The following is a 230,686-nucleotide window of genomic DNA, read 5'->3' as shown; positions in this document are numbered from 1 at the left end:
CAAGCTAATTTATTTCCAGTTTTAGATCATAAACACACCTCTTTGTTTAAAAAGGAAGCGAACGAGGTTTTTTCCGGGATTTATTTAAAAAAACTGTTGACGGATCTCACTCAACTTCGCATAATGCGCGCCGTTCCCGACAACAAGGCAACAAGGTGTTGAGAGCGAAAAACATGGTTTTGGCTACGTAGCTCAGCTGGTTAGAGCACATCACTCATAATGATGGGGTCACAGGTTCGAATCCCGTCGTAGCCACCATTCCTAAACACTCTGTTGAAGAGTAGTTAGGAATAGATGCGGAAGTGGCGAAATTGGTAGACGCACCAGATTTAGGTTCTGGCGCCGCAAGGTGTGAGAGTTCGAGTCTCTCCTTCCGCACCATGTTTTAAGTGGTTTTATAACTACTGCCTGCAGGTCTATCGCCAAGCGGTAAGGCAGCGGCTTTTGATGCCGCCATTCCCTGGTTCGAATCCAGGTAGACCTGCCATTATTCAAAGTGGAGATTCCTTTATAAAGGGGTTGTCACTTAGAGCGCGAAGGTTTATATTGTCTCGCTCCAAAAGATGGCTACGTAGCTCAGCTGGTTAGAGCACATCACTCATAATGATGGGGTCACAGGTTCGAATCCCGTCGTAGCCACCATTCTTTCTTTATGAAAGAACTATCTTTGTGATAAAGAAAAATAACTTTCAGTTTTTACCAATTAACTGATGGTTTATAGAGTTCAAGACGCGGAAGTGGCGAAATTGGTAGACGCACCAGATTTAGGTTCTGGCGCCGCAAGGTGTGAGAGTTCGAGTCTCTCCTTCCGCACCATCTTGATTTAACTCTATTAAAGAAAACATGCGGAAATGGCGGAATTGGTAGACGCACCAGATTTAGGTTCTGGCGCCGCAAGGTGTGAGAGTTCAAGTCTCTCTTTCCGCACCATGTTTTAAGTAGTTTTATAACTACTGCCTGCAGGTCTATCGCCAAGCGGTAAGGCAGCGGCTTTTGATGCCGCCATTCCCTGGTTCGAATCCAGGTAGACCTGCCATTATTTCAATTATTGAGTGTACTCAGTAATTATGCGGAAGTGGCGAAATTGGTAGACGCACCAGATTTAGGTTCTGGCGCCGCAAGGTGTGAGAGTTCGAGTCTCTCCTTCCGCACCATGTTTTAAGTGGTTTTATAACTACTGCCTGCAGGTCTATCGCCAAGCGGTAAGGCAGCGGCTTTTGATGCCGCCATTCCCTGGTTCGAATCCAGGTAGACCTGCCATTATTCTCCTTGAAATATAGGAACGATGTTGAGGTTATACCAATTACCTTTTCATCGACAAAATAAGTTGCGGAAGTGGCGAAATTGGTAGACGCACCAGATTTAGGTTCTGGCGCCGCAAGGTGTGAGAGTTCGAGTCTCTCCTTCCGCACCATTCTTTCTTTATAAGAAAGACATAGTCTCCTGACTATACCTGTAGGGCTATCGCCAAGCGGTAAGGCAGCGGCTTTTGATGCCGCCATTCCCTGGTTCGAATCCAGGTAGCCCTGCCATATTTCTTTGAAATAAAAGTTCCTTGAAATAGAGGAATGATATTGAGATTAAACCAATAATCTTGATATCTATAGATCAAGTTGCGGAAGTGGCGAAATTGGTAGACGCACCAGATTTAGGTTCTGGCGCCGCGAGGTGTGAGAGTTCGAGTCTCTCCTTCCGCACCATTCTTGATTTAGACAAATTTGAGTTGGCTACGTAGCTCAGCTGGTTAGAGCACATCACTCATAATGATGGGGTCACAGGTTCGAATCCCGTCGTAGCCACCATTAATAACGTTATTTAGGTTTTACCAATAATCTGAATAACTACAAAATAAGTTGCGGAAGTGGCGAAATTGGTAGACGCACCAGATTTAGGTTCTGGCGCCGCAAGGTGTGAGAGTTCGAGTCTCTCCTTCCGCACCATGTTTTAAGTAGTTTATAACTACTGCCTGCAGGTCTATCGCCAAGCGGTAAGGCAGCGGCTTTTGATGCCGCCATTCCCTGGTTCGAATCCAGGTAGACCTGCCATATTTCTTTGAAATAAAAGTTCCTTGAAATATAGGAAAATGATATTGAGATTAAGCCAATAATCTTGATATCTATAGATCAAGTTGCGGAAGTGGCGAAATTGGTAGACGCACCAGATTTAGGTTCTGGCGCCGCGAGGTGTGAGAGTTCGAGTCTCTCCTTCCGCACCATTCTTGATTTAGACAAATTTGAGTTGGCTACGTAGCTCAGCTGGTTAGAGCACATCACTCATAATGATGGGGTCACAGGTTCGAATCCCGTCGTAGCCACCATTGATTAGATTGCCAGTTCAGGCTGACAGTCAAGTAGATTTAAGTTGCGGAAGTGGCGAAATTGGTAGACGCACCAGATTTAGGTTCTGGCGCCGCGAGGTGTGAGAGTTCGAGTCTCTCCTTCCGCACCATCTTAAATTAATCTACAATATCAAAACTTGCGGAAATGGCGGAATTGGTAGACGCACCAGATTTAGGTTCTGGCGCCGTAAGGTGTGAGAGTTCAAGTCTCTCTTTCCGCACCATTCTTTCTTGAGAAAGAAAGACATAGTCTCTAATGACTATACCTGTAGGGCTATCGCCAAGCGGTAAGGCAGCGGCTTTTGATGCCGCCATTCCCTGGTTCGAATCCAGGTAGCCCTGCCATTACAAAATGGTATTGAGATTTTACCAATAATCTTGATATCTATAGATAAAGTTGCGGAAGTGGCGAAATTGGTAGACGCACCAGATTTAGGTTCTGGCGCCGCAAGGTGTGAGAGTTCGAGTCTCTCCTTCCGCACCATCATTGAAAAACCCAGCATTAAGTTCGCTGGGTTTTTTCTTTTTCTGGACTCGGTAGATCATTAGATTTATCGGATTAAAAAAGCGAGCTTGATGCTCGCTTTTTTTCTATCTGTTATTTGCGTCAAATTACATCCCCAACGCGTACTTCAACACTTGAGCTTTAATTGGCCCTGAATGTTCTGCCAACTTTAAAGCGGCATTTCGCGCAAACTTCAATGGGCCAAGATCATTACTAAAGCCTTTATAGAAGAAGTCCATACCCGTCTGCATTAACAGATTATCAGGACGGCGAGCACGCTCATATTTCGCCAATAGCGCATCAGTGAGTTCATCTTGCCCCTGCGTTACTGCCAGCAATACATCAACGTCTTTAAAACCTAAGTTCACGCCCTGGCCAGCTAATGGATTGATTGTATGGGCAGAATCTCCAACAAGTACACAGCCTTTATTCGAATACGACTGCGCATGACGACGAGTCAAAGGAAAAGATCCAAACTGAAGCACTTCTATGTCACCTAACTCATTCGGAAAATGACGTAGTATCTCTTCTCTCAATTGAGGCTTAGTCATTGCACACAGCTGTTTAATACGTTTTGGTGAGTCATACCAAACTAGTGAACCTTGCCCGACTTCCTGACCTTCTTCATATAACGAACACAGTGGTAAGAAAGAGCGAGGACCACTTGGGGTAAACTGCTGCCAAGTAATATCTTGTTGCGGTAATTCGGTCTTAACATTGATCAACATACAGTGCTGGCGATAATCCCAAGCCGTGATCCCTATCCCGGCAAGTTCGCGTACTTTTGAATTTGCACCGTCAGCGCCGATGACCCATTGCGCTTCAAACTGCTTACCGCTTTCTAACGTCACGCGGTTAACGTCGCCAAATTCGATGGTTTCCAAACGGTCCGGACATTCCAGAGCAAGGTTGTCGTATTCTTCAAAGGCTTGCCATAAACCCAATTGAATTAAACGGTTTTCGACAATATAGCCGAGTTGTTCAAGCGACAACTCATCTGAGTGGAATCGAGTGCGACATTCTGGATGTTCCCACGTTTCCAAACGGCGGTAAGGACAGACACGCATCGCTTGAATCGATGCCCAGGCACCAAGTGACTCAAGTAATTGAACCGATTGATGCGAGATGGCGGATACGCGAATATCCATTGCTTGTGATGCATCAAATGCCTTGGGCTCAGCACCCTCAACAACAACGACACTTCTGCCCTGTTGTGCAAAACCTATCGCGATTGCAGCACCAACCATACCTCCGCCAACCACGGCGATATCATATCTGTTCATTTTTATTCTTCATTACTTCGATTAAATGGCAATTCGAATTGTACGTTCAGCCATTCCATTTACAAAACAGTTTATCCCTTCGCTTCCCAAAGATGCGTAGCCTGCACAATTTACCCCTTTTAAAACTGCGTTTTGTGCCTAGTTATCGAACATTAAAACCTTGTTCAATATAAGGCAAAAGCCTAGATTTCATCAGGCTTTGCAGAGAATTGGCCAGATCACTAGTCAGGTGCTTTTTAAAGCAGTACAATACGCCGCTTACCGCCGAGATGGCGGCTATAATTTGAGCAATAGCTCTCCGATTTAAGTACAACTGAACGAGCGAAAGTGAGATGAGTAAGAAACTGCTAATTAAAACCTGGGGCTGCCAGATGAACGAATACGATTCATCAAAAATGGCCGACCTGCTTAATGCTGCAAACGGCTATGAGCTGACGGAAGAGCCAGAGGAAGCAGACGTACTTCTACTTAACACCTGTTCGATCCGTGAAAAAGCGCAAGAAAAAGTTTTCCACCAGCTAGGCCGTTGGAAAACACTAAAAGATAAAAAACCTGGCGTAGTTATCGGCGTAGGTGGTTGTGTAGCAACGCAAGAAGGCGACCATATTCGTGAGCGTGCACCATACGTAGACGTAATCTTTGGCCCACAAACTCTGCACCGCCTACCAGAGATGATTAAACAGTCTCAGACTAACGATGCGCCTGTGATGGATATTTCGTTCCCAGAGATCGAAAAGTTCGACAGCCTGCCTGAGCCACGCGCTGAAGGTGCAACAGCATTCGTATCGATTATGGAAGGCTGTTCTAAATACTGTACTTACTGCGTAGTGCCTTACACACGTGGTGAAGAAGTTAGCCGTCCAATGGATGACGTACTGTTCGAAATCGCGCAACTTGCAGAACAAGGCGTACGTGAAGTAAACCTACTAGGTCAAAACGTAAACGCGTACCGTGGTCCAATGCACGACGGTGAGATCTGCTCATTTGCAGACCTGCTTCGTTTGGTTGCGTCTATCGACGGTATCGATCGTATTCGTTTCACCACTAGCCACCCGCTAGAGTTCACAGACGACATCATTGCCGTTTACGAAGATACTCCTGAGCTAGTAAGCTTCCTGCACTTACCAGTACAAAGTGGTAGTGACCGTATCCTAACGATGATGAAGCGTCCACATACAGGCATCGAGTACAAGTCTATCATCCGTAAACTTCGTAAAGCGCGTCCTGATATTCAGATCAGTTCAGACTTTATCGTTGGTTTCCCAGGTGAAACAGACAAAGACTTCCAAGACACGATGAAGCTGATCAAAGACGTAGACTTTGACATGAGCTTCAGCTTTATCTTCTCTCCACGTCCTGGTACGCCAGCAGCGGATTACCCATGTGATGTGTCTGAACAAGAGAAGAAAGAACGTCTGTACGAACTACAGCAAACCATCAACGCACAAGCTATGCGTTACTCTCGCTTAATGCTTGGCACAGAGCAACGTGTACTGGTTGAAGGCCCTTCTAAGAAAAACCTAATGGAACTGCGCGCTCGTACAGAAAACAACCGTGTAGTAAACTTTGAAGGTAGCGCAGACCTAATTGGTCAGTTCGTTGACGTGAAGATCGTAGACGTATTTGCAAACTCATTGCGTGGTGAGCTAGTACGTACTGAAAAAGACATGGACCTTCGTAGTGTGATTTCACCAACGCAAATGATGGCGAAAACACGTCGCGAAGATGAGCTGGGTGTAGCTACTTTTACGCCATAAGCTCGTATAGATAGCCATAGAGAGCCTGGTCGTTATCAGGCTCTCACAAAGTGGCAAAAATGAGAGGCAACATTGAGCAATAAAATCGTAACTCTAGAAATTAACCTAGAACCTTCAGACAACCGCCGACTTGCTAGCCTGTGCGGTCCTTTCGATGACAACATCAAGCATTTAGAACGCCGTTTGGGCGTTGAAATCAACCACCGTAGTGACCATTTCACCATTGTTGGTCAACCTCACACCTCAGCAGCTGCGCTGGATATCCTGAAAACTCTTTATGTCGATACCGCACCAGTGCGTGGTGAGATCCCAGATATCGAACCTGAACAGATCCATTTAGCTATCAAAGAGTCAGGTGTTCTGGAACAAAACACCGAGTCCAATATTGCACACGGTAAAGAAGTTTTCGTTAAAACCAAAAAAGGCGTGATTAAGCCACGTACACCAAACCAGGCTCAGTACTTGGTTAACATGGTGACACACGATATCTCTTTTGGTGTTGGTCCTGCTGGTACAGGTAAAACCTATCTGGCGGTAGCGGCAGCTGTTGACGCTCTGGAACGTCAAGAAATCCGTCGTATCCTTTTGACTCGCCCTGCCGTTGAAGCCGGTGAAAAACTGGGCTTTCTACCTGGCGACTTGAGCCAAAAGGTAGACCCATACCTTCGTCCACTATACGACGCTTTGTTCGAAATGCTAGGCTTTGAAAGAGTTGAAAAGCTTATCGAGCGAAACGTTATTGAAGTGGCACCGCTGGCGTACATGCGTGGCCGTACCCTGAACGATGCATTTATCATTCTGGATGAAAGTCAAAACACGACGGTAGAACAAATGAAAATGTTCTTAACACGTATTGGCTTTAACTCGCGTGCTGTTATTACTGGTGACGTGACTCAGATTGACTTGCCGCGTGGTGCGAAATCAGGCCTGCGTCATGCCATCGAAGTACTGAACGAAGTTGAAGACATCAGTTTCAACTTCTTCCAGGCAGACGACGTGGTACGCCACCCTGTCGTTGCTCGTATTGTTAACGCTTACGAGAAATGGGAAGCGCAAGACCAGAAAGAGCGTAAAGAGTTTGAAAAGCGTCGTCGAGATGAACGAGATGCCAAACTGCTCGAGGCAGCAAAAGCAGAATTAAGCGCTCAAGTAGCGGCAGCTAAGGAATAATAATGGCGATTGAACTTGACCTTCAACTGGCAGTCGAAAGTGAAGAAGGATTACCTTCAAGAGAAGACTTTCAATTATGGCTGGATAAGACGATCCCTCTGTTCCAGCCTCAGGCAGAACTGACCATTCGCATTGTCGATGAGCAAGAAAGCCATACGCTCAACCATGAGTATCGTGGTAAAGACAAGCCAACGAATGTGCTCTCTTTTCCATTTGAAGTGCCTCCGGGTATGGAAATGGATCTGCTTGGTGATTTAGTTATCTGTCGCCAAGTAGTTGAAAAAGAGGCCATAGAGCAGAACAAACCGCTTTTAGCACATTGGGCTCATATGGTTGTACATGGCAGCTTGCATCTGTTAGGTTATGATCATATCGAGGATGACGAAGCCGAAGAGATGGAGTCCCTCGAAACAGAAATCATGCAAGGTATGGGTTATGAAGATCCATATATTGCTGAAAAGGAGTAACCGCTGGTTGCTCAACTGGGAAAGGCGAATCACTTAAAATACCCTCATGGTCGCCTTTCTATGTGAGCTATCACACATCTGATAGCGTTACTTATTAGAGAAACAATGAACGAAGATAATTCTCCCTCTTCTAGCGAAGGTAAAAAAGAAAAGGCAGAAGGTCCGAGTAGAAAGTCCTTCTTTGAACGTCTAGGTCAACTATTTCAAGGCGATCCTAAAGACCGCCAAGAGCTTGTGGATGTTATCCGCGACTCAGAGGAAAATGACCTGATTGACCATGACACCCGCGATATGCTCGAAGGTGTTATGGAAATCTCCGAAATGCGTGTACGTGACATCATGATCCCGCGCTCGCAAATGGTTACTGTTGAACGCACTTTCGATTTAGATACGTTAATCGCACTAATTACGGATGCTCAACACTCTCGCTACCCAGTGATCAGCGAAGACAAAGACCATGTGGAAGGCATTCTATTAGCGAAGGACTTACTTAAATACTTAGGCTCAGGCAGCAACCCATTTGATATTGAAGAAGTAATTCGACCTGCAGTTGTGGTTCCGGAAAGTAAACGAGTTGACCGCCTGCTAAAAGAGTTTCGTGAAGAACGCTATCATATGGCGATTGTTGTTGATGAATTCGGCGGTGTTTCTGGTCTGGTGACCATTGAAGATATCCTCGAAGAGATCGTCGGCGATATTGAAGATGAGTTCGACGAATCTGAAGAGACAGACATTCGTAAACTAAGCAAACACACGTTTGCTGTCAGAGCTCTGACAACGATTGAAGAGTTTAATGAGACATTCGGCACCAACTTCAGCGATGAAGAGGTGGATACTGTCGGCGGTATGGTAATGACTGCCTTTGGCCACTTACCTTCTCGCGGTGAACTGGTTGAAATTGAAGGTTATAACTTCAAAGTCACCGCTGCCGATAACCGTCGTGTCATTCAACTCCAAGTGACTATTCCAGACGAAGAGACACTGGTTGAAGCCACTCAAGAGTAACGCGATACCCTACCGGGAATATCAGAAAAATATAATGATGAATGTACTCTTTCATCGCCTCAAGCGGCCTCTAATGGCCGCTTTTGTTGGCGCTTCCACTACCCTAGCTTTTGCTCCTTATCAACTATGGCCTATCGCTATTCTTAGCCCTGCGATACTGTTCATCCTTCTTGCCAATCAAGCACCTAAACGCGCACTTTGGATCGGTTATTCATGGGGTCTTGGCCAATTTGCTACCGGCGTCAGCTGGGTTTACGTCAGTATTTCTGGTTTTGGCGGCATGCCGCTGATTGCCAATCTATTTTTGATGGGTCTATTAGTCGCCTATTTGGCGGTCTATTCAGGTCTGTTTGCCTGGTTAAATAACAAATTCTTCCCTCAATTTACCTTAAGCAAAGTACTCCTTGCGGCTCCTGCGCTTTGGCTGATCACCGATTGGCTGCGTGGCTGGGTCATGACGGGCTTCCCCTGGTTATGGCTTGGATACAGTCAGATCGATGCACCATTTGCAAGTTTTGCCCCTATCGGTGGCGTAGAACTTCTTACTTTGTTGATTCTGATTTCTGCAGGAGCACTCGCTTACGCCTGGATTCATAAGCAGTGGTTAATGGTTGTAATTCCTGCAGTATTGCTGAGTACAGGCTATGGTATTCGTCAATACGACTGGGTTACGCCTCGCCCACAAGACGTGACTAAAGTCGCGTTAATCCAAGGCAATGTTGACCAGAAACTGAAATGGTTACCAACTCAGCGCTGGCCGACCATTATGAAGTACACCGATTTAACTCGTGAAAACTGGGATGCTGACATTATTGTATGGCCTGAAGCCGCTATACCTGCTTTTGAAATTGAAGTGCCTTCATTCCTGCAAAATTTAGACAGTGCAGCAAAAATGAACCACAGCGCCGTCATTACAGGCGTTGTGAATCAAGGAGAAGATCGCCAGTTCTACAACAGCATTCTTTCGCTAGGCGTCACACCATACGGTGATTACAGCTTTGATTTGAATGAGCGCTACCACAAGCACCATTTACTGCCATTTGGTGAATTTGTACCGTTTGAGAACATCTTGCGTCCACTTGCGCCCTTCTTTAACTTGCCGATGTCCTCATTCAGCCGTGGTGCATTCATCCAGCCAAATATTGTTGCTAATGGTATGCATATGGCACCAGCACTGTGCTATGAAATCATCTTTAACGAGCAAGTGCGCCAAAACGTGAATGACGAAACTGACTTCATTCTGACACTTTCTAACGATGCATGGTTTGGTCACTCAATCGGTCCGCTTCAGCATATGGAAATTGCCCGTATGCGTGCTCTGGAACTGGGCAAGCCTCTGATTCGTTCTACGAATAACGGCTTAACAGCAGTAACTGACCACAAAGGAAAGATCGTTGAACAAGTGCCTCAATTTGAAACGGCAGTGCTGCGTGCTGAGCTGACGCCTACCGATGGGCAAACGCCTTACCGCATCCTTGGAACGTGGCCATTGTATATCTGGGTCGCGTTGAGCTTGATGCTTGGATGGTGGCTGACAAGAAAGAAAAAGTAACCAATAAAAAAAGAGGCGTTGTAGCCTCTTTTTCCTTTCTTGTTAAGGCTTTAAAGAGTGTCGACTAAAGCCGGTATGACCGCACTTGATACAAGGAATGATAATGGTTGGGTGATTGTACGTCGTTTTATGGCCACATTCATCGCAAACCAAAGTGCCTAAACCTATCACCTCGCCAGCCTCATACAGGCCTTGATGTTCAAGATCATCAAACAACTCAACCCACTCAACTTTAGTTCTGTCGGTGATCTCTAACAATCCTTGCCAAATAGTATCTGCGACAGTTAAGTAGAAAGGTCCACTTTTGCTCTCTTCGTAACTTTCTGAAAACTCTTTTAAATCAGATTTAACGTACGCTTTAATTAAAGCCAACTCATCTTTGGTCAGGTCATTAGCGGCCTCCACCACTTTGCCTGACGTCTCTATCGCTTTGTTAACTTCTTCGGGACTGTGCTTCAAGGTTTCAATCACATCCTCAAGCATTTCCTCATAACCTGTTTTACGTTTAGGCATAACTGACCTCCATCTTTCTCCTGCCTGCGTGACTTGAGTACGCAAGGGTACAGATTGGCTATTGTTGTGATCCCTAGCTTTAGGTATTCTATGACGATCTATTTAAGTCTGTTCTAACCGAACTCACAAATTCCAAGATAACCGGATATCATCGATGCAAGAGCAATACAACCCACAAGACATTGAACAGAAAGTTCAAAAGCACTGGGATGACAACAAGACCTTTGTTGTAAGTGAAGACCCAAATAAAGAAAAATTCTACTGTCTATCTATGTTCCCATACCCAAGTGGTCGACTGCACATGGGTCACGTGCGTAACTACACCATCGGTGACGTAGTATCTCGTTTCCAACGCCTACAAGGCAAAAACGTTATGCAACCGATTGGTTGGGATGCGTTCGGTCTGCCTGCTGAAAACGCAGCGGTAAAAAACAAGACAGCGCCAGCACCATGGACTTACGAAAACATTGAGTACATGAAAAACCAGCTTAAATTGCTAGGTTTTGGCTACGACTGGAATCGCGAATTCGCAACTTGTACACCTGAATACTACCGTTGGGAACAAGGGTTCTTCACTAAGCTTTACGAAAAAGGCTTGGTTTACAAGAAGACTTCATCAGTTAACTGGTGTCCAAACGACCAAACTGTACTGGCTAACGAGCAGGTTGAAGATGGCTGCTGCTGGCGTTGTGACACACCGGTAGAGCAAAAAGAGATCCCTCAGTGGTTCATCAAGATCACTGAGTACGCACAAGAGCTACTAGACGATCTAGACAATCTTGAAGGTTGGCCTGAAATGGTGAAAACCATGCAGCGTAACTGGATTGGTCGCTCTGAAGGTGTTGAACTTAAGTTCCAAGTAAAAGACCAAGCTCAAGACCTGGAAGTTTACACGACTCGCCCTGACACTCTAATGGGTGTGACTTATGTTGGTATCGCAGCAGGTCACCCTCTAGCTACAATGGCAGCGCAAAGTAACCCTGATCTTGCTGCATTCATCGAAGAATGTAAGAACACGAAAGTGGCAGAAGCTGAGCTTGCAACAATGGAGAAAAAAGGTATGGCTACTGGCCTTATTGCAATTCATCCATTGAATGGCCGTGAAGTACCAGTATACGTCGCTAACTTCGTATTGATGGATTACGGTACAGGAGCTGTTATGGCAGTACCAGCTCACGACCAACGTGACTTTGAATTCGCAACCAAATACGGCCTGGACATCGTTCCTGTCATCAAGCCAGTTGACGGCAGCGAACTGGACATCTCTGAAGCAGCGTACACCGAGAAAGGCGTTCTATTTGATTCAGGCGAGTTCGACGGTCTGGAATTCCAGGCTGCATTCGATGCAATCGCAGCCAAGCTAGAAGCTGAAGGTAAAGGCACTAAGACGGTTAACTTCCGTCTACGTGACTGGGGCGTATCGCGTCAGCGTTACTGGGGTGCACCAATCCCAATGGTAACCACTGAAGATGGCGTAGTTCACCCGGTACCAGCAGACCAGCTACCAGTGATTCTTCCAGAAGACGTGGTTATGGATGGCGTAACAAGCCCAATCAAAGCCGATCCAGAGTGGGCGAAGACAACATTCAACGGCGAACCAGCTCTACGTGAGACTGACACGTTCGATACGTTCATGGAATCTTCTTGGTACTACGCACGCTACTGTTCACCACAAGCGGACGACATCCTGGATCCTGAAAAAGCAAACTACTGGCTACCAGTAGACCAGTACATCGGTGGTATCGAGCACGCTTGTATGCACCTACTGTACTCACGTTTCTTCCACAAACTTCTCCGTGATGCTGGCTACGTAACGTCTGATGAACCATTCAAGCAACTACTATGTCAAGGCATGGTGCTGGCTGATGCGTTCTACTTCGAGAACGAAAAAGGCGGTAAAGAGTGGGTTGCTCCTACTGACGTGAAAGTTGAGCGTGACGGTAAAGGTCGCATCACTTCAGCTATCGATAGCGAAGGTCGCAACGTTGAGCACTCAGGCATGATCAAAATGTCTAAGTCGAAAAACAACGGTATCGACCCTCAAGAAATGGTAGACAAATACGGTGCAGATACCGTTCGTCTGTTCATGATGTTTGCCTCTCCAGCAGACATGACACTTGAATGGCAAGAGTCTGGCGTAGAAGGTGCGAACCGCTTCCTGAAACGTGTTTGGAAACTAGTGAATGAGCACACATCAAAAGGAGCTGCAGAAGCGGTTGACGCTGCTGTACTTTCTGCTGATCAAAAAGCGCTTCGTCGTGACGTTCATAAGACCATCGCTAAAGTAACCGATGATGTGGCTCGTCGTCAGACTTTCAACACGGCTATCGCAGCAATCATGGAAGTGATGAACAAGTTAGGTAAAGCGCCACAAGAATCAGCGCAAGATCGCGCAATTCTTGATGAAGCTCTGAAAGCGGTAATTGTAATGCTTTACCCGATCACTCCGCACATTTCATACGAACTATGGGCTGCGCTTGGTCAATCAGACATCGACAACGCAACGTGGCCAACTTACGATGAGAAAGCACTGGTTGAAGACGAGAAAACTGTCGTTGTTCAAGTAAACGGTAAACTACGTGCAAAACTGACCGTAGCGGCAGACGCAACGAAAGAGCAAGTTGAAGAGCTTGGTCTAAGTGATGAGAACGTTACTAAGTTCACCGATGGCCTAACCATCCGTAAAGTAATTTACGTTCCAGGTAAGCTTCTAAACATCGTTGCAAACTAATCACAGATTGCAATTTCTCTATGCTTAGCGAACTAATTCGCTAAATATGAGTCATTAAACAGGGTGAGCAATCACCCTGTTTATTTACCTCAACCCATTTGCTCTTAAGTGGGTTGAGGTAAATAACCCCATCTTCAATTTAGGATGAATACAATCAATGCGCTTTTTCTCTTTGATTAAACTACCTGTGGTATTGGTATTAACTGGCCTTCTTTCTGCCTGTGGTTTTCACCTCCGTGGCGAGTATTCCGTACCGGAAGAGCTGCACACAATGTCATTCACAAGCTACGATGAATATAACCAGCTAACGCGTTATGTGCGCTCACAACTAAAGCTGAACAAAGTTGACTTGGTTGAGCCATCATCAACCGTACCAAATCTGCATTTAATTGAAACGACTCTCGACGAGCGCACGCTATCGCTATATCAAAACAGCCGAGCGGCAGAGAAAGAGCTGACTTATATCGTGCAGTATCGCGTCACCATTCCGGGACATGGTTCGAAAAACTATACAACAACCGTAAACCGTAACTACCTGGATAACCCACTGACCGCATTGGCGAAGTCTGTAGAACGCGATGTGATTAAAGATGAAATGCACTTACAAGCCGCTAAGCAGATGATGCGTCAGTTAGGTCGCGTCCGTGCAGAATACGAATCAGGCGAAATTAACGAGCCAATCACTAATACGAATTCTTAATTAACATGCGAGTTTATGCTGACAAGCTGGCGGAACATTTAGCCAAACACATCAAGCCTATTTACCTGATCTTTGGTAATGAGCCGCTGTTAATCCAAGAGAGCCGTCAGGCAATCCAAAAAACCGCACTGCAACACGGCTTCGAAGAAAAGCACCGCTTTGCCGTGGATTCAAGCATCGACTGGAATCAGGTTTATGATTGCTTCCAGGCGCTCAGTTTGTTCTCAAGTCGTCAGTTGATTGAGCTCGAAATACCGGAAAGCGGCATCACGACCACCGTTAGCAAAGAGCTACAAACTCTGTCTGAGATGATGCATGACGACATCATGCTTGTCATTATTGGCAGCAAACTGAACAAAGCTCAGGAAAACAGTAAATGGTTTAAAGCGCTGAGCGCAAAAGGCGACTGGGTAAGCTGCCTGACGCCAGAGCTTCAACGCCTGCCGATGTTTATTCAGGCTCGCTGTCGAACTCTGGGGTTAAAACCTGACCAACAATCGTTACAAATGTTAGCGCAGTGGCATGAAGGAAACCTTTTCGCACTGTCGCAAAGCTTAGAGAAACTGGCGCTGATCTATCCCGATGGTGAGCTTACCATCGTGCGCTTAGAAGAAGCCTTAAGTCGCCACAACCACTTTACGGCCTTCAACTGGATTGATGCTTTATTGGCAGGAAAAGCAAATCGTGCTCAACGAATTCTGAGGCAACTCGAAGCTGAAGGCGTCGAGGCGGTCATTCTCATCCGCAGCGTACAAAAAGAGTTCAGCCAACTTCTGAACATGCATCAGGATTTGACTCAAATGAGCATCAGTCAAGTGTTTGAAAAACACCGGGTGTGGCAGAATAAGCGTCCACTGTATAACGCTGCGTTAACTCGATTGACAGCCAGCCGAATATATAAACTTCTATCGCTCTTGACACAGGCCGAGATTAAAGCCAAAACCCAATATGAAGAATCTGTATGGCCAACTATTCATCAATTGAGTCTGGAAACCTGCTCTCCTGATATTAAGCTGGCAATTTAAAAATCAAAGCGTGGTATAGTGCGCAGCCTATTTTGCCGATAACCAAGCAAAATAGGTCAGATACAAGATACAAACCGAGGAAAACAGAGTGCTTCGCGAAGAACTGAAAGACTTTTTAGCTGATAAAGCCGACGACATGAAAGCGGAAGATATTATTATCCTGAATGTGGAAGACAAATCGAGTGTGACAGATTACATGATCATCTGTACGGGCACGTCTAAGCGCCACGTTTCATCCATCGCTGATCACGTTGCGTCTGAAGTGAAAAAAGCAGGTCTTGTACCTCTTGGCATGGAAGGTGAGAACGAAGGTGAATGGGTGGTTCTGGATATGGGTGATGCCATGCTTCACGTAATGCAGGAAGAACACCGAGCACTCTACCAGCTAGAAAAACTCTGGGGCTAATCTTTTGAAAATTCAATTAATTGCCGTTGGGACAAAAATGCCTAAATGGGTCGAGGAAGGGTTCCAGGAATACCGTCGTCGTTTCCCACATGACATGCCACTTGAGTTGGTAGAGATCTCAGCAGGCAAACGCGGTAAAAATGCCGATATCGCCCGTATTTTGCAAAAAGAAGGTGAAGCGATGCTGGCAGCCGTGCCAAAAGGAAACCGCATCGTCACGTTAGATATCCCTGGTAAAAAGTGGGACACCCCGCAATTGGCGGAGCAATTGGAAGCCTGGAAACTGGATGCTCGTGACGTGTCGATCTTAATTGGCGGTCCTGAGGGTCTGGCACCTGCGTGTAAAGCAGCTGCAGATCAAAGCTGGTCCTTATCAGCATTAACGTTACCACATCCTTTGGTACGTATTGTAATGGCTGAAAGCTTATACCGAGCGTGGAGCATTACTGCTAACCACCCTTATCACCGCGAATAATCGCCATTTAAACTCAGAGACAAGCGTTAATGATTCGTAAACGCCGCACTCAAATTCGAGATTACCAAGCCGAAGCACGTCTGTTTGCCAGCCGTGCTATCGTTTCATTTGTCGGCATCGTCGTTTTAATGGGATTGCTGGTAGCCAATATGTACAACATTCAGGTTAACCAGTTCCAAGATTATCAGACTCGCTCAAATGACAACCGTATTAAGATCGTTCCGATCGCGCCTAATCGAGGGCTCATTTATGATCGGAACGGTGTCTTGCTGGCTGAAAACCGCCCAGTCTTTAACCTGGAGCTGATTCCAGAAAAAGTAAAAGACATCGACAAGACCATCGAAGAGCTACAAACCATTCTGGAAGTCACTCCAGAACAAATTGAACGCTTCCATCGTGAGCAAAAGCGCACTCGTCGCTTTAAATCTGTGCCTCTACTTACCCAACTCGATGAAAAACAAGTTGCTGTATTCTCAGTTAACCAATACCGCTTTCCGGGTGTAGAAATCAGCGCGACGCTCAAACGCTACTATCCATTTAGTGAAGTTCTTACTCACGTGATTGGCTACGTTTCTCGTATTAACGATCGCGATATACAGCGTCTGGTCCGTGAAGAAAAAGATTCAAACTACCAAGCCACTCGTGACATTGGTAAGTTGGGTATCGAAAAATACTACGAGGATCTGTTACACGGGACGGCGGGTTACCAAGAGGTCGAAGTCAACAGCCGTGGACGCGTGATCCGCACTCTGAAATTCGTACCACCTATCCCGGGTAAAGACATTGTCTTAAATCTCGACATTAATTTGCAGTTGTATGTCCATCAGTTACTCGACGGCAGACGCGGTAGCGCGGTGGTACTCGACCCAAGAGACAACGGCATATTAGCCATGGTCTCAAGCCCGAGCTACGATCCTAATGCTTTCGTGCATGGTATCTCAGGAAAAGCGTACCGAGACTTACTCAACGATAAAAACCGCCCGCTGGTTAACCGAGCTACATTAGGTATTTATCCGCCCGCCTCCACCATCAAACCATTTATGGCGGTAGCAGCATTACAAGAAGGGGTTATCACGCCGAAAACAACACGTAGTGACCCTGGCTACTGGCGCATTCCTAACTCAGATACTCGTCCGTTCCGCGACTGGTTGCGTTGGGGCCATGGCCGCGTCGATGTCATCAAATCCATTGAAGAATCGGTGGATACCTTCTTTTATCAAGTCGCCTACGACATGGGTATTGACCGTATTTCAAATTGGATGATGATGTTCGGATTTGGCGATTACACCGGCATCGACATTTACGAAGAAAGTAAAGCCAATATGCCAACACGTGACTGGAAGTTATCTCGCCATAAAACACCTTGGTATAAAGGCGATACCATCCCTGTCGGTATCGGTCAGGGTTACTGGACAGCAACACCAATGCAAATTGCCAAAGCAACCTCTGTACTCGTTAACGACGGCAACGTCACCGCACCTCACTTACTTAAAGCCTCTATCAATAATGGCGGCGAATTTGATGAGCAACACACTGAAGAGTTCGTAACCTATCCGCCGATTAGGAATGTACCGAAAAAATACTGGGACATGGCAAAAGAAGGGATGCACAGAGTCAACCATGGAGTACGAGGCACAGCACGTCGTTCCTTTACCGACATGAGCTATGAAACTGCAGGTAAATCCGGTACGGCGCAAGTATTTGGTCTGGCTGAAGACGAAGTGTACAAAGCCGACCAAGTTGCCGAGCATTTGCGTGACCATGCCTTATTCACAGGTTTTGCTCCGTTTGATGAGCCAAAAGTTATCGTGACTGTGGTACTTGAAAACGCGGGCGGTGGCTCCAGTAATGGTGCGCCAGTGGCGAGAAAAATCTTTGACCGAGTAGTACTTGGCCCTGAAGAAATTAAGCCTGAAGAAGATATTGCCAACGAGAAAAAAGAGGCAACACAATAATGAAAATGGATCCCTCTACAGGAAAAAACCGCGCCCTGTTTGAACGCTTCCATATCGACTTGCCGCTGCTGCTGGGCATACTGGCACTGATGGCGTTTGGTTTGGTGATCATGTATAGCGCTAGCGGTAAAAGCTTGACGATGATGGATCGCCAGGCGATGCGTATGGTGCTATCGCTGGTCGTGATGATAGTACTTGCTCAGCTTTCACCGCGAACCTACGAGAGCTTAGCGCCTATGATGTTTGCTGCCGGCGTTATCTTATTGTTTGGCGTGTTGTTTTTTGGTGAAGCATCCAAAGGTGCACAGCGATGGCTCAACCTCGGATTCGTTCGGTTCCAGCCATCTGAGTTGCTGAAACTTGCGGTGCCGTTAATGGTTGCACGCTACATTGGTCGTCAACCGCTTCCGCCAAGCTTTAAGACGCTGACAATCGCACTGGTTATGGTGTGCGTACCCACAATATTAATTGCCAAGCAGCCTGACTTGGGAACATCCATCCTGATCGCGGCTTCGGGTATCTTTGTTATCTTCCTTGCCGGTATCAGCTGGAAAATCATTGCTGCAGCGGCTGTCGCTCTGGGCGGATTTATTCCAGTACTGTGGTTTTTCCTGATGCGTGAGTATCAGAAAACTCGAGTACGAACGCTATTTAACCCTGAGTCCGATCCTTTAGGGGCGGGCTATCATATTATCCAGAGTAAAATTGCGATTGGCTCCGGTGGCATCTCTGGTAAAGGTTGGTTACATGGTACACAGTCGCAACTGGAATTTCTTCCTGAGCGACACACTGACTTTATCTTTGCAGTAATTGCTGAAGAATGGGGTATGATTGGCTTTCTATGCTTATTAGCCATCTATCTCTTTATTATTGGTCGAGGCCTCTACCTTGCTAGTCAGGCACAGACTGCTTTTGGACGAATGATGGCGGGCAGTATTGTACTCAGCTTCTTCGTGTACATTTTTGTAAATATCGGTATGGTAAGTGGCATCCTACCTGTTGTAGGTGTACCACTACCTTTAATTAGTTACGGCGGCACCTCTATGGTGACACTGATGGCAGGGTTTGGCATATTAATGTCGATCCACACGCACCGGAAAGCATTCTCTAAGGCGACCTAGACATGCAAAAACGCGCTTTATATTCCTTAGTTTTTTCTGCGATCATTTTGGCTGGCTGTTCATCAACCAGCCAGAAAAAACAGGATGGTCGTTACGAACTCGAGTCCGATGTCGCACCTGATGCACCGCTGTCGGTTGATCATATCGAAGATGCCTACCCAAAATATGAGCCTTATAGCTTAGGGGGTAATAGAGATTACTACCTGCGAGGTAAGAACTATCAAATAGTTCGTGATGCGAAAGGTTTTTCAGAAAAAGGCCGCGCGTCCTGGTATGGTAAAAAATTTCAGGGACATTTGACCTCAAACGGCGAAATTTACGACATGTACTCTATGACAGCGGCACACAAAACGCTTCCGCTGCCGAGCTATGTGAAAGTAACAAATACCGATAATGGCAAAACAACGGTTGTACGTGTGAATGACCGAGGTCCATTCCACGATGGCCGAATCATTGATTTGAGCTATGCCGCAGCTCATAAGCTGGGCGTCATTAAAACAGGTACAGCGAATGTCAAAATAGAAGTCATTAGTGTAGACAAACCAACAGATAAAAAGTCATTAGACAACCACCCTAAATACGTAATTCAGGTCGCATCTTCAAAAAATGAAAATAGCGCCCGAACTTTAGGGACAGAACTCGGTCAAAAGCTGGATACGGAAACTTTCCTTGAAAATGCGAAAGAGTCGTATCGCTTGTTATTAGGCCCGTTTAGTGACTATTCACTGACGCAAGCCACACTGGATAAAGTAAAGTTGCTTGGCTATCCGTCTGCCTTTATTAAAAAACACAACACTGCCAAATGACGTAGGTTCATCGATTTCTCATTGAATCCCCTCTGAATATCACTGGTGATTCTGATAAGATATCCGCAGTTAAACCCAAAAATTTGAATTACCATGAATAAAAATAAGTTTGTGAAATCTATTTTCGTCTCATCGGTTGCCCTTTCTGCAACCTTCGCTCAATCAGCTCTAGCCTCACCTATCGTGGTACCAGATTCCCCTCAAATCGCAGCGAAAGGCTACGTTTTGATGGATTACCATTCAGGTAAAGTACTGGCAGAAAAAGAGATGAACACACAATTGTCTCCTGCGAGTCTGACGAAAATGATGACCAGCTACGTCATTGGCCAAGAGCTAGCACGTGGTAATATTTCAGAAGATGATGACGTAACCATCAGTAAAAACGCATGGGCGAAAAACTTCCCGGACTCTTCAAAAATGTTCGTCGAAGTTGGTACGACAGTAAAAGTAAGAGACCTGAACCGCGGCATCATCATCCAGTCTGGTAACGATGCATGTGTGGCAATGGCAGAACACATCGCAGGTTCTGAGGATGCTTTTGTCGATCTGATGAACGCATGGGCAAATACGCTGGGTATGACCAACTCACACTTTGCCAACGTTCATGGCTTAGATAGCCCAGAATTGTACTCAACACCATACGACATGGCTCTGCTTGGTAAAGCGCTTATCCGCGATGTACCAAATGAGTACCGTGTTTACTCTGAGAAGAAATTCACCTACAACGGCATCACTCAATACAACCGTAACGGCTTGCTTTGGGATAAGAGCATGAACGTTGACGGTATCAAAACGGGCCACACAAGCAACGCAGGCTACAGCCTGGTAAGCTCAGCGACTGAAGGCCAGATGCGTCTGGTTGCAGTAGTAATGGGCACTAAAGATGCGAACGCACGTAAATCAGAAAGCAAAAAGCTGCTGAGCTACGGCTTCCGCTTCTTCGAAACCGTTGCTCCACACAAAGCTGGCGAAACGTTCGTAGAAGAGAAAGTGTGGATGGGTAACAAAGACACGGTTGCACTGGGTCTGGATAAAGATACGTACGTCACCCTACCGCGCGGTGAAGCGAAAAACCTAAAAGCAAGCTTCGTACTTGAAAAAGAGCTAGAAGCCCCAATTAATAAAGGTGATGTAGTTGGTAAACTATACTATCAAATCGATGGTCAAGATATTGCCGAATACCCATTGATGGCACTTGAAACAGTAGAACAAGGCAGCCTGTTTAGCCGCATGTGGGATTACATCGTATTGTTAGTTAAGAGCTTCTTCTAAAAACAGCTAAAGATTAACAAACCGATTCATAAAGCCGCCTACCATAGCGGCTTTTTAAGTTTGTGAGCCTAACCTTGAGTTCACCTTAAATTGACTGTACTATTTCGCACCGCAACGAATACCAACTGGAGTTACCGATATGCTAACCATCAACTCTGATGCAAAATTAAAAGACCTGCTTGAGTTCCCTTGTTCTTTTACTTACAAGGTAATGGGTCATGCAAAGCCTGAGCTTCCAGAACTTGTTCTTGAAGTAATCCAGCGCCATGCTCCAGGTGACTACAGCCCATCAGTAAAACCAAGTGCTAAGGGCAACTACCACTCGGTGTCTATCAATATTACTGCGACCTCAATCGAGCAGGTTGAGATCCTTTACAAAGAACTGGGCGAAATCGAGATTGTTCGCATGGTTCTGTAATTATTTGATATTTTAAATTTTTTTTGAAAGCAGCTACGGCTGCTTTCTTTTTATTTATCAACAGGATAGTAAAAAATCATTCACCTTTGAGTTAAAAAACTGTTACTCAACGGTAGAGTAGATGGATTATCCAGTTTATAATCCGAACACTTTATAAAATAGCGACAGGAAATGCCATGCAACACCAACTTGTTGTGAAACGACTTGGCCGCCAGGACTATGAGCCGGTATGGAAGGCAATGCATGAGTTCACCGACAAACGCACAGAAGAAACACCTGATGAAGTTTGGCTGGTAGAGCATCACCCAGTATTTACCCAAGGTCAGGCCGGCAAAGCTGAACACCTTATCAACACTGGAGACATTCCTGTCGTACAAAGCGACCGCGGAGGTCAAGTGACCTATCATGGTCCGGGTCAACTCGTGGCCTACTTCCTGATTAACCTGCGTCGCAAAAAATTAGGTGTACGAGATCTCGTTACCAACATCGAGAACCTCGTGATCAACACGCTAAAAGCATACAATATCGACTCTGCAGCACGACCAGACGCTCCGGGCGTGTATGTCGATGGCAAGAAAATATGTTCTCTCGGTCTACGCATTCGCAAAGGATGCTCCTTTCATGGTCTCGCCTTGAACGTAAATATGGATTTGACACCATTCCTACGTATCAACCCTTGCGGCTATGAAGGCATGGAAATGGTTCAGGTTAGCCAATTAGGCGGACCAGACAATGTAGAAGCCGTAGAAAAACAACTCGTACAAGAACTTGTTACTTTGCTCAATTACGAGCAAGTAGAATTCAGCACAGAAGCACCTTCTCAAGGTAATAAAGCATGAGCAAACCAATCCAGATGGAAAAAGGCGTTAAATATCGTGACGCCGACAAAATGGCATTGATTCCAGTAAAGAACATGCCTACAGAGCAGAAACAAGTGCTGCGTAAGCCTGATTGGATGAAGATCAAGCTACCAGCCGATAGCCAACGAATTCAAGACATCAAAGCAGCAATGCGTAAGAACAAGCTTCACTCAGTATGTGAAGAAGCGTCTTGCCCTAACCTGGCTGAGTGTTTTAACCACGGTACTGCGACCTTTATGATCCTTGGCGCAATTTGTACTCGTCGTTGCCCTTTCTGTGACGTTGCTCATGGTCGTCCACTGCCTCCAGAAGCAGAAGAGCCACAAAAACTGGCAAGAACCATCGCTGACATGAAACTGAAGTATGTGGTAATCACGTCAGTAGACCGTGACGATCTACGTGATGGTGGTGCACAGCACTTTGCTGACTGTAACCGCGAGATTCGTGTGCTGAACCCTGACATTAAGATTGAAACTCTGGTTCCTGACTTCCGTGGTCGTATGGACGTAGCGCTGGATCTGATGAAAGATAACCCGCCAGATGTATTCAACCACAACCTGGAAACTGCACCACGTCTGTACCGTAAAGCTCGCCCTGGTGCGAACTATAAGTGGTCTCTACAACTATTGAAGAAATTCAAAGAGCAGCATCCAAACGTACCGACTAAATCGGGTCTGATGATGGGACTAGGTGAGACAAAAGAAGAGATCATCGAAGTACTGAAAGATCTGCGCGAGCATGGCGTAACAATGCTGACACTTGGTCAGTACCTGGCGCCAAGCCGTCACCACTTGCCAGTCGAACGTTACGTTCCGCCATCAGAGTTTGACGAGCTAAAAGAAATCGCACTAGAACTAGGCTTCACGCATGCAGCATGTGGTCCATTTGTTCGCTCTTCATACCATGCCGACATGCAGGCTCAAGGTCTTGAGATTAAGTAAGTAACTCGAGATAACTCACTGAAAAGGTTGGCACTACGCCAACCTTTTTTGTATCTATAGCTCAGAGAAAAGAGATTCCCTACTACGCTCATTCCTAGCTTGTAGGGAATACCGAACCCATTCCAAACGCCAGACAAACAAAAAGGCCCTCAATTGAGGACCTTGAATATATCAATTTTCAAAATAGATGAGTCGAGTTCTAGGAGAACACACGGAATTTGCGCGAGCAAATGAGTATGTTCGACACCGAAATCGGCTCACTCTATGAAGAACAATTATGCGTAAACTGGTAGACGCTTACAGATATCTAGCACTTTTTGCTTAGTAGCTTCGATAACTTCTTCGTTGTCGATGTTATCAAGAACATCACACATCCAGTTCGCTAGCTCTTTTGCGTCTTCTACAGTGAAGCCACGACGAGTGATCGCTGGAGTACCAACACGGATACCAGACGTTACGAATGGGCTACGTGGGTCATTTGGTACTGAGTTTTTGTTTACGGTGATGTTCGCTGCACCTAGTGCTGCGTCAGCTTCTTTACCAGTGATGTTCTTGTCGATTAGATCAACCAGGAACAGGTGGTTTTCTGTACCATTAGAAACGATTTTGTAACCGCGCTCTTGGAACTGAGCAACCATTGCTTTCGCGTTTTCAACTACGCGAGCTTGGTATGCTTTAAATTCAGGTTCCATCGCTTCTTTGAACGCTACTGCTTTACCAGCGATAACGTGCATTAGAGGGCCACCTTGACCACCAGGGAAGACAGCTGAGTTCAGCTTTTTGTACATCTCTTCGCCAGCGTTAGACAGGATAAGACCACCGCGTGGACCTGCTAGTGTTTTGTGCGTCGTAGTTGTTACTACGTGAGCATATGGTACTGGAGTTGGGTAAACACCTGCAGCGATAAGACCTGCTACGTGCGCCATATCTACGAATAGGTAAGCATCAACTTTGTCTGCGATTTCACGCATGCGCTTCCAATCAACAATTTGAGAGTAAGCAGAGAAACCACCGATGATCATCTTAGGCTTGTGCTCAAGCGCTAGAGCTTCCATCTCGTCGTAGTTGATTTGGCCAGCGTCATCGATACCGTAAGGGATAACGTTGTAGTGCTTACCAGAGAAGTTTACTGGTGAACCGTGAGTCAGGTGACCACCGTGCGCCAGACTCATGCCTAGTACTGTGTCGCCCGGGTTTAGAAGCGCCATGTAAACTGCGCTGTTTGCTTGAGAACCTGAGTGAGGCTGTACGTTCGCGTACTCACAACCAAATAGTTTGCATGCACGATCGATAGCTAATTGTTCCGCTTTATCTACGTACTCACAACCGCCGTAGTAACGCTTGCCTGGGTAGCCTTCAGCATATTTGTTCGTTAGCTGAGAACCTTGAGCTTCCATTACACGTGGGCTTGTGTAGTTTTCAGAAGCGATAAGTTCAATGTGTTCTTCCTGGCGAAGAGTTTCTTCCTGGATAGCTGCGAACAGTTCCGCATCGTAATCTGCGATGTTCATATCACGCTTAAGCATCTGTATCTCCTGACTCAGATTAGTACTGAAATTGGCAAAAAAACTGTTTAATGACCGAGCGCAAACGTTTTCGTCACCCTAATGGCGCGCATTCTACATAATTTGATCTGTGTCATAAAGAGAAAATTTAAATTTTTCTCATGCAGTTTTTTCATGATGACTAGTAATAAATATCATGTCGAAGTTGCAATCATTTGAACAACAGTCATTACTGTCAATTTTGTGCTTTACACCCTGTAAAACAGCAATTACATAGGTTTACCGCAAATTTTACCCTCTAGCTACCGAAAAGATCATCTTTTTACTATGATGCCAGCCTTGTTTCTCACCGATGACTGAAACTTTGATGGAAAAACACTCACTAAAAGAAGACTGGATAGCGATTCTCACGGGAACCTTTTTGGTTGCTCAAGGCGTTTTCTTTCTCCAATCCGCACAACTCCTTACTGGAGGAACAACGGGATTGGCTTTGCTTATTAGCCAATTTACACCTTTTACCTTTGGTGTGCTGTACTTTTTGATTAACACTCCTTTTTATTTGTTAGCTTGGAAACGTTTTGGGCGTCACTTTGCAATCAACAGTGTCATTTCTGGTGCTTTAGTCTCAATTTTTGCCGATCATCTTTATTTACTGATCTCGCTAGAGTCTGTAAACGAAATCTACTGCGCTGTTGCAGGCGGGCTACTGATGGGATTAGGTATGCTGATCTTATTCCGTCACCGTTCTAGCCTGGGCGGCTTTAACGTATTGTGCCTGGTTATCCAGGATAAATTCGGAATATCAGTCGGCAAGAGCCAAATGGCGATTGATGTGTGTATTGTATTAGCATCCATGTTCTTCGTTTCACCTTGGATTATCGCGTTGTCCGCTTTAGGCGCATTCGCACTTAACCTGGTACTCGCCATGAACCACAAGCCACATCGCTACTCCGTTACCTACGGCTCTTAATAACCTCGACGAAAAAGAAAAAGGCTTTGGGGAGCATTCCAAAGCCTTTAGTGGGGATGACATCGTAAATGAGAGGTTAAGTTACTCTTCGATCAACAAAATTCGCGTTTCATACGGGCGCAGTGTTTGATGACGAGAGGCCACTGAACTGGCCGAATTCTGGTAATTGGACAGCAAACACTTCGCTTTCGTCATCTCAAAGTGTTCTGGGAACACACATTCCACGTCCTCACCATAGTAGTTATTGATACACAAAAGCGTCTGCGTTTCATTCTGGCGAGCGTAAGCAAATATACGAGAATGTTCCGGAAGCAAGTCCTCATAGCTGCCGTCGGTGATTACCGGGATCTGTTTGCGCAGCTCAATCAAACGCTTGTAGAAGTAAAACACGGAATTTAAATCCGCTACTGCAGACTCCGCATTGATCTCAGGATAGTTCTGCGCCACCTCTAACCACGGTGTTCCCTCGGTAAAGCCAGCATGAGTTTGGCTGTTCCACTGCATCGGTGTACGGGAATTATCTCGTGATTTCTGAGCCAGAATAGCCATCATTTCCTGATGCGTCACCCCATCACGATTCACCATGATGTCGTACATGTTAGTACTCTCCACATCACGATACTGACTGATCTCCGTATAACCCGGATTAGTCATGCCGATCTCTTCACCTTGATAAACATAAGGCGTGCCCTGCATCATGTGAACCGATGCTGCCAACATCTTAGCCGACTCCACACGGTATTGTTGATCATCACCTAGTCGGCTCACGACTCGTGGCTGATCATGATTACACCAAAACAATGCGCCCCAACCTTTACCATTCAAACCGGTTTGCCAATGATTGAAGATCTGTTTGAGCTGAAGAAAATCAAACGGTGCTTTGGTCCACTTTTCACCATTGGGGTAATCGACTTTTAAGTGGTGGAAGTTAAACACCATAGAAAGCTCTTTGCCATCTAAAGACGAATATTGCTGACAGTGCTCAAGAGTGGTCGAAGACATCTCTCCTACGGTCACACTGCCGTATTTTTGAAATACCGCGTTACTTATCTCTTGCAGGTACTCATGCACCCGTGGGCCATCGGTATAAAAACGACGACCATCGCCAATATCATCGCTCGGAAAATCTTGCTGTTTGGAAATCAGGTTAATGACATCCAGACGGAATCCGTCCACGCCTTTCTCTGCCCAAAAGCTGATCACGTCTTTAACTTCTTCGCGAACGACCGGATTCTCCCAGTTTAAGTCCGCTTGTTCTTTCGCAAACAGGTGTAAGTAGTACTGACCAGTGGCTTCATCCAGTTCCCATGCGTTACCGCCAAACTTAGACTGCCAGTTGTTTGGCTCAGCCCCGTTTACAGGATCTTTCCAGATGTAGTAGTCACGATAAGGGCTGTTTTTGTCGCCCAATGCTGACTGGAACCATTTGTGCTCAGTTGAGGTATGGTTGACGACAATGTCCATGATGATTCGGATACCAAGCTGGTGAGCCTCCACCAGCAAAGAATCAAAGTCTTCCATGGTGCCAAAGTCTGGATTGATAGAATAATAATCAGAGATATCGTAACCGTTGTCGATCATTGGCGACTGGTAGACCGGCGTTAACCAAATCGCATCCACACCAAGGTGCTTCAAATAATCCAGTTTAGAAATGATCCCGTTAATATCTCCGGTGCCTTTGCTGCCACTATCGCAAAAACTTTTCGGGTAAATTTGGTAGATCGTTGCGGTTTTCCACCAGCTCTCATCTTGCTTGGTCATAGCCATTTCTAACACTCACTTACCATTAAATTCAAAAAAGGTCGCCATGACAATCATGGCCAAATACTGGTCATTCTTAAGAGCAACGAAGGGGTATAGCAGGGAATCTTTAAATGCGAGACTCCAGACATCTCGTTCCTCGACTCTGAAATGACAGTTTTAAAGTTTAGAGAAACGAAGCAATGATTTTTTGACCATCGCTTCGTTAAGCCCATTACGCGCTTGCCGTCTCAAGCTCGCCTTTGGCTTTTGCACGTTTATAAAGAATCAGCGTCAATCCAGCAGGTACCACTATCGCCACTAACATTGCCAAGGCAAACACACCCCAGAACTGAGGCTGGATAGATAAGATGCCAGGCAAACCACCCACACCGATACCGTTCGCCATCACGCCAGCACTGCCACACACAGCCGCCGCACATGCACTGCCTATCATTGCACTCAGCATTGGGAACTTGTATTTCAGGTTGATACCGTACATCGCCGGTTCAGTAACGCCCAGATAAGCAGAGATTGCAGCCGGAACGGAGATTTCTCGCTCGTCTTGCTTCTTACTAATAATAATGATGCCGATAACCGCTGATGCCTGAGCAATGTTTGACAGTGCAATCAAAGGCCAAATTGGCGTGCCACCAAGCTCTTGCATGAGTTGGAGATCCACTGCGTTAGTGGTGTGATGTATACCTGTGATAACTAGTGGCGCGTAAAGGAAACCGAAAATCGTTGAGCCAATTACCGCAAAATCACCCGTCATAGCGGCCTTGGCTGCGAATGCCACACCATTACCTAACATGCGGCCAAATGGGCCGATTATAGAGTGCGCGAGAATCACAGAGACAATGATGGAGACAAACGGCACGATGACCAGATACAGGTAAGATGGGGTGATGCGTTTTAGGTATTTCTCAATGTACGCCAGAACCACACCCGCGAGCATTGCAGGAATCACCTGCGCCTGGTAACCCACTTTCTCAATCACAAACCAACCGAAGTCCCATACTTCCGGCGCTTGCTTACCGATCAAATAAGCGTTCATTAATTGTGGAGAGACCAGCGTTACACCCAGCGTGATACCGAGAATCGGCGTACCACCAAGTTTTTTGACCGTTGACCAACATACGCCAACTGGCAGGAAGAAGAATATTGCTTCGCCAATCAGCCATAAGAACGAATGCACTGTCGCCCAGAACTGACTGATTTCAGTCAATGTCTGACCATCAAACATCTTGATGTCGCCAATCACGTTACGGAAACCAAGGATCAGACCACCAGTGATGATGGCTGGTAACAGAGGAACAAAGATTTCTGCAAGGTGAGAGATGCCACGCTCAACGATATTCATGTTCTGACGCGCCGCATTTTTTGACTCGTCTTTGCTGGCTTCGCTTTTCCCCGTCATCTCGATCAATACCTTATAAACTTCATCGACTTCAGTGCCGATGACGACTTGGAATTGACCTGCGTTAGTAAAACAGCCTTTTACTATTGGCAGTGCTTCTAACTGCTTAATATCGGCCTGCTCAGTCTTATTCAGTACAAAACGTAAACGAGTTAAGCAGTGGCTCACACTAGCAATGTTGTCAGAGCCTCCGACCAACTCAATAAGACGCTGTACATCTTTACGCGCAATCTTACTCATAACTTTGTCCACCCTGTATTGGATATGTTTAACTTTTCATTGTATTTATTATTAATGGGAACATTCCCACGAAGTGGTTTTATATTGCCACCTGAAGATAAAAAACAAAATGGGAACAGTCCCATTAATTGAAAAGGATCACAAACTAAGTCTAGGGCAGGACACCCATTATGCGACTATGGCATATGGTTTTATCACTAGTGGCTGACAGGTTTCTGGGTGAAGTGCAGTAAAGAATGGTTGCCATTCAACTGGTTAATCAGCATGTTAGCGGCTTTTTTACCAGCATGGGCATAACCGGGATCAACACTGAATACTTTTGGGAAGAGAAAAGAGAGAAGTTCATTGCCACCAACGCCAGTTACGACGACATCTTCGCGGCCTAATTCTTGTAAGCGCTTGATGACGCCCAGCGCGAGCGTGTCACTGGCACACACAATGGCTTGGGTGTCCTCTTGTAATACGTGATCGACCAACTGATAAGCACTCTCATGGCTAAGCGCTCCGGTCTTAAAGCAAGGCGAGATATTTCTGCTCTGGCACCACAACTGGTAAGCATTCAAACGCGCGAATCCCGTTGTTCTGTCGTCAGAGTCCACGCCAATATACGCAATTCGAGAAAGCGATTGTTGCTCTAAATGGGACAGAGCCATATCAATCACACCCTGGTTATCGTAATTAATTGAGGACACGTCACTCGTGTCCATGGCAATGACCACAATGCGATTGCCCCACTCCGCGAGTGCTTGTTCATCACACCCGGTAAAACCAAACACAATAACGCCATCGACATTACGCCGTCTTAGCACTTCCAAGTGATCAATGGTTTTTACACGATCAAACTGGCTCTCCATGATCACTACGTCATACCCAGCAGAATATAACTCTTTAAGCATAGTGCCCACGGCTTGGTTTTCTGATGGAGAATCCAAACGAGAAATGATCACGCCCACCACCTTTTGACTGCCACCCCGCATCGACTGAGCAGACTTGGAAGGTACATAGCCTGAATCACGAATGATATTTTCAACCTTCTCACGCGTTTCTGGCTTTACTTTCGGATCGTTAGTGAGCACACGGCTAACCGTCGACTTGCCAACGCCAGCCAATTTTGCGATATCAAGAATGGTGAGTTTTTTGCTCATAGGTGACAAACTAAAGTGAACAGTAATTTAGGTTATTGAACTTTAACAGCAAACATAGAAAAGGGAAGCAAGCGCTTCCCTTTAAAATTTGGCTATGATGTTACTTCTTTAAATATGCAGGGACGTCAGCAATGCTATCCAGCACGACTGTCGCTAGTGCTTCACCTTGCTCAGTGATAGGTTTGCCAGTACGCACTAGAATCTTAGTTCCTACTCCAGCGGCTTCTGCTGCCAACATGTCTTCCGCTTTATCGCCAACCATCACAGACTTTTCCATGTCGATCTTCAAGAAGTCGCGTGCAGAAATGAACATGCCCGGTTTTGGCTTGCGGCAATCACAATCTTGTTTGTATTCACCGATACCATGTTCAGGGTGATGTGGGCAGTAATAAAAGCCATCGAACTCAACGCCGTGGTCAACGAAGTTCCAGTCCATCCACTGAGTCAGGGACAAGAAACGGTCTTCACTGAATTTACCACGCGCGATACCTGACTGGTTAGTGACGAGCACCAATAAGTACCCCTGGTCCTTCAGCGCTTTCGTCGCCTCAAACACACCGTCAATGTACTCAAAATCATGTTCGTCGTGAACGTAACCATGATCAACGTTAATTACGCCATCACGATCGATAAAAACAGCTGGTTTTGCCAAAACGTATTTCTCTATTAACTCGGTTTAAGCAGATTATTACATACCTTATAAGCTTCAACACTATCTATTTAGGTTGACACTCCCACAAATGCGCCGAGCTGTTGGATAAGAATCGTTGAAATTAGGAGGTCTCACCCGGTTATCAGATAACACGGGATAAAAACCACCTCTTTCTCATATCAGAACGTTTGCACATTTAGACGTCTAGACGTAAAAATATCTATTGACTTAAATCAAGTTACCCCATAGCATCAACTGTAAATTGAGATAGAGCTCAACATTAAGTTCTGTCAAAAGCCGTTTTTGACAACGAAGTTCCCCATATCTCTATGCAGGTTGAAACATGATAGAAATAAAAAACGTCAATAAAGTGTTCTACCAAGGCAATAAAGAAATCCTTGCCCTGAAAGACATTAACCTACATATCGCCAAGGGCACCATCTTTGGGGTGATCGGCTCTTCGGGTGCTGGTAAAAGTACTCTGATCCGCTGTGTGAACATGCTAGAAGCACCGACTTCTGGCTCCATCATCGTAGATGGCGTTGACCTGACTAAACTAAGCAAATCACAATTGGTAGAAACACGTCGTAACATCGGCATGATCTTCCAGCACTTTAACCTGCTGTCGTCTCGTACCGTTTTCGATAACGTCGCACTACCTCTTGAACTTGCAGGTAAAGATAAATCGCACATCAGTGCAAAAGTAACCGAACTGCTTAAATTAGTCGGCCTGGAAGACAAACACGAAAGCTACCCTGCGAACCTGAGCGGTGGTCAAAAGCAACGTGTGGCAATTGCCCGTGCACTGGCGTCCGATCCAAGCGTTCTGCTGTGTGATGAAGCCACCAGCGCTCTGGATCCTGCAACAACTCAATCGATTCTTGAACTATTAAAAAAGATCAACCGCAAGCTCGACATTACTATTTTGCTGATCACTCATGAAATGGAAGTGGTGAAAAGCATCTGTCATGAAGTGGCTATCATTGGCGGTGGTGAACTGGTTGAGAAAGGCACAGTTGGTGAGATTTTCGCTCACCCTAAAACTGAGCTTGCGCACGAATTTATTCGTTCGACGCTGGATCTTTCGATTCCAGAAGATTACCAAGTTCGACTTCAATCAAATCGCGTTGAAGGCAGCTACCCACTGATTCGAATGGAATTCACTGGCGCGACTGTTGACGCACCGTTAATGTCTCACATTTCACGTATATACAATATTGATGTGAGCATCCTGAGTTCTGATCTTGACTACGCTGGCGGTGTAAAGTTCGGCATGATGGTCGCAGAACTGTTTGGTAATGAAGAAGACGATAACGCAGCCATCGAATACCTGCGTGAGCACAACGTGAAAGTAGAGGTACTTGGCTATGTCCTTTAATACTGTATCTGAATGGCTGAGCCTAAATAGCTCTCTTCTTCTGGGTGCAACTTGGGAAACCTTATACATGGTAGCGGTTGCCGGCATTGTTGGCTTCGCCATCGGTATCCCATTAGGTGTCATTTTGCACACAACCAAGAAAGGTGGTCTGTTAGAGAATACTAAGCTCAACAGCATTCTCGGTGCCATTGTTAACGTTGGCCGTTCAGTACCTTTCCTGGTGCTAATGGTTGCGATTATCCCGGTAACAAAAATGCTGGTTGGTACCTTTATCGGCACAACCGCAGCAATCGTACCGCTTACCATTGGCGCAATCCCTTTTGTAGCGCGCCTAATCGAAGGTGCCTTGCTTGAAGTACCAACAGGTCTGGTGGAAGCGGCGCAGTCAATGGGTGCAACACCTGTACAAATCATCACAAAAGTTCTGCTACCTGAGGCAATGCCGACTATTGTTAACTCAGTAACGATTACACTAGTGACGCTAGTAAGCTACTCAGCAATGGCAGGTACGGTTGGTGGTGGTGGCCTTGGTGACGTTGCGATTCGATACGGTTTTCACCGCTACGATGTGACCATCATGGCTGTAACCGTGGTTATGCTGATTGTTCTAGTACAAATTATTCAATCTATCGGCGACGCAGTGGTACGCCGTGTAGATCACAGATAAGCAATAAATTATAAGGAGATACAGATGAAATTTAGCCTTAAAGGTCTTTTGACTGTCGTAACAGCTGCTTCTGCGCTAGCACTTACTGGTTGTGGTGAAAAAGAAGTGGATGTAAGCAAAGTAAAAGTCGGCGTTATCGCTGGTGCTGAAGCACAAGTTGCTGAAGTTGCAGCAAAAATCGCAAAAGAGAAATACAACCTAGATGTTGAGCTGGTTACTTTTACTGATTACGTAACACCAAACGCAGCACTAGACGACGGTTCTGTTGATGCAAACGCATTCCAACACAAACCATACCTGGATCAGCAAATCCAAGACCGTGGCTACAAACTGGCTATCGCTGGTAACACGTTCGTTTACCCAATTGCTGGTTACTCAAAACAAATTAAATCTGTTGACGAAATCCAAGATGGCGCACGTATCGCGGTACCAAACGATCCAACTAACCTAGGTCGTTCACTGCTTCTTCTACAACAACAAGGTTTGATTGAGCTACGTGAAGGTGTTGGTCTGCTTGCAACAGTACGTGACGTCGTTGGCAACCCTAAAAACATCGAAATCATTGAGCTTGAAGCACCACAACTTCCTCGTTCACTGGATGACGTAACGCTGTCTATCATCAACACAACATACGCAAGCTCTATCGATCTGTCTCCAGAGCGTGACGGTGTATTTGTTGAAGACAAAGAGTCTCCATACGTAAACCTAATCGTAGCGCGTGAAAATAACGTTAACGCTGAAAATGTACAAAACTTCGTAAAAGCTTACCAAACTGAAGAAGTTTACGAAGCAGCGAAAGAGCTATTCAAAGGCGGCGTAGTAAAAGGTTGGTAATCCAACTCTGCTGAAAGTACGCACCAACAAAAGGGCTGATGTGAAAACATCAGCCCTTTTACTATTCAGCAAGTTAAACAAAAGTCAGCAAGTTAAACAAAATCCTTACTTAAGATGGTCCCAGGAAATATTCGAGACAATTCGGCAGTCATCGCACTTAAAGTAGAAGATGTCATGCAATGGTTCGTCCAGTAGCCACTCCCCTCCACACTTTGGACACTTACGCGCTTTTTCACTCTCAAGAGACTGACCGCCCACACGATACTGGTAGTAGTAAGTCGGGATTTTAGTGATGTATTCAATACGGCCACGTAAATCCCAGCCTCGACGGAACAGCACGCTGTCAACGTCACAGATTTCATGCAGGGCCGCATGCTCAGCTCGGCATCCGCCCGCCATTTGGATTTCATCGCACGCTTGCCATTCTGTTTGCCACTTAATGACCGCTTTGTGGTCACCGTTTAGCGTTGGTTCGTTGCGGTACAGAGGGATTGGCAACAAAGTTTCACCACTGCGCAGAGGTGAACAGGTATGCACATAAGTCGTATACAGCACTTGCCAGCTTGGTGCTTCATCCTCTGCCGCTTGCTCCGAGTTCAGGTCACGGCCAAGCATGCGCATTTTTGGAGCGAGTAAAGACGCATCCGACAGCCGATTCATGCACACTTTGACAAAATCAGAATGGTAACGCGGATGCAAACTGTCTTGCTCAGGGCAAACCACACGAACAAAGAACTCGCCATCTCCCATCACAATAGGAAATTCACGACCAAGCACCTGCCCGTTATAGCGGAGCGCATCCATCAAACCATTGATGGCCTTATCTACCGCGCTGACTGTGGTGTTATCAAAGCATTCAAACTGTAACTCAACAACGTACATGCTTACACCGCTGCCTCTAGGTTGGTCAGAAACTCACTCACATTATCTGCAAGCACATCACGCTGAGACGTCCCCAGACGTTCAAGAATCACGTTACCCGTCAAGTTACAAATCGAGATCACATCCAGCTCTGCGTCGGTCACGGCAATAAATACCGTCGGTTTTAGCTTAAGACGACGCTGAGTCACCAGATGACCAAGAATGTTTTCCTGCAGACGTTCGAAATCGTCGTCGCTCCATACCTGTAGCAATGTCAGTGCATTACCCTTCCAGGTGCCTTCCATATCTGCACTGTATTGCGAACCATAGAAAGCCTTAATGTCATCGTGTAACGTCAACTCAATAGCGTTCTCTACGTTAGTAAAATCCGCCATGTCTTCACGTGGGAAAGCTTTCCATAACACCACCCCATCACGTTTCTCTTCAACACAAGGAGAAACAAGATCTGCCAGCTCTTCGCTGCAAGGCAATTCGTTATGCTTATTTTGCCAAGCTTGTTGGTAGCGCAGGCTGAAGTCTTGTAGCGCCTGAGTAACGGTGTGGGTCATGAAGGTCTCCTCATTCCTTATTTGTCAGATAGCAGGTTTGTTAGATTGTAATGTTTGCCGGATAGCAATTAATCAGCGGATTCAGTAAAATTCTTGTCATTCTAATCGAAAATGACCACAAAGTATGAGCAAATATTCTGACGCTAAAGAGCTTGCAGGCCTGACTCTGGGCAAAAAGACCGAGTACGCTAACCAATACGACGCAAGTCTGCTGCAGCCGGTTCCTCGTAGCCTGAACCGCGATGACCTTGAACTGGGTGAAACCCTGCCGTTCATGGGCCATGACATTTGGACGTTATATGAACTGTCGTGGCTGAATGTCAAAGGCCTACCACAAGTTGCCGTTGGAGAAGTGTACATTCCGGCAACCAGTGCAAACCTGATTGAATCGAAGTCATTTAAGCTGTACCTGAACAGTTACAACCAAACCCGTTTTACTAACTGGGAAGAAGTGGCAGAGCGTTTAACACAAGACCTTTCAGCATGTGCTGGTGAACAAGTTTCGGTAGAAGTAAACCCAGTATCACATTACACCAACCAGCCTATCGTCACGATGGAAGGCGAGTGTATTGACGATCAAGATATTGAAATCAACAGTTACGACTTTGATGCAACGCTTCTTGAAGGTGCCGCTGGTGAAGAGCAAGTTGAAGAGACACTTCACAGCCACTTGCTAAAATCAAACTGTTTGATCACCAACCAGCCAGACTGGGGCAGCGTCGAAATCCGCTATAAAGGTGCTAAGATTGACCGAGAGAAACTGCTGCGTTATCTGGTTTCATTCCGTGAACACAACGAGTTCCATGAACAGTGTGTGGAGCGTATTTTCACCGACCTGATGAAATATTGCCAACCAAACAAGCTAACTGTGTTTGCTCGTTACACACGCCGTGGCGGTTTGGACATCAACCCATACCGTTCGACAGAGCAAGATAAGCCATCTCATAACCATCGTATGGCTCGTCAATAAACGAGTAGTCAATTAGCCTGTATAGGTTCAGCAATCTATTGGATTGCTGAACTTTTTATTGGCCAAGCATGATACTATACCCAAACATCTCAAGGTGACTTGGGAATAATCAGCTAAATCTAAACCAGTTCGAGGGAACGAAAGGATGTTTTGGGACAGATCGCGTCTATCCAGATTGTTGGGCTTTTTCTGCTTGTTACTAGCACAGCCGCTTCACGCGACCATTTTATCTTCCGCTTTGCTCAATGAAGCCCAACAACTGGCTGAAATCGACCCTTCGAAAGCGAGGCAAGCTGCGACAAACTACCTGATGCAGAGAGAGCTAATAGAGCGAAATGAAAGCGATAGCCCTTCTGCAATGTCTCGTGAAGAAACCGACCGCAGTATTCGCACACCCAGCAGTACCATAGAAGCCTATAAAATCATTGCCCAAGCGAACTACGCGATGGGCGATGTAAGCTCAGCGATTAAAAACCTCAATGAAGCCCAGCTATTAGCCCAAAAATTCGAGCTGCCTTACCTGAATTTGGATGTAAAGCTTATTCGTAACCAGATGATATGGATGGGCAATAAAAACTACGCAGCGGCAGAAGAAAATCTTAATCAAATTGAACAAGAACTGAACCAAGCTGATGCCGTATTGCAACGAATGGACAGCATCCGATATCGATTGGTCATGCAACGTGCATTATTAGAATCTTATCGCGGTGATACGGTAAGCGCAGAACGCTTTTATACACAAGCGAAGGAAATGCTGGAAAAAAATCGCTCTGACTTAGCACTGATCGATTACTACACCACAGTCGGCGAGTTTTACCTTAACGATAAAAAGTACAACCTGGCACTTTCAGAGCTTTTATACGGTTACTGGCAGTCGATTGAAAGTGACAGTGGAACCAGACTGGCAAAAGTAAATCGTCTGCTGGCAAGACTGTTCCAAGAGCGACGTGTATACGACAAAGCCATGGAGTACTTATCGCAGGCTGCGGATTTTTACGATGCTTATCCAAACTCACCAATCTTAGCTGACGTACTTGAGCAAATGGGCGACGTTTACTTTTATCAAGGCAAATTTAATCTCGCTCTGGTCCACTACTTCAACGTGTTGGATCACGAGAGCACAAGTAAAAGCATTAATCGCATGATCCAGATTCGCTTGAGCCTTGCCGCAACTTATCTGCAGCTTTTCAACTACGCTCTTGCCGAGCAATACTTAGATAGCTCGACCGAACTATTGGAATATGCTGACCTTCCAGAATTAAAAGCGAAGGCAGCCCTGCTTCAATCAGGCCTTGCTTATCACCAGAACGACAGTACGAGCGTGATTGAAAATGCGACAAAAGCACTCACGTTCATCGAATCATCGCCAGAAAAAAACAATTTCATCAAGCAACAATCTTACCTTTATCTCGGACTTGGCTACGAACTGGCGGGTGAATATCAACTCTCTCTGGAGGCACATAAGCAATATACCCGCCTGGTGAAACTGGAGCAGATCCAGTTAAACCAAATCAGTGAAGATGCTTTCCGCCAACAAAAAGAGTTTGCTGAACAAACGATTCACTATGTGGGATTGACCGATCGCCTGGCTCAAGTGGAACTGGAGCATCGTAAGTTCCAGAAGATTTCCTTTGCACTGTTCATCACCGTATTGATCATGTTTCTGTTCATCATGCGCCGTGGCGTAATCATTCAACGTCAAGCCAACCAAATCGACAAGTTACGCAATGATTTATTTACCCACTCTCGCTCGCGATTGAACAACTTGCGTATGCTTAATGTGAAGCTGTCACGATCATTGAAGAAATCGAGCGATACTTTCGAACAATGGCAATTGGGCGAGTTAATCCACGAACCGCTTAATGACCGTTTGCGCTTTGTGATGATTGACCTGCCTTTCCTACGCAGTATGTATGTTCAGAACGGCTATAAAGCCGGGCTAGAGTTAGAGCGGGCCTTTGGCGAATTCCTAGCAGAAAAAGTCCAGAAGCCAGCCCGTTTGTATCATTTCTCTGACGCAAATTTGCTTTATATCGAGCCAAACGCAGATCGAGATTCATCAGCGGAATTAATGTTTGATAAGTTCCAAACCTGGGTAGATGAGTTCGCGAGACAGCACAATGTTAGTCGTACAGTTCGTATGGGTATCAGTGATTACCCGTTTTTACCACGAGCGTACACGGCAATAAATGATGCAGAGTTACTGGATCTGTTACTGCTTGCAACTCATATCGCGCGTGAAATCAGTCTGAAAGATAAGCAAAGCCACTGGGTATTCCTGAAAGCGATAGATAATGCGCCAGCGGCCAGCTTTGCAACGGGTGATATAAGAAAGGCATGCCAACACGCCATCAATCAAGGACTAATCAAGATTCACTCTTCATATAAGAATGAGGATGACATCAAGAAAATATTAAAAAATGGGTAATTAACTGGCACTTAGAATTAATAACAGATGACGCTATAAGGTTTTTTGTTATTATCAGGTGATCGTCAATCTTATATGGATTTAAACACAGTCGTTTCATGGGAATCTTGGAATCCGATATTCAGGCTCAGCTTCATCAGCTAAGTTGTCAACTTGACCAGCTCAAGCTGACTCACCGTGATAGCTCTCTGAAATTTAAGCGTGAACAACAAATCCTCAAACGCGTTGTGGCATCATTGTCCGCAGCTTGTTATGGATGTGATTCTCAATTATCCAACTATCTGTATGAAATTCAGCAAGAGCTGCAACATCAAACTGACATTAGTGCTTTGATCCCGCGTTTAGCGGTGCTGGAGAGAATGCTCAAACAGCAGGCTAAAACATCGGAAAAACAGAGTGAACACTTGTGCGAACAAGTCAGACGCAGTGGTGAAACATTACAGCGTGTGACCGGATTACCAGCCCAACTCAAGCGTGAGTTACGAGATCTGATAAGTTTTTCTGAAGTTCATTCGGAAACAACCGTGGCCCAAGCTACCAAACTGCTCAGCATATACGAGCGTGCGCTAAAGATCATCACTGCGAATTCCCGCTTACATCTCACAGGATTCGACAATCATCCAGACAAATCTCAACTAGACTTCCTGGCTAGCGACTTACAGTACACGATTACTGAATTAGATTTTGTCGGTGAATTCGGAGAAAAACTGCTCGATATCAGAACCAAGCTACTCTTGGGAGTTAATGCAGAGTCATTGATTGAGCTGACATTAACCACGCTAAAACTCGTTGTTGAAGCGACGAAATCCGAGCGAGAAGCATCAAGTAAGTTCCTCGAACAGTTAAACACAGCGATTGCAAGTAACGTAAAAACCATTCATCAAAACGCAGAACAACATCAAACTTACTTTGAGCATCGCCAAGATCTGAATGCTGAAATGAATACTTTGGTTGAGCGGAGCCAACGCTCGTTGACTCAGGCTCAGGACTTATCCGAACTCAAAAAAGAGATGTCACCGCTACTTGCGCAAATGGCCTCATTGACCGAGCGTTTACAGATGTTCGAGTCACGAGAACAGGCCCTGCAAGAGCGAATGAGTTACAGTAAAAATCAACTGGAAGAGGTCTTTGAGACCACTCAAGACTATCGCCGTCGTCTCGAAGACCAAACGCAGCGTATGTTGCTTGATCCACTGACTAAGGTCTATAACCGCGCTGCGTTTAACGACCGCCTGGAACTGGAATATCGTCGCTGGATTCGCTCTCAGAGAAATCTGCGTCTGGTGATGTTTGATGTTGATAACTTCAAGACGGTGAATGACAGCTACGGCTATACGGCCGGAGACAAAGCGTTGAATATCATTGCTCGTACCATTAGCAAACGGGCGTCAGAATTAGAGACTGTTGCTCGTTTCGGTGGCGAAGAATTCATCTTACTGATTCCAGAACAATCGGAAGAATACACGCTGGAGTTGATGAAAAGCATCCAACGCGACATCGGCCAACTACCATTTAAGTTCCGTGATCAAAGTATCATGATCACGCTGACTGCAGTATCGACTTCATTCAGAGAATCCGACACGCCAGAATACGTTCTTAATCGTCTTGGAAAGATGTTGCGAGAAACTAAAAAACTCGGTACGAACCAGCTCAACTGGAGCTAATTCGTTCAAAAAACAAGCAAACAAACAGATTTCATCCTTTTATAATGCTTATATTCACCAATTTTCAATGAGTTATCACATTTATCCTTTTGTAGTCTGCTAAGCTTCTATTATCCAACCTACCAGTCACCTACCTCAAACAACACGTATAAACCAAAAGGTGATGTAGTACTTTCCCTCATAATAACCACAACAAGGAGGCGTTATGATTACCCATATAAGCCCCGCAGGTAGCATGGAATTGCTATCCCAACTGGAAGTTGAGCGTTTAAAGAAAACCGCTGCGAGCGACCTTTACCAGCTTTATCGTAACTGTACGTTAGCGGTATTGAACTCAGGCAGTCACACTGATAACTCGAAAGAACTGTTAGACCGCTACCAATCGTTCGATGTGGAAGTGCTTCGCCGTGAGCGTGGCATCAAATTAGAACTGACCGATCCGCCAGAACATGCCTTTGTCGACGGAGAAATCATTAAAGGGATACAAGAACACCTATTTTCAGTGCTACGCGATATCGTGTATGTGAACATGCATCTGGCCGATAGCCAGCGTCTTAATCTGACTAATCCTACTCATATTACCAACCTGGTTTTTGGCATCTTACGTAATGCAGGTGCCCTAACTCCGGGTATTGCTCCCAATCTGGTGGTTTGCTGGGGTGGTCACTCTATCAATGCGGCAGAGTATCAATACACCCGTGAAGTCGGAAACGAACTCGGCTTGCGTGAACTCAACATTTGCACCGGTTGCGGTCCCGGAGCAATGGAAGGACCGATGAAAGGAGCGGCAATCGGCCATGCAAAACAGCGTTATACTGAGCAACGTTACCTTGGCCTAACGGAGCCATCAATCATCGCTGCTGAGCCGCCAAACCCAATCGTGAATGAATTGGTGATTATGCCAGACATAGAAAAACGTCTGGAAGCATTTGTCCGTATGGCACATGGCATTGTGATATTCCCGGGTGGTCCGGGTACCGCCGAGGAACTGCTTTATGTTCTGGGGATTATGATGCACCCTGAAAATGCGGATCAGCCGATGCCGATCGTATTGACGGGTCCTAAAGAGAGTGAGGAATATTTCCAATCTATCGACGAATTTATTCGCGATACACTCGGCGAAGAGGGTCAAAAACATTATCAGATCGTGATTGATAACCCTGCAGAAGTTGCCCGGATAATGAAACGTTCGATGGATGATGTTCGTGCACATCGCAAAGAAAAAGGCGATGCATACAGTTTTAACTGGTCATTAAAAATCGACCCTCAATTCCAGCTACCATTTACACCAAACCATGATGCGATGGAACAACTGGATCTGCACTTCGGTCAGGAGCCCCAAGTGTTGGCAGCAAACTTACGTCAGGCATTCTCTGGTATCGTTGCAGGTAACGTTAAGGCCGAGGGCATTCGCGAAATCGAATGCAGAGGTCCATTTACCATCCATGGGGATCCTGTATTGATGAGAAAACTCGACAAAGTGCTGCAAGATTTTGTTGACCAGCATCGTATGAAATTACCTGATGGTTCCGCGTATGAACCTTGTTACCGAATCGCTCATCCGGAAATTGTAGGTCGATAGTCAGGCTAGCATTCGTTACACTAGGGGCATTACGCCCCTTTTTTATTGCTAAGTCATTATGTCTATTCATCTTGTTATTATTGATGCCCTAAACCTGATCCGTCGAGTGCACTCCGCTCAACCCGACCCTAGCGACATAGCAAGAACCATCTCCACCACACAAAGAACTCTGACTCGCATCCTTTCAGAAGCTAAACCTACCCATATCATTGCGGTATTTGATCATCATGAACAAGACCGAGGTTGGAGAGCGCAGATACTTCCCGACTACAAACAGAATCGAAAACCTATGCCAGAGCCTTTGATGCAAGGTCTCGATGCTATTCAGCAAGCTTGGTGGCAACAAGGTATTGATTCATTACTGTCTGAAGGTGATGAAGCAGATGATTTGGTCGCAACGCTGGCAACCAAAGTCGCCGGTCACGGTGAAAAGGTGACCATCGTTTCTACCGATAAAGGGTACTGCCAACTGCTCTCACCGACGTTGCAAATTCGTGACTACTTCCAGCATCGCTGGCTGGATGAACCCTTTATTGAACAAGAGTTTGGGGTTAAGCCGAGTCAGCTTGCGGATTACTGGGGACTGGCTGGCATCAGCTCCAGCCAGGTACCGGGTATACCGGGCATTGGTCCTAAAGCGGCGAAAGAGATCCTAACCCAATTTGAAGATATTGAAGCCGCTTACGCCAGCGATGAACTAGCACCAAAGTATCGTAAAAAGCTGGACGAACATATCGAATCAGCTCGTTTATGTAAGCAAGTCGCCGCCCTAAAATGCGATATTGAGCTTGGTTTCAATCTACAAGACATTCGCTTTACTGGTCCCAACAAAGACGATTAACTGAGCGTACTCGCCAAAGTGAAAGCCAATAAAAAAGCTCCTGATAAGAGGAGCTTTTTCAAATTCGTGACACGATTAGTGCGGAGAGATGTTTGACAGGCACTGAATGTGAATCGTGATCTCTTCACGGTCGTGGTAAAGGTGCTTCGCTTGCAGCTTAAACTTTACTTTGTTCTCAATCAGGAACGTTTTTAAGTTCTCAAGATCTTGCAAAACCTCGTCGTAACGACCTTTCATCGGCAGTTTTAAGTTAAAGATAGCCTCTTTCGCCCAACCTTTAAGTAGCCACTGTCCCATCAGGTGCGCAACGCGCGCTGGTTTCTCGACCATATCACACACAATCCAGGTTACGTTCTTACGGTCTGGTTCAAACTTGAAGCCATCCACCATATGGTGCTTGATCTGGCCAGTTTCCATCAGACTGTCCGCCATCATGCCATTATCAACACAGTGAACAAACATCGAACGCTTCACCAATTGGTAAGTCCAGCCGCCCGGACACGCACCCAGATCGACACCCCACATGCCAGGTGCAAGACGCTCGTCCCACTCTTCACGTGGAATGAATACGTGAAACGCTTCTTCAAGTTTCAGTGTTGAACGGCTTGGTGCATCTGCCGGGAACTTCAGACGAGGGATCCCCATGAAGAACTGCGAGTTGTTACCCGGGAACGAGTAACCCACGTAACAATGACCCGGCGCGACAAAACAGATATGCAGTACTGGCTTCTTCGCATTGTCTTTATCCCACATCAGGCCTTTGCCACGCAGAGCCTGACGCATTGGCACCGTAAATTTACGGCAGAATTTCAGTAACTCTTTTGCTTCATTTGTATCTGGCGTTTCAATACGCAGATCGCCACAACGAGGAAAATCTTCCACCTCAGACAATTCAGCAAGGATTGGGCTAATTCGGTCTTCACTTGGTAGTGACTCAAGCTCCGCTGCGACGGCAAACATTTGGCGCGCAAAAATCAACGAACTGAAGTCCAGACCTTGTACAAGTTTGTCTGCGTCTCCATCCTGGTAACACTCGAAGACAACGTAACCTGAGTTTTTCTTCACACGAGGGAAGCCATACACTTCCAACTGTGTCGCTTTGTCCTGAATTTCACCAGCACACTCTTTCTCAAAGCCTGAACGGCAATAGAGCATTAGTTGTTTCACTTGGAGACCTCTTTGATATTAAACGCAGCAAAAAAGAACAGACACCAACCGATCATGAACATTAACCCTCCCATCGGAGTGATTGGTCCAAACCACTTAATGCCCGTCAGCGCCAGCGCGTATAGACTGCCGCTAAAACAAAAGATGCCGATGATAAAGCAAATCGCAGCGATGAAAAAATACTTTTGTGCTTTTTGTCCCAAATTCATCACCAGTAGAATGGCACAAAATGCGACAGCCAAAGTATGGATGAACTGGTACAACACACCAGTCTCAAATACATCAAGAAGATAAGGCGCTAACTTCGCTTTTAAACCATGAGCAGCAAATGCTCCCAGCGCCACAGAAACCAGACCAGACAATCCGGTAAATGAGAGTAACCACTTACTTTTCACTATTAATATCCTTAATAAAGCCAGCTAAGTGTTCAACAGCCAGCGCAATGTTTTCCGCTTCCGTGTAACCAGAGCTCTTGCGCGGTTTAAAACTATGGTCGCCATCTGGAATAAAAGTCACCGTAACCTGATCCGATAAGGTAAAGAGCTCAAACTCTTCTCGCTTACCGAAGGTATCTCTTTCACCCTGAAGAATCAGCGTCGGTTTTTCAAGCGTCGCCAGATGCTCACCTTTGTATTTTTCCGGCTTACCCGGTGGATGAAATGGAAAACCTAAACAGGCAATTCCCGACACCAGCTCGTTATTGGCTAACAAACTCGACATACGACCACCCATGGATTTACCACCAATAACAACCGGTTTATCAGTGAAGTGAGTGATCACTTCGCTATAGGCTTCAAGCAATTTAGGCGCACGATCTGGCGGACGCTTCTTGCCATCTTCTGCACGCTTAACCATATAAGGAAAATTAAAACGCACGACTCGAATCCCGTTCTCAACTAATCCTTTAGCGACGGCAGACATGAAGTCATGCTCCATGCCTGCCCCTGCACCGTGTGCAAAAATAAACAGTGGACCGTTCTCAGGCCCGTCAACTATCCACTGGCTCATCTAATACTTCCTCTTGTTCTTTTCTTGCCGTTGCTAGCATCCAGTCTCTGAATGTTGCGATGCGTCCCATATCTGCTTGCTGCTCATGACACACTACATAGAAAGCATTTTTAGAGATCAATACCTCATCAAATGGCGCGATAAGGCGTCCTGCTTCCATTTCTGGCTGAGCTAAGACGTTATTACCTAATGCTACACCTTGCCCGTGCACTGCCGCCTGCAGAACCATCGTCGAATGACTGAATATCGGACCATGGTTCACATTGATGCCTTCGATGTTGTAGTGACGAGTAAACTGCTTCCAGTCTTTACGAGATGTATCATGTAACAAAGTGTGTAATCTGAGGTCGTTTAGGGACTCCAGCGGCTTGCTCCCTAACAGTAGCGAAGGGGAGCAAAGTGGGATTAAAAACTCTTGATATAATTTGTCTGCGCGCAAACCCGGCCAATTGCCACGACCATAATAGATAGCGACATCCACGTCGTCAGTCAGTGAGCCCTCTTCCATATCCACTGCTTTAATTCGCACATCAATATCTGGCTCTTGGGCATTAAAGTCCGCCAGACGAGGTACTAGCCACTGTATCGCAAAGCTTGGCGGTAAGCTGATGGTAAGTGCGCCTTTTTCACTACGTTCCAGTACCTTATCGGTCGCTTCCGCGATTGAAGTAAAGATGTCTTTAATGTCTAAAAAATAACTTTGCCCTTCTTCGGTCAATAACAAAGAACGGTTTCGACGACGGAACAACTTAAGCGATAAAAACTCTTCCAGCGCTTTGATCTGGTGACTGACTGCGGCTTGAGTAACAAACAGTTCTTCTGCTGCGCGAGTAAAACTAAGGTGGCGTGCTGCAGCTTCAAAGACTCGAAGAGAATTTAAAGGAGGCAATCTGCGAGACATAGGGGACCTCAAATGGGATTAGTTTTTTTTATCTGAAACATTATAAAATGTCCGTTGTCGAACAGCCAGATAAATTCTATATTTCACCCCGCAACACGAGCCTGAACGGCTTGATTTCCTTAGAAATCAATTGGCTTTGTTGTTGCGATGTTGTGTTTGCAAACTCGTTTTTCGAGTTAGGTAGATTTCTACCGTGATGTTTTGTCTACAATCCCTGAGGCAAAACAAATACTTCCTGTATTTATTTTTGACCTGTCTGTCAAATTTCTTACACCGCCTTTTTTAGGCGGTGTTTTTTTATCTATCGAAAATAACCTTAGCAAAACAACACACCACCCTATTATTTAATTATAGTGATATTCACTACAATTCCACCTCAAAACCTTTTAACACACAACAACACAAAACCAACATTTCTCAACAAAAATATCACTCTGATTTCAAACAGTACTGGCTCCAGAGAAATATATCCATATCAATCCTCCATAGAATCAAGTCAGATTTATTTATGGAATCGCTCTCACTGCTCTGCCGCATTTCGGATTAACTATCGTTATATCAACGCAAGCCCAAAAGTCTGCGAGACTCTCCAATATAGCCAGCCAATTTGAACAAATGTCGGCGAATCGAGACATAAAAAAAGCGCAAACTGATCGCTCAGTTTGCGCTTCTGTATTGTTCATTCACCAGATGATTAAGGGCGGTAAACTTTCACGTTGTTAAAGCCTTGCTCTTGCAGGTAAAGTGCTTGTAGGCGGCTCATTACACCACGGTCACAGTACAGTAGGTAAGTCTTAGATTGGTCTAAGTCACCAAACTGAGTGCCAAGCTTGTAGAAAGGAATATGTTTTACATCAACACCATCAATTTCTAGCGGCTTATCGTCTTCCTCTTCAGGGCTGCGGATATCAAGAACAATTGCGTGCTCTTCTACGGCTTGAACTTGCTCAACTTCAGGTGCCGCTTTCTCAGATTCTTTCGCGATATCTCGAATATCCATGACGCGAGCTTCTCTCACGACATTTTCCAGAATGCCGAAATCGAACTTCTCTTCTTCTGCTTCTAGCTTCGCTTTCACTGCTTTTACTGTTGGCTTCTTAGAAATAACACCACAGTACTCAGGCATGGTTTTAGCAAAGTCTTCCGTACCGATCTCACGAGCCAGATTGATGATATCTTCTTTGTCCCAGTTAATCAGTGGACGCAGGATAAGTGTATCTGTCACATTATCGATATGGCGAAGGTTAGTTAGCGTCTGGCTGGAAACCTGACCCAGAGCCTCACCAGTAACCAAAGCTTCAATCTTGAACTTTTCAGCGATCATACCTGCTGCACGCATAAACATACGTTTCAGGATTACGCCCATTTGGCCGTCATCCACTTTCTCAAGGATTTCTGCCACTACAGGCTCAAAATCTACCGAGATAAAGCGTACTTTTGCCGAAGAACCGTATTTATTCCATAGGTAGTAAGAAACCTGTTTAACTCCGATTTCGTGTGCAGGACCACCTAGATTAAAGAAACAGTAATGTACTTTTGAGCCACGTTTAATGTGTAAGTAGCTTGATACGCCAGAGTCAAAACCACCAGAGATCAGGCTAAGCAGATCTTCTTGGGTACCCAGAGGGAAACCGCCCAGACCTTTGTGACGCGCCAGGATCTGGTTTAGCTTGTCATCCGAAACTTCGACTTTTACCGTCACATCCGGGTTTTGCAGTTTCACACTTGCGCTTTCTACTGCCTGGTTCAGACCACCGCCTACATAACGTTCAAGCTCGATTGAAGTAAAGTCATGCTTACCTCGACGCTTGGCACGTACCACAAAGGTTTTGTTTTCAATCAGTGGACCGTTTAGTTCCAGAACTTGCTCATAGATGTCGTGCAAATCTTTAAACCCAGACTGCTTCACTTCAAGCACGTGGTGGATACCAGGAGTATGCGTCAGGATTTCTAACACTTCAGCGTAATATTTGTCGCTCTCAGAGGTCACTTCAATGTGATCACGACGGTTAAATACCGCAACGGATTCCGTACGGCTCTTAACGATGTTACGAATGTTACACTCTAAAATCTTTGTGAAGCGCTTACGCACCGATTCACTTTTTACAAAAATTTCTGGATGGGGCTTTACAATAAATTTCATAGTCTAATTCGCAGGTTAGTTTCGCAATCAACAAAGAGTGATACTCAACCTCAATGCTTCATACGCAGTAAAACCGCGTCCTGGTCACAAAAGATTGTCTGAGCTCACTTCAAAGGCGCAAGATTATACACCCAAGCCGATTAGAAAGACAAAAAAAGCGAGCTCTCGATCACTTTTTATCGCTCATGATGCTCGTTATTGAATCACAGGCACTTCGTCACTGTAGAGTGGCTCACCCTGCATAATGCTGATTTCGACACGGCGGTTAAGCGCTCGGTTCTCATCAGAATCATTTGGAACCAACGGCTCAGTATCGGCCATTCCCCGCACTCGCAAACGCTGATGAGAAAACCCTCTTACCTTCTCCATCTCTTGCGCGACTGATACCGCGCGCTGAGAAGAGAGATCCCAGTTTGAGCGATACAGTTCTGAGTCCAGCACTTGGTTATCGGTATGTCCCGACACACGTATAATGCCCGGCACATCTTTCACAAGCTCTGCAATCTGCCGTACTAGTGGGCGGAATTTAGGCTGCAAAAATGCGGACCCTTCCGGAAATGCGCCTTTCTCACGCATACGAATGACAATCTGCTGGCCTAAGTTTTCAACTTCAATTGCACCTTGCTCAATTTCCCGCTCCAGCGCTTTCTTGATGCTCTCCATCAAGGTGTCCATCTCTTGTGACATCTCTTGAGATTGCTGCTGTTGCATGTCAGATTCAGTTGCCTGATTAGTGCGAGTCGATGTCTCCGGTGACTGACCACCGGTCAATTTGCCTTGGTCTCGCTTGGTACCACCAGCACGATCGGATTCACCTTCATGAAACTCCAGTGTCTGCTGAGTGATGTCCATAGTCTGCTGCATAATCACATCAATCGGCGTCGGCTCCGGGCGACCCGGTCTGAACTCCTGTGCGATGATGCTGGTTCCTTTCGGAATATCTTTTACTTCAAGCTGGTTTTGTACACCAAACGCGAATTTCATTGAGCCTGCGATCTGTTTAAATTTGAGCACATCCATCTCTGAAAACGAGAGCAGCAGAACAAAGAAACACATCAACAATGACATCAAGTCAGCAAAAGTACCCATCCACAATGGGAGACCAGGTGGCGGACAGTCGCATTTGTTATCATCATCCATCACAACTCTCCTAACTACTCATCGATCTCGAGGGCACGCTTACCTTCATTGAGATAGTTCTTCAGATAGCTGTCGATAACTCTCGGATTTTGACCGTCCTGAATCGCAAGAACTCCGTCCATGATCAGACGACGGTTTAGTGTTTCCTGATCACGACGTAAAGATAGCTTATCGGCAATCGGGAAAAACACCATGTTAGACAGAATCGCACCATAAAGCGTGGTCAAAAGTGCCACCGCCATTGCCGGACCGATGGATTTTGGGTCATCCATATTAGAAAGCATCGCTACCAAGCCAACCAAGGTACCAATCATACCCATCGCAGGAGCAACATCTCCAAAAGCACGGAAAACCCCAGTCCCTTGTGTATGTCGCTCACCAGTCAGAGCAATGTCTTTTTGCAGCGCCGCACGAACCACATCTGCATCATGCCCATCCACCAAAAGGTCGATGCCTTTTTGCATGAAGCTGTTATTAATATCCATCTCTTCTAACGCAAGAAAGCCGCCTTTACGCGCGGCATCCGCCATTTCTACAACTTTCGCGATCAAGTCTTCCGGCTCGTCCGCTTTAAACATAAACGCTTTGCCCGCGATTTTTGTCGCACCAAAGAATTGCCCCATTGTGAACTTCATAAGCACGACAAACGTTGAGCCGCCGACAACGATAAGGATCGATGTGACATCGACGAACATACCGATGCTGCCACCGAGCACCATCGCCATCACGACGAATGCAATACCACCAATCAAACCTATTAGGGTTGCTAAATCCACGAAGCACTCCTCTCGCTCTATGTAACGATTGCCTGTTCAGGCGAATTACTCACTGTATCGACAACCCGCAGAGAATTTTTAGAAAAATCTTAGCTAGTAGATCACAAATTAATACCAGCAACCTTTAGTAAAATGGGTGCATTCATTGCCAATACACATTTAGAGCCAATTTTGTGACAATTATGTAAGGTTAAATTTGACCAAGTTACTAGGCTAAGGTAACTTTCGTGCATCCTATTAGAGGCTTAATTAAGGCAGAGAAGAGATGGCGGTTAAGAAACCAGAAAACATGACCTTCGAAGCAACCATTGAAGAGCTTGATAGCTTGGTTGATCAATTAGAAAATGGCGATCTTGCCCTAGATGATGCCTTACGTAAATTTGAGCGAGGCATCGTCCTGGCTCGTGCTGGTCAAGCAAAGCTAAGTGACGCCGAACAACGCGTAAGTATTCTTCTCAGTGAAGATGATGAAGCACCACTCAGTGACTTCACCCCAGAATCAGAATAATAATCAGTAGTGAGCAATGTGATGCAACAGACATTGACGTCTTTTCAACAAAGAAACAATCAGCAATTGAATTTGTGGCTCGAACAGCTCCCATATCAAGAGCAGCCGTTGATTCAGGCAATGAAATATGGCCTTTTGTTAGGTGGAAAACGCGTTCGCCCCTTTCTTGTATACATCACAGGTCAAATGCTTGGTTGTGAACCTGAAGAGCTAGACACGCCAGCTGCTGCGATTGAATGTATTCACGCTTACTCGCTTATTCATGATGATCTTCCAGCTATGGATGATGATGAGCTGCGTCGCGGTCAGCCAACTTGCCACATCAAATTTGATGAAGCGACAGCAATCCTCACTGGTGATTCACTGCAAACCCTGGCTTTCACCATTCTCGCTGATGGCGCTTTAAATCCAGAGGCAGAAAAACAGCGTATCAATATGATAAAAGCCTTGGCTCACGCGTCTGGAGCTAATGGTATGTGTGTTGGACAAGCGCTGGATTTAGGTGCAGAGAATCGTCAAATATCTCTTGAAGAAATGGAAGAGATACATCGAAAAAAAACCGGAGCCCTGATTGACTGCGCTGTCAAATTAGGCGCGCTGGCTGCTGGTGAGAAAGGTATCGAAGTTTTACCTCACTTAGAGCGCTATTCGAAAGCAATTGGTTTGGCGTTTCAGGTTCAAGACGATATTCTTGATATCATCAGTGACACAGAAACATTGGGTAAGCCTCAAGGTTCTGATCAAGAACTAAATAAGAGTACTTACCCTTCCCTGCTGGGTTTAGAGGGAGCAATCGAGAAAGCTCACTCTCTGTTACAGGAAGCACTTCAGGCATTGGAAGCTATCCCATACAATACTCAGTTACTTGAAGAGTTCGCCCGATATGTCATCGAGCGCAAAAATTAACACTATAAGCGCGCATTTATATGACTCTTGATATTTCAAAGTACCCAACACTGGCGTTAGCAAATACACCGGAAGAATTGCGTCTTCTTCCTAAAGAAACATTACCAACTTTGTGTGATGAACTTCGAACGTATCTGCTAAATTCAGTGAGCCAATCAAGCGGACACTTAGCGTCTGGCTTAGGCACAGTGGAGCTCACCGTTGCCCTGCATTATGTTTATAACACTCCAGTAGATCAGTTGATTTGGGATGTTGGCCATCAGGCTTACCCACATAAAATCCTGACTGGACGCCGTGATAAAATGCCGACGATCCGTCAAAAAGGTGGATTGCACCCATTCCCTTGGCGCTCCGAAAGTGAGTACGACACACTGTCAGTGGGTCACTCTTCTACTTCTATCAGTGCTGGACTTGGCATGGCTATCAGCGCACAGAAAGAAGGTAAAGGACGTAAGGTCATCAGCGTGATTGGTGACGGTGCGATTACCGCTGGTATGGCTTTTGAAGCAATGAACCATGCTGGTGATGTTCATTCGGATATGCTGGTCATTCTGAACGACAATGAAATGTCGATTTCAGAAAACGTTGGTGCACTGAACAACCACTTAGCAAAATTGCTGTCTGGTAGTCTGTACACGTCTATTCGAGAAGGTGGCAAAAAAGTACTTTCTGGCGTACCACCGATCAAAGAGTTGGTTCGCCGCACTGAAGAACACCTTAAAGGCATGGTCGTGCCGGGTACACTGTTCGAAGAGTTCGGCTTTAATTACATTGGTCCTATTGACGGGCACGATGTCAATGAACTGGTTCAGACTCTGAAGAATATGCGTGAACTTAAAGGACCTCAGTTCTTGCACATCATGACCAAGAAAGGCAAAGGTTATGAGCCAGCAGAAAAAGATCCGATTGGCTATCACGGCGTACCTAAGTTTGACCCGTCACACGATTGCCTGCCAAAAAGCAGCGGCGGTAAACCGACGTTCTCAAAAATCTTTGGTGACTTCCTGTGTGATATGGCCGCACAAGATCCTAAGCTGATGGCAATTACGCCTGCGATGCGTGAAGGCTCAGGTATGGTTCGTTTCTCGAAAGAGTACCCAGAGCAATACTTTGATGTGGCAATCGCAGAGCAGCACGCTGTGACGCTCGCAACGGGCATGGCCATCGCTGGTAACAACCCGATTGTCGCTATCTACTCGACTTTCCTACAGCGCGGCTACGATCAGCTGATCCATGATATCGCTATTATGGATTTACCCGTGATGTTCGCTATCGACCGAGCGGGTCTGGTAGGTGCTGACGGCCAAACCCACCAAGGTGCGTTTGACTTGAGCTTTATGCGCTGTATTCCGAATATGGTGATCATGGCTCCAAGCGACGAAAATGAATGCCGTCAAATGCTTTACACCGGTCACAAGCATACCGGCCCAAGTGCGGTTCGTTACCCTCGTGGCAACGGCATGGGCACCGAAATTGAAAGCGAGTTTACTGCGCTGGAAATTGGTAAAGGCCGAATCATACGTAAAGGTGAAAAAGTCGCTATCCTTAGCTTCGGTACCTTCCTGGCGAACGCACTAGAAGCTGCGGACAAGTTGAACGCGACAGTTGCTGATATGCGCTTTGTTAAACCGCTGGATGAAGCTTTGATTCGTCAATTAGCCGAAGAGCACGATGTCCTTGTCACTCTTGAAGAGAACGCCATCGCTGGCGGTGCGGGTGCGGGCGTACTTGAATTCATGATGAAAGAAAAAATCATCAAACCAGTACTGAACCTTGGTTTGCCTGATAAATTCATTCACCAAGGTACTCAAGAAGAACTGCACGAAGAACTTGGCCTGGATGCAAAAGGGATTGAAAAATCCATCAATGAATACTTGGCGAAGTAACTTCGCAGAAGTTAACCTGCTGATACAAAAAGGGATGCGCTATCGCATCCCTTTTTATTTTGCTGAGTTTAAAGCTTACTAGTTCATCCAGCCTGCATAGTGAGCGACTAAAAACAGTGCGATTCCCGCCATGATGCCAGCCACAATGTCATCAATCATGATGCCTAATCCACCGTGAACTCGCTTATCCAACCAGCCGATTGGCCAAGGCTTAACCATATCGAAGAAGCGGAACAAGATGAACCCAGCTAGCAGCCATTTCCATTCGCTTAATGGGATATTCAACGCAGGCACAATGCTCATCGTAATCCAAAAACCGGCAAACTCATCCCACACGATCGAACCATGGTCATGAACGCCCATATCATCAGAGGTCACCTGACAGATCTTCACGCCAACCACGCATGAGATAAGAACCACGACAACATATGCTGGAAAAGGTAGCTGGGCCAAAAGCAGGAAAAAGGGTACTGAGGCTAACGTCCCCATCGTTCCCGGAACAATTGGTGACAAACCACTGCCAAACCCTGTCGCTAGCAAATGCCATGGGTTCTTTAATGAAATCAGAGAAAGAGGATTGGTCATATCCTTAAACCTATATTGCGAGTTTGATGTCTTTCTTAGTTACTTAAAGTGGTCGAAACCGCTTAAGTCCCAATCGAGAGATTGATTGTTATCGTGAAGCTCAAACGTACCATTTGGTCTAATCTGACCAATGCATGTCACTTTACACCCGATATGAGATAAAGCACTTTGTAAGGAGCCATGGTTTTGCTCTGGTATGGTAAAACACAGCTCATATTCTTCACCACTGGTTAAAGCATACTGCTGTGCGCTGACCTTATCATCTAAAAACTGTACCAGCTCTGAAGATATTGGCAATTGGGACACATCGATGCTCACTCCAACTTGTGAGCGCTTCAAGATATGCTTGATGTCAGAGATCAAACCGTCTGAGATATCAATGGCAGAAGACGCCAAACCAACTAACGCCTGCCCAGCTAATACACGGGGAGTACTTAAGTAGTGGGCTCTTTCCAGACCATCTGCGCCAACGCGACTGCGTAGTGATTCGTCTAAGATGACATCCAGTCCTGCTTTAGCATCGCCCAGATTACCTGTCACATAGACCCAATCGCCGACTTTTGCCCCTGAGCGCATTAAGGCTTTCCCTTCCGGAACAAAGCCTTGTACTGTCAGGGTTAAACTCAGAGGGCCTTTCGTCGTATCCCCGCCGATGAGCTGAATACCAAAATAATCAGCCAATTCGAAAAAAGCATCACAGAAAGGTGCTAACCACTCCTCATCAGCTTTCGGCATGGTTAACGCGAAACTCACCCATGCAGGTGTCGCCCCCATCGCAGCCAAATCACTGATGTTCGATGCTAACGCCTTATGAGCAACCCAGGCTGGGTTAGCATCGGGAAGAAAATGTGTGCCTGCAACCAAGGTATCAGTGCTAATCGCAATCTGGACATTTGCTGGTGCTTTGACCAGTGCACAATCATCCCCTGCCGCAAGGAAAACATCTTTTCGTTGGCTTTGACGGCCAACAAAGTACTTGTCGATCAGGTTAAATTCACCAGGCATAATTCATCTATCTTTTGATATAAACAGCTTTTAATGTAAAAGCTTTTGACACAAAAAAGGTCAGCAAGTGCTGACCTTTTTATTGAAGAAATCGTTATTTCTTACGAACGTGAGGCGCTGCTTTATCTAGCACGCCATTCACAAATTTGTGACTGTCTTCTGCTGCGAAAACTTTTGCAAGCTCTATCGCTTCGTTGATCACTACTTTGTAAGGAACATCTTCGCGACGAGTCATTTCGTACATAGCAAGGCGAAGAAGAGCAAGTTCCATCATATCCAGATCCTGCATCGGACGTGATACGTATGGACGAATCTTGCTGTCTAATTCAGTGTGGCTAAGTACAACACCGCTTAGTAGTTCACGAAAGTACTCTACGTCAGTTTCTGGAGCTGCTAGAGCCGGTTCTGATGCATGAAGTTCTTCTTCATCGTATTTGTCACCAGACAAAAACTGTTCTTCAATCTTGGCAACATTCTCTTTAGTAATTTGCCATGAGTAGATCGCTTGTAGAGCGAATTGACGTGCATTACGACGTGCGGCTGGTTTCACACTGGCCCCCATTAGGAATCAATTTCAGATAGTACATTAATCATTTCAAGTGCGCTTAGTGCAGCCTCTGCACCTTTATTACCAGCCTTGGTTCCTGCGCGTTCAATCGCTTGATCGATAGTATCAACAGTCAAAACACCAAACGCTACTGGAATGCTAAATTCCATAGACACTTGTGCCAGACCTTTATTCATTTCACTACAAACATAGTCAAAGTGAGGCGTTCCACCGCGAATAACTGACCCTAAAGATACAATAGCGTCAAATTTGCCGGTTTTAGCAACACGTTGAGCTACTAGAGGTAGTTCTACGGCACCTGGACAACGAACAACCGTAATGTTGTCATCGCTTACTTGTCCGTGACGCTTTAGTGTATCGATCGCACCAGATAGTAGGCTTTCGTTAATAAAACTGTTGAAACGAGAAATAACGATAGCAATTTTTGCATTTGGCGCTGGGAAGCCACCCTCGATCACTTTCATAAGCTTTCCTTTAACTCTATTTTTAAGTGAAATATGTTCATCAAGTGAGAATCGCCGGATTCTAGCACAATTGTGTGAGCAATATCTAATGGAAATTGGAAGAGAGTAACGAGTTCCTGGTCTTGAGAGGCATCAGCTCGTTCAAGACCAGGAACTTATCGTTCAGTTGTTACTCGCAGACGTATTCAACTACGTTAAGGCCAAAACCGCCCAACGCATGGTATTTTTTATTGGTTGATGATAGCAGGCGCATATCACCAACACCCAGATCAGCCAAGATTTGCGAACCGACACCAACTCGACGTGATGTGCCCTGTTTCTTCGCTAACGTAGGAGCTTCGCCTTTGTCCTGTGCTTCAAACATCTTGACGCGATGGATCAGAAGTTCGCTTGAGTCCTCATGGCCCAGAACAACAAGAACACCACCTTCTTCGCCAATGCGTTTCATTGCTTTATCCAGAGTCCAGCTACGCTCAGCATTGCGATCACTGCGAAGCAGGTCAGTAAAGACATCTTGCAGATGCACACGCACTAACGGTGTTTTTTCTTTCAAATCGCCCTTACACATCGCGTAGTGTACTTGGTTATCGATGGTGTCTTTGTAAGTCACTAACTTAAACTCACCAAACTCTGTCGGCAGCTTACATTCAGCAACACGCTCAATCGTGGTTTCGGTGTTGTTACGGTATTCAATTAAGTCAGCGATGGTGCCCAGTTTGATACCGTGCTTCTCGCCAAATATTTCAAGATCAGGTCGACGAGCCATGGTGCCATCATCGTTTAGGATCTCAACAATAACCGATGCTGGCTCAAGACCTGCAAGACGAGCTAAATCACAACCCGCTTCTGTATGACCAGCACGTGTTAACACGCCACCGTCCTGAGCAGCCAGAGGGAAGATATGACCCGGTTGAACCAAATCAGCCGCTTTCGCATTAGGCGCGACTGCTGCTTGAACAGTGCGAGCACGGTCGGCAGCCGAAATGCCCGTAGTCACACCTTCTGCCGCTTCAATAGAAACAGTAAAGTTCGTGGTATATTGCGCATTGTTGTCTTGTACCATTGGAGGCAAGCCTAAATTTGCACAACGCTCTTTTGTCATCGTCAGACAAATCAAGCCACGTCCATAAGTAGCCATAAAGTTGATCGCTTCCGGCGTAATATGCTCGGCAGCCATGATCAAGTCACCTTCATTCTCACGGTCTTCGTCATCCATCAAGATGACCATTTTACCCGCGCGAATATCATCAATAATTTCTTTTGGTGTACTGATTGGCATATTCTGTTTCCCGTTATTCTAAATAATTTATTCTTGCGGCAACAAAGTGTTAAAACCTGATGGCAAGTCACTCACGCATAGTTTGAGCCTTGCATGCGGTAAGTCAATTGCCCAGCTAATGTTCTGTGAATGTTGTCGTTATTAAGCAAAACCGTTTTGCTGCAAGAATTCCATTGTAATACGGGACTCTTGCTTCTCTTCTTGCTGCCCTTGTAACAAACGTTCCATATAACGAGCTAGCACATCTACTTCCAGGTTAACTTTGCGGCCAACCTGGAATTGATCAATGGTGGTCTCTTCGCTTGTATGAGGCACAATCGTCAGCTTGAATGCATTCTTACGTAAGTCATTCACTGTCAGACTAATTCCGTCGACGGTAATCGAGCCTTTTCCTGCGACATACTTGCTTAGCTCAGATGGCATCGCTACCCAAAACTCAATAGCACGACCAACTTGATTACGTTCAACAATTTCACCTACGCCATCAACATGACCAGATACAATATGCCCACCAAAACGTGTGGTTGGCAGCATGGCTTTCTCTAGGTTAACCTTGTCACCAACTTGATATTGTGCAAAACCCGTCATTTTCAGTGTCTCTAACGACAGATCCGCACTGTAATAATTGCTTCCGAACTCAATAACAGTCAGGCAAACGCCATTGGTAGCGATACTGTCACCCAACTTCACGTCAGACATGTCCAAATTACCCGTATCGACCGTCACCGTGATGTCTTCGCCTTTCGGCGTAATTGCAGCAAGTTTGCCTACTGCTTCTACAATTCCTGTAAACATAATGCTTCTTTTCTAGATTTCATTGCGCACAATGGTGGCTGTAATGCGAATATCGCAGCCCACCATACGCACGTCAGTAATATTTAAATCGATGACTTGAGCCATTTCAGTTAAACCAAGCGCGCCAATCAAGCCACGACCATCGCTACCCATTAATTTTGGTGCAAGATAAACGATCAGCTCATCTACAAGATTAGCCTTAATTAGAGCGCTTGCGAGCGTCGCGCCCGCTTCAACCCATAAATGATGGATTTGATACTCACTCGCGACGTCTTTCAGAGTTGTCACGAGATCGACTTGGCCTGCCTCGTCCAGTCTAGGCGGGGTGTCTCCGGTCTTACTGACAATGATGCGATCACCGTCTGTACTAAACAGTTTGAGCTCATCCGACAATTGGCATTGGCGATCCAAGATAATACGAGCGGGTTGGCGAATCTCTTCCGGCGCATACTGCACCTGCACACTTTGGGGTAAATCATCCCAGCGTACATTCAATGACGCATTATCATCAATCACTGTTTTACTGGTCGATAGGATACCGCCACTGATGGCTCGGAAACGCTGAACATCCTGACGAGCTTGTGGGGAGGTGATCCACTGGCTCTTGCCGTTGCTGAGTGCACTTTGACCGTCGAGGCTGGCTGCCATTTTCAACTGAACGAAAGGCATCCCTGTTTGCATAAACTTGATGAAACCGCGATTGAGCTCGAAAGCATCGTTTTCAAGCAACCCAACCTCAACCTCAATACCAGCATCACGCAGCATTTTAATGCCACGACCTGCCACTTTAGGGTTGGGGTCTTGCATCGCACAAACCACTCTTATCACTTTCGCTTTTATCAACCCTTCTGCACAAGGCGGAGTGCGCCCATGATGAGAACAAGGTTCGAGAGTGACATATGCCGTTGCGCCTTCTGCTTTATCCCCTGCCATTCGTAGTGCATGAACTTCAGCGTGTGGCTCTCCCGCGCGGTGATGATAGCCTTCACCCACTATCTGTCCATCGCGAACAATAACGCAGCCGACATTAGGGTTAGGAGAAGTCGTATAGATGCCGCGCTGAGCGAGCGTAATCGCACGCGACATCATGGAATAATCTTGAGGGGAAAATGAGCTCTGAGGTGTGTATTGAACCATGTTTTATTCAGTCTTCCAGACGGGCAATCTCTTCGCCAAATTCACGGATATCTTCAAAACTGCGGTAAACCGAAGCAAAGCGGATATAAGCGACTTTATCCAGCTCTTTCAGTTGGTCCATCACTAAATTACCAATCATCTGGCTAGGTACTTCACGCTCACCCGTCGCGCGGAGCTGAGATTTAATCATACTTATCGCTAGCTCTATGGCATCCGCACTTACCGGGCGCTTTTCTAACGCACGCTGAATACCACCAACCATTTTATCTTCATCAAACGGTTCACGGTTGCCATTCGATTTAATCACCTTAGGCATGACCAACTCAGCGGTTTCAAACGTCGTAAAACGTTCATTACACGTTAGACACTGGCGACGACGACGTACCTGGTGACCATCCGCAACCAAGCGAGAATCTATAACTTTTGTTTCGTTCTCGGAACAAAAAGGACAATGCATATCACCTCCAAACAAAGCGCTCTTAAAAGCCAAACTAGTGTAGCGGAATTGGTATGTGAGAGAAAACAAAAAGGGGCGTTATCGCCCCTTTTTCATTCAATATCGTGTCGAATATGTTAGCTACGTGCTAAGTAGTTTGCTTTACCTACCCATTTGTAGCTGGTCAGCTCTTCTAAGCCCATTGGACCACGAGCGTGCAACTTCTGAGTTGATACGGCAACTTCAGCACCAAGGCCGAATTGCGCACCGTCAGTAAAGCGTGTAGCCGCATTCACATATACTGCTGCAGAACCCACCGAATTGATAAACAATTCAGAGTTTTCCAGACTGTTGGTCATGATCGCATCAGAGTGGCTGGCATTATGTACTCGCATGTGATTAATCGCGTCTTTCACATCGGTAACGACTTTTACACCTAACGTGTAGCTTAACCATTCTGTATCGAAATCACCTTCGCCCGCATCGCGAATCTGTTTCGCGTCACTCATCAGTGCTTTTGCTTTTGGCTCGGCAACGAACGTTACTTTATCGTTCATGCGTTCTACCAGCATTGGCAGAAATTCAGCCGCAATCTTTTCATGTACCAACAACGTATCCAGTGAGTTACATGCAGATGGACGCTGAACTTTTGAGTTTTCAACTACGCTAAGTGATTTCACAAGATCCGCTGATTCATCAACAAAAATATGGCTGATACCAAATCCGCCAATGATGACAGGAATTGTGCTGTTTTCTTTGCACATTTTGTGCAGGCCAGCACCACCACGAGGAATGATCATATCCACGTAGTCGTCCAGTTTTAGCAACTGTGACACGAGCTCTCGGTCTGGCTTTTCAATGTACTGAACTGACGCAGCAGGCAGATTCGCTTTTTTAAGCGCAGACTGAATAACTTTAACCAGTTCCATGTTTGAGAAGAACGTCTCTTTACCACCGCGTAGGATGCTCGCATTACCGGTTTTCAGGCACAGTGCCGCGATATCAATTGTCACGTTTGGACGCGCTTCATATATCACGCCGACTACACCTAGAGGGACACGACGACGAGACAATGACATGCCGTTTTCTAGTACTTTGCTGTCGATTTCACTGCCAACAGGATCGTTTAGACTGATCACGTTACGAACATCATTCGCAATACCTGTCAGGCGCTCATCATTGAGAAGAAGACGATCTAATAACGCATCAGTCAGACCTGCTTCGCGACCAAGTTCAATATCTTTTGCGTTAGCCGCCAGAATAGCCGCTGAATTTTGTTCCAGCTCATCAGCGATAATGGCCAGAGCTTGGTTTTTTTGTGAAGTTGACGCTGTCGCCAATTCGAAAGCTGCATCTTTAGCAGCTTTACCCATGTTCGTTAAATCCACTTTGCTTTCCTTAATTTCTATTCCTGAATGACGACAAGATCATCACGGTGAATAACTTCTGAACCGTAATCATGGCCCAAGATCAAGATGATATCTTTACTGTGCTTACCAGAAATTTTTGCCAGATCGTCACTTGAGTAGGCGCTAATGCCACGCGCGACTAATTTACCGTGGGAGTTCGTTACACGAACAACTTCACCACGAGCAAAATCACCACTTACTTTCGTCACGCCTTTGGCTAACAAGCTGCTGCCAGTACCCACAACGGCATTCACAGCACCATCATCGATAATGATATCGCCCGATGCAGTTGGACCAGCTAAGATCCAGCGCTTACGGTTTTCCAGTGCTTCAGAGCAAGGTAAGAAACGCGTCCCTTGTGGATGTTCACTCAATGAGTCCACAATCACGTTGATTGCACTACCCGCAGCAATGATAACTTCAATACCTGCGCGACGAGCAATGTCTGCGGCTTGAAGCTTGGTTGCCATACCACCAGTGCCCAGCGTTGTACCACTGCCACCTGCAATTTTGCGCAGTGTGTCATCAATGGTTTTAACTTCTTTGATCAGCTCTGCATTCGGGTCCTTACGCGGATCCGCAGTAAACAGCCCTTTCTGGTCAGTGAGGAGCATTAATTTATCTGCACCACATAAAATCCCCACTAGAGCAGACAGGTTGTCGTTGTCGCCAACTTTAATTTCACTTGTTGCTACGGCATCGTTCTCGTTCACGATAGGCACAATGTCATTCGCGACCAAAGCATTGATGGTATCGCGCGCATTGAGGAAACGTTCACGATCTTCCAGATCAGCACGCGTCAGCAGCATCTGGCCAATCTTAATGCCGTAAATACTAAACAAAGACTCCCAAGTTTGAATCAAACGTGTTTGCCCTACTGCAGCAAGCAACTGTTTGCTCGCCATTTCGTTGGGCAGTGCGGGGTATCCAAGGTGTTCACGGCCTGCTGCAATTGCACCAGACGAAACTATTACTACTGAATGGCCTTGTTTCTTAAGCGCTGCACATTGACGCGCCAGCTCAACCATGTGAGCACGATCTAGCGCTAATGTACCGCCTGTCAGCACACTTGTACCCAGTTTCACAACGACAGTTTGTGGTTGCGAAACAACTGCATTTTGTTGATTCGTTGTCATGATGTCTTCTGAAGTGAAAAACAAATAAAGAGGATGTTTTAACAATCAAATGGGGATTTAACAAGAGAAAAGGTGCGAAAACGCACCTTTTTGTTTTGTAGCAAAAGAAAAGGGTCAAATTAAGCGAAGTCAAAGGACTCTGTGTGGTATTCGACCTCTAATTTGAAGTTCTCTTCTAAGGTTTCAATTAGCTTTTGATGGAAAGTACTTTGCGTCAAGTAAACTTCCTCGACGGTCTTACTCGGCAATGCTTGGGATTCCCATTGCCCTTCTTTGTTGTACTTGCCAATGTGGTATTTTGCAGTAAAGCCCCCTTCAGTGGACTCTAAATCCATCCACCAGCCCCAAAACTCACGTTTTTCAGGTGATTTCTTATCGTCAACGCAAACCGATAAACAATCAAAGTAGTAACATCCTTCTTGTGATTGTGGTTCACGTAGATAAGGCCCTATCGCCTTTAGCTTCGACATTAAGCGAAAGTGTGTTGGCCCCTGAGTCGTCTCTGACATATGAATCTCCGTTTCCATAATAAATAGTGAATACTCAAGACTATACCCAAATGACTTCAAGATGTGGGGTTCAGAGCGTTGTTACTGGCGCAAGTTCGAGGAAAATAACGCAGTGAAATAGCCAGCTATTTCCAAGTTATTTGACGCTGAAATCGTGCCAGTGACACGCTCCCCATGGGCGAGTTGTCTTGGCTAACAGACTTTGTTAACGATTTTTAATTTAGAACCCTAGACCTTCAAATCGTTGTCGCGTCTGTGAACCAAGTCATTCTCACTGAACCAATCATCTCGAGGTTATTTGGGTATCATTATTATTTTTAAATTTCATGAGCTTAATTTTTGCTCAAGTATCCACTTTAACTGAATGGCAAGGTTTGTCATCTTAATAATTCATCTTCTAACCACTTTATGGCTAAATCGAGGGATTGCTCATAACCTTTTGAAATTGACTTAGCGCTGATTTTTTTCGCCTGTCCGTACTGACTAAACAGCGCAACCAACTGGTTATCACTATACGGTGAGACCGGATCTCCCTCCAGGCCTAATGCCAGAATTGGCACCTTAGTTCTACGGTTAGTTAGAAAGCCTTGAACTTTCAACGACCACGCTTTCATTTGCCCTGCCATACTGTTGATATCTACGACACTTTTACCCAATCTCGATGCAAACAGATCCAGATACATCTTCGGCATTTTCTGCAGTTTCGCAGGCGAGGAAAACAGATCATGCACTGGTGCTCCCAAAGCCACACACGCTTTGATCTTTTCCTGCTCTATAAATGAGAGGCGCACCATGGCATTGCCGCCAAAACGAAAGCCAACTAAGCCGACTTTATGATGATCAACATAAGGAATCGAGTAGAGCTCATTTAAAACCGCCTGGTGAAGACAACTCGTATCTTCGGTTAAAGGCCAGTGAGAGCTGTATCCTACTGAAGGCATATCGACGGTCACCATCGCAATATCTCTAGGTGCTAAACGATTTCGGAACAATCGCCACATATCCGTTTGCAAACTGTCTAGGCCAGCACTGACCATAACAACGGGCAATTGTTTGTCCGTTCTCGGCAAATGTAAGTTGGCAATGATTTTGCGATTTTGGTACGGCACTTCAATCTGCTTGATCGTGTATTTGGTTTTCTCGGCCGCTTCCGAATACGCTTTGTTAGCCAGAACCTGAGCCTGCAACGCCAAATTGTCATTCTTCAAATGAGGGTAACCCGCAATGCTAAAACACAGAGATGCCCTAAAAAGCTGCTCTGCCGCCTCTTCACCTTGTAACTCCTCAGAGCGTTTTTGATGATGCATGCCCAATTTGATCCACTCGAATGTCCAGTTACCACTGTGGTAACCCATTACGGTGTCTAGCCAGTCATCGTTAGTGCGAGAGTGCGGCGAGGAGGCTATTTTAGATAACACCTCTTCTATCTCTATAGGAGGTACACCTTGCCATGCCCATTGCAGACGTAGCAAATGACGATACCACGCGCGGTCGCCCATCTCTTCTCGTTCATCGAGGATTTTTTGGCTCGATGGCATGTACTGAGTTAGTCCAGAGGTTTCTTTTGCTTGCTTGTGGTTCACAAACAAAGTTTCAGAGAGGTTTTTACTGATATCTTCAGACATATGAAGAATCCTAGGCTATTTGCAATAGATATAATGATAATAAAAAAAATGCCCCTAAACAGGGGCACTTCTCAATATTCTTTTGACTGCAATTATTTTTGCTTGCGATTTACAGGTTCAACATACTGGATTGACATATCCCATGGCTGTTCAATCCACGTATCTTGTGCAATATCAACCACGTAATCGTCAAGTAACTCTTTACCAGATGGCTTCGCACATACAGCAATTAATTTTGCTTTCGGGTACATTTCACGTAGTTGACGTGCAGTATCACCACTATCTACTAGGTCTTCAACGATTAGGTAGCCTTCACCGTCACCTTCTGGAGCTTTAAGCACAGACATGTCACGCTGATGGTCGTGGTCGTAGCTTGAAATACAGATAGTATCCACATAACGAATGCCTAGTTCACGAGCTAGGATAGCGCCAGGAATTAAACCACCACGGCTTACTGCCCAGATACCTTTCCATTGCTCAGCTGGCATTTGTTTTTCAGCCAGTTCACGACAGTAAGTCTGCATCGTATCCCAAGTGATAATGAATTTTTTACTCATTGTAATAACCTAATAATTTGAAAATATGCATCCCCAACATTGAGTCGAATGACCTTTAAGCTATACATTCAACTAACATCTCAAACTGAACGAGACGGGGCTTTTAGCTGCGCAAACGATTATTCTACCGAAAGCCAATTTTAATACCAATGGTGATATCAAATTTCTCCACATTTATACCCAAATGACGTCAAGATGCAGAAAAATTGATTTCGGTGAACAACGTTAAAACAAAAGGCCAGTGCGAACGAGTGCCCGCACTGGCCTTTTTCGAAATTGAATTAACCTACAAGGTATTTCACGATGAAGATGGCAGACATGACCCAAACACTCATCGATACATCACGACCTTTACCACTAAATAGCTTAATAGCAGCGTAAGAGATAAAGCCTAATGTGATACCTTCAGCAATTGAGAAGGTTAGTGGCATAACAAGGCATGTTACAACAACTGGAGACGCTTCAGTCAAATCACGCCAGTCGATGCTTACCAGACCAGAAAGCATTAGAATCGCGACGTAGAATAGTGCACCTGAAGTTGCGTACGCTGGAATCATACCTGCAAGAGGTGAGAAGAACAGAGCCAGCAGAAACAAAACACCAACAACAACTGCTGTTAGACCTGTACGACCACCAGCAGCAACACCTGCAACACTTTCAATGTAAGACGTCGTGTTTGATGTACCTAATAGAGCACCTACAGAAGTTGCAGTTGAGTCAGCAAGCAGTGCTTTATTCAGACGAGGGATGTTACCATTTTCGTCCGTCAAACCCGCTCTCTGAGAAACACCTACCAGCGTGCCTGCTGTATCGAACAAATCAACAAATAGGAAAGCAAAGACCACTGAGATCATGCCAACTTCAAATAAGCCTGAGAAGTCTAGTTGTAAAAACGTTGGCGCAATGCTTGGAGGTGTTGACATAACACCGCCCCACTGAACATCACCAAATACAATGCCTAGACCAGTTACGGTAAGAATCGCAATCATTACCGCACCTTTCACGCTGCGGTGAACAAGTGAAATAGTCAGGAAAAAACCAACCGATGCTAGCACTGCTGGTAGCGAGGTAATGTGCCCCATAGAAACCAATGTAGCTGGGTTATCAACCACAATACCGGCATTTTTGAGTGCAATGAACGCAAGGAATAGACCGATACCAGCCGAGATACCTGTACGTAAAGAGTGAGGAATTGAGTTGATGATCCACTCACGAATTTTGAAAATACTCAATAAAATAAACAGAAGACCAGAAACGAATACTGCTGCTAGCGCTACCTGCCATGTGTAGCCCATACCCAACACAACAGAATAGGTAAAGAATGCGTTAAGCCCCATGCCCGGAGCCTGTGCGATCGGGTAGTTTGCAACTAAGCCCATGATGAAACAGCCGATAGCTGCTGCAAGACAGGTCGCAACAAAAATAGCACCGCGGTCCATACCAGTGTCAGAGAGGATTGCTGGGTTTACAAAAATGATGTAAGCCATGGTGAGGAAGGTAGTAATACCCGCGATGATCTCAGTGCGCACATTTGTGCCATTTTCACTAAGTTTAAAGAGCCTTTCGAGCATGATCGAATCCTGTTAAAGGTAAAAAGTAAACGGTTGCGTAATCGATTGGTGGGGATTATAAAGTTATCAAATAGCAAATTCTAGATAGATTTTTCACTCTAATGGGATTTTTTTGCAGGATATGAAACCCGTCGGCTAGCATTTCAAATGCACTGTAAATTTAAGTATTAAGAAACAATAAGTAGCAAATTTAGATACAAAATATCTAAAGGGTGCAAACTGAACGATGTACTAAACTTTCAGCTGGAAACACCGACTTTTCAGATAAATTTTAAGCGGAATAAGTGAAGAATTGGAATAACAAAGACAAGCGATAAAGGAATCGGCACTTAGAGGTGAGAATTTAGCCAGACGACAGAAATGAACATAAAAAAACGCCACTCAAATTGAGTGGCGGCGAATCATGTCAGCACTATTACTGAAAAAAAATTCCAAATTATAGGGGTGAACAAACTGTTCAAGTCACATGCGTTGACTACTAGTCATCATCCAAAGAATGAATCAGTAACCAAAACTTGTTGGGTATACAAAGTTGCCGGTATAAACAGATTTGCTATTCCAGAACATTGCACTCGGTAAACCTTTCATAACTATCACCTTCTCTATCATTTAAATCATTCGTTGATTTCTCGGTTCCCTGGAGGCGATAAACGGACTCATCCTTTGAGCATTTCATTCTTCTCTCTGAAGATGGTTATAAATATACCACCAAGAAATTAAATTACAACACTTTTGGTGATTTAAATCACAAAAAATTCCAAACAAAGCTCACCTTTCAACCTTAATGTAATTTAATTACAGAAATATGAATAAGACCATCTTTTGCGCATATGATAATGGTAGCATCCAATTTTCACCTTGTTCATAAACTGTGACAATAGAGGGAGAAATCCTTATATAGACGACTACTAGTCACACTCTTCAAATGGTATTCTTGCTCTAATTCCTATCAAATATCATTAGTATTTTCTACTGGATATATACAATTTTCAAATAAGATATTTGGTAAATTAGATCAAAAGGAGCTTTACGTGTCTGAATTCCACTCTGAAATCAGTACCTTATCACCTACCCTGCTATGGCGTTTTTTTGATAAGATTTGTTCTATTCCTCATCCATCGAAGCATGAGGAAGCACTCGCACAATACATTATCAACTGGGCGACAGAGCAAGGCTTAGATGTTAGTCGCGATCCTACCGGTAACGTATTCATCAAAAAGCCTGCAACTCCAGGTATGGAAAACAAAAAAGGCGTGGTTCTTCAAGCACACATCGATATGGTGCCGCAAAAGAACGAAGAGACAGATCACGACTTTACTAAAGATCCAATTCAGCCTTATATCGATGGTGAATGGGTTACCGCAAAAGGCACCACCCTTGGCTCAGACAACGGCATTGGTATGGCGTCTTGTCTTGCGGTTCTTGCTTCTACTGAGATCAAGCATGGTCCAATTGAAGTACTTCTGACGATTGATGAAGAAGCAGGCATGACTGGTGCTTTCGGGCTCGAATCAGGCTGGTTAGAAGGTGATATCCTGCTAAACACAGACTCAGAGCAAGAAGGTGAAGTGTACATGGGTTGTGCTGGCGGTATCGACGGTGCGATGACATTCGATATCACTCGAGATGCCATCCCTGTCGGTTTTGTTACTCGCCAACTAACACTGAAAGGTCTGAAAGGTGGTCACTCTGGATGTGATATTCATACCGGCCGTGGTAACGCGAATAAACTGCTTGGCCGTTTCCTATCTGGTCATGCACGTGCACTGGATCTGCGTTTGGTTGAGTTCCGTGGTGGCAGCCTACGTAACGCAATTCCGCGAGAAGCATTCGTAACCGTTGCGCTTCCAGCAGAGAACCAAGACAAACTTGCAGAATTGTTCAACTACTACACAGAGCTACTAAAAGCAGAGCTAGGTAAAGTAGAAACCGGTATTGTTACCTTCAACGAAGAGATCGTAACAGACGCTCAAGCGTTTGCTTCTGCAGACCAACAACGTTTCATTGCCGCGCTAAATGCTTGTCCAAACGGCGTAATGCGTATGAGTGACGAAATTGAAGGCGTGGTTGAAACGTCTCTAAACGTTGGTGTGATCACCACTGAAGAGAATAAAGTGACCGTACTTTGTCTAATTCGCTCTCTGATTGATTCAGGACGTAGCCAAGTTGAAGGTATGCTGAACTCCGTTGCAGAACTGGCTGATGCCCAAATCGTATTTTCTGGCGCTTACCCTGGATGGAAGCCAGATGCAGACTCGGAGATCATGGCAATCTTCCGCGATATGTACGAAGGTATCTACGGTCACAAACCGAACATCATGGTGATTCACGCAGGCTTGGAATGTGGTCTGTTTAAAGAACCTTATCCAAATATGGACATGGTTTCCTTCGGCCCGACGATCAAATTCCCTCACTCTCCTGATGAGAAAGTGAAGATCGATACTGTTCAGCTATTCTGGGATCAAATGGTTGCTCTTCTGGAAGCCATCCCTGAGAAAGCATAACTGTCCGTTCGATAATAAAAAAGGGTGCCCGCCGAGGCACCCTTTTTTATTCAGTGAATCTTGCACTAATTACGCACGAGTTTGCGCATACGCCGACAACTCATCCATCGAAGTTTTCGCGACTATTTCACCATCAATGTAGTAAGTAACAAAATCACCTTCACGTACACCCATTAGCTTCGCTGTGTCGCCATTATTGTAGGTGATGTCCATTTGAATCGTATTCTCGTCAATTTGCTGCATCTGCCCTTGCTCAATAACACGGATATTAGTTAATGGACTCATTGGTGCAGTCGTCAGAGATTTATCTAACTGGTGGTTAACATCAATATAAGTATCCACCTTAGAATCGAAAATATGTGGTTTACCGTTTAGTGGGTTTTTACCTGTCCAGAATTCCAATGAGTTAAATACGATGTAATCTGCTGCGATCGCAACACCGTATACTGGTGCCATAAGCATGTTTAGGCCACCACGAGCATAACGGTTATCAACAGCTTTTAGGTTAAAACCCATTACATAACCAGTTACTGCATTACTGCCCACACAGCCAGAAAGTGAAACTGCAACAGCAGTCATTACGCCGATTTTAGTCATTGCCTTTTTCATCAAAACCTCAAGATAGATATTAAGTAAAAATCCGTCGCGGATATTAGCGAATTAAAAATGAGGGAAAAAGGTCAATTTTGTCTCTAAAAGTTTCATTATTATTTTTAAGACTCAAACAATTACCTGAACAATAATTAACCCCCACATCTATAGCGGTGACGATGTATAACGCCAAAAATAAAAGTAATATTGACAACATAAATCTCACAAGAGACTATTTTTTATTCTCATTAATTAAAATATTTTGTCGTATCCTTAATTAGAAAGATTAGTGTGATTATGACGCGATTGTTACATTGTTGATAACATATATGACAGAGATGTTTTATGGCTAGAAGTAGAAATAAAAGAAATAGAGTATTTGAGTTACTCGGGCATCAAATACAGCCAGGACAGCGATTAGAGATCGAATTCGAAGCGGCGCAACTTTACACCCACTCACCTTTATCAATTCCGGTGGAAATCATCCACGGTAAGCAAGAAGGTCCGGTGCTTATGGTGAATGCCGCAATCCATGGAGATGAACTTAATGGCGTGGAAATCGTTCGTCAGATCATAAACCAATTAGATCCACTAAAGCTAAAAGGCACTGTGATAGCAGTACCTATTGTCAACGTATTTGGGTTGATACATAAATCACGTTATTTACCTGACCGCCGCGATCTAAACCGTTGCTTTCCCGGTAGCGAAAAAGGTGCTCTCGCTTCTCGAATGGCGCACGGTTTCTTCAATAACATTGCCAAGCGCTGTAACTATATTCTGGATTTACACACTGGAGCTATACACCGAACGAACCTGCCACAAATCCGTGCAAACCTAAGTAACCCAGAAACACTGCGTATTGCCAAAGCATTCGCGACGCCAGTAATTATTGACTCCGCTTTACGTGATGGCTCTTTGCGTAGCGAAGCAGAGAAATGTGACATTCCGGTTCTCACTTACGAAGCGGGTGAAGCATTACGTTTCGATCCTCTATCAATCAGTGCTGGCGTAATGGGTATTCAGCGTGTAATGCAGGCGATTGGTATGCTACGAGCGAGCCGTAAGAAGTTCCCAGACCCAGTGATAGCAAAATCCACCAGTTGGGTACGTGCTCCAGGCAATGGTATTTTACGCACTGTCGTTAATCTGGGGGATAAAGTAGAACAGGATGAAACGCTGGCTTATATAAGCTCACCTCTTGGACATGTTGAGATAGAGCTTAAAGCACCTAAAGGTGGTTTGGTCATCGGTCAGCAGACATTGCCACTAGTAAATGAAGGTGATGCCATTTTCAATCTTGCTTATTTCAAGCAAGGAGACGACGAAGTAGAACAAGCCGTAGAAAGCTATATTGAAGAATTGAATGAGTTTGATGTTGATCCTGTTACCACCGGACAAATACCTCTCGACGTTCAGTAAAATCGACTGAGCTATCACACCAAAGCCTGGCGACTGTATCGCTGGGCTTTCTCTTTCCAAACAAGCCTTCATCAGACATCAAAATAGCCAAAAAGATAAAATTAGTGTCACTCTCAGAGCAGCCTATTTTCCTACCTAGAGAGAACTGAACTTTCACAGCACAATTGCACAGCGTTTTATTTATCCGTATGATGTTTTCTTTTTTTGCTTGTATTCCCCTTATGTACAAACCATTTTCTCTTACTTTTATGGGCTTCGTATTCTCTACGTACAGCTTTGCCCAATCCTCTGATCTCATTGCTCAATATTTGCAAGAGCAAAACCAGCAGTCATCTTACGACGATCACTATGCCCAGCCAGTAGCAGAACAATTAGACATCGACGCCAAATCGACTGGATTAACATGGCGTGAAGATGGAAAACCAGAGCACTGCAATTACGTCAAGAACAAAGCCTCATCCACTCGTGATTTTGACTATGGCGAAGCCAATGATTTGTCTGATGGTTTACACCATTTCGATTTACCGCCAATCCATACTTCCAATGTAAAAGCATCACATCGCGTTTATGCTAATTCTCCAGATTTATTACCGGGCAATCAGCAATTCGCAACGCCATCAGAAGGCTCAATCAAACTGTCCGTCTCCTCTGACTGTTTTTGACAGACAAATACGAAAAAGCCCCGAAGAAAACTTCAGGGCTTCTGCTGCATCACCGACTCAGTAAAACACAAGTCGGAAACATGCCATTATTCTTCGTCAGCTTCAGCGTCGCGTGCTTGACGAGCTTCTTCTTTGCGAGCTTTTGCTGCAAGCTGTTCAGCTTCACGCTCTTGGCGCTGTACTGCTTTTCGCTCATTACGAACGACTTGGTTTTGAATAAAGCCAGCCAGTTCTTTTTCAGCCCAAGCTTGTGCTTGTTCTTCGCTTTCAAAAGCCGTTTCACGTTTTGAGACAATCGTCTTGCGAGAGGTTACTTGACGAGTAATTTCTGCAGTCCAGCCGTTACGTTTCTCAGTTACACGGATAGCAAATTTTGGATTTTTAGACATCTATTTCAATTCCTAAGGGATTAATCAGGGATTCGGTCAACTTGATAACTTCAATTAAGCTGTATAACCACCATCCCTTGGTAAGCGCGGTATTAGAGCATAATTGCTTCGTCTTTGCGCGACTTTTTTAACTGTAGGTGAGAATTTTTATTGGTAAAAACAAAAAGCGCAGACCTTTCGATCTGCGCTTTGCTCTTTGGATAAGAGTCAGAATTAACCGATGTTCTTACGTGCGTTTTGGAACATACGCATCCAAGCACCGTTTTCACCCCAGCCTTCAGGAGACCAAGAGTTTGCAACCGTACGGAATACACGCTCTGGGTGAGGCATCATGATGGTTACACGACCGTCTGCTGTCGTCAGACCGGTAATCGCATTTGGTGAACCATTCGGGTTATTCGGGTACTGTTGCGTTGGGTTACCGTTATTATCTACGTAACGTAATGCTACTGTACCTGATGCTTCAATTGCGTTTAGGTGCTCACCGCCACGAACTTCCACACGACCTTCACCGTGAGAAACCGCGATAGGCATGCGAGAACCAGCCATACCATCAAAGAATACAGAATCAGATTTCTGTACTTCTACCAGGCTAAAGCGAGCTTCAAAACGCTCAGATTCGTTGCGAACAAAGCGTGGCCACAAGTCTGCACCAGGGATAAGTTCTTTTAGGTTCGATAGCATCTGACAACCGTTACATACACCTAGAGAGAAGGTATCTTCGCGGTTGAAGAATGCTTGGAACTGCTCACGAGCTTGCGCATTAAACAGGATAGACTTAGCCCAACCTTCACCTGCACCTAGTACGTCACCGTAAGAGAAACCACCACAAGCAACTAGACCTTGGTACTCATCAAGCACCGCTTGGCCTGTCAGAATATCGCTCATATGGATGTCGGTTGCTTCAAAGCCAGCGCGGTCAAATGCAGCTGCCATTTCAACGTGAGAGTTAACGCCTTGCTCGCGAAGGATAGCCATCTTAGGCTTCGCACCTTTCGCAATGTATGGAGCTGCGATATCTTCGTTCACATCAAAGCTTAGAGCGACGTTCAAACCAGGGTCTGAGTTGTCTTTCTTAGCTTCAAACTCTTGGTTTGCACATGCTGGGTTGTCACGTAGCGCCTGCATCTTGTGAGTCGTTTCTGCCCAGATAACTCGTAGGTCTGTACGTGAACGCTCAAGCACAACAGCATCACCAGAAGTGATAACAAAGTTGTCAGAAGCTTCAACAGAACCAATCACGTGTGAGCACGCTTCCAGGCCATTCGTTGACAGCGTTGCCAATACAGAGTCCAGCTCTTCGTTCTTAACCTGAATAACTGCACCTAGCTCTTCGTTAAATAGAACTGCCAGTGCATCGTCGCCCAGACCTTCGATGTTCGCTTTCACGCCACAGTGACCCGCGAATGCCATCTCAGCAAGAGTAACAAATAGACCGCCGTCGCCTTTATCGTGGTAAGCAACCAGCTTGTCGTCACGTACCAGTGTTTGCATCGCATCGAAGAAGCCTTTTAGCTGCTCAGCGTTGTCTACATCTGCCGGCTTATCACCTAGCTGTTTGTAAACCTGCGCCAGTGCTGTTGCACCCAGACGGTTTTTGCCGTTGCCCAGGTCAACAAGAACCAGAGAAGTTTCACCTAGTCCTTCCAAGGTATCAGGAGTGCGAAGCTGAGGCGTTACTGTCTTACGTACGTCTTCTACGCGGCCAAACGCTGTGATTACTAGTGATAGCGGTGAAGTTACTTCTTTGCTCTCACCATTCTCTTCCCATTTGGTCTTCATCGACATTGAGTCTTTACCCACAGGGATAGTCAGACCAAGTGCAGGACACAGCTCTTCACCGACTGCTTTCACCGCTTCGTAAAGACCGGCATCTTCACCTGGGTGACCAGCTGGAGACATCCAGTTCGCAGACAGCTTAATACGTTTAATATCACCGATGTCGGTTGCAGCGATGTTAGTCAGAGACTCACCGACTGCCAGACGAGCAGATGCGCCGAAGTCTAATAGAGCAACCGGAGTACGCTCACCCATTGACATCGCTTCACCGTGGTATGTGTCGTAACTTGCAGCCGTAACCGCACAGTTAGCCACAGGAACCTGCCAAGGACCAACCATCTGATCACGAGCCACCAAACCAGTTACCGAGCGGTCACCGATAGTAATCAGGAACGTTTTCTCAGCTACAGTTGGAAGACGAAGTACGCGATCTGCCGCTTCGTTGATTTCGATACCATCGCGTGCAATCGCCGGGCTATCTACTTTCAATGTCGTTGCTTCACGATGCATCTTCGGTGTTTTACCAAGCAAGATATCCATTGGCATATCAATTGGCGTGTTATCGAAGTGAGAGTCTTCCAGAGTCAGATGACGTTCTTCTGTTGCAACACCAACTACTGCGTATGGCGCACGTTCACGCTTACAGATTGCATCAAATGCTTCCATATGTTCTGGCGCAACCGCAAGAACGTAACGTTCCTGAGATTCGTTACACCAGATTTCCAGTGGGCTCATGCTCAATTCATCATTTGGTACATCGCGTAGCTGGAATTTACCACCACGCTCGCCGTCGTCACAAAGCTCAGGAAGTGCGTTAGAGATACCGCCCGCGCCCACATCGTGGATAAATGCGATTGGGTTATCTGCACCTAGCTGCCAACAACGGTCGATAACTTCCTGACAACGACGCTCCATCTCTGGGTTTTCACGTTGTACTGAAGCGAAGTCCAGATCTTCTGCTGACTGGCCAGATGCCATTGAAGACGCAGCACCACCACCAAGACCGATGTTCATTGCCGGACCGCCAAGTACGATTAGGCTCGCACCAACTGGGATCTCTTTCTTCTGAACGTGCTCGTCACGAATGTTACCCATACCACCAGCAATCATGATTGGCTTGTGGTAACCACGCACTTCTTCACCAGCGTGTGAAGTCACTTTTTCTTCGTAAGTACGGAAGTAACCTAGTAGGTTTGGACGACCAAATTCGTTGTTGAATGCTGCGCCGCCTAGAGGACCTTCTAGCATGATATCTAGTGCGTTTACGATACGACCAGGTTTACCAAAGTCGGTTTCCCATGGCTGCTCAAAGCCAGGAATACGTAAGTTAGACGTTGTGAAACCAACCAGACCCGCTTTTGGTTTACCGCCGATACCAGTCGCGCCTTCATCACGGATTTCACCACCAGAACCAGTTGATGCACCTGGCCATGGAGAAATTGCTGTTGGGTGGTTGTGAGTTTCAACCTTCATCAAGATGTGCGCATCTTCATGATGGTAAGTGTATTGACGAGTTTGCGGATCAGGGAAGAAACGACCAACTTTAGAACCTGTCATTACCGCAGCGTTATCTTTGTACGCAGACAGAACGTGGTCCGGTGTCGTTTCAAAAGTATTTTTGATCATCTTAAACAGAGACTTCTCTTGGTCTACGCCATCGATAGTCCAGTCTGCATTAAAGATTTTATGACGACAGTGCTCTGAATTCGCCTGAGCAAACATCATCAGCTCAATGTCGTTAGGATTACGACCTAGCTTAGTGAAGTTCTCCACCAAGTAATCAATTTCGTCTTCTGCTAGTGCCAAACCAAGTGAAACGTTTGCTTCTTCAAGTGCAAGACGACCACCAGCCAAGACATCAACGTGTGCCACTGGTGCAGGCTCAGCTACTGTAAACAGAGCAGAAGCCGCTTCAAGTTCAGTAAATACCGTTTCCATCATGCGGTCATGGATAAGGCCTTTTACTACGTCAACTTGCTCTTGAGACAGTTCAGACGAAACTTCAACATAGTACGCTGTACCACGCTCAAGACGTTTTACTTTAGCCAAGCCACAGTTTTTCGCAATATCGGTAGATTTAGAAGACCATGGCGAAATTGTACCAGGACGAGGCGTAACAAGAAGTAGAAGACCTTCAGGCTCGTGCTCTTCGATCGTTGGACCGTAAGTCAGCAACTTTTCTAGTTTTTCTAACTCTTGGTCATCAAGGTCAGATTTTAGATCCGCAAAGTGCATGAACTCGGCGTAAATGCCGGTTACAGGCAGATCTTGTTCACGACAAAGTTCCAATAGTTTATTTACACGGAACTCAGAAAGAGCTGGGGAGCCACGCAAAATTCTCATGTGCTTAGGTCTCTTATGCAATTGATTAAGGTGATATTGGAATAAATTCATACGGTTAGCTACAAAAGCTCGAACTTATGCCGATTCCACCTCTCCTTTGCGAGCGCATTATATAGTAATTGTTTTTGTGATGTAACACCAAAAGCAACCGTTTGCGTCAATTTTTTCATCAAATTTGAATTATACCCAAATAACCTCAAGGTGCTTGGTTCAGCGAGAATGACTTGGCTGGCAGACGCGGCAACGATTTGAAGTTTTAGTGGTTCTAAATCAAAAATCGTTAACAAAGTATGCAAGCCAAGGCAACTCGCCCTTCGGGAGCGTGTCACTGACACAATTTCAGCGTCAAATAACTTGGAAAGAGCTGGCTATTACGCTGCGTTATCTTCCTTGAACTTGAGTCAGTGACAGCGCTCTGAATCCTGCACATTGAAGTCATTTGGGTATATCACCAAAATGTCGATAAAACACGCAATGTCGCACTCTACCAGTGCAATCCACTTTGCCCCACCACTTCGCTTTGATATAAAGGTAATCAGAAATTTTCCGAGAAGTACTAATTAATGCAAATTAGCCAGTTCAACCGACTTAAGCGCAGCGTCCTACTTTTCGCTTCTGTGCTACTGCTTTCTGCCTGCCAAATTGAGTCGGCTCCTAAAAGTGAATTCCAAAAAATCCAAGAGCGTGGTGTTCTTCGCGTTGGCACACTCAACAACCAACTCTCTTATTACATCGGCCCTGATGGCCCTGCAGGGCTGGATTACGAACTTGCACGCAAGTTCGCTGAAGAGCTTGGTGTAAAGCTTGAGATCAAACCCGCGTTTCGACAAGCTGATCTTTTCCCTGCTCTTAAAAAAGGCGACATTGATATTATCGCAACTGGTTTGAACCAGACTTCTCAAGCGATAAAACGTTTTCGACCTGGGCCTGCCTATTACTATGTCAGCCAACAAGTTGTCTACAAAAAGGGACAACTACGACCACGTGATATCGAACGCTTAATTAAGTATCAACCGACACAAGGTGAGGATACTGAGCAAGAGACAACAGCAGGTTCTGGAACTCTGCAAATCGTCGAGCAATCCCAATATGTTCCGACACTGACGGCATTAAAGAAACAATACCCAGAGCTACAATTTGAAATCATTGGTGATGCAGATACGAGAGACTTACTGAAAAAAGTCTCAACCGGAGAACTGCGCTTTACTGTAACCGATTCCGTTGAGCTATCTCTGGCTCAACGCCTCTATCCAGACTTAGCTTTAGCGTTTGAGTTGACAGAAGACCAACCGGTCTCTTGGTTTACTCGCCGTTCAGAAGATGAAAGCTTGTATGCGATGTTGATTGAGTTCTTCGGCAACATTGAACAGTCAGGTGAACTGGCATCGCTGGAAGAGAAATATATCGGCCATATTGAAGCCTTCGACTATGTCGATACGCGTGCTTTCATTCGTGCACTTGACGATAAACTGCCTAAGTGGTCTCCTCTGTTCCAAAAATACAGTGAAGAATTTGACTGGCGTTTAATTGCTGCTCTGGCTTATCAAGAGTCTCATTGGAAACCAAAAGCAAAATCTCCCACTGGTGTTCGAGGTATGATGATGCTGACTCTACCTACAGCGAAAAGTGTCGGTGTCACAAATCGTCTGGATCCGGATCAATCTGTTCGTGGTGGTGTGGAGTATCTGCGCCGTATCGTTGCTCGAGTTCCAGAAACCATAAATGAGCACGAGAAAATTTGGTTTGCTCTTGCCTCTTACAACATCGGCTATGGTCATATGCTGGATGCGCGACGACTGACGAAATCTCAAGGTGGTGATCCTAATGCGTGGGCCGATGTGAAAGACAGGCTGCCTTTACTGCGCCAAAAACGTTACTACAGCCAAACACGTTATGGTTATGCCCGTGGGGACGAAGCTCGTAACTATGTGGAAAATATTCGACGTTACTACCAATCTATTATTGGCCACGTTAGCCAAAAACCAGCGGTAGACGATGACACAGATGACTTGCAAGTTATTCCACCTCTGAATCCGGACGTAATTATATCTGGTGCAGTAGAGAGTGTCGCTGCGGATGTTTCAGGTGCTGTAGAGAGTGTAAATGAAGTGGTGTCAGGCTCAGTTGAGACGGTTATCCAAGAGGTTTCCAGTGCTTCCGACAGTACTGTGGAAGAAGATCCTGCCCCAGAAAATACCATAGAATAGCTAGTAAAAAATGACGAGCAACGTGCTCGTCATTTTTTGTTGAGTCTAAGAAAAAACTTCACTAGAATCGATCGTTCCGAGTCAGGTCAGCATAATAACGTACGTGCAAACAAACCTTATTGACCAACACCATAACCGTTTAATATTTAATACTTTATTTAGATATTTCGAATATGACAGACTCGGTTGGTTACCCTCTCCCGATTAAATGAAACGCTGATCATTAGCATGTCATCTGATGGTTGTTAACTAATCTGAGATCGGGATAAGAACGTCGTAACGATTTAACTCAAATTTGGTTACGCTCGGCTTTCTATCAGTCATGTCATTTTCCATGCATAACGAAGACTTATCAGCCAATAGCTAGCTATGCGCTATTATGTTGATAAGTATGACGTTTAGCTCGAAAAGATGGAACTGACAAGCTTGGTTCATCGACGTTTAGAATAATAAGGCACTGCAACATGCAGCTTCTTAAAGAGGGATGTTCGTAGTCTTGTCTACTAGAGGTTTCGAATATGAGAAGACGTAAAGTGCAGTCGAAGCGCTTAAATAAAACCGTGGCTGCAATTCGCCGTAAGCGCAAACTAACGTGCATGAAAAAGAAGATCAGTTCGCGTCATCGTGTTTTCGTTCACTTAGTGAATCACTGAGAACTTGAAGCAAACATCTACCTATACGTAGATGTTTGCTGAAATTCACCTACTCGCTTCGATTTTCCTGCCCACTCTGCAACACTTTTTCTGCCTGTTTCTTTGCTTTAATTTCTTTACGGCGACGCTTAAAAAATGCTTGCAACTGATCACGACATTCTTCTTCCAGCAACCCTTTTTCAACCGTTGCGTAGTGGTATGAAGCCTGACTTTCAAACACGTTTAATACCGTCCCCGCAGCACCTGCTTTAAGATCAGGAGCACCGAAGACCACTCGCTTTACACGGCTGTGTAGTAGTGCCCCGGCACACATCGGGCAGGGCTCTAACGTCACGTAAAGCGTAGTATCTAACAATCGATAGTTCTCTAACACTTGCCCAGCTTTACGTAATGTCTGAATTTCCGCATGAGCGGTAGCGTCATGAGCACAAATAGACCGATTCCAACCTTCAGCAATGATCTCTCCATCTTTTACCAAGACCGCACCAACTGGCACCTCGCCTTCTGCTTCAGCCATCTCAGCCAGTTCCATCGCACGGCGCATAAATTGTTCATCTTGGGAAGTGAATTGAAGGTCTGACAAAGGGACTCCAGATAGCTCTAGTAAAGAATAACGAGGCAATATTATCACTAACTCTCTGTTCGCTACAGTAACGGAAGAGATTCCCTGCTCTCTCCTTTGTCGCTCTAGGAAATGACGCTCGTAAAGACTCAAACAAAAAAGCGCAGACCTTATGATCTGCGCTTTCAAGTTTCCGTTGTATATTAACTACATGGTGTAAGTGTAAGGTGCTTGAATACCTAGAGGAATACCGATCATCCAGTATGCGATTAGGAAAATAGACCAGCCAATCAGCATAGCGATCGAGAATGGCATCATCAGTGAAGCAAGCGTACCAATACCCGTAGATTTAACGTAGCGCTGGCAGTACACCACCACAAGCGGGAAGAATACCATTAGAGGTGAGATGATGTTTGATACAGAGTCACCGACACGGTACGCCGCCTGAGATAGCTCAGGAGAGATACCAACCGCCATTAGCATAGGAACCAGAATTGGACCGATTAGTGCCCATTTTGCAGATGCAGAGCCAATAAGCAGGTTTACTGAAGCGGTAAGCAGAATCATACCGATGATGGTTGCTTCACCCGGCAAGTTCATTGCTTTCAGGCCTTCAGCGCCGTATAGCGCCAGCATCGTACCAATGTTTGACTGCGCAAATGCAGACAAGAACTGAGCGCAGAAGAAAGACATCACAATGTAAGCACCCATGGTCGACATTGTGTCCGACATTGCTTTGATAATGTCGTTACTAGACTTGAACTTGCCAGAAACTTTACCGTAAACATAACCAGGGATGATGAACAGAATGAAGATCAACGGAACAATTGACTTCATGATCGGTGCAGAGAATGCGGTGATCTCACCTTCAGGTGAACGCAGAGCTGAACTTTCAGGAATCAACGCCACCACAAGAAGTGCAATACCAGCCAGCATTGCCCAGCCAGCATAACGGAATGCTTTTGACTCAATCTCAGTGAATGAACCCAGATCAGGAGCCGTTTCTGCATCTTCATCTACTGGTGTTCTTGCCAAGCGAGGTTCGATAATTTTCTCTGTAACATACCAACCGATAGCCACAATGATGACTGAAGAGATACCAGTAAAGAAAATGTTCGCTAATGGGTTTACTACGTATTCAGGGTCAAGAACCTGTGCTGCTGTCTGAGTGAAACCAGCAAGTAGAGGGTCAATACCAGAAGGAATAAAGTTTGCTGAGAAGCCCCCCGAAACACCAGCAAATGCTGCCGCAATACCAGCTAAAGGATGACGGCCTGCAGCATGGAAAATGATACCACCCAGAGGGATAACCAGAACATAGCCCGCATCCGCTGCTGTATGCGATACAATAGCTACCAGAATCAGCATTGGTGTAAGCAGCTTAGCTGGTGTAAAGCTCAGCATCTTCTTAAGACCCGTCGTGATAAAACCAGAAGAATCTGCAACACCCACACCTAGCATAGCCACCAGAACAATACCTAGTGGTGCAAAGCCAGTAAATGTTGTCACCATATTCGCAAGGAAGCTAGCCAGTGCATCACCAGTTAGAAGGTTTGTGACCGCTAAAGCTTCACCCGTTCGAGGGTTTACTAGATCGAATGTCACATTCGACAAAAGTGCCGACGCAGCCCAAGTGATAATTAGTGCCCAGAAAAACAGAATCGCAGGATCAGGAATTTTGTTACCTGCACGTTCGATAAAGTTTAAAAAGCGATCCATCCCACTCGGCTTAGAAGATGGTGCCTTATCAATTGCTTGGTTACTCATGGTAACTCCATAATGAATGATGTTGTTAATATAGCCTTTTGGAATAATTTATTACGGCCTGTTATCAACCAAGCATTCTAGTAAAAACCAAGAGCAAAAGGATAAGCTGCTACGTTTTTTTTCATATTTGGAGACATATTTTGCAAAAACAGCATCTCAATTAAACATAATAAAAACAGTAGCACATCATTCATGTTAACAGTTCAAGAACCCTCCATTAACTGATGAAAATAAAGCCGAAAACAGCGTAGGAAAAAGGCCACAACGCTTTCGAAAAGGAAGATTAAGAACTCAAGCCAGTTTAATTATCGAATTCGCTGTAGCGCGAAAGCATTGTTTTCAGTTGAACGGATTGCGTTTGCCCCATTCTATCTTCCCAACTTGAGGTAATAACGATTGTCTTTAACGATCCCGAGACTGTCGCCGGTGGTACCTGCCATTGAAGGGTGTAAGCTCCTGCAGTGGAAGAGCCTGTAGCGATAGAATCAAAGTCAGCAACTGGCATTGCTGAAACAGCCGCGGAAGCTCCTCGGGTGCGGAACCATTCGAGTTTGTTTTCGGCTAGACGCAGCGCTTCGATACTTTTGATTGCATATTCCGATTCCCGTTCTAAGTATACGTTCAGCTTTGTTAACCCCAACGCCCCAACGCCGAGAAGGAGAAATGCGATCAATACTTCGAGCAGACTAAATCCTTTCTGTTTAAAGATCATTCCAAGAACCTTTTTTCCAATATACTTTTTTAAGCTTTTTCATCGGTTCATTAATCACATCCCGATTGTAATGAAACGATAATGAAGTGTTGAAAAGAGCGAAAGTGCCTGGAGCATCCATCACAAAACCACCTAACGGGTTGAAAGAGCCATGTTGGAAGTAACCAACTCTTGCCTTGCTCATTGGTACGGTACCAGCTAGTGCAGCAATCACCCCATTTAAATCTGCGTTGTTCTGAAGTGCCTCCCAGTCGGTAAAGTCCGGCGCAACACCCGTCGTCGGATCTGCATACAGCGGTGAAATGAAGTGATAGAGCATCCCAGTGAAATCCTGAGTCCCTCTCGTTGATAAGATCCCGTCTTGAACGACTAAAATAATGCCATTGCCACTTAAGTTATTATCAATAGCAGTTTTGATGCTAGTGAAGTCATCAGTATTTATTTCACATCCACCGTAGACCCAAATAAGATCTTTACCTGCTTCAATATTGTCTACGATACTTTCCGCACAGTTCGTGTTGAAACTGGGCGCTGGTAAATCAGATTCAGAATCCAAAGTGACCGAGTTGAGAGAAAGGGGCACATAACCAAAAAGTGAGTTATCAGACATCACGTCAAACCATTCGTTTTTTGGTACATCAAATACATCCTTAAAAGGATCCATGCTTGAAGATTGTCGATAGTCATTTTTAGAGCCTGCAACACTCTGCCCCCAACTATAATGAGTAGCCGCACATCTTTGCTCCCGACCAGACGGGCTATCAGGAAATTTTGCGTAAGGTTTAGATAGTTGATATGGATGATATGTGCTCACGCTTGTAGCGTAGAAGTAATTAAAATAGAGTACCGATGTACATTCCCATGAATTATTCCCGAGACTTTTACCGGGATCAGGAGAACTAGTATAAGAACCATTAATAACAAGATCAGAAATGGATTTTATGGCTCCAGCTCCGCCAAGGGATGGAAATTTAATGATTTTTTTGACTTTCGTGTTTTCAGTTTCAGCAGTGACAACACTGGATACTTCTGGAGAAAATGTAAGTCCATTTAGTTCCATTGCCACCTTGCAGTCATTAACCGTCGCAGGTATTTCTTTCTCTAGCTTTGCTTTAGAAAACGCACATTCCAACCCACCTTCGGCTTTCCAATGTGCCTGTCGAGCTTTTAACTCATTCTGAGCAACTTTAATTTGAAAAAAGATACCTTTTGATGATGCAAGTGCCACGATTAAAGCGAGAAGCAAAAGAACTGAAGTCACTAATAATGCGACATAGCCTGATTGGTTAGACTTAAATTTCATTGCCAGTTCCTTTGCTTAATTGAGACTGTTTCCACTTTGCTAAAAGAGCCATCAACCGTTTGTAAACCTAATTGGATGTCGGTTAATGCACTTGTATTTTTGCCATTCGTAACTGTCCCTGAACTCACGGTAAATTGAGTAACTTGAAAAATATCTTGGTCAAATAAAGAATAACAAGAGCCCACGGCGTTAAAGGTTAATATTTGCGTTTGAGAGACCTTTCCTTGTTCACACATAACAAGCCGAGTATCTCGCTTCTCATACTTAATGTTTCGATAATTTTCGTTATCTATAGAGCCTTCTTTGAAGTAAACAAAACCTATAGAGGAACCACCGCTAATGGTAATAGTATCCGTCGCTCCCGATAGCTTAAGTGAATGACCGTTACCACCATCGTAACCTGCGCGTTGAATATCCTCTTTCACCACTGAAAAAGTTAGGTTGAGGGCCTGTAGGAGATGTAATTCTAAACTTTTCTCTCTTGCTGTTTTTTGCAAGCTAAGAAATACAGAGCCGATCACTCCCAATAGAATTAATCCAATTAACGAACTGATCATTAACTCGATTAAAGAACTGCCTTGTTGAAAGCGTTTACGAACATTTTGGGTAATCATATAACTTTGCTCCAGACTCGCTACAAACCTTGATGCGTCCAGGTGGATTCGAAAGTTTGATTTTCAATTTTGAATTCTGATTGTTAGTCGAGAAGAACTCTATATTCCCGGAGCTAGGCCGCCCTCTTACTTCTTCAAAGCTTATATATTTGGTGGCATAGTTATGCTTTATCGACAACTCAGAATAAGGTGAGCCGGAAAAATGTAATATGGTATTCCCCCCCACAGTCGATGAATCCGTCAACGTAAGTGACCAAGTTCCCCTATTAATGGTGTCATTTTTATTCATCGTAAAATGCACATACAGGTTTGTATTTCTCATTACCGCTTCTGACTTACTTTGATTAAGAAATCCAACAAGTTCTGTTGCAAGGCCTTGCATTTGTACTGTTTGAGAAACACGACTAAAACTCGGAGCCGCAACCGCCAACAAAATACTCAGCACCGATACCGTAATAAGTAGCTCCAACAACGTAAACCCGCGAGGCATTTCCCAAATTCCTATGCAAACAACTAATTAGCTGTAATTCATCTTGCACAGATGCTATCACCTGCCAAAAATAGTCGGAAAAGTGAAAAGGAAACTACTCGTAATGATTCGAATTTATCGTTGTAACAGCTACAAAATAAGATTAGGCGGGATGACATTGATCGAATTACTGATAGCAGTCGTGATCGTCGGAATCATTTCTGCTGTCGCTTATCCCTCGTACACAAACCATGTCATTAAGTCGCACCGAACAGTGGCACTAAGTGATATCAGCCGTATCCAGCTAGAATTGGAAACGTCTTACGACAACGGGTATGACTGGAGCCATATTATTCCAGGCGGCCACTGCGCGATATGTGATTCTGACAGCAATCGCTTTACTTTTTCTATCGTGAGTTCCGCCACTACGGCTTATACCATCACGGCAACGGCCAAATCTGATCGGGGGCAAGATGGGGACAGCTGCTTCCCTGCCGGGGTGAATACCATCACACTGACTTCAGCAAATGTTGAATCACCAAACGCGTGTTGGAACTGATAGTCGTTAAAAACGAAAAAGGCCTGCATCTCTGCAAGCCTTTGTCATCTTTAATTGTTGGTCGCTTTAGCTCGTCAGATCATCGAAGAACTTTTTAACGCCATTGAAGAAGCCTTCTGATTTAGGCTTATGCTTCGTTGCTGCTTCACCACCGCAAGACTCTTCAAACTCTTTCAACAACTCTTTCTGACGTGAGCTTAGGTTCACTGGTGTTTCTACCACCAACTTAACGATTAAGTCGCCAATACCACCGCCGCGGACGCCTTTCACACCTTTGCCACGCATACGGAACATACGGCCAGTTTGTGTTTCAGAAGGTACTTTTAGATTCACTCGACCATCCAGTGTCGGTACTTCAACTTCCCCACCAAGTGCTGCCATAGCAAAGCTTACTGGCACCTCACAGTACAGGTTGTTGCCGTCACGCTCAAAAATGTGGTGATCTTTTACGTGAACCTGAACATATAGGTCACCCGCTGGTGCGCCCATTTCTCCCGCTTCACCTTCACCTGATAGACGAATGCGATCGCCTGTATCAACACCTGCAGGGATCTTAACGTTAAGTGTTTTAGTTTTTTGCTTACGGCCCTGACCATGACACTCATTACAAGGGTCTTTAATGATCTTACCTTTACCATGACAGGTTGGACAGGTTTGCTGCACTGCAAAGAAACCTTGGCGCATTTGAACTTGACCGTGGCCATGACAGGTACCACAAGTTTCAGCCGACGTGCCTTTTTTCGCACCGCTGCCATCACACGAGTCACAGTGTACAAGCGTTGGAACTTCGATCTCTTTTGAAACACCACGAACCGCTTCTTCAAGAGTCAGCTCCATGTTGTAACGAAGATCGGCACCGCGTTGTGCGCGATGAGCACTACCACCGCCACGACGACCACCACCAAAGATATCACCGAATACGTCACCAAAGATGTCGCCGAAATCAGCACCGCCGCCGCCAAAGCCGCCACCGAAACCACCGCCGCCTTGTTCAAAAGCAGCATGGCCGTACTGATCATATGCCGCTTTTTTCTGAGAGTCGGTTAGAATTTCGTACGCTTCTTTTACTTCTTTAAACTTATCCGCAGCAGAATCATCACCCTGGTTACGGTCTGGGTGGAATTTCATAGCAAGACGCTTATAAGCCTTCTTGATATCACGTTCTGATGCATCACGGCTAACGCCTAATACTTCGTAAAAATCACGTTTTGACATGTTCTTCGTCACCAATGTAGTACTGCAAACGGCCACTGCCGCTTGGTGTTAATATCGTTTTAGATAAAAGCTTTCTTAAAAAAGCGCTTAGCTAGAAAGACCGGACTATTCACAAACATGCGGGCGTCAGAGTCACCTCAAACGCCCGCAAAGATTCCAATAAGTGTTTCCAACAGGATAATTTTCTGCCATCGCAGCAAACTACCCTAATGTTGAATTACTTCTTATCGTCTTTAACTTCTTCGAACTCAGCGTCTACAACATCGTCATCTGTAGACTTTTGAGCACCTGCTTCAGCACCTTGTTGTGCTTGAGCTTTTTGCTGAGCGATTTCCATCAGTTTTTGAGCAGCCGTCATAAGCGCCTGAACTTTAGCGTCGATAGCTTCTTTATCTTCGCCTTTACGCGCTTCTTCTAGCTCAGAAATAGCAGCTTCAATCTTCTCTTTCTCTTCAGCTGGAAGAGCATCACCTGCTTCTTCAATTTGCTTACGAGTACCGTGAATCATTTGGTCTGCTTGGTTACGTGCAGTTGCTAGCTCTTCGAACTTTTTGTCCGCTTCTTTGTTAGCTTCTGCTTCTTGTACCATTTTCTCGATGTCTTCATCGCTCAGACCGCTAGAAGCCTGGATAGTGATCTTCTGCTCTTTACCAGTCTGTTTGTCTTTCGCTGATACGTGCAGGATACCGTCCGCATCCAGGTCGAAAGTTACTTCGATTTGTGGCATACCACGTGGCGCAGGCTGAATGCCTTCCAGGTTAAATTGACCTAGAGACTTGTTGTAGCTCGCTTGCTTACGCTCACCTTGCAGAACGTGGATAGTTACCGCGTTCTGGTTGTCTTCTGCTGTGGAGAAAACCTGGTTCGCTTTAGTTGGGATAGTTGTATTCTTCTCAACTAGCTTAGTCATTACGCCGCCCATTGTCTCGATACCCAGAGACAGTGGAGTTACGTCTAGAAGTAGTACGTCTTTCACTTCACCAGCAAGTACACCACCTTGAACTGCAGCACCCATTGCTACTGCTTCATCAGGGTTTACATCGCGACGCGCTTCTTTACCAAAGAACTCAGCAACTTTCGCTTGAACCATTGGCATACGAGTCTGACCACCAACCAGGATTACGTCAGTGATGTCGTTTACTGATAGGTCAGCGTCAGCTAGAGCTACTTTTAGAGGGTCAAGAGAACGTTGTACCAGGTCTTCAACTAGAGATTCTAGCTTCGCACGAGTCACTTTAATGTTCATGTGCTTAGGACCAGTCGCGTCTGCAGTAACGTAAGGTAGGTTTACGTCAGTTTGAGTAGTAGAAGAAAGCTCGATTTTCGCTTTTTCTGCTGCTTCTTTAACACGCTGCATAGCTAGTGGATCGTTCTTAAGATCAATGCCTTGCTCTTTCTTGAACTCGCCTACTAAGTAGTTGATTAGACGGTTATCAAAGTCTTCACCACCAAGGTGAGTGTCACCGTTAGTTGCTAGAACTTCGAACGTTTTCTCGCCTTCAACTTCATCGATTTCGATGATTGAGATATCGAATGTACCACCACCAAGGTCATATACAGCGATAGTGCGGTCACCGCCTTTCTTATCTAGGCCGTACGCTAGCGCTGCTGCTGTTGGTTCGTTGATGATACGTTTAACTTCTAGACCTGCGATACGGCCAGCATCTTTAGTTGCTTGACGCTGAGCATCGTTGAAGTACGCAGGTACTGTGATAACTGCGCCAGTTACTGGCTCACCTAGGAAGTCTTCAGCAGTTTTCTTCATTTTCTTAAGAACTTCAGCTGAAACCTGAGGAGCCGCCATTTTTTGGCCTTTAGCTTCTACCCAAGCGTCGCCGTTGTCAGCCTTAACAATTTTGTAAGGCATGATTTCGATGTCACGCTGAACTTCTTCGTCTTCAAAACGACGACCGATAAGACGCTTAATTGCAAATAGCGTGTTTTCTGGGTTAGTTACTGCTTGACGTTTCGCTGGTTGACCTACTAGTGTCTCACCGTCAGTGTAAGCAATAACCGATGCAGTAGTACGTTCACCCTCTGCGTTTTCAATTACACGAGGTTTGTCGCCGTCCAATACTGCAACACATGAGTTAGTAGTACCTAAGTCAATACCAATGATTTTACCCATCTGGCTATCTCCGAATAAATTCTATTTTCGTTTGGTTATAACCCCAATGTGGGGGGAGGAGAATCGGGTTTCAACCCTTGCTCACAAACAAAAATAATCAATGTTTGCTTCTCTATGCCACATAGATAAGGGCGGCAAAATGCTTTTCAAGGGCAGAATTAAAAAAAAGCGTCATTTTTCTAATTTATTGGCTTTCTTTACGATTAGTTAGTAATGCGTCACAAAGTCGTAGCTCGGTAAATCACCACCTGTATTAATCTAAACTGCCTTTACCATGTTATTTACAATAAAAAACGAGCCCTATGGACTCGCTTTCTGCTTTATATAGTAAAGATAATTCAGAACATTACGCGCTTGCCTGAACAGGCTCCGCATCAACGATTTCTTCTTTACCTATCTCACCTTCTGATTTAGCAACGATAGTGTTTACCGCCGTATCACCTACAACATTAGAAGACGTACAGAACATGTCGTTAATACGGTCAACTGCTGCAATAATTGCTAAACCTTCTGGTGGCAAACCTAGTTGGTGAAGTAAAACACCAACCATCACAACACCACCGCCTGGAACACCACCAGCACCAATCGATAGCAGAAGAATCGTCAAACCAAGTGTGAAGATATCTGCCGTATTAATTGGCTGACCAAAAGCATTCGCCACAAAAATCGTCGCCAATGCGATATAAATAGATACACCAGACATGTTCATTGTTGCACCTAGTGGTACACCGAAACCAGCCACGGATTTAGAAACCTGCAGCTTTTCTGTCAGCGTGCGCATGGTGACAGGAATGGTTGCGTTTGAACTTGCAGTAGATAAAGAGAACAGAATTTGTTCATGTGTCGCGCGCAAAAAGGTCTTTGGAGAAGTACCTGTCGCAAGACCGACTGCTACTGGATAGAAGAAGAATATCCAGAACACTAGCATCGACACTACGAGAGCAACATAACCAGCTACAGACATCAGCGTGTTTGCGTCCAACGTTGCACCCAGTTGAATCATTAAAGCAAATACACCGTAAGGCGCGAGGCTCATAACCAGGCCAACGAGTTTCATCATGATTTCGTTTGCCATCTTAAAGGTACGAATAGCCGGACCACCACGAGAATCCAGAGCTTGAATTGCCAAACCAGTCAGAATCGCCATAAAAATGATTTGTAGCATGTCACCGCTTGCAAACGCCTGAACAGGGTTGCTAGGTACGATATTCACTACCAGAGAAAAGATATCAGGCGTTTCAGTCGTCGTAAGTTGAACGGATTCAGAAACCGTCCCCGCTAGGTTAGCACCCGCTCCTGGTTGAAAAATAAGACCAACCGTCAGTGCCGCCGCAATCGCAATAATCGTGTTTACGATATAAAGCGCGAAGGTTTTACCGCCAAGGCGGCCAAATGCAGTAATGTCTTTAAGATCGACGATACCACACACAATTGATACATAAACCAAAGGAACAACAAGCAGTTTGATCAGCGAAACAAACATACCGCCAGCGCCTTCTGCTGCACCAAGCAGATAAGTATCAAAAATCGCAATACCGCTAAACAAATACTGAATAGCAGTCCCCAGCACTAAGCCGGCAAACAAACCTATAAAAATCTTTTTAGAAAGCGATTTATCCATCATAAATCTCCAATATGTTATGTTTACTATTTACTCTTTTATAGTTATATCTGCTTAAATATGAAGCAGTCGTCGCAAATCATACACAGAGAAGTTACAAAATAAAGTGAATCTTTTCATTTTTGTTAACAGAAAATCTCAGCAATATTCACCATATTTTCGGTTATTTTTTAGCACAAGCGTTCACAAGCCTAACAATTACAATAGGTTAATAGGCATAAATTCAAAACACAGAAGCAAAAGAGAGCGGAAATTTACTATTGGAAAAATTATCCCCAATAAGAAAATTTATGAAGAAGATCAAATTTCGATTTTTAAGACAGTAAAGCGACAAAGTGCAATGAATTGTATAAAAAAATGCCTGTCACAATGTGACAGGCATTTTTGGGATTATTTCAACGGTAAAGTAACTTACTTAGCAACCATAACCATTGCAGGACGAACAACACGGCCGTTTAACTCGTAGCCTTTTTGCATAACGAACATAACAGTATTTGATTCGTGATCCGGGCTTTCTTGGATAGACATAGCTTGGTGCAACTCAGGGTTAAAGGCTTCACCCTCAGGATTGATCTCTTTCAGACCAAATTTAGCAACAACGTCTACAAACGTTTTATGAGTAAGCTCAACACCTTCAAGGATCGGCTTAATCACTTCGTTTTCTGTATCAGCCGCTTGGATTGCACGCTCTAAGTTATCAATCACAGGAAGCAGTTCTTCTGCAAACTTGTTCAGCGCGTATTTACGAGCTTTATCGATCTCTTGCTCTGTACGGCGACGCATGTTCTCTACTTCAGCTTTTGCTCGAAGAACAGAGTCTTGCTGATCTTTTACTTTTGTCTCGCTAGACAATAGCGCCGCTTCTAGTTGAGCAATCTTAGCGTCTTTCTCATCACCAATTTCTTCAAGTTCCGCTTCAGCTTCTTGAGCTGCGGCTTCTACTTTCTCAGCCTCTTCGATGATTTGATCAAGCTCTTCTTCGGTAACTTTATTTTCTTCGTTGCTCATGATATCTCCAGAATTCAACGTAATTCTCTTAAAGCCATGCGTGTTTTGTGGGCTTTAACCACATAAAAATTCGCATATTTAGGTAACTTGCCATTATTATGGGGATGAAGATTCCTGATTCAAGCCTCTTTAATGCGGAAATTCTATGAAAAATCCATGTAACGTGATCGCGATTATCGGAAAACCAAGAGATCAACAAGCTATTCAAACTCATAGAGAGTTGTACCAATGGTTGACCGCAGAAGGTTACAAAGTATTTATTGACGATCGTCTTGCTGCAATTTTAGACGAGATCCCGCAAAAGCAGTTTGCGAGTTTAGTTGAGCTAGGAAAAAACTCAGACCTTGCAATTGTGGTTGGTGGTGACGGCAACATGCTGGGCGCTGCACGCATTTTATCACGCTTTGACGTACCAGTTATCGGCGTTAACAGAGGTAATTTAGGCTTTCTGACCGATTTAAACCCGGATGACTTCCAAGCGGCTCTCAAAGCGGTACTCGAAGGTGAATACATCGAAGAAGAGCGTTTCTTGCTTGAAGCAGAAGTGCATCGCCATGGTCAAATAAAAAGCCACAATGCCGCCTTAAACGAAGCGGTTCTCCACCCTGGCCAAATCGCACATATGATTGAGTTTGAAGTTTATATCGATGAAAGCTTCGCTTTTTCACTGCGCGCAGATGGATTGATCGTATCGACGCCGACAGGTTCAACCGCGTATTCTCTCTCTGGAGGCGGCCCGATTCTGTCACCAAGCTTAAACGCGATTTCGTTGGTGCCTATGTTCCCTCATACGCTGTCGAGTCGGCCATTAGTTGTCGATGGAAAACGCCGTATCAAACTGCTTGTATCTCCAGAAAATCGTGGCACTCAAGAAGTCAGTTGTGATGGACAAGTTTCATTACCTGTATCCCCTGGTGATGAGATCCACATATACCAGAGCCCAAACGTACTAAAACTGATCCATCCGAAAGATTACAGTTACTATCACGTTTTGCGAAACAAACTGGGCTGGTCAAGTAAACTTTTTTAATGTAGCTCCCATCTGATAAAGCGCAGAAATCCCACATAACTGCGCTTTATATCCAACAGGTAACGACTTGACACATCGGCCAACTCTACGCTCCAAATTCGTCATACGTTTTGCTTCAACTCTTCGTAACTCTTTAAATTTAAATAATTCGTTGTCAGCCAACGATTCACTTTTCCTACAACATCACAAAAAAACATTTCGCCAGCAAAAATTTTCACGCCCATCTTTACTGTATAAAGAAACAGTATATACTGTTTTCTTATACAGTATTGTTCAGTTATACAGGTAAATAAAAATGCTGGCTCATCTAAGTGTTAATAATTTTGCAATTGTTAAGTCTTTACAACTCGAGCTTTCTAAGGGAATGACCACCATTACAGGTGAAACAGGCGCAGGTAAATCTATTGCAATTGATGCCTTAGGCCTCTGCTTAGGTGGTCGGTCCGATGCAGGCATGGTGCGACAAGGTGAAGAAAAAACCGAAGTGAGTGCTGCATTTTTACTGGATAACAACTTACATGCAACGCGTTGGCTAGAAGATAACGACCTGCTCGATGGCAGTGAATGTATTTTGCGTCGCATCATTACTAAAGAAGGCCGCTCAAGAGCCTTCATCAATGGCAGCCCAGTACCACTTTCACAACTAAAATCTCTCGGTCAGCTTTTGATTAATATCCATGGTCAGCATGCTCACCATCAATTGATGAAAAGTGATCATCAGATGGCCATGCTGGATCAATATGCTGGTCACTTAAATCTACTAACAAGTACTCGAAGTGCCTATCAGCACTGGCGCCAAGCAGACAATAACCTCAGGCAGCTAAAGGAAAATAGCCAGCAGAATCAGGCACAAAAGCAATTGCTTGAATACCAAATAAAAGAACTGAATGAGCTATCGCTAGGTGAAGAAGAATTTGCAGAACTCGAACAAGAGCACAAACGACTATCCAACAGTGGTGAGCTCGCCGCTACCTGTCAGCAAGCCATCGAACTTATTTACGAAGGTGAAGAAGTCAATGCGCTTGGTATTTTGCAATCAGCCAATCACTCCCTAATCCAATTAGCAGAATTGGACGAGAAACTGTCTGAACTGCCAAATATGTTAGCGGAAGCAATGATTCAATTGGAAGAAACTAAGAACGAACTGCGCAATTACCTTGATAGTATCGATGTCGATCCCGGCCGCATGGCGTATGTAGAAGAGCGTTTTTCCAAAGTCATGTCGATGGCGCGTAAACACCATGTTATGCCAGAAGAGCTTTACCAGCATCATCAGGATTTATTAGCACAAATAGAAGCTTTGGATTGTTCTGATGAAAGACTCGATGAACTCGCTCAGGAAGTTGAACAAAAATACCAAAACTTCTTAAGTTCAGCCGAGAAACTGAATAAATCACGCAGCCGTTACGCAAAGGAACTGAATAAACTCATTACCCAAAGTATGCACGAATTAAGCATGGAAAAGGCCGTGTTCAACATTGAAGTAAATAACGAAAATACACACCCTTCTCCATTGGGTATGGATAGCGTTTGCTTCTTAGTTTCAACTAACCCTGGCCAACCACTGCAACCAATAGCGAAAGTTGCTTCTGGTGGTGAGTTATCGCGTATCTCGTTAGCGATTCAAGTCATCACGGCTCAGAAAGTAGATACTCCTAGCCTGATTTTCGATGAAGTGGATGTGGGTATCAGCGGGCCAACCGCAGCTGTGGTTGGTAAAATGCTTCGTAAACTTGGGGAATCGACACAGGTACTGTGTGTGACTCACCTTCCGCAAGTAGCAGGTTGTGGCCATCAACAAATGTTTGTCGCGAAGCACACCAAAAAAGGACAAACAGAGACCCAAATGCATGCTCTGGATGAACAACAACGTGTCGCAGAATTAGCCCGTCTGCTTGGTGGTAGTCAGATTACCGACTCAACCCTTGCTAATGCCAAAGAGCTGCTTATCGCTGCATAAATTATTCTACAGAGTCATTGGAAGTACCAATGACTCTTTGTTTATCCCCCAACTTCCACTACCTTTACGCTTGTGCTAAAACGTCTCTAACAGTGAACGTGAGTGAATATCTACCAATAAATGCAACTCAACTCAAAATTCGTTGTCAGATTCCCTACCATACGACGCATAGCTTTTTACATCTGCGTCGAGCTTGTTTATTATCAGCGCAGTATTTTAAAGGTTAGTAAGAAATTATTATGCAATTAAAGAAGTGGTTAGTTGCCGTACCATTAGCAATGACGTTGCTGACAGGATGTTCGGTATTAGAAAAACTGGTTTATCGCATTGATATCAACCAAGGCAACTATGTAGAACAAAGTGCGGTAGATAAATTAAAGTTTGGGATGACTAAAGCACAGGTTCGCTTCGTACTTGGATCGCCGATGCTTATCGAGAACGGTTATCCAAACACATGGTATTACATATACCATCACACCCCTGGACACGGTGATCCTGTTCAGAAAGACCTCGTCGTTAACTTCGATGATCAGGGTACTCTTGCTGACATTAACGGTGACTTCCCGAAAAGCGACGAGTTTTACGAGAAAATTCAGTAAATAAAACCTTTATACAAAAAACCTCCCAGTTGGGAGGTTTTTTAATAATTCCGAGTTTAACTCTTACGCAGAGCGTTAGGCTTACTACCAGTGACCGGATCGGCATTGCCCGCCGCTTTCGCTTGTTCCGCACGTTTACGGCGAATCTCTTTAGGGTCGGCAAGTAGTGGACGATAAATTTCGATTCTGTCTCTGTCACGTACCGTCGCATCCAGCTTCACATTACGGCTGAATACACCAACTTTATTCTTCGATAAATCAATTTCTGGATACAGCTCAAGCACACCAGATAGACTAATGATCTCTTCAACCGTTTCGTGTTTATTCACCACTAGATTAAACACACGCTGTTCATGTGGTAAGGCGTAAACAACCTCTACATGAATCATATCTGATTCAATACTCATAACACTCGTACACCTGTTTCGCACGTTTAGTAAAGGCATTGACCATATTGCTAGTCAGCTCGTTAAAAATCTTACCAAAAGCCAATTCGATCATTTTACTAGAGAATTCAAATTCAAGTTTGAGTTCAACTTTACAGGCTTGCTCGTCCAGAGCAGTAAAAAACCAACCGCCACGCAAAGTCTTAAAAGGACCATCAACCAAGTTCATCATGATTGACTCTCCAGGAATAAGTTCATTAGAAGTGGTAAAGGTTTTACTGATACCTGCTTTCGCCACATCGACAGAAGCCACCATACCATCATCCGAAGCGTTTATAACTCTAGATCCCGAGCAACCAGGCAGAAACTCAGGGTATTTAGCAACATCATTGACCAGATCAAACATCTGCTCTGCACTAAACGATACCAACGCTGAACGGCTGATTTGCTTCATACTTACTCCTATCGATACATGTCCAGATTAAAAGCGAGAGCCAATTTTACTTTTATTCAGCGATTGCGCAAATAAAAGGATTTCCTAACCGATATCCAAGCCGTATAATGAGGCCATTATGGCAAAGACAAAATCAAAACAAAAAGCGGGTAGTAACACTATCGCGCTTAACAAAAAAGCTCGCCACGAGTATTTCATTGAAGATGAAATCGAAGCTGGCTTAGAGCTCCAAGGTTGGGAAGTGAAAGCCCTTCGCCAAGGTAAAGCCAATATTTCTGAAAGTTACGTATACATGCGTAACGGTGAAGCCTTTGTGAGTGGCATGACAATCACTCCTTTGAATCAGGCATCGACACACGTAGTGGCGAACCCTACCCGTGTGCGTAAATTACTTATGAGTCGTCGTGAACTCGATAACCTACTCGGTCGTGTCAACCGTGAAGGCATGACATTAATTGCACTTTCTCTGTACTGGTCTCGCTCTTGGGTGAAGGTAAAAATTGGCGTGGCAAAAGGTAAAAAGCTGCACGACAAGCGTACAGATCTAAAAGAAAAAGATTGGGCGAGAGAAAAAGCACGTGTAATGAAGAGTTCACTGCGTTAATCTTGACCACTTAAACGCGTAGGGCTGGACAGCTAATGCTTTTCTGTTACTATGCGAACAATACCTTGGGGCTGATTTAGGATTCGACGGGAATTCAGAAGTCTGAGGTGCATGCCGAGGTGCGGTAGGCCTCGTTAACAAACCGCAAAAAAATAGTCGCAAACGACGAAAACTACGCACTAGCAGCTTAATACCCTGCTTAGAGCTCTCTCGCCCTAGCTTCCGCACGTAAGACGGGGAATAACGAGAGATCAAACCCAAACGCGCTAGCCCGGATTCTCCCGCCTGAGAGATGAACGGCGAATTATAATTCAGGATAGTCATTCATTCGCGTGTCGGTTCGCAGGTGGGTGGCGAAACTAAAGATCGACTAAGCATGTAGTACCAATGATGAAAGGTTTTCGGACGCGGGTTCAACTCCCGCCAGCTCCACCAATCACTAGTAACGGGACGTCTCAGGACGTCCCGTTTTCTTTTCTAAACCCTTGTCCTATCTAGCTTTAAGTGGTTCAGGGCGTCTCATCAAGATTCACTTAATCTCAGTCATTTAGTAACATTCTGCGTAACACTAACCAATAACAACACAAATTGGTGTTACATCAGAAAGGAACTATTAAAATGGCTAAGAAAATCAAGCCTTTATCACCAACTCAAGTAACCAAAGCTAAGCCCTTAGAGAAAGAATATTCGCTTGCCGATGGCAACGGTCTGTACTTACGTATAAAACCTAACGGCGCAAAGCTTTGGATTTTCAACTACATCCATCCAGTGACTAAAAAACGCAAGAACATCAGCCTTGGTGCTTTTCCTGACATTACTCTCGCATCTGCGAGAGAAAAAACAAGAGAGATGCGCCAACAGGTCGCTGAAGGTATTGATCCAAAAACTCACAGGGATAACCAACTCATTACCGCACAGATAGCTCAGTCATCAACTCTTAAATCCGTTGCCGAAGAATGGTTTGAAGTAAAAAAGCATGACGTTTCCGAAGACTATGCCAACGATATCTGGCGATCTCTCGAGCTACATATTTTTCCCAACCTAGGTAACATGCCGATAAGTGAGCTAACTGCCCCAATTGTGATTCAAGTCTTACGACCAGTAGAAGCAAAGGGCGCATTAGAGACAGTTAAACGAGTATGTCAGCGAATAAATGAAGTGATGAACTACGCAGTGAATTGCGGAAAGATTCAGTCCAACCCATTATTCGGGATAAAGCATGCATTTAAAAAGTCGAAAGCTGATCACATGAGTACTATCAGCCCAGACGAACTCCATACTCTTATGCAAGCGATGTCGTTAGCCAATATCAAGCTTGCTACCCGCTGCGCTTTTGAATTCCAACTCCACACCCTGACCCGTCCTGTTGAATGTGCTGCCGCTGAATGGAGTGAAATTGATTTCGAAAACAAACTTTGGGTCATTAGCAAGGATAAAATGAAAATGAAGCGCGACCACAAAATCCCTCTTTCAGACGCTTCTATTCAGCTTTTAAACTTTATGAAGCCCATCTCCTACGGACAACGCTATGTCTTCCCCAGTTCAAAGTCTGTTGACCAGCACATGAACAGTCAGAGCGTCAACGCAGCTCTAAAACGTGCAGGAATGAAAGGAAAGCTGGTAAGTCACGGTATGCGTTCCATCGGCAGTACAGCGCTCAACGAACAGGGCTTCAACAAAGATGCTATTGAGCTGTGTCTAGCACACGTAGACAAGAACACGATTCGTGACATCTACAACAATGCTGAGTACCTCCAGGAGCGTCGCAAGATAATGGAATGGTGGAGCAACTTCATACTTGATGCTTCTAAAAGTGCTAACACTATTGCAAAGCCGCGAGGCTGAGTCATGGCATTAAAACAAGACCTTAACTATCAGAATTCCGCTCTTTACAAATTCTTGCATAAGCATAGAGAACGCATATTTAAGGATAGAACAAAGACTCCTGAAAATACTGCTCTATTCCTTCTATATTTAGGTTTCTCTCTAAAAGACTCGACTCCATACACTAAAGGATTTTCGGAAGTAGAGTACTTGATTGAAAATACATTCATTACGGCACTAGACATTTTATGTAAAGATGATGCAGATGAAATCAATCAGATATTGAGGGATTACTCAGATCAAATAGGATTAACGAAAAATAAAAAGCCCAAACGATTCGATGATGAGGATATTTATCAAATGGTATTGCTAGGAAAGGAGATTTTTCCTGAAAAACCATTAGAGAAAATCTATGAAAAAATCGAAAGTGTGACAAAGATCTCAAAGAGTCAAATCAAGAAAAAATACTACTCTTTCATCCAATTGACCAAAAATAAACCAATACTCAAAGAACATTACGCAAGAAACAGAACACGAAGAGAGGTAAGCCATCACTGGACAAGTTTATTTGATCTTGATATCGGATTTTTACCTACTTACAAAGATTTTTTTCTTGACATGGTATCGGCCATCGATGAAGTACTTGAACACAGCTATCATCATCATTTAGGTTACCCTAAAACAGATACACCAAGTGCATTGCAAGATCTCATAGATTTCCATAACCATCTGAATATTAACAAAAAAGAAAACCCTTCTGGGTTAATAACGTTACACGAGATTAGCTATAAGCAACCTTACTATGAGTTTAAATACTATCGAACTGAACTCGAAAAGTACTATTCATCGAAAGCTATTAACAAGCTTCCAAGTCTTTCTTTTTCAGATGAATTAGAGAAAGAAGCGGTGTTCTTTAACTTTTTCGAGGCGGCAAAACCAATAAAATCAAACACTTAGACACATACTTCATCTCACCCCACGATTGGTCAAGAACCCCTCTCTGTTTTTGACCAATCACTTGTCATAACTTCAATTCCGTCGCTGGCCAGCGGTCTTTAACACAAACGAAAAATTAAAAAATAACAAAGGTGTTAGTTATGACTGAACAACAAATCAAAATCGTACGTAAATCTGACGTTCTACAGCGCGTTCCATTTTCAAGAGCGACTCTTCACCGCAAAATTAACGATGGAACTTTCCCACCATCAATTCCTTTAGGTGCAAACTCTGTTGGTTTCTTATCTCATGAGGTCGATGCAATTATCGCAGCGATGGCACTAGGTAAAGATCTACAGCAAACTGTTTCTCATCTTGTTGAGCAAAGACAGTCTCTTTTCGACAACAGTCTCTATGCACTAGCCGCATAACTAAAAACTCTCACTAAGCACAATAAATCAATTGTTTACTGCATGCTTTAGCATGCTGGTAAAAGTGCAGAATTTTTTAGTTATATATATTATCTAGAAATTTTGCACTTTTACGTTCAAGCAGGAATTAGAATAAATGAACGTCATCGCGCAATCTCAATCTACAGAACACACTCTACTTCAAACCTCAAAAGCTAAGTCGGTTTTCATTATGCTCGACCCGTGCCTTCAGCATCGCTCGAATGATCATCGAGTCGTTGCTCTACGCAACGACAGAAGCAATGCGATGGATGTCGTCAGATATTATCTAGATGCTGGCTATACGATTACATTAGTCGCCGATTCAAAGCTGTTCCCGACTCAAACGGCTAGATTAATGAAAAGCAACTACTGTGGAAGTCGTGTTCCAATGTTAGATAGCGCGACAGGGATTTACTACAGCTTAGAGAACTTTAGAAGCACTGTGACTTATCTAACCCTTTGCAACTCTCTATCACCGTGCAAAGAGACATCGCAGTGGCTTTCCAAGCAATTGATTCGTACTGTTCCTCTGACAAACAGCACAACCGAGGCATGTGTTAACACCTTTCTGTCTGATTTACAGGGCGTTCAGAGTATCGACTTGTTGAGATCAGCACTTGACGAGCAACTCGAACAGAATCGCAATAGAGTGCGAAAGTTCATGTCTCCGACTCTTCAAACTAAGACCATCACCGTTGATTCATTGCGCTCTCCGCTGTGCTCACAGCTTATCAACGACAGCAAAACTCTTGCAGTAAGAGCGGCAACAGGCACAGGGAAGACCAAGCATCTATTTGGTCCATTAGCGAAAGCGGCTCGAAGCAAAAACAAGAAGATCGTTTATTTGTCTTACTTGACCGCACTGGTCGAACAATACTGTAATGACAATCTCGCAGTCAGCTACAACCAGGATTTATGCGAGCTAGAACAGGCGGATGCAATGGGGGTTGTTGTAAACAGCATTTGGAAATCTCATATTCGCTCTGTGCTTAATCAGGCGGATATCCTTATCATTGATGAGTTCGAAAAAGTACTGACGACTGTCGTATGTTCTGAACCAAGTAAACAGTTACCTAAGCAAAACGTTTTTGAAAGCTTGTCAGAAGTCATTCGTAATGTCCCACAATTGATTGTGGGTGATGCTGATCTTTCAGATATTAGCTTGAGTTACATCAAAGAGTTAAGAAGCGAAGTGACGCTATTGGATTGCACTGAGAACCCGTATTCTTCAATCAAAGCTGTGGTCACAGATAAAAACCAGTACCTCTCCAACGTATATCTTAAAGAGCGTCTCATTGAGGAAGATAAAGTGTTCCTGTTTGATTCTCTCGTCACACTTCGTCAGGTTACCCAATCACTAGGCTATAAAGATTCTAATAAGCTAGATAGTGAAGATGAAGCACTAAAAGACGGTGTCTTAATTATCCACGCTCACAATAAAGACATGCCTGCTCAAAAAGCCTTTTTGGAGAATCCAAACGAAGAGATTAAGAAGTATAAAGCAATCATGGCATCTCCTTGCTTAAGTTCAGGCTTTTCAATTACTACGCACTTTACTAACAAGGTTATGGTTTTCTGCGATAAGACATTAACACCTTTAGAGCTGATTAATTTCGCACGTCGATTTCGTACAGCAAAACAAATTTGGTTTGCTGTTGATGCGTACAAAGATTTCATTACGCCACATGCCAAAGAGACGACGTACAAACCAACAGTCCATGTCCAGCCAACTGACAAGTTGAACATTGCATTCAACAACGTTAAAAAGCGCTTCTTCGCTCCTTTAGCCTTGCATTTACATTTAACGTTGGAAGAACTCGGTTTTATGACTACATCGGCCCCATCCTCTTTTACAGCACAACTGTTTGCTCAAAAGAGTGTTACTCTGGCAGCCAAAGCGTACAAAGAGTTAGAAGTGCAAGCGATTGTATCCTCACCTGATTTAACTCAAGAACAAGCTTCCTGGTTATGGGCTAAAGACAGAAGGACGTCTTCTGATAACGCTTCTTTAACTAAGTTTCAGATCAAGCGGGATTACGGAGTGAAAAAGGTTACAGAAGATGACGTTAACTTCCACTTCAAGTTCTTAGTCAATCGAAGTGTGTTTGATTCATTCCCGTTCGTGAATCGCTCTAGTGACAAAGTGGAAATCGAAACGAAGCACCATCGTACCGCTCATCTCATCTATGACCGAATTTTGAAAAAGTATGGATTTTCTGTCGATGGTGACGCCTTTTGGATTCATAAAGATGAGGTTCGCCAGATTGTAAAAACCTGTTATGTTAACCGAAAGCTATTGAACTGGGCTTTTAAAGATAGCTTACACATTACCAAACCTCTTCATCAGGAGGCAAAACCAAACAAGGCGACGTCATACCTTAAAAGACTCTTAAACTCATTGGGCTTCGAAGTTGGGACATTCCGTAGCAGTAGCAAAAAAGCAAAAGTAGAGATGCATAAAAACGCTCGTAATTATGCTTGCTTTAATTCAGCCCCATCCGAAAGTACCAAGTCCGCAGCCTAACAACACCGCCCTGCTACCACGACACTCATAAGGTAGCAGGGAGTATCCCCTATAAAATCATAATCTTACTACAGCGCTCAATTCCTGAATCTAAAGCCTCTCAATCAACGCTTGTTGCGTTATAATGCCCACAATTTTGTTCTTCGCTCACACCAAGATTCTGAGCGAGCCGTGAACGTTTAAGAGATTCTTATGACAACCAATACCGCAGTAGAAAAAATCAGCCTTGAAGAGCTAAAAACATGGCTTTGGGGTAGCGCAAACATCATGCGTGGCACCGTAGATAGCTCAGACTTCAAAAACTATATCTTTGGTCTCCTGTTCTTAAAACGTCTTTCAGACGTATTTGACGAGCGTGTAGAAGCCGTGATGGAAGAAGAAGGTTGCAGCGCTGAAGAAGCAATGGCGCTCATTCAGGAAGATAACCCAGAGCAGTTCGTTCCTGTGTATGCACGTTGGAACAAGCTGATCGAAAGAACGGAAAATATTGGTGAGTACATCGATGAAGCCTTTGCTGAAATCGAACATCAAAACCCATCACTAGAAAAAGTGCTTACCGCCATTCAGTTCGGTGATAAAGAGAAGCTCAGCAATGAGCTACTGACTCGCCTACTCCGCCACTTTAACCAACACAAGCTGGGCAATAAAAACCTCTACAAAGCCGACCTACTTGGTGACGCATACGAGTATTTGATTGGTAAATTTGCTGATGATGCTGGTAAGAAAGGTGGCGAATTCTACACTCCTCATGAAGTGGTAGAACTTATCGTTAAGCTAATTGACCCACAACCAGGCCATGAGATTTACGATTTGACCTGTGGGTGCGGTGGCATGTTGGTAGAGTCTGCTCGTCACATCAAAGAGAGCTACGAGAATGGCACCATCATGGGCAAGCCTAACTGTAAACTTTACGGTCAGGAGAAGAACCTAGGAACATGGGCAATTGCTAAACTCAACATGTTCTTGCACAACCTAGATGGTGACATTAAGCGCGGCGATACACTGGTAAATCCATTACATAAAGATGGCGAAGGCCTTCAAACGTTCGACCGTGTGATTGCCAACCCACCTTTCTCTCAATCGAAGTGGTGGGAACCGCTAGAACTCAATGACGGTAAAATCATTGATGGAAAAAGTGGCAAAGAGAGAAACGTGAAATACAGCACTGACCTTAAAGATCCTTATGGTCGTTTTGGTCTTGGCGTTGCACCGAGGACAAAAGCAGATCTAGCCTTTGTTCAGCATATGATTGCCTCAACGAAAGATGATGGTCGAATCGGCGTTGTCGTTCCTCACGGTGTACTTTTCCGTGAAGGTGATGAGGGTAAAATTCGTAAAGGTATGCTTATCGGCAACGATGAATTTAAAGGTGACTTGATCGAAGGTGTAGTTGGTTTGCCGCCAGCACTTTTCTTCAACACAGGCATTGCGGCTGCGGTATTGATCATCAATAAAGACAAACCTGCCGCACTGAAGAATAAGGTTATTTTCGTTGATGCTTCCGCCGAGTTTGGTGAAGGTAAAGCGATGAACTATCTTCGTGAAAGTGATATCAAACGTATCACAACCGAGTACAGCAAAGCGAAACAAACTTTAGTTGATACAGGAGAGCAAACGGAAGATAAACTTTCGGAGCTACTGGACACTATCACTGTTGATAAGTACCTACGTGTCGTTGATATCGCTGAAATCAAACAAAATGACTTTAATCTCAATCTCAGTCGTTATATTGACACTTCAGAAGAGCAAGAGAGTATTGATGTTTCTCTAACAATAGAAAAACTAAAAAGCATCGATAAAAATATAAGTGAAACAGATATTAAACTGAATACCCTACTAAAGATCTTAAACTTTTGAGGCTGCTAAAATGAAAACCTTTCAACCAATGAACTGGAAAAAATTACAGCTAGCAGAAGTGTGTGATCTCCAAGGAGGGTTTGCTTTTAAGAGTAAAGATTTCACTCAGAGAGGCATTCCGTTAGTCAAAATATCAAATATAAAAAACCTTGATATTGTGATGGATAACTGCGTATACGTTGATAGTGTAAAAGAGCAGTTTTTAGTTTCTGAAGGTGACATTCTAATCGCAATGTCAGGAGCAACAACTGGTAAAATTGGCAGATATACACTTGATAAGCCTGCAGCATTGAATCAACGTGTGGGTGCCTTCAAACCACATCAAAAACTATCATCTGACTATTTGTTTTATGTCTTACAACAAGATCGGATTGTTAGTGAGTGGCTTAAAGATGCAATTGGAGGAGCACAGCCAAATATTAACCCTGCGAACGTACTTGATGTTGAAGTTCTATTACCCTCAATGGAAGAGCAACAAAAAATCGCGGAAATCCTTTCAACAGTTGATAAGAAAATCGACCTTATCGACCAGAAAATTGCAGAAACCGAAAAGCTTAAAACAGGCTTAATGCAAAAGCTGTTTTCAGAAGGTGTCGGTGTTCAGGACGAGAATGGAAACTGGCAACCGCATACTGAGTTTCAGGATTCTCCATTTGGGAAAATTCCAAAGTGTTGGTCTGTTGAAACTTTAGGGGAGCACACTATTAAAGTAGGTAGCGGTGTAACCCCTAAAGGTGGCAGTAAAGCATACGTAGATACTGGCATTCCACTTATTCGAAGTCAAAACGTCTTATTTGGTAAGTTTAAACTTGATGATGTCGCGTTTATTACTGAGCAGCAACACGAAAAAATGAAAGGCTCTCAATTACAACCTAAAGATGTTCTTTTAAACATAACAGGGGCATCTATAGGTCGTTGTGCTGTTCTGCCCGCTGATTTTGAAGAAGGTAATGTTAATCAGCATGTCTGCATTATACGTATGTCACAAGCTATAACTCCTGAGTTTTGTGGTTGGTTCTTAAATTCAAATTTAGGACAGAAACAAATATGGAACTTGCAAGCAGGCGGCAATAGAGAAGGTCTAAATTTCCAGCAAATCAGAAGCTTCAGGATTCCAGTATTAACAGTTGAAGAACAATGTTCTATCGTAGACATCCTTTCTACTGTTAGTGATAAGCTAAATCTTCTTGAGCAACAAAAAGTCGAAACCCAGCAACTAAAAAAAGGCTTGATGCAGAAGTTACTTACAGGTGAATGGCGAGTTCCTGTTGAGGAAACTGAAGCCGCTTAGCAATTGCTTCATGATGCCTTCGGGCGAAGGCACCTGAAAAGCAAAAAACGTAATTTAAATGAACAATAAAAAATGAATAACAATAAATAAAGGAATAAGGTATGTCAGGTCAGGCTGAATCATCGAATCCAGAGCTAGTTGGGGTAGAACGCCCAGCGATTGAATGGTTAAAAGCCCTTGGTTATCAGCACATTAAAGGTCGAGATGTAGAACAAACACACAAGACTGAGCCTGTTATTCTGGAGTCAGTGTTAACTGACAGACTACACGCCCTTAACCCTTGGCTGGCCGAGGTTCCGAACGGTGCAAACAAAGCGATTAAACAGCTCAGAGACATATGGTTTGAGCATAACAGCGACTTAATGCTGGCTAACCATGCGTTCTGGAAGCATGTTCTGTTTCAATCGAATCTGCAACAAAAAGACAAAAATGGTCAGCCTCGTAGCATCCGTTTTATCAACCAAACAGGTGCCGAGGGTAACTTATTCCATGTAGTTGATCAGTACGTCGGCAAAAATGCTAACGATGAACTTTTTAAGCCAGATTTATTGTTATTCATTAATGGCTTACCCCTTGGCTTGATTGAGTGTAAAAACAGCGCAATTAAGCTCAGCAAAGGCATTGCACAAATTGATGGCTACCAAGGCACTTTCACTCAACACTTTGCCTTTAATATGGTTTGTGCCGCCATTAATCGCAGCCAAGCCAAGTATGGCGCGATCTATGCGCCAGAACAGTTCTATCTAACTTACAAATTTGATCCGAAAAAGCCTGATGAGAACATTGTTCTTACCGAATTAGAAAATCAATTAGGCAAGCCCCCTACAGAGCAAGAAAAGCTACTGTGGGCATTATTCGAGCCTTCCCGCTTCGTGCGTTTAGTCTGTTTCTACCCTATGTATGAAATTGAAAAAGGCATCATGATCAAGAAGCTGCCACGTTACCAACAGTGGCTCGCAGTCGAGAAGACGCTACTCCGTCTACAGGGTAAAGACCCACAGCTATTAGGCCAAGAACTTGGCGGCGTAGTTTGGCATACGCAAGGGAGTGGTAAATCACTGACGATGGCGCTACTTGCTCGTTTAATGCGAGCCGAAATTTCTGGTTTCAATAACCCAAGTATTTTGATTCTTACCGACCGCACTGACCTTGACCGTCAGATCCATAATACCTTTACCAATGTCGGTCTTGAATCGATTAAAGCAGATTCCGTCGCTGGGCTAGAAGCCATGCTCAGCAATGACTACGGCACCATTTTCACTTCGACCGTTCAAAAGTTTCAAGAAAGCGATGGTAAGCAGATACAGGCCGCAAAAGAGTCCGAAGATGAGGATTCCATTGCAGACTCTAAAAGTCGTGTCAGACGCGTTTTGAGGAAGGATGATTCTGGGCAAGAACAATGCTGGATTTTAAAGGAGAACAATGTTCTTCACGGTCAAACTGATGCTAATGGCAACCCTAAAAAAGCCAAATGGGAACTCGTTAGCGAAGAGAAAGTTGATTTTCGTGTTCTGAGTACCAAGCCCAACTTCTTCGTGATGGTTGATGAAGCGCACCGCAGTCAGTATGGATTCCTTGCTGCATTCATGCGTGCTTCTTTACCTAACGCCAAGTTCATAGCATTTACTGGCACCCCGCTTTTTAAAGACGATAAAGAAACCCTGGGTACATTCGGCGGTAAAGAGTACATCGATACTTACCGCCTCGACGAGGCGGTTGCAGATGGTGCAACGCTGCCTATTAAATATCTTGAAGGTATGGCGCAATGGGGTAGCGACGGAAAGCTAAAACAAGCTTTTGAGGATAAATTTGGTAATGATCCTTTAGCCCGTAAGAAAAAGCTAAAGCAAGAGTTACTCAAAAAACGTCGTGGTGCTATCGGGCGTATTGAGGAGAATGCTCGCCATCTCGTCGAACACTTTCTATCAAGCGTGAAGCCTCGTGGCTTTAAAGCCATGCTGGTATGTGACGGGCGTGATATGGCCGTTCGCTATAAAGACGTGCTGAACCAAATCATGCAGGAGCGTCAAAACAAAGGTCTGCCGACCTTTGAAAGCCGAGTGGTTATCTCTCTCGGTAGTATGACAGATAAGCGTACAGGTATTAGTGAACAACAAGCTCACTATGCATCAGGATCAACCTCAAAACTTGAAACTATCGAAGAGCGTATCAAACGGGAACTCAAACAAGGTCAAACACCGATAGCCGTACCGTCTGAAAAGATCCCTAGCTTGGTGAATGATGAATTTAAGCTGCCTTATGGTGATGAATCCGCTAATACCAAAGAAGAAACCAAGTTTAACAACATTGGGTTAATCATCGTTTCGGACATGCTGTTAACTGGTTGGGATGCGCCTATTGTCAGCACTTTATATTTGGATAAACCGCTAAAAGAACATACTTTGCTTCAGGCTATTGCTCGTGTAAACCGAACTCGAAAAGGTAAGAAAGCAGGTTACATTGTCGATTACTTCGGGGTGGTTGAGTACCTAGATGAAGCGCTGAAAGTTTATGGGGGTGACGTACAACCCGATCAAGTATGGACGGACGTCGAAGCGGAGTTACCACGCCTTCAATCTGCTTTGACAAAAGTGTTAGACATTCTTCCGAAAAAGCACAACCCAGTGAAACAGCCTGAACCTTACAAAGAGGATGCCGATCTCTACCTAGACCCTGATACTCGTCTAGATATTGTTGAAGACTTCCTCGTTGCTCTCGCTGGATTCAATAGCCGCTTAGATATCGTGTTACCCGACGAACGCGCATCTAAATATCAGCCTTACTTCAAAGTGCTGAATGAGATAAAACTCCAACTGCGCAACAAAATGCCTGAGAGTGCAGATACGGTTCGCATCACCGCATCTGAATCTGAGCTGCTTAAAAACATGCTCGACGAGCATATAGAAGCGAGTGAAGTTAAGAGCTTGCTAGGCCGTGAAGTTTCAATTCTGGATGCTGCGGATATGGATCTACTCCGCAAACAGAAAAGTGCAGGGAGTGCAGCGTTGGTCATGAAGAACAAACTCAAACACACCATTAAGACGGGTAAAAGTAAAGATCCTGCCTTCTTTGGCGACTTGGAAGAAGAGCTAGAGAAACTTATCCGAGATGAACGTGAAGGACGGATCGAACAAGCACTATTCCTGGAACAGCTAGAGCTTTTTGCTCAGCGTGTTCGTGATAAAGATGCCAAGCCATCTGAGATGGGCTTGGGAACAGCAACAGAGCGAGCCGTGTTCAACTACTTGGAAAAGCAGGTTGAGGAAGCTGAAGCTTTGGCATGGACTAAAGGCATCTTTAGCCACCCTGATATCGCTGAAGTCATGTTGTCACCGATATGGAAAAAGCAGACTGATATTCATAATGAGATCAAAAAAACAATCAGGACTATTTTACGTGGTCTTGGTGGCTGGGATATGACGGTAGCACGTCAGCACTCTGCTGAAATTTTCAGTATTATGCTGAACAACTGATCCTTTGCTTCATCAATGACGAAAGAAACATATGCCAATTTTTCAATACGGTACAACTGAAATCGAGTGGGAATTTAAGCTCGACTTAAAACTCAGTCACCACTACGTTACTGTAGAAAGAGGGAAGACTGTTCTTCTCAGAGGCCCAAGTGCCTCTGAGGACGAGCAACGAGAGCTGATTCGGTATAGAGCAAGGTGGATCAAAGAGCGCTTAGCGGAAGTCAATCAACCGTTAAAAGAAGAAATCGTCACAGGTAGCCGAGCGCCTTACCGTGGTCGTTCTTTCTATTGTGAAGTGATCCCTACGCCAGAGTTATCGACGGTAGAAGTGAAGTTTAACCAAAGCCGTTTTAAAGTTCTTTCTCCCGAAGGCCACTTCGTCAGCCGTGAGCGATTCAGACCAGCGTTGGAGCGTTTCTACAAACAGAAAGCCTTAGAAAAAATTGCTTCTCGCTTACGCTACTGGCAACAGAAAACGGGCATGCAAGCCACAACTTTCCACATAAAAAAGTTTGATGCACGTTGGGCTAACTGTACCGAGAACAATGTTCTGGAGTTCCACCCTCGTTGCATGGAGTTTTCCAATAAGGTTATGGATTACATAATCCTTCATGAGCTATGCCATACCGTAGAAAAAAGCCATAGCAAAAACTTTTGGAAACTAGTCGCCAAGTATTGTCCTGACTGGAAAGAGCTGCATGAAGAGGTAGAGCGTTCTGGGATGGGGATCTAGCGGAGTCTACTGCACTTTGAAAATGCCAAGAGGCACTGCCCATTGCTCTAAATCTTTCACTCGCCCTCTACTCACGACTTTTTATTCGCTAATTTAATTGAATAACTTTCATCTTTTAGGAACCTAGCGAGAACAATGTTCTCGCAGTATCAAACTTAGGTGTTCAAATAGGTTAATGAAACATACATACCAATTAAAACCACTCAACTAAAAAACTTTAATTCAATATAGTTTTTAATGTTTTTCATTATACATAAAAAACTTTTTAGTCAAGTTGAAAAAACTCTTGATTAAGAAAAAACAATCTAATATATTAAATCTCGTAGCAGGAAGCAGAGCTTCTATCTAGAAAGTGGCTTAAAGATATATTTAAACTAATATTACTTAACCTTTAAAAGTAAAAGTAATTTCTTCCACCTCACTGGTGGCTTAAAGAAAAATTAGTTTAATACAAGTAAATGTATCACTATTTTATCCACTAATAGATGGTTACACTTCCGCGCCAACTGGCGGTTAAGCGTTGGATAAAAAGGTCGAGTTTATCTCGGCCTTTTTATTATTAATTGTAATACTATTCTCATAATTTTAAATTAAGTCTAGAAGCCTAGCTTATTAAAAGGAAGATCCTCCTACTTATCATTCGGAACATTGTTCTTCCACACAGTTTTTTATTGATTAATCAAATACCCAATCTTTACTATTTTAAGATTGGGATAAGAACATTGTTCCGAGTAAAGAGCAATTCACTCTCGATATGGTTATCATGCATCAATTAGCAGCTTATTCAAAGCTAGCAAAAGATAAGACTTCTACTGAATGTCGGCGAGAGAACTTGGTATTATTCGATAAGCTAAGCAAGAACAAGGTTCTTGCAATATCGTTAACCTCTTAACGAGTAATGACTTCTGGCAGAACTCAATCTTACATTGTCATGGAACATTGTTCTTCATTGAATACTTTCAGTTAACCTCTTGTTCCAATGTCGCTTGACCGTGGGGACGGAGATGCCTAGAGCATGAGCTGTTTTGGATTGGCTCAGTCCCCTTGATCTACATTCTTGAACTTTTTGAGTTGTACTGATAGCTTCTGGTCGGCCAATCCGCTTACCCTCAGATTTAGCCCTAGCCTGCCCTTCCAACGTCCGTTCCCGAATACGGTTTCGCTCAAACTCAGCAAATGCTGAGAACATTTGTAGCATCAATCGTCCCTCTGCTGAGCTTAGATCAGCGGTTGGCAGATCAAGAGATATTGGCGTAACGCCCTTCTCTAACAGCATACTAATCGTATGCTGAACATCGATGTTATCTCTTCCTAATCGATCAAGCTTGAGTACCACCAGTTTGTCCCCTGGCTCCAACTTATGATCAATCAACATTCGAAATTCTCGGCGTTCAGTTGCAGGCACACTCCCCGAAACCGTCTCATGAACAATTCGGTGCTCCTGAATATCGTAGCCAGCATTCCGAATTGCTAAAATCTGATTTGACACTGTTTGCTCGCTAGTCGATACACGACAATAAGCAAATGTCCGTCCCATACTATCCACTACTCACTCCTTTTGGCATCACAATTGGTATCATCAATCGATTAGGTGTCATAAAAATCCGAACACTACTTTATGAGACCGTAAACACTTCATTCCCGTCTGGTATCAGAAAACGGATGCTTGTTGATACTACAGATATGTTTACATCTAGCTAAAGTTGACTACTTAAGTCGATAATTTTGACAAAGTAACTTTGCCTTAAGAAGACCTAGAAAATAAATGAATATCCGTGAGTAACAAACATTACTCTAAATTTAATTCATCTATAATAAAAACAAAGTTACTATTAATTTTCCTTGGCAATAAAATTAATAAAAATAAATTTTATTTTATTAATTTTTCATGTTATAACTATTATAACTGTTATAACTATTATAAAGTTATGACTTACTATAACGCTTGAACTTTAAAAAACGAAGTTCATCGGATAAATTAATCAAAATTTGGGGAAAATTCTTCTGCCACTACTGGCACTTTCAACGCCAGCATTGGCACATTGATTGCCAATCTTGGCAAATTCACTTGCCACCCGCTTTAATAACGGAATTTTCAAGGCTTTCACCACTTGCCTAACATAATTCAACAGGCTTTAACGTTGTGCAAAAAAAGAACAACGTTAGAACACGTTGAATGTCTCATTTTTTCTTGACTTATAACGGTTACAACCATATAGACCAGGAACTCGACATTCTTTACTTTCTTTAATATCTTTTCTTTTCAAACGAACTTTTGGAGCATTGTTCTTGTCATCTAAATTAATAGAATTTGCTCTGAGTAATGCTTCTTCATCTGAAATTTCATTGTAAACCACTTTAAAATCATTAAGCTTAGTTTTACGTTCTTCTCTTGTAGATAGATAACTAATTTCACGATTACGTTTAGAATAAACCAAAACTTGAGACATATCGACAACCCTCTTGATATATATAGACAAATTCAATGACTATTATATTTATCAAGTAATATTCTCTTTGTAAAGGACCTTTAATCACTATTTAAAAATTACATTAACATTTAATTATTAAATATAAATCTTTTGTTTTTTTAATTATTAAATTAGAGATATAGTAATTAGTTAAACTCCTACCCAAAATGAAAAATATCCGAATCTGGGCTATTAGTGTTGCCTTTATCCTCCTCAAAGAACCACATATTTATCACCATAAATTCTCGGTTAGGATCCTAACCGAGAATGAACATCGCATCTCACGATTAGTGCTGCCATTTCCTCACCTCAAAGCAACCATAATCATCCCCATAAGTTCCGAGTTAGGATCCTAACCGAGAATAGGGACCAGCTTTTGACTATTGGTGCCGCCATTTCCTTAGCCTCATAGCAACCACATTCATCACTACAAATTCCAAGTTAGGATCCTAACTCGGAAAAACCAATCAGGGTTCAGGAAGGGTATTAGCGATCACCAATTGCTATCTTCAACCACAAGTGTACAAAAATATATGTCATACTTACTTTTTATGACTACTTATGAGCATTGAAGTGAAGATTGAGGCTGCATTGGAACGCCTGCATAAATTTGACAGGCGAGGTATACACGTTTACCGAAAAAGTGACCTCAGGAGATTATTTTTTGATGATTCACTTACAGCATTCCAGCAAAGTTTACCTCGTTTGGTGAAAGCTGGAGTACTAGAGCGGGTGTGCAACGGTGTTTATGTATTCTCATACAGTCGTCATAAGGACGGTTATACCATTGAATACATTGCTAAATGCTTGCGACGAGGAGAGTACAACTACATATCTCTAGAATCGGCACTCTCGGAATACAGTGTTATTTCTCAAGTAATGCTTGATCGAATTACGATCATGACGACTGGACGCAAGGGAGAGTTTAAGACACCTTACGGCGTTATCGAGTTCACACATACGAAACGTGATGATATTGACATTATCAGCAATACCATAACTTCAGATCGCTCCCTGCGGATTGCTAGTAAAGAGACTGCCATTCGAGATTTGAAGAGGGTTGGCAGAAACACGCACTTGATAGTGATGAATCATGATTAAGGCAGATTTGGGTACTCCCAAAAAACCGCCCAACTTACTTCTGTCGGATAGGCGGCACCTGCTGCCAGGTGCCTCCCTCCTCAGAACCGTACGTGCAACTTTCACTGCATACGGCTCAAGCCTCCACAAAGGCACCGTTAAGCACCCAGTAACAAAATTACCTTTGCGATACACACTCAAAGCTTTAAAACTGCCCCTATGGTCACTTAATGAATAAGAAACCACGGTTCGTTGTCAGAAGACGCACTGATTTCATTCGAAATCATCATTTGCTTTTCTTCTTTAATAAAGTTCTTCAAGCTATCTCGCAACGGGAGACCAGTTAGAAGTCAGCTCGCTTTCGCGCCAGATATAAACCTGTATCCACTTCATTACAAAGTAGCATTCGCTTTTTCTAACCTCCTTTACCTGCATACCTATCGGCAACCTTCACAGGCTGCTTTCCCATAGGGAGATATACAGGCTTACCCTGTTCCGTATGTCGCGTAAAATGTCAACTTAGATGCCCACAATGGTGCGGAGAGTGCAATGACCACGAAAGAGTAATGTCCAATCTCTTTCCGACTCTCGTTGCCTTTTGGCTACAGCGTATTAACCACTTCCGCTGCTTCATCATATAACGCGCCTTAAATGGGTTCACATTACATTCATCATATTGACCCCCTAGCACTCACCCAACTTGTGGTTGTCAGGAGAAACGTCCTCTCACGATTCCGTTCCCGCTCAGTTTAATGACCAAGCTTCGTTACATTGTCAGAGCCGCTGCTTTATTCAGGCTCCTAGGGGCATCTGGTGATACAGATGGTTCACTCTTCGTGGTGAACAACGCTTTATACGACTTCAGGTCGCACGGACATAAATGAGTTTAGGGTTTCAGTAGCGCTTTAGCTTTCGGATAACTTTTAGTATTGTAAAACGCAATTAGGCTCCTTTTACAGCAGTACTTTAGATAGAAGGAATTGGACATTACTCTTCCATCCACGGATTCTGAGCTAGATTGTTACAACAACTTTAAACTTGCAAGGATTAACTAAATTGAAAATAAAGGTATCTTTAATTAAATAAGTCTGTATAGTAGATCGTGCTCTGACAAAGAGTTGTTTCAAGATAAAGTATAAAGAAAGTCTTCCAGCGTCATTCCTAGCAAGTTTCTCTCTGTAATCTCCCTTAATTCGCTATCCTAAAAATAATACCTATGTTCAGTGCACCTTAATTTTAATTTTATAAGGGGCATAATATGTCTAATCAAGTAATTGGTACAGTAAAGTGGTTTAACGAAACTAAAGGTTTCGGTTTTATTTCTCAAGAAAATGGCGATGATTTATTTGTTCATTTCCGAAGCATTTTAGGCGATGGTTTTAAGAAGCTTGTTGAAGGCGATAAGGTTTCTTTTACTGTAGGCAAAGGGCCAAAAGGTCTTCAAGCTGAAAATGTAACGACTATTTAGTCTTACAGTTGAATTTTAACTACCTTGTCATATGTGTGACAAGGTAGTTGCTCTGGCAAAGAGTTGTTTCAAGATAAAATATAAAGAAAGTTTTCCAGCGTCATCCCTAGCAAGTTTATCACTGTAATCTCCCTTAATTCTCTATCCTAAAAATAATACCTATGTTCAGTGCACCTTAATTTAAATTTTATAAGGGGCATAATGTGTCTAATCAAATCGTTAATAATGAGAATAGAATTAATAAAAATAATGCTATTCAAAATACAGAAACTTCAATCAATAAAAAAACACAAGTTAATAGCCTTCTCCAAAGAATTTCCAATGGTGAAAGTGGTGTTGTTTTGGAGGAATTACTTTGAGAAATAATGGTCGAAAGAAGATCTGGTTTAAGTTGAAAAAGTTCGAATCAAACACTAAAAAAATTTATCAAAATGAATAACCTGTTTGTAGAGGGTTGCCATCTGGCAACTCTTTCTCGTTCTATGCTATAGCCAAATTGTTTAACTAGAGATTAGCGTTATTGTCATCAGAGAAATATGAGCATAGAGGCCATACACCTCAGCCTCTAACAGACTTAGGGCACTTTTGAGTTAGAAAGTGCCGACTTGTAAAGGTTATGGCCATTTCTGTGTCTGTGACTTTACTAAATTAGATAAATACGGATTATTCCAGCTATTGCGAATTTCTAAGACACAGGCTTGTCAGAATAAAGAAGAATCAGTTCCGAACTTAGTAATCTGTTTATTCTGATAGCTTGATAGCATCTTTTAATTTCACAACGTCTGATTATGACGAGTCTGGTTTTCCCTCTTGCATAACTGTATATTTAACAGCGGCGTTACACTTAAGACATTGATACTGAGTGAGTAAGAGAGGTAGCAGTATTTAGTAGAAAAATTTTGGACGTATTTTATATAGAGTAGAAGAAACTATTTAAAATAGTTAATTTTTATTAATGTATCGTTCAGCGTTTGCAAATAGTTTATCGCAGGCTTTTTTCTGAGTATTATACTCAGATGAACCTTCTGTCATAGATTCCAGAACCTCTTTTGCTTCTTGATACTCCTTGACCATAACAGCAAATCGTTCTTCGAAGTTATTCTTCTGTGTTTTTTTGGTTGATTTTCTTACTGGTTTTCTCATATCGCTTTTTACCTTATAGTTCCCAAAGTTTTTTTTCTTCTCGTTCTAACAAAATCTTTTCAATTTTTTTTCTTATCTTATGAATACTATCAGCACTGTCTTCTGTACTAGAACTCTTACATTTGTCCGCTTTAGGCTTAGAACCCGTTGATGGCTTTTTCAAAAGCTTATTCTCCCTCTCTAATTTGGATATAAAAATTCCCCAAAACCTTCCCGTATGAATCTTTAATTCAACCAGAATTTTCAAGTTCACAAAATGAAAAGCGGAGGTCAAAGAGGCTGGTATTTAATCTAGGAAGAATATGACGTTTTAGTACATCGCTGTTTAACTGATGTATGGTAGCAGACCAAGAAATCTCATCATAATAAAGACAATATTTTACAATGAACAAATAACTTTTTGTCCTTTGGTTAGTCTCTGTTCACGCAGAACATAATACCAATATGTCTTTCGATTAGTTTTTCGAGTCATCGGACTACTTATTAAATTTAAAGCAAAAAGATCTCTTCTAACGAAGAGATCTTTTAATTAATTCTTATACTAAAGTAACGTTGCCAGCTTGTGGACCTTTGTTACCTTGTTCAACATTAAAAGCAACCTTTTGACCTTCAGCTAATGTTTTAAAACCTTCGCTAGCAATTGATCTGAAATGAACAAAAAGGTCAGCACCACCGTTATCAGGAGTGATGAATCCAAAGCCTTTAGTTTCGTTAAACCATTTTACTGAGCCAGTTGTTTTATTTGACATAATATATCTCGATACATTGAATGAATTAAAAAGAAAGCTACTAAATAAGGAATGAAGAAAAAGGTATCGCAGGATAGATATGACGAATTTAATCGAATAAAAACTGAGAAGATCTTGAACTTAATATATTACTAATAGCTCACCGTTTGAGCTGACGACACTATACACTATGTGCACATAATAGATATGTATTTCTGCATTAATTTTTATTATCCATTAAATCAAACACTTAAAATCCAATCTATGATAAATAAAAGATTAAATTAAAATCAACAGTATCATTAGAATAATTATTGCAAAACAGATATTCGATACAAGCATGATGCCTGTTTCTAACTTTGAATGGGGCAGAAACGAGTTATAGTTGGTGCTCAAAATCTGTGCTCAAAATCTGTGTTCAAAATCGTGCACTTCGGATAAATTGAATTGGATAAAGCCAAGTAAACGAATAGGCGAAATTTGTCTAGGAGATCGGTGGCAGTCCAAGTCTAACCTAAGCATGTCTATAAAATCGGTGGCTATTCACTTTTAGCCTTGTGCGTCATATAAACCTCATTCATAAATATGCCTACCGTAGTTACGATAGCACAATGACATTCTCACTAGTCTCAGCGATGTTGCTCTAATCAAAAACCTTAACTAGAAACAATAAAAGAAAACAATTTCATACAGTTAAAGTCAACTAAGATTTAGACACTAAAAGTTAGTGTCTAAATCTTAGTGCTGAAAAATAAAACAACACTTCCAATCATTACCTGTACAGAAGTTACACTTCAAGTAACTTCTGTAAAGTACATTAGCGTTTATCGATACCTGTTAGATATCGAGGTAAAACCAAGACTAAATCAATTGCTCTTGGATTATTGATTCTGATAAAAAGCCAAGTGCCCGATACCCTTTTTCTCGTTTATTGAACATCCTGAGCAGCATTGGAATTTTTGCATCAACATAGTCGATCACTTTCACCTCCTCTTTTCCTTTGTAATCGCGTTGTATTCGCCCTACATATTGGATTAACGATCCTTTCCAAGACACAGGCAACGCCAATATCAAAGTGTCTAGGCGTGGAAGGTCAAAACCCTCACCTACAAAACGTCCTGTGGCAACAATGACTTGTGTACTGTCTAGCTTCGACATTACCTCAGCTTGCTGCTTTTTCTTCATCGAACCCACTAATATTTGGTGTGTGATCCCCACATCATTAAGCAAACCTGCAATGATATTGGCGTGCTCTCTCCGCTCGGTTAACACGATCGGAACTCGGCCATTAGAGACTTCCTTTTGAATTCCCTCGACAATAGTGGCGTTACGTATAGGGTGAAGCATTAACCAACGATAAATCTCAGAAATATGAGGTTTAGGTTCGTTCGAAGATAAATGTAAAGGCACTTCCAGGGTCAGCTCTCGGCGGTCTAATACCTGAGCAAACTGATTGTTTCGGTCTGACTTTATGGTATGCCTTACTCTACCAGCTTGCATAAATATTATCGGTTGATGCCCATCTCGCCTTTCAAGTGTTGCACTCACCCCAACGACATACTTAGCATGCGCTTCAGATAACACCTGTTCGTATTGAGGTGCAGAAAGGTGGTGGCATTCATCCACAATGATTTGACCATATTCTTTCACCAACGAATGCACACTATTGTCGCTCCTATTTATCAAACTTTGATAAGTCGCGATATCAACTTGTCCTGTTGGTTTCTTCTTGGTTCCTGTATACACGCCGATACCGATACCCTGGGTGAAAGCTTTTAAACGCTCTTGCCACTGGTCAACAAGCTGCTTGTTATGCACCAAGATAAGAGTATTGACTCCCCGCCTTTGTATTAAACCAATTGCTGTTACCGTTTTGCCAAAGGCAGTAGGAGCATGAAGAACACCGATGTCATGCTGCATTAGCACATCAATCGCTTTACTTTGCGCTGAGCGCAAAGAGCCAACAAATGTCATGCCTGCTAGCGCCTGGCCAACAAAACGATTATCCGTTACTTGGAGAGCAATACCTAATTCTGAGCAAATAGCCTTTACGTCATCCCAACAGCCCCTTGGCAAGCACAAGTAACCACTATCTAATTCCGCCAAACATATAAAACGTGCAATTCCGTTGGTAGATAAACGCAGCCCTTGGGCTTTGAAAAACTTAGGATTCGAAAAGGATGCCAATTTCTTAAACTGGGCGATTAAAGGATTCGGAACTTGGCTTATCGGTAAGTACAATCTGTTAGCAAGAACGATATCCAGCGCCTTAGGCTTGTCTGGGATGGAAACGCTAGTGTTCACTGTTCGTTCCCAGGGCTTAATTGATACACCATCCTCGGCATCATTTCGATGCTCCACTCTGCTTTCGAGAAGTAATTCTATTTTCTCAATAGATAGTCGTCCCATCGACGCTAGCACCTCCCATTGTTCAGAGTATGGTGTAAAGGACTGATCAACAAACACCGTGTTTCCGTTTGCACGAGATTGTTTTTGTAACGGTAACGCAATCAGATTCCCAATTCCTCCAATAGGCAGCACGTCTTGGTTGGGGAATAGGCGGTCATAGGAATCAAATGACAAAGCGCCATGAATTTTCATGGCTTCATCAAGTAAATAGAACCCTAATTGTCGAGCCACTTTTGCATCAGTCGCTTGTGCAAAGAAAATCCATACATGTGCCCCCTGACCTGAACGAGATCGCTCTAATAAGCAATCGATACCTTTTAGTTTGCACACTTCGACATACGCAAGAGAGGCTTCTTGCCAATCACTTTTGTCAAAATCAACCGCGAGTAGCCAACAGGTGTTGTCCGCTAGCATAGGATACAAACCAACAACTTCTTTACCAGTAAGGTGGGCATACACAGCGACATCATCTAACGGCTTGAATGCTTGATTGGGGCACTCCAAACACTTTACTTTAGGTTTGCCACATACACCTTGATGCCACTCGTTTTCGCAAGCGATCGCATAACCACTTCTGCCTTGTTGATTCTGCCACATATGTGCATACAATTGAGCATTACCTTTAAAATAACTCTGATAGATAGACAGTTTTTGTTGAGGTGACATTTCACATGCAGGTGCCTTGGTAATCGCTTCCTGCGTCAATAGACGCTGCTTCTGCTGTTCAAGTTGAGCAAGCTCCTTTTTCAGCTCATGAATCTTTTGTTCAATTAGCTCAAGCTTATCCATATATAGCCCCGACTATTACATCACTTTCATACAGTTGATAATCGATTGTATAAAAGGCAATACGAAAACAAAGGCACAATTCATAACCTATCTAACATATTTATAAAGCATTTTTGCCTAAAATAAGTACATATCGTCGCTAAATTGAGAGTTATTCACGTTTTGATGATGCTTCAACATGTGCCTTTCGGCTTAAGAACCCAAGATCAGACATTCGTTGATGTCGCAGATGTTGTGCGAGGGAAAAATTGCGGCTGTATATGCCCTTCTTGCCACACACCACTGATTGCGAGACAAGGTGAAGAAAAGCAATGGCACTTTGCTCATGCGAGCCGCAAGGTTGAAGGAACTGATAAAGAATGTGATTTTTCTTTTTTTGTTTCTGTGCGCATGATGGCGAGACAAGTGATAGAAACAGGTATATCTATTGTGCTTCCTGAGTACAGGAGTTCTCTCGCAAAACAAGCAAAAGGAAAGTGCTTCAAAGAAGATTTTTTAGTTGCTAAGTCATCCACCATCTTACTTGATAACGTCGATAAAGAAGCTTCATTTGAGAAATGTGTTGTAGACGTAATGGGCCAAGTCGGTAATTTCACCTTTGTTATTTACTTTACCCACCCAAACCGTCCACTACCAAGTGAATTGCTCACTCCACATAACAGGCAATGCGGTATACTCGAAATCAAGCTGGATGATACACATCACCTATTTACACGTGATAAAGTCTCAGGGATTCGGCAACTAGACAGACTAAAAGATTACCTTCAACACGATGTCGAATCTAAAGTGTGGGTATTTCACCCGCGCTACGCTCAATTGGAGCAAGAAGCGACTGAGCGATTATCCTTAAAAGCATCTCAGTACACTCCGCCCCCTACTCCGAGTATTCATAATGACCAACACCGCCATCGCAACCAGAGGAGTTTCAAGCTTAATCGTTCCGATTCATGGCAACCAGCAATGAAAACTATCCAGCCAGCACCTGTGCCAAAACGTTCAGCTCAATTTGAGTGCATCATGTGTCAATGCCATTGGCAAGTTACGCTACCTAGTAAACCAATCTGTCCTAAATGCCATAGCCACCTATACGCTAGCGAGATCTCATCAAGATAAGAACCACATCAAGCGTTCATTTTATTCTTTTGTTCATTTTTTATGAACAAACCAAAAAAATGAACGCAGCCAAATACTATTCTTAGTTTTTGATTCTCAAGACTAGCACTCTGAAAACAACTAATGAGTAGTTAAAGTTACATAAGCAAACCAAAACCCACACAATGAGTAGCAAAGGTGTCATTAGGAGCAAATACGTCTCCCAACCAATCGCCGATGAAATTCCTCTTTTGTGTGCTCTGACTCTGGCACAAATACACGCATACCTAAATCAATTTCATCTCAAAAAATGCAGATAATGAGATGAAATTGATTTAAAACGTAAAGATTGGCTGTTTTTTATCCTCAACATATATGGAAATAGCTAACCCTTAATCTGCAGGAGGTATACTGTACGCAATGGCCACATTTACAAACTCAGCCAGGTGGAGAAATTGAAATTTTACGCAGTATCTGATTTGCACTTGGATTTACACGGTATCCATCGGAGCTTTTGGCATAACTTCGATAGTGACGCTGTTTTGATTATTGCGGGTGACACCGCCAATGCGCTCAATGGCATTGCGTATGTAAAAAATGTTCTGTGCTATTACTTTAAAGCCGTTGTCCTCATTGCAGGGAACCACGAGTGGTACAGCAGTAAAAGTAAATCTTACCGTTCTGGCTATCTGCACAAACAAGATTCAATAAGCTCCACAGACAGTAGATACTCCCCAATAGCAAAGCTTAAGGTGCATAGTGACGCAACTAAGAATTTGTTTTTTCTGGATAATGAGTCAATAAATTTAGATGGATGTAGTATTTATGGAGGAACTCTTTGGTTTCCTATCCACACATACTCGTCTGCGCTGATTGATGCGTACTCAGAACTGATGAATGATACAAAGTACATCAGCCATCAAATGATTGAAGAACAGCACAAAGCATTCATTAACAACTTTCCAGAGAAAGTTGATATAGCAATATCTCACCACCTTCCATCTAAAGAAGCTTTTGCTTTCGAGCAAAATGCCAGCAGCGATTATGCTCCGTATTATCATGCAGGGTTGAGTAATGAGTTGATCTCAAGAGCTAGGTATTGGGTGGCAGGACATCAACACGATCCCGTAGAAAAGATCATTGCTGGTAAAACCACTTTCATTTGCAACCCAAAAGGCTCTATCCCACTCAAGTCAGGAGGCTTGAAGATCAAGGCATACTACCTTTAAAGGAAAATGTCCCAGTTGATTTATGAAAGCCTTTGGCTTTCTCCTACCAACCATTTTTGTTCATTAATTTATTGCGTTCATTAGATTTGAACAACACATAAAAGTGAACAGCATTCCACTACACTTATAGCGAGCGTAGGAGTTGGGAGAAAAATGCAGGCCTTTTGGGCAGTACTTCTGTTACAGAAAACTCTGCCCCAAAGTTAAATGAGGGAAAATAAAACGCTTTAGGCCATATTGAAGATGCTTGATTTTTTTGGACTCGAACACAGAGAAATGAAGCTAGGATAAACAGTTCATTACACTTACCTCACATTGATTTGATAGCGGGCACCGCAGTGCCCGCTAAGTTGTTCACGTTGAACGAATGTATCTTCTAGTAATTATCCATCTAGATTCTTTTCTTCAACAAAGTCCGAGACCATAGCTTCTGTAGTGATCATCAGACCTGCGACCGATGCTGCGAATTGTAACGCTGAGCGGGTTACTTTCGCTGGGTCTAGTATACCCATTTCTATCATGTTGCCGTACTCACCAGTCGCTGCGTTGTAGCCGTAATCGGTATTGCCAGCTTTGACAGCATTGGCAACCACTGATGCCTCATCACCTGCATTGAGGGCAATTTGACGCAGTGGCTCTTCCATTGCGCGAATTGCAACACGAATCCCCATATTTTGATCATCATTGTCACCTTGTAGATCGGCCAACTCTTTGGCAATCTTGGTTAGTGCAACACCACCTCCAGCTACAATCCCCTCTTCAACGGCAGCACGAGTAGCATGCAATGCATCATCAACACGATCTTTCTTCTCCTTCATCTCTACTTCTGTTGCTGCGCCGATTTTAATCACCGCTACACCACCAGAAAGCTTAGCAATGCGTTGCTGAAGTTTATCTCTGTCGTATTGAGATGTGGTGGACTCAATCTGCTTTTCAATCAATGCAACACGATCGGCAATAGCGCCACTGTCAGATGCACCACCAACAATGGTGGTGGTATCTTTCGAAATAGTAACTTTCTTCGCACTACCTAACTGCTCAAGTGTCGTTTTCTCTAGTTCTAGGCCAATCTCTTCAGAGATGACGGTACCTGCTGTCAATACTGCAATATCTTCCATCATCGCTTTACGGTTGTCACCAAAACCAGGGGCTTTTACAGCAGAGGCGCGGACGATACCACGCATATTATTCACTACCAATGTGGCAAGTGCTTCGCCTTCAATATCTTCAGCAATAATCAATAGCGAGCGTGAAGCTTGTGCAACAGCCTCTAAAACAGGTAATAGTTCACGGATGCTGCTAACCTTTTTATCGACCAACAAAATGTACGGATTATCTAGCTCAACAGTGCCATTATCCTGATTTGTAATAAAGTAAGGTGACAAGTAGCCACGGTCAAATTGCATACCTTCAACCACTGACAATTCATTGTCTAAACCTTGGCCTTCTTCAACGGTAATCACCCCATTGCGCCCAACTCTTTCCATCGCTTCGGCAATGATTTCACCAATAGCACGATCACTGTTAGCTGAGATGCTGCCTACTTGAGTAATTGATTCTTTGTCACTACATGGTTTAGACATTTCACGCAGCTTTGCCACTGCCGCTTCACTTGCTTTATCAATGCCTCGTTTCAAGTCCATCGGGTTCATACCCGAAGCTACCGCTTTAAGACCCTCATTTATAAATGCTTGCGCAAGAACTGTCGCTGTGGTTGTACCGTCACCAGCTTCATCGTTGGCTTTCGATGCGACTTGCTTAACCATCTGAGCACCCATGTTCTCGAACTTGTCTTTGAGTTCGATCTCTTTGGCAACCGAAACGCCATCTTTGGTGATAATTGGTGCACCAAACGATTTATCCAAAACAACATTACGACCTTTAGGGCCGAGCGTAACTTTTACCGCGTCCGCTAAGAGGTTGACACCTTTAAGCATTTTTTGACGTGCGTCATTAGCAAATAATACTTCCTTTGCAGCCATGATTTATCTCCTCAAAAACTACTTTTCATTACTCTACAATTGCTAGAACATCAGATTCAGACAGAATTAGATATTCTGTGCCGTCAATTTTTTCGGTTTTTACACTGTACCCATCATTGAAAATGATATCGTCGCCAACTTTAACTTCCATCGTCGCGCGATCACCATTTTCAAGACGTTTACCAAAACCCACCGCAACAACTTTACCTCGGTTAGATTTTCTTACCGATTGGGAAGTGAGTACAATTCCACCTTCAGACTTGTTTTCCACCTCTTGTCGTTCAACAAGTAGCTTGTCATTTAAAGGACGAATTTTCATATTAAGGTGCCTCCTACCTAGTACAAAAATAAAAGACAGTTGAAGATAATTTATTGAATAAGAAGCGACTTACTCGCTTTCGATAAAATAGATAGGGTCGAAGAAAACAACTTCAAGGGGGTGGTAAATAATAGTTATTTATTTATACGATAAATATTTTTTATAATAAGTCGCTACTCTATCGTTTTACTCAAATCAGGATCTAGTAACCGTGTAAATACAGTCACGGGCACGGGTTGGAAAAAGTTTGCTAGCGCCATTGTAGAATTAGCAATCCATGAATTATCACCCTACTGCTTCATTCCTAGATTTCGAGGTTCTTCGGGGACAAGGAACTATTACGAGAAACAAATTTGAATAATGTCCATCACTCGTTACTGCGGCGCATGCCGCTTACATAGCACAGCTTTATGCTGTGCAGGTTCAAGTGAAGATTGTTTTTAATACTTACCTTCGAGATCAACTTGATAGTCACCAATGATCTCTTCCAGCTCTTTTTTATGGACTTCAGTTACTTCAACTAGCTTGTCAGGCTTGTTAGAGATATCGTAATCAAGCAAGTCAAGAAACCTGTAACCCTCCCCTCACGGCCCCAACACTATCATTCGCATAAAATCACCTAAAAACACTTTTACGCGCACAAAAGTGTTGTAAACATCTTTTTTTTGCGCTAAAAAATGTTATAACTTGCATTTTATTGCGCATTTTTATGTAATAAACAGTCAACCAGATAAGCACTTTAACTGAGGTGGCTAGATGAAACGAACACTACTTGAAAACCTACTCACCTGGAAAGACAAGCCGACAAGGAAGCCCTTGCTGATTGACGGTGCTAGACAAACTGGTAAAACATTCCTATTACAGGAACTATTAGGAAGTACATTCGAAAATGTCATAAGAATCGATTTCCTAGAAAGCCCTGAGTTAATTGAAGCTTTTTCAGGCTCTCTAAACCCCGATGACATCATCACCAACATTGAACTCTTAACAGGAGAAATCTTCGAACCATCGACAGATCTTCTCATTTTAGATGAAATTGGTGAATGTCCAAGAGCGGTCACCTCTCTTAAGTACTTTGCAGAAAAGGCTCCCAAAGCTTATGTTGCTGCCAGTGGTTCAAATATCGGATTGCTCACGTCCTTTCCCGTTGGAAAAGTTGAGCAGCACAATTTAAGGCCACTGACTTTCAGGGAATTCTTGTGGGCATCTGGAGAAAAAGCACTGCAAAAAGCGTTTGACCAAAAGCTGAATTCTTCAGCGGCTCATACAAAATTAATCGAACTACTGACCGACTATTATTTTGTTGGCGGCATGCCTGAAGCCGTAAACTCATGGTTCGAAAACTCAGAACTCAGTATTATTGAACGCATTGAAGCCGTATCTGAAGTCCATAGGAACTTAATTGAGGGCTACATGCGTGATTTCGGAAAGTACTCTGGAAAAGTTGATGCACAGCTAATCGAATCTGTATTTCGAAGCATTCCCGCTCAACTATCTTCGGTATTCGACGACTCCGTTAAACGATTTAAATTCAAGGGAGTTCACGAACGCAAGTCTCGCTATGCTGAATATGAAAGTGCGATCACATGGCTTCACAAGTGTCGGCTTGCTTTAAAAAACCATCCTATTGAAGGACAGCCTCGTTCTCCTTTAGCTGCTTATCAGAAGGAAAATACGGTTAAACTATTTCTCTTTGATGTAGGGCTATTGAACCATATGCTCGGCACTGGTTACCGTGAAATCAAACAGCAAGGCTATGAATACAAGGGATATGTTGCCGAAAACTATGTTCAACAGGAAATCGCTGCGCTAGGTATTGAACCAAGCTTCTCTTGGGGAGACGCAAGAGCAGAGATAGAGTTCATTATCGCTGATGACCTAGGTCGAATTGTGCCTGTAGAAGTAAAGAGTGGTAAGCGAACCCGTGCGAAATCATTGCAATCCTACATCGAGAAGTGCAAGCCCCACAAGACAATCAAACTTACAGGTACTCAAGGCTCTCCAGCAACAGAGAAAGAGCACATCGTGATGCCGCTTTACTACACAGAATACTTACTTGATCACCTCAGAGATCTAGATAATAGCTAAGTGAGTAAGAAAATACTCATTAACATCTAAAAATCAATGATATGAGTAATATTTTGCTCATATTATTAATAACTAATTCATAAGCTTTAGAGGATCTGATGAAGCGAGGCAGCTGTGAATAAAAGTGCTCCAGAAAAAAGAGAGTCTGTAGAAGAGGTCATAGCTCGTTTAAGGGCCAATCGAGATGCACCTCACGAGATATCAGAAAAACATGTCGTTAATACATCGCCCAAAACTTCAATAAATCAGAGAGTCTCAAAAATCGCCCCCTCCGCTCGTCCATCAGAACGCAAAACCGAGGCAAACAAAACCATCAAGCAACTCTTGCTTGGTAAACTTACGCAAGGTCAAGCGTTGAAATATTTACGTATTAATATACTGGGACTCAAACAGGATGTGTTCGCAAAACTCGTCGGTGTTTCAAGAAAAACACTCTCAGATATAGAGAATGATCGGGGCAGCTACAATACAGAGATTCTCAACAAGGTATTCAAACCATTTGGCTTAAAGGTCGGACTACTCCCTTCTTCTCCCGATGCGTTAAAATCGCTATTAATGGATGGTGAGGATGGGTAAAATGCTCAGTATCAGCCCTATTTATTTAGATTGAATTGCTATAACAAGCTAGTATTTTTAAATGATTTAGGGTAAGCGCGTCATAAACCCCGCATTCTAATCACCTAGCACGAATAATAAGATCAATTCTCCATCCATAAGGAGAATTGAAATGGCAAAACGACGCACCAACCAAGAATGGCAAACGCTTATCGAGCAGTCTGAATCGAGTTCGTTGTCAACACTCGCCTTTTGTAAGCTCAAGGAGATAAATCCTTCGACGTTTTATGCTAAACGTCAGCAACTCAACCAAACTCAGGTCCCTCAAGGTTTCGTTAGAGCTGAAGTCATCGAAAAGACAACGAAGTATCAAGCTCAAATAACAACGGCTAACATGACACTGCTCGTCAATGATGTTGAACTGAGCATTCCGCAAGGCACGCCAGCGGCCTATCTCGCAGAGCTTATCGGTGCGCTATCATGAAACGTATGCTCAGCGCCCCAGAGATTTATCTGTATCGTGAGAGTGTCGATTTTAGAAAGTCGATCAATGGTCTTGCTGCGGTTATCGAAAGTGACACCGACTTACCTTTAGGAAGTGGCGCACTGTTCCTGTTCACCAATAAACAGCGCGACAAAATCAAGGTATTGTACTGGGATAAAACAGGCTTTGCTCTTTGGTACAAGCGCCTTGAAAAAGCCAAGTACAAATGGCCATCAAAAGAGAAAAATGAGGTGTTTACCCTGACTCAATTCGAGCTTGATAGACTGCTTTCTGGCTTCACGATTATCGGCCACAAACCCGTTCGAATAAACGATTTTACAATGACTTAAGCGATAATAAAGCCTTATCCACCAAGCGTTAACGGCATGGTTTTAGTATAATAAATGCCATGAAAAAGACGCCAAATATCAACCCAGAAAGCCAAGATGTTGCCGAGCTACAAGCGATGGTGAAATCGCTGATGGCGTCAGAAAGCCAATGGAAACAAGAGCGCCAGTCGCTACTTGAACAGCTCAAGCTTGCCTTCGACCGCCAGTTCGCTAAACGTTCGGAGGCGTTAAAGCCTTACGATGAATCTCAAGGTGACCTCTTCAACGAAGTGGAATGTGAGGCCGCTAAGGAAGAAGAGGTTGAGGTCACGACGACTACCACAACGAAGAAGCGTGGTAAACGCAAGCCTCTTCCAAAGACCTTGCCTCGTGAGGTAATCGAACTCGATTTAGACGACCATGAAAAGCAGTGCTCATGCTGCAATCATACCCTTCATAAAATCGGTGAAGACCGCAGCGAGAAACTGGAGTTCTCACCAGCCGTGCTCAAAGTGCTGGAATATGTTCGTCCTAAGTATGCTTGCCGCCAGTGCGAAAAGACCGAAGACAACAGCCACATCGTTCAAAAGCCAGCGCCGCAGTGCATCATCCCTAAAAGCTTCGCGACAGAAAGCCTGCTGGCCAATATTATCCTTGGCAAATACCAATACGCGATGCCACTTTACCGCCAAGAGTCGTTGTTTACCCAATCGGGTATCGAACTATCACGAACCACCATGGCAAGGTGGATTATCCAAGTCAGTGAGAAGTTCGATCCACTTTACGCAGCCTTGAAAGCGCACCTGCTAGAGCAAGTAGTGGTTCAGGCGGATGAAACGCCGCTCAATGTCCTCAAGGAAGATAAACAATGTTACATGTGGCTCTACTGCTCGGGTGCAGACTCGCCAGATGCCGCACTCCCCAATGTGAAAAATATCGCCTTGTACGACTATCAAAACAGTCGCGCGAGGGCATGCCCTGTTGCCTTCTTAGGGGATTACAGTGGTTATCTGCAAACTGATGGCTATGGTGCCTATGATGGTCTTCACCAGGTAACCAATGTTGGCTGCATGGCGCATGCACGGCGTAAATTCATGGATGCCAAGAAGCTTCAAGGTAAAGGTAGGTCAGGCAAAGCAGATAAGGCGCTGGCCAAAATCCAGAAGCTCTATGGGATAGAATCCCGCTTAAAAGGGGCGTCTGCCGAGACACGAAAAGCAGAACGTCAACAGCATGCTAAGCCAATACTGGGTGAGTTGTACGAGTGGATGACGACTCAACAAGTGATAGAGTCTAGCCCACTGGGTAAAGCGATAAAATACACGCTCGGCCAATGGCCGAAGCTCATCCGCTATATCGATGACGGTCACTTATCGATAGACAATAATCGTGCTGAACGCGCAATTAAGCCGCTAGTGATTGGCAGAAAAAATTGGTTATTCTCCAATACACCCAATGGTGCTGATGCGAGCGCGATGCTTTACAGCATCATCGAGACTGCGAAAGCTAACGGTCTAATTCTCTATGACTACATGGTCAAGTGTATGAAAGAGTTGGCGAAAGCTGAACCCGATATCGATGCGCTCTTACCTTGGAACTTCAAACATTAGTAATATCGCCCCGTGGGTTCATGGGGCGGATACGATTTAGGAATAAATGGACGCGGGTTCAGTTCCTTTTTAAGCAGGAAATTGATGTAACATTTGATGCAACACCAAATTGGTAACATCGATATAAGCTACTGAATTTATGAAAATTGAGAAACCATTTCAACTCCCGCCAGCTCCACCAAACGTTTGGAAAAGGCCACCTTCGGGTGGCCTTTTTTGTATCTTAAATAACCTGTCCAGTGCTATTTGCTTGCTCATGCTTACGGAACCAGTGAACAGTTGCAGCAAGCTCCGAATCTTGCGAAGATTCAAAGCCTCCTCCCAATCGAGATACCTTTTCAAAGCTCTCGATCTCTAAGAACTCCAGCGCTTCTTTAATTGCGTCAGGTACAAGCTGAAGCTCTTTTTTCTTATGTATCAACACCAGCCAACCCCAACCCGCTTTATCTGTAAAAGAAAACGATATTCGGTAACTTATGGCATGTTGACATTTGGAATGCAGATACAATATTCCCTAAAAACATTACGGACATTTGTGAAAGCTATCAAGGACTTTGGCGCAATTACACCATTATGATACCGGTTACATTATAACTACACAATCGAGGTCTAAATGTTGAAATCTTTTCTGTCAGTAGCTATCACCATACTAAGCGTGAGTCCGGCTTTTGCAGCCTGGCAAGCTGAACAGTATGACGATGGCCAGTTCACCCTTCCTTACCAATTATATTCGCCGCAGCAAAATGGCCAGTTACCGCTGATCATTCATCTGCATGGTAGCGGTGAAGCCGGTACCGATAATCAGGCGCAAATGTATCAGGGCACCAACTGGGGGCCACAATATTTTGCCAGCGAGGAGAATCAGGCCATTCAAGCGGCTTACGTACTGGCACCACAAACCCCGGGCCCGATGCGCTGGGCCAGCACCACTCTCGATCCTTACAACTATAAAAAGACACTCTCGACACCATCGATGACCGCACTGCTGCATCTGGTCGATGAAATGATCATCGAAAATCCAGATATTGACCCGTCCCGAATTTATATCACCGGACTGTCTCGCGGTGGGCAAGGAGTATGGAACGCCATGATGCAGCGCCCAGAGCTGTTCGCAGCTGCATTACCCATTGCCGGCAGCGCAGATCCTAAGCAGGCCAAGACCATCAATCAGATTCCGACCTGGGTGTTTCATGGCAGTGCCGATGAGGTCACCAGTGTCGATTATTCACGCCAAATGGTCGATGCCATTATCCGCTCGGGAGGCTCAACCTCGACTCTCCGCTATACCGAGATTGAAGGTGGAGGCCACGCTTCGTCTTGGGTGACGGCTTACGGTAATACAGATGTCTACCGCTGGCTGATGAAACATCACAAACAGTAGTATCATCACTATCACTGCCATCGATCATAACAGCGAGCTAAACAAAGCCCGCTGTTATTGTTTCAGTCCTGTCATAAAAGCCTGTCATATCTATACTCATAAGTAGTTCAAACATCGGTACGGCCATATTGCCAAAACCGAGATCCGGTTGCTGGTTAACAACAATAATCAACAGCAATGCGAACTTGAGGAGCACCTATGTACAAAGTTAAGGACGAGGGATATACACCACTGTTGTTAGCTGGCCTGTTTGTTGTCTTAATGCTTTACGAATTACTGGCGAGAGACGGCAGCGGATGGCTCTGGATTCCTACCCTGTTACTCGCGGGGGTTACCGCCTCTCTGGCTTACGTCGTGCATTGGCATCGCCAGCAACGTGGAGGTGACAAATGAGCCTTCTGATTCTGCTGGTTGGGGCAATAGGATTAGTGATTGGGCTGATCACCCTATACGCTGAAATGATTTTAGTGTGGTTGGATTCGGTGATTTAGCTCAACTTGAAACGTTTGAAAAGGGCAATAGCTCATAGAGTTATCACCCTTTTGCTTTTTTGCTTCATTAATAAAAGTTACGGTTGCGTGTCGGTAGAAGTAACGACTGCATCAAAAAAGTCGATCATCTGATCCAGAGCCGGCTTACCTACAGTATTAAATGTTTCCAGGACACTTTCTTCCGGTTTCCAGTCAAAATACGCATGCCCTACTCCAGGGTATTCTACAAATTGAACTTGCTGACCAGCAGCCTGAAGTGCAGCCGCATATTGCCTTACTCCTTCAGGGCCTACCGTCGTATCATCAGTACCCACTTGTAGATAATGAGGCGGTAATACCCACTCGCTAGCCAAAGGTATATTGCTCATTGGTTCAACAGCTGGATCCATCTCCCCTAGCCCATCAGTGCTAATAAATGCACCGTAACTTGGAGCCACAGCGATAAGGGAAGACTGAATAGAACTTCGAACATCATCAACAGACATACTAGATGGAATATAACTAGGCATAAAATGGGATGTACCGATTTCTCCTGTATACCCTTCGTCACCAATATAACGAGTTAATAACGCCGCTGAAGCACTAAGGTGACCGCCAGCGCTGTCCCCTGTAATAATAATGCGTTGTGGATCGCCACCGTAAACCACTGCATTCTCCTGTACATGAGCAATTGCACCATATACATCATCGATCATATCCGCTTTGGTAGGTGCCGGACTATCCAAGTCGACCAATAGACGATAATCGATACTCGCGACGATATATCGCCCGGTTTGCGCGATATATCTTGCCTGGCCACGCATAATGTCTTCCGAATTCAAGCTCCATCCACCGCCATGCACAATAATGACAATTGGTAAATCAATCGCACCTGGTGGCGCATAAATATCATATTTTAGAGGCTTACTACCTGGTGTTGCATAAACCACATTCAGTGTTTCTTGCAAATCTCCCCAAGTATCTTCGGCAATAAAACCCGCACCAATGACGTATTTATCCAGTTCGCCACCAAAGATTTTAAAGTGAGCATCATTTGCATCAGTTTGAATGGTATGTGGTGAACTAAATGATTCATCCACGTAATCACTCCAGCCAGGCTCATAAACCCACAACATTTTGTAAGTAGAATCCAACACATAACCATCGTCAGGCACCGCAGTAATAGTAAATTCAGTGCCAAAAGGAACCGTTGTCCCCGAAGTAATTTGAGGCTCTACCGTGTATTGACCATTCTCACTGTCAGCTAATTCAATGATAACGCCTCGCTCAAACGTGGCCTCTACCGTTTTATCCTCATCCATAACCAGAGTAATACTCGCGTCCAAGCTCGTACTATCGCCACTCCAACCAGTAAACACATAACCACTTTCTGCGGTAGCGGTTAAAGTGACTTCGGTTCCGATACTATATTCAGAACTCTGTGGAGTAATACTAACCTGTCCATATTCTGATGTCGGAACCGTCAGTTCATAAGTATCGGAGTCATCACATGCAGCCAGGCTTACAACAGACAGCCCAATTACCATAAACCGACTCAATAAAGATGGAATGCCACTATACCGCTTCAGTTTCGAATTGAAAAACTTCTCTTTCATTTTAAATCCTTTAATATTTATCCATATCAATAAATAGAAGAATGAACATTGAAATTAATTAATAAAACGTTCTCCATGATATCTAACCATAAGGCGAATCAATAATATGATGTCTATATTTGGATTTATTTCCCCCAAGGTGCAATTTTTTGCATCTCGGTGAAATTTTAAAATTTGTGATAAAGAGTAGAGTTATTCCAATAAGTATTAATGGAATCACCTTCAATTAATACCAAATAATTAATAACAAACCAATCAATTAGGGCATGGGCATTAATCGAAGATCCATTATTTAGCAAAACGCATCTTGACTTTAGTTATTGGAACTTAATTCACCTTAAGAGAAATGTACTCTTTGAAGATTCTAAAAACGATCAGGAACCAAATTTCAGCTAAATCAGTTACCTTAGATATCAAGCTTATCCGAAAAAGGTGAGTTTGCTGATTAAGATAACAAGAGTAAAGACTATAAAATAGCATTTAAAATCATGGCTTTATGGGCATTTACTGGGCTTTTAGCTTCTTTATTTTTATGGCACGGCAATACTGATTAGTATCCATTAGAAAGGGAGATAACTCTCTGAGTTATCTCCCTTTTGGTTTTTTAATTATAGTTTTGTGCCAACTGAACTAAAAGAGGTACTGAAGGCCTCATGATCCGATAACTGGCTATGTCGATATCAGTTGCCTCTTTTCGTTGTTGTCTGTTTCAAAATCAAAGTGAAATCAACTTTTCCCTCACCCCTAAAGTGCTGATGCCATTTCCAACCCTGTAAACATGAAGCCTGTTTCTAACATGGTAGCTTACAAGAAAAAAGCACTTAAGTCGTTGTAACTAACAACTTATTCTCTATAGCAAACCTAACAAGATTAGGGATATCAGAGATATTTAACTTCTTCATAATATTTGATCTATGAGTTTCAACCGTTTTGATACTGATGCAAGTATCATCTGCTATTTTGTTTGTTGAGTAACCCTCGACGATTAACTGAAGAATCTGCCTTTGTCTGCTGGTTAATAAGTCCAGAGGTACCGCATCTTCTCTTTTGTTCAACAAATCTTTGAGCATAGACTTATCGAGCTTCTGGCTAATGTAACTTCCACCACTCATAACAGAAGCGATCGCCAGTTCCAGTTCTTCCACAGCTGAGTCTTTAAGCAAATACCCTTGTGCACCATTTCTTAAGCACCTTGCAACGTATTCAATATTTTTATGCATAGAGAGCATCAAAATATTAACAGGTATCTTATGCTTTCTGATAATACTCACTATCTCTATTCCATTGATTCCTTTAATTGAAATATCCAGAATAAGTAAATCTGGTTTTAATTTTTTCAGGTTAGGTATCAAATTTAAACCAGAGTCACTCTCCCCAACAACTTCAATACTCGGCAGTTTTTTTAATATACTGCAGATCCCTGCTCTGACTATATCATGATCGTCAACAATAAATATTTTGCTTTTATATATCATATTTCAATTCAACCAAAATTCTGGTACCGGTATTAATCTCTGATTTAATATAGAGTTTGCCGTTATGACGCATCGCTCTCTCCTCTATACCTAGCAAGCCTAGATGTAGGTGAGTATTAACTTTGCGTTTTATTTTATTTATTTCAAACCCTATACCATCATCAGAGATTTCAACTGTGATTGTATCTTTATTAAAATCTAGATGAACTAAGATAGAACTCGCATTCGCATGGCGGATGACGTTATTTACGGCTTCCTGAATTATTCTGAATAGGTCCGTTTTTAATTGTTGACTCACATCTGGAAATTTTTCTTTAAATGTAAATTTTATTTCATTGTTTAATGTCGAAGACATTTTTTCCAAAAGACGTTTTATTGCGTTAATAAAACACACCTCACTGATAATCCCAGGTCTCAGCTCAGCCGATTTATGTCGCACTTTCTCTATAACATCCTCAATCAATGAAATAGAATCATCGACTCTACAGCTATTATTGCAATGTTCTTTTTTATGCAGCTGTAAGTTGATTTGTATTGCAGTTAGTACCTGTCCAAGATCATCATGCAACTCTCTGGATATACTTGCTCTCTCTTCTTCCTTGCTAATTTGTAATTTTTCATTGAGAAACCGTATCCATTTATACGGATCTTCTAGTTTTGCACAATCCATGTGGCTCTTACCCCGATTTATAGAACCATTTAATAGCAATTTACCGAACACCCCATTAAACTAGTGTGCTAGTACACTTGCAAATTTTAAGTACATTAAAACAGTGATGTATTAGTCCTTTAATACATTTGTTAACATCTGAATAACATTATTGTTTTTTTATATCAACTTAAATAAATATAAGAGACTAGAGCAGAAGTTCAGCTAAATGTATGGATGGACGTTTGATTTTTGATTTACTATTTTAAAATACGATGTAAGTTTAGTAATTTAGACTAATAAACAATGGGGGTGTAGATATTTATAGCATTTTAATTTTAGGTGGCGACGTTATTTTCTGGAAGCAAGGTCAACCAAAAAATGACTGAGTGATTGAGTAAGAACTCTATAGCTCAAAAAATAATGAAAAATAACAACAAAACTCACCATAAACGTTATCCCTTTCAAAAACAAGCATATAACGGCTAAAGACGTATATGTAGCCCGAAATACCCCCAATTCCTTTTCTTTATCAGTGAATTGAAAATAATTTCCTGACGAAAAGTCAGCTTTAAAAATCAGGGATTCCCTGATATCGCAATGTAAAGCCATTAGTTATTTTTATTCGATGGTAGAGGATCTACCTGAATAAATTGCTGAAAAATATAAAGTCAAGGATAACTAATGAAACTCAGATCAAAGATGGCTGCGCTGCTGTCAGCGTTTATGCTGCTTGCGCCCGTCGCACAAGCCGCCAAACTCCAACCACAAAACCTCAAACAACTCATCGCTGATTCTGAAAGTATTATTTCGGGTCAGGTTCAAAGCGTCACTGATGGCATTTCTGAACAAGGCTTTCCTTACACAGAAGTCACTATCAAAGTTGGCGACGCAGCGATGGGGAACCATGCTGAAGGTTCTGAATACACGTTTCGCCAGTTTGGCCTGCTAAAACCTCGCACTCTACCGAATGGCAACCAGATGCTAGCTATTGCTCCTGAAGGTTTCCCGCACTGGAATCAAGATGAAGTTGTTGTTGTGTTTATGCACAAAGCAGCGTCACTGACAGGCCTACGCACAACTGCTGGCATGGCGAATGGTAAATTCGTTATCCGAGGTGGCAAAGTGGTCAACGAGTTTGATAACCAAGGTATCTTCGAAAACCTAGAGTTTGCCGAAGGCGCTCTTGCTCCAGCCGAGCAACAAATGGTGAATACCGAAGGCGCTTACAACGCAACAGCTTTCATGAGCCTGTTGGGTAAAGCGGTGTCAGAGCAATGGATCAGCAATGGGAAGATGAAATAATGAAACACAGCACACTAACAATTGCGATTGCAACTCTACTCGCTGCTAATGCCGTGCAAGCTGGTGGTCCGCTATACACGACTGAAGATGGTAATCCAACGCCTTTCCTATGGGATACTTCCAAAGGCTCTATTCCTGTTTACGTCGATGGCGGTGACGCATTTACTTATGACTATGATGGCTCAGTGTTCTTATCGACTGAGCGTGCTCAGGAAATCACGCAGTTCGCTTTCGACCAATGGAATAATGTTGAAACTTCGACATTTAGAGCAGACGTTGCGGGCACAATTGAAGAACAAACAGGCGTCGCTGACGTAAACGGTTCAAACGCGCTTCAATTTTATACCCAACAGAATGGCTACGGTTTTTGGGTACTGTACGATACTGACGGTAGCATTCTGGAAAACGTTTTTGGTGTACCTAAGACAGCGGTATTGGGCATTGCCTTCCCTGAGATTGCAGACGGCGACAACATAATTATCGAAGCGACAGCGGTAATCAATGGCTGGAACGTGTATGTAAATGATACCGAAGGTAATCAAATTGCAGGCGTGTTTACTCATGAACTGGGGCATGCGATCAACCTTTCTCACTCTCAAACCAACGGTCACATTGGCTACAGCAGTAATCCATCGTCACCAAAATTTCCTGGCGTAAAAGGGTGTGATGTAGAAGCGGTTCACGCACATGACACTGGTAGCTGGTATTTAGGCGAGGTTAACCGCGCAGACCCAGAAATCATCGAAACTATGTACCCGTTCATTGGTCACCATGGTGCAGGTGCGGTAGCACAAAGCACAGTTAACGTAACAGATGACCGCGTTGCTATTTCTAACCTTTACCCGACGCAAGAGTATCTGAGCCAGTATGGTTCAATTGAAGGTACGCTTCGCCTAAAAGATGGCACGACAGAATACAGTGGCGTAAATATTATCGCGCGTAATATCGATAACCCTCTCTTTGATGCGGTATCAGCTCAATCCGGGAACTTGACACAAGGTAAAGTTGGCCCTGATGGCTACTTTAAAATCAACGGTCTTACTCCTGGTCAAAGCTACGTACTGTACACTGAAGAAATTAACAATGGAGGCTACCCAACGGCAACTTCCGAGATACTTTCTGTCGCTGAGTACTGGAATGACAACGAAAGCAGCAACCCAGTTTCAGATGATCCTTGTGACGTAACACCTATCGTTGCGGAAGCAGGTCAAACCAAAAAGGCTGACTTAGTGTTTAATGGCTACGAAGATGGTGTGGACTTCAAACAAGTGATCTTCGCACACCTGAGTGATCTGGCCAAAAATGGTAAGTCTTCGATAGGCATGGCAGGTAGCAGGCCTTTCGTTTGGGATGAAAGTAAGGGTATTAAGCTTCTTCCGGATTATCTCCGTACTGGCTCAGCCAAAATGAGTGCAAATGGTAATAAACTTCTCGTTAACTCGGATCATGACAGAAATGGCGTAAACGCACCTGTAATCTGGACGGACGCAAATGGCGTGATGCCGCTTGGTGACCTTACAGGTAATGCTTGCGGTGGCAGTAGTGAACAAGGTAAATCTGCTGCAACTGGATGGGATATTGATGCATCAGGAAACACAGTTGTTGGCTTAGCCTACAAAGATGCAGATGGAAATGGCACGTGTACAACTTACTTTACGGGCGATACCGTTCCATTCATCTGGACGCCTAAAGAAGGTATGCGCGAACTCGATACCAGCAGTGTTGATTGGTCAAAAACCGCATGGACTCGTGCACATTCTGTTTCAGGTAACGGCGAAGTTGTACTAGGTGCACTTGGTGGTTACAAAGCAGTTGCATGGGTCAACGAAGGCAAGATGATTAACCTTTATGACGCTGTTGGTGCAACTGGCGCATACACATCTTCCCACGATGGTAAGCAAGTCGCGTTACAAACCAGAAATGGTAACGTTCTATTGTGGGATCACACTAAAGAAGGCGAGGCTGCATTTACCGATATTGGCGGCCTGGAATGGTGTAACGATGTACCACTAGTCATGCTAGGAAGTAACTTCTGTGAAACACGAGGGGTTGACTGGGTTCATGCTGCGATTGGTAAGTACACTGGGTTAATGCCTGCTGATATGAGCGACAATGGCGAGGTGATCATAGGCCGTGCCGGTGACATCCGCACTGGATTCTTGGGTGCAATCTATATTAAAGGCTTAGGCTGGATGAAATTAGATGATTTCTACAAGAAACAAGGTGTATTAGAAGCTCAAAACGCCTACATGGATAACCCAATGTCACTTTCTGGCGCAGGCTCGAAAATGACAGGCGGTGTTACAGGTTACTCTGTTGCTTTCCACGTAGACATGTCTCACGTGTACGTTTGTGAAAACGGTGCCTCTGTGAAAACTGGCTTCCCTAACGGGTTAATTAATAAAGTGAAATCTGGCGCTGAATTTGGTCGCTGCGAACACTTAGATAATTAAATTCCACAGAAATGCAAATAGGTGGCTAACGATGTTTAGCCACCAACTTCAAGCTAAACCACTTTAATTAACACCTAATTATTCTTCCGGAACAGAATAATTAAGAAAAGAAACACACCACTCCGCTCTAATAGAATATTTAGCGGATTACTGGACGTTACTATCTTTAGGGATGATTATGAAAATATTAAATAAGTCACTCATTGCAATTGGTATTTGCTTGTCTTTTAGCGCGCACGCAGCAGATGACCGTTACATCATTCAGGTTGACAGCGCAAACAAAGGCGTTGTTAAGAACCTGGCAAAAAAACTTGGTGCAGATATCAATGTTGAGGGTGAGGAGTTTTTTGCAGCGACCTTCACAGGTAAAGATTTAGATACAGTAAAAGGTCTTTTAAACAACCCACATATCCAACTTATCGAAGAAGATGCGAAGCGAAAACTACTGAGCTACAGCGATGACATTGGTGACGCGCGTGAAACTCAGCTGACACCATACGCTGTTTATCAATCACAAGCTGACCAACTTACTTATCAGCCAAATAGTTCTGTTAAGGTTTGTGTTATTGACTCGGGCTTAGACCGCTCTAATAACGACTTCGAATGGGATAAAATTTCGGGTAGCGACGACTCTGGAACTGGTAGTTGGGATGAGAACGGCGGTCCACACGGCACGCACGTAGCGGGTACTATTGGTGCGGCCGACAACGGCTTTGGTGTTATCGGCATGGCACCGGGCGTACCAATGCACATCGTAAAAGTATTTAACGCCGATGGTTGGGGATACTCTTCTGACCTCGCGTACGCAGCAGAAAAATGTTCAGACGCTGGCGCTAACATCATCAACATGAGCTTAGGTGGTGGCGCTCCGACTACTGCAGAAGAAAATGCGTTTAAAGCCTTTACTAACGAAGGTGGCTTGGTTCTCGCTGCGGCAGGCAATGATGGCAATAACGTCCGTTCTTACCCAGCAGGTTACCAATCGGTAATGATGATCGGTGCAAACGACAACAATGATCAAATCGCTGAGTTTTCTCAGTTCCCTGAATGTACCATCGTGTATAACAGTAAGAGAGGCAAAAACAATCAGGAGATCATTGATTCAACTTGTGTTGAGGTGACCGCTGGCGGTGTAAACACACTTTCAACTTATCCTGCAGACATGGCAGCAACATCTGTGTTGGCAGCAGGTGAGCAGATTGTCGCGTCCTCTGGTTTTACCTATTCAGGCAAAGGTGATGTATCTGGTGAAGTACATTACATGGGGCTGGGTAAAGAAGTTGATACCAATGCCGCTGGTAAGATCTGTTTGATGGATCGTGGCGAAATTACCTTTGATGAAAAAGTTCTCAACTGTGAAACTTCAGGCGGTATCGGCGCGGTAGTAGTGAACAATGTTGATGGCATGCTGAATGGCACATTGGGTGAAGCAACCACAACCTCAATTCCTGCAGTCGGTACTGACTTAAAAGATCGCGCACTGCTTCATGCATCAACAACCATTAGCGTAGAAATTAGCAGCTCTGATTATGGCTTTATGAGTGGCACATCGATGGCAACTCCTGGCGTAGCAGGTATGGCAGCGTTACTTTGGTCAAATCACCCAACCTGTACTGGTTCTCAAATCCGTGATGCCCTAAAACAAACTGCATTTGATGCGGGTGCTTCAGGCCGAGATAACTACTTCGGTTATGGTATCGTTAAAGTTGCCGATGCGCATAACTACTTACTGGAAAATGGCTGTGATGCCCAATCGGCTTCTTACATTGAACTGGCTACGTCGACTTACACAGCGAGACAAGGCAACAAAGTGAGCCTGGAGTGGTCAAATGCATCAACACGCAAAGTAGACGTTTACCGTAACGGCGTGATTGTGTCTACGACCGGTAATGACGGTGAATTCACAGATACACTAGCAAGCGATGCTTACGGTATGTACACATACCAAGTATGTGACCAGTCGAGCGGCAACTGTTCAAATCCGTCGAGTGTGTCATTTAACTAAATAGTATCCAGAGCGCCCGTTTGTGGCGCTCAATTCAGTTTTTATACGACAGCTACCACGCTCTCAAAAACAACTCCAATTGTTGCATCCATATGAAGACAAAGGCCACTCTGCGGTGGCCTTTGTCTTCATTCTGTTTAATAAAACTATGCTCGACTCAACTAACAATGCTTTCAAAAGGGGTTGTGTTTATTTACGTACATTCCTACGAAATTACACATAAAATCAAAAGGTAATATAAAAGCTAATTGCCAGAATGTCTCATTCGCGCCTCTCTTGGCGTCTGGTTAAATACTTGCTTAAACTTGGTAGAAAAGTAATTACTGTCCTGATAACCAACACCAAAAGCAATATCCGTAATAGATTGATCAGTATAAAGAATCTCAGAGAATGCTTTACTGGTACGCGTATAATGCAAATACTGGTTAAAGTTCATCCCCGTTAATTTTTTAATACTATTCGTCAACTGACGCGAGGATAGCTTCACGACCTCAGCGACTTCTTCAATCTCATTCACGCCTGCATAATTTTTTTGAATATGTGATAAGGCGTAAATCACTTTATCGTTGTTATTAAGCATGTCGACGTCTTGTATTTTCCCACGCCATAACTCAACGATAATTTGCTGGAAAATAAATTGCGCAATAATTCTCGATTCTTCACTGTCGATATGTGACTCAATATGCAAACGTTCAACTAACTGACTAACACGTTGTGCAGTACTTTCATTAATAAACCAGCCAGTATCCTGATCTGAAACGCTTGGCATAAAGCGTTTCAGCTCTGAACATACTTGAAGTTTATTCTTTTCAAACAGAATATTACTCAAATATAAATCATCAACAGAATCAAATAAATGACGGTCTTCTTTTTTCACAAAGCAGACGTAATTTTTGCTCAGATTCATAGGCACATCATTCATTACATGTGTACCACATCCTTCCGAAACAATAATAATTTCTTCAAATGAGTGTGCGTGCTCAGGATAAGGTTCCTGAGGAGCTCTCAGTTCAGTGGTGACCGGACTGTACGAGTTCATAAAGAACTCTCTCGATTTTAGATAGATCATTTTGTACCTCTACTTTCACGTGCCTAAATTTAGAGGCTTTAACTGCGCTTTTCTTAGCCGGGTATCTCAATTTTGCGCACTCTTTTATTGATATTTTCAAAAGTGTGAAGACAAAGTTGCTCACCTTAAAAAACTCACCAAAATACCTATCCAGTGATGTTAATTCTCCAAGGTTAAAATTTATCAGGTTTGTAAGCTAAGCCTAATCCCCCAGTACGCCAGCATCGAGAATGCCCGCGTTTCAGAGGGAAAATTACTATAAAAAGTTCCATTAATGAACATAAAGACATAAGAAACAAAAGCTTACAAATAGCAAGGAGACACTCATGTCTACAACTATTACCTCTACAGAAACGCAAGAAACAGAAGTTACCCTCAATGAATATGAACAAGAACGAGTGCCCAAACATAAACTGCTTGGTTGGCGGCACTTTCTTGGCTCTTATTCCGGCGAACACGTAGCCGGAACCGAGTTTGTTATCGGTGCCGCTTTTGTCGCATGGGGAGCCAGTACATTTGATATCCTGATGGGCCTGCTGGTGGGTAACCTGATGGCGGTACTTACCTGGGCATTAATCACCGCTCCTATCGCAACCCAATCTCGATTAACTGTCTACGAATATCTGCGCAGAGTCGCTGGCCCTGGCTTCAACAAAGTCTATAACGTGGTTAACGCCGTGCTGTTCTGTGCGCTGGGCGGTTCGATGATTACGGTTTCAGCCTCTGCAGTACGAATTTTATTTGATATTCCGGCGCAAACTCACTGGTATCCAGATAGTGCAGCGTTTGTCGCGGTTGCACTTGTAGTGGGTGCTATCGTGGTTGCAATTGCGGTACTGGGATTTCAAAAATGTGCTCAGTTCGCAACCGTCTGTTCACCTTGGTTACTGATTATCTTTGTGACTGGCGGTATGGTAGCCCTTCCTGCACTGAGCAACATTGGCAACGGTGACACCTTTACTGGATTTGGCCAGTTCCTATCTCTCGCGGATCAATACATCTGGACAGGGAAGACACCAGATGGTTCACCTTCAATGACATTCTGGCAAATCGCAGCGTTCGCTTGGGTATGTAACCTGGCAATGCACGGTTCTCTTGGTGATATGGCTCTATTGCGTTTTGCAAAGAGCGCAAAATACGGTTACTTCTCAGCATTTGGTATGTTCTTCGGCCACTACATCGCCTGGATTTGTGCTGGTGTAATGGGTGCAGGTGCAATGCTGCTGATGCAAACCAGCATGTCTAACCTAGACGCAGGCGGTATCGCTTACGCTGTGCTTGGTTCAACGGGTATTATTGCTGTAATTATCGCAGGCTGGACAACCTCAAACCCAACTATCTATCGTGCTGGCTTGGCGATTCAAAGTATCTTCCCGAATAAATCACGTGCATACATCACGACGATCGTTGGTGTTGTTACTGCGGTTATCGCTTGTTTCCCATTCGTATTCACCCGTCTGCTAGACTTTGTTGGCTACATGGGTCTGCTACTTGCACCGGTTGGCGCAATCATCGTCTCTGAGCACTGGGTATTTAAGAAAATTGGCCTGACACCTCTATGGTCTAAGTACCAAGGTAACGATCTAAACAAAGCAGCACTTATCACTTGGGCAATTGGCGTCGTATTCGCTGTTACCTGTGAACAACTCGGCGTCTTACACCTGTTCTTCCTATTCGTACCGACTTACCTGCTATCTATGGCGATCTACATCCTGATGGCAAAATCAATGGGCGCTGCAGATGACTACACTCAGCAAGAAGCGGAGTACCATGAAGAGCTTAAACAACGTGAAGCGTATCATTCAGAACTAGCCAAACGCGAAGAAGCACAGCAAACAGAAGCTAAACCAACCAGCATGCTGGAGAAGGTATCTGGCGCGATTGCTCTGGCGTCTTTGGCGGCCATCGTTCTTTCTGCGCTAAAAGTATGGGGGGCAGGAGCCGACTACCAAGTTGCTTTCGAGGCCTTTAAAACTTTCGCGATTTATCCAACCGTGATTTACTTTATCACTGCGACAATCTGGATCACGCTGCGTGATAAGGCATAGGAGAATCAACTCGTGAACAATCTCATTCGAAAAGCCTTTGTCATGCAGTTAAATGAAGGCTGCAAGGCAGAATATAAAAAGCGACATGACGAGATCTGGCCAGAATTGGTGGATGTACTGAAAAGTCACGGTGGTCATAATTACTCTATCTTTCTCCATGAAACGACCAATCAGCTGTTTGGTTATGTCGAAATCGAGAGTGAGGAGCGCTGGCAGCAAGTTGCCAATACTGAAGCATGTCAGAAATGGTGGTCCTTTATGCAGGACATTATGGCAACGAATCCAGACAACTCTCCTCAATCGCTTGAGTTAGATTCGGTGTTTTATCTGGCCTGATAGACAGACACACTCACTTCCAAGCCCCGCGCCTCCGCGGGGCTTCTTTTTTACCCGTCAAACATGACACACCCAAACCTAATTTTTCAGCAATAAAACCCCGTAAAGAGCAGAAAAACCACACCATTTTCACGTGTACTCGACACTACTCCAGCCTAGGTTTTATCTGGCTTCGACGCACTACTTTTCAAAAGTTTGAAATACCGCATGAGCTTCTTGAGAAAAACGCACCAAATATGTTTTTCCAGGGGGATTTTTGAAGTTATTCAAGCGAAAAAAACGGTGTAATACCTCTAAAGAACAAGAGGTGGTATTCATGATGAAGGCTGTGATTGCAATAGACCTTGGGGCGTCAAGTGGACGTGTCATGGTTGGTTATCTGAACAACGGAAAAATCGATCTCGAAGAGTTTCACCGTTTTCAAAACCAGCAAGTGATGCATGGTAATGAGTCCTGTTGGGATCTCTACTCCATTCTGGAAGAGATTAAAGTAGGCATCAATAAAGTACTCGCAACTGGTGTTGAAATTACTTCTCTGGGCATTGATACCTGGGGTGTGGATTTTGTGTTGCTGGATAAGTTTGGCCGTCACCTTGGTGAATTTGTCAGCTACCGTGATGCACGAACTGAAGGCACGTTGGAGAAACTTCTTCAGGACAGCCAGCTAACGCGCGAGCAAATCTATCAGCAGACTGGTATTCAGTTTTTACCTTTCAATACGCTTTACCAGTTAAAAGCGATTGCTGATCAGAAACCAGAATGGTTCTCAGATATCGATACGCTGTTGTTTATTCCAGATTACCTGAACTACAAACTCAGTGGCGTTAAGCATTGTGAATACACCAATGCTTCCACCAGCCAGCTGCTTGATTGCAAAGATAAAACCTGGAACAAGCCGCTACTTGACGCTTGCGGTGCAAAAATGGATTGGTTCCTACCTCCTAAAATGCCTAATCGCATTATCGGTCAATATCATGTAGGTGACGTACAAATCCCTGTGTGTTCTGTAGCAAGTCACGACACTGCTTCAGCGGTGGCAGCAACGCCAATCGCACATGACACAATGGCTTACCTGAGCTCAGGTACTTGGTCACTGGTGGGTATTGAAAGCTTCGAACCGTACACGGGTGAGCTCGCTTATCAATACAACCTGACCAATGAAGGCGGTGTAGATGGCCGTTATCGTGTACTGAAAAACATCATGGGGTTATGGCTAATCCAGCGCATTAAAGCAGAGAACCCATCACTGACGTTCCCTGACATTGCCAGTCTGGCACGCCAAGCTGAGCCATTTAAGTACATCGTGAATCCAAATGACAACGATTTCTTAAACCCAGCGTCCATGACACAAGCGATTAAAAACTGGTTTAAGAAACGTGATCTTGAAGCACCAGAAACCCTATCCGAAGTCATCCGCTGTATCTATGACAGCCTAGTACTGGCGTACGACAAGGTACTGACTGAGCTATCGGAAGTCACAGGCAAACCAATTACTGAATTACGCATCGTCGGTGGTGGCACACAAGACCAGTTCCTTAACCAACTTTGTGCGGATGTCTGTCAAATCAAGGTTTCGACCGAACCGACAGAAGCCTCCGCACTGGGCAACGTGATTAACCAATTTATCGCGTCCGACATTATTACCTCGCTGGAAGAAGGCCGCCAAATTATCGATGCCTCTTCTGATGTGAAGAACTTTACTGCAAACAATATTGAGGGATTGGAACAAATCAAATCCCAATTCCAACAAATCACTAAATAAGGTACCTGACCATGAGCAAAGAGCAGATCATTTCAGCTTACGAGCAAGCAAAAGCGGTTTTCGAAAAGTACGGTGTGGATACAGACAAAGCGCTGGCGCTACTGAACCAAACGCCAATCTCTATGCACTGCTGGCAAGGCGACGATGTACGTGGTTTTGAATCTCCAGACACTGCGCTGAGTGGCGGTATCCAGGCAACAGGCAACTACCCTGGCGCGGCAAAAACTCCAGCACAACTGCGTGCCGATATGGAAAAAGCCTTCTCGCTGATTCCAGGTAAAAAACGTGTCAACCTGCACGCTATCTACCTCGATGCCGATGAGTACGTAGAGCGTGACCAAATTAAACCTGAACACTTCGCACGTTGGGTTGAGTGGGCAAAAGAGAAAGATCTGGGCTTAGACTTTAACCCTACTCTGTTCTCTCACCCGAAAGCAGATGACGGTCTGACTCTATCTCACCCTGATGAAGAGATCCGCCAGTTCTGGATCGATCACGTGAAAGCAAGCCGTAAGATTTCTGAATACTTCGGCCGTGAGCTTGGTTCTGCATCATTCATGAACATCTGGATCCCAGACGGCATGAAAGATCAGCCAGTTGACCGCTTGTCTCCACGTGCTCGCCTGGCGGATTCTCTGGATAAAGCACTGGCAGAGAAAATCGACACGGCGTTCCATAAAGACGCGGTAGAAAGCAAACTGTTCGGCATCGGCGCAGAAGCATTTACTGTCGGTAGTAACGAGTTCTACCTGGCGTATGCGGCAACTCGCGGTACAGCACTATGTCTAGATGCTGGCCACTACCACCCAACAGAAGTCATCAGCGACAAAATCAGTGCATGTTCACTGTACGTAAACGATCTGCAACTGCACGTAACTCGTCCGGTTCGCTGGGACTCTGACCACGTGGTTTCTTTCGACGACGAAACTCAGGCAATCATGCGTGAAATCGTACGTAACAACCTGCTAGATCGCGTTGCTATCGGTTTGGACTTCTTTGATGCATCAATTAACCGCATCGCAGCTTGGGTTATCGGTACTCGTAACGCTCAGAAAGCGCTACTGAAAGCCCTACTAGAACCAGTAGAGCAACTAAAAGCAGCAGAAGCGTCGTTCGACTACACCACACGTCTGGGTCTGATTGAAGAGGCACATTCTCTGCCTTGGGCAGCGGTTTGGAACTACCACTGTCACCAACACGAAGTCCCAGTCGGTTTTGATTGGATCAACGACGTGAAAGACTACGAAGCAACCATCCTAGAAACACGTTAATTCAAATTGCTCAACAACAAACAAGTCAGATTTTATATCTGGCTTGTTTGGTTAACACAAATATAAGGTTACCAGTATGATTCAGTTAAACGACGCAGTAATGCGCGAAATCGAAAAAGTTAGTGAAGTTTCTCAATACCTTTGGCAACGTGAATGGGCAGAGCGTAATGGCGGCAACATCTCTGTTGATGTCACTGACCTGTTCGACGAAATTCCACAAGTCGACGTGCAAGAAAAAGCGCTGCCACTGCAGTTACCAATCGAAAGTGCTAACCGCATCTACTACGTAAAAGGCACTGGTCAACGTATTCGTGAACTGCGTGATCCTGATTACGCGGGATGCGTACTTAAAATCAACGGCGCTGCAAACGGCTACCAAATCCTTTGGGGTGGTAAGGCAAGTGCGGATTTTGCGCCGACGTCAGAGTTCATCAGCCACATCAAAATCCTGGTAGATAAACATAAAACGGGTTCTGACCACAAATCGGTGGTTCACACTCACCCACTTGAACTGATTGCATTATCTCACCACCCAGATATCTCAAAAAGCAGCGAACTGTTCACGCACACATGCTGGAAAATGTTGCCTGAAGTACGCGCATTTGTCCCACGTGGTATCGGCATGATCCCATACTGCCTGCCTTCTTCAGAAGAAATGGCCGACGGAACAACAGCAGCACTACAGGAACATGACGTCGCTATCTGGGAAAAACACGGTGCGACGGCTTCTGGCGCAGATGTACTACAAGCATTTGATTACATTGATGTAGCAAACAAAGGCGCCAAGCTGTACCTGATGTGTACATCTGCTGGTTACGAGCCTGAAGGTGTAACCAAAGAGAACATGGAAATCTTGAAACGAGAATTTAATCTATAAGGTGTGAATTATGAGTGTGTTCAAACTGGCTTTCCCAAAAATCAACTACTCCGGTGTTGGAGCAATTGAAGCACTGATTGAACGTCTGTCTGATGAACATGGCAGTGAAAAAGGGCTACTTATCTGCGATCCTACACTGGTAGAACTTGGCTTCGCTGATAAGTTTCTTGACAGTTCGCTGAATCTGGTGCTGTTCAAAGATGTACGTCCAAACCCTGACACCAATACGGTCAACACCGCCTACAAGATGTATTGTGATTCAGGCGCACAATTTGTGATCGGTTTTGGTGGTGGCAGTTCTATTGATACCGCAAAAGCAATCAAGATCCTATCTGCCAATGAAGGACCAATTGCCGCGTACAATGGTGTCGAGAAAGTAAAACGTCTTGGTGCTCCGCTATACGCGATCAATACGACCGCTGGCACTGCAGCAGAAGTAACGAGCAACGCGGTGATCACTGACACGGAGACACATGTAAAACATGTAATCATCTCCGATAAGATCATCCCGGACATTTCGGTCAACGATCCGAGTGTTATGTTAGGTCTGCCTAGCAGCACGACGGCGGCTACCGGTATTGACGCTTTGACCCATGCAGTTGAATCTTTTGTATCCGTTGGGGCACACAAATTAACCGATTATATTTCTCTGGAAGCGATCAAAACCATCGCTCAAAGCTTGCCAAAAGCGGTTGATGATGGCTCGAATGTCGAAGCTCGTGAAATGATGGCATACGGCCAGTTTATCGCGGGGTTGTCATTCAACAGCGCAGGACTTGGTATGGTACATGCGATGGCACACCCAGCTGGCGCACACAAAGACCTGCCACACGGCGTATGTAATGCGATTCTTCTGCCTGTCGTGTGCGAGTTCAACCGCCCATATTGTGTCGAAAAATTTGCCCAGGTTGCGAAAGCACTTGGTGCCGATACATCGGGTATGACCGCAGAGCAAGCAAGTCTGGTTGCTATTGATGAACTCAATGCTCTGAATCGTCGTGTTGGTATTCCAGAGGGCTTTGCTCAACTTGGCGTCACTGAAGAAGATATTCTGAGCTGGGTTGATGATGCCATGGCCGATCCATGCGCAGGCGGTAACCCGTACCCAATGACTCGTGAGCAAGTAATCGAGCTGTACAAAAAAGCACTTTAACTCCCGAAGGTGAAAGTTCACTCTTTGTTATGTAAGGGGCAACACAGAGTGAACCCTCAATCTCCTTTTACGCGCAAGGGCAAGGTCTGGCATCCGCTAGACCTTTGCTTTTCGACGCTACCTTATTCTTAACACCCAATGAACTCCGCCTACTCCTTCAGTCTGTAGCTCATTCGCTTTGCTTCAACAGGCAAATCCTCTACTCTGTGAACTAACCACAATTCAATGGAACTGAAAATGTTAAAAGGCAGTGAGTATCCTTCCATACGTGCGTTAAGAACCTTTGTCGCCGTCGCAAATCATCTGAGTTTTTCCAAGGCGGCAGATGACCTGTGTGTGACACAAGGGGCGGTGAGCAAACAGATTGCGTCGTTAGAACAACTCGTGGGTTTACCGTTGATTAAACGTGGCCTTAATGGTGTGGAACTCACTGAAGAAGGAAAGCGTTACTTACCACAGATCACAGAAGCGCTGGAGCTCATTCAGCATGCGACGGCAAGCTTGATTCAATGTAACACCGAGCAAGAACTGCTTATCGTCGATGTTACCCCTTCTTTTGCGAGCTTATGGTTAGTACCCAATATTGACGACTTCCACCGGCAGCACCCGAATATAAGAGTTAAAATTCGCACCGGTGATGGCGCTATCAAGAATATCAACAATAACAGTGATCTCAACGTAAGATGCCTGCCACTGTCGACTCACTATGAATACAGTCAGTTACTGTGTGAAGAAACCTTACTGCTTGTTGGCAGCACCAAGATCCCACCGTTGAAGGACAAACAGGACATTAGTCTCTACCCGTTTATACCTCAGACCACTCGCCCTCAACTTTGGGAACAGTTTAAAGTTGAGCATGCGCTGGATAACCCAATTACCTATCATTCGGTTGGATTTGAACATTTTTATTTGGCTTGTGAGGCGGTAAGAATGGAAAAAGGCCTCGCGCTGGTCCCCGATTTTATGGCGCAGTTTTCTATTCAGCGCGGAGATATCCAACACATACATGATATGACCCTGCACAGCGGTTACGGTTATTACGTCGTTATTCCTAACTACCGTTTAAGCTCCAGAAAAGTCGCTCTATTTAATGAATGGTTGAAGAGTAAGTTAACCCGCAACACATAAGCGATAAGACTCTGCTCCTATAACCTTAGCCATCGTCGGTGTATGTATGGTTAAAAATATGGCATTCTCATCCATACTGTTTGAAAAGGATAAATGGATAGTAGGATATGGACAGCAACTCGCCCAAACTCTCTTTACGCACCATAGAGCCAATGGATTACCCTGAACTCGCAGAGTTAATGGACTTGGTATTTCCGGATGTAGGCGGCTCATGGCCACGTCTGACCATTATGGATCTCATACATCAGTTTCCTGACGGTCAGATTTGTATTGAATACAACGGCAAAATTGTTGGTGCCGCTCTAACGATTAAAGTCGACTACAACCGCTTTTCACTCCCTCATCTCTACACCGATATCATCACCGAAAACAACGTCATTCAGAATCAGGTCACTGGCGATGCCATGTATGGTCTTGATGTTTTTGTTCACCCAGATTACCGCGGACTTCGATTAGGGCGTCGTCTGTATGATGCGCGCAAAGAATTGTGTCGCAGCAAAAACTTCAAAGCGATACTGGCTGGTGGCCGCATTCCTAATTATCACCAGTACGCCGATGAAATGAGCGTGGCGGACTACATCGATAAAGTGAAACGCCGTGAGCTTCATGACCCGATTTTGTCGTTCCAACTAGCCAATGGATTTGATGTAAAACGAATTATGCGAGGCTATCTGCCTGAAGACAGTGCATCCAGAGGATACGCTACGCTTCTGGAGTGGGATAACTTCTTCTATGAAGAAGACATTCAGTCTGTCCACGATGTCGAGAAAACTCTGATCCGCATCGGTGTTGTCCAATGGCAAATGCGAGCGATGAACGATCTGGAAGACTTACTGGATCAAGCAGAGTTCTTTATCTCTTCCCTGGCAAATTACAAAGCTGATTTTGCGCTCTTCCCTGAGTTTTTTAACGCACCATTAATGGGGCTTAAAAATGATCAAAACTCCGTAGAGGCTATCCGTTTTCTTGCTGGCTTCACAGAAGAGATCAAAGAACGTTTTTCACAAATGGCGGTCACCTACAACATCAATATCATTGCAGGGAGTATGCCCGTTATCGAAGACGGAAAACTCTACAATGTCGCCTATTTACTGCAGCGTGACGGCGAGATCAACGCTCAGTACAAAATTCACATTACGCCTCATGAACAAAAAGACTGGGTCATTGACGGTGGCGACAACGTACAAGTATTTGAAACCGATGCAGGCAAAGTCGGCATACTGATTTGCTACGACAGCGAGTTCCCGGAGCTGGGAAGAATGCTCGCAGAACAAGGTGCGCAAATCGTGTTTGTACCATTTTGGACCGACACCAAGAACGGATATCAACGAGTTCGTATCTGTTCTCAGTCTCGAGCTATCGAAAATGAATGTTATGTGGCGATTGGCGGCAGTGTTGGCAACTTACCTCGCGTGGACAACGTAGATATTCAGTATGCGCAATCAGCCGTGTTCTCACCTTCGGATATTTACTTCCCACACGATGCCACATTGACAGAAGCAAGTGCGAATACCGAAATGATCATTTTTGCTGATGTCGACTTAACCAAATTAAAACAACTCAACACTGAAGGCTCAGTGACCAACCTGCGTCATCGCCGCCTCGATTTATATGGCGGTTTTACCAAGGCGAAAGAGCAATAACATGCTGACGCCAGCCTCCTCTTTTCAGGAGGCTGGCGGACGTTGCCTGCACATGGTAAAAACGGCAACGTTAAAGAGAAATATCCGTTATTCCCGGTAGCGAGAATCAAACCTAAAATTAACCATAGCCGTCAGCTCATTCTGCCTTTATTACGGGGAAGCTTTTGGAACATATCAACGAACTACTTATCTCCATGAAGCCTCTGCTTGAGCAGTACGGTTACTTTGCACTTGTTGTCAGTATTTTCCTCGAAGGCGTTGGCATCCCTATGCCCGGCCAGTCTCTGATGGTCGCAGCTTCCATTCTCTCTTCCGAACAAGTGATGAACCTTACTCTGGTGATGTCGGTATCCTGGCTGAGCTGCTTTATTGGCAATACCTGTGGTTATTTAATAGGGTATTACTTCGAAGGTTGGCTGGATAAAAAAGGCTATATATCCGGCCCTAAAATGACCAAGCTGCAAACCATCATCCAAAAATACGGCCCCGCTTGTTTAGTCGTCAGTCGTTTTATCGAGGGAATGAAGCAGTTTATGCCATTAGCCTGTGGGATCGCCAAAATGCCCCGCAAAGAGTTCCTGTTAGGCAATGCACTCGCGGCGACGATTTGGGTCTTGGTGTTCAGCTTACTTGCTCACTTTGCATTTGAACATTTAAGTTCGCTCAGCCATCTGTACACTCAATACAAATACTATATCTGGGTTATTGCAGCCGCTTTGTTTGTATGGATGGTACTTGGCATTATCAAACGGAAAAAAGCAAAATCTGCTGATTAAATGAGCTTAAAATTAAAACCAACAGTATCAAGAAGATAAAAAATCACGTCTGGAATTTAACGCCTAAGGGCTATAAATTACGCAGCCATTTAGACGTCTAGACGTTGACATTACTTAGCAGTGAGATTAGTCTGCTCGCTTTCCTTATTTTTAAGTTTGTCGTTTACATGTCCGGTTCCCAGCACACTACTCAAGCAGTTGCACCCTCAGCGGTCGCGCTCATTCCACTTATTGTATTTCTTGCGCTATTTATTGGTGTAGGGACTTACTTATCTCTGCAAGGTGTAGAGTTTGCTTTCTATCAACTACCAGCTCCTATTGCAGTTTTACCTGCAATCATCATTGCTTTTCTACTAAGCAAAGATAAGCTCGGTCGTTCTATTGAACACTTTATGCGCGGCGTGGGTCATCAAGACATTATTGCCATGTGTATGATCTACTTGCTTGCTGGCGCATTTGCAGCGGTAGCGAAAGCCTCTGGTGGTGTTGATGCAACCGTAAACCTTGGCTTGTCAGCGATTCCAACCAGTATGATCTTACCGGGTCTTTTCCTTATCTCGGCATTCATCGCAACCTCGATGGGTACCTCAATGGGGACGATTGCAGCAGTTGCTCCGGTCGCTTTAGGGATTGCGGAATCAGCAGGGATGAGCTTACCAATGACGGCAGGTGTAGTACTTAGTGGTGCTATGTTTGGTGATAACCTTTCGATTATCTCTGACACCACGATTGCGGCGACCCGCTCTCAGGGCTGTGAAATGAAGGACAAGTTCAGAGAGAACATCCGCATTGCCCTGCCAGCTGCATTAATTGCGATGGCTATTTTCGCGTACAACAGCACAGCGACACAAATACCAGAAGCGGGCCCTATCGAATGGCTGAAAGTAATGCCATACGTAACCATTCTGGTATTAGCAGTATCGGGGATGAACGTATTTGTTGTGCTGACTATTGGCATTCTGCTGGCTGGCGGCGTCGGTCTTGTTTCGATTGATGGCTATGGCCTGACGAATATGGCGCAAGATGTTTACACTGGTTTTGGCAACATGCAGGAAATTTTCCTGTTATCTATGCTCATCGGTGGCTTGAGTGAACTGATGCGTCGCCAAGGTGGCCTTGCGTTCCTGACCAATTTAGTTAGCAGGATGATCAAAACTTTCGGCTCTAGTCACTCTAAGCATGCGAACAGTCGTGCGAGTGAACTGGGTATCGCCGGACTGGTTTCAATGGTCAACAGCTGTACGGCGAACAACACAGTCGCGATCATTGTATCGGGCAGCGTTGCGCGTCAATTAGCAGAAGAGAACAACGTCTCCCCTCGCCGCTCTGCGAGCTTATTAGACATCTTCTCTTGTGTAGTGCAAGGTATATTACCTTACGGCGCTCAAGTGCTGTTGCTTGGCTCAGTATTTAATTTATCGCCGCTGGAAGTCGTAACAAACTCATACTACTGCTTTGCTCTTGCGGTTGCTGCGATTGTCGCGGTGTTTATTAAGCATAAGGCACGACAGCCTGAAGTTCAGACCGAACAATAATAAAGACAAGTACAGAAAGAGGCTCCAACTGGAGCCTCTTTTCATTCTGACGGAATCTCTTTGTTTAACCGCAAATAGAAGAACTGAAGTTACGAGCATCATCTAAGGGAACATTCAAGAGTCGGCTAATATCACTCAAAGCCTTAACTTGCGCACTATTACTCTCAGCCAATCCGCCACTTGCATCCAGGTGGTTGTTCTCAAATCCTACCCGAACATCTAAGCCAAGCAGCATCGCAGACGTTAAACAGTCCTGCTCTTTTGCTCCGAACGCACAAACGGCACAGCGAATGCCTTCTTGACTGAATCGCTCTAAACTTAAGTCTCGCAAATCCCATGGCGAGGACTGCTGATTTTTATGATATCTCCCCAGTACAACGAGCACGTGTTGATTGTAATTAGGTAGTACACCACTTTCGCGCAACTCGAAATAACGCTCGATGTCAGCCTCATTGTAGAGAATGATTTGGCTCAACATAGGTTGTTCGGCTGCCCAGTGGAAAAAGGCACTTCCTTCTTTTTCGCACTCTCTATCAGGAAACAACTCTCTTAAAGCAAACGAAGCCGCTTCAGGACGCACCGCTTTAATCAACGCTATCTGCTGCTGTGGTGAATACCGTCCGACAGCTTCTGTAGTCAATTGAACAATCATCTTATCGCCAACCGCTTCTTTAACAGCATGATATACAGGTAAATTGTCCTCAACGTCTAATGAATGCCTGCCGAATAAATCACGGGCATGCAAATGGATCATCGCTGCCCCCGCCGACTGACATGCTAACGCTTCGGCAACCAACTCCTCTATGGTCATAGGCAAGCTATGATGATCCTGTTTAGTCTTTTTCGCGCCATTCGGCGCAACGATGATTGCAATTGGCTCTCTATGAGGTAAGCGCGCAGATATACTGTCTATAGCCACGTATTGGATACCTCGCTAAGCGTACGGGTGAGTTTCCCCACCAGCTCATCAATATGGTCTGGCTGAAAAATGAAAGGAGGTGCCAACAAAATATGATGTCCGTTCACCCCATCGATGGTGCCTCCCATTGGATAGCACATTAAGCCATTTTCCATTGCTCGCTGTTTAATCCGCTTGTCTGCCAGAGTGGCCTTGTTTAAAGGCGCTTTGTTCTCTTTATCCGCCACCAGCTCAATACCGAAGAATAGTCCTTTGCCTCGGATATCACCGATATAAGGCAGTTCAGACAAAGCTAAACCAAGCTCATTTCGCAGCAACGCACCTTGTCGATTCACTGCAGTTAATAGATCTTCCTCGAATATTGTTTTCACTGTTGCAACCGCTGCTGCACAAGCCACCGGATGTGCCATAAAAGTATGACCATGTTGGAAAAATCCGCTGCCAGACTCAATCGCTCGATATACTTTGTCGTTAGCAACGACCGCACCAATCGGTTGATAACCCGCGCCCAGACCTTTCGCCATGCACACTAAATCCGGCTCGGCTTCCTCTTGTTCAAACGCGAAAAAGCTGCCGCTTCGACCAACGCCACACATCACTTCATCCAAGATCAACAGCACATCATATTGGTCGCAAATTTCTCGAATACGCGTAAAGTATCCTTTGGTCGCAGGGACAGCACCAGCCGTCGCACCAACAATCGGCTCGGCGATAAACGCCATCACATTATCCGCTCCGAGCTCAAGAATTTTGGCTTCCAGCTCATTCGCTGCGCGTTGTGAGTAATCCAACTCTGATTCATCGCTTCCCTGATAACGATAGGCATAACATGGCGCTATATGATGGCTTGGGTGCAAAATTGGCTTAAAGGGCTGACGTCGCCACTCGTTTCCCCCAACGGCTAAAGCTCCGAGCGTATTGCCGTGATAACTCTGTTGACGCGCGATGAACTGTTTTTTCTCTGGCTTACCGGATTCCACAAAATACTGGCGCGCCATTTTAAGCGCCGATTCAACAGCCTCTGAACCACCACTAACAAGATAAACATGGTTGAACTGTCCAGACATACATTGGCAAATTAACTCAGCAAGTTGCTCACCGCTTTCGCTAGTAAAAAAGCCGGTATGGGCAAAAGGAACTCGCTCTATCTGTTCCAACATCGCTTGTTTAACGGCTTGATGGCTATGACCAAGATTCGATACCGCCGCACCACCGCACGCATCTAAATATTGCTTGCCTTGTTTATCAAACAGATAAACGCCTTCTCCATGGTCAATAACAGGCAATATATTGTGGCAATGACGATGAAAAACAAAAGACATGTGTATTCCTTCAATTGAATAATATTTCATCACATCATCTTGAATAAACTCACGCCTAACAAGGGAATAAAATTCGACCTCTATGAGCTTTTGGAATATGGCAAACCAAAAAGCCATATCATTTTGAAAATAAAGAAATAAAAATAAAACAGACCAGCTTTATTAAAGGCTGGCCTATGGGTGACTAAAAGCTCTATCTAAGGGATAGATTATGCGTTCAGTGCTTGCTCTAAATCGGCTAAGATGTCATCAATATGCTCAATACCGACTGACAAACGGATCATCTCCGGTGACACTCCCGCCTGTTTTTGTTCCGCTTCACTCAACTGACGGTGAGTAGTTGAGGCTGGGTGACAAGCCAGAGACTTGGCATCACCGATATTGACCAAACGCTTAAAGATTTTTAGCGCGTCATAGAAACGCACACCGGCTTCATATCCGTCTTTCAAACCAAACGACAAAATGGCTGAAGGCTTACCTTTCATGTACTTTTTCGCCAGTTCATAGTGCTGAGACTCCGGCAACCCGGCATAGCTTACCCAACTGACTTTTTCGTGCTGGTTGAGGTACTCCGCCACTCTAAGCGCATTCTCAGTATGGCGCTCCATACGTAAAGATAACGTTTCCAGCCCCTGCATTAGCATGAATGAATTCATTGGTGAAAGTGCCGAACCAGTATTGCGTAGCGGTACCGTTCTCGCTCGACCAATAAATGCGGCATCACCAAATGCCTCGGTATACACCACTCCGTGATAAGACGGTTCTGGCTGGTTGAATACCGGGAAACGCTTGCTGTGCAACGCCCAAGGAAACTTACCTGAATCGACAATCACACCGCCCAAAGTCGTGCCATGGCCACCAACATATTTGGTCAGAGAGTGCACCACTATGTCTGCACCAAACTCAATTGGCTTACACAACACTGGCGTCGCTACGGTATTGTCCACAATCACAGGTACGCCTTGTGCGTGTGCGAGATCAGCTACACGCTCTAAGTCGATGATGTTACCAGCTGGGTTACCAATACTCTCGCAGTACACGGCTTTGGTATTTTCATCGATAAGTTCGGCCAGGCTTTCCGGTTTGTCATCCTTAGCGAACTTCACCTGAATTCCCAGGTTAGGAAACATATGTGCGAACAAAGTGTAGGTACCACCGTAAAGTTGTGGTGTGGATACGATGTTATCCCCTGCCTGAGCCAAGGTCAGAATCGCATAGTTAATAGCCGCACTGCCTGCGCTCACAACCAGACCACCGATGCCACCTTCCAACGCCGCCATGCGCTTTTCCAGAACGTCATTGGTTGGGTTCATAATACGCGTGTAAATATTGCCCGGAACCTCTAAATTAAATAGGTCTGCACCATGCTGAGCATTATCAAATTCATAAGCAACGGTCTGGTAAATCGGTGTCGCTACTGACTTAGTGGTCGGATCCGTTTCATAGCCAAAATGGATCGATAGCGTTTCGTCTTTCATGTTCTTCCTTGTTCGTTATCTCTGAAAAATCTTATCTCTCATCATGCCCATTTTTTGCTCAAAGAACCTCGCTATTGGTCACAATGCATATCTTCAACCTTGTTACTTATATGGGAATACGTAAGACTTTGCTGCTTGCCATCATGAGGGAAGAAAGAGTGACCCCATATTCAATACCTCAGACACAAACAAAAACCGCCTCAATTGAGGCGGCTTCTTATATGATTATATGGTGTTTTTTAATGCGGCTTTGACAGCTAGATTTAACTTGCGTAACACCAAATCAAATACCCAGCGGATAAAGGAGAAAGTAAACTTGATTGCAACGTTTGCACCTTTCCCCGCAAAAACAAGCATATGTCCAAGTAACCCTTTGACGCGTTCTGCAAACTCACCGGAAATTTCAGCAATTTTGGTCATGGAACGTGCAATAGCGTCATAAATAGTGGAAATGGCAGAACCTACATTCTGAGCTCCAAATACTAATGTGGCACAACCACCATCAACCAACAAAGTTAGGATTGCTGCTGATATTTTGTCTGCCCAATCAGGGGAACTATTCGCTTGTAATCGATTGTTGTAATTCAAAATTACTCTTTTGAAAACATTACTTGCCTTTTGGAATCCAAGGCTATCCCAAGTTGCAGACTTGGTATAAGAGGCATATTCGCTCATAAAATGTAACTTAGGGAGCATTCCTTGAGCCCTATTTAATATGTACTCAGAACCATCATAAGGCACATGATAAAAAGGCCAAACAGGTGCCTTAGTAACAGGATCTGCCCCATTCACACAGCGAAAATGCTTCGATATTCGAGAAGAAGAGTTAATCGAAAAAGATTTTAACCCAACCCTCGGAGAACCAAATGTGTATAAATTCACTCTTCCCTTAAATTTTGGGGATGCTGCGATCCAATTCGCCACTAATGTTGCTAATGCTCCGCCCAAACTATGCCCGACACAATGTATAGTTCCATTAGCTGATATTGGATTCTCACGCAGGAAATTGGTTAATCCTTTTCTCATTGAATAAAAAGTCGTTTGGAACCCAGTATGTACCATTTCTCCAGTATCGGTGCCCTTTCCGCTGCAAGTTAAATCGGTGATCGCATCGGCAAGCCCGACAGTTCCCCGAAATGCTAAAACAAGGTCTTGTTTATAACGTTGGCTTTTTCCCTTTCCCAACAGAGCAAACCCTGTTTCAGGTCGAAAAAAGTAACCACCAGTTGTTCCTGTCGCTACTTGAGAGAAACTAAAATGATTGTCTACTGCCGCTGGTAATCTTATACGTTCAATGTTGTGCTTTACCTCGTATACAGCATCGCACAAATCACTCGCCATCAATGGGGAAATCACACTCATTAGCTATATTTCCTTGCTCTTTATTTTCTAAGCACGTGGATATCTGTGCTTTTATCGTATACGTATGTGTTTATTCTCTGATTATTCCAATCACAAACTGAATGAACTGGGATTCGTATTGCACCTTCTGGAGAAATATCAACTTCATGAATCCTCTTTTCATTTGATATTTCACAGTTAATATTCATTAGCATCCAACTTAATGAATTATCGCCTTCTGGTGGAACCCAAGCCCCCCAAATTTCTTTTTTTTCATTTTGGTAATCAACGTAAACATGTTGGTATACCTTTAAGCTTCCACCGAATATATCGCCAGGCATCCTCGAACGAGTAGTTATTGGGGAAAATGAAAACTCTCCTAATTCATTAATTTGAGTCTCATCTTTCAAGATCTTACCGTTCTTATATCCCTCATAATACAATTCTCTATACACAGTTAATCCAACCTGTGGAATACCACCAAGCGTAATAACCCCCCGAATCTCCGGAGACATTTCAACATCGTATTTTTTGAATGGCCAGAACATAGCGCCAGCTCCTACAGAAAATAAAGCTAAGGCTAATACCAAACTATTTCTCTTAGCCATCATGAATCTCTATCAAAATTTTTTGAATGATAATATTGGATCCAATATTAATTAGTTAGCTTTAAGACAACAGGATATAAAAATTGGGAAGAGGCTCTAAACGAACTGTAATTAAGATATTTATTAGCTATTTATAAAGAGACCACCTCTAACGATGCGCTCTCTTTTAATCAATTTGATTAAGGCTGAACTTTCGGAACTTGTTTTAACAACCAGCTTCGAAACTTTTCGGTCGAGTCACTTTTGGTATTCGTGATCAAATAGTACCCGGCATTGGCAGGTATAGGGTTGAAAGGCGAAACCAAGCGTTGAGTGACGAGTTCATCTTCAATCAGTGCCATCCTTGCCATCGCAATGCCAACGCCCGCTTCAGCCGCAGACATTGCCATGTCAGTACGGTTAAAAAAGTGTCCGACATCGGTTTTAAAATCCAATCCCATAGCCGAGGCCCAATAAAGCCATTCATAATCACGAGCAGCTTTATCCCACGGCAACGCATCATGCAATAAGGTGGCATCTTTCCACTGCTCCATTGACGATAAAGGATCATGGTTAGTCAATGAAGCTTTTAGCCACCGATGATCCTCAAGGTATTTAGGGCTCATGACTGGCAATAACTGCTCATCTAAAAGCAGCTCTGCCTCTTTATGTCGATATGGATGCAGTCCGTAATCGATGGCGACATCGTAGTCTTTCAAATCACTATTAACCAACGCCACTTCCGCAAAGATTTGCACTTGTATATCTGGATATTCAAGATGAAAGCTCTCTAGCTTTGGCACCAGCCATTTAAAGGCAAACGACGGCGTTAGCTTCAGTTTAATCTCATTGCTTTGCTTATCGGCTTTCAACTCATCGAGCAGTTTGCCCAGTTCAGAAAAGTGAAATTGGGCTGCTTGTTGAAGTTGAATCCCCTTTGAAGTTAATCGGATACCTCGGGAGTGGCGTTCAAAAAGAGTAAACCCTAATGCTTCTTCTAAGTGAATAATTTGTTGACTGATTGCCCCCGTTGTCAGGTGTAAAGACTTTGCAGCACCAGTAAAACTGCCATGTTCAGCGACTTGACTAAATAACCACAAACCACTTACTAGATTACCTCTCATACTTCAGCCTATAGTTTTTCTAAACTCTATATGTAATTTATATCGATTGTTAACAAAAGGTAAGCAAAAGAAACTAGCCACAAATAATTATTGTGTGTGGAGTGCAAAATGGAAGTCATCGTTTTAGGCAGCGGCGTTATCGGTTTAACATCTGCTTGGTATTTATCTCAGGCAGGCTATCAGGTAACGGTTATCGACCGCCAACCAATCAGTGCAATGGAAACCAGCTTTGCTAACGCAGGGCAAATCTCCTATGGCTACTCTTCTCCTTGGGCTGCACCGGGTATTCCACTCAAAGCGATTAAATGGCTAATGGAAGAGCATGCTCCTCTTAAAATTAAGCCTACTTTAAGTTCGGATATGATCAGCTGGGCATCAAAAATGGTTGCAAACTGCACCTTGCCACGCTATCAAGTGAACAAAGCCCGCATGCTGTCTATCGCTAACCACAGCCGAGCTTGTCTTGAGCAGTTACGCAAAGATCATGCGATTGAATACCAAGGACGCCAGTTTGGTACCTTACAAGTCTTTCGTACTGAACAGCAGTTAACAGCAATTGAAAAAGATCTCAAACTACTTGAACAAAGTGGCACGCGTTTCGAGTTAATGGATGTTGAGCAGTGTATTCAACAAGAGCCAGGTCTAGCTTTAGTGAAAGAGAAGATCGTGGGCGGATTGTACCTGCCAGATGATGAAACAGGCGACTGTTTCCAGTTCTGCCAACAACTGACTGAGCTAGCAAAAGCTCATGGCGTAAGGTTTGAGTTCAATACAGAAGTAAGCAATTGGGTTACTGAGGGTAAAAAGATCACAGGTGTCCAAACGAACCGTGGATTGTTTAAAGCTGATCAATTCGTGCTGGCTTCAGGAAGCTACTCAACTGCCTTGCTAAAACAGCTTGATATCGATATTCCGGTTTACCCAGTCAAAGGCTATTCACTCACGGTACCAATCGAAAACGAGCAATTCGCACCTCGTTCTACGGTTATGGATGAAACCTACAAAGTTGCTATGACTCGATTTGACGACAGAATTCGTGTCGCGGGTACCGCAGAACTTGCCGGATTTGATGGCTCTATTCCTCAAAAGAGAAAGAACACAATCGAGATGGTAATTCGCGATCTGTTCCCTCGCAGTGGAGATTTTAGTCAGGCAGAATTCTGGACCGGCTTTAGACCAATGACACCAGATGGCACGCCAATCATTGGGGCGACTCCATACAGTAACTTATATACCAATACCGGTCATGGAACTCTGGGATGGACAATGGCATGTGGTTCGGGTCAACTTCTGGCTAACATTATGGCAGGAGAAACTACGAAGGTAATCGATCAGTCCGAGCTAAATTTATTCCGTTACGCTTGATTAATAAATAGCCTATTAATCCACAATGCGCATATAAATTAGCATATTAATCTTTTGCATTTCTAAGTAAATTTTAATAAAAATATACTGCATACTTAGTCAAACAAGGAATCTTAGTTCAAAAAGTAACTTGATAAGCAATAGTAACCAGATGTTAAGAAGCTATTTTCATTCTGTGTTCAGCATCACGCTATCAAGGATTTTAAGCTAAAAAAGTTAACAATTACATTACAAAAAAAGGTAATGTATTGCGTGGAAAACAACCGCAAACACAACTAACAGGGAAAATACTCATGCAGTCATTAGTTGATTTTTTGAATGGAATTATATGGAGCCCAGTACTGATCTACTTGTGCCTTGGTGCTGGCTTATTCTATTCCATCATGACTCGTTTCGTTCAAGTTCGTCATTTCTTTGAAATGTGGCGTTTATTGCTATCAGGAAAGAGCTCAACAAAGGGGATTTCATCATTTCAGGCGCTTGCCGTCTCTCTATCTGGCCGTGTAGGTACAGGTAATATTGCAGGTGTTGCTGCTGCTATCGGTTTCGGTGGCCCAGGTGCCGTATTCTGGATGTGGGTCGTTGCCTTCTTTGGTGCTGCAACGGCTTACGCTGAATCAACACTTGCTCAAATCTACAAAGAAGAAGATGAAGGCGAATTCCGTGGTGGTCCTGCTTACTACATTGAAAAAGCAATGGGACAGAAATGGTACGCTTGGATCTTCGCTATTTCTACTATCTTTGCATGTGGCGTGCTACTTCCGGGTGTACAGTCAAACAGCATCGGTAACGCAGTAGAAGCAGCGTTTGGCTCTGGTGACATGATCGAAACCGCTATCGGTACAATCAGTTTTGCTAAAATTTTCACTGGTACGGTTGTGTGTGTCATTCTTGCTTTCATCATCTTTGGTGGTGTAAAACGTATTGCAAGCTTTACTCAAGTCGTTGTTCCATTCATGGCACTGGCTTACGTCGTTACAGCCTTTGTTATCATTCTTCTGAACCTCGGCGAAGTTCCACGTATTATCGGCATGATCCTTGGTGATGCATTCACACCAATGGCTGGTATCGGTGCGGCTATCGGTTGGGGTGTAAAACGTGGTGTTTACTCTAACGAAGCAGGTCAAGGTACTGGTCCTCACGCAGCAGCAGCAGCAAGTGTTGAACACCCTGCACAACAAGGTCTTGTACAGTCGTTCTCAATCTACATCGATACTCTGCTTGTTTGTTCAGCGACAGCATTCATGATCTTAATCACTGGTGCTTATAACGTTCATGGCGCAGTAGAAGGTGCTTTCCTTGTACAAAACTTACCAGCAGATATTGGCGCGAACGGTCCTGTATTTACCCAGCTAGCGATTGAAAGCGCACTTCCAGGCGTTGGTAAACCATTTATCGCAGTTGCGCTGTTCTTTTTCGCGTTTACTACAATTCTGGCTTACTACTACATTGCAGAAACTAACATCGCGTACATCCGTCGTACTTTCAAAGTAGATGGACTGATATTTTTACTGAAGCTGGTCCTTTTGACAGCGGTATTCTACGGTACGGTAAAAACAGCGAACCTTGCATGGGCAATGGGTGACGTTGGTGTTGGCTTGATGGCTTGGTTAAATATCGTCGGTATTCTGATTATCTTCTTCATGTCTAAACCTGCACTTAAGGCTCTGACTGATTATGAAAGACAACAGAAAGAGGGCGTGACTGAGTATACTTTCAACCCAATAGCACTAGGTATTAAAGGTGCAGATTACTGGGAAGAGAAGTACAAGCGTAAGACTGGCAAGTCTGCTCATACTGCTGTTGTTGAAACAACAGAAACTGCAGAAGAAAGTTCATTCTAAAATTACAAAAATAAATACAGCAATACACAACGACAAGGGCCAGCGATTCGCTGGCCCTTTTATATTCAAGAAATGCTCAGTCATTAAAAGTCAGGATAGATCCCTCGCATATCCTGCAGTATGCCATCAAACAGTGTCATGGCACTTTGTGTCATGATTTCCCGTTTTGGGCGCACCACGGAAATGACACTGTCGGGAATATTGTCCAGCAGCGGTACCACCGCAAATTCATTTTTAATGTAATCGAGGTCAAGTGACTCGGTAGAAAATAACGCAGCAAAATCGGCGTTTTGAATCAACGAGCGAGCTAACGTCATCGAGGTACACTCTCGAATTCGCGATGGCAGAGGAAGGCCATTGACGGAGAACATTTGGTAAAAATAGGTGCTTGGATCGTCAGGTGAATCTAATGTCAGCCAGTCACTCTGGTGTAATGCCCTTAGTGAGCGCGTATTACACAACGGGTGAGACTTGCGTGTCACGACCACATTGGGGATACGGCACACCGCCTGCCACTCCAGTGCACTGTCAATAACCGGTATTTGAGATGTGATAGCGAAATCAACTTCGCCTTGACGTAACTGTGACAGTAATGGCGCAGGACGAAGTTCGACGATTCGTAATGTCACTTCTGGATAACGGTGCATGAACGTGTTCAGACTGGAGGCTAATGACTTAAGTAGTGAAGCAACCGGGGTTACTCCTATGGTCACACAGCCGTTAGGAATCCCACGCATGGTATCAATGTCCTGCTTGGCACGCCGGGCTGTCTCATTCATTAAACGCGCATAGCCCAATAAACGCTCACCATACGAGGTCAGGAGTAATCCACCAGCAGAGCGTTCAAACAGAGCCACTCCATATTGTTGCTCCAGTTCTTTAATGGCTTTGCTTAAGGCTGGTTGCGTCAGGTGTAACTGTTCAGCCGCTGTTTTCAAGTTTCCGGCCTGACTCACTGCCAGAAAGGCTCTCACTTGGTGTAATTTCATCCGACTATGTGACCTCATTGTCCCTAATAAGCAAAGCCATTCTACATTACGAATATGATCCGGTCAGGTATTCAGTCACAAGTTCAACCCAGCAGGCTGCACCAATCGTAACTAGTTGATCATTAAAATCATAACCAGGGTTATGCACAGAACAGCCATGCCAGTCTCCGACCCCGTTGGAAAGAAAGAAATAACATCCCGGACGCTCTTTCAGCATCCAGGCAAAATCTTCACTGCCCGGGACAACCGGTGATTCATCGCCTGCTACATTTTCGTCACCAAGTACGGCCTTGACCACTTTACGAGCTAGCAGCGTTTCCTCTGATGAATTGAATACTGATGGGACCTGACGCAGGTATTCAACCTCACCCTGAATACCAAATGCCTGACATTGACCAGCGACTACCTCACGAATGCGCTGCTCAATTAGATCCTGATTCGCTTCGCTGAAGTTACGTACTGAAAGTGCCATCATCGCATCATTGGGAATCACATTTGGTGTTGTGCCCGCCTCGATCTGACCGATACTGATTACGCTTTGATCCCCGGGGTTGATATTACGCGACACAATACTTTGCAGCCCAAGAATAATATGACCGATAGCAATAGTGACATCGTTTGACAAGTGAGGCATCGCTGCGTGCCCTCCCTTCCCAGTCAGACGAATGGTCACCTTATCAGACGACGCTAACGATGCCCCACTACGTACTGCTGCCTGCCCGACTTCTTTACCCGGCATATTGTGCAGCGCGAATACGGCATCACAAGGAAAGCGATCAAACAAACCATCTTCAATCATTGCTTTAGCACCTGACAATCCTTCTTCATCAGGCTGAAAAATCAGATTAATCGTGCCGTCAAAAGATACGTTCTTTGCTAAATAATGAGCCGCTGCCAGCAAAATTGCCGTATGACCATCATGACCACAGGCGTGCATATGTCCGTTGATTTTACTGGCGTATGGTAGCCCGGTCTCTTCTTGAATAGGCAAAGCGTCCATATCAGCACGGATACCAATACTGCGTTGAGAAGAGCCCTGCTTCAGCACGCCGACCACGCCGTACCCACCAATACCAGTGTGCGTTTCATAGCCCCACTCATTTAACCGTTCAGCCACCAGCTTTGCCGTGTTAGGCACTTCTGCGCCCAACTCTGGGTAAGCGTGAATAGCATGGCGAGTCTGAATAAATTGCTCACAACTGGCTACAAAGTCGGCGTTTTTAAGTAGTGATAATTCAGGTACGTTCATCATCCTTTCCTTATATTAATTCGGTTCTAATTCAGAGGGAGCTTATTGAGGAGCTTTCGCGGGGAAGCGCAACATAGCCAGAGAGCTCACGGTAATAGCGCACATCAGATAAAACGCTGGAGCCATTTTATTTCCACTCAACTCGATCAGACTGGCGACCAGCAGCGGTGTGAAGCCTCCAAAAACCGTAACACCAAAGCCATAAATCATAGAGATGCCACTCGCTCGATACTGTTGAGTAAAGGCTTCCATAATCAGTACAAGCAGGGATGCATTGGCAAGAGCAAATAAAGTGATTAAACCACCAATAATCAGCAATGCTTTAGGTAAAGACGCTTCGCCACCAAGCAAAGAAAAAGCAGGATAAATAAAGACAAAAGCGCCAAGCATACCAAGCAGCGGCAAAGTTTTACGGCTTTGCAAACGATCCGCCCATTTACCAAACACAGGCATCAACATCATCAGCATAAAACCCGCCATCACCGCGACAGCAAAAGCAGTAGTCGGCGCGTAACCAAGCTCTTTAATCAGGTAAGTTGGCATGTAGAACACTTCAATATACATACATGCAGTACCACCCCAAATCATTAACATACCAGTTAATATCGTACGGCCTTGCTTACGCAGAACGGTTTTAAATGGGGTATCTTTCGCCTGAGAATCGGCCTGATGTGACTCTTTTAAATGACGACGGATGTACCAGCCTACCGGACCAATCAGCAAACCGAGGATAAACGGAATACGCCAGCCCCAACTGTGTACGTCTTCTGGTGATAGCAGGCCATTTACCGAGAAAGCAACGAGTGCACCAAACAGTGCAGCAGCACCTTGACTGGCAAGCTGCCAACTCACCATGTAGCAACGACGCTTATAGTTATCGGATTCCATCAGTGCTGCGGATGCTGCACCAATTTCACCACCAGCAGATAAGCCCTGTAACAAGCGACCTACGACCAGAATGATAGTGGCTGCAATGCCAATGCTCTCATAGGTCGGTGTCAGCGCAATCATGCCTGTCCCGATGGTCATTAAAGCAATCGTTAGAGTGAGAGCAGCTTTACGTCCATGTTTGTCGGCATAGTTCCCAATTAATACTGCGCCGAGTGGACGCATAATGAATCCGACACCAAAAGTGGCCAGTGATAACAGTAAACCAGCAGCAGCGCCGCCGACATTAAAAAACAACTCCCCGATGATGACTGCAAAAAAGCTGTAGACGGTAAAGTCATACATCTCCAACCCATTGCCAAGAGAGATGGCAAAAATCGCTTTACGTGGTTCTGAAGAAGACGTATCGGATTGACCGGCCACTGCGGTCAACTTTGGTTCCAGTGAACTTGATAGTGTGCTACTCATGGTTTCCCTTCCTTGTAATCATGGCGACTCATTCGCTATTAACTGTTTAGATAATAGCCAAGACTGGACACCCCACCACAAACTAAAAGTTAACCAGATAACCAAAGTAAAAAATAAACGTTATCCAAAATGATCACATAACGTTCATCATGCCCTTGATAGGTGCAACAAAACACATAAGCCAGCAGAAAAACCTGCACTAACGAAATATAAGAAGGAAAATAAACAAAAATGCCAAATAAAATCTAAACCACGTCAACTAAACCAAAAGTTATCCAGTTAAAAAAAAGAATACCAATTACTGTTTTTTCTTACCTGCCAATGAGTCGAGTTAATTGACTTACATCTTATCAGCTTCGTGCTAGCAAACTTGCTCCTAGGAATGCCAAAATGACGTTCACCCTAGGTAAAAAAGCAAAGGGGTTAACCAATGGCTAACCCCTTTCTTTTTAATCACTGAATATCAACTAGTTACTTAGACGGATATATTTGTACCCAATCATTTTTCATATCCACTACTAACCAGCCTTTCTCTTTCGCCTCATCCAAACCTTTATCAAGTTGCCCTACACTGGATTTGCGATCGTACTTCCACTCTCTTTGATCGTCAGTGTGATGAACATACATCGCCAGACGTGGCCCCGCGCCTGATGTTGTCCATTGCAGCATTTGTAAATCACCATCAGAATTACCAAACGATGCTATTGGGCGTTTACCGATGTGCTGATAAATCTGTTGAGGTTTTTCCGCTTTATCATCGACAACATCAATTCCAGCAACACGTTTAACTTGGTATTTACCATCAACATTGACAAACTCAGTTGATAATCGGGTACCGATAATACGTTCCGATGGGATGTTGTATACGTCCGATGCCCAAGCTCGCATAAAGGCATTACCACCACCAGAAACAATAAAGTTTTTAAATCCACTGCTCTCAAGATAACTTAACAGCTCTAACATTGGCTGGAACACCATTCCTGTATATGGCATTCCCGTGACTGGATGTTTTGCCGTGTTAACCCAGGCTTTCACCAAAGCCGTGAAGTCATCACTAGTCATTCCTGTATGCGTTTGTGTCACTAAAAGAATGACATCTTCTTCGCTGAGTTTATCGAGTTGACCGTTTAACACGAGAGAATATGGCTTAGTGGTTTGCCATTCTGGATTATCTACCGCTAGCGCTTTAATTTGATCGAGCGCGAACAATACCTGGAAGTACATCGGCTTTTCAGACCATAACGTACCGTCATTATCAAATGTAGCGATACGATCTTCCGGAGCAACGAAGTTAGCGGAGTCAGTGTCAGTCACATCGCTGACAAACTGGATGATAGCTTGTTTGGTACTACCCTCATTCCAGGAAGGTAATGGATCACTACTTTGAGCTAAAAGTGGAAATGAGATCACCGCTAAGGCTAGAGTAAGAACAAATGACAGATGCTTATTCATTAAATGTAACTCGTTGTATATGAGTACTCTAATAATGATTGATATTCCAAGAAAAAGCTCGCGTTAGGGCTAAACAATTTGTAAATCAGATAATTCTCACTTGGTACATAAATAAAAAAGCGGACCTTAAAAGGTCCGCTTTCTAAATCTGTTTGATTCGGCGTTTACGCCATTGCTACCGCTTCAACTTTGCGAGCGATTTTCGCTTTACCAACTGGAAGCACTTCACGACCAAACTCATTGTTTAGTACTTGTGCCATAGCGAAGTAAACCGCGCTAGCACCACAGAAAATACCTTCAAAACCAGCGATAGTGCCAATCACTTCGCTACCAGTGAAGTCACGTGCAGCAAGCAAGAAGAACAGGATAGTTAGAGAACCAAATACCACTTGTTTTGCTGTTGGGTAGCATAGAGAACCAATGAACATAAAGCCTGTGAAAATACCCCATAGCGCTAGGTACCAACCCATAAAGCTAGCTGGGCTAGCTGGTAGACCCATGTGAGGCATCACAATCAGACCAACCAGTGTTAGCCAGAATAGACCGTAAGAAGTAAACGCTGTAGTACCGAAAGTATCACCGCGCTTGAAACACATGATGCCAACGATTACTTGGCTAAGGCCACCGTAAAAGATGCCCATCGCTAGAATCATTGAGTCAAGTGGGAAAAATCCTGCGTTATGAATGTTAAGCAGAATAGTGGTCATACCGAAACCCATCAGACCTAGCGGTGCTGGGTTAGCCAGTTTTGTCGACATGTATAAATACCTTAAAAAAAGTTTATAAAAAATGCGCGCGAATTTTAATGGACGCCAAATCAAAAGAGAAAAGGCGTTATTGAAAACTTAGATTCCAAAAATAGGAAGCCAAGAAAATAAAAAAAGACCCTGATAAAAAGCAGAGCCTTTATAAAGAGTTACATGATTTACTGGCAGGAAACCTCATCCCAGAACCAGTTGCTTTGAGTTGGGCTTTCCCACACGCCAGGACCGTTTTGGGCAACAAAGCATTTACCTTGGTAGTTCACTTTATCCCCATTCGCTACTTGAGTAACACCCGGTTCCCACGAGATAAATTCACCACCCACCGGCGGTTCTGGCTCAGTGATCGGAGGCTCTGGTTCGGTTACTGGCGATTCAGGCTCAGTAACAGGAGGTTCCGTTACGGTTGTTGGGGTGCCCGAAACGAGCTTCCATGGGTCACCTTTTGCTGGTTCATTCCCCTGGGACCACCACTTCGCTTCATAAATCGCACCTTGATAAGATACTTTATCACCCCCGGTATACACTTTATTGGCATCCCAAACAGCAATGCCATCAGTTGGTGGATCAACCGGGTCGACCACCTCTAATCCATCAACGACACGCACTTCTGGCCAATTTGCGTGAGAGGAATATAAGTTGGTCACACATTTCTCGTAGTCACCCGGTATAAGTGCTGAATACGCAGTTTGAAACCCCACCAAATTACACTCAAACGAGTAACCTCCCGGTCGATCAGCATAGTACTTCCAGTTGCCATCCCAGTTGGTGTAAAGCACATCGGTTGCACCGTTGAGATTCAAGTTGCCGTAATCTGTTTGCTGCCAACAGGTATTCTTTTCGTCCGCCTCGATCGGAATTTGATAGTGCGATGATAACCCTTCCCAATAGCGAATTCGGTTTACCGGTTGCCCTTTGTCTTTGTTGTGTGCTCCACATTCAACACCGCCATTAATAATGTTAATGGTGGTACCAAAACCATAGCCGATACCAGCATCAATTTCACGCTGGGATGGTGCCCAAGAACGATCGATAACGTGTAACATTGCTGGCTTTGGCGCTTGAGGCGTTAAAAAGAACCAAATCGCCGACGCAAGGTTTAGCCATGAATCTGCAACCAGGCCTGGATTATTGAGCAGTACACTGGCATCCCCATCAAACATCACTTCAGAGAAAGCACCATAGTTAAAGTGGTAAGAAAGCTGTTTGGCTCCTCGTCCGAAATAGCCCTGTCCTGCCACACAAGGCCATTTCTTATTTTGCCAATTGTTCTCACCACACCCCGTGGTGTAACCCGCTTTCTCTTCAGACCATCCCATTTCACGAACATGCACCAACGCTTGCTGCCACTCTTCGAGGCCAAGAGGATTATCGGACACGTTATCTATTGCGATATGCCCTCCAGTTTCCTGAGCAAAGTGGGCAAAGGCGGTAACAATTGAGCGCTTACAGATCGCATCGGAATCACGACCGTCAGTGTATTCGGCACAAAACGCCGGGAACTTGCCAATAGCTTTTAAAAAGCGCGTGTAAGTGTATTCTGGAGCTGCCATATGGGTAAGAAAATCCCATTCAGACTGAGGAAAAACTTTCTCAGCTCGCTTAACGTTGTCAGGATTAGTAGTGCTACCTGGTTCAATGGCTTCAACTAACGTATTAGGTGCTGTACGAAGTGCTTGTGACCAAATCTGATACATAGGGTCTGCGGCTTGTCTCTGCTCCGCAGCTTCAACGTCTGCACGTGAAATAACATAGCCTGTAGGATTTAGCGGATCGGGTTGAATATTCATTGCTGACCAAGCCGCAGGAGCAGCTGTCAGTATAGCTAACGCGGTAACATAACTTCTTCTCATTCTTTAACTCCTTGTGTTAAAAGCAATTAAAGGGTAAGTAAAGGAAGATGAAGATTCACGAATACTAAGGTTAGCGAACGTCAACTTGCGAGTTAACGTCAGTTCGCTAAGCGCACGAAAACTCGGCCGTTGCAATAAAGTGGTTACCCGCTTCAAAAACATTCAGAGAGAAAAATTACTGAATCGAAGAACCTTTAAAGCGGAGACGACCAAACTCACCGCAAAAAAAACCAGCCCGAAGGCTGGCTCTATCAAACATAATCGTTGAGGATTATTCCCACTCGATTGTTGCTGGTGGCTTACCAGAAATGTCGTAAACAACACGTGAAATGCCATCAACTTCGTTGATAATACGGTTAGAAACCTTACCTAGGAAGTCGTATGGCAGGTGTGCCCAATGTGCTGTCATAAAGTCGATAGTTTCTACTGCACGTAGCGATACAACCCAATCGTACTTACGCCCGTCGCCCATAACACCTACAGATCGAACTGGTAGGAATACCGTGAATGCTTGAGAGACTTTGTTGTATAAGTCTGCTGCGTGAAGCTCTTCAATAAAGATAGCGTCTGCACGACGTAGCAAGTCACAGTACTCTTTCTTGATCTCGCCAAGAACACGAACACCCAGACCAGGACCCGGGAATGGGTGGCGGTAAAGCATGTTGTAAGGAAGACCTAGCTCTAGACCAATCTTACGTACTTCATCTTTAAACAGCTCACGTAGTGGCTCAACAAGACCCATAGCCATATCTTCTGGCAAACCGCCCACGTTGTGGTGTGATTTGATCACGTGCGCTTTACCAGTCTTAGATGCTGCAGATTCGATTACGTCAGGGTAGATAGTACCTTGAGCAAGCCATTTCGCGTTTGCTAGCTTCTTCGATTCTTCATCGAATACGTCTACGAATACGTGACCGATTGTCTTACGCTTGTCTTCTGGATCTGACTTGCCTTTCAGTGCATCTAGGAAACGCTCTTCTGCATCGACTTTGATGATGTTTAGACCGAATTTGTCGCCAAACATATCCATTACTTGCTGACCTTCGTTTAGACGAAGCAGACCGTTGTCAACGAATACACACGTTAGTTTGTCACCAATCGCGCGGTGAACCAGCATAGCTACTACTGATGAATCCACACCACCAGAAAGACCCAGGATAACTTCGTCATCACCTACTTGCTCTTTAATACGAGCAACTGCATCTTCGATGATAGATTCAGATGTCCATAGACGCTCACAACCACATACGCCAAGCACGAAGTTCTCTAGCATCTGCAGGCCGCCTTTCGTGTGCGTTACTTCTGGGTGGAACTGAACACCGTAGTATTTCTTCTCTTCATTCGCCATCGCAGCGTAAGGACACGTATCTGTCTCGCCTACTTTTACGAAGTCTGCAGGAATTTCTACTACTTTGTCACCGTGGCTCATCCAAACGTCTTGAGTCGCTTCAAGATCTTTGAAAAGCGCAGATTCGCCAGAAACTTTAACTTGTGCGTAGCCAAATTCACGCTCGTTTGAGCCAGCAACCTTACCACCTAGCTGTTCTGCCATGGTTTGCATGCCGTAACATACACCAAGAACAGGAACACCTGAGTCAAATACGTATTGAGGTGCGCGAGGAGAATTTTCTTCAGTTACACTCTCAGGGCCACCTGACAGGATGATGCCATCTGGGTTGAATTCACGAATATCCGCTTCTTCAACATCCCAGCTCCATAGCTCACAGTAAACGCCGATTTCACGTACGCGACGAGCAACTAATTGAGTGTACTGAGAACCGAAGTCCAAGATCAGAATACGTTGGTCATGGATATTTTTAGTCATTTTGAGCAGTCTTTTTTAGGCTAAGTGATTAAAACCGAGGCGAGTGTACTCGCCTCTTATTAATGCTTCAAGGAAAAAGCAAACGTTTACGTCGAGAGATTCTTATTCAAAATCTCGCTTATCGACGATTAACCCAAACGGTAGTTTGGTGCTTCCTTAGTAATTTGAACGTCGTGTACGTGAGACTCTGCCATACCTGCGCCAGAGATTCGCACAAATTCTGCTTTCGTACGCATATCTTCGATCGTTGCTGAGCCAGTAAGACCCATGCTTGAACGTAAACCACCCATTTGTTGGTGTACGATCTCTTTTAGGCGACCTTTGTATGCGATACGGCCTTCGATACCTTCTGGAACAAGTTTGTCTGCTGCGTTATCAGACTGGAAGTAACGGTCAGAAGAACCTTGAGACATTGCACCAAGAGAACCCATACCACGGTAAGCTTTGTAAGAACGACCGTTGTAAAGAATTACTTCACCCGGAGCTTCTTCTGTACCCGCAAACATAGAACCAACCATCACACATGATGCGCCAGCTACGATTGCTTTACAGATGTCACCTGAGAAACGGATACCACCGTCCGCGATAACTGGAATGCCGTATTGGTTCGCTACTTCAGCTGCATCTGCGATAGCTGTGATTTGAGGTACACCAACACCAGTTACGATACGAGTAGTACAGATAGAACCAGGGCCGATACCTACTTTCACTGCGCTTACGCCAGCTTCAATAAGCGCTTTAGCGCCCGCACCTGTTGCTACGTTACCACCAATGATGTCTAGATCTGGGTAAGCTTCACGAGTTTCGCGGATACGGTTTAGAACACCTTCAGAGTGACCGTGAGAAGAGTCGATAAGCAGAACGTCAACACCTGCTTCAACAAGTGCTGCCACACGTTCTTCATTACCTGCTCCAGCACCAACTGCTGCGCCAACACGTAGACGGCCACGCGAATCTTTACATGCGTTTGGTTTACGCTCAGCTTTGTGGAAGTCTTTTGCTGTGATCATACCAGTCAGTTTGAAATCATCATTCACAACCAGTACTTTCTCTACACGTGCTTCATGCATTTTCTCTTGTACTTCTGCACGAGTTGCACCTTCTTTCACTGCTGCCAAGCGTTCTTTTGGCGTCATTACTGAAGATACTTTCTTAGAAAGGTCTGTCACAAAACGAACGTCACGACCAGTGATGATACCCACTAGCTCATTGTGCTCAGTAACAACAGGGAAGCCAGCAAAGCCGTGCTTGTCAGTAAGAGCGACTACGTCGGCGATTGTTGCGTCTGGATTCACCGTTACAGGGTCTGTAACCACACCAGCTTCGAACTTTTTAACTGTACGAACTTCGGCTGCTTGCTGCTCAATAGACATGTTCTTGTGGATAAAGCCAATGCCACCTTCCTGCGCAAGTGCGATAGCCAGACGAGCTTCCGTCACGGTATCCATTGACGCAGAAATCATCGGAATATTCAGAGCAATATTTTTCGTCAACTGAGTGCGAAGATCAGCTGTGTTTGGGAGAACGGTGGAGTGTGCTGGCACTAGTAGTACGTCGTCGAATGTCAGCGCTTCTTTGGCAATTCTTAGCATTTGCAATATCTCACAATTAGAGGAGTAAAAAAAACAATCCAAAGTCTCATCGTTTCGCATAATGAGGGTAACCGTGTTAGGTAACGAGTTACATTTGGATTAGATATTGCGGAGGGATTATACGGTTAACCCCCTCGCTTGACCACATTTTTTTTAATTTTTTTCTTGCAATTGATCCCTTGCTATGTATTATATTGCCGCTAATTTCCATACTCACGTCTACGAGATTAGCTGTGCTCTCCCAGACCAATCAAAACATTTTCACTGTTTCCCGTCTTAACGCAGAAGTCCGTCTGTTATTGGAAAACGAAATGGGGATCGTCTGGCTTGTCGGAGAGATTTCAAACTTCTCAGCACCTGTCTCTGGACACTGGTACCTCACTCTAAAAGACTCCCGTGCTCAAGTTAAATGTGCCATGTTCCGTGGTAACAATCGTCGCGTAACTTTCAAACCCGCAAATGGTAACCAAGTTTTAGTCAAAGCACGTCTGTCTCTGTATGAGCCACGTGGAGACTACCAGCTTATTATCGAAAGTATGCAGCCTGAAGGCGACGGCAGATTACAGCAAGAGTTCGAAGAGCTAAAAATGAAGTTGGCAGCAGAAGGCTTGTTTGCTCAAACGAACAAACTAACCTTGCCAGAACACCCTAAATGCGTTGGCGTTATCACCTCAAAAACCGGGGCAGCTCTTTACGACATTCTTGATGTATTAAAACGCCGAGATCCTTCTCTTCCAGTGGTCGTTTATCCGACCATGGTTCAGGGAGAAGACGCCGCCATTCAGATTGCACAAGCTATTGGACGCGCCAATAGTCGTGACGAATGTGATGTATTGATTGTTGGTCGTGGCGGAGGCTCTTTAGAAGACTTATGGTGCTTCAATAATGAGATCCTTGCTCGCACTATCGCAGCAAGTCAAATCCCGATCATTAGCGCAGTTGGCCACGAAATAGATGTGACCATCGCAGATTTTGTCGCCGATGTACGAGCTCCAACCCCTTCGGCAGCCGCAGAACTGGTTAGCCGAGATAACAGCCATAAAGATCAGACGCTCGTTGCGCGTCAACATAAGTTAGCGAGCGCGATGCGTTACTACCTGTCGACACAAAAACAGCAAACTGCACAGTTGCTTCATCGTCTGGAACGTCAACATCCAAGCTATCAGCTACAGCGTCAATCACAACAACTTGACGAGTTGGACATGCGTCTGCGCAGAGCGATGCAGCGTTTCATCGATACGCGCCAACAAGCGGTTGAACGTAAACATTATCGCCTACAGTTGAACTCCCCTGTCAAACAACTTGCACAGCAGAAGTCCAGTCTCGAACGCGCAGAGCAAAAGCTGATGGATGCGATGGATCGTAAACTACTGACCATGCGTCACCAACTGGCTATTGCAGCAGAGAAGTTGGACGCGGTAAGCCCACTTGCAACCCTTAAACGTGGCTATTCAATCACACAGACAGAGCAAGGCGAGGTAATTACTAAAGCTGAAGATGTGAAAACGGGCGACCTTTTAGTCACCCGTTTAGCAGATGGTGAGATTCGCTCTACCGTTAACTAACTTGTTCTTGAGTTCAGGCTAGCTAGTCTTTTGAAACTCAAACCGAACTCGAGATTTCGATTTGAGTTCATTGCAAGTATTGCAGAAGTAATTCGCCGCACCACAAGCCTGAAGCTTTTCTAGCTCAGCATCGCAATCGGGACAAAACCCTACCTTTTTGAAGTCCGAGTCACACTGGTTACAGTGATACTGACCCGTCCACTCTAATTCTACGTTACAAGTCGGACAGATGTTCGGCTGCATAATTCTTTCACCTCTACTGAATACTCTTATTTAAGTATTCACATTTTATCCCTACAAACCTTGATCCGCATCACTGTATCTGGCAAGCAGATTTACACTTTTCGGAGTCTGGATTAAGGAAGATCTTACTCTGATCATCGGATATTTCCCTTTTGATCAGCGATCACCCCTTAAAAGAATATTTATATCACCACACACCGAAAGCATAAGTTACATATTCTGCATTTCAATTTTAAACAGACAATAACTCCAGAATAATTAAATATTAATATTTAGTTCAGGATTTAATAAAAGGATCTAATTATCTAAAAATGCGCTTACGTTGGTGTGCATTTCAATTGTCTGAGGGTCAATCTCGATTAATCTGACCTGTATTGATTCAAACTCATCTAAATGGCTTGCATGCGTGCCACCACAAGGGATCACTGCAATTTCCCCCTCTCCGAGGTCGCACTTCCAATAGCGAGAATCCGTAAGATTTTCACCATGACATTCGATAGTGATCACCTCATCACGCAGTAGCCATTCAGATAACTGACCATTAACTTTATGTTCAATATCACGTAGGTCAGCTAGCATATCTGCACTGTTTAAACCTCTTTTACGGAGTGTTTTACCTAGCCGGTAAGTATCCAGACATTTATCCGGTGTGACAAAACTGGTCTCCTGAGCATAGCTGTTGAAATCATAATTACCATGTGGGTCTTTACGATCGGCATCTTTACGCCAATATCCTTCAGCCAGTACTTTATTTAGAGCCAGGTAAGCCAAATGTCCTGCGCTATGGCCACGACTCAGAGCGAGCTGATATGATTTGTCAACTTTCAAAGCGACCCTATCACCCATCTCTAGCGATTCGGTGCGTGGCAACACATGCACGACAACAAACACCCAACCTTCGGTATCTCTTTTTACAGGGATTTCGTCTCCCACATGCAGCGTGTTCGTTGCTTGTTCCACCGCTCCGACTCGACAGTCAATTACTTCAAACACTTCTTCATTTACCTGGATTATGCCTTTGTCTGCAGGATGATCCGGCCAAATGTGGCTTACAGGATGAAAAGGTGTGGTTTCTGTAATCACATAGGTTACATCACTGTCATGTTGGATTAACACTACAGGAGCTTCCAACAGCCAAGTCTGGTGACAGAAGCGGATTTTAGTCGCATTAATAGTCATATTTCGTATGTCTGTATTTCTTAAAGATAAAAAAATACCCAAGCAAAACTTGGGTATTTGATTGAATTCAATTATTTACTACGGTTTTTAACCGCAGACACCATACGCTTGCGCTTACGCTCCTGAGAAAGCGTTAGCTTGTTAGTGCGGTTCTCGTATGGGTTATCGCTGTTCTGGAAGTTAATACGGATTGGTGTACCCATGATCTCCAGAGACTTACGGAAGTAGTTCATCAAGTATCGCTTGTACGAATCTGGCAGGTCACGAACCATGTTACCGTGAATCACTACAATTGGTGGGTTGTAACCACCCGCGTGCGCATATTTCAGTTTGATACGGCGACCACGAATCATTGGCGGTTGGTGATCATCAGTAGCCATTTTCATAATACGGGTCAGAACCGAAGTACCAACGCGAGTCGTCGCAGATTTGTACGCTTCCTGAATCGATTCAAACAAGTGGCCAACACCTGTACCGTGCAACGCAGAGATGAAGTGAATTCGAGCGAAATCAACGAAGCCAAGACGGCGATCCAGCTCTTTCTTCACGTTCTCTTTCACTTCATTATCCAGGCCATCCCACTTGTTCACGGCCAGTACGATTGAACGACCAGCATTCAACGCAAAACCGAGTAAGCTCAAGTCTTGGTCAGAGATGTTGTCACGCGCGTCGATAACCAGTAGAACCACGTTTGCGTCTTCTACCGCTTTCAGTGTTTTAACCACTGAGAACTTCTCAACGGTTTCGTTAATACGTCCACGGCGACGAACACCCGCCGTATCAATGATCACGTATTCACGCCCGTCACGTTCCATTGGAATGTAAATAGAGTCACGCGTCGTTCCCGGCATATCGTAAACAACCACACGCTCTTCACCAAGAATACGGTTGGTCAATGTTGACTTACCAACGTTTGGACGACCAATGATCGCGAGCTTGATTGGTTGATCTTGCAGACGTTGGAGCTCTTCTTCTGCTTCTTCTTCGCTGTACTCTTCTTCTAGGATCTCCGCATCTTCAAATTCTGTCAGATCTTCAATCTCACCTTCTTCTGACTCACTGGTTAGCAAGTCATCAAAGAACGGTGCCAGAGCACGCTCAAGAAGAGCCGTCACGCCACGGCCATGAGCAGCAGCGATTTGGTACATGTCATCGACACCCAGTTGCCAGAAGTCGGCACAAGCCGCATCAGCATCAATACCATCAATTTTGTTAACAACCAGCATTGCTGGCTTTTCAATTTTACGCAGATGTGCCGCAATTGCAGTATCTGCAGGCGTTAGACCAGCACGACCGTCAACAAGGAATAGCACGACGTCAGCTTCATTAATTGCCGCTAACGACTGTTCTGCCATCTTAGTTTCCACACCTTCTTCAGAGCCATCGATACCACCAGTATCAATCACAATGAACTCGTGCTCTTCACCAAGTTTCGCTTGGCCATATTTACGGTCTCGCGTTAGGCCAGGAAAGTCCGCAACCAACGCATCACGAGTGCGAGTCAATCGGTTAAATAGTGTAGATTTACCTACATTCGGACGCCCGACTAGGGCCACAACAGGTACCATAACAACCTCTACAATAATCTTTCTTCTGTAGTTATAGGTAACGACTTGCCCGATGCCAAATCAAACCAGCTTTTTACCTATAACCACGTCAAGAATAACTGTTAATAATTAATAAATTCAAACAACAAAACGGCTCCTAACTGTCACCAGCCAGGAGCCGAATGTGAATTATATCACGATATTATTCGTTAATGGTTAGTTTCTTTACATCGCCGTTGCGAGTTGTAAGCACATAACCATCAGACAATAACGTCGGACCTACCGCAAAGCCGCTATCATCAACATACTGTTGAGCAACAAAATCACCCGTTGAGCGATCTATCCAGTGGAGGTAACCCAGTGAGTCACCAACCACTACATAGTTACCTATAACCACAGGTGCAGTAAGTTGACGGTGTTCTAGTAAGCTGTTTTCCCACAACTCTGTCCCACTTCGAGCATCAACTGCAACAACATGATCTTTCTCAGTAATAACAAACAAACGGCTACCATCTGTTGCCATATTCGTTGAGGAGGAATAGTTACGCTTCCAAATAGGGTTTGCAGAACGCAAATCAATCGCTACCAGCTGACCATTATAACCAACGGTAAAGAGAACCCCACCTAGCACAATTGGAGAAGAGTCTACATCAACCAAACGATCGATCTCAGTTGCGCCTTTCGGGGTACCTACTGGTTGTTGCCAGATAAGCTGTCCGCGTTCAACAATCGCTGCTGCGAGGCGGCCATTTGCCGTACCCCAGAATACACCACCGCCTATTGCGACAGGTGTACTGTCACCACGTAAAGTCAAGTTAGGGACTTCTGTGCTTAACGCCCAACGTTGCTCACCAGTACTCTCATTAAGCGCAACCAACACGCCTCGGCTGGTATTAATAATAATCAAACCAGAGTCAGCAACCGGCTTTGCCAGTACTTCACCGCCAACCTTAACACGCCAATTCACTTCACCAGTTTCTTGGGATAGAGAAATAACATCGCCATTGTCAGAACCAATGTATAGGTTTCCGTAAGCAGCCGTGATACCACCTGAAAGTCGCGCAACTACACTCTCTTCCAGATCAACTTGCCATTGCGCTTTGCCGTTCTCTGGATCAAGAGCCTTAACGATACCGTCACGGCTGGCAACAAATAAAGTGCCATTGTCATAGACTGGAGACAATTTTGAGAAGTAATGACCAACGCCATCACCAACCGATGTGCTCCACTCAGTGTTAGTAGTAAACTCGCTATCGACTTGAGGCAGTGGCGCCATAACGATGGTATCTTCTTCGCTCGCACACCCAGCAAGAATTCCCATAGTTAACGCCCCTAACAAGGCTTTCTTAAAGACTCTTTTCATCCAATGCGGTCCTTATTTCGCCAAATCGTCCAATTTCATTTGTAGTGTTGGGCTTGCATCCGTCGCTTGCTGAGCTTCAGTGTAAGCAGCATAAGCTGAATCTTTATCATCCTGACGAAGTGCAATATCACCGCGAAGTTCTGCGATGCGACCTGTCCATGCTGCATCAGTGACTTTACTTAGTTCAGAAGTTGCTGCATCAAAGTTACCCATTTCTGCTTCAATACGAGCAATACGGTAACTGATAAGTGGAGATAATGCGGCATCCTTAGTACTGCTTTGTGCCCATTTCAATTGCTCAAGCGCAGCAGCAAGGTCTTTCGCCTCAACTTGTACTTTCGCTAATTGCAGAGCTGCCAATACTGAGTATTCTTTGACTTCACTTGAGTCGATAAAAGCTTGAACTTCAGATTGTGCGTCGACACCTTTTTCCTGCAGAACACTGATCGCTGTCGTGTAGTTTTGCGAAGCCGCTTCACTCGCCTGAATCACTGAATCCTGGTAGTAACGCCAACCCAATAGACCACCTAAACCAACAACTGCACCGATGATGACGGCTTTGCCGTTCTCTTTCCACCAGTCTTTAATGGCTTCAACTTGTTGTTCTTCAGTATCGTAAAGTTCCACTTCCTGTCCTCTTAAAACATGTAAATGGCAGCAAAGCTGCCATTGTTCCCATCTCGTTGAAAGGCTCCACACTTGGGAGCCTCAACTAACGAACTAGGATAAAATTACTAGCTCACTAAAAGACTTACATCAGTGCTGCGATCTTTTCAGCAACTTCTGCTTGGTTGTAAGTATGTTGCTCACCACCAGCCAAGTCTTTCAATACTACTGTGTTATCTGCGACCTCGTTTTCACCCAGAACCAATGCTACAACAGCACCGACTTTATCTGCGCGTTTAAACTGTTTCTTAAAGTTACCGCCACCAAAGTGATTCATCACACGTACACCAGGGACTTCTTCACGAAGCTGTTCGGCAAGTTTCATACCTGCCATCATCGTACCTTCGCCCGCCGTCACTACGTATACATCAACGCTGCGGCGTACTTCTGTCAGCTCTAACGTTTCCAACATCAGTACCAGACGCTCAAGACCCATTGCAAAGCCAACAGCCGGTGTCGCTTTACCACCTAGTTGTTCAACCAGACCATCGTAGCGACCACCACCACATACGGTGCCCTGTGAGCCTAAGCTTTCAGTGATCCACTCAAATACAGTGCGATTGTAGTAGTCCAGACCACGAACAAGGCGTTCGTTAACAGTGTATTCGATACCTGCAGCATCAAGAAGTTCACAAAGACCTGCAAAATGTTGCTTAGAATCTTCGTCTAAGTAGTCAGAAAGGCGAGGTGCATCACCTAAGATATTCTGTACATCTGGATTTTTGCTATCAAGAACACGCAGAGGGTTAGTGTACATACGACGCTTACAGTCTTCATCCAGAACATCCATATGTTGCTCCAGATATGCCACAAGTGCTTCACGGTAGTTTGCACGAGCTTCAAGAGAACCAATTGAGTTCAGCTCAAGACGAACATACTTGTCGATACCAAGTTCACGCCATAGACGAGCGGTCATCATAATAAGTTCCGCATCGACATCAGGACCATTTAAGCCAAACACTTCCACACCACATTGGTGGAATTGACGGTAACGGCCTTTTTGAGGACGCTCGTGACGAAACATTGGACCAATGTACCAAACACGTTGTTCTTGGTTGTACAGCAGACCGTTTTCGATACCAGCACGTACACAACCCGCAGTACCCTCAGGGCGAAGTGTCAGACTATCGCCATTACGGTCTTCGAATGTGTACATTTCTTTCTCAACCACGTCGGTAACTTCACCAATAGCACGGCTGAATAGATGTGTCATCTCAACGATTGGCATGCGCATTTCGTTGTAACCGTATGCGCTAATTACATTTTTCACTGTGTTTTCTAGTTTCTGCCACAGTGGCGATTGAGTTGGGAGGCAGTCGTTCATGCCTCGAATTGCTTGAATTGTTTTTGCCACAATACTTACCGTAATTCTCGTTGAGATTAATCTTGTACTTTTACTTCGATGCGATTTTCGCCATCCATCATAGATGCTTTCGCACGAATCTTAGCTTCGAGCTGATTCACAAGGTCATCGTTATCAAAGCGCTCTTTCTGGCGTTTGCCATCTTCATAAAACGCGCTCTTCTTGTTACTGCCTGCCAGACCTAAGTGGGAAACTTCTGCTTCACCAGGGCCATTGACGACACAACCGATAATCGACACATCCATTGGCGTGACGATGTCTTCTAAACGCTCTTCAAGAGCGTTAACAGTACCGATAACATCGAATTCTTGACGTGAACAGCTAGGGCACGCAATGAAGTTAATGCCGCGTGAACGAATACGTAATGATTTCAGAATATCGAAACCAACTTTGATCTCTTCTACAGGATCTGCAGCAAGAGAAATACGCAAAGTATCGCCGATACCTTCTGCCAGCAGCATACCAAGACCAACAGATGACTTCACCGCACCGGCGCGCGCGCCACCCGCTTCTGTAATGCCTAAGTGCAGAGGCTGGTCTATTTTCTTAGCCAACAAACGGTAAGAATCTACAGCAAGGAAAACATCTGACGCTTTTACGCTCACTTTGAATTGATCAAAGTTAAGACGATCCAGATGATCCACGTGACGCATTGCAGACTCAACCAAGGCTTCCGGTGTCGGTTCACCGTACTTCATCTGCAGATCTTTTTCTAAAGAGCCGCCATTAACGCCAATACGGATTGGGATGTTTTTATCGCGGGCACAATCGACGACAGAACGAATACGCTCTTCGTTACCAATATTACCCGGGTTGATACGCAAACAATCGACACCGTATTCTGCCACTTTAAGTGCAATACGGTAGTCAAAGTGAATATCCGCGACCAACGGCACTGACACTTGCTGTTTAATTAGCTTAAAGGCTTCAGCAGCATCCATCGTTGGTACAGAAACACGTACGATATCTGCGCCGACTTTTTCTAGTGCTCGGATTTGTGCGACTGTCGCTTCCACATCAGTCGTGCGAGTGTTAGTCATTGACTGTACAGCAATTGGCGCACCATCACCAATTGGCACATCACCCACATATATACGCGTCGATTTACGACGAATAATTGGAGATTCGTGTTGCATAATTTTTTATAACGGTAAAGTGAATCGAGCTACTCTGCCTGAAGTATACCCAGAAAGGTCGACAGGTTCACTTGCAAATGTCATTGTAACCCCTTCCGGTGCTCCCAATATCACTTTAAATGGGGCTTTTCCGGTAAGTTCTACATCTTGACCTGGTTTGTGAGTGCCGCTGACCAGCGTTTTGCCATTAGTATCTTTAACCTGAATCCAGCAATCCGCTTTAAATTTCATGGTTAGCAAACTCATACCTTCCGGCACAATGATGGCAGGCTCTTCGACTGCCTCTTCAATGATTTCAACAGGCTCTTCTACTTCTGAGGTTGTAGCGTCTTCGCTACCCACAGGAAGAACTTCTGTTTCTAATGCATTATTTGACTCTGTATCTGTTGCCGCAATTACTTCTTCTGAAACAGCAATCTCAGCTGGAGTACGGGCTATCAGCTCATCTGCACTCATTTGGTCAATATCAGCTAGCTCTTCAGCACTTGGTTGAGGAGCTTCAATATTAGCGTCTGTCTCTATCTGAGCGAGGCTATTTTCCTGTTGATTTTGCCACCACCAGGCAGCTGAAATACCGGTAATCACAATCGCGATAACCCAGGTCAGGAACATAATTCGGCTATTGTGCTTTTCATGCTTTGTTTTACGAGAAAAACTCTGCATTTCGATTTCTTGATCTTTCGGCTTGATATCCGCTGTTTGCTCAAGCGCAGTTAGAACAATCTTTTCATCAAGACCAACCACTTTCGCGTACGAGCGCAAATAGCCACGCGTAAAAGTCGCCACTTGTTGTGATTCAAAGCGGTTGTTTTCAATGTCTTCGATAACAGAAACGCGAAGTCTCAGGCGATCAGCAACTTGCTTCTGAGTCATGCCTTTAGATTCGCGTTTGTTTTTTAATAGTGTGCCCGCTTCGATAGAAAGCGGTACTTCATTTGTATTTTCGTGTTCTGTCATAATGGTGGTTTTAATCTGCTTTAGTCGCTAACACGGTTATTGATTTTCGTTCTTTTTCTGAAGCCCAACTTAAAGATAGCTAGGCTAATCGTGTTAACCAAAATATTAATTTTAAGAAATTCTCTGCGCTCGGAATGCGAATACCCATTTTGCGAAAGCCAGCAAAGCGTATGAGGAGAAAGCTGAGAATTCTCGATGTCATCGTAAGTGTTATACAACATGATAAGCGAATGTATAACAAAGACAAAAACTCTTTCCACCCAAACTAACAGATTGCTCAAGCTTTTGTCCAAACTTTGACACTGTAATTCGAAATTCAACGCAATTCCACTATTGGCACAGGGTTACTAGCCTAATTAACCTTAAATAGTTGGTTCCACAAGCGTAATATAATTTGCACATTCAGCAGAGAAATTACCGTGCAAAGCTGCAATGATATTATTTGCGTACGGACTGCTCTGCAAACAAAATAGCCAGAGCAAAATGGCTCTGGCTATTTCAATAATTCATACGACTTATACCGCTTTTACGTCAATAGTATCTGCTCCACGTGACGCTTTTAGCATGGCTGTACGCTTAGTTCGGTCAATAACATCACCCACTAACTGGCCACACGCAGCATCAATGTCATCACCACGAGTCTTACGAATGGTCACGGTGTGCTCATATTGCATCAGCGTTTTTTGGAAACGGTCAATACGAGAGTTACTTGGTTTCTTGTATGGCGAACCAGGATATGGGTTGAACGGAATCAAGTTGATCTTACATGGCGTATCTTTCATTAGCTCAGCTAACTCTCGCGCATGATCCATATCGTCATTCACATGATCAAGCAGTACGTATTCTACGGTCACTTTTCCGCGGTTTGCGTTTGAAGAAGCAATGTAGCGACGCACAGACGCCAAGAAATCCTGAATATCCCAACGGTCATTGATTGGCATAATTTCACTGCGCAACTTGTCGTTTGGTGCATGAAGTGAGATTGCCAATGCTACGTCGATTTTGCCTGTCATCTGATCAAGACCAGACACAACGCCTGATGTTGATACGGTTACGCGACGCTTCGAAAGACCAAAACCAAGGTCATCCAACATAATTTCTAATGCAGGAATCAGGTTTTTCATGTTAAGTAGCGGTTCGCCCATACCCATCATTACAACGTTAGTAATTGGACGACGTCCCGTTTCTTTCTCAAGACCCACTTCACGGGCAGCACGCCATACCTGACCGATAATTTCAGAAACTTTCAGGTTACGGTTAAAGCCTTGTTGAGCCGTCGAGCAGAATTTACATTCAAGTGCACAACCAACCTGAGAAGACACACACAAGGTCGCGCGATCATCTTCTGGAATGTAAACCGTTTCTACGTCTTGATCGCCAACCTTCATGGCCCATTTAATGGTACCGTCAGAAGAGTGTTGAGCTTCAGAAACTACAGGCGCTTTGATCTCGCATTTATGCTGCAGCTTTTCACGTAACTTCTTGTTGATGTTCGTCATGTTGTCGAAGTCATCAACACCGAAATGGTAGATCCACTTCATAACCTGATCAGCACGGAACGCTTTCTCGCCTAATTCTTCTGCGAAAAATTGACGCATGCCTTTGCGATCAAAGTCGAGTAGATTGATTTTTTCAGTGGTCATGTTGCCTCTCAATGACTGAAACAAGAATAAGGGCGCGAATTGTACAGCCTTTATGCAGCCACAACAAGGGGTGTAAGACCCTGAGTTTGCTAAGGCATTAAAATTATAGTGATTAAAAATTAAACAATTTTAACTTGAACGATGTGAGGTTGTCGGACAATAAAAAAGCCTCGGAGCTATCCGAGGCTTACTATCTTTACGAGCACAAGCTAATTCAAGATTAACGAGGGCAAATCTCAGACTCAGGGAAGAAGAATTCAATCTCACGAGCCGCTGATTCAGGGCTATCAGAACCATGAACTGAGTTATGACGCATGCTTAGCGCGTAATCACAACGAAGTGTGCCACATGCTGCTTCTTCTGGGTTAGTTTTGCCCATCAACTCGCGGTAACGAGCAATCGCATTTTCACCTTCCAGTACCTGAACCATGATAGGACCAGAGGTCATGAACTCTTTCAAAGGCTGGAAAAATTCTTTGCCTTCGTGCTCTGCGTAAAAACCGCTCGCCTGCTCTTCTGTCAGGTGAACCATTTTCGCCGCAATAATACGCAGGCCAGCCTTCTCGATACGGTTGTAGATCTCACCGATTAAGTTTCTTTCCACAGCGTCAGGCTTAACAATTGAAAACGTTCTTTCTAGAGCCATAAAGTTTCCTTTTTTGTATTTGTAATAATAGTGTTTAAAAGTGACTTACTTGACTACAGCAGCACCTGATAAGCAGGTGCTGCCATAAAAGTTATTTATCTGCTTGCTCGTTAAGAAGGCGAGCAAGAGTGCGAACACCCATACCCGTTGCGCCTGCTGCCCACTTATCTGATGCAGATTTACGGTAAGTACCCGCACAGTCGAAATGAAGCCAGCCTTTCTTGTAATCTTCGATGAAGTAAGACAAGAATGCTGCTGCTGTACTCGCACCCGGTGTGTAATCACCAGAGCTGATATTTGATAAATCTGCAAAGTTTGATGGCAGCATTTCACGGTGGAAATCAGCAAGAGGCAGTGGCCACAAACCTTCTTTCTCTTGGTTAGCCGCTGTTAACGCTTGATGAGACAGCTCTTCATCAAAACTCATTAATGCGTGGTAATCATTACCCAGCGCGTTTTTCGCCGCACCAGTCAGTGTTGCGCAGTCGATAATAAGCTCAGGGTTATGTTCGCTTGCGTAGATTAGACCATCCGCCAATACCAAACGGCCTTCTGCGTCGGTATTCATGATCTCAACCGTCTTACCATTTTTGTAGGTGATGATGTCGCCAAGCTTTAGCGCTCGACCTGAAATCATGTTCTCTGCACAGCAAAGGATCAGTTTTACACGCTTATTCAGGCCACGCAGAATGGCTAAACCCAAACCACCGGTAATGGTGCCTGAACCGCCCATATCGGCTTTCATCGCACTCATAAAGTTTGAAGCTTTCAGACTGTAGCCGCCTGAGTCAAAAGTGATCCCTTTACCCACTAAGCAAGCGAATACTGGTGCATTTTCATCGCCCGTTGGGTTGTAGTCCAGTTGCAGCATTGCTGACGTACGATCAGAGCCGCGACCAACCGCGTAAATCCCTTCCCAGCCTTCAGCCAGTAGGTCTTTATCTTTAACGATTCGTGCTGTCACTGTGCCTTCTGGTGCGATAGATTTGATGAATTCAGCCGCCATTGTTGCTAGTTGACGAGGTGCAACTTCTTCGGCTGTTTTGTTGATGATATCGCGTGTAAAGTCAGTTGCGACAATACGAGCCTGAAGCTCCGCTTGATCTTCGTCTGACAATGCAACCCACTCAAGAGTGCCGTGTTTTTTCGGGTTACGGAAGCCTTGGTGGAAAGCCCAGATTCGCTCTAGATCCCAGTTATCACCAGAAAGTAGTACAGAACGAATTCCCTGACCATCTAGCTGACGAGCTGCACGCTGAATTGCACCAAGATCATGACCCAGACCGATATGAATGGTTGCGCCACTTTCCGCAAACGAAAGTAGTGCCTTTTCCCCCCAATGCGGAGCGGCTGGATCTTGGCTTAAAAATACAGACATCTGTGTAGACATGGTTTCTCCTTGTCTTATAAGGGCGTTACCTACGCCGCTTCTTTTTAGTTACTCACGGATGTTAGCATTATGTAGGGTAAAAATGTCAACTTGATAAAAAAACGGACCTAAGGGTCCGCTTTTTTTAGTAAGAATTGTTAACTCGGCGGCGTTTTGCCGCCGAATTGAGCATCAGTCTGCTTCGTCCATCCAGCACATGATAACGGCCTCTAGGATCTTTTCATTACAATGGTTTGGGTCATCTTCAAACTCATCTAACTCCATGATCCATTGATAAAGGTCGGTAAAGCGCACGGTTTGTGGATCCACATCTGGAAACTTGTCACAAAGCTCAATCGCGATATCGCGAGAATCTGTCCATTTCATTGCTCATCTTCCTTTTTCTTCCTCCTATAAATAGAGGAATTCGTTTTTAGTGATCTTCTGATGCGTGGTTCAGCGTGTATTTCGGAATCTCAATAACCAAGTCTTCATCCGCTACTTTCGCCTGACAGCCAAGGCGAGACTCAGGCTCAAGACCCCATGCTTTATCCAGCATGTCATCTTCTAACTCTTCGCTCTCTTCAAGAGAATCAAAACCTTCTCGAATGATCACATGGCAAGTTGTACAAGCACATGATTTTTCACACGCGTGTTCAATACCAATGCCATTCTTTAGCGCTACGTCCAGAACGGTTTCACCAGTCTTTGCTTCCAACACAGCGCCTTCTGGGCACAAATCCTCGTGAGGTAATACAATAATCTTAGGCATAACTACTTATCTCTTATATATCGTCTACTGATTGACCTGACAATGCAGTTCGAATCGATTTATCCATACGGCGCGATGCAAAGTCTTGGCTCGCTTTATCGGTATCTTTAATGCCTAGCTCAATTGCGTCCGCATCATCACCATTACGCAGCTCGATCAGTGCTTCGATTGATTTAACTAAGTCTTGTTTCTCTTGCTCTGATAGTAGTTCATCACCATCAGCTTGCATTGCCGCTATCAAGCCTTCAATCACCCGGTCAGCTTCAACTCGCTGTTCTGCGAGCGCACGAGCTTGCATGTCTTCTTTCGCGTGAGTCATTGAGTCACGCAGCATGTTTGCAACCTCATCATCGCTTAGACCATAGGATGGCTTAACCTGAATCTCAGACTGTATACCGGTACTCTTTTCCATCGCTGTCACTGAAAGCAAACCATCAGCATCCACTTGGTAGGTTACACGGATATGAGCCGCACCCGCCGCCATCGGTGGAATACCTTTCAGCGAGAAACGAGCCAGAGAGCGACAATCATCCACCATTTCACGTTCACCTTGCACAACATGCACGCTCATGGCCGTTTGACCATCTTTGAACGTAGTGAACTCCTGCGCACGAGCAACAGGAATCGTGGTATTACGTGGAATGATCTTTTCAACCAGACCACCCATGGTTTCAATGCCGAGAGATAACGGGATCACGTCAAGCAGCAGCATTTCAGAATCCGGTTTGTTACCAGCCAAAATATCCGCCTGGATACCAGCACCAATCGCGACTACTTCATCAGGGTTGATGCTCGTAAGCGGTTTACGACCAAAGAACTCGCCAACCATTTCACGTACTAACAGAGTACGAGTTGAACCACCCACCATAACGACTTCAAGCACTTCGTCAGCGTCAACATCAGCATCTTTCAGTGCACGGCGGCAAGACATCAATGTTTTCTTTACTAGCGGACGAATCAGTTCTTCAAATTGCTCACGTGTTACCGTGCCTTTCCAACCAAAGACGTCAACATCGACACTGTCTTGCTCTGAAAAAGCAATCTTAGTTGCGGTTGCAATGTTCAGTAGGACTCGGTTTTGTTCTGCAGATAGAGGCGCATTAAGTCCCGCTTGCTCCATCAGGTAGTCAGCAAACAGATGATCGAAGTCATCACCGCCAAGTGCAGAGTCACCACCTGTTGCCAGTACTTCAAACACACCTTTAGACAGACGCAAGATAGAGATATCAAAAGTACCACCGCCTAAGTCGTAAACAGCAATTACGCCTTCCTGACCGGAGTCTAAACCGTACGCAATCGCAGCAGCGGTAGGTTCGTTAAGAAGACGAAGTACATGCAATCCTGCTAACTTAGCCGCATCTTTTGTACCAGCACGCTGAGCATCATCGAAATACGCTGGAACAGTAATAACAACGCCGGCGAGTTCACCGCCTAACGTTTCTTCAGCGCGTTTAGCAAGTACTTTTAGAATATCAGCAGATACTTCAATCGGGTTTTTATCACCTTGGGCAGTTTGCAGAACTGGCAGGCCGTTATCGCTCTCTTTAAACTGATAAGGTAATGATGGGTAGCGCGATTGAATGTCCTTTAATGAACGGCCGATTAAACGCTTTACTGAAATAATCGTATTTTCTGGTTCAAACTCTGCCTTTTCTTTTGCATCATCACCAACGATGATGGATTCTGCAGAGTAGTTCACCACTGACGGCAGAATGCTTCGACCCTGATCGTCGATTAAAGTAGTGGCATCGCCACTGCGCACAGAGGCTACCAAAGAGTTGGTCGTACCTAAGTCGATACCTGCTGCTAACTTATGCTCATGAGGTGCCGAGCTTTGGCCCGGTTCTGCGATTTGAAGTAGTGCCATGATTGGTCCTTGTCACGCGAACTAGCCGAGGAGCTTATCTTCAACCAGTTCAATTTCGTTCTTTAGTTTGGCAATAAATTTCAGCTTACGAACTTGGTCTGCGGCTTCAGCCCAAAGACCATCGTTAAGTTCTTGCTCGACACTTGCCAAATGCTGCTTGTACATTTTGCTGACCTTAGCATCGAAGTCAAAAAGCACCGATTCAGGATCAGAGCTGCCAGCAATGTCTTCCAATTCTTCACGCAGTTCCATCTGTTCCATTAAGAACATAGGATCCTGCATGGTTTGCTGTTCACCACGGATTTCCATACCCTGCTCTGCCAGAATGTACTCCGCACGCGAGATAGGATTTTTCAGGACTTGATACGCATCATTAATTTGCGCTGCCTTTTGCACGGCCAATAAGCGATCACGCTCAGAAGCGGTAGCAAAATTGTCCGGGTGGAAACGTTTTTGTAATTCTCGGAACTGAGAAGAAAGAAGGCTACCATCCAGCTGAAACTGACTTGGTAGCCCAAATAATTCAAAGTGATTCATTAAGTTCGGGTCCTAGTAAAGCCTTCCGGACTCGGTTGCCCAGAAGGACAATCAATTAGACGTTGAAGCTTTCACCACAACCACATTCACTTTTTGCGTTAGGGTTATTGAACTCAAAACCTTCGTTCAGCCCTTCCTTCACGTAATCCAGTTCAGTACCGTCTAAGTACACCAAGCTTTTCTTATCAATGATGATTTTCACCCCAGACAGGTCAAAAACTTCATCTTCTGCTTCATTTAGCTCGTCAACAAACTCAAGCACATACGCCATGCCTGAACAACCAGTCGTCTTCACACCAAGACGTAAACCGATACCTTTGCCTCGGTTATCCAGGAATGCTTTTACGCGACTCGCCGCTGTGTCTGTCATTGTGATGGCCATACTGCACCTTAGTTTGTCTGAATTACGATTGGAATGGGAGCGTTAATGGCTCCCATTATATTACGGAATAATTATTCCTGGTGTTTTTTCTTGTAGTCTGCAACCGCTGCTTTGATTGCATCTTCAGCAAGGATTGAACAGTGAACTTTCACAGGTGGAAGTTCTAGCTCTTCAGCAATCTCAGAGTTCTTGATTGCTGCAGCTTCATCAATTGACTTGCCTTTTACCCACTCAGTTACTAGTGAGCTTGATGCGATTGCACTACCACAACCGTAAGTCTTGAACTTCGCATCTTCGATGATACCTTCTGGTGTCACTTTGATTTGTAGTTTCATAACGTCACCACAAGCTGGAGCGCCAACCATGCCGCTACCTACTGATGGATCTTCTTTGTCAAATGAACCAACGTTACGTGGGTTCTCGTAGTGATCAATTACTTTTTCGCTGTATGCCATGATAAATTACCTCGAATCCTCTATTTCATCCCTGAGATTAATGATGAGCCCATTCAACTGTGCTCAAATCAACCCCTTCCTTATACATATCCCATAGAGGAGACATGTCGCGTAGCTTAGTCACTGCAACGCGGATTTGTTCAATTACGTAATCAATTTCTTCTTCTGTCGTGAAACGACCGAATGAGAAACGAATAGAGCTGTGAGCCAGTTCATCATCCATGCCTAGGGCACGTAGAACGTAAGATGGCTCTAGACTCGCAGAAGTACAAGCACTACCAGAAGATACCGCTAGATCTTTTAGCGACATCAGCAGTGATTCACCTTCTACGAAAGCAAAACTGATATTTAGGTTTTGTGGTACGCGTTGCTCCAGATCACCGTTCACCGTCACAGCTTCTAGGTCTTTCACACCATCTAAAAGACGGTTACGAAGTGCAAGCGCGTGATCGTAATCTTTCTGCATCTCTTCTTTAGCGATACGGAAAGCTTCACCCATACCTACAATTTGGTGAGTCGCCAGTGTGCCAGAACGGAAACCACGCTCATGACCACCACCGTGCATTTGCGCTTCAAGGCGGATACGAGGCTTACGACGTACGTAAAGCGCACCGATACCTTTAGGGCCGTATATTTTGTGTGCCGATAATGAGATCAAGTCAACTTTCATTTCTTGAACATCGATTGGCAATTTGCCCGCAGACTGAGCCGCATCGACATGGAACACGATTTTATGTTCGCGACATAGCTCACCGATAGCTGTAATGTCTTGAACAACGCCGATTTCGTTGTTCACGTGCATGATAGAAACAAGCACAGTGTCATCACGCATCTCAGCTTTAAGCTTCTCTAGATCAATCAAACCATTTGATTCTGGCGCTAGGTAAGTCACTTCAAAGCCTTCACGCTCTAGCTGACGACATGTGTCTAGAACTGCTTTATGCTCTGTTTTACAAGTGATGATGTGTTTACCCTTTTTAGAGTAAAAGTGTGCTGCGCCTTTGATTGCAAGGTTATCAGACTCGGTCGCACCAGATGTGAATACGATTTCGCGAGGGTCTGCATTTAGAAGGTCAGCAATTTGCTCACGAGCAGTGTCTACTGCTTCTTCTGCCTGCCAGCCGTAACGGTGCGAACGCGACGCTGGGTTGCCAAATGTACCATCCATTGTCATGCACTGAACCATTTTTTCAGCAACACGTGGATCAACCGGACATGTAGCGGAATAATCAAGATAAATCGGCAGTTTCATTCTCTACTCCAATGTAAATAGCTGACCGCTAAGAGCGGACGTTTACACCGATGGGCGCGGCGGTTGTATTTTTGTTGGTAAACCCATTAGTCACCGCCAGATCAATATCCTGACGATCGGAAATTTCTAGCACTTCATTGTCTGTCATCAGCTCGCCAAGAGTAATGTTGTTCAAGAAGTCGCTAATGCGAGAGCTTAAGTCACGCCATAGTGTGTGAGTTAGGCAACGCGTACCGCCCTGGCAATCTCCTTTGCCTTGGCATTTCGTTGCGTCGACTGACTCATCAACGGCAGCAATCACAGTACCAATTGCGATGCTATGTGCGTCAGCACCAAGTCGGTAACCACCACCTGGACCACGAACGCTGGCAACAAGGCCTGCTTTACGCAATTTAGAAAATAGTTGCTCTAAGTACGAGAGCGAGATTCCCTGACGTTCTGAAATATCAGCAAGAGGTACAGGGTTTTTTTGCGAATGCAGTGCCACATCCAGCATGGCTGTCACCGCATATCTTCCTTTAGATGTAAGTTTCATACCACACCGTATCCACATGGTTTGTAATGGTTATGATTTTTCCATGCCTGACTAATTTAGTCAAGTATTTATCTGACTAATTTACTCAGGTATTCATCCTTACAATTAAAGTGGTTATTTTTTAGTCAGAATTTCTTTTCTATCGAAGTTAAAATACCCCGAAGAATATTGAGTTCTTGAGCCTCAGGTCGTGCTCGCGAGAACAAACGACGCAGTTTATTCATCACCTGTCCAGGCTGATCTTTGTTAATAAACTGGGTTTCCACGATCACTTTTTCAAGGTGTTCAAAGAACATTTCTAGTTCTTTATGACGAGGATATTCCTCATGCTCAGCGGGTGAGAACTGACTCTGCTCCAGATTAAGGTGCGCAACACGAACTTCGTAACTGAGCGTTTGGACCGCCATCGCTAAATTCAGAGAACTGTATTCTGGATTCGCTGGAATGCAGACGTGGTAGTGGCATTTTTGTAGCTCTTCGTTAGTTAATCCAGTTCTTTCGCGACCAAACACTAACGCAACAGGGTGCTTTTGACCTTCTACCGCAAACTTCTCACCACACTCACGCGGCTCAAGCATAGGCCATTCAAGAGTGCGCGAACGAGCACTTGATCCAACCACCAGACCGCAGTCTTCAACTGCCTCTTCTAGAGAGCTGACAATAATTGCGTTTTGAGCAATATCACTTGCTCCTGCGGCTAGCGCTAACGCTTGCTCATCCACTTCACACTGCGGATCGACTAATACCAGTTGGCTTAACCCCATGACTTTCATTGCTCGAGCTGCTGAGCCAATATTGCCAGAATGAGAGGTACCGACGAGTACGATTTTTACTTGATCCAACATCTATGATTGCTACCTAATTAAAAACTGCTGGATAGTAACATAATTTTTTAACACACCCTAGGGTGAAGCTGCGCACTATTCGCATTCTCGTCAATAGATGTCGTATACCAAACAGTAAATGGATTGGAGCTCCCTCCAATTTAGACCAAAAAATAACCACTTCCTTTTTCATTTATCTTTGGTATACTCGCCGCCGCTTTTATTCGTTCTTTAACATCCGTTGGGAAATTCGTATGCATCCAATGCTAAACATTGCTATTCGCGCTGCGCGAAAGGCAGGCAATCATATTGCTAAATCATTAGAAAACACAGATAAAGTAGAATCTACACTTAAAGGCACTAATGACTTTGTCACTAACGTAGACAAAGAAGCAGAATACATCATCATCGATACTATCAAGCAGTCTTACCCAGAGCACTGCATCGTTGCTGAAGAACAAGGTCTTATCGAAGGTAAAGATAAAGACGTACAATGGATCATCGACCCACTGGATGGCACCAATAACTTTGTAAAAGGTTACCCACACTTCGCTGTTTCTATTGCAGTTCGTATCAAAGGCAAAACTGAAGTTGCTTGTGTTTACGATCCAATGCAAAACGAGCTATTCACTGCACAACGTGGTGCTGGTGCACAGCTGAACAGCGCACGTATCCGTGTTACTCCACTAAAAGACCTTCAAGGTACTGTTCTTGCAACAGGTTTCCCATTCAAGCAGAAGCAGCACTCTGAGTCTTTCATCAAAATCGTTGGCTCTCTATTTACAGAATGTGCAGACTTCCGTCGCAGCGGTTCTGCTGCTCTTGATCTATGTTACGTAGCAGCTGGACGTGTTGATGGTTACTTCGAGCTAGGTCTAAAACCTTGGGATATGGCTGCAGGTGAGCTGATTGCTCGTGAAGCGGGTGCTATCCTGACTGACTTCGCCGGCGGTACTGAGTACATGAAGTCTGGCAACATCGTTGCTTCTAGCGCTCGTGGCGTGAAATCTATCCTTAAGCACATTCGCGAAAACGGTAACAGCGCGATCCTTAAGTAACAGATTCTGAAGTCAGCCTATCACGCTGATGACTTTTGATTAGCCCTGCTCTCCGAGCGGGGCTTTTTTATATCTGGGAGTTCAACGTTTACGATTGATTTGCGACAATCGCACCCGCTTGATTCGCCTTCAAATAGCTTTAAATTGCAGATGTAAAAAAACCGCTGATTGCTCAGCGGTTTTTAAGCTTTGATTCTCAATCTGCCTTATGGCATCTCGTCGAATTCTTCACCTTCTTTTTCTACTTGAGGTGGCATCAAGTGCTCTTTCTGGATACCCAGTTTAAGTGCAAGTGCTGATGCAACGTAGATAGAAGAGTAAGTACCAACCGTAATACCAAGAAGAAGCGCCGTCGCGAAGCCGTGAATCATAGCGCCACCTTGTACGAACAATGCAATCACAACGAACAATGTGGTACCTGAAGTAATCAATGTACGGCTCAATGTTTGAGTAATTGAAGCGTCCATGATATCTCCGGGTTCACCTTTGCGCATCTTACGGAAGTTCTCACGGATACGGTCAAATACCACGATCGTATCATTGAGCGAGTAACCGACAACCGTTAGCAATGCAGCAACGATAGTCAGATCCACTTCAATTTGCATGAACGAGAACACACCCAAGGTGATGATAACGTCGTGCGCCAGTGCCATTACCGCACCTGCTGCCAAACGCCATTCAAATCTCATTGATACGTAGATAAGGATACAGATTAGCGACGCAATAATCGCCAAGCCACCAGCCTCAGTCAGTTCATCACCAACGTTAGGACCTACGAATTCAATACGGCGCATTTCTACGTTTTCACCGGTACCGACTTTGATTGCACTGATGATTTGGTTACCTAGCGTTTCGCCAGATACATCATCACGCGGGCGAAGGCGAACCATAACCTCACGAGCACTACCGAAGTTCTGTACTGTTGCATCACCAAAACCTTTGGCATCAAGAGCAGTACGGATTTCTTCAAGGTTTGCTGGCTTTTCAAAACCAACCTCAATCAGCGTACCACCTGTGAAGTCCAGACCCCAGTTCAGCCACTTGGTTGACAATGTAAAGATAGAAGCAGCAATCATTAAGATTGAGAAAACAAATGCCACTTTCGACCAACGCATAAAGCCGATCGTCTTCTCTGCTTTTAGAATTTGAAACATATTAATTCCCAGCCTTAGATCGACAGTTTGTTAACGCGTTTGCCACCGTATAGTAGGTTCACGATACAACGTGTACCAATAATGGCGGTGAACATTGAAGTTAAGATACCGATAGATAGCGTTACTGCGAAACCTTTCACCGCACCTGTACCTACCGCAAACAAGATGATTGCAGTGATAAGTGTCGTGATGTTCGCATCGGCGATGGTACTGAACGCATTTGCATAACCCTGGTGAATCGCTTGCTGAGGATTTCGACCGTCTCGAAGCTCTTCTCGGATACGCTCAAAGATCAGCACGTTTGCATCAACGGCCATACCAACGGTTAATACGATACCGGCAATCCCCGGCAGCGTCATCGTCGCACCTGGGATCATCGACATCACACCGATAATCAGTACCAAGTTAGCCATCAGCGCAATATTCGCAATCAGACCAAAGCCACGGTAGTAAAGCAGTGTAAACAGCATTACCGCTACCATACCCCAGATACATGCCTGAATACCCATATCGATGTTTTGCTGACCCATTGATGGACCAATAGTACGCTCTTCCACGATAGAGATAGGTGCGATTAGAGCACCCGCACGTAGCAGTAGCGCAAGGTTGTGAGCTTCTGCAGCAGAGTCGATACCTGTGATACGGAAGTTGCGGCCAAGCGCAGACTGAATCGTAGCCTGGTTGATCACTTCTTCGTGCTTAGTCAGGATAACTTTGCCTTCTGGCGTTTTACGACCGCTGTCTTTGTACTCAGCAAACACAGTAGCCATCAGCTTACCGACATTCTTCTTAGAGAACGCAGACATCTTGTTACCACCTTCGCTGTCTAGCGAGATGTTAACTTGAGGACGACCATACTCATCAACACTAGAGCTCGCATCCGTGATGCTTGAACCACCCAAGATAACGCGCTTTTTCAGTACAACAGGTCGACCATCACGATCTTGTTTGATTTCACTGCCAGCTGGCGCGCGGCCATTTGCAGCAGCCGCTAAATCAGCTTTATCATCAACTTCGCGGAATTCCAATGTCGCCGTTGCGCCCAGAATTTCCTTCGCACGAGCAGTGTCCTGAACACCAGGAAGTTCAACAACAATACGGCTTGCACCTTGACGTTGAACAAGTGGCTCAGCAACACCGAGTTCGTTTACACGGTTACGAAGAATGGTGATGTTTTGTTCTACTGCGTAGTTACGAATCTCTTGTAAGCGTTGCTCAGTAAACGTAGCAACAAGTGCAAAACGACCATTAGAATCAGACTCGACAAAGTTCATGTCAGGGTGATTCTTTGCTAAAGTACTTTTCGCTTCAGCCAATTGCTCTTCGTCTCGAAGCAGAACTTCTACCGAATCTTTGCCTGAAGGGCGGATTGCGCGGTAACGAATCTTAGCGTCACGAAGTTCGCTACGGAAAGCTTCTTCTTGCTGACCAACCAGTTTTTCCATGGCTGCATCCATATCCACTTCCATTAAGAAGTGAACACCACCACGAAGGTCAAGACCCAACTTAAGTGGAGACGCGCCAATTGCTTCTAGCCAGTCTGGAGTAGAAGGAGCAAGGTTTAGTGCAACAATTTTATCTTTGCCAAGCGCTTCGCTGATGACATCACGAGCACTAATTTGAGTATCAGTGTCGTTAAAGCGGACAAGAATCGATCCATTTTCGAGAGCAATAGATTTATGAGAGAGTTGCTCTTTATCAAGAGCAGTAGTGACAGCATCCAGCGTTGACATATCTACAGAGGCGCCGCGCGCCCCTGTAACTTGAATAGCCGGATCTTCACCGTAGATATTTGGAAGTGCATATAATGCAGCTGTAATGATGGCAAAAAGCACCATCAAGTACTTCCATAATGGGTAACGGTTTAGCACAGCGAGGACCCTTTAGCTGTTTTATAGAGACTTAAGCGTACCTTTAGGCAGCACTGCAGTTACGAAGTCTTTTTTGATTACAACTTCATTGTTCGCATTAAGCTCGATTGAAATGAAGTCATTATCTTCTGCGATCTTAGTAATTTTACCTACTAGACCACCGCTGGTTAGAACTTCGTCGCCTTTGCCCATAGAAGACATTAGATTTTTGTGCTCTTTTACTCGCTTGCTTTGTGGGCGGTAAATCATGAAGTAAAAGATCACTGCGAACATGCCAAGCATGATTAGCATTTCAAAACCGCCGCCTGCTGGTGCGCCTTCTGCTGCTGCGTGAGCCTGAGAAATAAACATTGAAAAATCCTCGTTATATTTTATTGATAATCCAACAAGTTGGGCTTTCGCAGTTGAGATTCAAGTCTAAAAGTGATTAATAGAGATCACTCTCTCAAAAATAACGTGCGTTCGCCTACTTTATTAGCAAAAGCCTCTGGCGACATGCCAAAGGCTTTAATTTTTTAAGCTTTGCTTAGTGGTGGCACTTCGCGGTCACGACGAGCGTAAAACTCTTCAACAAACTCATCGAAACGATCTTCATCAATCGCCTTACGAATACTTTCCATCAAACGCTGGTAATAACGCAGGTTGTGGATCGTATTAAGACGTGCACCCAGAATTTCATTACAACGCTCTAGATGGTGAAGGTACGACTTAGTGTAGTTTTGACAAGTGTAACAGTCACAATGCGGATCTAGCGGTGTTGTATCCGTTTTATGTTTCGCATTACGGATCTTGATCACACCACCAGTCACAAATAGGTGGCCGTTACGCGCGTTACGTGTTGGCATTACGCAGTCAAACATATCGATACCGCGACGAACACCTTCAACCAAATCTTCCGGCTTACCTACGCCCATCAGGTAACGAGGCTTGTCTTCTGGAAGTTGTGGACACGTATGCTCAAGGATGCGGTGCATATCTTCTTTAGGTTCACCTACCGCAAGACCACCAACTGCATAGCCGTCAAAACCGATTTCTGTCAGGCCTTTTACTGACACATCACGCAGATCTTCGTAAACGCCACCCTGAACGATACCAAATAGATTATTCTGGTTTTCAAGCTTATTGAAGTGATCGCGTGAACGTTGTGCCCAACGTAATGACATTTCCATCGACTTTTTCGCTTCATCGTGCGTCGCAGGGTATGGCGTACACTCGTCGAAGATCATGACAATGTCAGAACCCAGGTCTTTTTGAATTTCCATCGACTTTTCTGCGTCCATGAAAATCTTGTCGCCGTTTACTGGGTTGCGGAAATGCACACCTTCTTCAGTGATAGTACGCATTTTACCCAGGCTAAATACCTGGAAACCGCCTGAATCGGTAAGAATAGGACCATGCCAGTTCATAAAGTCGTGCAGGTCACCGTGCATTTTCATCACTTCTTGACCAGGACGTAACCATAGGTGGAATGTGTTACCTAGCAGGATTTCTGCGCCCGTACCTTTAACTTCTTCAGGCGTCATACCTTTAACGGTACCGTACGTACCTACTGGCATAAACGCTGGCGTTTGCACAGTGCCACGTTCGAAAGTCAATTGACCACGACGAGCATTGCCGTTTTTCTTCTTAAGATCGAATTTTAATTTCACGATGCCTCCGGATGTCAGAGAAACAGTCTGACTATATTTTCGGGATTTTCCCCATTAAGGAGCGGTCGCCTTTCCTTGCGAGAGACAAAACAGAGGTTCTGCTTTATTTCCTAGCCTACTGCTAGCACTCGTAAATTGCCTTATATTCTTCATTGTAAGAGACTCCCTAATACGCTTTTTGATCACTTAAGGGCGTACAAATCTGGAGTCTCTATTAAAAACTACGCAGTTTTCTTCTTGATGAACATTGAGTCACCGTACGAGAAAAAGCGGTAATTATTTTCTACCGCATGCTTATAGGCATTCATTGTATTCTCGTAACCAGCAAACGCACTCACTAACATGATCAATGTTGATTCTGGTAAGTGGAAGTTCGTAATCAAGCAATCCACCAGCTGGTATTCGTAACCAGGGTAGATGAAAATTTCGGTATCGCCGAAGAACGGAACCAACTCCGTCCCCTTCTTCAGTGCATCTTGTGCTGCGCTTTCTAGCGAGCGAACTGAAGTCGTGCCCACTGCAATGATGCGGCCACCACGAGCTTTAGTTGCATTGATAGCATCAACCACTTCTTGCGGTACTTCTACATACTCAGCATGCATGTGGTGATCGTTAATGTTGTCGACTTTAACTGGTTGGAACGTTCCGGCACCAACATGCAAAGTAACATAAGCAAATTCAGCATCTTTTGCTTTGATCTTGTCCAACAACACATCATCAAAGTGTAGCCCTGCTGTTGGCGCTGCTACCGCACCTGGCTTTTGGTTGTAAACCGTTTGGTAACGCTCTTTGTCTGCGTCTTCATCTGGGCGGTCAATATATGGAGGAAGTGGCATATGGCCAATTTCTTCCAGAATTTCTAGTACCGTCTTATCAGAGTTAAACTTCAGCTCAAATAGTGCATCGTGACGAGCCACCATTTCTGCTGAATATTCATCATTCTCGCCAACAATAATGGTTGTACCCGGTTTTGGTGATTTTGAGCAACGGACATGAGCCAAGATGCTCTTATCATCCAACATACGCTCTACCAGCACCTCAAGCTTGCCGCCCGATTCTTTGCGGCCAAACATACGTGCAGGAATAACACGGGTATTATTGAAAACCACTAGGTCACCCGGTTGAACTTGGCCCAGCACATCGGTAAACGTGCCATCCACAATATCACCAGTATTGCCGTCCATTTGCAGTAATCGGCTGGCTGTACGCTCCGGCTGAGGGTAGCGAGCGATAAGTTCATCTGGAAGGTCGAAATGGAAATCTGATACTTGCATGTTACTTGTCTTTTAAATGGTTCAAAGCACGCCAACGAGGGCGATAAAATTGCGACGAGTTTTTCGCAGCGGACTAGTATACCCAAATAACTTCGAGATGCTAGGTTCAGCGATAATGACTTGGTTTTCATAAGCTGCAATAGCAAGCGAATCCCCAGAATATCGCTATAAAAGCTGCCATAAAAAGTGTAATAAACAGTGAAATTTGAAGGTTTGCAGGCAATAAAAAAGCAGCGAACTTCGCTGCCTTGCTATTCAATCGTGCTTCACAAGCTTAGGTAGCTTGTCGCCTGCGCCATGCTAATAACCCCAGCAGGGACAAAAAGCCCAGATTGAGACTGCCGCCGCCATCACTTGTGTCTCTGAAGTTGCAGTTATTGGTCGCAATACCATCGTTACAGTCATCTTTATTACCGTCTTCTCTATCTGTAATGAATTCAGGTGCGATGATATAACGGCTTGGAGGAGCATCAGCCGTAATGTAAGACTGCACCCAATCATAATATTGACTGACTTTGGTATAGAAACTTGGAATAGTGAGAGAACCACACGTCGGCAAAATCAAAGGTCCGCCACTAACAATACCAATTTGCTTTCTGGTCGCGATATCAAGTAGAGGACCACCACTATCACCTTTACAGGCAGAGTTGCCATACTGGGTGCTACTGGTCTCTTCAAGAACACGATTAAAGGTTGGCAAAGTACACACTTTTGTGACATTTTCGCGAGAGCCTATCACCCCCGGAAAACTGCTGCCGATTTCCAGACGTTCATAACATTTATCCATCGGCAAAAAAGCAATCGACGTCGTTTTTAACGTTGGTGAAGACTCATCTGCCATTGGCGTTGTTGCCCCCCAGCCAAAGACTTGAACATTGGCTGCTCGCTGATTGGTCTGATAGTTATCATTCCAGTCCGCAGCAAGCCGCTCTTCAATACCAAACATGTCTTCTTTTGTAGCCAATTGAGCAAGGTTCACATTACTAACCGGACGAGTGAGATACAACAGTGCAATATCGTTATCCAGCGCAATCTGAACCGATTTGACCTTACCATCGCCCTCTGACTCCGCTTTAGCGATCCGGGTATACTTGGGATGCACCACGACGTGAGAGACAGAATAGTAGTTATCGATGCTCGTGTTGTTGAGATCGTGCACTCTCGCAGTGACGGCAAGCTCCCCCGGTTGAGTGACATAGTAGCTCGCTTCGTTTGTTCCCTCCCCCATCACCACACAGTGTGCCGCTGTCATCACCCACTGTTCAGTAATCATGGTGCCACCGCAAATCGGAAACTCGGCCATGTTACTGGCACGAATTGACACACGATCCACCGGATTGGTTTCTTCTTTTCCTAGAACAATCGCTTGCGCTGATTGCACACTTAACGCCGTTGCCACAATCGCAAATAGTTTTTTATACATAGTCGTCTTCAAATTATTAAGCCTGTGCTTATCTTCTTCGACTGACCGAATAGGGAAAATTAGGTAAACAAAAATGTGCGATTCAACTCATTGGATTACATTTTGACGTCATTCAATATCAGCTTAAAAATGCTAACTCACTCGCATAGAAAGTGGCTATTTCTAAGTGATAAAATCATAGATAAATTACTCACTGAACAGTAAAAATGGAGAGAGTGCCAGCAAGATATTTTATTGATAAAAAACGGGGTGGGTCTCAGATATGCCGGTAAATATTTTCTATATTTAAGTAAAGGAAAACGTCATTGGAGGTCTCTATGATCAAGGTTGAAGACATGATGACTCGCAACCCTCATACCCTTTCTCGATCGCATACCCTGCGTGATGCAAAAAATATGATGGAAGCGCTTGATATTCGCCACATTCCGGTAGTTGATGCCGATAGACATTTACAAGGCTTGGTGACTCAACGCGATATCCTTGCCGCGCAAGAATCTAGCTTGCATCCTGATGAGGCTGAACAATCTTTCACTCTCGATACGCGTCTAGACAAAATGATGCACACCAACATCATGACAGCGGAGCCGCGAGCAGGATTAAAAGAAAGTGCCATCTATATGCAAAAGCATAAAGTCGGCTGTTTACCTGTGGTCAATAAGGGGCACCTGGTCGGAATTATCACAGACAGCGACTTTGTAACTATCGCGATTAACTTGCTCGAGTTACAAGAAGAAGTCGAGCCAGAAGAGATCGAGCCAGACGAAGAAGCACTCTAAAAATCGCGTTAAGTTAAAGTAAAATTAATTTCTACAGAATAAAAAAGAGCGGCAATTTTGCCGCTCAATATGCCACTACTGGCGTCTTTGTGGGAAATTTTGCTAACTAATTAAAATTTTAAAATTGGTCTTCTTCAGTCGAACCTGTCAGTGCCGTAACCGATGAGTTACCACCCTGAATCGTGTTGGTCATTCTGTCGAAGTAACCAGTACCTACTTCTTGTTGGTGAGCAACAAAGGTGTAGCCCTTCTCAGCAGCTTGGAATTCTGGGCGCTGAACTTTCTCAACGTAATGACGCATACCTTCACCTTGAGCATAAGCATGTGCCAGTTCAAACATGTTGAACCACATGTTGTGGATACCCGCTAGAGTAATGAACTGGTACTTGTAGCCCATGTCCGAAAGCTCTTGCTGGAACTTAGCAATGGTTTCTGCATCCAGGTTTTTCTCCCAGTTGAATGATGGAGAACAGTTGTATGCAAGTAGTTGATCTGGGTACTCAGCATGAATAGCTTCAGCGAACTTACGCGCTTCTTCCAGACAAGGTTTTGCCGTTTCACACCAGATCAAATCTGCATATGGCGCATAAGCCAGACCACGAGAGATTGCTTGGTCGATACCAGCACGCACTCGGTAGAAACCTTCTTGAGTACGCTCGCCTTCGATAAAGTCTTGATCGTATGGGTCACAATCTGAAGTTAGCAGGTCTGCCGCATTTGCATCAGTACGAGCAATAACCAGCGTTGTTGTACCCGCTACGTCTGCTGCCAGACGAGCTGCAACCAGTTTTTGAACTGCTTCTTGAGTCGGAACCAGTACTTTTCCGCCCATGTGACCACACTTCTTAACTGATGCTAGCTGGTCTTCAAAGTGAACGCCTGCAGCACCCGCTTCAATCATAGATTTCATCAGCTCGTAAGCATTAAGCACGCCACCAAAGCCTGCTTCCGCATCCGCTACGATTGGCAGGAAGTAATCAATACCACCTTCATCTTCTGGAGACTTGCCGCTCGCCCACTGAATTTGGTCAGCGCGACGGAAAGAGTTATTGATGCGCTTAACAACAGAAGGTACTGAGTCTACTGGGTATAGCGATTGGTCTGGGTACATTGTTGAAGCGGTGTTGTTGTCCGCTGCTACTTGCCAGCCTGATAGGTAAATCGCTTCAATGCCTGCTTTTGCTTGTTGAACAGCCTGACCGCCAGTTAGCGCTCCCAGACAGTTTACATAACCCTTTTTCGAGCTACCGTTGACCAGTGACCACAATTTGTCTGCACCACGTTGTGCAATTGTGTTTGCAGGCACCATAGAACCACGAAGCTCAACAACCTCTTCTGCAGTGTATGTACGTTTCACGTTTTTCCAGCGTGGATTTGTTGCCCAGTCTTTTTCTAGAGCTTCAATTTGTTGGCGGCGAGTTAATGTCATTGGTCTATCCCTCTTTATAATTTGCACTTTTGGTCTGTGCGTTGAGTTCCCGTTCTCAGGCAGTACATCCTTATCTGCCTTCAAAGTCCTTCACGTTATTGGTTTTGTGTTTGTTTTTTTAAGTATTGGTATTCTTAATCCAGATAGTCATAACCAGGAATGGTTAGGAAGTTCGTCAGCTCGTCACTGGTTGTCAGCTTCGCCATCAGTTGCGCAGCTTCTACAAAGCGACCCGCTTGGTAACGCTCTTCTCCGATTTCTTGTTTCACTACTTCCACTTCTTCTTGTAAGTAGGACTCAAACAGTTCTTTTGTCACTTTTTGGCCGTTGTCCAGCGATTTACCATGCTGAATCCATTGCCAGATAGAAGCGCGAGAAATCTCTGCAGTAGCCGCATCTTCCATCAGGCCGTAGATTGGCACACAGCCATTGCCAGAGATCCATGCTTCGATGTATTGCAAAGCAACACGGATATTGTGGCGCATGCCCTCTTCTGTGCGTTCACCCTCACACGGCTCTAATAATTCAGCAGCAGTGATTGGCGCATCTTCAGAGCGGCTAACATCCAGTTGGTTCGAGCGCTCACCGAGGATGGTACTGAACACTTCCATTGCAGTATCAGCAAGACCAGGGTGCGCAACCCAAGTACCATCATGACCGTTGTTTGCTTCCAGAGACTTATCATTATGAATCTTGTCCAGAACCTTCTGGTTTTCTTGTTGGTCTTTCGCTGGAATGAAGGCAGCCATACCACCCATCGCAAATGCGCCACGTTTATGGCAAGTGCGTACCAGAAGTCGTGAGTAAGCATTCAGGAATGGCTTATCCATAGTGACCACCTGACGGTCTGGTAAAACACGACCTGGGTAATTCTTAAGCGTTTTGATGTAGCTGAAGATGTAGTCCCAGCGACCGCAATTCAGACCTACAATGTGCTCTTTCAGAGAGAACAAAATTTCATCCATCTCGAATACTGCTGGCAGCGTTTCAATCAAAACTGTCGCTTTAATCGTGCCAGTTTCCAGACCGAAATATTCTTCTGTGAAATGGAACACTTCACTCCACCACTTCGCTTCGTGGTGAGACTGCAACTTTGGAATGTAGAAATACGGACCGCTACCTTTTTGTAATAGTGCTTTGTAGTTGTTGTAGAAGTACAAAGCGAAATCAAATAATGCGCCTGGAATGATCTGACCGTGCCACGTAACGTGTTTTTCTTTTAAGTGGAGGCCGCGTACACGGCAGATCAACACCGCTGGATCGCCTTCCAGCTGATAATGCTTACCGTTGCCTGGATTGGTGTAGCTGATAGTACCGTTAACGGCATCGCGCAGGTTTACCTGACCATCAAGTACTTTGCTCCACGCAGGAGACATCGAATCTTCGAAGTCTGCCATGAACACTTTTACATTCGCATTCAGAGCGTTGATCACCATTTTGCGATCCGTCGGACCGGTGATTTCTACCCGGCGATCTTGCAGATCTTGTGGAATCCCCAAGATCTTCCAGCTCCCTTCTCGGATGTCTTGTGTCTCTGGCAGAAAGTCTGGCAATTCACCAGCATCGATGCGCGCTTGTTTTTCTTCTCGAGCTTGCAGCAGTTGTTCTACACGTCCGGCATATTTTTCACAAAGCAGGGATAAGAAGGTTTGGGCTTCAACAGGGAAAATTGCCTGATGTTCCGGAGCAAGTGCGCCAGTAACCTCAAGCATGTCTTGGGTCTGCTTCGTTGGTTGTGTTTTTTGTTCTGTCTGAGCAAGCATAATCATTCATCCTTAACGTGCTTTATCAATCTTGGGCAGTCAGCGAAAAGCTACATTTGTAAGTTATGAACAACAAATTACATCCTTAAATTTTGTGTTCATTTCTGCAGGCCGTATGTGTAGATTGCTTCAGTCAGTGTGCTTTTTCAATCTAGACATAAGTCTTATCGGCCTTTAAATAAGCTATATCAACAAAGGGTTTAGAGGAACCCCCAAGATAAACAAAAGCTGAAATTCGAAGTTTTATTCGGCACCAAACAAACGGCTATTTTTTGATACATTTTTGTAAGTTATTACGTAATTAAATTACACACATTTTTTGACATAATAATCATTTAAAACAGGCGTATGAATAGATTACAAGGCGGGGAATCCTTGTATTCACAAGGGCGGGACGGATGGATTCAAACAAAGCTTAAACACTACACAGAATGAGATGTGTAAAATTAACATTGTGAAATTTCACTATTTTATGAAATCTTCATCAAAGAAAAGCTGTAAAATTTTACAAGTTAAAGTTCACCAACAGAATAAAATGCTAAAAAGCACACTGTTTCCAGTGCGCTTTTGGAAGAATATCGGTATGAAGTGAGCTAATACTAATAGCTAAAGCAGTTCAGAAACGACATCTGCAAGTTGATTAAAGGTATTGGTACGCGATGAACTTGGACGCCAAACCAGACCTATTTCACGGTAAGCTTGTTGACCTGGAGGATCAATCACGACCAGGTTTTGGTTTTGAAGCAGCCCGTGATCAATCGCCATTTGCGGGATAAAGGTCGTACCTAACCCATTAGCGACCATTTGCACCAAAGTGTGCAAGCTCGTTGCCGTAAATGGATTGATCTTTTCTTTATCTGTTAACTTACAAGCCGATACCGCATGTTCTGTCAAACAGTGTTCTTTCTCTAGAAGAAACACGGATTCATCCGGCAGATCAGCATAACGAATCGGCACTGGGACAGTATCCGCTTGATTTGCACTGATCACCATACGAAATGGGTCTTTGCCCACCACGCGACTTTCCATCCCTTCTATTTCTATCGGTAAGGCCAGGATCAGCACGTCCAGTTCGCCGTGCCTTAATGCCTGTAACAAGTTATTTGTCGTATCTTCTCTTAGTAGCAGGTTGAGTTGCGGAAAACGAGAATTTACTTCCTGAACTAAATCACATAACAAGAAAGGGGCAATGGTTGGAATACAGCCTACTTTTAGTTGCCCCTGCATGTCATCTCCCTGGCACATTCGGCCAAGCTCGATTAAATCTTGCCCTTTCGCCAGTAATTCGCGACCACGCTTTACAACAATTTCACCGGTCTGGGTGAAAACTAACGGGCTTTTTTTATCTTTCTTTTCGTATAAAGGACAGCCAATCAAATCTTCGAGGTTTTGAATCCCTTTACTCAAGGTTGACTGGCTAACAAAACATCGCAATGCAGCATCGCTGAAATGTCGTGTTTCATGTAGCGTAACCAGATAGTGTAACTGCTTTAAACTAGGCCACTTATTCATAATTGTATTAATATCTACCACTACTCAAGTGATCGAGGTAATAGTTTTTTTATTATCGTTTTTTTCGATTAACTCAATCTATTTAATTCGCTTTTTTCAATACTACAATCTGTACTATAGTTTGTCTCGAATTAATACGGACCAAGGCAACATTACTGTCTTCGCCTTGGAACTAACCATAATTTCTTAGGAGCAAAAAATGGTACTAGTAGGTCGTCAAGCCCCTGATTTTACTGCTGCAGCTGTTCTAGGTAACGGTGAAATCGTTGATAGCTTCAACTTTGCAGAATTCACTAAAGGTAAGAAAGCCGTTGTGTTCTTCTACCCACTAGATTTCACTTTCGTTTGCCCATCTGAGCTAATCGCATTCGACAACCGTCTAGCTGATTTCCAAGCTAAAGGCGTTGAAGTAATCGGCGTTTCTATCGATTCTCAGTTCTCTCACAACGCATGGCGTAACACTGCTATTGAAAACGGCGGTATCGGTCAAGTTAAGTACCCTCTAGTTGCTGACGTTAAGCACGAAATCTGTAAAGCTTACGACGTTGAGCACCCAGAAGCAGGCGTTGCTTTCCGTGGTTCTTTCCTAATCGACGAAGAAGGCGTTGTACGTCACCAAGTAGTTAACGACCTACCACTAGGCCGTAACATCGACGAAATGCTACGTATGGTTGACGCTCTTAACTTCCACCAAAAGCACGGCGAAGTATGTCCTGCACAGTGGGAAGAAGGTAAAGCAGGTATGGACGCATCTCCACAAGGTGTTGCAGCGTTCCTATCTGAGTACGCTGGTGACCTAGCGTAATCATAGACCCTCACCCAAGCTCAATGGGTGATATGGTTGGATGTATATAAAGCAAAAGCTATAGCGGAAAATCCGCAAACGCCAATCAGTCTAAGTAAAGTCAAATCAAAGCCCAGAGTACACACTCTGGGCTTTCTTTTTCCTGGCTGAAAGACAATAAACAGGGTAACAACGGCGCAGTAAATTTACCTCTATTTTCCGTACCTTCCACAAAGATTCTCCCGCTTACGCCTGATAATATTTAGCAATAAATAATTATTGGGAACAATAACGTGGTCACTCAGTTAGAAGTCTGCATCGATAATATCGAATCTCTCCACAATGCCATTTCTGGTGGTGCAACTCGTATTGAACTTTGCTCATCGCTTGCCTTAGGTGGTCTGACTCCGAGCTACGGTTTTATGCAACAAGCGGCCAAACTTTCCACGATTCCTGTGTATGCAATGATTCGTCCACGTCAGGGCGATTTTCTCTATAACGAAGAGGAAATTGAAATAATGCGTCAGGACATCGAAGCAGCACACCAAGCAGGGTTAAATGGGGTGGTTCTGGGCGTATTAACCCATGAAGGCGATATTCATATACCCTTTGCTACAGCGTTGTGTGAATTTGCTCAGGCGCTTGAATTAGGGGTAACTTTCCACCGAGCGTTTGATCAATGCCGTAATGCCGATCAAGCCTTAGAAGATGTCATAAGCTTAGGTTGTGAACGAATTCTGACCTCAGGTCTTGCTCCAACAGCCTCACAGGGCATTGATGTTATAAAATCTTTGGTAGAACAAGCCAATGGACGCATTAGCATCATGGCTGGCGCGGGCGTTAATTCAGATAACGTACGCACACTGGTGGAGCAAACTCATGTACAAGAAGTGCATCTTTCAGGTAAAAGCACTCGCCGAAGCCACATGAGTTTTGTCGCCAAAGAGAACAAAATGGGTGCCAAAGATGTCGAGGACTTTTCGATTCCTGTCACTAGTTCACAAGCCATTTCCAACTTGATCGCGGCTCTCAGATAGAAAAATCGAAATTCCGAATGGTTGAGTGCTAACATATTGATTATCAGGGAATGAGGAATTAAGTATGTCGAAGCTGAAGAACAAGGGATATGAAATAGAGCTAAAAAAGCTACAAGTGGAATTGGTTAAGCTGCAAGAGTGGGTAAAACACAAAGGTTTAAAAGTGGTCGTTTTATTCGAAGGCCGTGATGCGGCTGGAAAAGGGGGGGTCATTAAGCGCATTACAGAAAAGCTTAACCCACGTGTATGCCGCGTCGTCGCTCTACCAGCACCAACTGAGAAAGAGAAGACACAATGGTATTTTCAACGGTATGTTGCGCATTTGCCGTCCGCCGGTGAAATCGTCTTATTTGACCGAAGCTGGTATAACCGGGCTGGGGTAGAGAAGGTGATGAATTTCTGTTCAGCCGATGAATACGAGGAGTTTCTTCGTTCTTGCCCTGAATTTGAACGTATGCTGCAGCGCTCTGGCATCATCTTGATTAAATATTGGTTTTCTGTCTCCGATGAAGAGCAGGAGAAGCGCTTTTTAGGACGCATCAATACGCCAATCAAACGCTGGAAGTTCAGTCCGATGGATTTGGAATCCCGTCATCGCTGGGCTGAATACTCGGAAGCGAAAGATAAAATGTTCGCTTATACCGACACCAAAAACTGCCCTTGGTGGGTTGTGCCATCCGATTCCAAGAAGAAAGCTCGCCTAAACTGCATCAGCCATCTCTTAAGCCAGATTGATTATAAAGCACTTGAGTATCCGCCGATCGAGTTACCGGACCTGCACAAAGAAGGTTATGTCAGAGCACCTATCAACGATCAGACTTTTGTGCCGGATAAGTATTAGTGACCTTCTCCCTAAACCAAAAAGATCAGCTTTGTGCTGGTCTTTTTGGTTTTCATTGAGTTTCTTTACTTCAGCACATCATCGATGCTCTGGTCGCCCAGATGACGGACGTCCTTACCCTTTACGAAGTATATGATGTATTCACAGATGTTTTGGCAGCGGTCGCCTACTCGCTCGATAGCACGTGCGGACCACATTACTTGTAAAATATGAGGAATATTTTTCGGGTCTTCCATCATGTAGGTCATTAACTGACGAATCACCGCTTCGTACTCTGCATCGAGCTTATCGTCCTGCTTATGAACTGCGGCTGCGGCTTCAATATCCATGCGCGCAAAAGCATCAAGTACCTGATGCAGCATCTGAATAGCCTGACGGCACAAAGGTTCTAAGGAAACCTGAAACTGACGCTCTTTTGATGATGGGCTTTCGATAGCAACATAAGCGATACGCGTTGCTACATCGCCAATACGTTCTAAATCCGTGATTGTCTTAATTATCGCCATTATCAAACGCAGATCTTTCGCCGTCGGCTGACGTTTAGCAATAATACGAGTACATGCATCATCAATCGACACTTCCATCGCATTCACTTTGTGATCATCACGCACAACCTTACGCGCAAGCTCGACATCTTCTTTGTGTAAGGCTTGAATAGCATACGAAAGTTGCTGCTCTACCAATCCCCCCATGGTCAAAACATGAGTACGAATCGATTCTAGCTCTACGTTAAATTGTCCCGAGATGTGGCGTCCAAAGTGCATGATGTTCCTTCTGTTTAATCCTTAGGTGTCCGGTATTAGCCGTAACGCCCTGTGATGTAATCTTCCGTTTGCGTCTTCATTGGCGATGTAAAGATCGAGTCTGCATCCGAATATTCAATCAGCTTACCCATGTGAATGAATGCTGTGTGATCACTTACACGCGCGGCTTGCTGCATGTTGTGGGTAACGATAACCACAGTATATTGAGTTTTGAGCTCATTGATAAGCTCCTCAATAGTCAAAGTGGAGATTGGATCAAGTGCAGATGTGGGTTCATCAAGCAAAAGCACTTCTGGTTCAATCGCCACAGCACGAGCGATGACCAAACGCTGTTGCTGACCACCTGATAATCCAAATGCATTTTCATGTAAGCGGTCTTTCACTTCATCCCATAATGCAGCCGCCCGTAATGAACGCTCAACAGCATCATCTAAGGCCCGGCTATTTTTCATGCCTTGTAACCGCAAGCCATAAACCACATTTTCATAAATCGATTTTGGAAATGGGTTTGGGCGTTGAAATACCATTCCTACACGACGTCTGAGCGTCGCTACATCGACATTAGGATGGTAGACATTCTTGCCATGCAGACATACTTTACCGGTGACCCTACAACCTTCTACCAGATCATTCATACGATTAATACAGCGTAGCAAAGTCGACTTACCACACCCTGATGGTCCGATAAACGCCGTTACTCGACCTTTCGGGATCCGCATCGAAATGTCGTGCAGCGCCTGAGTTTGTCCATAGAAAAGATTAAGGTTCTCAATTGAGATTGCCGTTTGTTCATCCGTCAGATTATGTACATCCAGTGGCGGCACATAACCCAATGTATTATCAAAATTAAACATACTTAATCTTGTCCTAAGGTTCTGTATTTTTCGCGTAAATTATTTCGGATACTGATTGCTGTTAAGTTTAGCCCGACAATCACAGTAATGAGCAGGAACGAGGTCGCGTACACCAATGGGCGTGCGGCTTCAATATTAGAAGTCTGGAACCCTACATCATAAATATGAAATCCCAAGTGCATGAACTTTCTGTCCAGGTGCACATAAGGGAATTGTCCGTCGACAGGTAAGCTTGAGGCCAGCTTGACGACTCCCACCAGCATAAGTGGTGCTACTTCCCCGGCTGCGCGTGCTATCGCAAGTATTAGTCCAGTGATAATGGCTGGAGTCGCCATCGGTAGAACCACACGCCACAGCGTTTCAAATTGAGTTGCTCCGAGCGCCAACGAGCCGTGACGAACTGAGTTTGGAATACGAGTTAAACCTTCTTCTGTTGTCACTATCACTACCGGAAGCGTCAACACGGCAAGGGTCAATGCGGACCATAACAGTCCTGGAGTGCCAAAGGTCGGTGCGGGTAGCTTCTCGCTATAAAACAGGTTGTCGATCGACGCACCGATGGTGTAAACAAAAAAGCCTAAACCAAAAACACCGTACACAATCGACGGCACACCCGCTAAGTTAATAACTGCAATCCGGATCAAGCGGGTTAATGCGTTGTTCTTAGCGTATTCGTGAAGATAAATCGCGGCAACAACACCCAGTGGCATCACGATGATCGACATGATGATTACTAGGAATACCGTGCCAAAAATAGCAGGGAAAACGCCGCCTTCCGAATTTGATTCGCGGGGATCTTCAGACAAAAACTTCCAGACCTGCTTACCCCAATGTACCACTTTACCTGGTAGCGACATTTGGTTTGGATACCAGTAGTCCAAAATGTCTTCGAGCAGAATCGACACCTGAGAACCAGTCATGTCTTCGACAATCAAAGCATAACCTGACAACTGTAAGCGAAGACCGTCAAGCTGCACGTCCACCTTAGCCAGCTCTTGCTCTATATCTTCCCTACGCTTCTGATTATCCGCTAAAAATTCATCGGTAATCGTGTTGTTAAGCTCATGCTTACGCTTATCCAATCTTAACTGCTCTAACTTCCAGCCAAGATCCTGTAGTTGGTTCTCCACCAGCACATTGATTTCGTGGTGCAGTGTTTGGGCATCATCTAGCTTCTTATCTAAGATGACCTGAATATCACTGTTGTAAAGCTTATCCCCGTCCTGGAAGGCGAGCATTTTGCCAAAAAAGTACCCACCACTGCTGCGTTCGATGACTGCCAGTTCTTCGGGAGTGGTAGGCTCATCCAACTGCATCTGCAATACAGAGATAAAATCGGCCGGATACAGTTCACGGTTCGCGATTTTAATACTTAATCGAGTTGCAAAGTCCTCATCTTCATCCAGTTTCTCTACTGCACTTTCCGGTAAATAACTTTTCGGTACAAAACTACGCTCGTAGACCTGACCTATCAACTTGCTATTTTCCTGAAGTACTTCTCCCTGTACAGGAGTCAATGCCGTCACATTCCATTGATACAATGGAGCTGGCCAGAAAAAGGTTAACCCTTTCCAGCCAATCAGCAGCAACAGGCCTAAAACGGAGAGCAGACTGATACTCACCGCTCCACCCGTCAGCCAGATCCAAGGTGCACCTGAACGAATCCAATTTAACACGCGACGACTTGCTCTTTATTCAAACTATTATTACAAAGCACGGTATTTATCTCTCAGTCTTTGGCGGACAAACTCTGCAAGCGCATTCACCGCAAAGGTGAACACGAACAGAATTAATGCAGCAAGAAACAATAATCGGAAATGCGTACTGCCAACTTCTGATTCTGGTAACTCGACAGCAATGGTTGCCGACAGAGTTCGCATACCTTCTAATATATTCCAGTCCATGAGCGGCGTATTACCCGTCGCCATTAATACGATCATAGTTTCACCGACTGCACGTCCCAAGCCCATCATTACGGCTGAAAATATGCCCGGACTTGCCGTTAGAAGAACCACATAAATCAGCGTCTGCCATGGCGTCGCACCAAGGGCTAAAGAGCCATCAGACAGGTGCTTTGGAACCGAGAAAATGGCATCTTCTGCAATAGTAAAAATGGTTGGAATGACGGCAAAGCCCATCGCGAGTCCCACTACTAACGCGTTACGTTGGTCAAAACCTATGCCATGTTCAGTAAGGAACAATCGCATATCGCCTGCGAAAAAGAACTCTTCAATCGTTGGAGAAAGCCATATTCCCAATCCAGTAAGCAGCAACAGTACAGGCATCAGTACTAACGCATGCCACCCATTTGGTAGCCTGTTGCGTAATGAATGCGGAAGCAAAGCCCATAGCCCACCCATGACCATCGTGCTTAACGGAAAAACAAATAACATTACCACTACGGTGATCAAGTGATCTTCTACAATAGGCGCGAACCAAAGTCCGGCAAGGAAACCAATAATTACCGTTGGCAGAGCTTCCATCAATTCTATCGACGGCTTGACAACTCTTCTCATTCGAGGCGACATAAAATAAGCCGTATAAATCGCGCCCAATACCGCTAATGGTACCGAGAACAACATGGCAAACATTGCGGCTTTGATGGTACCAAACGCGATGGGCACCAAACTAAATTTGGCTTCAAAATCATCGCTGGCTGAAGTCGATTGCCAGACAAACTCTGGTTCTGGATAACCTTCGTACCATACATCTTGCCACAAAGAGGACAGAGACACTTCAGGATATGGGTTATCAACCACCGCAACATTGAGCTTGCCATCTTGCCAGGTAATTAAGTAGCGCTCATTACTCGACATAGCTGCGATGGCCGGAGCCTGCTTATAGGCTCGCTTAAAGAGTACTAACTTTTGACTGGTGGTATAGTGGCTTTGCACGGTGCCGTTGGTATAGAAACTATAAAAACCTTTGCGATGAGAATCAGGTAATAGGTACTTGAGCTCAGACGCCAACTTGAAATCGCGGATGTAGGTCAGCGTTCGCTTATCACCTTGCAAGGTATCGAACCATTGCGACACACTGCCGTCATTGTGTGTGACAAGCAGCGAATACGCGCCAGAGAGCAAATCCATGGTGCGCACCGAATGCTTGCTATCGCCTTGTGTCAGGTCAACAACCTCACGTACTACAAATGAAAACTTCTCTTTCTTTAAAACGATCAGCTCTGAACCGTCGCGTAGGTAGAGGGTTTCGCCATCCGGTGTTAGCAACACCTGATCCGGATAATTGAAGCCAGCAGAAAAGGTAAAATCTATCGTGCTTGGTTCGTCGCCTAAAAGAGATGAAGCCTGCCAACGCGCTTTGACTTCACCACTGCGCGTCTGCCAGACAATCGTTGGCGCCTTAGATGAGGTACTAAAAGCAAACTGAACAACTGGATCAGACACATCGGTCAGATCTAAATTCATGTTTGTATTGAAAGCGACAATCTCTGGTGGCCGAGTATTCTCTCTTAAAGTGGCATTAAACTCAGGCTTAAAGATATGCGCCTTCCCTTGATCATCGACTAAACCATACCAGCCACGCCCGGGAGCAGATTGGGAAAAAGAAACGGGATGAGACACGATCTGCTTGGTATATAACGCAGACTTTTCAGGTTCATCCATAGATAAGAACTGGACTTGACCACTTTTGGTCAATACAAAAGCAAGTTGAGCGTAATCATCAACAGATATCGCTAATGGTTCACCCACGTCAGCGCTTCTCATCGAATGATTCGTCTCTATTTTCGCATCCGAAAACAGAGGGATGATCACCATCGCTAAGTACACAAAGATTAAAATAAGCGCAGCGAGCACACCGACACCACCAGAAGTCACTGCAAGTCGAAACAAACGATCTTTTATCAATCGTTTCTTATCTTTTTCCTGCAATGAAAACTCGGCTTGTGCCATTTATCTCTCTACCCTTTTTGACTCAGTACTAGAATATGTCGTTAAGATGACAATTATATTACAGATCACATTAACCACCTGAAAAGAATACAACTCTTATGCAATAAGTGGTATGAAATAAAACTGTAACGAAAATAACATAATGTTCTCACTCATCAATAATTCCAACAATAATGAGTATGTAACTCTTCACTTTTTGGCTAGGTAAAGTTATGAGCGTTGAAAAACTATATATAGAAAAAGAGCTTAGCTGGTTATCGTTCAATGAACGCGTATTACAAGAAGCTGCCGACAAAACTGTCCCTCTGATCGAGCGTATTAGATTCCTCGGGATATTTTCCAACAATCTGGATGAATTCTACAAAGTACGCTTTGCAGACGTAAAACGCAGAATTCTGATCAACCAAGAGCGAGGTGGTAGCGACAGCTCCAAACGCTTATTGTCCCGAATGCAAGCTAAAGCCCTCAAGCTTAACGAACAATTCGACGAGCTATACAGTGAATTAATACGAGAAATGGCTCGACGTCGCATTTTCTTAGTGAATGAGCAGCAATTGGATGAGACCCAACAAAAATGGGTCACCAAGTACTTCCGTAATGAGGTCATGCCGCACATTACCCCACTGATGATGAAAGACGAAATTGACGTTCTTCAATTTCTGAAAGACGAGTACTCTTATATCGCCGTTGAGTTACGCAAAGAAGGGCACTCTAAGTATGCTTTGATCGAAATACCAACCGATCATCTGCCTCGTTTTGTGATGGTACCAGAGCAAAAAGGCAAACGTCGCAAGACCATCATTTTGCTCGATAACATTATTCGCTACTGTTTAGATGAGCTGTTTAAAGGCTTCTTTGACTATGATGAGCTAGCTGGCTATTCCATGAAAATGACTCGGGATGCGGAATACGATTTACGCAACGAAATCGAGTACAGCTTGCTGGAGCAGATGTCAGAAGGGGTTAGCCAGCGTCTGACTGCGATGCCTGTTCGCTTTGTCTATGAACGAGAAATGCCGAAAGCTATGCTCGAAATCCTATGCAGCAAACTGAAGATATCCAGCTACGATAACCTTATTCCGGGTGGGCGTTACCAAAATTTCAAGGACTTCATATCCTTCCCTAACGTGGGACGAGACTATCTTGAAAACAAGCCGATGCCATCGCTGAAATGTGCCGACTTTGAAGGTTACGCGAACAGCTTTGATGCCATTAAGGCCAAAGATATTCTGCTTTACTACCCTTATCATACTTTTGATCACATCAGCGAATTGGTTCGTCAGGCTTCCTTTGACCCCAAAGTACTCGGTATAAAAATCAACATCTATCGCGTCGCGAAAGACTCCCGTTTAATGAACTCACTGATCGACGCTGTTCACAATGGTAAAAACGTCACGGTCGTGGTTGAACTGCAAGCTCGCTTTGATGAAGAAGCAAACATTGAATGGTCCAAGGTACTGACTGAAGCCGGTGTGCACGTCATTTTTGGTGCCCCAGGTTTGAAAATTCACTCTAAATTACTGCTCATCAGTCGATTAGAAGGCGAAGAGATTGTCCGTTATGCTCATATCGGTACTGGTAATTTCCATGAGAAGACGGCTAGAATTTACACTGACTTCGCCCTGCTTACCGCCGATCAGGAGCTCACTAATGAAGTACGTAATGTCTTTGGCTACATCGAGAACCCATACCGTCCAGTGAAGTTCAATCACCTGATGGTTTCTCCGCGTAATTCACGTTTGCAAATTTATCGTCTCATCGATGGAGAAATTGCTAACGCTAAAGCGGGCAAAAAAGCCAGCATGACAATCAAAGTGAACAACCTCGTCGATAAAGGGATTGTTACCCGACTTTATGCGGCAAGTAACGCAGGCGTGAAAGTAAACATGATAATTCGAGGCATGTGTTCACTGGTGCCGGGTATTGATGGCGTGAGCGAGAACATACGTATTATCAGTATCGTAGACCGCTTCCTGGAACATCCAAGGGTTATCGTTACTCACAATGATGGCGACCCACAGGTGTTTATCTCGTCTGCAGACTGGATGACTCGTAACATCGACCATCGCATCGAGGTCGCAACACCAATTCGTGATCCTCGTTTGAAACAGAGAATTATTGATATAACTAACATCCACTTTACCGATACAGTAAAGGCACGATTGATAGATAAAGAGATGAGCAACAGCTACGTACCGCGAGGTAACCGAAAAAAAGTTCGCTCACAAATTGCTATCTACGACTATCTTAAAAATATAGAAAAGCAAACCAGAAGACAAAAACCTGATGTCTCAGATACTTGAACAAGATGAACGCTATATTGCAGCGATCGACCTCGGCTCCAATAGTTTCCACATGGTCGTGGCGATGGTTGTCGGTAGCGACCTTCAGCTAATTAGCCGCCACAAACAAAGAGTTCGCATGGCTTCGGGCCTCGACAGTGAAATGAATATAAGCCATGCAGCCATGGAGCGTGCTCTTGAATGCCTGGCTATGTTTGCCGAGCGCTTGCAAGGCTTAGAAGAGTCTAACGTCCGCATTGCGGCTACGCACACGCTAAGACGAGCCAAGAATGCGCACTTGTTTATTAACCGCGCCAGAGAGGTGATGCCTTTCCCGATCGAAATCATTTCAGGAGAGGAAGAGGCTCGCCTCATCTATTTGGGGGTGGCACATACACAGGTTGAGTCAAACTCAAAGCTCGTTGTTGATATCGGCGGTGGAAGCACTGAGATGATTATTGGTCAGGGGTTCGAGCCAGAGCTCCTGAACAGTAAACAGATGGGTTGTGTGAGTTTTACTGAGCAGTTCTTCAAAAATGGCAAGCTCTCTAGCAAAAACTTCACCAAAGCGATGCTGGCAGCGGAACAGAAACTGGAGTCCATCGCCAGCAAGTATCGTAAGAAAGGCTGGGATATCGCTCTTGGCTCATCGGGAACGATTAAAGCCATTCAAGAAGTGCTGATTGGACTCGGTTTTGAAGATGGCCTGATTACCGGAAAAAGACTCAGTAAGTTGATTGAAAGCTTGTGTGAGTTTGACTCTATCGACGATATTCAGCTAACCGGTTTAACCGATGAACGTAAACCTGTCTTTGCTGCGGGCGTTGCGATTCTGAGTGCTATTTTCCAGGCACTAAAAATTGAACAGATGTTTTTCTCCGATGGCGCATTGAGAGAAGGTTTGCTGTATGAAATGGAAGAGCGTTTTGCCCGCTCTGATATACGTATGCGAACCACGGAAAACTTGGCTCAGAAACACCGTGTCGACCTAGAACACGCCGCCCGTGTTAAAGGTCACGCCAGAGAAATGCTAAACCAAGTTCATTCCGAGTTGGGTATTAAGAAGAAAAGTGACCTATTCGACTTATTGGAATGGGCTGCGCTACTGCATGAAGTTGGACTGAGCATTAACTTGCGCAGTTTCCATCGTCATTCGTTCTATATTCTTCTGCATTCAACGCTTCCAGGCTTTAACCGAGAGCAACAAATGGTTCTGGCCACGCTGGCACGTTTTCAGCGTAAGGCTCTAAAACTCAATGAATTACCAGAGTTTAACCTGTATAAACAAAGCGATGTGTTGAGCCTGATTAAAATATTACGACTCTCGATTGTCTTAAATGGGCAACGTAATGACGATCCCCTGCCAGAGATCACGCTCTCCATCAAAGATGACGAGTGGACGCTCACCTGCACGGATGAAGCATGGCTGGAAAATAACAAATTGCTGCATGCAGATTTACAGGAAGAGCAATCGCGTTGGGAAAGCGCGAAGTGGACACTCACTTTTTAAAGATACTTCATTGCCGTAATGCAAAAGTCGGCTCATAAGCCGACTTTTTTTAACTCTTTTGCTGCGAAATCTGCCGTGATAGGCACATAACCATCTTTTTCAACTAAAGCTTGTCCCTGAGCAGAAAACATAAATCGAATAAACTCTGCTTCAATAGGTGTGAGTGGGTAATCAGGATGCTTATTCACATATACATAAAGATATCGCGATAGCGGGTACTTACCTGACAGGATGTTGTCTCGCGTTGGATCAATATATCCGGTGCCTCTTTTAGCAATAGGTACAAGACGAACACCCGCCACACGGTAACCAACACCAGAGTAACCAATACCACTTATCGTAGAAGCGACGGACTGTACCACCGAGGCTGAACCTGGCTGCTCATTTACGCGAGTCTTGAAGTCGCCACCACACAGAGCATTCTTCTTAAAATAACCATATGTTCCCGACACCGAGTTACGACCAAATAGTTGCACGTTTCGCTTGGCCCATTCGGATTGAACCCCCACCTGGTGCCAGTTGGTGATGAACTGACTTTCACCACAGCGCAACGTGGCCGAAAACATCGCATCTAGCTGGTTAAAGTTAAGTCCCTGAATGGGGTTATCCTGATGAACAAAGATACCGATCGCATCTATTGCAACACGCAATGCAGTTGGTTTATAGCCATGCTCACTCTCAAACGCTTCTATTTCCCTCAAGCGCATCGGGCGACTCATAGGTCCGAACTGTGCCGTTTGCTCAGTCAGTGCCGGCGGTGCCGTTGATGACCCTGAAGCTTGAACCTGAGCATTAATGTTCGGATATATGGATTGAAACTCTTCGACCCATAAGGTAGTCATGCCAGCTAAGGTATCGGATCCAACCGACAGCAAATTGCCGACGATACCCGTTGTCTTGTGGTAACTAGGCAGCGGCTTATCCTTTGCTGAAGCTGCACCCGTGCAAGCTAAAGCAATCACAGTTACTAGCCCTACAAACTTACTCACTCGAAATACCATTACTTCGCCACCAAACGACTAGGAAGCACAAAAGAAAACTTACTCCCTACTCCAACTTCACTTTGAATTTCTAAATGAGAATCGTGGTGGCTGAGCGCGTGTTTAACGATCGCTAAGCCCAGACCACTTCCCCCTGTGTCTCTAGAGCGCGCTTTGTCGACACGGTAGAAGCGTTCTGTCAGGCGATGTAAGTGCTGCGGCTCAATACCATCACCACTGTCTTCTACCTCGAGGCAAGCACCTTGAGCAGTCTGGAACCAACGCACATTAATGTTGGCACCCGGAGGGGTATATTTAACTGCGTTATACACTAAGTTAGATATTGCACTACGTAGTTGATCGTCATCCCCAAACACGCGCAGACTTTCATCGACATCGAACTTGAGTTTGTGCTGGTCATCACCACTCAAACTTATTGCTTCTTTTTCCAACACCTCGAGCATCGCAGGTACGTTCACGACATCTTCCAGTTCATGCATTGGAGCCGCTTCAATCTTAGATAAAGTCAGTAACTGATTCACCAAGCTGTTCATACGGTTAAGTTGCTCGGTCATGACACCATGCGCCTTTGTCCACATAGGGCCGACAATCATGTCTGGATCTTCTGTCATCTCCAGATAACCTTGCAGAACCGTCATTGGTGTACGTAACTCATGAGAAACGTTAGCGAAGAAATTACGACGCATGCCTTCAAGTTGCTTTAACTGGCTCACATCACGTACGACCATCAGGTGCTCACCTTCAGTATAAGGTACGATACGCAGCTCCAGCATGCGCTCAACATTCAGTGGAGAGCGCATTTCTAACGGCTCTGAAAAGTCTTGTTTGTTGAGATACTTAATGAAGTCTGGCGTACGAATGAGATTTGAGATTGGCTGACCTGAATCTTCTGGCCAATGGAAACCCAAAAGATGCTGAGCTAGCTTGTTACACCAGACAATATTGCCTTCAGCGCGGAATACCACGACCGCATCGGGCAACGATTCCGCACCATTTCTAAAGCGGCGGATTAAATTGGTCAGCTCTTTACGCTTGCGACGTTGACGTTGTTGCAAGCGGTATAAGCCGTTAAACAGTGACTCCCAATTGCCACTTCCTGAAGGAGGAGTTAGTCGCTTTTCGTCCCATAACCAAGAAGACAATCTTACTTGGTTATGTAAATGCCATGCGAGCTGTAACGCCGTCGCTGCTAATAGCATCCACGGCATATAACCGAATATCCAACCTACTATCACCCAAGGGGTGTAAAAAAAAGCCAGCTCCCAGGCCAGCTTTTTCCACGTTAATCTTTCAACCACTCATTACTCCAGAAATGGTACCGATAAGCTGCGTGTGAATTTATGCCTTAGTTGAGAAGCGGTAACCAGCGCCACGTACGGTTTGAATCAGCTTGTCGTGGCCTGCGGCTTCTAGTGCTTTTCGAAGACGACGGATATGAACGTCAACCGTACGATCTTCAACATACACATTGGTACCCCACACGTTGTTTAGCAGTTGCTCACGGCTGTAAACACGTTCTTGGTGAGTCATAAAGAAATGCAGCATCTTGAACTCAGTTGGTCCCATATCGACGGCTTCATCATTCGCTGTAACGCGGTGAGAGACAGGGTCTAGCTTAAGACCTTGGACATCAATCACATCTTCCAGCGCTGTTGGCGTAACACGACGAATAACCGCTTTTAGGCGAGCAACCAGCTCTTTAGGTGAGAAAGGTTTGGTAATGTAGTCGTCCGCGCCTACTTCTAAACCACGAACTTTATCTTCTTCTTCACCACGAGCAGTAAGCATTACAACAGGGATATTACGCGTAAGCTCTTCACGCTTCATGTGCTTAATGAAGTTAATACCACTACCACCAGGTAGCATCCAATCCAGTAATACTAAATCAGGGAAGGGTTCAGCCAGTTTGGTTACTGCAGTGTCGTAATCTTCCGCTTCCACCGCTTGGTAACCTTTCTGTTCAAGTACGAAGCAGAGCATTTCACGAATCGGAGCTTCGTCTTCAACAACCAGAATCCTTCTAGACATAACCGAATAACCTTATGTAAGTTGAGCTAATGAATTTAAGAGACAATTCGCCCCTTGATGCATAAGCATTATTACTACCAATTATGACACTTTTGTGACCTTTGAAAACAAATTTTCATATAACTTTCTTTTGGAGTTCATCCTGATATTTTTCATTTCTATTAAGACATCGGCAAAAAAATTTCCTATGATTAGTGCCTTGTCATCAAGCCTAGAGAAGATTTATGTGGTTTAAAAACTGTCTGGTATACCGCGTTAACCGAGAGGTTAACTTCAACGCAGAGCAACTAGAAACTCAACTTGCCGAGTTTCGATTCACCCCTTGTGGCAGCCAAGATAAGCAGAAATTTGGCTGGGTCAGTGCAATGGGCAGACATGGCGACATGATGACTCACGTATCAGAAAACCGCATTCTGATTTGCGCCAAGAAAGAAGAAAAAATGCTTCCTGCGTCAGTAATTAAAGACTCTTTGAATACCAAAGTAGAAGCGATGGAAGCGCAGGAAGGTCGTCCGCTTAAGAAAAAAGAAAAAGACAACCTAAAAGATGACATCGTGATGGATTTGCTGCCTCGTGCATTTAGTCGTAGCAGCCATACCTATGTGTTAATCATGCCTAAAGAAGGTTTTATCCTTGTGGATGCGAGTAGCTACAAAAAAGCAGAAGATGTTCTCGCGCTGCTACGTAAAACCATGGGGAGTTTGCCGGTCGTTCCAGCTATTCCAGAAGTTGCAATTGAAACAACGTTGACTGAATGGGTGAAAACCGGTGACACGCCACAAGGCATCACGATGATGGATGAAGCAGAACTGAAATCCGTTCTGGAAGAAGGTGGCGTGATTCGTTGTAAGAAGCAAGAACTGACCACTGACGAAATCCGCAATCATATCGCTGCAGACAAAGTGGTAACTAAACTTGCACTTAACTGGCAAGATCGAATCGAGTTCATCATGGCAGAGGATTCAGGCATTAAACGTTTGAAGTTCTCAGATGAACTGAAAGACCAAAATGACGATATCCCACGTGAAGATCAAGCCGCGCGATTCGATGCAGACTTTTCACTGATGTGTGGTGAGTTCAGTGCCTTTCTGCCAAATCTATACGACGCACTAGGCGGGTTACCAAACCCGAACGCCTAAAATAACCCTACTTTTTAAGAATTCCGCCCCTACTTTTTGTGGGGCGTTTGTTCATCAAAAGCACAATTCCCCTAGTCACAGTTCACATTTTGACGTAAAATTTGCGCCCCATTTCCACTTGGTGGAATTGGCCTGACTTGTGATCAGATATAAGAGAATTGAGCAATGACAACTGAGAAAGCATTCGTACCTGAGCTACTGTCTCCAGCGGGCAGCCTTAAAAACATGCGCTACGCATTCGCCTACGGCGCTGATGCAGTATACGCTGGCCAGCCTCGCTACAGCCTCCGTGTACGTAACAACGAGTTTAACCACGAGAACCTACAAATCGGTATCAATGAAGCGCATGCCCTAGGCAAAAAGCTTTACGTGGTATGTAACATTCAGCCACACAACTCGAAGCTAAAAACCTTTATTCGCGATCTCAAACCAGTCGTAGAAATGGGTCCTGACGCACTTATCATGTCTGATCCAGGTCTAATCATGATGGTTCGTGAAGCTTTCCCAGAAATGCCAATTCACCTTTCTGTACAAGCTAACGCTGTAAACTGGGCAACCGTTAAGTTCTGGGCTGCAAACGGCGTTGAACGTGTTATCGTTTCTCGCGAGCTTTCTCTGGAAGAAATCGAAGAAATTCGTGAGCACTGTCCTGAAACTGAACTAGAAGTATTCGTTCACGGCGCGCTATGTATGGCTTATTCAGGTCGCTGCCTACTGTCTGGCTACATCAACAAACGTGACCCGAACCAAGGTACATGTACTAACGCATGTCGTTGGGAATACAAAGTTGAAGAAGGAAAAGAAAACGACACAGGCGATATCGTTGAGAAATTTGACCCATCTGAGGCTCAACCAGTCGAAGTTCAAGACGAACGTCCTGAAACCACAATCGGTCGTGGCAAACCAACTGATGAAGTGGTTCTACTGTCTGAAGCTCACCGTCCAGAAGAAAAAATGGCAGCTTACGAAGACGAGCACGGCACTTACATCATGAACTCAAAAGACCTGCGTGCGGTACAACACGTAGAGCGTTTGACTAAGATGGGGGTTCACTCACTAAAAATCGAAGGCCGCACTAAGTCGTTCTACTACTGTGCTCGTACTGCTCAGGTTTACCGTAAAGCGATTGACGATGCTGTTGCAGGCAAACCATTTGATGAAAATCTAATGGGCACACTGGAAAGCTTGGCTCACCGTGGTTACACAGAAGGTTTCCTACGCCGTCATACCCATGACGCTTACCAAAACTACGATTACGGTTACTCAGTGTCTGACGCACAACAATTTGTTGGAGAATTCACAGGTAAGCGTCGCGGCGACATGGCTGAAGTAGAAGTGAAAAATAAGTTCGTTGTAGGTGATAGCCTGGAGCTAATGACACCAAAAGGTAACGTTGTTTTCACACTAGAAGCAATGGAAAACCGTAAGTCAGAATCAATTGACGACGCAAAAGGTAACGGCCACTTCGTATTTATCCCAGTTCCGGAAGATATGGATCTAGAATTTGGTCTGTTAATGCGCAACCTAAACGCAGGTCAGGATACCCGTAACCCGACTGGTAAGTAATCATGGCGTTACTCATTACCGATAAATGCATTAACTGCGACATGTGTGATCCGGAGTGTCCAAACGGTGCGATCAGCATGGGGGAGAGTATTTTTGAAATCGACCCTAATTTGTGTACAGAGTGCAAGGGACATTATGACAAGCCAACCTGCCAGTCAGTTTGTCCTATCACGAAATGCATTATTACTGACCCGAATCATGTTGAAACGGAAGAACAATTACTAGAGAAGTTTGTGATTATCCAAGGGTTAGCATAAATAATGAGGTTCAACTTTGCGGAGAAAGTTGAACCTTTTTTTTATCCCGATTTTTCGATGGGGTAGATGTTGCAGAATAGCTCTTTCTCAAAATGGTATTCGAGTCGATCCCGCCAGTTTTCTGCTTGAGCAACAGGCACTAAGTAAAAGTTTTCCCTGCTTGTATCGGTAACGAAAGCCATCCCATATTGCATCAGTTCGTAATGCACATCATTAACAAACCCCGGATCAAGACGTTGACGCCCTGTCAGATGATTCAGATCTTCTCGAGTTAAGAAGACTCCTTTGGTCTCACTGCTAAACCTGTGTCTTAACCACGCAGCAAACTCTTTTGCACAAATCATAGTCATGGTTTTATCCTTGATTAACTCTATTGGTAGGTAACACCATTCAACCCAATTCAATACCTTTGTCTGCATTGCTATTTTGTTTTACCAAGCTACAAACATATTGAGCAGATATCAAAGTATCGCGACAAAAGAACTTAAAAAAAACCGTTACTACCACCCAAAAACACGTAACCATTTGTTTATTTAGTTTCTTATAGCATGTCACCCAAACTAATTAGGTTAATTTTTATATTCGTATTATTCACTGTAGACAAAACTATGATGTTTCTCCAGTTTCATAACAGAGATTCGAAAGTCGAGATGAGAGCTGGATCAACCATTTAATTAGTAAGAATAAGTGGCTGACATTGAGATGGAATGATGTACTCGCGTTTTGGCGTCTCTACTATTTTTCCTGAAGAAGGATTGGATGATACAACAGCCTTAGGCTTCCAACTCGCTAGCTCAGTGCCACAACCATCTCCTGGTGGAGGCGGATTTTGGTCAACACAGTTAAGACTCGATCTAGGACAAGATAATCTGACATGAAAGTGATAGTGATGTCCCCACCATGGACGGACTTTACGCAGCCATTTACGATCTTTACCATCCTCCTGTAAACACAGTTGCTCTTTAATGACAGGATGAACAAAAATACGAGCTACCCCTTCACTCTGCGCTGCGTAACGAATAAGTTCAAAGTGACGGTCATCCCATCTATTGTCTAATATTGAGTACCCCTTTAGATCGACCACACTCATTGGTTTGGGCAGTTGCAATTCATTGTACGAAAGAGGCTGGTCAGCTAATCGCAACCATATATCAATGTCTAAGCCAGTTTGATGACTAGAGTGACCTGACGAAAAGCGCCCACCACGAGGCAAAGACAAATCACCGATAAGCAAAGTGGTATCTAATTCTTGATTGGCCTTGAATGCGAGCTGTTTAATAAACGAGATAGTGCTAGGGTGACCATAGAAGCGATTCGATCTACTACGCAAAACTTGATACCCCTTCCCCTCAAGAGGCAACGGAGAGGCACCATCCAAACAGCCATTAGCATAGCTGCCAATAGAGGAAGAAGAGTTATGAGTGGGAGTCGAGATCTTCTCCCACGGAGTTGCAAAAATAGAAGCCGAGAATAAAAAACTTGAACAGAACAAAACACTCAGCTTCATAATAATCAATCCTTAATAGTGCTTACCATTATCATAGTAGGCCTGAGGTGAGAGTGCGGTAAATATTACGGCAACAGCTATATCTTCGCCTGCAACACTACGAACTTGCTGAGTGACCACTTTGGCGACTTTATCTTGCACTTCCTGTCCCCTGTCAAACCAAAGTACTTCCACAAAAGGATAGGCGGCACTGACTTCTCCTTCACTAAAAAATGTCGTGTAGATGTACTCAAAAGTGAAGTCCTCACGAGGGCTATTCATCAAAGGTTGGAGTGCATCTGTGAGAGGTTTTGATAGTGCCTGAACCGCTTGAGGCTCAACAGCACGAAATCGAAAATGTGGCATGATTTTACTTTCCAATTATTAGACTTAAGCCGTGATCATAACAGGAAGTCGGTTTTATATCACTTGCGCATATAACAGCTCTCATGACTTCACTAAAAAGAAAGACGAACAGAATAATACCAATCTAAGAAAAAATATGATCTAATTGAGGCCATTCAACGATAGAACGTATTCGCTATGGATAGCCTCAATAATATCGACTTTAAAAAGCTCGCAAGCCAACAAAAATCTATTCAGATGAAAATGAGACTGCTGGCTCTTGCTCATTTCAAAGATGGACACTCTCGCACCCAAATCGCCAAGTTTCTTAAGGTGAGCAGAACCAGTGTTAATAAGTGGGTTCAAACTTTTCTTGAAGAAGGATTAGAAGGGCTGAAGGAAAAGCCAAGAACGGGAAGACCACCATTATTAACTTCTGAACAAAGAGAGCAATTGAGCCAATACATCAAAGATAAAGCTCATGATACTCAAGGTGGACGACTTACCGGTGCCGATATCCATGCCTATATCGTGAAAGAATTTGGCAAGCATTATCATCCTGATTCTATCTATTACCTACTCGACCATATGGGTTTCGCATGGATAACTTCCCGTTCAAGACACCCACAACAATCTCAAGCAGTACAGGAAGATTTTAAAACAATTCAAATTCGAAACGATCCTTAAGATCCCAGGTCATTTGGCTTTAGAGCATGTTGATATCTGGTTTCAGGATGACGCTCGATTTGGGCAACAAAACACAACGACACGGTTATGGGCTGAAAGAGGAACGCGTCCCAGAGCAGTGAAGCAACAACAATTCGAATATGCGTATCTGTTTGGTTCTGTCTGTCCCCAAAAAGGCATGGGTGAGGCCATGGTCGTTCCTTGGGTGAACAAAGACATCATGATAGAGCATTTAAAGCAAATATCAGTCATGCAGTCGTTGTTATGGATGGCGCAGGGTGGCATACGGAAGATATTGCCAATGAATTGGATAACGTAAGTGTCATCAAACTCCCACCCTATTCTCCAGAGCTAAACTCCATAGAACAAGTATGGAGTTGGTTAAGACAACACTATCTCGCCAATCAGTCTTTTGCGGATTACGAAGACATTGTCTCCAAAGTGTGTAGGGCTTGGAATAGCTTTTTGGAATGCTCGGCCAGAGTCAGCAAGATGTGTTCGAGAAGATGGATAGACCTGACCAGTTAATTTTCCAGATTGGTATTACTGATTTCAGGTATTGGTAGAATCAACGGCTATGACAATAGGGCACTAAACTATAAAATCACCAAACAACAGACACAAAAAAGCCCCAGTCTTTCGACTGAGGCTTTAAATATGGCAGGGGTGGAGAGATTCGAACTCCCAACACGCGGATTTGGAATCCGCTGCTCTGCCAATTGGAGCTACACCCCTGAGGTTCGTGTTTAGTGAGACGACTCTCAAATAAGTGGCGGAGTGGACGGGACTCGAACCCGCGACCCCCGGCGTGACAGGCCGGTATTCTAACCAACTGAACTACCACTCCGCAGTGGTATCACTCGCTTTAGCAAGTGTCCAAAATTTAAAGCCTGGCGATGTCCTACTCTCACATGGGGAAACCCCACACTACCATCGGCGCTATTTCGTTTCACTTCTGAGTTCGGAATGGAAGTCAGGTGGGTCCAAAATGCTATGGTCGCCAAGCAAATTCTTACTCTCTATTTCTAGAGAAAATTCGGAAAGCTGTTGCTGTGTTCTCTACACATTCAATTCTGTTCTTGCTTCGAGTCCATCAAAACCCCTTGGGTGTTGTATGGTTAAGCCTCACGGGCAATTAGTACAGGTTAGCTCAACGCCTCACAACGCTTACACATCCTGCCTATCAACGTCGTAGTCTACGACAACCCTTTAGGATACTTAAAGTATCAGGGAGAACTCATCTCAAGGCTCGCTTCCCGCTTAGATGCTTTCAGCGGTTATCGATCCCGAACTT

195 protein-coding genes, 23 tRNA genes, 2 rRNA genes, 1 other RNA gene and 2 pseudogenes are annotated in these 230,686 nt (G+C 44.4%); 107 read left to right on the top strand and 116 right to left on the bottom strand.

Going from position 1 to position 230,686, the window contains the following annotated elements:
• Positions 1-181: 181 nt before the first annotated feature.
• From WJM94_RS10095 to WJM94_RS09995, 21 genes are all read left to right on the top strand, one after another.
• Positions 182-258 (top strand) — tRNA-Met (locus WJM94_RS10095).
• 38 nt (positions 259-296) lie between these two features.
• A tRNA-Leu gene (locus WJM94_RS10090) sits at positions 297-381 on the top strand.
• 31 nt (positions 382-412) lie between these two features.
• Positions 413-487 (top strand) — tRNA-Gln (locus tag WJM94_RS10085).
• Between the two features lie 78 nt (positions 488-565).
• A tRNA-Met gene (locus WJM94_RS10080) sits at positions 566-642 on the top strand.
• A gap of 89 nt (positions 643-731) precedes the next feature.
• Positions 732-816 (top strand) — tRNA-Leu (locus tag WJM94_RS10075).
• Between the two features lie 29 nt (positions 817-845).
• Positions 846-930, top strand: a tRNA-Leu gene (locus WJM94_RS10070).
• A 31-nt stretch (positions 931-961) separates the two neighbouring features.
• Positions 962-1,036 (top strand) — tRNA-Gln (locus tag WJM94_RS10065).
• A gap of 33 nt (positions 1,037-1,069) precedes the next feature.
• Positions 1,070-1,154 (top strand) — tRNA-Leu (locus tag WJM94_RS10060).
• Positions 1,155-1,185: 31 nt separating this feature from the next.
• Positions 1,186-1,260, top strand: a tRNA-Gln gene (locus tag WJM94_RS10055).
• A gap of 69 nt (positions 1,261-1,329) precedes the next feature.
• Positions 1,330-1,414, top strand: a tRNA-Leu gene (locus tag WJM94_RS10050).
• Positions 1,415-1,457: 43 nt separating this feature from the next.
• Positions 1,458-1,532: transfer RNA gene (locus WJM94_RS10045), tRNA-Gln, on the top strand.
• An 83-nt stretch (positions 1,533-1,615) separates the two neighbouring features.
• Positions 1,616-1,700: transfer RNA gene (locus WJM94_RS10040), tRNA-Leu, on the top strand.
• A 25-nt stretch (positions 1,701-1,725) separates the two neighbouring features.
• Positions 1,726-1,802: transfer RNA gene (locus tag WJM94_RS10035), tRNA-Met, on the top strand.
• 53 nt (positions 1,803-1,855) lie between these two features.
• Positions 1,856-1,940, top strand: a tRNA-Leu gene (locus WJM94_RS10030).
• Positions 1,941-1,970: 30 nt separating this feature from the next.
• Positions 1,971-2,045 (top strand) — tRNA-Gln (locus WJM94_RS10025).
• An 85-nt stretch (positions 2,046-2,130) separates the two neighbouring features.
• Positions 2,131-2,215, top strand: a tRNA-Leu gene (locus WJM94_RS10020).
• A gap of 25 nt (positions 2,216-2,240) precedes the next feature.
• Positions 2,241-2,317, top strand: a tRNA-Met gene (locus WJM94_RS10015).
• 46 nt (positions 2,318-2,363) lie between these two features.
• Positions 2,364-2,448: transfer RNA gene (locus WJM94_RS10010), tRNA-Leu, on the top strand.
• 29 nt (positions 2,449-2,477) lie between these two features.
• Positions 2,478-2,562, top strand: a tRNA-Leu gene (locus WJM94_RS10005).
• A gap of 46 nt (positions 2,563-2,608) precedes the next feature.
• Positions 2,609-2,683: transfer RNA gene (locus tag WJM94_RS10000), tRNA-Gln, on the top strand.
• Between the two features lie 54 nt (positions 2,684-2,737).
• A tRNA-Leu gene (locus WJM94_RS09995) sits at positions 2,738-2,822 on the top strand.
• A 128-nt stretch (positions 2,823-2,950) separates the two neighbouring features.
• Here the strand turns inward: WJM94_RS09995 and WJM94_RS09990 are convergent.
• Complete coding sequence (locus tag WJM94_RS09990) at positions 2,951-4,126, bottom strand: 2-octaprenyl-3-methyl-6-methoxy-1,4-benzoquinol hydroxylase (protein ID WP_444494099.1); 1,176 nt, start codon at positions 4,124-4,126, stop codon at positions 2,951-2,953.
• A gap of 332 nt (positions 4,127-4,458) precedes the next feature.
• On the opposite strand from WJM94_RS09990, the gene miaB reads away from it, so the two are divergent.
• From miaB to lnt, 5 genes are all read left to right on the top strand, one after another.
• A complete protein-coding gene (gene miaB, locus WJM94_RS09985; protein WP_444494098.1) occupies positions 4,459-5,883 on the top strand; it encodes a tRNA (N6-isopentenyl adenosine(37)-C2)-methylthiotransferase MiaB in 1,425 nt (474 codons plus the stop codon).
• A gap of 72 nt (positions 5,884-5,955) precedes the next feature.
• Positions 5,956-7,053 (top strand): PhoH family protein, encoded by a 1,098-nt coding sequence (locus WJM94_RS09980; protein ID WP_444494097.1) that lies wholly within the window; start codon positions 5,956-5,958, stop codon positions 7,051-7,053.
• Between the two features lie 2 nt (positions 7,054-7,055).
• Positions 7,056-7,520 carry an rRNA maturation RNase YbeY gene (gene ybeY / locus WJM94_RS09975; RefSeq protein WP_444494096.1) on the top strand — a complete coding sequence of 155 codons (465 nt, stop codon included), beginning with the start codon at positions 7,056-7,058 and terminating at the stop codon, positions 7,518-7,520.
• A gap of 105 nt (positions 7,521-7,625) precedes the next feature.
• Complete coding sequence (gene corC, locus WJM94_RS09970) at positions 7,626-8,525, top strand: CNNM family magnesium/cobalt transport protein CorC (RefSeq protein ID WP_444494095.1); 900 nt, start codon at positions 7,626-7,628, stop codon at positions 8,523-8,525.
• A 34-nt stretch (positions 8,526-8,559) separates the two neighbouring features.
• Entirely contained in the window at positions 8,560-10,077 is a 1,518-nt protein-coding gene (lnt, locus tag WJM94_RS09965) for an apolipoprotein N-acyltransferase (RefSeq protein ID WP_444494094.1), read from the top strand.
• Positions 10,078-10,119: 42 nt separating this feature from the next.
• Here the strand turns inward: lnt and WJM94_RS09960 are convergent, their stop codons facing one another.
• Complete coding sequence (locus WJM94_RS09960) at positions 10,120-10,590, bottom strand: zinc ribbon-containing protein (RefSeq protein ID WP_444494093.1); 471 nt, start codon at positions 10,588-10,590, stop codon at positions 10,120-10,122.
• A 154-nt stretch (positions 10,591-10,744) separates the two neighbouring features.
• Here WJM94_RS09960 and leuS point away from each other — a divergent pair, with 154 nt between their 5' ends.
• From leuS to lipA, 12 genes are all read left to right on the top strand, one after another.
• Positions 10,745-13,321 carry a leucine--tRNA ligase gene (gene leuS / locus WJM94_RS09955; RefSeq protein WP_444494092.1) on the top strand — a complete coding sequence of 859 codons (2,577 nt, stop codon included), beginning with the start codon at positions 10,745-10,747 and terminating at the stop codon, positions 13,319-13,321.
• Between the two features lie 157 nt (positions 13,322-13,478).
• Positions 13,479-14,021, top strand: a complete 543-nt coding sequence (locus WJM94_RS09950; RefSeq protein WP_444494091.1) for an LPS-assembly lipoprotein LptE — start codon at positions 13,479-13,481, stop codon at positions 14,019-14,021.
• 5 nt (positions 14,022-14,026) lie between these two features.
• On the top strand, positions 14,027-15,046 hold the full coding sequence (holA, locus tag WJM94_RS09945) for a DNA polymerase III subunit delta (protein WP_444494090.1): 1,020 nt from the start codon (positions 14,027-14,029) through the stop codon (positions 15,044-15,046).
• Between the two features lie 88 nt (positions 15,047-15,134).
• Complete coding sequence (rsfS, locus tag WJM94_RS09940; protein WP_444494089.1) at positions 15,135-15,452, top strand: ribosome silencing factor; 318 nt, start codon at positions 15,135-15,137, stop codon at positions 15,450-15,452.
• A 4-nt stretch (positions 15,453-15,456) separates the two neighbouring features.
• On the top strand, positions 15,457-15,927 hold the full coding sequence (gene rlmH / locus WJM94_RS09935) for a 23S rRNA (pseudouridine(1915)-N(3))-methyltransferase RlmH (protein ID WP_444494088.1): 471 nt from the start codon (positions 15,457-15,459) through the stop codon (positions 15,925-15,927).
• 29 nt (positions 15,928-15,956) lie between these two features.
• The gene (mrdA, locus tag WJM94_RS09930) at positions 15,957-17,882 is read left to right on the top strand and encodes a penicillin-binding protein 2 (protein WP_444494087.1); all 1,926 of its coding nucleotides are present in this window, start codon (positions 15,957-15,959) and stop codon (positions 17,880-17,882) included.
• The gene (gene rodA / locus WJM94_RS09925; protein WP_444494086.1) at positions 17,882-19,003 is read left to right on the top strand and encodes a rod shape-determining protein RodA; all 1,122 of its coding nucleotides are present in this window, start codon (positions 17,882-17,884) and stop codon (positions 19,001-19,003) included. The genes mrdA and rodA overlap by 1 nt, the downstream gene beginning before the upstream one ends.
• A 2-nt stretch (positions 19,004-19,005) precedes the next feature.
• A complete protein-coding gene (locus WJM94_RS09920) occupies positions 19,006-19,809 on the top strand; it encodes a septal ring lytic transglycosylase RlpA family protein (protein ID WP_444494085.1) in 804 nt (267 codons plus the stop codon).
• A gap of 93 nt (positions 19,810-19,902) precedes the next feature.
• On the top strand, positions 19,903-21,081 hold the full coding sequence (locus tag WJM94_RS09915) for a serine hydrolase (protein ID WP_444494084.1): 1,179 nt from the start codon (positions 19,903-19,905) through the stop codon (positions 21,079-21,081).
• Positions 21,082-21,220: 139 nt separating this feature from the next.
• Positions 21,221-21,499, top strand: coding sequence for a DUF493 family protein YbeD (ybeD, locus tag WJM94_RS09910; protein WP_444494083.1), 279 nt, complete (start codon positions 21,221-21,223; stop codon positions 21,497-21,499).
• A 176-nt stretch (positions 21,500-21,675) separates the two neighbouring features.
• Positions 21,676-22,338 (top strand): lipoyl(octanoyl) transferase LipB, encoded by a 663-nt coding sequence (gene lipB / locus WJM94_RS09905; RefSeq protein ID WP_444494082.1) that lies wholly within the window; start codon positions 21,676-21,678, stop codon positions 22,336-22,338.
• Positions 22,335-23,300: a lipoyl synthase gene (gene lipA / locus WJM94_RS09900; protein ID WP_444494081.1), complete on the top strand. Its 966-nt coding sequence runs from the start codon at positions 22,335-22,337 to the stop codon at positions 23,298-23,300. The genes lipB and lipA overlap by 4 nt, the downstream gene beginning before the upstream one ends.
• A 275-nt stretch (positions 23,301-23,575) precedes the next feature.
• Here the strand turns inward: lipA and glyA are convergent, their stop codons facing one another.
• On the bottom strand, positions 23,576-24,826 hold the full coding sequence (glyA, locus tag WJM94_RS09895) for a serine hydroxymethyltransferase (RefSeq protein WP_444494080.1): 1,251 nt from the start codon (positions 24,824-24,826) through the stop codon (positions 23,576-23,578).
• A 346-nt stretch (positions 24,827-25,172) separates the two neighbouring features.
• On the opposite strand from glyA, the gene WJM94_RS09890 reads away from it, so the two are divergent.
• On the top strand, positions 25,173-25,775 hold the full coding sequence (locus WJM94_RS09890) for a YitT family protein (RefSeq protein ID WP_444494079.1): 603 nt from the start codon (positions 25,173-25,175) through the stop codon (positions 25,773-25,775).
• An 81-nt stretch (positions 25,776-25,856) separates the two neighbouring features.
• On the opposite strand, the gene treC is transcribed toward WJM94_RS09890, so the two are convergent.
• From treC to gmhB, 4 genes are all read right to left on the bottom strand, one after another.
• Positions 25,857-27,542: an alpha,alpha-phosphotrehalase gene (treC, locus tag WJM94_RS09885; protein ID WP_444494078.1), complete on the bottom strand. Its 1,686-nt coding sequence runs from the start codon at positions 27,540-27,542 to the stop codon at positions 25,857-25,859.
• Between the two features lie 208 nt (positions 27,543-27,750).
• Positions 27,751-29,175 (bottom strand): PTS trehalose transporter subunit IIBC, encoded by a 1,425-nt coding sequence (gene treB, locus WJM94_RS09880; RefSeq protein ID WP_444494077.1) that lies wholly within the window; start codon positions 29,173-29,175, stop codon positions 27,751-27,753.
• Between the two features lie 197 nt (positions 29,176-29,372).
• Positions 29,373-30,320: a trehalose operon repressor TreR gene (gene treR / locus WJM94_RS09875; RefSeq protein ID WP_444494076.1), complete on the bottom strand. Its 948-nt coding sequence runs from the start codon at positions 30,318-30,320 to the stop codon at positions 29,373-29,375.
• 100 nt (positions 30,321-30,420) lie between these two features.
• Positions 30,421-30,972, bottom strand: a complete 552-nt coding sequence (gmhB, locus tag WJM94_RS09870; RefSeq protein WP_444494075.1) for a D-glycero-beta-D-manno-heptose 1,7-bisphosphate 7-phosphatase — start codon at positions 30,970-30,972, stop codon at positions 30,421-30,423.
• Positions 30,973-31,315: 343 nt separating this feature from the next.
• On the opposite strand from gmhB, the gene metN reads away from it, so the two are divergent.
• The 3 genes from metN to WJM94_RS09855 are packed head-to-tail and all read left to right on the top strand — an operon-like array spanning position 31,316 to position 33,851.
• Positions 31,316-32,350, top strand: a complete 1,035-nt coding sequence (gene metN, locus WJM94_RS09865) for a methionine ABC transporter ATP-binding protein MetN (protein WP_444494074.1) — start codon at positions 31,316-31,318, stop codon at positions 32,348-32,350.
• Positions 32,340-33,017 (top strand): methionine ABC transporter permease, encoded by a 678-nt coding sequence (locus tag WJM94_RS09860; protein ID WP_444494073.1) that lies wholly within the window; start codon positions 32,340-32,342, stop codon positions 33,015-33,017. Before metN ends, WJM94_RS09860 begins: the two co-directional genes overlap by 11 nt.
• Positions 33,018-33,041: 24 nt before the next feature.
• Complete coding sequence (locus WJM94_RS09855) at positions 33,042-33,851, top strand: MetQ/NlpA family lipoprotein (protein WP_444494072.1); 810 nt, start codon at positions 33,042-33,044, stop codon at positions 33,849-33,851.
• 105 nt (positions 33,852-33,956) lie between these two features.
• Here the strand turns inward: WJM94_RS09855 and WJM94_RS09850 are convergent, their stop codons facing one another.
• Entirely contained in the window at positions 33,957-34,733 is a 777-nt protein-coding gene (locus tag WJM94_RS09850; RefSeq protein WP_444494071.1) for a Zn-ribbon-containing protein, read from the bottom strand.
• Positions 34,734-34,735: 2 nt separating this feature from the next.
• Complete coding sequence (gene syd / locus WJM94_RS09845) at positions 34,736-35,281, bottom strand: SecY-interacting protein (RefSeq protein ID WP_444494070.1); 546 nt, start codon at positions 35,279-35,281, stop codon at positions 34,736-34,738.
• A gap of 124 nt (positions 35,282-35,405) precedes the next feature.
• Here syd and queF point away from each other — a divergent pair, with 124 nt between their 5' ends.
• The 5 genes from queF (at position 35,406) to xni (ending at position 42,766) form a co-directional block, all read left to right on the top strand.
• Positions 35,406-36,251: an NADPH-dependent 7-cyano-7-deazaguanine reductase QueF gene (queF, locus tag WJM94_RS09840; RefSeq protein WP_444494069.1), complete on the top strand. Its 846-nt coding sequence runs from the start codon at positions 35,406-35,408 to the stop codon at positions 36,249-36,251.
• 145 nt (positions 36,252-36,396) lie between these two features.
• On the top strand, positions 36,397-38,679 hold the full coding sequence (locus tag WJM94_RS09835) for a tetratricopeptide repeat protein (RefSeq protein WP_444494068.1): 2,283 nt from the start codon (positions 36,397-36,399) through the stop codon (positions 38,677-38,679).
• Between the two features lie 98 nt (positions 38,680-38,777).
• The gene (locus WJM94_RS09830) at positions 38,778-40,343 is read left to right on the top strand and encodes a diguanylate cyclase (RefSeq protein ID WP_444494067.1); all 1,566 of its coding nucleotides are present in this window, start codon (positions 38,778-38,780) and stop codon (positions 40,341-40,343) included.
• Between the two features lie 205 nt (positions 40,344-40,548).
• Complete coding sequence (gene ppnN / locus WJM94_RS09825) at positions 40,549-41,925, top strand: nucleotide 5'-monophosphate nucleosidase PpnN (protein WP_444494066.1); 1,377 nt, start codon at positions 40,549-40,551, stop codon at positions 41,923-41,925.
• 58 nt (positions 41,926-41,983) lie between these two features.
• Positions 41,984-42,766, top strand: coding sequence for a flap endonuclease Xni (gene xni, locus WJM94_RS09820; RefSeq protein WP_444494065.1), 783 nt, complete (start codon positions 41,984-41,986; stop codon positions 42,764-42,766).
• A gap of 75 nt (positions 42,767-42,841) precedes the next feature.
• On the opposite strand, the gene rlmM is transcribed toward xni, so the two are convergent.
• The 7 genes from rlmM to pomA all read right to left on the bottom strand — a co-directional run bounded on the left by rlmM (position 42,842) and on the right by pomA (position 49,901).
• The gene (rlmM, locus tag WJM94_RS09815) at positions 42,842-43,933 is read right to left on the bottom strand and encodes a 23S rRNA (cytidine(2498)-2'-O)-methyltransferase RlmM (RefSeq protein ID WP_444494064.1); all 1,092 of its coding nucleotides are present in this window, start codon (positions 43,931-43,933) and stop codon (positions 42,842-42,844) included.
• The gene (locus WJM94_RS09810; RefSeq protein WP_444494063.1) at positions 43,930-44,328 is read right to left on the bottom strand and encodes a DUF423 domain-containing protein; all 399 of its coding nucleotides are present in this window, start codon (positions 44,326-44,328) and stop codon (positions 43,930-43,932) included. The genes rlmM and WJM94_RS09810 overlap by 4 nt, the downstream gene beginning before the upstream one ends.
• On the bottom strand, positions 44,318-44,941 hold the full coding sequence (locus WJM94_RS09805; protein ID WP_444494062.1) for an alpha/beta family hydrolase: 624 nt from the start codon (positions 44,939-44,941) through the stop codon (positions 44,318-44,320). Before WJM94_RS09805 ends, WJM94_RS09810 begins: the two co-directional genes overlap by 11 nt.
• The gene (locus WJM94_RS09800) at positions 44,922-45,842 is read right to left on the bottom strand and encodes a transcriptional regulator GcvA (protein WP_444494061.1); all 921 of its coding nucleotides are present in this window, start codon (positions 45,840-45,842) and stop codon (positions 44,922-44,924) included. Before WJM94_RS09800 ends, WJM94_RS09805 begins: the two co-directional genes overlap by 20 nt.
• A gap of 694 nt (positions 45,843-46,536) precedes the next feature.
• On the bottom strand, positions 46,537-47,985 hold the full coding sequence (gene thiI / locus WJM94_RS09795; RefSeq protein ID WP_444494060.1) for a tRNA uracil 4-sulfurtransferase ThiI: 1,449 nt from the start codon (positions 47,983-47,985) through the stop codon (positions 46,537-46,539).
• Positions 47,986-48,180: 195 nt separating this feature from the next.
• A complete protein-coding gene (locus WJM94_RS09790; RefSeq protein WP_444494059.1) occupies positions 48,181-49,125 on the bottom strand; it encodes a flagellar motor protein MotB in 945 nt (314 codons plus the stop codon).
• A 14-nt stretch (positions 49,126-49,139) separates the two neighbouring features.
• Positions 49,140-49,901, bottom strand: coding sequence for a flagellar motor protein PomA (gene pomA, locus WJM94_RS09785; RefSeq protein ID WP_444494058.1), 762 nt, complete (start codon positions 49,899-49,901; stop codon positions 49,140-49,142).
• Positions 49,902-50,166: 265 nt separating this feature from the next.
• Here pomA and xseB point away from each other — a divergent pair, with 265 nt between their 5' ends.
• From xseB to dxs, 3 genes are read left to right on the top strand one after another with little or no spacing between them, the layout of a single operon-like run.
• Positions 50,167-50,409 carry an exodeoxyribonuclease VII small subunit gene (gene xseB / locus WJM94_RS09780; protein ID WP_444494057.1) on the top strand — a complete coding sequence of 81 codons (243 nt, stop codon included), beginning with the start codon at positions 50,167-50,169 and terminating at the stop codon, positions 50,407-50,409.
• Between the two features lie 21 nt (positions 50,410-50,430).
• Positions 50,431-51,315, top strand: a complete 885-nt coding sequence (gene ispA / locus WJM94_RS09775) for a (2E,6E)-farnesyl diphosphate synthase (RefSeq protein WP_444494056.1) — start codon at positions 50,431-50,433, stop codon at positions 51,313-51,315.
• Between the two features lie 20 nt (positions 51,316-51,335).
• Positions 51,336-53,201, top strand: a complete 1,866-nt coding sequence (gene dxs / locus WJM94_RS09770; protein ID WP_444494055.1) for a 1-deoxy-D-xylulose-5-phosphate synthase — start codon at positions 51,336-51,338, stop codon at positions 53,199-53,201.
• A 78-nt stretch (positions 53,202-53,279) separates the two neighbouring features.
• Here the strand turns inward: dxs and pgpA are convergent, their stop codons facing one another.
• From pgpA to WJM94_RS09700, 14 genes are all read right to left on the bottom strand, one after another.
• Positions 53,280-53,786: a phosphatidylglycerophosphatase A gene (gene pgpA, locus WJM94_RS09765; RefSeq protein ID WP_444494054.1), complete on the bottom strand. Its 507-nt coding sequence runs from the start codon at positions 53,784-53,786 to the stop codon at positions 53,280-53,282.
• Between the two features lie 39 nt (positions 53,787-53,825).
• A complete protein-coding gene (thiL, locus tag WJM94_RS09760; RefSeq protein ID WP_444494053.1) occupies positions 53,826-54,791 on the bottom strand; it encodes a thiamine-phosphate kinase in 966 nt (321 codons plus the stop codon).
• Positions 54,792-54,885: 94 nt separating this feature from the next.
• Positions 54,886-55,353, bottom strand: a complete 468-nt coding sequence (nusB, locus tag WJM94_RS09755) for a transcription antitermination factor NusB (RefSeq protein WP_182010430.1) — start codon at positions 55,351-55,353, stop codon at positions 54,886-54,888.
• Positions 55,353-55,823, bottom strand: coding sequence for a 6,7-dimethyl-8-ribityllumazine synthase (ribH, locus tag WJM94_RS09750; protein ID WP_319536350.1), 471 nt, complete (start codon positions 55,821-55,823; stop codon positions 55,353-55,355). The genes nusB and ribH overlap by 1 nt, the downstream gene beginning before the upstream one ends.
• Before the next feature lie 169 nt (positions 55,824-55,992).
• Positions 55,993-57,102 carry a bifunctional 3,4-dihydroxy-2-butanone-4-phosphate synthase/GTP cyclohydrolase II gene (gene ribBA, locus WJM94_RS09745; protein ID WP_444494052.1) on the bottom strand — a complete coding sequence of 370 codons (1,110 nt, stop codon included), beginning with the start codon at positions 57,100-57,102 and terminating at the stop codon, positions 55,993-55,995.
• Positions 57,103-57,243: 141 nt separating this feature from the next.
• A complete protein-coding gene (locus WJM94_RS09740) occupies positions 57,244-57,897 on the bottom strand; it encodes a riboflavin synthase (protein WP_444494051.1) in 654 nt (217 codons plus the stop codon).
• A gap of 12 nt (positions 57,898-57,909) precedes the next feature.
• Entirely contained in the window at positions 57,910-59,034 is a 1,125-nt protein-coding gene (ribD, locus tag WJM94_RS09735) for a bifunctional diaminohydroxyphosphoribosylaminopyrimidine deaminase/5-amino-6-(5-phosphoribosylamino)uracil reductase RibD (RefSeq protein WP_444494050.1), read from the bottom strand.
• Positions 59,035-59,041: 7 nt separating this feature from the next.
• Complete coding sequence (gene nrdR, locus WJM94_RS09730; protein ID WP_444494049.1) at positions 59,042-59,491, bottom strand: transcriptional regulator NrdR; 450 nt, start codon at positions 59,489-59,491, stop codon at positions 59,042-59,044.
• 116 nt (positions 59,492-59,607) lie between these two features.
• Positions 59,608-60,858 (bottom strand): glutamate-5-semialdehyde dehydrogenase, encoded by a 1,251-nt coding sequence (locus WJM94_RS09725; protein ID WP_444494048.1) that lies wholly within the window; start codon positions 60,856-60,858, stop codon positions 59,608-59,610.
• Positions 60,859-60,875: 17 nt separating this feature from the next.
• Positions 60,876-62,015: a glutamate 5-kinase gene (proB, locus tag WJM94_RS09720; protein ID WP_444494047.1), complete on the bottom strand. Its 1,140-nt coding sequence runs from the start codon at positions 62,013-62,015 to the stop codon at positions 60,876-60,878.
• 119 nt (positions 62,016-62,134) lie between these two features.
• On the bottom strand, positions 62,135-62,524 hold the full coding sequence (gene crl / locus WJM94_RS09715; RefSeq protein ID WP_444494046.1) for a sigma factor-binding protein Crl: 390 nt from the start codon (positions 62,522-62,524) through the stop codon (positions 62,135-62,137).
• A gap of 377 nt (positions 62,525-62,901) precedes the next feature.
• Positions 62,902-64,149, bottom strand: a complete 1,248-nt coding sequence (gene frsA, locus WJM94_RS09710) for an esterase FrsA (protein WP_444494045.1) — start codon at positions 64,147-64,149, stop codon at positions 62,902-62,904.
• Between the two features lie 92 nt (positions 64,150-64,241).
• Positions 64,242-64,706 (bottom strand): oxytetracycline resistance phosphoribosyltransferase domain-containing protein Tet(34), encoded by a 465-nt coding sequence (tet(34), locus tag WJM94_RS09705; RefSeq protein WP_444494044.1) that lies wholly within the window; start codon positions 64,704-64,706, stop codon positions 64,242-64,244.
• Positions 64,707-64,987: 281 nt separating this feature from the next.
• A complete protein-coding gene (locus WJM94_RS09700) occupies positions 64,988-66,277 on the bottom strand; it encodes an NCS2 family permease (RefSeq protein WP_444494043.1) in 1,290 nt (429 codons plus the stop codon).
• 1,031 nt (positions 66,278-67,308) lie between these two features.
• Here WJM94_RS09700 and WJM94_RS09695 point away from each other — a divergent pair.
• Positions 67,309-68,781 (top strand): aminoacyl-histidine dipeptidase, encoded by a 1,473-nt coding sequence (locus WJM94_RS09695; protein WP_444494042.1) that lies wholly within the window; start codon positions 67,309-67,311, stop codon positions 68,779-68,781.
• A gap of 69 nt (positions 68,782-68,850) precedes the next feature.
• On the opposite strand, the gene WJM94_RS09690 is transcribed toward WJM94_RS09695, so the two are convergent.
• Positions 68,851-69,390 (bottom strand): DUF3332 domain-containing protein, encoded by a 540-nt coding sequence (locus WJM94_RS09690; protein ID WP_444494041.1) that lies wholly within the window; start codon positions 69,388-69,390, stop codon positions 68,851-68,853.
• A gap of 327 nt (positions 69,391-69,717) precedes the next feature.
• On the opposite strand from WJM94_RS09690, the gene WJM94_RS09685 reads away from it, so the two are divergent.
• Both WJM94_RS09685 and WJM94_RS09680 read left to right on the top strand, forming a co-directional pair.
• Complete coding sequence (locus WJM94_RS09685) at positions 69,718-70,791, top strand: succinylglutamate desuccinylase/aspartoacylase family protein (protein WP_444494040.1); 1,074 nt, start codon at positions 69,718-69,720, stop codon at positions 70,789-70,791.
• 221 nt (positions 70,792-71,012) lie between these two features.
• Positions 71,013-71,453 (top strand): DNA-directed RNA polymerase subunit beta, encoded by a 441-nt coding sequence (locus WJM94_RS09680; RefSeq protein WP_444494039.1) that lies wholly within the window; start codon positions 71,013-71,015, stop codon positions 71,451-71,453.
• An 86-nt stretch (positions 71,454-71,539) separates the two neighbouring features.
• Here WJM94_RS09680 and WJM94_RS09675 read toward each other — a convergent pair whose 3' ends face one another.
• Both WJM94_RS09675 and purL read right to left on the bottom strand, forming a co-directional pair.
• Positions 71,540-71,842, bottom strand: coding sequence for a DUF3622 domain-containing protein (locus WJM94_RS09675; RefSeq protein WP_444494038.1), 303 nt, complete (start codon positions 71,840-71,842; stop codon positions 71,540-71,542).
• A gap of 213 nt (positions 71,843-72,055) precedes the next feature.
• Positions 72,056-75,964, bottom strand: a complete 3,909-nt coding sequence (gene purL, locus WJM94_RS09670; RefSeq protein WP_444494037.1) for a phosphoribosylformylglycinamidine synthase — start codon at positions 75,962-75,964, stop codon at positions 72,056-72,058.
• 563 nt (positions 75,965-76,527) lie between these two features.
• Between purL and mltF the strand changes: the two genes are divergently transcribed.
• The gene (gene mltF, locus WJM94_RS09665) at positions 76,528-78,171 is read left to right on the top strand and encodes a membrane-bound lytic murein transglycosylase MltF (protein WP_444494036.1); all 1,644 of its coding nucleotides are present in this window, start codon (positions 76,528-76,530) and stop codon (positions 78,169-78,171) included.
• A 702-nt stretch (positions 78,172-78,873) separates the two neighbouring features.
• Here the strand turns inward: mltF and tadA are convergent.
• The 6 genes from tadA to WJM94_RS09635 form a co-directional block, all read right to left on the bottom strand.
• Positions 78,874-79,407: a tRNA adenosine(34) deaminase TadA gene (gene tadA, locus WJM94_RS09660; RefSeq protein WP_444494035.1), complete on the bottom strand. Its 534-nt coding sequence runs from the start codon at positions 79,405-79,407 to the stop codon at positions 78,874-78,876.
• 186 nt (positions 79,408-79,593) lie between these two features.
• On the bottom strand, positions 79,594-81,153 hold the full coding sequence (locus WJM94_RS09655) for an AbgT family transporter (RefSeq protein WP_444494034.1): 1,560 nt from the start codon (positions 81,151-81,153) through the stop codon (positions 79,594-79,596).
• Positions 81,154-81,454: 301 nt separating this feature from the next.
• Positions 81,455-81,865 (bottom strand): type IV pilus modification PilV family protein, encoded by a 411-nt coding sequence (locus tag WJM94_RS09650; RefSeq protein WP_444494033.1) that lies wholly within the window; start codon positions 81,863-81,865, stop codon positions 81,455-81,457.
• On the bottom strand, positions 81,855-83,168 hold the full coding sequence (locus WJM94_RS09645) for a hypothetical protein (RefSeq protein ID WP_444494032.1): 1,314 nt from the start codon (positions 83,166-83,168) through the stop codon (positions 81,855-81,857). The genes WJM94_RS09650 and WJM94_RS09645 overlap by 11 nt, the downstream gene beginning before the upstream one ends.
• Positions 83,165-83,782 carry a PilW family protein gene (locus WJM94_RS09640; RefSeq protein WP_444494031.1) on the bottom strand — a complete coding sequence of 206 codons (618 nt, stop codon included), beginning with the start codon at positions 83,780-83,782 and terminating at the stop codon, positions 83,165-83,167. Before WJM94_RS09640 ends, WJM94_RS09645 begins: the two co-directional genes overlap by 4 nt.
• Positions 83,760-84,272, bottom strand: a complete 513-nt coding sequence (locus WJM94_RS09635) for a GspH/FimT family pseudopilin (protein ID WP_444494030.1) — start codon at positions 84,270-84,272, stop codon at positions 83,760-83,762. The genes WJM94_RS09640 and WJM94_RS09635 overlap by 23 nt, the downstream gene beginning before the upstream one ends.
• A 103-nt stretch (positions 84,273-84,375) precedes the next feature.
• Between WJM94_RS09635 and WJM94_RS09630 the strand changes: the two genes are divergently transcribed.
• Positions 84,376-84,810, top strand: a complete 435-nt coding sequence (locus WJM94_RS09630) for a type IV pilin protein (RefSeq protein WP_444494029.1) — start codon at positions 84,376-84,378, stop codon at positions 84,808-84,810.
• Positions 84,811-84,876: 66 nt separating this feature from the next.
• Here the strand turns inward: WJM94_RS09630 and dnaJ are convergent, their stop codons facing one another.
• The 4 genes from dnaJ to grpE all read right to left on the bottom strand — a co-directional run bounded on the left by dnaJ (position 84,877) and on the right by grpE (position 90,782).
• Complete coding sequence (gene dnaJ, locus WJM94_RS09625; RefSeq protein ID WP_444494028.1) at positions 84,877-86,025, bottom strand: molecular chaperone DnaJ; 1,149 nt, start codon at positions 86,023-86,025, stop codon at positions 84,877-84,879.
• Between the two features lie 217 nt (positions 86,026-86,242).
• Positions 86,243-88,153 carry a molecular chaperone DnaK gene (dnaK, locus tag WJM94_RS09620; protein ID WP_444494027.1) on the bottom strand — a complete coding sequence of 637 codons (1,911 nt, stop codon included), beginning with the start codon at positions 88,151-88,153 and terminating at the stop codon, positions 86,243-86,245.
• Between the two features lie 346 nt (positions 88,154-88,499).
• The gene (locus WJM94_RS09615; RefSeq protein ID WP_444494229.1) at positions 88,500-89,774 is read right to left on the bottom strand and encodes a dicarboxylate/amino acid:cation symporter; all 1,275 of its coding nucleotides are present in this window, start codon (positions 89,772-89,774) and stop codon (positions 88,500-88,502) included.
• A 411-nt stretch (positions 89,775-90,185) separates the two neighbouring features.
• Positions 90,186-90,782, bottom strand: a complete 597-nt coding sequence (gene grpE / locus WJM94_RS09610) for a nucleotide exchange factor GrpE (RefSeq protein WP_444494026.1) — start codon at positions 90,780-90,782, stop codon at positions 90,186-90,188.
• A gap of 145 nt (positions 90,783-90,927) precedes the next feature.
• On the opposite strand from grpE, the gene nadK reads away from it, so the two are divergent.
• The 3 genes from nadK to bamE all read left to right on the top strand — a co-directional run bounded on the left by nadK (position 90,928) and on the right by bamE (position 94,371).
• Positions 90,928-91,812, top strand: coding sequence for an NAD(+) kinase (gene nadK / locus WJM94_RS09605; protein WP_444494025.1), 885 nt, complete (start codon positions 90,928-90,930; stop codon positions 91,810-91,812).
• A gap of 295 nt (positions 91,813-92,107) precedes the next feature.
• Positions 92,108-93,772, top strand: coding sequence for a DNA repair protein RecN (gene recN, locus WJM94_RS09600; RefSeq protein WP_444494024.1), 1,665 nt, complete (start codon positions 92,108-92,110; stop codon positions 93,770-93,772).
• 239 nt (positions 93,773-94,011) lie between these two features.
• The gene (gene bamE, locus WJM94_RS09595; RefSeq protein WP_444494023.1) at positions 94,012-94,371 is read left to right on the top strand and encodes an outer membrane protein assembly factor BamE; all 360 of its coding nucleotides are present in this window, start codon (positions 94,012-94,014) and stop codon (positions 94,369-94,371) included.
• Positions 94,372-94,427: 56 nt separating this feature from the next.
• Here bamE and WJM94_RS09590 read toward each other — a convergent pair whose 3' ends face one another.
• A complete protein-coding gene (locus WJM94_RS09590; protein ID WP_444494022.1) occupies positions 94,428-94,778 on the bottom strand; it encodes an RnfH family protein in 351 nt (116 codons plus the stop codon).
• On the bottom strand, positions 94,768-95,211 hold the full coding sequence (locus tag WJM94_RS09585; protein ID WP_444494021.1) for an SRPBCC family protein: 444 nt from the start codon (positions 95,209-95,211) through the stop codon (positions 94,768-94,770). Before WJM94_RS09585 ends, WJM94_RS09590 begins: the two co-directional genes overlap by 11 nt.
• Positions 95,212-95,329: 118 nt before the next feature.
• Between WJM94_RS09585 and smpB the strand changes: the two genes are divergently transcribed.
• The 10 genes from smpB (at position 95,330) to WJM94_RS09535 (ending at position 108,905) form a co-directional block, all read left to right on the top strand.
• Positions 95,330-95,815 carry an SsrA-binding protein SmpB gene (smpB, locus tag WJM94_RS09580; RefSeq protein WP_444494020.1) on the top strand — a complete coding sequence of 162 codons (486 nt, stop codon included), beginning with the start codon at positions 95,330-95,332 and terminating at the stop codon, positions 95,813-95,815.
• Between the two features lie 67 nt (positions 95,816-95,882).
• Positions 95,883-96,250, top strand: a transfer-messenger RNA (tmRNA) gene (gene ssrA / locus WJM94_RS09575).
• A gap of 183 nt (positions 96,251-96,433) precedes the next feature.
• Entirely contained in the window at positions 96,434-97,660 is a 1,227-nt protein-coding gene (locus WJM94_RS09570) for an integrase domain-containing protein (protein ID WP_444494019.1), read from the top strand.
• Between the two features lie 3 nt (positions 97,661-97,663).
• The gene (locus WJM94_RS09565; protein ID WP_444494018.1) at positions 97,664-98,596 is read left to right on the top strand and encodes a hypothetical protein; all 933 of its coding nucleotides are present in this window, start codon (positions 97,664-97,666) and stop codon (positions 98,594-98,596) included.
• A 140-nt stretch (positions 98,597-98,736) separates the two neighbouring features.
• Complete coding sequence (locus WJM94_RS09560) at positions 98,737-99,006, top strand: helix-turn-helix transcriptional regulator (RefSeq protein WP_020431431.1); 270 nt, start codon at positions 98,737-98,739, stop codon at positions 99,004-99,006.
• Positions 99,007-99,142: 136 nt separating this feature from the next.
• Entirely contained in the window at positions 99,143-101,551 is a 2,409-nt protein-coding gene (locus WJM94_RS09555; protein WP_444494017.1) for a hypothetical protein, read from the top strand.
• Between the two features lie 192 nt (positions 101,552-101,743).
• Positions 101,744-103,408 (top strand): N-6 DNA methylase, encoded by a 1,665-nt coding sequence (locus tag WJM94_RS09550; RefSeq protein ID WP_444494016.1) that lies wholly within the window; start codon positions 101,744-101,746, stop codon positions 103,406-103,408.
• A gap of 10 nt (positions 103,409-103,418) precedes the next feature.
• The gene (locus WJM94_RS09545; RefSeq protein ID WP_140279073.1) at positions 103,419-104,699 is read left to right on the top strand and encodes a restriction endonuclease subunit S; all 1,281 of its coding nucleotides are present in this window, start codon (positions 103,419-103,421) and stop codon (positions 104,697-104,699) included.
• Between the two features lie 101 nt (positions 104,700-104,800).
• Positions 104,801-108,172 carry a type I restriction endonuclease subunit R gene (locus tag WJM94_RS09540; RefSeq protein ID WP_444494015.1) on the top strand — a complete coding sequence of 1,124 codons (3,372 nt, stop codon included), beginning with the start codon at positions 104,801-104,803 and terminating at the stop codon, positions 108,170-108,172.
• A 31-nt stretch (positions 108,173-108,203) separates the two neighbouring features.
• Entirely contained in the window at positions 108,204-108,905 is a 702-nt protein-coding gene (locus tag WJM94_RS09535; protein ID WP_140279075.1) for a M48 family metallopeptidase, read from the top strand.
• A 946-nt stretch (positions 108,906-109,851) separates the two neighbouring features.
• Here WJM94_RS09535 and WJM94_RS09530 read toward each other — a convergent pair.
• Both WJM94_RS09530 and WJM94_RS09525 read right to left on the bottom strand, forming a co-directional pair.
• Positions 109,852-110,442: a recombinase family protein gene (locus tag WJM94_RS09530; RefSeq protein WP_065871020.1), complete on the bottom strand. Its 591-nt coding sequence runs from the start codon at positions 110,440-110,442 to the stop codon at positions 109,852-109,854.
• Between the two features lie 625 nt (positions 110,443-111,067).
• The gene (locus tag WJM94_RS09525) at positions 111,068-111,355 is read right to left on the bottom strand and encodes a hypothetical protein (protein WP_080650566.1); all 288 of its coding nucleotides are present in this window, start codon (positions 111,353-111,355) and stop codon (positions 111,068-111,070) included.
• A 582-nt stretch (positions 111,356-111,937) separates the two neighbouring features.
• Between WJM94_RS09525 and abiEi the strand changes: the two genes are divergently transcribed.
• The 3 genes from abiEi to WJM94_RS09510 all read left to right on the top strand — a co-directional run bounded on the left by abiEi (position 111,938) and on the right by WJM94_RS09510 (position 114,283).
• On the top strand, positions 111,938-112,477 hold the full coding sequence (gene abiEi, locus WJM94_RS09520) for a type IV toxin-antitoxin system AbiEi family antitoxin (RefSeq protein WP_444494014.1): 540 nt from the start codon (positions 111,938-111,940) through the stop codon (positions 112,475-112,477).
• Between the two features lie 1,237 nt (positions 112,478-113,714).
• On the top strand, positions 113,715-113,924 hold the full coding sequence (locus tag WJM94_RS09515) for a cold-shock protein (RefSeq protein ID WP_241620538.1): 210 nt from the start codon (positions 113,715-113,717) through the stop codon (positions 113,922-113,924).
• 203 nt (positions 113,925-114,127) lie between these two features.
• The gene (locus tag WJM94_RS09510; RefSeq protein ID WP_241620535.1) at positions 114,128-114,283 is read left to right on the top strand and encodes a hypothetical protein; all 156 of its coding nucleotides are present in this window, start codon (positions 114,128-114,130) and stop codon (positions 114,281-114,283) included.
• A gap of 583 nt (positions 114,284-114,866) precedes the next feature.
• On the opposite strand, the gene WJM94_RS09505 is transcribed toward WJM94_RS09510, so the two are convergent.
• From WJM94_RS09505 to WJM94_RS09490, 4 genes are all read right to left on the bottom strand, one after another.
• Positions 114,867-115,067, bottom strand: a complete 201-nt coding sequence (locus WJM94_RS09505) for a hypothetical protein (RefSeq protein ID WP_444494013.1) — start codon at positions 115,065-115,067, stop codon at positions 114,867-114,869.
• A 13-nt stretch (positions 115,068-115,080) separates the two neighbouring features.
• Positions 115,081-115,230, bottom strand: coding sequence for a hypothetical protein (locus tag WJM94_RS09500; RefSeq protein ID WP_444494012.1), 150 nt, complete (start codon positions 115,228-115,230; stop codon positions 115,081-115,083).
• Between the two features lie 373 nt (positions 115,231-115,603).
• On the bottom strand, positions 115,604-115,816 hold the full coding sequence (cspE, locus tag WJM94_RS09495; protein ID WP_193290701.1) for a transcription antiterminator/RNA stability regulator CspE: 213 nt from the start codon (positions 115,814-115,816) through the stop codon (positions 115,604-115,606).
• 840 nt (positions 115,817-116,656) lie between these two features.
• A complete protein-coding gene (locus tag WJM94_RS09490; RefSeq protein WP_444494011.1) occupies positions 116,657-118,993 on the bottom strand; it encodes a TOTE conflict system archaeo-eukaryotic primase domain-containing protein in 2,337 nt (778 codons plus the stop codon).
• 165 nt (positions 118,994-119,158) lie between these two features.
• Here WJM94_RS09490 and WJM94_RS09485 point away from each other — a divergent pair, with 165 nt between their 5' ends.
• Both WJM94_RS09485 and WJM94_RS09480 read left to right on the top strand, forming a co-directional pair.
• On the top strand, positions 119,159-120,106 hold the full coding sequence (locus WJM94_RS09485; RefSeq protein WP_444494010.1) for a competence protein CoiA family protein: 948 nt from the start codon (positions 119,159-119,161) through the stop codon (positions 120,104-120,106).
• A 434-nt stretch (positions 120,107-120,540) separates the two neighbouring features.
• Positions 120,541-121,314 (top strand): metallophosphoesterase, encoded by a 774-nt coding sequence (locus tag WJM94_RS09480; RefSeq protein WP_444494009.1) that lies wholly within the window; start codon positions 120,541-120,543, stop codon positions 121,312-121,314.
• 383 nt (positions 121,315-121,697) lie between these two features.
• Here the strand turns inward: WJM94_RS09480 and groL are convergent, their stop codons facing one another.
• Both groL and WJM94_RS09470 read right to left on the bottom strand, forming a co-directional pair.
• Positions 121,698-123,296, bottom strand: coding sequence for a chaperonin GroEL (gene groL / locus WJM94_RS09475; RefSeq protein WP_444494008.1), 1,599 nt, complete (start codon positions 123,294-123,296; stop codon positions 121,698-121,700).
• Positions 123,297-123,324: 28 nt separating this feature from the next.
• A complete protein-coding gene (locus tag WJM94_RS09470; protein WP_444494007.1) occupies positions 123,325-123,615 on the bottom strand; it encodes a co-chaperone GroES in 291 nt (96 codons plus the stop codon).
• Positions 123,616-124,371: 756 nt separating this feature from the next.
• On the opposite strand from WJM94_RS09470, the gene WJM94_RS09465 reads away from it, so the two are divergent.
• From WJM94_RS09465 to tnpC, 5 genes are all read left to right on the top strand, one after another.
• A complete protein-coding gene (locus tag WJM94_RS09465) occupies positions 124,372-125,703 on the top strand; it encodes an ATP-binding protein (RefSeq protein ID WP_444494006.1) in 1,332 nt (443 codons plus the stop codon).
• Positions 125,704-125,817: 114 nt separating this feature from the next.
• The gene (locus tag WJM94_RS09460; RefSeq protein ID WP_444494005.1) at positions 125,818-126,279 is read left to right on the top strand and encodes a helix-turn-helix transcriptional regulator; all 462 of its coding nucleotides are present in this window, start codon (positions 125,818-125,820) and stop codon (positions 126,277-126,279) included.
• A 151-nt stretch (positions 126,280-126,430) separates the two neighbouring features.
• Positions 126,431-126,742, top strand: a complete 312-nt coding sequence (tnpA, locus tag WJM94_RS09455) for an IS66 family insertion sequence element accessory protein TnpA (protein ID WP_444494004.1) — start codon at positions 126,431-126,433, stop codon at positions 126,740-126,742.
• Positions 126,739-127,092: an IS66 family insertion sequence element accessory protein TnpB gene (gene tnpB / locus WJM94_RS09450; RefSeq protein ID WP_444494003.1), complete on the top strand. Its 354-nt coding sequence runs from the start codon at positions 126,739-126,741 to the stop codon at positions 127,090-127,092. The genes tnpA and tnpB overlap by 4 nt, the downstream gene beginning before the upstream one ends.
• 59 nt (positions 127,093-127,151) lie before the next feature.
• Positions 127,152-128,681 carry an IS66 family transposase gene (gene tnpC / locus WJM94_RS09445; RefSeq protein WP_444494002.1) on the top strand — a complete coding sequence of 510 codons (1,530 nt, stop codon included), beginning with the start codon at positions 127,152-127,154 and terminating at the stop codon, positions 128,679-128,681.
• A 223-nt stretch (positions 128,682-128,904) separates the two neighbouring features.
• Here tnpC and WJM94_RS09440 read toward each other — a convergent pair whose 3' ends face one another.
• Positions 128,905-129,105: a hypothetical protein gene (locus WJM94_RS09440; RefSeq protein ID WP_444494001.1), complete on the bottom strand. Its 201-nt coding sequence runs from the start codon at positions 129,103-129,105 to the stop codon at positions 128,905-128,907.
• Between the two features lie 189 nt (positions 129,106-129,294).
• Between WJM94_RS09440 and WJM94_RS09435 the strand changes: the two genes are divergently transcribed.
• Together WJM94_RS09435 and WJM94_RS09430 are read left to right on the top strand one after the other, a co-directional pair.
• Positions 129,295-130,062, top strand: coding sequence for a prolyl oligopeptidase family serine peptidase (locus tag WJM94_RS09435; protein WP_444494000.1), 768 nt, complete (start codon positions 129,295-129,297; stop codon positions 130,060-130,062).
• Between the two features lie 198 nt (positions 130,063-130,260).
• Positions 130,261-130,455 carry a hypothetical protein gene (locus WJM94_RS09430; RefSeq protein ID WP_444493999.1) on the top strand — a complete coding sequence of 65 codons (195 nt, stop codon included), beginning with the start codon at positions 130,261-130,263 and terminating at the stop codon, positions 130,453-130,455.
• A 175-nt stretch (positions 130,456-130,630) separates the two neighbouring features.
• On the opposite strand, the gene WJM94_RS09425 is transcribed toward WJM94_RS09430, so the two are convergent.
• The 3 genes from WJM94_RS09425 to WJM94_RS09415 all read right to left on the bottom strand — a co-directional run bounded on the left by WJM94_RS09425 (position 130,631) and on the right by WJM94_RS09415 (position 134,293).
• Entirely contained in the window at positions 130,631-132,148 is a 1,518-nt protein-coding gene (locus WJM94_RS09425) for an alpha/beta hydrolase fold domain-containing protein (RefSeq protein WP_444493998.1), read from the bottom strand.
• An 821-nt stretch (positions 132,149-132,969) separates the two neighbouring features.
• On the bottom strand, positions 132,970-133,623 hold the full coding sequence (locus WJM94_RS09420) for a response regulator (RefSeq protein WP_444493997.1): 654 nt from the start codon (positions 133,621-133,623) through the stop codon (positions 132,970-132,972).
• Complete coding sequence (locus WJM94_RS09415) at positions 133,613-134,293, bottom strand: sensor histidine kinase (protein ID WP_444493996.1); 681 nt, start codon at positions 134,291-134,293, stop codon at positions 133,613-133,615. The genes WJM94_RS09420 and WJM94_RS09415 overlap by 11 nt, the downstream gene beginning before the upstream one ends.
• Before the next feature lie 663 nt (positions 134,294-134,956).
• Between WJM94_RS09415 and WJM94_RS09410 the strand changes: the two genes are divergently transcribed.
• The 3 genes from WJM94_RS09410 to WJM94_RS09400 all read left to right on the top strand — a co-directional run bounded on the left by WJM94_RS09410 (position 134,957) and on the right by WJM94_RS09400 (position 140,035).
• Positions 134,957-135,577, top strand: a complete 621-nt coding sequence (locus WJM94_RS09410) for a hypothetical protein (protein ID WP_444493995.1) — start codon at positions 134,957-134,959, stop codon at positions 135,575-135,577.
• Positions 135,550-138,030: a hypothetical protein gene (locus WJM94_RS09405; RefSeq protein ID WP_444493994.1), complete on the top strand. Its 2,481-nt coding sequence runs from the start codon at positions 135,550-135,552 to the stop codon at positions 138,028-138,030. Before WJM94_RS09410 ends, WJM94_RS09405 begins: the two co-directional genes overlap by 28 nt.
• Positions 138,031-138,208: 178 nt before the next feature.
• Positions 138,209-140,035 carry a S8 family serine peptidase gene (locus tag WJM94_RS09400; protein WP_444493993.1) on the top strand — a complete coding sequence of 609 codons (1,827 nt, stop codon included), beginning with the start codon at positions 138,209-138,211 and terminating at the stop codon, positions 140,033-140,035.
• A gap of 244 nt (positions 140,036-140,279) precedes the next feature.
• Here WJM94_RS09400 and WJM94_RS09395 read toward each other — a convergent pair whose 3' ends face one another.
• Positions 140,280-141,104: a helix-turn-helix domain-containing protein gene (locus WJM94_RS09395; RefSeq protein WP_444493992.1), complete on the bottom strand. Its 825-nt coding sequence runs from the start codon at positions 141,102-141,104 to the stop codon at positions 140,280-140,282.
• A 326-nt stretch (positions 141,105-141,430) separates the two neighbouring features.
• On the opposite strand from WJM94_RS09395, the gene WJM94_RS09390 reads away from it, so the two are divergent.
• The 10 genes from WJM94_RS09390 (at position 141,431) to WJM94_RS09345 (ending at position 153,633) form a co-directional block, all read left to right on the top strand.
• On the top strand, positions 141,431-143,152 hold the full coding sequence (locus WJM94_RS09390) for a purine-cytosine permease family protein (protein WP_444493991.1): 1,722 nt from the start codon (positions 141,431-141,433) through the stop codon (positions 143,150-143,152).
• A gap of 12 nt (positions 143,153-143,164) precedes the next feature.
• Positions 143,165-143,488 carry an L-rhamnose mutarotase gene (gene rhaM / locus WJM94_RS09385; RefSeq protein WP_444493990.1) on the top strand — a complete coding sequence of 108 codons (324 nt, stop codon included), beginning with the start codon at positions 143,165-143,167 and terminating at the stop codon, positions 143,486-143,488.
• A gap of 316 nt (positions 143,489-143,804) precedes the next feature.
• Positions 143,805-145,250 carry a rhamnulokinase gene (gene rhaB, locus WJM94_RS09380; RefSeq protein WP_444493989.1) on the top strand — a complete coding sequence of 482 codons (1,446 nt, stop codon included), beginning with the start codon at positions 143,805-143,807 and terminating at the stop codon, positions 145,248-145,250.
• 11 nt (positions 145,251-145,261) lie between these two features.
• Complete coding sequence (locus WJM94_RS09375) at positions 145,262-146,521, top strand: L-rhamnose isomerase (protein WP_444493988.1); 1,260 nt, start codon at positions 145,262-145,264, stop codon at positions 146,519-146,521.
• A 76-nt stretch (positions 146,522-146,597) separates the two neighbouring features.
• Positions 146,598-147,398, top strand: coding sequence for a rhamnulose-1-phosphate aldolase (gene rhaD, locus WJM94_RS09370; protein WP_444493987.1), 801 nt, complete (start codon positions 146,598-146,600; stop codon positions 147,396-147,398).
• Positions 147,399-147,408: 10 nt separating this feature from the next.
• On the top strand, positions 147,409-148,551 hold the full coding sequence (locus tag WJM94_RS09365; RefSeq protein WP_444493986.1) for an iron-containing alcohol dehydrogenase: 1,143 nt from the start codon (positions 147,409-147,411) through the stop codon (positions 148,549-148,551).
• A 237-nt stretch (positions 148,552-148,788) separates the two neighbouring features.
• Positions 148,789-149,679: a LysR family transcriptional regulator gene (locus WJM94_RS09360; RefSeq protein WP_444493985.1), complete on the top strand. Its 891-nt coding sequence runs from the start codon at positions 148,789-148,791 to the stop codon at positions 149,677-149,679.
• 107 nt (positions 149,680-149,786) lie between these two features.
• Entirely contained in the window at positions 149,787-151,322 is a 1,536-nt protein-coding gene (locus WJM94_RS09355; protein ID WP_444493984.1) for a GNAT family N-acetyltransferase, read from the top strand.
• A gap of 188 nt (positions 151,323-151,510) precedes the next feature.
• A complete protein-coding gene (locus WJM94_RS09350) occupies positions 151,511-152,098 on the top strand; it encodes a DedA family protein (RefSeq protein ID WP_444494228.1) in 588 nt (195 codons plus the stop codon).
• Between the two features lie 167 nt (positions 152,099-152,265).
• Positions 152,266-153,633 carry a Na+/H+ antiporter NhaC family protein gene (locus tag WJM94_RS09345; RefSeq protein WP_444493983.1) on the top strand — a complete coding sequence of 456 codons (1,368 nt, stop codon included), beginning with the start codon at positions 152,266-152,268 and terminating at the stop codon, positions 153,631-153,633.
• Between the two features lie 64 nt (positions 153,634-153,697).
• Here the strand turns inward: WJM94_RS09345 and WJM94_RS09340 are convergent, their stop codons facing one another.
• The 6 genes from WJM94_RS09340 to WJM94_RS09315 form a co-directional block, all read right to left on the bottom strand.
• A complete protein-coding gene (locus tag WJM94_RS09340; protein ID WP_444493982.1) occupies positions 153,698-154,552 on the bottom strand; it encodes a 3-keto-5-aminohexanoate cleavage protein in 855 nt (284 codons plus the stop codon).
• Positions 154,543-155,874 carry an aspartate aminotransferase family protein gene (locus WJM94_RS09335; RefSeq protein ID WP_444493981.1) on the bottom strand — a complete coding sequence of 444 codons (1,332 nt, stop codon included), beginning with the start codon at positions 155,872-155,874 and terminating at the stop codon, positions 154,543-154,545. Before WJM94_RS09335 ends, WJM94_RS09340 begins: the two co-directional genes overlap by 10 nt.
• A 209-nt stretch (positions 155,875-156,083) precedes the next feature.
• On the bottom strand, positions 156,084-157,352 hold the full coding sequence (locus tag WJM94_RS09330) for an O-acetylhomoserine aminocarboxypropyltransferase/cysteine synthase family protein (protein ID WP_444493980.1): 1,269 nt from the start codon (positions 157,350-157,352) through the stop codon (positions 156,084-156,086).
• A 225-nt stretch (positions 157,353-157,577) separates the two neighbouring features.
• On the bottom strand, positions 157,578-158,714 hold the full coding sequence (locus WJM94_RS09325) for a lipase family protein (RefSeq protein ID WP_444493979.1): 1,137 nt from the start codon (positions 158,712-158,714) through the stop codon (positions 157,578-157,580).
• Between the two features lie 20 nt (positions 158,715-158,734).
• Complete coding sequence (locus WJM94_RS09320; protein WP_444493978.1) at positions 158,735-159,241, bottom strand: DUF6795 domain-containing protein; 507 nt, start codon at positions 159,239-159,241, stop codon at positions 158,735-158,737.
• Between the two features lie 239 nt (positions 159,242-159,480).
• Positions 159,481-160,404 (bottom strand): LysR substrate-binding domain-containing protein, encoded by a 924-nt coding sequence (locus WJM94_RS09315; RefSeq protein ID WP_444493977.1) that lies wholly within the window; start codon positions 160,402-160,404, stop codon positions 159,481-159,483.
• A gap of 108 nt (positions 160,405-160,512) precedes the next feature.
• Between WJM94_RS09315 and WJM94_RS09310 the strand changes: the two genes are divergently transcribed.
• Positions 160,513-161,769, top strand: a complete 1,257-nt coding sequence (locus WJM94_RS09310; RefSeq protein WP_444493976.1) for a D-amino acid dehydrogenase — start codon at positions 160,513-160,515, stop codon at positions 161,767-161,769.
• Positions 161,770-162,062: 293 nt separating this feature from the next.
• Positions 162,063-163,613 carry an alanine/glycine:cation symporter family protein gene (locus WJM94_RS09305; protein ID WP_444493975.1) on the top strand — a complete coding sequence of 517 codons (1,551 nt, stop codon included), beginning with the start codon at positions 162,063-162,065 and terminating at the stop codon, positions 163,611-163,613.
• A gap of 83 nt (positions 163,614-163,696) precedes the next feature.
• Here the strand turns inward: WJM94_RS09305 and WJM94_RS09300 are convergent, their stop codons facing one another.
• From WJM94_RS09300 to guaB, 8 genes are all read right to left on the bottom strand, one after another.
• Positions 163,697-164,602 carry a LysR family transcriptional regulator gene (locus WJM94_RS09300; RefSeq protein WP_444493974.1) on the bottom strand — a complete coding sequence of 302 codons (906 nt, stop codon included), beginning with the start codon at positions 164,600-164,602 and terminating at the stop codon, positions 163,697-163,699.
• 46 nt (positions 164,603-164,648) lie between these two features.
• Positions 164,649-165,851 (bottom strand): M20 aminoacylase family protein, encoded by a 1,203-nt coding sequence (locus WJM94_RS09295; RefSeq protein WP_444493973.1) that lies wholly within the window; start codon positions 165,849-165,851, stop codon positions 164,649-164,651.
• Positions 165,852-165,893: 42 nt separating this feature from the next.
• Positions 165,894-167,207, bottom strand: a complete 1,314-nt coding sequence (locus tag WJM94_RS09290; protein WP_444493972.1) for an MFS transporter — start codon at positions 167,205-167,207, stop codon at positions 165,894-165,896.
• A gap of 471 nt (positions 167,208-167,678) precedes the next feature.
• Complete coding sequence (locus WJM94_RS09285; protein WP_444493971.1) at positions 167,679-168,659, bottom strand: HAD family hydrolase; 981 nt, start codon at positions 168,657-168,659, stop codon at positions 167,679-167,681.
• 164 nt (positions 168,660-168,823) lie between these two features.
• Positions 168,824-169,417 carry an acetate uptake transporter gene (locus WJM94_RS09280; RefSeq protein WP_319536302.1) on the bottom strand — a complete coding sequence of 198 codons (594 nt, stop codon included), beginning with the start codon at positions 169,415-169,417 and terminating at the stop codon, positions 168,824-168,826.
• A gap of 167 nt (positions 169,418-169,584) precedes the next feature.
• Positions 169,585-171,273 (bottom strand): chitinase, encoded by a 1,689-nt coding sequence (locus WJM94_RS09275; protein ID WP_444493970.1) that lies wholly within the window; start codon positions 171,271-171,273, stop codon positions 169,585-169,587.
• A 271-nt stretch (positions 171,274-171,544) separates the two neighbouring features.
• The gene (gene guaA / locus WJM94_RS09270) at positions 171,545-173,098 is read right to left on the bottom strand and encodes a glutamine-hydrolyzing GMP synthase (protein WP_444493969.1); all 1,554 of its coding nucleotides are present in this window, start codon (positions 173,096-173,098) and stop codon (positions 171,545-171,547) included.
• Positions 173,099-173,226: 128 nt separating this feature from the next.
• Complete coding sequence (gene guaB / locus WJM94_RS09265; protein WP_444493968.1) at positions 173,227-174,690, bottom strand: IMP dehydrogenase; 1,464 nt, start codon at positions 174,688-174,690, stop codon at positions 173,227-173,229.
• A 233-nt stretch (positions 174,691-174,923) separates the two neighbouring features.
• On the opposite strand from guaB, the gene xseA reads away from it, so the two are divergent.
• Complete coding sequence (gene xseA / locus WJM94_RS09260; protein ID WP_444493967.1) at positions 174,924-176,255, top strand: exodeoxyribonuclease VII large subunit; 1,332 nt, start codon at positions 174,924-174,926, stop codon at positions 176,253-176,255.
• Between the two features lie 18 nt (positions 176,256-176,273).
• Here xseA and WJM94_RS09255 read toward each other — a convergent pair whose 3' ends face one another.
• From WJM94_RS09255 to trmJ, 20 genes are all read right to left on the bottom strand, one after another.
• On the bottom strand, positions 176,274-176,498 hold the full coding sequence (locus tag WJM94_RS09255) for a zinc ribbon domain-containing protein (protein WP_444493966.1): 225 nt from the start codon (positions 176,496-176,498) through the stop codon (positions 176,274-176,276).
• Between the two features lie 297 nt (positions 176,499-176,795).
• On the bottom strand, positions 176,796-177,677 hold the full coding sequence (locus tag WJM94_RS09250) for an alanyl-tRNA editing protein (protein ID WP_444493965.1): 882 nt from the start codon (positions 177,675-177,677) through the stop codon (positions 176,796-176,798).
• A 71-nt stretch (positions 177,678-177,748) separates the two neighbouring features.
• Complete coding sequence (der, locus tag WJM94_RS09245; protein WP_444493964.1) at positions 177,749-179,245, bottom strand: ribosome biogenesis GTPase Der; 1,497 nt, start codon at positions 179,243-179,245, stop codon at positions 177,749-177,751.
• Between the two features lie 181 nt (positions 179,246-179,426).
• Positions 179,427-180,587, bottom strand: a complete 1,161-nt coding sequence (gene bamB / locus WJM94_RS09240; protein ID WP_444493963.1) for an outer membrane protein assembly factor BamB — start codon at positions 180,585-180,587, stop codon at positions 179,427-179,429.
• 12 nt (positions 180,588-180,599) lie between these two features.
• Complete coding sequence (locus tag WJM94_RS09235; protein WP_444493962.1) at positions 180,600-181,214, bottom strand: YfgM family protein; 615 nt, start codon at positions 181,212-181,214, stop codon at positions 180,600-180,602.
• 124 nt (positions 181,215-181,338) lie between these two features.
• A complete protein-coding gene (gene hisS, locus WJM94_RS09230; RefSeq protein WP_444493961.1) occupies positions 181,339-182,607 on the bottom strand; it encodes a histidine--tRNA ligase in 1,269 nt (422 codons plus the stop codon).
• Between the two features lie 26 nt (positions 182,608-182,633).
• Entirely contained in the window at positions 182,634-183,752 is a 1,119-nt protein-coding gene (gene ispG, locus WJM94_RS09225; protein ID WP_444493960.1) for a flavodoxin-dependent (E)-4-hydroxy-3-methylbut-2-enyl-diphosphate synthase, read from the bottom strand.
• Positions 183,753-183,758: 6 nt separating this feature from the next.
• Positions 183,759-184,709, bottom strand: a complete 951-nt coding sequence (gene rodZ / locus WJM94_RS09220) for a cytoskeleton protein RodZ (RefSeq protein WP_444493959.1) — start codon at positions 184,707-184,709, stop codon at positions 183,759-183,761.
• Between the two features lie 515 nt (positions 184,710-185,224).
• Positions 185,225-186,352, bottom strand: a complete 1,128-nt coding sequence (locus tag WJM94_RS09215) for a bifunctional tRNA (adenosine(37)-C2)-methyltransferase TrmG/ribosomal RNA large subunit methyltransferase RlmN (RefSeq protein ID WP_444493958.1) — start codon at positions 186,350-186,352, stop codon at positions 185,225-185,227.
• Between the two features lie 220 nt (positions 186,353-186,572).
• Complete coding sequence (gene ndk / locus WJM94_RS09210) at positions 186,573-186,998, bottom strand: nucleoside-diphosphate kinase (protein WP_444493957.1); 426 nt, start codon at positions 186,996-186,998, stop codon at positions 186,573-186,575.
• Positions 186,999-187,089: 91 nt separating this feature from the next.
• On the bottom strand, positions 187,090-188,388 hold the full coding sequence (gene pepB, locus WJM94_RS09205; RefSeq protein ID WP_444493956.1) for an aminopeptidase PepB: 1,299 nt from the start codon (positions 188,386-188,388) through the stop codon (positions 187,090-187,092).
• Positions 188,389-188,559: 171 nt separating this feature from the next.
• Positions 188,560-188,754 carry a Fe-S cluster assembly protein IscX gene (gene iscX, locus WJM94_RS09200; protein WP_444493955.1) on the bottom strand — a complete coding sequence of 65 codons (195 nt, stop codon included), beginning with the start codon at positions 188,752-188,754 and terminating at the stop codon, positions 188,560-188,562.
• 46 nt (positions 188,755-188,800) lie between these two features.
• Entirely contained in the window at positions 188,801-189,139 is a 339-nt protein-coding gene (fdx, locus tag WJM94_RS09195; RefSeq protein WP_444493954.1) for an ISC system 2Fe-2S type ferredoxin, read from the bottom strand.
• Positions 189,140-189,152: 13 nt separating this feature from the next.
• On the bottom strand, positions 189,153-191,006 hold the full coding sequence (gene hscA, locus WJM94_RS09190) for a Fe-S protein assembly chaperone HscA (RefSeq protein ID WP_444493953.1): 1,854 nt from the start codon (positions 191,004-191,006) through the stop codon (positions 189,153-189,155).
• A gap of 21 nt (positions 191,007-191,027) precedes the next feature.
• Positions 191,028-191,543 (bottom strand): co-chaperone HscB, encoded by a 516-nt coding sequence (hscB, locus tag WJM94_RS09185; RefSeq protein ID WP_444493952.1) that lies wholly within the window; start codon positions 191,541-191,543, stop codon positions 191,028-191,030.
• 55 nt (positions 191,544-191,598) lie between these two features.
• On the bottom strand, positions 191,599-191,925 hold the full coding sequence (gene iscA / locus WJM94_RS09180) for an iron-sulfur cluster assembly protein IscA (RefSeq protein WP_444493951.1): 327 nt from the start codon (positions 191,923-191,925) through the stop codon (positions 191,599-191,601).
• A 71-nt stretch (positions 191,926-191,996) separates the two neighbouring features.
• Positions 191,997-192,380: a Fe-S cluster assembly scaffold IscU gene (gene iscU, locus WJM94_RS09175; protein ID WP_005483070.1), complete on the bottom strand. Its 384-nt coding sequence runs from the start codon at positions 192,378-192,380 to the stop codon at positions 191,997-191,999.
• A 37-nt stretch (positions 192,381-192,417) separates the two neighbouring features.
• A complete protein-coding gene (locus WJM94_RS09170; protein WP_444493950.1) occupies positions 192,418-193,632 on the bottom strand; it encodes an IscS subfamily cysteine desulfurase in 1,215 nt (404 codons plus the stop codon).
• A gap of 28 nt (positions 193,633-193,660) precedes the next feature.
• Positions 193,661-194,167, bottom strand: coding sequence for a Fe-S cluster assembly transcriptional regulator IscR (iscR, locus tag WJM94_RS09165; protein WP_444493949.1), 507 nt, complete (start codon positions 194,165-194,167; stop codon positions 193,661-193,663).
• A gap of 125 nt (positions 194,168-194,292) precedes the next feature.
• Complete coding sequence (gene trmJ / locus WJM94_RS09160; RefSeq protein ID WP_444493948.1) at positions 194,293-195,012, bottom strand: tRNA (cytosine(32)/uridine(32)-2'-O)-methyltransferase TrmJ; 720 nt, start codon at positions 195,010-195,012, stop codon at positions 194,293-194,295.
• Positions 195,013-195,245: 233 nt separating this feature from the next.
• Between trmJ and suhB the strand changes: the two genes are divergently transcribed.
• Complete coding sequence (gene suhB / locus WJM94_RS09155; protein WP_444493947.1) at positions 195,246-196,049, top strand: inositol-1-monophosphatase; 804 nt, start codon at positions 195,246-195,248, stop codon at positions 196,047-196,049.
• A 206-nt stretch (positions 196,050-196,255) separates the two neighbouring features.
• On the opposite strand, the gene secF is transcribed toward suhB, so the two are convergent.
• The 6 genes from secF to WJM94_RS09125 form a co-directional block, all read right to left on the bottom strand.
• The gene (gene secF, locus WJM94_RS09150) at positions 196,256-197,203 is read right to left on the bottom strand and encodes a protein translocase subunit SecF (RefSeq protein WP_444493946.1); all 948 of its coding nucleotides are present in this window, start codon (positions 197,201-197,203) and stop codon (positions 196,256-196,258) included.
• 14 nt (positions 197,204-197,217) lie between these two features.
• Positions 197,218-199,074, bottom strand: coding sequence for a protein translocase subunit SecD (gene secD / locus WJM94_RS09145; RefSeq protein ID WP_444493945.1), 1,857 nt, complete (start codon positions 199,072-199,074; stop codon positions 197,218-197,220).
• Positions 199,075-199,095: 21 nt separating this feature from the next.
• On the bottom strand, positions 199,096-199,425 hold the full coding sequence (yajC, locus tag WJM94_RS09140) for a preprotein translocase subunit YajC (RefSeq protein ID WP_005424903.1): 330 nt from the start codon (positions 199,423-199,425) through the stop codon (positions 199,096-199,098).
• Between the two features lie 164 nt (positions 199,426-199,589).
• Positions 199,590-200,723 carry a tRNA guanosine(34) transglycosylase Tgt gene (tgt, locus tag WJM94_RS09135; RefSeq protein ID WP_444493944.1) on the bottom strand — a complete coding sequence of 378 codons (1,134 nt, stop codon included), beginning with the start codon at positions 200,721-200,723 and terminating at the stop codon, positions 199,590-199,592.
• Between the two features lie 221 nt (positions 200,724-200,944).
• Entirely contained in the window at positions 200,945-201,997 is a 1,053-nt protein-coding gene (gene queA, locus WJM94_RS09130; protein WP_444493943.1) for a tRNA preQ1(34) S-adenosylmethionine ribosyltransferase-isomerase QueA, read from the bottom strand.
• Between the two features lie 274 nt (positions 201,998-202,271).
• Complete coding sequence (locus WJM94_RS09125; protein WP_444493942.1) at positions 202,272-203,420, bottom strand: S1 family peptidase; 1,149 nt, start codon at positions 203,418-203,420, stop codon at positions 202,272-202,274.
• 317 nt (positions 203,421-203,737) lie between these two features.
• Here WJM94_RS09125 and WJM94_RS09120 point away from each other — a divergent pair, with 317 nt between their 5' ends.
• Positions 203,738-204,196 carry a CBS domain-containing protein gene (locus WJM94_RS09120; RefSeq protein WP_444493941.1) on the top strand — a complete coding sequence of 153 codons (459 nt, stop codon included), beginning with the start codon at positions 203,738-203,740 and terminating at the stop codon, positions 204,194-204,196.
• Positions 204,197-204,314: 118 nt separating this feature from the next.
• Here the strand turns inward: WJM94_RS09120 and aceA are convergent, their stop codons facing one another.
• The 3 genes from aceA to WJM94_RS09105 all read right to left on the bottom strand — a co-directional run bounded on the left by aceA (position 204,315) and on the right by WJM94_RS09105 (position 208,900).
• The gene (aceA, locus tag WJM94_RS09115) at positions 204,315-205,625 is read right to left on the bottom strand and encodes an isocitrate lyase (protein ID WP_444493940.1); all 1,311 of its coding nucleotides are present in this window, start codon (positions 205,623-205,625) and stop codon (positions 204,315-204,317) included.
• Between the two features lie 134 nt (positions 205,626-205,759).
• Entirely contained in the window at positions 205,760-207,388 is a 1,629-nt protein-coding gene (gene aceB, locus WJM94_RS09110; RefSeq protein ID WP_444493939.1) for a malate synthase A, read from the bottom strand.
• Positions 207,389-207,994: 606 nt separating this feature from the next.
• Positions 207,995-208,900, bottom strand: coding sequence for a hydrogen peroxide-inducible genes activator (locus WJM94_RS09105; RefSeq protein WP_444493938.1), 906 nt, complete (start codon positions 208,898-208,900; stop codon positions 207,995-207,997).
• A 199-nt stretch (positions 208,901-209,099) separates the two neighbouring features.
• On the opposite strand from WJM94_RS09105, the gene WJM94_RS09100 reads away from it, so the two are divergent.
• From WJM94_RS09100 to ppk2, 3 genes are all read left to right on the top strand, one after another.
• Positions 209,100-209,705, top strand: a complete 606-nt coding sequence (locus tag WJM94_RS09100; protein WP_444493937.1) for a peroxiredoxin — start codon at positions 209,100-209,102, stop codon at positions 209,703-209,705.
• A 272-nt stretch (positions 209,706-209,977) separates the two neighbouring features.
• A complete protein-coding gene (locus tag WJM94_RS09095; protein WP_444493936.1) occupies positions 209,978-210,721 on the top strand; it encodes a copper homeostasis protein CutC in 744 nt (247 codons plus the stop codon).
• Between the two features lie 64 nt (positions 210,722-210,785).
• Complete coding sequence (gene ppk2, locus WJM94_RS09090; protein ID WP_444493935.1) at positions 210,786-211,562, top strand: polyphosphate kinase 2; 777 nt, start codon at positions 210,786-210,788, stop codon at positions 211,560-211,562.
• A gap of 65 nt (positions 211,563-211,627) precedes the next feature.
• Here ppk2 and phoU read toward each other — a convergent pair whose 3' ends face one another.
• The 5 genes and pseudogenes from phoU to WJM94_RS09065 form a co-directional block, all read right to left on the bottom strand.
• The gene (gene phoU / locus WJM94_RS09085) at positions 211,628-212,326 is read right to left on the bottom strand and encodes a phosphate signaling complex protein PhoU (protein ID WP_444493934.1); all 699 of its coding nucleotides are present in this window, start codon (positions 212,324-212,326) and stop codon (positions 211,628-211,630) included.
• A gap of 35 nt (positions 212,327-212,361) precedes the next feature.
• Positions 212,362-213,180 carry a phosphate ABC transporter ATP-binding protein PstB gene (gene pstB, locus WJM94_RS09080; protein ID WP_444493933.1) on the bottom strand — a complete coding sequence of 273 codons (819 nt, stop codon included), beginning with the start codon at positions 213,178-213,180 and terminating at the stop codon, positions 212,362-212,364.
• Between the two features lie 2 nt (positions 213,181-213,182).
• A complete protein-coding gene (pstA, locus tag WJM94_RS09075; RefSeq protein ID WP_444494227.1) occupies positions 213,183-214,037 on the bottom strand; it encodes a phosphate ABC transporter permease PstA in 855 nt (284 codons plus the stop codon).
• Positions 214,038-214,411: 374 nt separating this feature from the next.
• Positions 214,412-214,856: pseudogene (locus WJM94_RS09070) on the bottom strand (phosphate ABC transporter permease PstA); the annotation flags it as partial.
• Positions 214,857-214,886: 30 nt separating this feature from the next.
• A complete protein-coding gene (locus WJM94_RS09065) occupies positions 214,887-217,091 on the bottom strand; it encodes an ABC transporter permease subunit (RefSeq protein WP_444493932.1) in 2,205 nt (734 codons plus the stop codon).
• Between the two features lie 212 nt (positions 217,092-217,303).
• On the opposite strand from WJM94_RS09065, the gene ppk1 reads away from it, so the two are divergent.
• Positions 217,304-219,394, top strand: coding sequence for a polyphosphate kinase 1 (gene ppk1 / locus WJM94_RS09060; RefSeq protein WP_444493931.1), 2,091 nt, complete (start codon positions 217,304-217,306; stop codon positions 219,392-219,394).
• Positions 219,378-220,883: an exopolyphosphatase gene (gene ppx / locus WJM94_RS09055; RefSeq protein ID WP_444493930.1), complete on the top strand. Its 1,506-nt coding sequence runs from the start codon at positions 219,378-219,380 to the stop codon at positions 220,881-220,883. Before ppk1 ends, ppx begins: the two co-directional genes overlap by 17 nt.
• A 32-nt stretch (positions 220,884-220,915) precedes the next feature.
• Here ppx and WJM94_RS09050 read toward each other — a convergent pair whose 3' ends face one another.
• The 3 genes from WJM94_RS09050 to phoB are packed head-to-tail and all read right to left on the bottom strand — an operon-like array spanning position 220,916 to position 223,912.
• Positions 220,916-221,884 carry a PstS family phosphate ABC transporter substrate-binding protein gene (locus WJM94_RS09050; RefSeq protein WP_444493929.1) on the bottom strand — a complete coding sequence of 323 codons (969 nt, stop codon included), beginning with the start codon at positions 221,882-221,884 and terminating at the stop codon, positions 220,916-220,918.
• Positions 221,884-223,182: a phosphate regulon sensor histidine kinase PhoR gene (gene phoR, locus WJM94_RS09045; protein WP_444493928.1), complete on the bottom strand. Its 1,299-nt coding sequence runs from the start codon at positions 223,180-223,182 to the stop codon at positions 221,884-221,886. Before phoR ends, WJM94_RS09050 begins: the two co-directional genes overlap by 1 nt.
• Before the next feature lie 40 nt (positions 223,183-223,222).
• The gene (gene phoB, locus WJM94_RS09040; RefSeq protein WP_005460184.1) at positions 223,223-223,912 is read right to left on the bottom strand and encodes a phosphate regulon transcriptional regulator PhoB; all 690 of its coding nucleotides are present in this window, start codon (positions 223,910-223,912) and stop codon (positions 223,223-223,225) included.
• A gap of 224 nt (positions 223,913-224,136) precedes the next feature.
• On the opposite strand from phoB, the gene rdgC reads away from it, so the two are divergent.
• From rdgC to WJM94_RS09025, 3 genes are all read left to right on the top strand, one after another.
• A complete protein-coding gene (gene rdgC, locus WJM94_RS09035) occupies positions 224,137-225,051 on the top strand; it encodes a recombination-associated protein RdgC (RefSeq protein WP_444493927.1) in 915 nt (304 codons plus the stop codon).
• Positions 225,052-225,216: 165 nt separating this feature from the next.
• Positions 225,217-226,617, top strand: coding sequence for a prephenate-dependent tRNA uridine(34) hydroxylase TrhP (gene trhP / locus WJM94_RS09030; protein ID WP_444493926.1), 1,401 nt, complete (start codon positions 225,217-225,219; stop codon positions 226,615-226,617).
• A 2-nt stretch (positions 226,618-226,619) separates the two neighbouring features.
• Positions 226,620-226,874 carry a YfhL family 4Fe-4S dicluster ferredoxin gene (locus WJM94_RS09025; RefSeq protein WP_444493925.1) on the top strand — a complete coding sequence of 85 codons (255 nt, stop codon included), beginning with the start codon at positions 226,620-226,622 and terminating at the stop codon, positions 226,872-226,874.
• A gap of 41 nt (positions 226,875-226,915) precedes the next feature.
• Here WJM94_RS09025 and WJM94_RS09020 read toward each other — a convergent pair whose 3' ends face one another.
• From WJM94_RS09020 to WJM94_RS09010, 3 genes are all read right to left on the bottom strand, one after another.
• Positions 226,916-227,224, bottom strand: a complete 309-nt coding sequence (locus WJM94_RS09020) for a hypothetical protein (RefSeq protein WP_444493924.1) — start codon at positions 227,222-227,224, stop codon at positions 226,916-226,918.
• A 320-nt stretch (positions 227,225-227,544) separates the two neighbouring features.
• Positions 227,545-228,381 (bottom strand): penicillin-insensitive murein endopeptidase, encoded by an 837-nt coding sequence (gene mepA, locus WJM94_RS09015; RefSeq protein ID WP_444493923.1) that lies wholly within the window; start codon positions 228,379-228,381, stop codon positions 227,545-227,547.
• A 12-nt stretch (positions 228,382-228,393) separates the two neighbouring features.
• Positions 228,394-228,726 (bottom strand): DUF1904 domain-containing protein, encoded by a 333-nt coding sequence (locus WJM94_RS09010; protein ID WP_444493922.1) that lies wholly within the window; start codon positions 228,724-228,726, stop codon positions 228,394-228,396.
• A 177-nt stretch (positions 228,727-228,903) separates the two neighbouring features.
• Between WJM94_RS09010 and WJM94_RS09005 the strand changes: the two are divergent.
• Positions 228,904-229,920, top strand: a pseudogene (locus tag WJM94_RS09005) (IS630 family transposase).
• Positions 229,921-230,050: 130 nt separating this feature from the next.
• On the opposite strand, the gene WJM94_RS09000 reads toward WJM94_RS09005, so the two are convergent.
• The 4 genes from WJM94_RS09000 to WJM94_RS08985 all read right to left on the bottom strand — a co-directional run.
• Positions 230,051-230,127: transfer RNA gene (locus WJM94_RS09000), tRNA-Trp, on the bottom strand.
• A gap of 35 nt (positions 230,128-230,162) precedes the next feature.
• Positions 230,163-230,239, bottom strand: a tRNA-Asp gene (locus tag WJM94_RS08995).
• 41 nt (positions 230,240-230,280) lie between these two features.
• Positions 230,281-230,397 (bottom strand): 5S ribosomal RNA (rrf, locus tag WJM94_RS08990).
• A 109-nt stretch (positions 230,398-230,506) separates the two neighbouring features.
• Positions 230,507-230,686, bottom strand: a 23S ribosomal RNA gene (locus tag WJM94_RS08985); the annotation flags it as partial.

The sequence above is a fragment of the Vibrio sp. YIC-376 genome (genome assembly GCF_052353105.1).
Lineage (GTDB): Bacteria > Pseudomonadota > Gammaproteobacteria > Enterobacterales > Vibrionaceae > Vibrio.
This window is presented reverse-complemented; position numbering and strand designations above follow the sequence as displayed.

Bases quoted from the DNA above. Each gene is read 5' to 3' on its own strand.
- WJM94_RS09990 (WP_444494099.1), bottom strand. From the start codon at position 4,126: ATGAACAGATATGATATCGCCGTGGTTGGCGGAGGTATGGTTGGTGCT.
- miaB (WP_444494098.1), top strand. From the start codon at position 4,459: ATGAGTAAGAAACTGCTAATTAAAACCTGGGGCTGCCAGATGAACGAA.
- ybeY (WP_444494096.1), top strand. From the start codon at position 7,056: ATGGCGATTGAACTTGACCTTCAACTGGCAGTCGAAAGTGAAGAAGGA.
- corC (WP_444494095.1), top strand. From the start codon at position 7,626: ATGAACGAAGATAATTCTCCCTCTTCTAGCGAAGGTAAAAAAGAAAAG.
- lnt (WP_444494094.1), top strand. From the start codon at position 8,560: ATGATGAATGTACTCTTTCATCGCCTCAAGCGGCCTCTAATGGCCGCT.
- WJM94_RS09960 (WP_444494093.1), bottom strand. From the start codon at position 10,590: ATGCCTAAACGTAAAACAGGTTATGAGGAAATGCTTGAGGATGTGATT.
- leuS (WP_444494092.1), top strand. From the start codon at position 10,745: ATGCAAGAGCAATACAACCCACAAGACATTGAACAGAAAGTTCAAAAG.
- WJM94_RS09950 (WP_444494091.1), top strand. From the start codon at position 13,479: ATGCGCTTTTTCTCTTTGATTAAACTACCTGTGGTATTGGTATTAACT.
- holA (WP_444494090.1), top strand. From the start codon at position 14,027: ATGCGAGTTTATGCTGACAAGCTGGCGGAACATTTAGCCAAACACATC.
- mrdA (WP_444494087.1), top strand. From the start codon at position 15,957: ATGATTCGTAAACGCCGCACTCAAATTCGAGATTACCAAGCCGAAGCA.
- rodA (WP_444494086.1), top strand. From the start codon at position 17,882: ATGAAAATGGATCCCTCTACAGGAAAAAACCGCGCCCTGTTTGAACGC.
- WJM94_RS09920 (WP_444494085.1), top strand. From the start codon at position 19,006: ATGCAAAAACGCGCTTTATATTCCTTAGTTTTTTCTGCGATCATTTTG.
- WJM94_RS09915 (WP_444494084.1), top strand. From the start codon at position 19,903: ATGAATAAAAATAAGTTTGTGAAATCTATTTTCGTCTCATCGGTTGCC.
- ybeD (WP_444494083.1), top strand. From the start codon at position 21,221: ATGCTAACCATCAACTCTGATGCAAAATTAAAAGACCTGCTTGAGTTC.
- lipB (WP_444494082.1), top strand. From the start codon at position 21,676: ATGCAACACCAACTTGTTGTGAAACGACTTGGCCGCCAGGACTATGAG.
- lipA (WP_444494081.1), top strand. From the start codon at position 22,335: ATGAGCAAACCAATCCAGATGGAAAAAGGCGTTAAATATCGTGACGCC.
- glyA (WP_444494080.1), bottom strand. From the start codon at position 24,826: ATGCTTAAGCGTGATATGAACATCGCAGATTACGATGCGGAACTGTTC.
- WJM94_RS09890 (WP_444494079.1), top strand. From the start codon at position 25,173: ATGGAAAAACACTCACTAAAAGAAGACTGGATAGCGATTCTCACGGGA.
- treC (WP_444494078.1), bottom strand. From the start codon at position 27,542: ATGGCTATGACCAAGCAAGATGAGAGCTGGTGGAAAACCGCAACGATC.
- treB (WP_444494077.1), bottom strand. From the start codon at position 29,175: ATGAGTAAGATTGCGCGTAAAGATGTACAGCGTCTTATTGAGTTGGTC.
- treR (WP_444494076.1), bottom strand. From the start codon at position 30,320: ATGAGCAAAAAACTCACCATTCTTGATATCGCAAAATTGGCTGGCGTT.
- metN (WP_444494074.1), top strand. From the start codon at position 31,316: ATGATAGAAATAAAAAACGTCAATAAAGTGTTCTACCAAGGCAATAAA.
- WJM94_RS09860 (WP_444494073.1), top strand. From the start codon at position 32,340: ATGTCCTTTAATACTGTATCTGAATGGCTGAGCCTAAATAGCTCTCTT.
- WJM94_RS09855 (WP_444494072.1), top strand. From the start codon at position 33,042: ATGAAATTTAGCCTTAAAGGTCTTTTGACTGTCGTAACAGCTGCTTCT.
- WJM94_RS09850 (WP_444494071.1), bottom strand. From the start codon at position 34,733: ATGTACGTTGTTGAGTTACAGTTTGAATGCTTTGATAACACCACAGTC.
- syd (WP_444494070.1), bottom strand. From the start codon at position 35,281: ATGACCCACACCGTTACTCAGGCGCTACAAGACTTCAGCCTGCGCTAC.
- queF (WP_444494069.1), top strand. From the start codon at position 35,406: ATGAGCAAATATTCTGACGCTAAAGAGCTTGCAGGCCTGACTCTGGGC.
- WJM94_RS09835 (WP_444494068.1), top strand. From the start codon at position 36,397: ATGTTTTGGGACAGATCGCGTCTATCCAGATTGTTGGGCTTTTTCTGC.
- WJM94_RS09830 (WP_444494067.1), top strand. From the start codon at position 38,778: ATGGGAATCTTGGAATCCGATATTCAGGCTCAGCTTCATCAGCTAAGT.
- ppnN (WP_444494066.1), top strand. From the start codon at position 40,549: ATGATTACCCATATAAGCCCCGCAGGTAGCATGGAATTGCTATCCCAA.
- xni (WP_444494065.1), top strand. From the start codon at position 41,984: ATGTCTATTCATCTTGTTATTATTGATGCCCTAAACCTGATCCGTCGA.
- WJM94_RS09805 (WP_444494062.1), bottom strand. From the start codon at position 44,941: ATGAGCCAGTGGATAGTTGACGGGCCTGAGAACGGTCCACTGTTTATT.
- WJM94_RS09800 (WP_444494061.1), bottom strand. From the start codon at position 45,842: ATGTCTCGCAGATTGCCTCCTTTAAATTCTCTTCGAGTCTTTGAAGCT.
- thiI (WP_444494060.1), bottom strand. From the start codon at position 47,985: ATGAAATTTATTGTAAAGCCCCATCCAGAAATTTTTGTAAAAAGTGAA.
- WJM94_RS09790 (WP_444494059.1), bottom strand. From the start codon at position 49,125: ATGGATGATGATAACAAATGCGACTGTCCGCCACCTGGTCTCCCATTG.
- xseB (WP_444494057.1), top strand. From the start codon at position 50,167: ATGGCGGTTAAGAAACCAGAAAACATGACCTTCGAAGCAACCATTGAA.
- ispA (WP_444494056.1), top strand. From the start codon at position 50,431: ATGCAACAGACATTGACGTCTTTTCAACAAAGAAACAATCAGCAATTG.
- dxs (WP_444494055.1), top strand. From the start codon at position 51,336: ATGACTCTTGATATTTCAAAGTACCCAACACTGGCGTTAGCAAATACA.
- pgpA (WP_444494054.1), bottom strand. From the start codon at position 53,786: ATGACCAATCCTCTTTCTCTGATTTCATTAAAGAACCCATGGCATTTG.
- thiL (WP_444494053.1), bottom strand. From the start codon at position 54,791: ATGCCTGGTGAATTTAACCTGATCGACAAGTACTTTGTTGGCCGTCAA.
- nusB (WP_182010430.1), bottom strand. From the start codon at position 55,353: ATGGGGGCCAGTGTGAAACCAGCCGCACGTCGTAATGCACGTCAATTC.
- ribH (WP_319536350.1), bottom strand. From the start codon at position 55,823: ATGAAAGTGATCGAGGGTGGCTTCCCAGCGCCAAATGCAAAAATTGCT.
- ribBA (WP_444494052.1), bottom strand. From the start codon at position 57,102: ATGCCAATCAGTACACCAAAAGAAATTATTGATGATATTCGCGCGGGT.
- WJM94_RS09740 (WP_444494051.1), bottom strand. From the start codon at position 57,897: ATGTTTACAGGAATTGTAGAAGCAGTAGGCAAACTTGCTGCAATTACG.
- ribD (WP_444494050.1), bottom strand. From the start codon at position 59,034: ATGGTTCAATACACACCTCAGAGCTCATTTTCCCCTCAAGATTATTCC.
- nrdR (WP_444494049.1), bottom strand. From the start codon at position 59,491: ATGCATTGTCCTTTTTGTTCCGAGAACGAAACAAAAGTTATAGATTCT.
- proB (WP_444494047.1), bottom strand. From the start codon at position 62,015: ATGACAACGAATCAACAAAATGCAGTTGTTTCGCAACCACAAACTGTC.
- crl (WP_444494046.1), bottom strand. From the start codon at position 62,524: ATGTCAGAGACGACTCAGGGGCCAACACACTTTCGCTTAATGTCGAAG.
- frsA (WP_444494045.1), bottom strand. From the start codon at position 64,149: ATGTCTGAAGATATCAGTAAAAACCTCTCTGAAACTTTGTTTGTGAAC.
- WJM94_RS09700 (WP_444494043.1), bottom strand. From the start codon at position 66,277: ATGCTCGAAAGGCTCTTTAAACTTAGTGAAAATGGCACAAATGTGCGC.
- WJM94_RS09690 (WP_444494041.1), bottom strand. From the start codon at position 69,390: ATGAAAAAGGCAATGACTAAAATCGGCGTAATGACTGCTGTTGCAGTT.
- WJM94_RS09685 (WP_444494040.1), top strand. From the start codon at position 69,718: ATGGCTAGAAGTAGAAATAAAAGAAATAGAGTATTTGAGTTACTCGGG.
- WJM94_RS09680 (WP_444494039.1), top strand. From the start codon at position 71,013: ATGTACAAACCATTTTCTCTTACTTTTATGGGCTTCGTATTCTCTACG.
- WJM94_RS09675 (WP_444494038.1), bottom strand. From the start codon at position 71,842: ATGTCTAAAAATCCAAAATTTGCTATCCGTGTAACTGAGAAACGTAAC.
- purL (WP_444494037.1), bottom strand. From the start codon at position 75,964: ATGAGAATTTTGCGTGGCTCCCCAGCTCTTTCTGAGTTCCGTGTAAAT.
- mltF (WP_444494036.1), top strand. From the start codon at position 76,528: ATGCAAATTAGCCAGTTCAACCGACTTAAGCGCAGCGTCCTACTTTTC.
- WJM94_RS09655 (WP_444494034.1), bottom strand. From the start codon at position 81,153: ATGAGTAACCAAGCAATTGATAAGGCACCATCTTCTAAGCCGAGTGGG.
- WJM94_RS09650 (WP_444494033.1), bottom strand. From the start codon at position 81,865: ATGATCTTTAAACAGAAAGGATTTAGTCTGCTCGAAGTATTGATCGCA.
- WJM94_RS09645 (WP_444494032.1), bottom strand. From the start codon at position 83,168: ATGAAATTTAAGTCTAACCAATCAGGCTATGTCGCATTATTAGTGACT.
- WJM94_RS09640 (WP_444494031.1), bottom strand. From the start codon at position 83,782: ATGATTACCCAAAATGTTCGTAAACGCTTTCAACAAGGCAGTTCTTTA.
- WJM94_RS09635 (WP_444494030.1), bottom strand. From the start codon at position 84,272: ATGCCTCGCGGGTTTACGTTGTTGGAGCTACTTATTACGGTATCGGTG.
- WJM94_RS09630 (WP_444494029.1), top strand. From the start codon at position 84,376: ATGATTCGAATTTATCGTTGTAACAGCTACAAAATAAGATTAGGCGGG.
- dnaJ (WP_444494028.1), bottom strand. From the start codon at position 86,025: ATGTCAAAACGTGATTTTTACGAAGTATTAGGCGTTAGCCGTGATGCA.
- dnaK (WP_444494027.1), bottom strand. From the start codon at position 88,153: ATGGGTAAAATCATTGGTATTGACTTAGGTACTACTAACTCATGTGTT.
- WJM94_RS09615 (WP_444494229.1), bottom strand. From the start codon at position 89,774: ATGGATAAATCGCTTTCTAAAAAGATTTTTATAGGTTTGTTTGCCGGC.
- grpE (WP_444494026.1), bottom strand. From the start codon at position 90,782: ATGAGCAACGAAGAAAATAAAGTTACCGAAGAAGAGCTTGATCAAATC.
- nadK (WP_444494025.1), top strand. From the start codon at position 90,928: ATGAAAAATCCATGTAACGTGATCGCGATTATCGGAAAACCAAGAGAT.
- recN (WP_444494024.1), top strand. From the start codon at position 92,108: ATGCTGGCTCATCTAAGTGTTAATAATTTTGCAATTGTTAAGTCTTTA.
- bamE (WP_444494023.1), top strand. From the start codon at position 94,012: ATGCAATTAAAGAAGTGGTTAGTTGCCGTACCATTAGCAATGACGTTG.
- WJM94_RS09590 (WP_444494022.1), bottom strand. From the start codon at position 94,778: ATGAGTATTGAATCAGATATGATTCATGTAGAGGTTGTTTACGCCTTA.
- WJM94_RS09585 (WP_444494021.1), bottom strand. From the start codon at position 95,211: ATGAAGCAAATCAGCCGTTCAGCGTTGGTATCGTTTAGTGCAGAGCAG.
- smpB (WP_444494020.1), top strand. From the start codon at position 95,330: ATGGCAAAGACAAAATCAAAACAAAAAGCGGGTAGTAACACTATCGCG.
- WJM94_RS09570 (WP_444494019.1), top strand. From the start codon at position 96,434: ATGGCTAAGAAAATCAAGCCTTTATCACCAACTCAAGTAACCAAAGCT.
- WJM94_RS09565 (WP_444494018.1), top strand. From the start codon at position 97,664: ATGGCATTAAAACAAGACCTTAACTATCAGAATTCCGCTCTTTACAAA.
- WJM94_RS09560 (WP_020431431.1), top strand. From the start codon at position 98,737: ATGACTGAACAACAAATCAAAATCGTACGTAAATCTGACGTTCTACAG.
- WJM94_RS09555 (WP_444494017.1), top strand. From the start codon at position 99,143: ATGAACGTCATCGCGCAATCTCAATCTACAGAACACACTCTACTTCAA.
- WJM94_RS09550 (WP_444494016.1), top strand. From the start codon at position 101,744: ATGACAACCAATACCGCAGTAGAAAAAATCAGCCTTGAAGAGCTAAAA.
- WJM94_RS09545 (WP_140279073.1), top strand. From the start codon at position 103,419: ATGAAAACCTTTCAACCAATGAACTGGAAAAAATTACAGCTAGCAGAA.
- WJM94_RS09540 (WP_444494015.1), top strand. From the start codon at position 104,801: ATGTCAGGTCAGGCTGAATCATCGAATCCAGAGCTAGTTGGGGTAGAA.
- WJM94_RS09535 (WP_140279075.1), top strand. From the start codon at position 108,204: ATGCCAATTTTTCAATACGGTACAACTGAAATCGAGTGGGAATTTAAG.
- WJM94_RS09530 (WP_065871020.1), bottom strand. From the start codon at position 110,442: ATGGGACGGACATTTGCTTATTGTCGTGTATCGACTAGCGAGCAAACA.
- WJM94_RS09525 (WP_080650566.1), bottom strand. From the start codon at position 111,355: ATGTCTCAAGTTTTGGTTTATTCTAAACGTAATCGTGAAATTAGTTAT.
- abiEi (WP_444494014.1), top strand. From the start codon at position 111,938: ATGAGCATTGAAGTGAAGATTGAGGCTGCATTGGAACGCCTGCATAAA.
- WJM94_RS09515 (WP_241620538.1), top strand. From the start codon at position 113,715: ATGTCTAATCAAGTAATTGGTACAGTAAAGTGGTTTAACGAAACTAAA.
- WJM94_RS09505 (WP_444494013.1), bottom strand. From the start codon at position 115,067: ATGAGAAAACCAGTAAGAAAATCAACCAAAAAAACACAGAAGAATAAC.
- cspE (WP_193290701.1), bottom strand. From the start codon at position 115,816: ATGTCAAATAAAACAACTGGCTCAGTAAAATGGTTTAACGAAACTAAA.
- WJM94_RS09490 (WP_444494011.1), bottom strand. From the start codon at position 118,993: ATGGATAAGCTTGAGCTAATTGAACAAAAGATTCATGAGCTGAAAAAG.
- WJM94_RS09485 (WP_444494010.1), top strand. From the start codon at position 119,159: ATGATGCTTCAACATGTGCCTTTCGGCTTAAGAACCCAAGATCAGACA.
- groL (WP_444494008.1), bottom strand. From the start codon at position 123,296: ATGGCTGCAAAGGAAGTATTATTTGCTAATGACGCACGTCAAAAAATG.
- WJM94_RS09470 (WP_444494007.1), bottom strand. From the start codon at position 123,615: ATGAAAATTCGTCCTTTAAATGACAAGCTACTTGTTGAACGACAAGAG.
- WJM94_RS09465 (WP_444494006.1), top strand. From the start codon at position 124,372: ATGAAACGAACACTACTTGAAAACCTACTCACCTGGAAAGACAAGCCG.
- tnpA (WP_444494004.1), top strand. From the start codon at position 126,431: ATGGCAAAACGACGCACCAACCAAGAATGGCAAACGCTTATCGAGCAG.
- tnpB (WP_444494003.1), top strand. From the start codon at position 126,739: ATGAAACGTATGCTCAGCGCCCCAGAGATTTATCTGTATCGTGAGAGT.
- tnpC (WP_444494002.1), top strand. From the start codon at position 127,152: ATGAAAAAGACGCCAAATATCAACCCAGAAAGCCAAGATGTTGCCGAG.
- WJM94_RS09435 (WP_444494000.1), top strand. From the start codon at position 129,295: ATGTTGAAATCTTTTCTGTCAGTAGCTATCACCATACTAAGCGTGAGT.
- WJM94_RS09430 (WP_444493999.1), top strand. From the start codon at position 130,261: ATGTACAAAGTTAAGGACGAGGGATATACACCACTGTTGTTAGCTGGC.
- WJM94_RS09425 (WP_444493998.1), bottom strand. From the start codon at position 132,148: ATGAAAGAGAAGTTTTTCAATTCGAAACTGAAGCGGTATAGTGGCATT.
- WJM94_RS09420 (WP_444493997.1), bottom strand. From the start codon at position 133,623: ATGATATATAAAAGCAAAATATTTATTGTTGACGATCATGATATAGTC.
- WJM94_RS09415 (WP_444493996.1), bottom strand. From the start codon at position 134,293: ATGGATTGTGCAAAACTAGAAGATCCGTATAAATGGATACGGTTTCTC.
- WJM94_RS09410 (WP_444493995.1), top strand. From the start codon at position 134,957: ATGAAACTCAGATCAAAGATGGCTGCGCTGCTGTCAGCGTTTATGCTG.
- WJM94_RS09405 (WP_444493994.1), top strand. From the start codon at position 135,550: ATGGATCAGCAATGGGAAGATGAAATAATGAAACACAGCACACTAACA.
- WJM94_RS09400 (WP_444493993.1), top strand. From the start codon at position 138,209: ATGAAAATATTAAATAAGTCACTCATTGCAATTGGTATTTGCTTGTCT.
- WJM94_RS09395 (WP_444493992.1), bottom strand. From the start codon at position 141,104: ATGATCTATCTAAAATCGAGAGAGTTCTTTATGAACTCGTACAGTCCG.
- WJM94_RS09390 (WP_444493991.1), top strand. From the start codon at position 141,431: ATGTCTACAACTATTACCTCTACAGAAACGCAAGAAACAGAAGTTACC.
- rhaB (WP_444493989.1), top strand. From the start codon at position 143,805: ATGATGAAGGCTGTGATTGCAATAGACCTTGGGGCGTCAAGTGGACGT.
- WJM94_RS09375 (WP_444493988.1), top strand. From the start codon at position 145,262: ATGAGCAAAGAGCAGATCATTTCAGCTTACGAGCAAGCAAAAGCGGTT.
- rhaD (WP_444493987.1), top strand. From the start codon at position 146,598: ATGATTCAGTTAAACGACGCAGTAATGCGCGAAATCGAAAAAGTTAGT.
- WJM94_RS09365 (WP_444493986.1), top strand. From the start codon at position 147,409: ATGAGTGTGTTCAAACTGGCTTTCCCAAAAATCAACTACTCCGGTGTT.
- WJM94_RS09360 (WP_444493985.1), top strand. From the start codon at position 148,789: ATGTTAAAAGGCAGTGAGTATCCTTCCATACGTGCGTTAAGAACCTTT.
- WJM94_RS09355 (WP_444493984.1), top strand. From the start codon at position 149,787: ATGGACAGCAACTCGCCCAAACTCTCTTTACGCACCATAGAGCCAATG.
- WJM94_RS09345 (WP_444493983.1), top strand. From the start codon at position 152,266: ATGTCCGGTTCCCAGCACACTACTCAAGCAGTTGCACCCTCAGCGGTC.
- WJM94_RS09335 (WP_444493981.1), bottom strand. From the start codon at position 155,874: ATGTCTTTTGTTTTTCATCGTCATTGCCACAATATATTGCCTGTTATT.
- WJM94_RS09330 (WP_444493980.1), bottom strand. From the start codon at position 157,352: ATGAAAGACGAAACGCTATCGATCCATTTTGGCTATGAAACGGATCCG.
- WJM94_RS09325 (WP_444493979.1), bottom strand. From the start codon at position 158,714: ATGAGTGTGATTTCCCCATTGATGGCGAGTGATTTGTGCGATGCTGTA.
- WJM94_RS09320 (WP_444493978.1), bottom strand. From the start codon at position 159,241: ATGTTCTGGCCATTCAAAAAATACGATGTTGAAATGTCTCCGGAGATT.
- WJM94_RS09315 (WP_444493977.1), bottom strand. From the start codon at position 160,404: ATGAGAGGTAATCTAGTAAGTGGTTTGTGGTTATTTAGTCAAGTCGCT.
- WJM94_RS09310 (WP_444493976.1), top strand. From the start codon at position 160,513: ATGGAAGTCATCGTTTTAGGCAGCGGCGTTATCGGTTTAACATCTGCT.
- WJM94_RS09305 (WP_444493975.1), top strand. From the start codon at position 162,063: ATGCAGTCATTAGTTGATTTTTTGAATGGAATTATATGGAGCCCAGTA.
- WJM94_RS09300 (WP_444493974.1), bottom strand. From the start codon at position 164,602: ATGAAATTACACCAAGTGAGAGCCTTTCTGGCAGTGAGTCAGGCCGGA.
- WJM94_RS09295 (WP_444493973.1), bottom strand. From the start codon at position 165,851: ATGAACGTACCTGAATTATCACTACTTAAAAACGCCGACTTTGTAGCC.
- WJM94_RS09290 (WP_444493972.1), bottom strand. From the start codon at position 167,207: ATGAGTAGCACACTATCAAGTTCACTGGAACCAAAGTTGACCGCAGTG.
- WJM94_RS09285 (WP_444493971.1), bottom strand. From the start codon at position 168,659: ATGAATAAGCATCTGTCATTTGTTCTTACTCTAGCCTTAGCGGTGATC.
- WJM94_RS09280 (WP_319536302.1), bottom strand. From the start codon at position 169,417: ATGTCGACAAAACTGGCTAACCCAGCACCGCTAGGTCTGATGGGTTTC.
- WJM94_RS09275 (WP_444493970.1), bottom strand. From the start codon at position 171,273: ATGAGAAGAAGTTATGTTACCGCGTTAGCTATACTGACAGCTGCTCCT.
- guaA (WP_444493969.1), bottom strand. From the start codon at position 173,098: ATGACTAAAAATATCCATGACCAACGTATTCTGATCTTGGACTTCGGT.
- guaB (WP_444493968.1), bottom strand. From the start codon at position 174,690: ATGCTAAGAATTGCCAAAGAAGCGCTGACATTCGACGACGTACTACTA.
- WJM94_RS09255 (WP_444493966.1), bottom strand. From the start codon at position 176,498: ATGCAGCCGAACATCTGTCCGACTTGTAACGTAGAATTAGAGTGGACG.
- WJM94_RS09250 (WP_444493965.1), bottom strand. From the start codon at position 177,677: ATGACTATTAATGCGACTAAAATCCGCTTCTGTCACCAGACTTGGCTG.
- der (WP_444493964.1), bottom strand. From the start codon at position 179,245: ATGGTACCTGTTGTGGCCCTAGTCGGGCGTCCGAATGTAGGTAAATCT.
- bamB (WP_444493963.1), bottom strand. From the start codon at position 180,587: ATGAAAAGAGTCTTTAAGAAAGCCTTGTTAGGGGCGTTAACTATGGGA.
- ispG (WP_444493960.1), bottom strand. From the start codon at position 183,752: ATGCAACACGAATCTCCAATTATTCGTCGTAAATCGACGCGTATATAT.
- rodZ (WP_444493959.1), bottom strand. From the start codon at position 184,709: ATGACAGAACACGAAAATACAAATGAAGTACCGCTTTCTATCGAAGCG.
- WJM94_RS09215 (WP_444493958.1), bottom strand. From the start codon at position 186,352: ATGACCACTGAAAAAATCAATCTACTCGACTTTGATCGCAAAGGCATG.
- ndk (WP_444493957.1), bottom strand. From the start codon at position 186,998: ATGGCTCTAGAAAGAACGTTTTCAATTGTTAAGCCTGACGCTGTGGAA.
- pepB (WP_444493956.1), bottom strand. From the start codon at position 188,388: ATGTCTACACAGATGTCTGTATTTTTAAGCCAAGATCCAGCCGCTCCG.
- iscX (WP_444493955.1), bottom strand. From the start codon at position 188,754: ATGAAATGGACAGATTCTCGCGATATCGCGATTGAGCTTTGTGACAAG.
- fdx (WP_444493954.1), bottom strand. From the start codon at position 189,139: ATGCCTAAGATTATTGTATTACCTCACGAGGATTTGTGCCCAGAAGGC.
- hscA (WP_444493953.1), bottom strand. From the start codon at position 191,006: ATGGCACTACTTCAAATCGCAGAACCGGGCCAAAGCTCGGCACCTCAT.
- hscB (WP_444493952.1), bottom strand. From the start codon at position 191,543: ATGAATCACTTTGAATTATTTGGGCTACCAAGTCAGTTTCAGCTGGAT.
- iscA (WP_444493951.1), bottom strand. From the start codon at position 191,925: ATGGCCATCACAATGACAGACACAGCGGCGAGTCGCGTAAAAGCATTC.
- iscU (WP_005483070.1), bottom strand. From the start codon at position 192,380: ATGGCATACAGCGAAAAAGTAATTGATCACTACGAGAACCCACGTAAC.
- WJM94_RS09170 (WP_444493950.1), bottom strand. From the start codon at position 193,632: ATGAAACTGCCGATTTATCTTGATTATTCCGCTACATGTCCGGTTGAT.
- iscR (WP_444493949.1), bottom strand. From the start codon at position 194,167: ATGAAACTTACATCTAAAGGAAGATATGCGGTGACAGCCATGCTGGAT.
- trmJ (WP_444493948.1), bottom strand. From the start codon at position 195,012: ATGTTGGATCAAGTAAAAATCGTACTCGTCGGTACCTCTCATTCTGGC.
- suhB (WP_444493947.1), top strand. From the start codon at position 195,246: ATGCATCCAATGCTAAACATTGCTATTCGCGCTGCGCGAAAGGCAGGC.
- secF (WP_444493946.1), bottom strand. From the start codon at position 197,203: ATGTTTCAAATTCTAAAAGCAGAGAAGACGATCGGCTTTATGCGTTGG.
- yajC (WP_005424903.1), bottom strand. From the start codon at position 199,425: ATGTTTATTTCTCAGGCTCACGCAGCAGCAGAAGGCGCACCAGCAGGC.
- queA (WP_444493943.1), bottom strand. From the start codon at position 201,997: ATGCAAGTATCAGATTTCCATTTCGACCTTCCAGATGAACTTATCGCT.
- WJM94_RS09125 (WP_444493942.1), bottom strand. From the start codon at position 203,420: ATGTATAAAAAACTATTTGCGATTGTGGCAACGGCGTTAAGTGTGCAA.
- WJM94_RS09120 (WP_444493941.1), top strand. From the start codon at position 203,738: ATGATCAAGGTTGAAGACATGATGACTCGCAACCCTCATACCCTTTCT.
- aceA (WP_444493940.1), bottom strand. From the start codon at position 205,625: ATGACATTAACTCGCCGCCAACAAATTGAAGCTCTAGAAAAAGACTGG.
- aceB (WP_444493939.1), bottom strand. From the start codon at position 207,388: ATGCTTGCTCAGACAGAACAAAAAACACAACCAACGAAGCAGACCCAA.
- WJM94_RS09105 (WP_444493938.1), bottom strand. From the start codon at position 208,900: ATGAATAAGTGGCCTAGTTTAAAGCAGTTACACTATCTGGTTACGCTA.
- WJM94_RS09100 (WP_444493937.1), top strand. From the start codon at position 209,100: ATGGTACTAGTAGGTCGTCAAGCCCCTGATTTTACTGCTGCAGCTGTT.
- ppk2 (WP_444493935.1), top strand. From the start codon at position 210,786: ATGTCGAAGCTGAAGAACAAGGGATATGAAATAGAGCTAAAAAAGCTA.
- phoU (WP_444493934.1), bottom strand. From the start codon at position 212,326: ATGCACTTTGGACGCCACATCTCGGGACAATTTAACGTAGAGCTAGAA.
- pstB (WP_444493933.1), bottom strand. From the start codon at position 213,180: ATGTTTAATTTTGATAATACATTGGGTTATGTGCCGCCACTGGATGTA.
- pstA (WP_444494227.1), bottom strand. From the start codon at position 214,037: ATGTCGCTACCAGGTAAAGTGGTACATTGGGGTAAGCAGGTCTGGAAG.
- WJM94_RS09065 (WP_444493932.1), bottom strand. From the start codon at position 217,091: ATGGCACAAGCCGAGTTTTCATTGCAGGAAAAAGATAAGAAACGATTG.
- ppk1 (WP_444493931.1), top strand. From the start codon at position 217,304: ATGAGCGTTGAAAAACTATATATAGAAAAAGAGCTTAGCTGGTTATCG.
- ppx (WP_444493930.1), top strand. From the start codon at position 219,378: ATGTCTCAGATACTTGAACAAGATGAACGCTATATTGCAGCGATCGAC.
- WJM94_RS09050 (WP_444493929.1), bottom strand. From the start codon at position 221,884: ATGGTATTTCGAGTGAGTAAGTTTGTAGGGCTAGTAACTGTGATTGCT.
- phoB (WP_005460184.1), bottom strand. From the start codon at position 223,912: ATGTCTAGAAGGATTCTGGTTGTTGAAGACGAAGCTCCGATTCGTGAA.
- rdgC (WP_444493927.1), top strand. From the start codon at position 224,137: ATGTGGTTTAAAAACTGTCTGGTATACCGCGTTAACCGAGAGGTTAAC.
- trhP (WP_444493926.1), top strand. From the start codon at position 225,217: ATGACAACTGAGAAAGCATTCGTACCTGAGCTACTGTCTCCAGCGGGC.
- WJM94_RS09025 (WP_444493925.1), top strand. From the start codon at position 226,620: ATGGCGTTACTCATTACCGATAAATGCATTAACTGCGACATGTGTGAT.
- WJM94_RS09020 (WP_444493924.1), bottom strand. From the start codon at position 227,224: ATGACTATGATTTGTGCAAAAGAGTTTGCTGCGTGGTTAAGACACAGG.
- mepA (WP_444493923.1), bottom strand. From the start codon at position 228,381: ATGAAGCTGAGTGTTTTGTTCTGTTCAAGTTTTTTATTCTCGGCTTCT.
- WJM94_RS09010 (WP_444493922.1), bottom strand. From the start codon at position 228,726: ATGCCACATTTTCGATTTCGTGCTGTTGAGCCTCAAGCGGTTCAGGCA.